At 73.2% G+C, this 225,153-nt stretch carries 221 protein-coding genes, 6 tRNA genes and 3 pseudogenes (2 of these 230 only partly in view); 124 read left to right on the plus strand and 106 right to left on the minus strand.

Annotation, left to right across the window (positions count from 1 at the left end; genetic code table 11):
* Both EV376_RS05445 and EV376_RS05450 read left to right on the plus strand, forming a co-directional pair.
* A protein-coding gene (locus EV376_RS05445; protein ID WP_130321049.1) for an acyl-CoA dehydrogenase family protein crosses the window boundary here: on the plus strand, positions 1–853 show its 3' portion. Its footprint begins 296 nt before the window's first position; 853 of the gene's 1,149 nt are visible here — the last part of the coding sequence; the start codon falls outside the window, past its left edge; it ends in the stop codon at positions 851–853.
* A 116-nt stretch (positions 854–969) separates the two neighbouring features.
* Positions 970–3,579, plus strand: coding sequence for a helix-turn-helix domain-containing protein (locus EV376_RS05450; RefSeq protein WP_130328533.1), 2,610 nt, complete (start codon positions 970–972; stop codon positions 3,577–3,579).
* Positions 3,580–3,860: 281 nt separating this feature from the next.
* On the opposite strand, the gene EV376_RS05455 is transcribed toward EV376_RS05450, so the two are convergent.
* A complete protein-coding gene (locus tag EV376_RS05455) occupies positions 3,861–4,373 on the minus strand; it encodes a MarR family transcriptional regulator (RefSeq protein ID WP_130321050.1) in 513 nt (170 codons plus the stop codon).
* Positions 4,374–4,475: 102 nt separating this feature from the next.
* Here EV376_RS05455 and EV376_RS05460 point away from each other — a divergent pair, with 102 nt between their 5' ends.
* Both EV376_RS05460 and EV376_RS05465 read left to right on the plus strand, forming a co-directional pair.
* Positions 4,476–5,057, plus strand: a complete 582-nt coding sequence (locus EV376_RS05460) for a YceI family protein (protein ID WP_130321051.1) — start codon at positions 4,476–4,478, stop codon at positions 5,055–5,057.
* Between the two features lie 271 nt (positions 5,058–5,328).
* Positions 5,329–6,807, plus strand: coding sequence for a glutamate-cysteine ligase family protein (locus tag EV376_RS05465; protein ID WP_130321052.1), 1,479 nt, complete (start codon positions 5,329–5,331; stop codon positions 6,805–6,807).
* 136 nt (positions 6,808–6,943) lie between these two features.
* On the opposite strand, the gene EV376_RS05470 is transcribed toward EV376_RS05465, so the two are convergent.
* Positions 6,944–8,413 (minus strand): hypothetical protein, encoded by a 1,470-nt coding sequence (locus EV376_RS05470; protein ID WP_130321053.1) that lies wholly within the window; start codon positions 8,411–8,413, stop codon positions 6,944–6,946.
* A 110-nt stretch (positions 8,414–8,523) separates the two neighbouring features.
* Here EV376_RS05470 and EV376_RS05475 point away from each other — a divergent pair, with 110 nt between their 5' ends.
* Together EV376_RS05475 and EV376_RS05480 are read left to right on the plus strand one after the other, a co-directional pair.
* Positions 8,524–9,177, plus strand: coding sequence for a PASTA domain-containing protein (locus tag EV376_RS05475; RefSeq protein WP_130321054.1), 654 nt, complete (start codon positions 8,524–8,526; stop codon positions 9,175–9,177).
* Between the two features lie 68 nt (positions 9,178–9,245).
* Entirely contained in the window at positions 9,246–10,028 is a 783-nt protein-coding gene (locus EV376_RS05480; protein WP_130321055.1) for a PASTA domain-containing protein, read from the plus strand.
* 7 nt (positions 10,029–10,035) lie between these two features.
* Here the strand turns inward: EV376_RS05480 and EV376_RS05485 are convergent, their stop codons facing one another.
* Together EV376_RS05485 and EV376_RS05490 are read right to left on the minus strand one after the other, a co-directional pair.
* Positions 10,036–10,446, minus strand: coding sequence for a hypothetical protein (locus tag EV376_RS05485; protein ID WP_207228056.1), 411 nt, complete (start codon positions 10,444–10,446; stop codon positions 10,036–10,038).
* Between the two features lie 100 nt (positions 10,447–10,546).
* Positions 10,547–10,834 (minus strand): hypothetical protein, encoded by a 288-nt coding sequence (locus EV376_RS05490; protein WP_130321057.1) that lies wholly within the window; start codon positions 10,832–10,834, stop codon positions 10,547–10,549.
* 623 nt (positions 10,835–11,457) lie between these two features.
* Here EV376_RS05490 and EV376_RS05495 point away from each other — a divergent pair.
* The 4 genes from EV376_RS05495 to EV376_RS05515 all read left to right on the plus strand — a co-directional run bounded on the left by EV376_RS05495 (position 11,458) and on the right by EV376_RS05515 (position 15,782).
* Positions 11,458–12,339 carry a Scr1 family TA system antitoxin-like transcriptional regulator gene (locus EV376_RS05495; protein ID WP_130321058.1) on the plus strand — a complete coding sequence of 294 codons (882 nt, stop codon included), beginning with the start codon at positions 11,458–11,460 and terminating at the stop codon, positions 12,337–12,339.
* Positions 12,309–12,530 (plus strand): DUF397 domain-containing protein, encoded by a 222-nt coding sequence (locus tag EV376_RS05500; protein WP_130321059.1) that lies wholly within the window; start codon positions 12,309–12,311, stop codon positions 12,528–12,530. The genes EV376_RS05495 and EV376_RS05500 overlap by 31 nt, the downstream gene beginning before the upstream one ends.
* 196 nt (positions 12,531–12,726) lie before the next feature.
* Entirely contained in the window at positions 12,727–13,128 is a 402-nt protein-coding gene (locus EV376_RS05505; protein WP_130321060.1) for a hypothetical protein, read from the plus strand.
* A 779-nt stretch (positions 13,129–13,907) separates the two neighbouring features.
* Complete coding sequence (locus tag EV376_RS05515; protein WP_130321061.1) at positions 13,908–15,782, plus strand: S8 family serine peptidase; 1,875 nt, start codon at positions 13,908–13,910, stop codon at positions 15,780–15,782.
* Between the two features lie 66 nt (positions 15,783–15,848).
* On the opposite strand, the gene EV376_RS05520 is transcribed toward EV376_RS05515, so the two are convergent.
* From EV376_RS05520 to EV376_RS05530, 3 genes are all read right to left on the minus strand, one after another.
* Positions 15,849–16,661, minus strand: coding sequence for a WecB/TagA/CpsF family glycosyltransferase (locus tag EV376_RS05520; RefSeq protein WP_486482524.1), 813 nt, complete (start codon positions 16,659–16,661; stop codon positions 15,849–15,851).
* Positions 16,643–17,716, minus strand: coding sequence for an NAD-dependent epimerase/dehydratase family protein (locus EV376_RS05525; protein WP_130321063.1), 1,074 nt, complete (start codon positions 17,714–17,716; stop codon positions 16,643–16,645). Before EV376_RS05525 ends, EV376_RS05520 begins: the two co-directional genes overlap by 19 nt.
* Before the next feature lie 104 nt (positions 17,717–17,820).
* Positions 17,821–17,906 (minus strand) — tRNA-Leu (locus tag EV376_RS05530).
* A gap of 226 nt (positions 17,907–18,132) precedes the next feature.
* Here EV376_RS05530 and EV376_RS05535 point away from each other — a divergent pair.
* From EV376_RS05535 to EV376_RS05570, 8 genes are all read left to right on the plus strand, one after another.
* Entirely contained in the window at positions 18,133–18,921 is a 789-nt protein-coding gene (locus EV376_RS05535) for an FHA domain-containing protein (protein WP_091625169.1), read from the plus strand.
* Between the two features lie 6 nt (positions 18,922–18,927).
* Positions 18,928–19,413 (plus strand): FHA domain-containing protein FhaB/FipA, encoded by a 486-nt coding sequence (locus EV376_RS05540; protein WP_091100238.1) that lies wholly within the window; start codon positions 18,928–18,930, stop codon positions 19,411–19,413.
* Positions 19,410–20,840, plus strand: a complete 1,431-nt coding sequence (locus EV376_RS05545) for a protein phosphatase 2C domain-containing protein (protein ID WP_130321064.1) — start codon at positions 19,410–19,412, stop codon at positions 20,838–20,840. Before EV376_RS05540 ends, EV376_RS05545 begins: the two co-directional genes overlap by 4 nt.
* Positions 20,841–20,925: 85 nt before the next feature.
* Positions 20,926–22,359, plus strand: coding sequence for an FtsW/RodA/SpoVE family cell cycle protein (locus EV376_RS05550; protein ID WP_486482867.1), 1,434 nt, complete (start codon positions 20,926–20,928; stop codon positions 22,357–22,359).
* A complete protein-coding gene (locus EV376_RS05555; protein ID WP_130321066.1) occupies positions 22,356–23,861 on the plus strand; it encodes a peptidoglycan D,D-transpeptidase FtsI family protein in 1,506 nt (501 codons plus the stop codon). Before EV376_RS05550 ends, EV376_RS05555 begins: the two co-directional genes overlap by 4 nt.
* Before the next feature lies 1 nt (position 23,862).
* Complete coding sequence (locus tag EV376_RS05560) at positions 23,863–25,245, plus strand: serine/threonine protein kinase (RefSeq protein WP_130321067.1); 1,383 nt, start codon at positions 23,863–23,865, stop codon at positions 25,243–25,245.
* A complete protein-coding gene (pknB, locus tag EV376_RS05565) occupies positions 25,242–27,056 on the plus strand; it encodes a Stk1 family PASTA domain-containing Ser/Thr kinase (RefSeq protein WP_130321068.1) in 1,815 nt (604 codons plus the stop codon). The genes EV376_RS05560 and pknB overlap by 4 nt, the downstream gene beginning before the upstream one ends.
* Positions 27,057–27,059: 3 nt before the next feature.
* Positions 27,060–27,746, plus strand: a complete 687-nt coding sequence (locus EV376_RS05570; RefSeq protein ID WP_130321069.1) for an ElyC/SanA/YdcF family protein — start codon at positions 27,060–27,062, stop codon at positions 27,744–27,746.
* A gap of 4 nt (positions 27,747–27,750) precedes the next feature.
* On the opposite strand, the gene EV376_RS05575 is transcribed toward EV376_RS05570, so the two are convergent.
* The 4 genes from EV376_RS05575 to EV376_RS05590 are packed head-to-tail and all read right to left on the minus strand — an operon-like array spanning position 27,751 to position 31,315.
* The gene (locus EV376_RS05575; RefSeq protein WP_130321070.1) at positions 27,751–28,401 is read right to left on the minus strand and encodes an aminodeoxychorismate/anthranilate synthase component II; all 651 of its coding nucleotides are present in this window, start codon (positions 28,399–28,401) and stop codon (positions 27,751–27,753) included.
* Positions 28,402–28,404: 3 nt separating this feature from the next.
* On the minus strand, positions 28,405–28,686 hold the full coding sequence (locus EV376_RS05580; protein ID WP_130321071.1) for a hypothetical protein: 282 nt from the start codon (positions 28,684–28,686) through the stop codon (positions 28,405–28,407).
* Between the two features lie 5 nt (positions 28,687–28,691).
* On the minus strand, positions 28,692–30,512 hold the full coding sequence (locus EV376_RS05585) for a class E sortase (protein ID WP_130321072.1): 1,821 nt from the start codon (positions 30,510–30,512) through the stop codon (positions 28,692–28,694).
* Positions 30,509–31,315, minus strand: a complete 807-nt coding sequence (locus tag EV376_RS05590) for a DUF881 domain-containing protein (RefSeq protein WP_130321073.1) — start codon at positions 31,313–31,315, stop codon at positions 30,509–30,511. The genes EV376_RS05585 and EV376_RS05590 overlap by 4 nt, the downstream gene beginning before the upstream one ends.
* A gap of 193 nt (positions 31,316–31,508) precedes the next feature.
* Here EV376_RS05590 and EV376_RS05595 point away from each other — a divergent pair, with 193 nt between their 5' ends.
* The 3 genes from EV376_RS05595 to EV376_RS05605 all read left to right on the plus strand — a co-directional run bounded on the left by EV376_RS05595 (position 31,509) and on the right by EV376_RS05605 (position 35,584).
* The gene (locus EV376_RS05595; protein ID WP_130321074.1) at positions 31,509–31,772 is read left to right on the plus strand and encodes a cell division protein CrgA; all 264 of its coding nucleotides are present in this window, start codon (positions 31,509–31,511) and stop codon (positions 31,770–31,772) included.
* Positions 31,773–32,069: 297 nt separating this feature from the next.
* On the plus strand, positions 32,070–34,265 hold the full coding sequence (locus EV376_RS05600; RefSeq protein ID WP_130321075.1) for a (Fe-S)-binding protein: 2,196 nt from the start codon (positions 32,070–32,072) through the stop codon (positions 34,263–34,265).
* A 305-nt stretch (positions 34,266–34,570) separates the two neighbouring features.
* Positions 34,571–35,584: an NlpC/P60 family protein gene (locus tag EV376_RS05605; protein ID WP_130321076.1), complete on the plus strand. Its 1,014-nt coding sequence runs from the start codon at positions 34,571–34,573 to the stop codon at positions 35,582–35,584.
* A gap of 109 nt (positions 35,585–35,693) precedes the next feature.
* Here the strand turns inward: EV376_RS05605 and dcd are convergent, their stop codons facing one another.
* The gene (gene dcd / locus EV376_RS05610) at positions 35,694–36,272 is read right to left on the minus strand and encodes a dCTP deaminase (protein ID WP_130321077.1); all 579 of its coding nucleotides are present in this window, start codon (positions 36,270–36,272) and stop codon (positions 35,694–35,696) included.
* A 95-nt stretch (positions 36,273–36,367) separates the two neighbouring features.
* Between dcd and EV376_RS05615 the strand changes: the two genes are divergently transcribed.
* Entirely contained in the window at positions 36,368–36,880 is a 513-nt protein-coding gene (locus tag EV376_RS05615; RefSeq protein WP_130321078.1) for a pyridoxamine 5'-phosphate oxidase family protein, read from the plus strand.
* A 72-nt stretch (positions 36,881–36,952) separates the two neighbouring features.
* Here EV376_RS05615 and EV376_RS05620 read toward each other — a convergent pair whose 3' ends face one another.
* Entirely contained in the window at positions 36,953–37,960 is a 1,008-nt protein-coding gene (locus EV376_RS05620) for a zinc metalloprotease (protein ID WP_130321079.1), read from the minus strand.
* A 268-nt stretch (positions 37,961–38,228) separates the two neighbouring features.
* Between EV376_RS05620 and EV376_RS05625 the strand changes: the two genes are divergently transcribed.
* The 3 genes from EV376_RS05625 to EV376_RS05640 all read left to right on the plus strand — a co-directional run bounded on the left by EV376_RS05625 (position 38,229) and on the right by EV376_RS05640 (position 40,317).
* Positions 38,229–38,302 (plus strand) — tRNA-Gly (locus tag EV376_RS05625).
* Between the two features lie 540 nt (positions 38,303–38,842).
* Positions 38,843–39,391 carry a YciI family protein gene (locus EV376_RS05635; RefSeq protein WP_130321080.1) on the plus strand — a complete coding sequence of 183 codons (549 nt, stop codon included), beginning with the start codon at positions 38,843–38,845 and terminating at the stop codon, positions 39,389–39,391.
* 257 nt (positions 39,392–39,648) lie between these two features.
* Positions 39,649–40,317 (plus strand): DUF998 domain-containing protein, encoded by a 669-nt coding sequence (locus EV376_RS05640; RefSeq protein ID WP_130321081.1) that lies wholly within the window; start codon positions 39,649–39,651, stop codon positions 40,315–40,317.
* A gap of 114 nt (positions 40,318–40,431) precedes the next feature.
* Here EV376_RS05640 and EV376_RS05645 read toward each other — a convergent pair whose 3' ends face one another.
* Complete coding sequence (locus EV376_RS05645) at positions 40,432–42,423, minus strand: cell wall-binding repeat-containing protein (RefSeq protein WP_130321082.1); 1,992 nt, start codon at positions 42,421–42,423, stop codon at positions 40,432–40,434.
* A gap of 348 nt (positions 42,424–42,771) precedes the next feature.
* On the opposite strand from EV376_RS05645, the gene EV376_RS05650 reads away from it, so the two are divergent.
* On the plus strand, positions 42,772–44,799 hold the full coding sequence (locus EV376_RS05650) for a cell wall-binding repeat-containing protein (RefSeq protein ID WP_130321083.1): 2,028 nt from the start codon (positions 42,772–42,774) through the stop codon (positions 44,797–44,799).
* Between the two features lie 109 nt (positions 44,800–44,908).
* Positions 44,909–45,832, plus strand: coding sequence for an LLM class flavin-dependent oxidoreductase (locus EV376_RS05655; RefSeq protein ID WP_130321084.1), 924 nt, complete (start codon positions 44,909–44,911; stop codon positions 45,830–45,832).
* Here the strand turns inward: EV376_RS05655 and EV376_RS05660 are convergent.
* Positions 45,807–46,238, minus strand: a complete 432-nt coding sequence (locus tag EV376_RS05660; RefSeq protein ID WP_130321085.1) for an ASCH domain-containing protein — start codon at positions 46,236–46,238, stop codon at positions 45,807–45,809. The two genes, EV376_RS05655 and EV376_RS05660, sit on opposite strands and share 26 nt — an antisense overlap.
* Before the next feature lie 235 nt (positions 46,239–46,473).
* On the opposite strand from EV376_RS05660, the gene EV376_RS05665 reads away from it, so the two are divergent.
* Positions 46,474–46,845, plus strand: coding sequence for an alpha/beta fold hydrolase (locus EV376_RS05665; RefSeq protein WP_486482525.1), 372 nt, complete (start codon positions 46,474–46,476; stop codon positions 46,843–46,845).
* Here the strand turns inward: EV376_RS05665 and EV376_RS05670 are convergent.
* Complete coding sequence (locus EV376_RS05670; protein WP_130321086.1) at positions 46,835–47,386, minus strand: phosphoribosyltransferase family protein; 552 nt, start codon at positions 47,384–47,386, stop codon at positions 46,835–46,837. The two genes, EV376_RS05665 and EV376_RS05670, sit on opposite strands and share 11 nt — an antisense overlap.
* Before the next feature lie 185 nt (positions 47,387–47,571).
* Here EV376_RS05670 and EV376_RS05675 point away from each other — a divergent pair, with 185 nt between their 5' ends.
* The 4 genes from EV376_RS05675 to EV376_RS05690 all read left to right on the plus strand — a co-directional run bounded on the left by EV376_RS05675 (position 47,572) and on the right by EV376_RS05690 (position 51,992).
* Entirely contained in the window at positions 47,572–48,204 is a 633-nt protein-coding gene (locus EV376_RS05675; RefSeq protein ID WP_486482526.1) for a septal ring lytic transglycosylase RlpA family protein, read from the plus strand.
* 99 nt (positions 48,205–48,303) lie between these two features.
* Entirely contained in the window at positions 48,304–49,431 is a 1,128-nt protein-coding gene (locus EV376_RS05680) for a PP2C family protein-serine/threonine phosphatase (protein WP_130321088.1), read from the plus strand.
* A 148-nt stretch (positions 49,432–49,579) separates the two neighbouring features.
* Positions 49,580–51,436 (plus strand): acyl-CoA dehydrogenase, encoded by a 1,857-nt coding sequence (locus EV376_RS05685; protein ID WP_130321089.1) that lies wholly within the window; start codon positions 49,580–49,582, stop codon positions 51,434–51,436.
* A gap of 286 nt (positions 51,437–51,722) precedes the next feature.
* The gene (locus tag EV376_RS05690; RefSeq protein ID WP_130321090.1) at positions 51,723–51,992 is read left to right on the plus strand and encodes a DUF6458 family protein; all 270 of its coding nucleotides are present in this window, start codon (positions 51,723–51,725) and stop codon (positions 51,990–51,992) included.
* Positions 51,993–52,031: 39 nt separating this feature from the next.
* On the opposite strand, the gene EV376_RS05695 is transcribed toward EV376_RS05690, so the two are convergent.
* A complete protein-coding gene (locus tag EV376_RS05695) occupies positions 52,032–52,568 on the minus strand; it encodes a histidine phosphatase family protein (RefSeq protein ID WP_130321091.1) in 537 nt (178 codons plus the stop codon).
* 114 nt (positions 52,569–52,682) lie between these two features.
* Here EV376_RS05695 and EV376_RS05700 point away from each other — a divergent pair, with 114 nt between their 5' ends.
* Positions 52,683–52,967, plus strand: coding sequence for a DUF6458 family protein (locus EV376_RS05700; protein ID WP_130321092.1), 285 nt, complete (start codon positions 52,683–52,685; stop codon positions 52,965–52,967).
* Positions 52,968–53,028: 61 nt separating this feature from the next.
* Here the strand turns inward: EV376_RS05700 and trhA are convergent, their stop codons facing one another.
* Complete coding sequence (gene trhA, locus EV376_RS05705) at positions 53,029–53,706, minus strand: PAQR family membrane homeostasis protein TrhA (RefSeq protein ID WP_130321093.1); 678 nt, start codon at positions 53,704–53,706, stop codon at positions 53,029–53,031.
* Positions 53,707–53,816: 110 nt separating this feature from the next.
* On the opposite strand from trhA, the gene EV376_RS05710 reads away from it, so the two are divergent.
* The 3 genes from EV376_RS05710 to EV376_RS05720 are packed head-to-tail and all read left to right on the plus strand — an operon-like array spanning position 53,817 to position 56,114.
* On the plus strand, positions 53,817–54,461 hold the full coding sequence (locus tag EV376_RS05710) for a 5-oxoprolinase subunit B family protein (protein WP_130321094.1): 645 nt from the start codon (positions 53,817–53,819) through the stop codon (positions 54,459–54,461).
* A complete protein-coding gene (locus EV376_RS05715) occupies positions 54,458–55,378 on the plus strand; it encodes a 5-oxoprolinase subunit C family protein (RefSeq protein WP_130321095.1) in 921 nt (306 codons plus the stop codon). Before EV376_RS05710 ends, EV376_RS05715 begins: the two co-directional genes overlap by 4 nt.
* A complete protein-coding gene (locus EV376_RS05720) occupies positions 55,362–56,114 on the plus strand; it encodes a 5-oxoprolinase subunit PxpA (protein WP_130321096.1) in 753 nt (250 codons plus the stop codon). The genes EV376_RS05715 and EV376_RS05720 overlap by 17 nt, the downstream gene beginning before the upstream one ends.
* 50 nt (positions 56,115–56,164) lie before the next feature.
* On the opposite strand, the gene EV376_RS05725 is transcribed toward EV376_RS05720, so the two are convergent.
* From EV376_RS05725 to EV376_RS05755, 8 genes are all read right to left on the minus strand, one after another.
* Entirely contained in the window at positions 56,165–57,997 is a 1,833-nt protein-coding gene (locus tag EV376_RS05725; RefSeq protein WP_130321097.1) for an NHL domain-containing thioredoxin family protein, read from the minus strand.
* A gap of 143 nt (positions 57,998–58,140) precedes the next feature.
* Entirely contained in the window at positions 58,141–60,723 is a 2,583-nt protein-coding gene (locus EV376_RS05730; RefSeq protein WP_130321098.1) for an LppU/SCO3897 family protein, read from the minus strand.
* A gap of 364 nt (positions 60,724–61,087) precedes the next feature.
* Positions 61,088–61,225: a hypothetical protein gene (locus EV376_RS30080; RefSeq protein WP_165437957.1), complete on the minus strand. Its 138-nt coding sequence runs from the start codon at positions 61,223–61,225 to the stop codon at positions 61,088–61,090.
* A 219-nt stretch (positions 61,226–61,444) separates the two neighbouring features.
* Entirely contained in the window at positions 61,445–62,914 is a 1,470-nt protein-coding gene (locus EV376_RS05735; protein WP_130328534.1) for a dihydrolipoamide acetyltransferase family protein, read from the minus strand.
* A gap of 5 nt (positions 62,915–62,919) precedes the next feature.
* Positions 62,920–63,909: an alpha-ketoacid dehydrogenase subunit beta gene (locus EV376_RS05740; RefSeq protein WP_130321099.1), complete on the minus strand. Its 990-nt coding sequence runs from the start codon at positions 63,907–63,909 to the stop codon at positions 62,920–62,922.
* Positions 63,909–65,084: a pyruvate dehydrogenase (acetyl-transferring) E1 component subunit alpha gene (gene pdhA, locus EV376_RS05745; protein ID WP_130321100.1), complete on the minus strand. Its 1,176-nt coding sequence runs from the start codon at positions 65,082–65,084 to the stop codon at positions 63,909–63,911. Before pdhA ends, EV376_RS05740 begins: the two co-directional genes overlap by 1 nt.
* 644 nt (positions 65,085–65,728) lie before the next feature.
* Positions 65,729–66,181 carry a hypothetical protein gene (locus tag EV376_RS05750; protein WP_130321101.1) on the minus strand — a complete coding sequence of 151 codons (453 nt, stop codon included), beginning with the start codon at positions 66,179–66,181 and terminating at the stop codon, positions 65,729–65,731.
* Positions 66,182–66,498: 317 nt separating this feature from the next.
* Positions 66,499–67,188, minus strand: coding sequence for an NUDIX hydrolase (locus EV376_RS05755; protein WP_130321102.1), 690 nt, complete (start codon positions 67,186–67,188; stop codon positions 66,499–66,501).
* Positions 67,189–67,259: 71 nt separating this feature from the next.
* On the opposite strand from EV376_RS05755, the gene EV376_RS05760 reads away from it, so the two are divergent.
* Together EV376_RS05760 and EV376_RS05765 are read left to right on the plus strand one after the other, a co-directional pair.
* A complete protein-coding gene (locus tag EV376_RS05760; RefSeq protein WP_130321103.1) occupies positions 67,260–68,321 on the plus strand; it encodes an SPFH domain-containing protein in 1,062 nt (353 codons plus the stop codon).
* A gap of 113 nt (positions 68,322–68,434) precedes the next feature.
* The gene (locus EV376_RS05765) at positions 68,435–69,316 is read left to right on the plus strand and encodes a hypothetical protein (protein ID WP_130321104.1); all 882 of its coding nucleotides are present in this window, start codon (positions 68,435–68,437) and stop codon (positions 69,314–69,316) included.
* Between the two features lie 2 nt (positions 69,317–69,318).
* Here EV376_RS05765 and EV376_RS05770 read toward each other — a convergent pair whose 3' ends face one another.
* The 3 genes from EV376_RS05770 to EV376_RS05780 form a co-directional block, all read right to left on the minus strand.
* Positions 69,319–70,539, minus strand: a complete 1,221-nt coding sequence (locus EV376_RS05770) for a hypothetical protein (RefSeq protein WP_130321105.1) — start codon at positions 70,537–70,539, stop codon at positions 69,319–69,321.
* Between the two features lie 70 nt (positions 70,540–70,609).
* Positions 70,610–72,271: a GTPase gene (locus tag EV376_RS05775; protein WP_130328535.1), complete on the minus strand. Its 1,662-nt coding sequence runs from the start codon at positions 72,269–72,271 to the stop codon at positions 70,610–70,612.
* A 17-nt stretch (positions 72,272–72,288) separates the two neighbouring features.
* Complete coding sequence (locus EV376_RS05780) at positions 72,289–74,115, minus strand: ABC transporter (protein WP_130321106.1); 1,827 nt, start codon at positions 74,113–74,115, stop codon at positions 72,289–72,291.
* 196 nt (positions 74,116–74,311) lie between these two features.
* Here EV376_RS05780 and dnaK point away from each other — a divergent pair, with 196 nt between their 5' ends.
* The 5 genes from dnaK to EV376_RS30085 all read left to right on the plus strand — a co-directional run bounded on the left by dnaK (position 74,312) and on the right by EV376_RS30085 (position 79,035).
* On the plus strand, positions 74,312–76,198 hold the full coding sequence (gene dnaK / locus EV376_RS05785; RefSeq protein ID WP_130321107.1) for a molecular chaperone DnaK: 1,887 nt from the start codon (positions 74,312–74,314) through the stop codon (positions 76,196–76,198).
* A gap of 44 nt (positions 76,199–76,242) precedes the next feature.
* Positions 76,243–76,995 carry a nucleotide exchange factor GrpE gene (gene grpE, locus EV376_RS05790; RefSeq protein ID WP_130321108.1) on the plus strand — a complete coding sequence of 251 codons (753 nt, stop codon included), beginning with the start codon at positions 76,243–76,245 and terminating at the stop codon, positions 76,993–76,995.
* Positions 76,996–77,078: 83 nt separating this feature from the next.
* Positions 77,079–78,251, plus strand: coding sequence for a molecular chaperone DnaJ (dnaJ, locus tag EV376_RS05795; RefSeq protein ID WP_130321109.1), 1,173 nt, complete (start codon positions 77,079–77,081; stop codon positions 78,249–78,251).
* Between the two features lie 47 nt (positions 78,252–78,298).
* Positions 78,299–78,739: a heat shock protein transcriptional repressor HspR gene (locus EV376_RS05800; RefSeq protein ID WP_130321110.1), complete on the plus strand. Its 441-nt coding sequence runs from the start codon at positions 78,299–78,301 to the stop codon at positions 78,737–78,739.
* 125 nt (positions 78,740–78,864) lie between these two features.
* Complete coding sequence (locus EV376_RS30085; protein ID WP_165437958.1) at positions 78,865–79,035, plus strand: hypothetical protein; 171 nt, start codon at positions 78,865–78,867, stop codon at positions 79,033–79,035.
* 94 nt (positions 79,036–79,129) lie between these two features.
* Here the strand turns inward: EV376_RS30085 and EV376_RS05805 are convergent, their stop codons facing one another.
* The 4 genes from EV376_RS05805 to EV376_RS05820 form a co-directional block, all read right to left on the minus strand.
* Positions 79,130–79,561 carry a hypothetical protein gene (locus EV376_RS05805; RefSeq protein ID WP_130321111.1) on the minus strand — a complete coding sequence of 144 codons (432 nt, stop codon included), beginning with the start codon at positions 79,559–79,561 and terminating at the stop codon, positions 79,130–79,132.
* 182 nt (positions 79,562–79,743) lie between these two features.
* Positions 79,744–80,949, minus strand: a complete 1,206-nt coding sequence (locus EV376_RS05810) for a cation:proton antiporter (RefSeq protein ID WP_130321112.1) — start codon at positions 80,947–80,949, stop codon at positions 79,744–79,746.
* A gap of 5 nt (positions 80,950–80,954) precedes the next feature.
* A complete protein-coding gene (locus EV376_RS05815; protein WP_130321113.1) occupies positions 80,955–81,455 on the minus strand; it encodes a cation:proton antiporter regulatory subunit in 501 nt (166 codons plus the stop codon).
* Between the two features lie 114 nt (positions 81,456–81,569).
* The gene (locus EV376_RS05820; RefSeq protein WP_130321114.1) at positions 81,570–82,100 is read right to left on the minus strand and encodes a hypothetical protein; all 531 of its coding nucleotides are present in this window, start codon (positions 82,098–82,100) and stop codon (positions 81,570–81,572) included.
* Positions 82,101–82,188: 88 nt separating this feature from the next.
* Here EV376_RS05820 and EV376_RS30735 point away from each other — a divergent pair, with 88 nt between their 5' ends.
* The 15 genes from EV376_RS30735 (at position 82,189) to EV376_RS05895 (ending at position 95,122) form a co-directional block, all read left to right on the plus strand.
* Complete coding sequence (locus tag EV376_RS30735; RefSeq protein WP_130321115.1) at positions 82,189–82,821, plus strand: ABATE domain-containing protein; 633 nt, start codon at positions 82,189–82,191, stop codon at positions 82,819–82,821.
* An 86-nt stretch (positions 82,822–82,907) separates the two neighbouring features.
* Positions 82,908–85,499 (plus strand): ATP-dependent chaperone ClpB, encoded by a 2,592-nt coding sequence (gene clpB / locus EV376_RS05830; protein WP_130321116.1) that lies wholly within the window; start codon positions 82,908–82,910, stop codon positions 85,497–85,499.
* A gap of 103 nt (positions 85,500–85,602) precedes the next feature.
* A complete protein-coding gene (locus EV376_RS05835; protein WP_130321117.1) occupies positions 85,603–85,977 on the plus strand; it encodes a hypothetical protein in 375 nt (124 codons plus the stop codon).
* A gap of 76 nt (positions 85,978–86,053) precedes the next feature.
* Complete coding sequence (locus tag EV376_RS05840; protein WP_130321118.1) at positions 86,054–87,130, plus strand: hypothetical protein; 1,077 nt, start codon at positions 86,054–86,056, stop codon at positions 87,128–87,130.
* Positions 87,131–87,241: 111 nt separating this feature from the next.
* On the plus strand, positions 87,242–87,865 hold the full coding sequence (locus tag EV376_RS05845) for a DUF4178 domain-containing protein (protein ID WP_130321119.1): 624 nt from the start codon (positions 87,242–87,244) through the stop codon (positions 87,863–87,865).
* A complete protein-coding gene (locus EV376_RS05850; protein ID WP_130321120.1) occupies positions 87,866–88,372 on the plus strand; it encodes a DUF2617 family protein in 507 nt (168 codons plus the stop codon).
* Positions 88,369–88,794, plus strand: coding sequence for a DUF4247 domain-containing protein (locus EV376_RS05855; protein WP_130321121.1), 426 nt, complete (start codon positions 88,369–88,371; stop codon positions 88,792–88,794). The genes EV376_RS05850 and EV376_RS05855 overlap by 4 nt, the downstream gene beginning before the upstream one ends.
* Before the next feature lie 41 nt (positions 88,795–88,835).
* Positions 88,836–89,258 carry a DUF350 domain-containing protein gene (locus EV376_RS05860; RefSeq protein WP_130321122.1) on the plus strand — a complete coding sequence of 141 codons (423 nt, stop codon included), beginning with the start codon at positions 88,836–88,838 and terminating at the stop codon, positions 89,256–89,258.
* 59 nt (positions 89,259–89,317) lie between these two features.
* Complete coding sequence (locus EV376_RS05865; protein WP_486482868.1) at positions 89,318–90,097, plus strand: hypothetical protein; 780 nt, start codon at positions 89,318–89,320, stop codon at positions 90,095–90,097.
* Entirely contained in the window at positions 90,094–91,656 is a 1,563-nt protein-coding gene (locus EV376_RS05870; RefSeq protein ID WP_130321124.1) for a polyamine aminopropyltransferase, read from the plus strand. The genes EV376_RS05865 and EV376_RS05870 overlap by 4 nt, the downstream gene beginning before the upstream one ends.
* A 124-nt stretch (positions 91,657–91,780) precedes the next feature.
* Positions 91,781–92,479, plus strand: a complete 699-nt coding sequence (locus tag EV376_RS05875; protein ID WP_486482527.1) for a DUF3824 domain-containing protein — start codon at positions 91,781–91,783, stop codon at positions 92,477–92,479.
* 72 nt (positions 92,480–92,551) lie between these two features.
* Positions 92,552–93,184 carry a hypothetical protein gene (locus tag EV376_RS05880; protein ID WP_130321125.1) on the plus strand — a complete coding sequence of 211 codons (633 nt, stop codon included), beginning with the start codon at positions 92,552–92,554 and terminating at the stop codon, positions 93,182–93,184.
* Positions 93,185–93,194: 10 nt separating this feature from the next.
* Complete coding sequence (locus tag EV376_RS05885; RefSeq protein WP_130321126.1) at positions 93,195–94,004, plus strand: SDR family NAD(P)-dependent oxidoreductase; 810 nt, start codon at positions 93,195–93,197, stop codon at positions 94,002–94,004.
* Positions 94,005–94,147: 143 nt separating this feature from the next.
* Positions 94,148–94,687, plus strand: a complete 540-nt coding sequence (gene pyrE, locus EV376_RS05890) for an orotate phosphoribosyltransferase (protein WP_130321127.1) — start codon at positions 94,148–94,150, stop codon at positions 94,685–94,687.
* 57 nt (positions 94,688–94,744) lie between these two features.
* Positions 94,745–95,122 carry an ArsR/SmtB family transcription factor gene (locus tag EV376_RS05895; RefSeq protein ID WP_091081602.1) on the plus strand — a complete coding sequence of 126 codons (378 nt, stop codon included), beginning with the start codon at positions 94,745–94,747 and terminating at the stop codon, positions 95,120–95,122.
* A gap of 79 nt (positions 95,123–95,201) precedes the next feature.
* On the opposite strand, the gene EV376_RS05900 is transcribed toward EV376_RS05895, so the two are convergent.
* The 4 genes and pseudogenes from EV376_RS05900 to EV376_RS05915 form a co-directional block, all read right to left on the minus strand.
* A complete protein-coding gene (locus EV376_RS05900; protein ID WP_130321128.1) occupies positions 95,202–95,915 on the minus strand; it encodes a VTT domain-containing protein in 714 nt (237 codons plus the stop codon).
* A gap of 118 nt (positions 95,916–96,033) precedes the next feature.
* Complete coding sequence (locus EV376_RS05905; RefSeq protein WP_130321129.1) at positions 96,034–96,819, minus strand: thioesterase family protein; 786 nt, start codon at positions 96,817–96,819, stop codon at positions 96,034–96,036.
* 11 nt (positions 96,820–96,830) lie between these two features.
* Positions 96,831–97,288 (minus strand): annotated as a pseudogene (locus EV376_RS05910) (polynucleotide kinase-phosphatase); the annotation flags it as partial.
* 64 nt (positions 97,289–97,352) lie between these two features.
* On the minus strand, positions 97,353–98,924 hold the full coding sequence (locus EV376_RS05915; protein ID WP_130321130.1) for an LPXTG cell wall anchor domain-containing protein: 1,572 nt from the start codon (positions 98,922–98,924) through the stop codon (positions 97,353–97,355).
* Between the two features lie 262 nt (positions 98,925–99,186).
* On the opposite strand from EV376_RS05915, the gene EV376_RS30740 reads away from it, so the two are divergent.
* Both EV376_RS30740 and EV376_RS05925 read left to right on the plus strand, forming a co-directional pair.
* A complete protein-coding gene (locus EV376_RS30740; RefSeq protein WP_486482869.1) occupies positions 99,187–99,612 on the plus strand; it encodes a sigma factor in 426 nt (141 codons plus the stop codon).
* On the plus strand, positions 99,498–99,881 hold the full coding sequence (locus EV376_RS05925; RefSeq protein WP_165437923.1) for a hypothetical protein: 384 nt from the start codon (positions 99,498–99,500) through the stop codon (positions 99,879–99,881). The genes EV376_RS30740 and EV376_RS05925 overlap by 115 nt, the downstream gene beginning before the upstream one ends.
* 61 nt (positions 99,882–99,942) lie before the next feature.
* On the opposite strand, the gene EV376_RS05930 is transcribed toward EV376_RS05925, so the two are convergent.
* Positions 99,943–100,155 (minus strand): hypothetical protein, encoded by a 213-nt coding sequence (locus EV376_RS05930; protein ID WP_130321132.1) that lies wholly within the window; start codon positions 100,153–100,155, stop codon positions 99,943–99,945.
* A gap of 302 nt (positions 100,156–100,457) precedes the next feature.
* Between EV376_RS05930 and fbaA the strand changes: the two genes are divergently transcribed.
* Positions 100,458–101,480: a class II fructose-bisphosphate aldolase gene (gene fbaA / locus EV376_RS05935; RefSeq protein WP_130321133.1), complete on the plus strand. Its 1,023-nt coding sequence runs from the start codon at positions 100,458–100,460 to the stop codon at positions 101,478–101,480.
* Positions 101,481–101,533: 53 nt separating this feature from the next.
* Here the strand turns inward: fbaA and EV376_RS05940 are convergent.
* Positions 101,534–102,777: pseudogene (locus EV376_RS05940) on the minus strand (LOG family protein).
* Between the two features lie 227 nt (positions 102,778–103,004).
* Between EV376_RS05940 and EV376_RS05945 the strand changes: the two are divergent.
* Positions 103,005–103,433 carry a DUF3151 domain-containing protein gene (locus EV376_RS05945; RefSeq protein ID WP_130321134.1) on the plus strand — a complete coding sequence of 143 codons (429 nt, stop codon included), beginning with the start codon at positions 103,005–103,007 and terminating at the stop codon, positions 103,431–103,433.
* Positions 103,434–103,454: 21 nt separating this feature from the next.
* Here the strand turns inward: EV376_RS05945 and EV376_RS05950 are convergent, their stop codons facing one another.
* Both EV376_RS05950 and EV376_RS05955 read right to left on the minus strand, forming a co-directional pair.
* A complete protein-coding gene (locus EV376_RS05950) occupies positions 103,455–105,551 on the minus strand; it encodes a chromosome partitioning protein (RefSeq protein ID WP_130321135.1) in 2,097 nt (698 codons plus the stop codon).
* Between the two features lie 69 nt (positions 105,552–105,620).
* On the minus strand, positions 105,621–106,616 hold the full coding sequence (locus EV376_RS05955; RefSeq protein WP_130321136.1) for a hypothetical protein: 996 nt from the start codon (positions 106,614–106,616) through the stop codon (positions 105,621–105,623).
* Positions 106,617–106,742: 126 nt separating this feature from the next.
* Here EV376_RS05955 and EV376_RS05960 point away from each other — a divergent pair, with 126 nt between their 5' ends.
* On the plus strand, positions 106,743–108,056 hold the full coding sequence (locus tag EV376_RS05960; protein ID WP_130321137.1) for an adenylosuccinate synthase: 1,314 nt from the start codon (positions 106,743–106,745) through the stop codon (positions 108,054–108,056).
* A gap of 5 nt (positions 108,057–108,061) precedes the next feature.
* On the opposite strand, the gene EV376_RS05965 is transcribed toward EV376_RS05960, so the two are convergent.
* Both EV376_RS05965 and EV376_RS05970 read right to left on the minus strand, forming a co-directional pair.
* Entirely contained in the window at positions 108,062–108,787 is a 726-nt protein-coding gene (locus EV376_RS05965) for a transposase (RefSeq protein ID WP_207228057.1), read from the minus strand.
* Positions 108,788–108,832: 45 nt separating this feature from the next.
* A complete protein-coding gene (locus EV376_RS05970; RefSeq protein ID WP_130321138.1) occupies positions 108,833–109,723 on the minus strand; it encodes an IS3 family transposase in 891 nt (296 codons plus the stop codon).
* 268 nt (positions 109,724–109,991) lie between these two features.
* On the opposite strand from EV376_RS05970, the gene EV376_RS05975 reads away from it, so the two are divergent.
* Complete coding sequence (locus EV376_RS05975; protein WP_130321139.1) at positions 109,992–111,080, plus strand: IS110 family RNA-guided transposase; 1,089 nt, start codon at positions 109,992–109,994, stop codon at positions 111,078–111,080.
* Here the strand turns inward: EV376_RS05975 and EV376_RS05980 are convergent.
* Entirely contained in the window at positions 111,034–111,345 is a 312-nt protein-coding gene (locus EV376_RS05980; protein ID WP_165437959.1) for a transposase, read from the minus strand. The two genes, EV376_RS05975 and EV376_RS05980, sit on opposite strands and share 47 nt — an antisense overlap.
* Before the next feature lie 589 nt (positions 111,346–111,934).
* Here EV376_RS05980 and EV376_RS05985 point away from each other — a divergent pair.
* The 4 genes from EV376_RS05985 (at position 111,935) to EV376_RS06000 (ending at position 115,805) form a co-directional block, all read left to right on the plus strand.
* Positions 111,935–112,858, plus strand: a complete 924-nt coding sequence (locus EV376_RS05985; protein WP_130321141.1) for a type IV toxin-antitoxin system AbiEi family antitoxin domain-containing protein — start codon at positions 111,935–111,937, stop codon at positions 112,856–112,858.
* Between the two features lie 98 nt (positions 112,859–112,956).
* Positions 112,957–114,207, plus strand: coding sequence for a phosphoribosylamine--glycine ligase (gene purD, locus EV376_RS05990; protein ID WP_130321142.1), 1,251 nt, complete (start codon positions 112,957–112,959; stop codon positions 114,205–114,207).
* A 244-nt stretch (positions 114,208–114,451) separates the two neighbouring features.
* On the plus strand, positions 114,452–114,973 hold the full coding sequence (locus tag EV376_RS05995; RefSeq protein ID WP_486482528.1) for a SigE family RNA polymerase sigma factor: 522 nt from the start codon (positions 114,452–114,454) through the stop codon (positions 114,971–114,973).
* Positions 114,966–115,805, plus strand: a complete 840-nt coding sequence (locus EV376_RS06000) for a hypothetical protein (RefSeq protein WP_130321144.1) — start codon at positions 114,966–114,968, stop codon at positions 115,803–115,805. Before EV376_RS05995 ends, EV376_RS06000 begins: the two co-directional genes overlap by 8 nt.
* 3 nt (positions 115,806–115,808) lie before the next feature.
* Here EV376_RS06000 and EV376_RS06005 read toward each other — a convergent pair whose 3' ends face one another.
* From EV376_RS06005 to EV376_RS06015, 3 genes are all read right to left on the minus strand, one after another.
* Positions 115,809–117,371 carry an AMP-binding protein gene (locus EV376_RS06005; protein WP_130321145.1) on the minus strand — a complete coding sequence of 521 codons (1,563 nt, stop codon included), beginning with the start codon at positions 117,369–117,371 and terminating at the stop codon, positions 115,809–115,811.
* A 240-nt stretch (positions 117,372–117,611) separates the two neighbouring features.
* Entirely contained in the window at positions 117,612–118,826 is a 1,215-nt protein-coding gene (locus EV376_RS06010) for an acyl-CoA dehydrogenase family protein (protein WP_130321146.1), read from the minus strand.
* 1 nt (position 118,827) lies between these two features.
* Entirely contained in the window at positions 118,828–119,280 is a 453-nt protein-coding gene (locus EV376_RS06015; RefSeq protein WP_130321147.1) for an SCP2 sterol-binding domain-containing protein, read from the minus strand.
* Between the two features lie 68 nt (positions 119,281–119,348).
* Here EV376_RS06015 and EV376_RS06020 point away from each other — a divergent pair, with 68 nt between their 5' ends.
* Positions 119,349–119,987 carry a TetR/AcrR family transcriptional regulator gene (locus tag EV376_RS06020; RefSeq protein WP_207228059.1) on the plus strand — a complete coding sequence of 213 codons (639 nt, stop codon included), beginning with the start codon at positions 119,349–119,351 and terminating at the stop codon, positions 119,985–119,987.
* Between the two features lie 36 nt (positions 119,988–120,023).
* On the opposite strand, the gene EV376_RS06025 is transcribed toward EV376_RS06020, so the two are convergent.
* Entirely contained in the window at positions 120,024–120,644 is a 621-nt protein-coding gene (locus EV376_RS06025) for a VTT domain-containing protein (protein WP_130328536.1), read from the minus strand.
* Between the two features lie 288 nt (positions 120,645–120,932).
* Here EV376_RS06025 and EV376_RS06030 point away from each other — a divergent pair, with 288 nt between their 5' ends.
* Entirely contained in the window at positions 120,933–121,235 is a 303-nt protein-coding gene (locus EV376_RS06030; RefSeq protein WP_486482529.1) for a helix-turn-helix domain-containing protein, read from the plus strand.
* 27 nt (positions 121,236–121,262) lie between these two features.
* On the opposite strand, the gene EV376_RS06035 is transcribed toward EV376_RS06030, so the two are convergent.
* From EV376_RS06035 to EV376_RS06045, 3 genes are read right to left on the minus strand one after another with little or no spacing between them, the layout of a single operon-like run.
* Positions 121,263–121,868: a DedA family protein gene (locus EV376_RS06035; RefSeq protein ID WP_130321149.1), complete on the minus strand. Its 606-nt coding sequence runs from the start codon at positions 121,866–121,868 to the stop codon at positions 121,263–121,265.
* Between the two features lie 55 nt (positions 121,869–121,923).
* A complete protein-coding gene (locus EV376_RS06040; protein WP_130321150.1) occupies positions 121,924–122,829 on the minus strand; it encodes a MaoC/PaaZ C-terminal domain-containing protein in 906 nt (301 codons plus the stop codon).
* Positions 122,829–124,187 carry a 3-oxoacyl-ACP reductase gene (locus EV376_RS06045; RefSeq protein ID WP_130321151.1) on the minus strand — a complete coding sequence of 453 codons (1,359 nt, stop codon included), beginning with the start codon at positions 124,185–124,187 and terminating at the stop codon, positions 122,829–122,831. Before EV376_RS06045 ends, EV376_RS06040 begins: the two co-directional genes overlap by 1 nt.
* Positions 124,188–124,242: 55 nt before the next feature.
* Here EV376_RS06045 and EV376_RS06050 point away from each other — a divergent pair, with 55 nt between their 5' ends.
* Positions 124,243–125,535, plus strand: coding sequence for an acetyl-CoA C-acetyltransferase (locus EV376_RS06050; RefSeq protein WP_130321152.1), 1,293 nt, complete (start codon positions 124,243–124,245; stop codon positions 125,533–125,535).
* Positions 125,536–125,639: 104 nt separating this feature from the next.
* Here the strand turns inward: EV376_RS06050 and EV376_RS06055 are convergent, their stop codons facing one another.
* Positions 125,640–127,958 (minus strand): right-handed parallel beta-helix repeat-containing protein, encoded by a 2,319-nt coding sequence (locus EV376_RS06055; protein ID WP_130321153.1) that lies wholly within the window; start codon positions 127,956–127,958, stop codon positions 125,640–125,642.
* Between the two features lie 116 nt (positions 127,959–128,074).
* Complete coding sequence (locus EV376_RS06060; RefSeq protein ID WP_130321154.1) at positions 128,075–128,818, minus strand: SDR family oxidoreductase; 744 nt, start codon at positions 128,816–128,818, stop codon at positions 128,075–128,077.
* A 134-nt stretch (positions 128,819–128,952) separates the two neighbouring features.
* On the opposite strand from EV376_RS06060, the gene EV376_RS06065 reads away from it, so the two are divergent.
* Both EV376_RS06065 and purB read left to right on the plus strand, forming a co-directional pair.
* Entirely contained in the window at positions 128,953–129,543 is a 591-nt protein-coding gene (locus tag EV376_RS06065) for a hypothetical protein (RefSeq protein ID WP_130321155.1), read from the plus strand.
* A 174-nt stretch (positions 129,544–129,717) separates the two neighbouring features.
* Positions 129,718–131,142, plus strand: a complete 1,425-nt coding sequence (gene purB / locus EV376_RS06070; RefSeq protein WP_130321156.1) for an adenylosuccinate lyase — start codon at positions 129,718–129,720, stop codon at positions 131,140–131,142.
* A 105-nt stretch (positions 131,143–131,247) separates the two neighbouring features.
* On the opposite strand, the gene EV376_RS06075 is transcribed toward purB, so the two are convergent.
* Both EV376_RS06075 and EV376_RS06080 read right to left on the minus strand, forming a co-directional pair.
* The gene (locus EV376_RS06075) at positions 131,248–131,814 is read right to left on the minus strand and encodes a YbjQ family protein (RefSeq protein WP_130321157.1); all 567 of its coding nucleotides are present in this window, start codon (positions 131,812–131,814) and stop codon (positions 131,248–131,250) included.
* Between the two features lie 24 nt (positions 131,815–131,838).
* Complete coding sequence (locus EV376_RS06080; RefSeq protein ID WP_130321158.1) at positions 131,839–132,525, minus strand: DUF1986 domain-containing protein; 687 nt, start codon at positions 132,523–132,525, stop codon at positions 131,839–131,841.
* A gap of 394 nt (positions 132,526–132,919) precedes the next feature.
* Between EV376_RS06080 and purS the strand changes: the two genes are divergently transcribed.
* The 4 genes and pseudogenes from purS (at position 132,920) to EV376_RS06100 (ending at position 137,652) form a co-directional block, all read left to right on the plus strand.
* Positions 132,920–133,180 (plus strand): phosphoribosylformylglycinamidine synthase subunit PurS, encoded by a 261-nt coding sequence (gene purS, locus EV376_RS06085; RefSeq protein ID WP_130321159.1) that lies wholly within the window; start codon positions 132,920–132,922, stop codon positions 133,178–133,180.
* Positions 133,177–133,857 (plus strand): phosphoribosylformylglycinamidine synthase subunit PurQ, encoded by a 681-nt coding sequence (gene purQ, locus EV376_RS06090; RefSeq protein WP_130321160.1) that lies wholly within the window; start codon positions 133,177–133,179, stop codon positions 133,855–133,857. Before purS ends, purQ begins: the two co-directional genes overlap by 4 nt.
* 67 nt (positions 133,858–133,924) lie before the next feature.
* Positions 133,925–136,337: pseudogene (purL, locus tag EV376_RS06095) on the plus strand (phosphoribosylformylglycinamidine synthase subunit PurL); the annotation flags it as partial.
* Positions 136,338–136,896: 559 nt separating this feature from the next.
* Positions 136,897–137,652 carry a 2-phosphosulfolactate phosphatase gene (locus tag EV376_RS06100; protein ID WP_130321161.1) on the plus strand — a complete coding sequence of 252 codons (756 nt, stop codon included), beginning with the start codon at positions 136,897–136,899 and terminating at the stop codon, positions 137,650–137,652.
* A gap of 258 nt (positions 137,653–137,910) precedes the next feature.
* Here the strand turns inward: EV376_RS06100 and EV376_RS06105 are convergent, their stop codons facing one another.
* Positions 137,911–139,845: a carboxypeptidase-like regulatory domain-containing protein gene (locus EV376_RS06105; protein ID WP_130321162.1), complete on the minus strand. Its 1,935-nt coding sequence runs from the start codon at positions 139,843–139,845 to the stop codon at positions 137,911–137,913.
* 102 nt (positions 139,846–139,947) lie between these two features.
* On the opposite strand from EV376_RS06105, the gene EV376_RS06110 reads away from it, so the two are divergent.
* The 5 genes from EV376_RS06110 to amcA all read left to right on the plus strand — a co-directional run bounded on the left by EV376_RS06110 (position 139,948) and on the right by amcA (position 144,740).
* Positions 139,948–140,328, plus strand: coding sequence for a sterol carrier family protein (locus EV376_RS06110; protein ID WP_130321163.1), 381 nt, complete (start codon positions 139,948–139,950; stop codon positions 140,326–140,328).
* A 133-nt stretch (positions 140,329–140,461) separates the two neighbouring features.
* Positions 140,462–142,048, plus strand: coding sequence for an amidophosphoribosyltransferase (gene purF, locus EV376_RS06115; protein WP_130321164.1), 1,587 nt, complete (start codon positions 140,462–140,464; stop codon positions 142,046–142,048).
* A 60-nt stretch (positions 142,049–142,108) separates the two neighbouring features.
* On the plus strand, positions 142,109–143,263 hold the full coding sequence (gene purM / locus EV376_RS06120; RefSeq protein WP_130321165.1) for a phosphoribosylformylglycinamidine cyclo-ligase: 1,155 nt from the start codon (positions 142,109–142,111) through the stop codon (positions 143,261–143,263).
* A gap of 168 nt (positions 143,264–143,431) precedes the next feature.
* Positions 143,432–144,535, plus strand: coding sequence for a cyclophane-forming radical SAM peptide maturase AmcB (amcB, locus tag EV376_RS06125; protein WP_486482870.1), 1,104 nt, complete (start codon positions 143,432–143,434; stop codon positions 144,533–144,535).
* Positions 144,504–144,740, plus strand: coding sequence for a multiple cyclophane-containing RiPP AmcA (amcA, locus tag EV376_RS06130; RefSeq protein ID WP_130321167.1), 237 nt, complete (start codon positions 144,504–144,506; stop codon positions 144,738–144,740). Before amcB ends, amcA begins: the two co-directional genes overlap by 32 nt.
* A 157-nt stretch (positions 144,741–144,897) precedes the next feature.
* Here amcA and EV376_RS06135 read toward each other — a convergent pair whose 3' ends face one another.
* Positions 144,898–145,113 carry a DUF3073 domain-containing protein gene (locus tag EV376_RS06135; protein WP_130321168.1) on the minus strand — a complete coding sequence of 72 codons (216 nt, stop codon included), beginning with the start codon at positions 145,111–145,113 and terminating at the stop codon, positions 144,898–144,900.
* A gap of 294 nt (positions 145,114–145,407) precedes the next feature.
* Entirely contained in the window at positions 145,408–146,490 is a 1,083-nt protein-coding gene (locus EV376_RS06140; protein WP_130321169.1) for a Glu/Leu/Phe/Val dehydrogenase dimerization domain-containing protein, read from the minus strand.
* Between the two features lie 227 nt (positions 146,491–146,717).
* Between EV376_RS06140 and EV376_RS06145 the strand changes: the two genes are divergently transcribed.
* Together EV376_RS06145 and EV376_RS06150 are read left to right on the plus strand one after the other, a co-directional pair.
* The gene (locus EV376_RS06145; protein WP_130321170.1) at positions 146,718–147,557 is read left to right on the plus strand and encodes a DUF8083 family protein; all 840 of its coding nucleotides are present in this window, start codon (positions 146,718–146,720) and stop codon (positions 147,555–147,557) included.
* A gap of 252 nt (positions 147,558–147,809) precedes the next feature.
* A complete protein-coding gene (locus EV376_RS06150; protein ID WP_007073996.1) occupies positions 147,810–148,019 on the plus strand; it encodes a BldC family transcriptional regulator in 210 nt (69 codons plus the stop codon).
* 97 nt (positions 148,020–148,116) lie between these two features.
* Here EV376_RS06150 and EV376_RS06155 read toward each other — a convergent pair whose 3' ends face one another.
* Positions 148,117–148,497 carry a PPOX class F420-dependent oxidoreductase gene (locus EV376_RS06155; protein ID WP_130321171.1) on the minus strand — a complete coding sequence of 127 codons (381 nt, stop codon included), beginning with the start codon at positions 148,495–148,497 and terminating at the stop codon, positions 148,117–148,119.
* Positions 148,498–148,608: 111 nt separating this feature from the next.
* Here EV376_RS06155 and EV376_RS06160 point away from each other — a divergent pair, with 111 nt between their 5' ends.
* The 3 genes from EV376_RS06160 (at position 148,609) to EV376_RS06170 (ending at position 151,088) form a co-directional block, all read left to right on the plus strand.
* Positions 148,609–149,409, plus strand: a complete 801-nt coding sequence (locus tag EV376_RS06160) for a class I SAM-dependent methyltransferase (RefSeq protein WP_130321172.1) — start codon at positions 148,609–148,611, stop codon at positions 149,407–149,409.
* 81 nt (positions 149,410–149,490) lie between these two features.
* Positions 149,491–150,348 (plus strand): 3-hydroxyacyl-CoA dehydrogenase family protein, encoded by an 858-nt coding sequence (locus tag EV376_RS06165; RefSeq protein WP_130328537.1) that lies wholly within the window; start codon positions 149,491–149,493, stop codon positions 150,346–150,348.
* Positions 150,345–151,088 (plus strand): enoyl-CoA hydratase/isomerase family protein, encoded by a 744-nt coding sequence (locus EV376_RS06170; RefSeq protein ID WP_130321173.1) that lies wholly within the window; start codon positions 150,345–150,347, stop codon positions 151,086–151,088. The genes EV376_RS06165 and EV376_RS06170 overlap by 4 nt, the downstream gene beginning before the upstream one ends.
* 51 nt (positions 151,089–151,139) lie before the next feature.
* Here EV376_RS06170 and EV376_RS06175 read toward each other — a convergent pair whose 3' ends face one another.
* Positions 151,140–152,489 (minus strand): ABC transporter substrate-binding protein, encoded by a 1,350-nt coding sequence (locus EV376_RS06175; RefSeq protein ID WP_130321174.1) that lies wholly within the window; start codon positions 152,487–152,489, stop codon positions 151,140–151,142.
* 156 nt (positions 152,490–152,645) lie between these two features.
* Here EV376_RS06175 and EV376_RS06180 point away from each other — a divergent pair, with 156 nt between their 5' ends.
* Positions 152,646–153,035, plus strand: a complete 390-nt coding sequence (locus tag EV376_RS06180; protein WP_130321175.1) for a hypothetical protein — start codon at positions 152,646–152,648, stop codon at positions 153,033–153,035.
* Between the two features lie 59 nt (positions 153,036–153,094).
* Entirely contained in the window at positions 153,095–153,799 is a 705-nt protein-coding gene (locus EV376_RS06185; protein ID WP_130321176.1) for a DUF2786 domain-containing protein, read from the plus strand.
* Between the two features lie 19 nt (positions 153,800–153,818).
* On the opposite strand, the gene EV376_RS06190 is transcribed toward EV376_RS06185, so the two are convergent.
* The gene (locus EV376_RS06190) at positions 153,819–154,337 is read right to left on the minus strand and encodes an SRPBCC family protein (protein ID WP_130321177.1); all 519 of its coding nucleotides are present in this window, start codon (positions 154,335–154,337) and stop codon (positions 153,819–153,821) included.
* 261 nt (positions 154,338–154,598) lie between these two features.
* Here EV376_RS06190 and EV376_RS06195 point away from each other — a divergent pair, with 261 nt between their 5' ends.
* Entirely contained in the window at positions 154,599–155,543 is a 945-nt protein-coding gene (locus EV376_RS06195; RefSeq protein ID WP_130321178.1) for a hypothetical protein, read from the plus strand.
* Positions 155,544–155,566: 23 nt separating this feature from the next.
* Here EV376_RS06195 and EV376_RS06200 read toward each other — a convergent pair whose 3' ends face one another.
* The 11 genes from EV376_RS06200 to EV376_RS06250 all read right to left on the minus strand — a co-directional run bounded on the left by EV376_RS06200 (position 155,567) and on the right by EV376_RS06250 (position 163,583).
* The gene (locus EV376_RS06200) at positions 155,567–155,902 is read right to left on the minus strand and encodes a YnfA family protein (RefSeq protein WP_130321179.1); all 336 of its coding nucleotides are present in this window, start codon (positions 155,900–155,902) and stop codon (positions 155,567–155,569) included.
* 70 nt (positions 155,903–155,972) lie between these two features.
* Positions 155,973–156,500: a YetF domain-containing protein gene (locus tag EV376_RS06205; protein ID WP_130321180.1), complete on the minus strand. Its 528-nt coding sequence runs from the start codon at positions 156,498–156,500 to the stop codon at positions 155,973–155,975.
* 55 nt (positions 156,501–156,555) lie between these two features.
* Complete coding sequence (locus EV376_RS06210; RefSeq protein ID WP_130321181.1) at positions 156,556–157,827, minus strand: low temperature requirement protein A; 1,272 nt, start codon at positions 157,825–157,827, stop codon at positions 156,556–156,558.
* Positions 157,828–157,976: 149 nt separating this feature from the next.
* A tRNA-Phe gene (locus EV376_RS06215) sits at positions 157,977–158,050 on the minus strand.
* A gap of 97 nt (positions 158,051–158,147) precedes the next feature.
* Positions 158,148–158,224, minus strand: a tRNA-Asp gene (locus EV376_RS06220).
* Between the two features lie 25 nt (positions 158,225–158,249).
* Positions 158,250–158,322: transfer RNA gene (locus EV376_RS06225), tRNA-Glu, on the minus strand.
* Positions 158,323–158,464: 142 nt separating this feature from the next.
* Positions 158,465–159,262, minus strand: a complete 798-nt coding sequence (locus tag EV376_RS06230) for a polysaccharide deacetylase family protein (RefSeq protein ID WP_130321182.1) — start codon at positions 159,260–159,262, stop codon at positions 158,465–158,467.
* 129 nt (positions 159,263–159,391) lie between these two features.
* Positions 159,392–160,336: a MerR family transcriptional regulator gene (locus tag EV376_RS06235; RefSeq protein ID WP_130321183.1), complete on the minus strand. Its 945-nt coding sequence runs from the start codon at positions 160,334–160,336 to the stop codon at positions 159,392–159,394.
* Positions 160,326–160,925, minus strand: coding sequence for an isopentenyl-diphosphate Delta-isomerase (gene idi / locus EV376_RS06240; RefSeq protein ID WP_130321184.1), 600 nt, complete (start codon positions 160,923–160,925; stop codon positions 160,326–160,328). The genes EV376_RS06235 and idi overlap by 11 nt, the downstream gene beginning before the upstream one ends.
* Positions 160,922–162,403, minus strand: a complete 1,482-nt coding sequence (gene crtI / locus EV376_RS06245; RefSeq protein WP_130321185.1) for a phytoene desaturase family protein — start codon at positions 162,401–162,403, stop codon at positions 160,922–160,924. Before crtI ends, idi begins: the two co-directional genes overlap by 4 nt.
* Before the next feature lie 31 nt (positions 162,404–162,434).
* Positions 162,435–163,583 carry a polyprenyl synthetase family protein gene (locus tag EV376_RS06250; protein ID WP_130321186.1) on the minus strand — a complete coding sequence of 383 codons (1,149 nt, stop codon included), beginning with the start codon at positions 163,581–163,583 and terminating at the stop codon, positions 162,435–162,437.
* A gap of 63 nt (positions 163,584–163,646) precedes the next feature.
* Between EV376_RS06250 and EV376_RS06255 the strand changes: the two genes are divergently transcribed.
* Positions 163,647–164,612, plus strand: a complete 966-nt coding sequence (locus EV376_RS06255; protein ID WP_130321187.1) for a phytoene/squalene synthase family protein — start codon at positions 163,647–163,649, stop codon at positions 164,610–164,612.
* A gap of 3 nt (positions 164,613–164,615) precedes the next feature.
* Here the strand turns inward: EV376_RS06255 and EV376_RS06260 are convergent, their stop codons facing one another.
* The gene (locus tag EV376_RS06260) at positions 164,616–165,413 is read right to left on the minus strand and encodes a hypothetical protein (RefSeq protein ID WP_130321188.1); all 798 of its coding nucleotides are present in this window, start codon (positions 165,411–165,413) and stop codon (positions 164,616–164,618) included.
* 141 nt (positions 165,414–165,554) lie between these two features.
* On the opposite strand from EV376_RS06260, the gene EV376_RS06265 reads away from it, so the two are divergent.
* Entirely contained in the window at positions 165,555–167,000 is a 1,446-nt protein-coding gene (locus EV376_RS06265) for a dihydrolipoyl dehydrogenase family protein (protein ID WP_130321189.1), read from the plus strand.
* Here EV376_RS06265 and EV376_RS06270 read toward each other — a convergent pair.
* Positions 166,997–167,758 (minus strand): crotonase/enoyl-CoA hydratase family protein, encoded by a 762-nt coding sequence (locus tag EV376_RS06270; protein WP_130321190.1) that lies wholly within the window; start codon positions 167,756–167,758, stop codon positions 166,997–166,999. The two genes, EV376_RS06265 and EV376_RS06270, sit on opposite strands and share 4 nt — an antisense overlap.
* A gap of 99 nt (positions 167,759–167,857) precedes the next feature.
* Here EV376_RS06270 and EV376_RS06275 point away from each other — a divergent pair, with 99 nt between their 5' ends.
* Positions 167,858–168,709: a Rieske (2Fe-2S) protein gene (locus EV376_RS06275; RefSeq protein ID WP_130321191.1), complete on the plus strand. Its 852-nt coding sequence runs from the start codon at positions 167,858–167,860 to the stop codon at positions 168,707–168,709.
* Between the two features lie 55 nt (positions 168,710–168,764).
* On the opposite strand, the gene EV376_RS06280 is transcribed toward EV376_RS06275, so the two are convergent.
* Positions 168,765–169,874: a LysM peptidoglycan-binding domain-containing protein gene (locus EV376_RS06280; protein ID WP_130321192.1), complete on the minus strand. Its 1,110-nt coding sequence runs from the start codon at positions 169,872–169,874 to the stop codon at positions 168,765–168,767.
* A 14-nt stretch (positions 169,875–169,888) separates the two neighbouring features.
* The gene (locus EV376_RS06285; protein WP_130321193.1) at positions 169,889–170,320 is read right to left on the minus strand and encodes a pilus assembly protein TadG-related protein; all 432 of its coding nucleotides are present in this window, start codon (positions 170,318–170,320) and stop codon (positions 169,889–169,891) included.
* 309 nt (positions 170,321–170,629) lie between these two features.
* Here EV376_RS06285 and EV376_RS06290 point away from each other — a divergent pair, with 309 nt between their 5' ends.
* Positions 170,630–172,117 (plus strand): hypothetical protein, encoded by a 1,488-nt coding sequence (locus tag EV376_RS06290; RefSeq protein WP_486482530.1) that lies wholly within the window; start codon positions 170,630–170,632, stop codon positions 172,115–172,117.
* Positions 172,118–172,195: 78 nt separating this feature from the next.
* Positions 172,196–172,564, plus strand: coding sequence for a RidA family protein (locus EV376_RS06295; protein WP_486482531.1), 369 nt, complete (start codon positions 172,196–172,198; stop codon positions 172,562–172,564).
* A 53-nt stretch (positions 172,565–172,617) separates the two neighbouring features.
* On the opposite strand, the gene EV376_RS06300 is transcribed toward EV376_RS06295, so the two are convergent.
* The 10 genes from EV376_RS06300 to EV376_RS06345 are packed head-to-tail and all read right to left on the minus strand — an operon-like array spanning position 172,618 to position 180,107.
* Positions 172,618–173,148: a TadE/TadG family type IV pilus assembly protein gene (locus EV376_RS06300; RefSeq protein WP_130321195.1), complete on the minus strand. Its 531-nt coding sequence runs from the start codon at positions 173,146–173,148 to the stop codon at positions 172,618–172,620.
* The gene (locus tag EV376_RS06305; protein ID WP_130321196.1) at positions 173,133–173,588 is read right to left on the minus strand and encodes a TadE family protein; all 456 of its coding nucleotides are present in this window, start codon (positions 173,586–173,588) and stop codon (positions 173,133–173,135) included. Before EV376_RS06305 ends, EV376_RS06300 begins: the two co-directional genes overlap by 16 nt.
* Before the next feature lie 4 nt (positions 173,589–173,592).
* Positions 173,593–173,784: a hypothetical protein gene (locus EV376_RS06310; RefSeq protein ID WP_130321197.1), complete on the minus strand. Its 192-nt coding sequence runs from the start codon at positions 173,782–173,784 to the stop codon at positions 173,593–173,595.
* A 27-nt stretch (positions 173,785–173,811) separates the two neighbouring features.
* On the minus strand, positions 173,812–174,678 hold the full coding sequence (locus EV376_RS06315) for a type II secretion system F family protein (protein WP_130328538.1): 867 nt from the start codon (positions 174,676–174,678) through the stop codon (positions 173,812–173,814).
* Positions 174,679–174,730: 52 nt separating this feature from the next.
* Positions 174,731–175,675, minus strand: a complete 945-nt coding sequence (locus EV376_RS06320; RefSeq protein ID WP_486482871.1) for a type II secretion system F family protein — start codon at positions 175,673–175,675, stop codon at positions 174,731–174,733.
* Positions 175,636–177,159, minus strand: a complete 1,524-nt coding sequence (locus EV376_RS06325; protein ID WP_130321199.1) for an ATPase, T2SS/T4P/T4SS family — start codon at positions 177,157–177,159, stop codon at positions 175,636–175,638. The genes EV376_RS06320 and EV376_RS06325 overlap by 40 nt, the downstream gene beginning before the upstream one ends.
* Positions 177,149–177,949, minus strand: a complete 801-nt coding sequence (locus EV376_RS06330) for a P-loop NTPase family protein (protein WP_130321200.1) — start codon at positions 177,947–177,949, stop codon at positions 177,149–177,151. The genes EV376_RS06325 and EV376_RS06330 overlap by 11 nt, the downstream gene beginning before the upstream one ends.
* A gap of 3 nt (positions 177,950–177,952) precedes the next feature.
* Positions 177,953–178,612, minus strand: coding sequence for an SAF domain-containing protein (locus EV376_RS06335; protein WP_130321201.1), 660 nt, complete (start codon positions 178,610–178,612; stop codon positions 177,953–177,955).
* Positions 178,609–179,547: a hypothetical protein gene (locus tag EV376_RS06340; protein WP_130321202.1), complete on the minus strand. Its 939-nt coding sequence runs from the start codon at positions 179,545–179,547 to the stop codon at positions 178,609–178,611. Before EV376_RS06340 ends, EV376_RS06335 begins: the two co-directional genes overlap by 4 nt.
* Positions 179,541–180,107, minus strand: a complete 567-nt coding sequence (locus EV376_RS06345) for a hypothetical protein (RefSeq protein WP_130321203.1) — start codon at positions 180,105–180,107, stop codon at positions 179,541–179,543. Before EV376_RS06345 ends, EV376_RS06340 begins: the two co-directional genes overlap by 7 nt.
* Before the next feature lie 582 nt (positions 180,108–180,689).
* Between EV376_RS06345 and EV376_RS06350 the strand changes: the two genes are divergently transcribed.
* Together EV376_RS06350 and EV376_RS06355 are read left to right on the plus strand one after the other, a co-directional pair.
* Complete coding sequence (locus EV376_RS06350; protein ID WP_130321204.1) at positions 180,690–181,439, plus strand: A24 family peptidase; 750 nt, start codon at positions 180,690–180,692, stop codon at positions 181,437–181,439.
* A gap of 228 nt (positions 181,440–181,667) precedes the next feature.
* Positions 181,668–184,052: a glycoside hydrolase family 65 protein gene (locus EV376_RS06355; protein WP_486482532.1), complete on the plus strand. Its 2,385-nt coding sequence runs from the start codon at positions 181,668–181,670 to the stop codon at positions 184,050–184,052.
* Between the two features lie 66 nt (positions 184,053–184,118).
* Here EV376_RS06355 and EV376_RS06360 read toward each other — a convergent pair whose 3' ends face one another.
* Both EV376_RS06360 and EV376_RS06365 read right to left on the minus strand, forming a co-directional pair.
* Positions 184,119–184,580 carry a hypothetical protein gene (locus EV376_RS06360; RefSeq protein WP_130321205.1) on the minus strand — a complete coding sequence of 154 codons (462 nt, stop codon included), beginning with the start codon at positions 184,578–184,580 and terminating at the stop codon, positions 184,119–184,121.
* 146 nt (positions 184,581–184,726) lie between these two features.
* Positions 184,727–185,053: a zinc finger domain-containing protein gene (locus tag EV376_RS06365; protein WP_130321206.1), complete on the minus strand. Its 327-nt coding sequence runs from the start codon at positions 185,051–185,053 to the stop codon at positions 184,727–184,729.
* Positions 185,054–185,137: 84 nt separating this feature from the next.
* Here EV376_RS06365 and EV376_RS06370 point away from each other — a divergent pair, with 84 nt between their 5' ends.
* From EV376_RS06370 to EV376_RS06385, 4 genes are all read left to right on the plus strand, one after another.
* Complete coding sequence (locus EV376_RS06370) at positions 185,138–185,989, plus strand: helix-turn-helix domain-containing protein (protein ID WP_486482533.1); 852 nt, start codon at positions 185,138–185,140, stop codon at positions 185,987–185,989.
* 138 nt (positions 185,990–186,127) lie between these two features.
* Positions 186,128–187,051: an alpha/beta hydrolase gene (locus EV376_RS06375; RefSeq protein ID WP_130328541.1), complete on the plus strand. Its 924-nt coding sequence runs from the start codon at positions 186,128–186,130 to the stop codon at positions 187,049–187,051.
* A 116-nt stretch (positions 187,052–187,167) separates the two neighbouring features.
* Positions 187,168–188,880 (plus strand): ABC transporter ATP-binding protein, encoded by a 1,713-nt coding sequence (locus EV376_RS06380; protein WP_207228060.1) that lies wholly within the window; start codon positions 187,168–187,170, stop codon positions 188,878–188,880.
* A complete protein-coding gene (locus EV376_RS06385) occupies positions 188,877–190,634 on the plus strand; it encodes an ABC transporter ATP-binding protein (RefSeq protein ID WP_130321208.1) in 1,758 nt (585 codons plus the stop codon). The genes EV376_RS06380 and EV376_RS06385 overlap by 4 nt, the downstream gene beginning before the upstream one ends.
* Here EV376_RS06385 and EV376_RS06390 read toward each other — a convergent pair.
* Complete coding sequence (locus tag EV376_RS06390; protein ID WP_165437960.1) at positions 190,631–192,517, minus strand: cell wall-binding repeat-containing protein; 1,887 nt, start codon at positions 192,515–192,517, stop codon at positions 190,631–190,633. The two genes, EV376_RS06385 and EV376_RS06390, sit on opposite strands and share 4 nt — an antisense overlap.
* A 246-nt stretch (positions 192,518–192,763) precedes the next feature.
* Between EV376_RS06390 and EV376_RS06395 the strand changes: the two genes are divergently transcribed.
* The 4 genes from EV376_RS06395 to EV376_RS06410 all read left to right on the plus strand — a co-directional run bounded on the left by EV376_RS06395 (position 192,764) and on the right by EV376_RS06410 (position 198,203).
* Positions 192,764–193,270, plus strand: coding sequence for a SigE family RNA polymerase sigma factor (locus EV376_RS06395; RefSeq protein ID WP_130321210.1), 507 nt, complete (start codon positions 192,764–192,766; stop codon positions 193,268–193,270).
* Between the two features lie 13 nt (positions 193,271–193,283).
* Positions 193,284–194,585 (plus strand): hypothetical protein, encoded by a 1,302-nt coding sequence (locus EV376_RS06400; protein ID WP_130321211.1) that lies wholly within the window; start codon positions 193,284–193,286, stop codon positions 194,583–194,585.
* A gap of 1,261 nt (positions 194,586–195,846) precedes the next feature.
* A complete protein-coding gene (locus EV376_RS06405; protein WP_165437961.1) occupies positions 195,847–196,413 on the plus strand; it encodes a recombinase family protein in 567 nt (188 codons plus the stop codon).
* 227 nt (positions 196,414–196,640) lie between these two features.
* On the plus strand, positions 196,641–198,203 hold the full coding sequence (locus tag EV376_RS06410) for a recombinase family protein (RefSeq protein ID WP_165437962.1): 1,563 nt from the start codon (positions 196,641–196,643) through the stop codon (positions 198,201–198,203).
* Here the strand turns inward: EV376_RS06410 and EV376_RS06415 are convergent.
* From EV376_RS06415 to EV376_RS06425, 3 genes are all read right to left on the minus strand, one after another.
* Positions 198,175–198,249, minus strand: a tRNA-Lys gene (locus EV376_RS06415). The genes EV376_RS06410 and EV376_RS06415 overlap by 29 nt on opposite strands.
* Positions 198,250–198,319: 70 nt before the next feature.
* Positions 198,320–198,511: a DUF397 domain-containing protein gene (locus tag EV376_RS06420; RefSeq protein ID WP_130328542.1), complete on the minus strand. Its 192-nt coding sequence runs from the start codon at positions 198,509–198,511 to the stop codon at positions 198,320–198,322.
* Positions 198,498–199,304, minus strand: coding sequence for a Scr1 family TA system antitoxin-like transcriptional regulator (locus EV376_RS06425; RefSeq protein WP_130321214.1), 807 nt, complete (start codon positions 199,302–199,304; stop codon positions 198,498–198,500). The genes EV376_RS06420 and EV376_RS06425 overlap by 14 nt, the downstream gene beginning before the upstream one ends.
* 151 nt (positions 199,305–199,455) lie before the next feature.
* Between EV376_RS06425 and EV376_RS06430 the strand changes: the two genes are divergently transcribed.
* The 5 genes from EV376_RS06430 to EV376_RS06455 all read left to right on the plus strand — a co-directional run bounded on the left by EV376_RS06430 (position 199,456) and on the right by EV376_RS06455 (position 202,158).
* Complete coding sequence (locus EV376_RS06430) at positions 199,456–199,683, plus strand: hypothetical protein (RefSeq protein ID WP_130321215.1); 228 nt, start codon at positions 199,456–199,458, stop codon at positions 199,681–199,683.
* Positions 199,680–199,913, plus strand: coding sequence for a flavin reductase (locus EV376_RS06435; RefSeq protein WP_486482534.1), 234 nt, complete (start codon positions 199,680–199,682; stop codon positions 199,911–199,913). The genes EV376_RS06430 and EV376_RS06435 overlap by 4 nt, the downstream gene beginning before the upstream one ends.
* Before the next feature lie 299 nt (positions 199,914–200,212).
* The gene (locus EV376_RS06445; RefSeq protein ID WP_130321217.1) at positions 200,213–200,689 is read left to right on the plus strand and encodes an anthrone oxygenase family protein; all 477 of its coding nucleotides are present in this window, start codon (positions 200,213–200,215) and stop codon (positions 200,687–200,689) included.
* 58 nt (positions 200,690–200,747) lie between these two features.
* A complete protein-coding gene (locus tag EV376_RS06450; RefSeq protein ID WP_130321218.1) occupies positions 200,748–201,053 on the plus strand; it encodes a hypothetical protein in 306 nt (101 codons plus the stop codon).
* Positions 201,054–201,096: 43 nt separating this feature from the next.
* Complete coding sequence (locus EV376_RS06455; RefSeq protein ID WP_130321219.1) at positions 201,097–202,158, plus strand: NAD-dependent epimerase/dehydratase family protein; 1,062 nt, start codon at positions 201,097–201,099, stop codon at positions 202,156–202,158.
* An 11-nt stretch (positions 202,159–202,169) separates the two neighbouring features.
* Here the strand turns inward: EV376_RS06455 and EV376_RS06460 are convergent, their stop codons facing one another.
* The 11 genes from EV376_RS06460 to EV376_RS06510 all read right to left on the minus strand — a co-directional run bounded on the left by EV376_RS06460 (position 202,170) and on the right by EV376_RS06510 (position 209,914).
* Positions 202,170–203,354 (minus strand): hypothetical protein, encoded by a 1,185-nt coding sequence (locus EV376_RS06460; RefSeq protein WP_486482535.1) that lies wholly within the window; start codon positions 203,352–203,354, stop codon positions 202,170–202,172.
* Positions 203,355–203,541: 187 nt separating this feature from the next.
* Complete coding sequence (locus tag EV376_RS06465) at positions 203,542–203,991, minus strand: ZIP family metal transporter (RefSeq protein WP_486482536.1); 450 nt, start codon at positions 203,989–203,991, stop codon at positions 203,542–203,544.
* Positions 203,992–204,080: 89 nt separating this feature from the next.
* A complete protein-coding gene (locus tag EV376_RS06470; protein WP_130321220.1) occupies positions 204,081–205,271 on the minus strand; it encodes a GNAT family N-acetyltransferase in 1,191 nt (396 codons plus the stop codon).
* A gap of 46 nt (positions 205,272–205,317) precedes the next feature.
* Positions 205,318–206,010 (minus strand): hypothetical protein, encoded by a 693-nt coding sequence (locus EV376_RS06475; protein WP_130321221.1) that lies wholly within the window; start codon positions 206,008–206,010, stop codon positions 205,318–205,320.
* Entirely contained in the window at positions 206,007–206,819 is an 813-nt protein-coding gene (locus EV376_RS06480) for an ABC transporter ATP-binding protein (RefSeq protein WP_130321222.1), read from the minus strand. Before EV376_RS06480 ends, EV376_RS06475 begins: the two co-directional genes overlap by 4 nt.
* A complete protein-coding gene (locus EV376_RS06485; RefSeq protein WP_130321223.1) occupies positions 206,816–207,154 on the minus strand; it encodes a PadR family transcriptional regulator in 339 nt (112 codons plus the stop codon). Before EV376_RS06485 ends, EV376_RS06480 begins: the two co-directional genes overlap by 4 nt.
* Positions 207,155–207,204: 50 nt before the next feature.
* Positions 207,205–207,924 carry a protein phosphatase 2C domain-containing protein gene (locus EV376_RS06490; RefSeq protein ID WP_130321224.1) on the minus strand — a complete coding sequence of 240 codons (720 nt, stop codon included), beginning with the start codon at positions 207,922–207,924 and terminating at the stop codon, positions 207,205–207,207.
* Positions 207,925–208,003: 79 nt separating this feature from the next.
* Positions 208,004–208,360: a hypothetical protein gene (locus tag EV376_RS06495; RefSeq protein ID WP_130321225.1), complete on the minus strand. Its 357-nt coding sequence runs from the start codon at positions 208,358–208,360 to the stop codon at positions 208,004–208,006.
* Positions 208,361–208,389: 29 nt separating this feature from the next.
* On the minus strand, positions 208,390–208,635 hold the full coding sequence (locus tag EV376_RS06500; RefSeq protein WP_130321226.1) for a hypothetical protein: 246 nt from the start codon (positions 208,633–208,635) through the stop codon (positions 208,390–208,392).
* Between the two features lie 82 nt (positions 208,636–208,717).
* A complete protein-coding gene (gene mscL / locus EV376_RS06505) occupies positions 208,718–209,191 on the minus strand; it encodes a large conductance mechanosensitive channel protein MscL (protein WP_130321227.1) in 474 nt (157 codons plus the stop codon).
* 39 nt (positions 209,192–209,230) lie between these two features.
* Positions 209,231–209,914: an FCD domain-containing protein gene (locus EV376_RS06510; protein ID WP_130321228.1), complete on the minus strand. Its 684-nt coding sequence runs from the start codon at positions 209,912–209,914 to the stop codon at positions 209,231–209,233.
* Positions 209,915–210,318: 404 nt separating this feature from the next.
* On the opposite strand from EV376_RS06510, the gene EV376_RS06520 reads away from it, so the two are divergent.
* The gene (locus EV376_RS06520) at positions 210,319–211,518 is read left to right on the plus strand and encodes an MFS transporter (protein WP_486482872.1); all 1,200 of its coding nucleotides are present in this window, start codon (positions 210,319–210,321) and stop codon (positions 211,516–211,518) included.
* A 6-nt stretch (positions 211,519–211,524) separates the two neighbouring features.
* Here EV376_RS06520 and EV376_RS06525 read toward each other — a convergent pair whose 3' ends face one another.
* Complete coding sequence (locus EV376_RS06525; RefSeq protein WP_130321229.1) at positions 211,525–211,881, minus strand: anti-sigma factor antagonist; 357 nt, start codon at positions 211,879–211,881, stop codon at positions 211,525–211,527.
* A 161-nt stretch (positions 211,882–212,042) separates the two neighbouring features.
* Between EV376_RS06525 and EV376_RS06530 the strand changes: the two genes are divergently transcribed.
* Genes EV376_RS06530 through EV376_RS06555 form a run of 6 tightly spaced genes read left to right on the plus strand, consistent with a single transcriptional unit; the run spans position 212,043 to position 217,629 of the window.
* Positions 212,043–212,900, plus strand: a complete 858-nt coding sequence (locus EV376_RS06530; protein WP_130321230.1) for an STAS domain-containing protein — start codon at positions 212,043–212,045, stop codon at positions 212,898–212,900.
* Positions 212,900–213,310 (plus strand): STAS domain-containing protein, encoded by a 411-nt coding sequence (locus EV376_RS06535; protein WP_130321231.1) that lies wholly within the window; start codon positions 212,900–212,902, stop codon positions 213,308–213,310. The genes EV376_RS06530 and EV376_RS06535 overlap by 1 nt, the downstream gene beginning before the upstream one ends.
* Positions 213,307–213,726 carry an ATP-binding protein gene (locus EV376_RS06540; RefSeq protein WP_130321232.1) on the plus strand — a complete coding sequence of 140 codons (420 nt, stop codon included), beginning with the start codon at positions 213,307–213,309 and terminating at the stop codon, positions 213,724–213,726. Before EV376_RS06535 ends, EV376_RS06540 begins: the two co-directional genes overlap by 4 nt.
* Positions 213,723–214,739: a SpoIIE family protein phosphatase gene (locus tag EV376_RS06545; protein WP_130321233.1), complete on the plus strand. Its 1,017-nt coding sequence runs from the start codon at positions 213,723–213,725 to the stop codon at positions 214,737–214,739. The genes EV376_RS06540 and EV376_RS06545 overlap by 4 nt, the downstream gene beginning before the upstream one ends.
* Before the next feature lie 20 nt (positions 214,740–214,759).
* Positions 214,760–216,088, plus strand: a complete 1,329-nt coding sequence (locus EV376_RS06550) for a sensor histidine kinase (protein ID WP_130328546.1) — start codon at positions 214,760–214,762, stop codon at positions 216,086–216,088.
* A gap of 2 nt (positions 216,089–216,090) precedes the next feature.
* The gene (locus EV376_RS06555) at positions 216,091–217,629 is read left to right on the plus strand and encodes a fused response regulator/phosphatase (RefSeq protein ID WP_130321234.1); all 1,539 of its coding nucleotides are present in this window, start codon (positions 216,091–216,093) and stop codon (positions 217,627–217,629) included.
* A 111-nt stretch (positions 217,630–217,740) separates the two neighbouring features.
* Here the strand turns inward: EV376_RS06555 and EV376_RS06560 are convergent, their stop codons facing one another.
* Positions 217,741–218,586 (minus strand): helix-turn-helix domain-containing protein, encoded by an 846-nt coding sequence (locus tag EV376_RS06560; protein ID WP_130321235.1) that lies wholly within the window; start codon positions 218,584–218,586, stop codon positions 217,741–217,743.
* A 31-nt stretch (positions 218,587–218,617) separates the two neighbouring features.
* Here EV376_RS06560 and EV376_RS06565 point away from each other — a divergent pair, with 31 nt between their 5' ends.
* The 6 genes from EV376_RS06565 (at position 218,618) to EV376_RS06585 (ending at position 224,665) form a co-directional block, all read left to right on the plus strand.
* A complete protein-coding gene (locus EV376_RS06565) occupies positions 218,618–219,193 on the plus strand; it encodes a TIGR03086 family metal-binding protein (protein ID WP_130321236.1) in 576 nt (191 codons plus the stop codon).
* A 77-nt stretch (positions 219,194–219,270) separates the two neighbouring features.
* Positions 219,271–219,807 (plus strand): PadR family transcriptional regulator, encoded by a 537-nt coding sequence (locus EV376_RS06570; protein WP_130321237.1) that lies wholly within the window; start codon positions 219,271–219,273, stop codon positions 219,805–219,807.
* Positions 219,804–220,505: an ABC transporter ATP-binding protein gene (locus tag EV376_RS06575; RefSeq protein ID WP_130321238.1), complete on the plus strand. Its 702-nt coding sequence runs from the start codon at positions 219,804–219,806 to the stop codon at positions 220,503–220,505. Before EV376_RS06570 ends, EV376_RS06575 begins: the two co-directional genes overlap by 4 nt.
* On the plus strand, positions 220,502–222,016 hold the full coding sequence (locus EV376_RS06580; RefSeq protein ID WP_130321239.1) for an ABC transporter permease: 1,515 nt from the start codon (positions 220,502–220,504) through the stop codon (positions 222,014–222,016). The genes EV376_RS06575 and EV376_RS06580 overlap by 4 nt, the downstream gene beginning before the upstream one ends.
* A 103-nt stretch (positions 222,017–222,119) precedes the next feature.
* Entirely contained in the window at positions 222,120–222,545 is a 426-nt protein-coding gene (locus tag EV376_RS30745) for a hypothetical protein (protein ID WP_486482537.1), read from the plus strand.
* 2 nt (positions 222,546–222,547) lie between these two features.
* Complete coding sequence (locus tag EV376_RS06585; protein WP_486482538.1) at positions 222,548–224,665, plus strand: bifunctional polysaccharide deacetylase/glycosyltransferase family 2 protein; 2,118 nt, start codon at positions 222,548–222,550, stop codon at positions 224,663–224,665.
* 70 nt (positions 224,666–224,735) lie between these two features.
* On the opposite strand, the gene EV376_RS06590 is transcribed toward EV376_RS06585, so the two are convergent.
* The gene (locus EV376_RS06590) at positions 224,736–224,915 is read right to left on the minus strand and encodes a hypothetical protein (protein WP_130321240.1); all 180 of its coding nucleotides are present in this window, start codon (positions 224,913–224,915) and stop codon (positions 224,736–224,738) included.
* Between the two features lie 196 nt (positions 224,916–225,111).
* On the opposite strand from EV376_RS06590, the gene EV376_RS06595 reads away from it, so the two are divergent.
* On the plus strand, positions 225,112–225,153 hold the 5' portion of the coding sequence (locus EV376_RS06595; protein WP_130321241.1) for a pyridoxal-phosphate dependent enzyme. Its footprint extends 897 nt past the window's final position; only the first 42 of its 939 coding nucleotides appear in the window; it begins with the start codon at positions 225,112–225,114; its stop codon lies beyond the right edge, outside the window.

Genomic DNA, 225,153 nt, shown 5'->3' on the forward strand with positions numbered 1-225,153 from the left:
CCGCTTCGGCACGGACGAGCAGAAGGCGCAGTGGCTGCCGAAGCTGCTCACCGGCGAGGCCCTCGCGGGCTTCGGGCTGACCGAGCCCGGCTTCGGGTCGGACGCCGGCGGCACCCAGACGAGGGCGGTCCTGGACGGCGACGAGTGGGTGATCAACGGATCGAAGGCGTTCATCACCAACTCCGGCACCGACATCACCGCGCTGGTCACGGTCACCGCGGTCACCGGCACCAAGCCGGACGGCTCCAAGGAGCTGTCCACGATCATCGTGCCCACCGGAACGCCGGGCTTCACGGTGGCACCGGGCTACTCGAAGGTGGGCTGGACCGCCTCGGACACCCACGAGCTGACCTTCGACGACTGCCGGGTGCCGGCGGCGAACCTGCTCGGCGAGCGGGGGCGCGGTTTCGCGCAGTTCCTGCGGATCCTGGACGAGGGGCGGATCGCCATCGCGGCGCTCGCCGTCGGTCTCGCGCAGGGCTGCGTGGACGAGTCGATCAAGTACGCGAAGGAGCGGCACGCCTTCGGCCGGCCGATCGGGGCCAACCAGGCGATCCAGTTCAAGATCGCGGACATGGAGCTGAAGGCGCACACCGCCCGGCTCGCGTACTACGACGCCGCCGCGCGGATGCTCGCCGGGGAGCCGTTCAAGCGCCAGGCGGCGATCGCCAAGCTGCACGCCAGCACCATCGCGGTCGACAACGCCCGGGAGGCGACGCAGATCCACGGCGGCTACGGCTTCATGAACGAGTACCCGGTGGCCCGCTTCTGGCGGGACTCGAAGATCCTGGAGATCGGCGAGGGGACGTCCGAGGTGCAGCGCATGATCATCGCTCGGGACCTGGGGCTCTGACGGGGGCTCCGGTATCCGGCGGCTGACCGCTTCCGCTGTCGGATTTCCGCAGCGGGGCGTCGGCAGGGCGACGATGGCCTGTCGATGGTCGGGGGGTGTCCGTACCCTTCCTGCCCATGACCCCGGATCATGATCGGTCGCGGAGACCGGGTGGCGGAGGGCTGCCCGACCTGCTCCGCGGGCACCGGCTCGCCGCCGGCCTGACCCAGGCCGAGCTGGCGTCCCGGGCCGGCATCGGCATCCGGACCGTCCGCGACCTGGAGCGGGGTCGCTCCCTGCGCCCGCAGCGGACGACCGTCGACCTGATCGCGGACGCGCTGGAGTTGGCCGGGCCGGCCCGGTCGGCGTTCGTCGCCGCCGCCCGGCCCCTGCCGGTGCCCCGCGCTCCGGAGCCCGAGTCGCCCGCGTACGACGAAGCCGTCGTGACGCCGGTCGCGCTGCCGCCCGCCGCCGAGCTGATCGGCCGGGAACGGGACGTCGCCGACCTGGTGGGGATGCTCACCGACGAACCCGCCCCCCGGCTGGTCAGCCTCGTCGGGCTGGCCGGCGTCGGCAAGACCGCGCTGGCCCTGGCGGCGGCCCACGCGGTGGCCGCGCACCACCCGGGCGGCGTGGCCGGCGTCCTGATCGGTGAGGGGTCGGACGCGGCGGACGTGCTCGCCGCCTCGGTCGCGGTGTTCGGGGTGGCCCGGCTCCCCGACCTGGCCGCCCTCCTCGCCGGCCGCCCGGCCCTGCTCATCATGGACGCGGTGGAGCGGGCCCCCGATCCGGTCGCGGAGACGGTGAGCCGGCTGTGGGCCGGGGCGCCGTCGCTCCGGGTGCTGGTCACCGGGCGGCACCCGGTCGGGCTGCGCGGCGAGCGGGTCCGCCCGGTGGCGCCGCTCGACGTGCCGCCGCCGGGCAGCGACCACGCCGGCCCCGGAATCCTCGCCGGCTACCCGGCGGTCGCCCTGTTCGCGGCCCGCCTCGCCCAGGTACGCCCCGACCCGCCGACCCCGGCCGAGCTGCCGGCGCTGGCTCGGCTGGTCCGCCGCCTGGGCGGCCTGCCCCTGGCCATCGAACTGATGGCGGCGCGGGGCCGGATCCTCGACCTCAACGAGCTGCTCGACCGGTACGGCGACCGCGTCCTCGACCTCACCACCTCGTCCGGGGCGGCCGAGCGGCCGGGCTGGGACGGCGCCGACGCCGGCCGGGCCGAGGGCGCCGGGGTGGCGGTGGCCGAGACGCTGCGGGACGCGGTCGCGACCAGCTACCTGCTCCTCGCGCCCGAGGAGCAGGCCGCCCTGCGCCGGCTCGCCGTCTTCGGCAACCGCTGGTCGATCGAACTGGCCGAGGAGGTGCTCGCCGACGACACCGACCCGGCCGGAGCGGTGGTGGCCGATCCGGTGCCGCTGCTGGACCGGCTGCTCCAGTTGGGGCTGCTCAGCGTACGCGGGACCGGACCGTTCCGGTTCCGCCTGCTCGACGCCGTCCGCGACTTCGCCACCGAGCAGGCCGCCGGCGCCGGGGAGCTCACCTGCGTACGGCGGCGGCACGCCCGCGCCATGGCCCGGCTGGTCGACCGGACCGCACCCGACCTGGTCGGGGTCCGGCTGACCGCGGCGGTGCACCGGCTGGACGACGTCAGCGGCGACATCAGCACCGCCCTGGCGCACGCCGCGGTCGACGATCCGGTGACCGCGCTGAGTCTGGCCGCCGGGCTCACCCGGTGGTGGCGGTTCCGGGGGCGGGACGTCGCGGGCCGGCAGTGGCTGCGGCGGCTGCTGGCCGATCCGCGTACCGCCGACGCCGATCCGGTGCTGCGGGCCTGGGCGTCCCTGGGCGTGGCCCGCCTGGCCGCGGAGCACGGCGCGGGCGCCGAGGAGGTGCCCGCGGCCCGGACGGCGCTGGCCGCGTTCCACGAGGCGGGCGACGTCACCGGCGAGCTGGAGGCCCGGACGGTGCTGTGCGCGCTGCTCGTCGGGACGGGCGCCCCCGACGAGGCGCGGGAGCAGGCCGAGGCGGTGCTGGCGCTGGCCACCCGGCACGGGCGGACCCGCGACATGGCGGTGGCGCAGAACAACCTCGCCTGGCACGGCATCCGGACCGGCGACCTGGCCGCCGCCCGACGCCGCCTGGCGGCCGTCGACCGGCTCGCCACGCAGTGCGGGGAGCAGCGGCTGAAGGCACTCGCTCAGGCCAATCTCGCCGAGGTGTCCCGTCTCGAGGGCCGGTACGCCGACGCCGTGGAGCGGGGACGGCAGACGCTGGCGGCGTTGGCCGGGCTGGGTGATCCGGGCCACCGCCGCCGCGTGCTGGGCACGGTGGGGTTGGCGCTGGCGCAGGACGGTCGTGCGGCGGAGGCCGCCGAGGTGCTGGCCGGGTTGCGCCCGGCCGAGCCCGGCCCGGGCTGGTCCGGGAACGGCTCCACGCCGGGTGCGGCGGGCTGGCTGGCCGGGCGGGACCGGGCCCCGGCCGACGGGATCTGCGCGTTGATCGAGGGCACCCTGGCGCTGCACCGGGGCGAGCGGGATCTGGCAGCCGAGTGGTTCGTCGCCGCGGCGGAGGCGGGCGCCGACAGCCAGGACCGGCGGGACCTGGTGGAGGCGCTGGTGGGGCTGGCCGCGAGCACCGGGGACCCGGCCGTGCTCGACCGGCTGGACGCGGTCTGCCGGGAGAGCGGCATCCGCCTGCTGCCGCAGGAGGCGGAGCTGCTGTACGCCCTGGCCGCGATCCGCCGGCCGTGACCCTCCGCCGGCTCGGTGCTGCTCGGCGCGGCCGGCACGGACGGGGCCGGGGGTGGCGCGAGCGACGAAGCCCCCTCTTGCTACCCCTTGCTCATCGCTCGCGCCGTTTCCCCCCGGTGCGTCCCCGCTGCACGAAGACTAGTCAGCGCGGGCGATCACGACTGCCCGGTTTGATCGCCTATCTCCCGGCTGCCCGGCAGTTCTGCCGGTCTTTCTGCCGGTGCTTGCGGCCGCGCCCGGACGGGTCCGGCCCGACCCGCGGTCGCTGCGGACGAGACAGGTCAGGGGTGGCCGGCGGGCTCGGCACGACCGGTCGGGAGCGGGTCGGTGCTGCCGGCGGTGGCACCGGGGTGGACGGCGTCACGTACCCGGCGCAGCCCGTCGAGGAGTGCCGTCAGGGACTCCGGGTCCAGCTGGCCGGTGAACCACTCCTCGATGATCCGCAGATGACCCGGTAGCACCTCGTCCAGCCGCTTCAGGCCGCTGGCGGTGACCACGGCGTACGAGCTGCGGCGGTCGGACGCGCAGGCACGCCGGGTCAGCAGCCCGTCGCGTTCCATCCGGTCGACCACGCGGGTGACCCCGCTCGTGGACAGGGAGGTCTGCGCGGCGAGGTCGGTCATCCGTAGTTGGTTGCCCGGGGAGCGGGCGAGCCGGGTGAGCACCTCGAACTCCACCGACGAGAGCCCGTGCTCCTCGAACTGGGCGGCGAACCGGGCCGACAGCCCGGCGTACGCCTCGACGAGCAGGCCGACGGCGGTGATCCGGGGGTCGTCGAACACGTTCTGGTTCACGCGGCCATCCTAGCAGTACTTGACACACGGAATATTGTTGACGCTATAGTTGCTGAGGCAGTCGTTGGGCTACTCAACAATCTTCCCCGGAGGGCATTACCCATGACCAGCAGCACCGAGTCGGTTACCCGCGACTGGGACGGCCTCACGATCCCCGCCGCCGGCACCTACGTGCTCGACGCCGCCCACAAGCGCGTGGGCTTCGTCGCGCGACACATGATGGTGAGTAAGGTACGCGGTGAGTTCACCGACGCCACCGCCACCATCACCGTCGGCGAGGACCCGATGCAGTCCTCGGTCACGGCCACGATCCAGGCCGCCAGCATCGACACCGCCCAGGCCGACCGGGACGCGCACCTGCGCAGCCCGGAGTTCCTGGACGTCGAGAAGTTCGCGACGCTGGAGTTCCGCAGCACCGGCGTGAAGTCCCGCGACGGCAACGAGTTCGTCCTCACCGGCGAGCTGACCATCAAGGACGTCACCCGCACCGTCGACCTGGAGGTCGAGTTCGAGGGCGTCGGCCGCAGCCCGTTCGGTCAGGACATCTTCGGCTTCTCGGCGAGCACCGAGATCGACCGCGAGGAGTTCGGCCTGACCTGGAACGTCGCCCTGGAGACCGGCGGTGTGCTGGTCGGCAAGAAGGTCAAGATCGAGATCGAGGGCGAGGCCATCCGGCAGGCCTGACGCTCAACGCCGTACCCGTCGGGCCCGCGCCGCACCACGGCGCGGGCCCGTTCGCGTCGGGTGCGATTTGTCACCACAGGTTCGTGGGGTCGCGGCGATGCCCGCGAGCCCGGCGGGGTAGAGATGCCTGCCAGGAGGACGTCGGTGCCCGCGTGACCCACGACGGTCGGGTGCGACCACTGGCCGGTGCCGCTCGGTGCTCCTACCGTAAATGGTTCACAATGCGCTGCGGAACGGCATCGTTCCGTCGCGTCGGGCGCCGGGAGGGCACATGGGCAGGGAAGTCGCGCAGGGTGCCTTCTCCCGGGAGGACCGGGTCCGCTACCGGCAAAAGGTACGCCGCTGCCTCGACGTCTTCGCGCTGATGCTGGACGACTTCGGCTTCGACGCCGACCGGCCGATGACCGGCCTGGAGATCGAGCTGAACCTGGTCGACTCCGCCGCCGAGCCGGCGATGCGCAACGAGGAGATCCTCGCCGACATCGCCGATCCCCTCTTCCAGACCGAGCTGGGCCAGTTCAACCTCGAACTGAACGCGCTGCCCCGGCTGATCGAGGGCACCGGCTTCGCCGACTACGAGCACGACCTCCGCAGCAGTCTCGCCCGGGCCGACGAACGGGCCGCGAAGTCCGACGCGAAGATCGTCCTGGTCGGGATCCTGCCCACGCTCACCGAGCGGCACCTGGTCGCCGACAACCTCTCCACCAACGAGCGGTACCGGGTGCTCAACGACCAGATCGTCGGCGCCCGCGGCGAGGACATCGAGCTCGACATCCGCGGCATCGAGCGGCTGCAGACCCACACCGACTCGATCGCGCCCGAGGCGGCCTGCACGAGCCTCCAGTTCCACCTCCAGGTCGCGCCGGACAGCTTCGCGGACTACTGGAACGCCTCGCAGGCCATCGCCGCCGCTCAGGTCGCGGTCGGCGCCAACTCGCCCTACCTCTACGGCCGCCAGCTCTGGGCGGAGACCCGGATCGCCCTGTTCCAGCAGGCGACCGACACCCGGCCGGACGAGCTGAAGGCCCAGGGCGTCCGGCCCCGGGTCTGGTTCGGCGAGCGGTGGATCACCTCGATCTTCGACCTCTTCGAGGAGAACGTCCGCTACTTCCCTCCGCTGCTGCCGATCTGCGAGGAGGAGGACCCGGTGGAGGTGCTGCACGCCGGCGGTGTGCCCCAACTCGGCGAGCTGCGCCTGCACAACGGGACGGTCTACCGCTGGAACCGCCCGGTGTACGACATCATGAACGGCCGCCCGCACCTCCGGGTCGAGAACCGGGTCCTGCCCGCCGGTCCCACCGTGGTCGACATGCTGGCCAACGCCGCCTTCTACTTCGGGCTGGCCCGGGGCCTCGCGGAGGCCGACCGTCCCATCTGGAGCCAACTGACGTTCAGCTCGGCCGAGGAGAACTTCCACGCCGCCGCCCGCCGGGGCATGAACGCCGTGCTGCACTGGCCGCGGCTCGGCGAGGTACCGGTGGCCAGACTCGTCCTCGACGTCCTGCTGCCGACGGCCGCGACCGGGCTGGACCGGTTCGGGGTGGCCCCGGCCGAGCGGGACCGGCTGCTCGGCGTCATCGAGCAGCGCTGCCGGACCGGGCGCAACGGCGCGGCCTGGCAGACCGAGACGGTGTGGTCGGCCGAGCGGCACCGGAACATGGACCGGGCGGCGGCCCTGCATCACATGCTCCAGCGGTACGCCGAGCTGCAGCGCAGCAACGAACCCGTGCACACCTGGCCGGTGGGCTGACCGGCGTTCGCGCCGTTCCGCCGCAAGATCCCGCTCGATCGCGGAAGTAGTGGCCTCGCCGCACCGCCGCACCGGCGAGGCCACTACAACGACGGTTCAGCGCGATCTTTTCGGGGCGCGGACCGGCCGGCGGCCGTCAACGGTTCTGGCGCGGCGACCGGGCGCGGCGACCGCCCGCGTCGGACTCCTCCGTCGGCTCGGTCTCGGGCGTGCGCTGGGTCGGCACCCGGCCGGTGGCGTCCCCACCCGCCGAGCTCGTCCGTGCGGCCGTCCGGCGGCCGGGGCGGGAAGCGCCGCCGGAAGCCGTCGACGTGCCGCTCGCGTCGTCGGACCCGCCGGCAGCGGTCCCGCCGGCCGGGCCACCGGAGTCGGTGGTGGTGCGGTCGGGGCCGTCCGCTCCGGTGCCGGCCCCATCCTTCCGGCGGCCGAACCGACGCGTCCCGGCGGCGGGCGTCGGCGCGGCGTCCCCGCCCTCGGCGTCCGCCGGCTGGCCGGTCCGCTGCGCCGGCACCGGCACGGCGGACCGGCGGTCGGCCCGCTGGCCGAGTGCCGCCACCAGCGCCGAGCCGCCCAGACCGACGACGACGGCGTACGGGGCGATGAGGTGCGCGGAGACCTGCTCGGGGTCGATGGCGGCCAGCCCCGGCACGGCGAGCAGGTAGGCGACCGCGACCAGGAGCGGGCCGGCCGCGCCGGAGGCGGTGGCGCCTACCCGGCGGTCGGCGTACCGGGCCGCGTGACGGGCCGCCAGCACGCCGATGACCAGGGCGGACCCCAGCGACAGCAGGGCACCGGGCCAGTAGAACCAGTCGCGGATCCACAGCCCCGGACCGCCCCCGCTGAGCTGCCAGATGCCGAGCTGGGCGCTGGTCAGCCCCCGCCCGGCGAGGACTCCGTCGACCACGGCCACCACGGCGAGCAGCCAGAGCCAGCCGACGGTGGCGATCACGTTGGTGGCGGCGGCGCGGGAGTGCAGCGCCCACACGGCGACGGCGACCCCGACCAGCACCCCCAGTGCGGCGTACCCGGCGGCGACGTTGCGGGGCGCGGAGACGTCGGGCACGACGGCCATCCGGGCCGGTACGGCGGCCAGCAGCACCGTGACGAGCGCGCCGATCCCGGCAGCTGCGGCGAGCGCGATCCAGCCCAGCGTCGCGCCGGCGGAGTCCGCGGCCACCGGGGTCACCGCTGGCGCGGGACGGGCCTGGGCGGTCGACGTCCCCGTCGACCCCGCGGAACCGGCGGCCGCGGCGACACCCGCGGCCGTTCCGGCGGAGCCGCCCGTGTCGGGGGAGCCTTCGGCACCTACCCCGGTGGGTGGGTCCGTGCCGGCCGTGTCCGCGTCGCTGATCCCGCCGGCCGCGTCGGCCGGGCCGGGCCGTCGCAGGCGCTGCGCCCAGACCGCGCCGAGCACGGTCGACGTGGCGGCTATCCAGGTGGCCCAGATCAGGCCGGCCGTCCAGGCCGCCGCGGCGGCGTCCCCGTCCGGTGGCGGCGCCCAGTTGATGATGCCCAGCCCGTAGCCGAAGCCCAGCTGGGCGGCGCCCGCGCCGGCCGCGACGCCGAGCGCGGTCGTGATCGATCCTCCCCAGCCCCGTCTCGCCATGCCGGGGAGCGTAACGTCCCGTGGTCGGCGCGGCGAGTGCTGAGCGCGGACCGTCACGCACCGCGGTTGGGGTGGGCGGGTACGGTCGCCCGGGACGGAGGCGGTGGACGATGACGGACGGGAACACGGGGCACGGCACGGGGTCGGACCGGTTGACCCTGGTGCTCGGCGGCGGGCTGGCGACGGTGCTGCTCGCGGCCGTGGGCGCGACGGCCGGCTGGGTCCTGGCCGGCGCGAACGACGACCGGGTGGACCCGGTGGCCACCGGCAGCCCCACACCGACCGCTCCAACCGTGACCTCCGGCCCGGTGCGCCAGACCACGGCGCCGGCCACCCCCTCGCGTACGTCGCCCTCGGGGGTCACCGTGCCGGTCCTGGTCGGCCGGGACTACGACGACGCGCAGGACGAGCTGGAGCGGCGTGGGTTGCGCTGGCGCCTGGTCTTCGGCCGGGGCGCCGGGCGCGAGGTGGAGCGCACCTACCCGGCGGCGGGCGCGGCGGTGAACCCGGGCCGGACGGTCACGCTGTACGTGAGCGGCCCGCCCCCGGCCGTCCAGGTGCCGGGCGTGGCGGGTGACGACTGCGCCGAGGCGGCCGAGGAGCTCGCCGAGGAGGGCTTCCGCGTGGTGTACACGTTGCGCCGCAGCGGCACCGTGCTCAAGCAGGAGCCGACCGGCGGCAGCCGGGCGACCTGGGGTGACCCGGTCGCCCTGTGGTGCGGCGACCCCGCCGACGGCGGTGGTTCGCCGTCGCCGAACCCGTGACGCGCTGATCCCGGCCGATTCCCCTCGGTGCCGCTAGGTTGACGGCAGGCCGCGAGGGAGGACGGGTGATGAGCGACGACCGCCAGGAGCCACCCGCCGGAGGACACGACGACCACACCCGTCCCCTGCCCCCGAGTGGCGACGCGGCGGAGCCCGCGGACCGTACCCAGCGGCTGCCGCACCCGGAGGACCGTCCGGCGGGGCCGACCGGTGAGGAGACCAGACCGATGCCGGCCGATCGGGCGGCTCCCACGGGCAGCACGGCACCGCTGCCACCCGCCGGAGGGCCGGCGCCGTGGTCGGGTCGTGCCGGGGTACCCCCGCCCCGACCGTCGGAGTACCGGGAGACGACCGACTGGTACGCCGAGGACCAGGGCGGGCGGCGCTGGTGGTCGCCGATCCTGTGGGGCGTGGTCATCCTGCTCCTGCTCGGGGCGCTCGGTGTCGGCCTCTGGCTGGCGCTGGACGCGCGGGACGACGAGCCGACCGGGCCCGAGCCCTCGCCGTCGGCCTCGGTGAGCCGGGCGTCCCCCACGACGCGCGCGCCGACGTCCGCCGCGCCGACGAGCGCCTCCCCCTCCGCGTCGCCCACCGAGGCGCCGCCCGGGGTGCCGATGCCGCCGGTGGTCAACCTGCCGGTGGCGACCGCTCGGGCCATCCTCGATCGGGCCGGCCTGAGCTACCGCATCGAGTACCGGACCTCCGACCGGCCGGCGGGGACGGTGATCGACACCGAGCCGGCGACGGGTGAGCTGGTGCCGGAGGGAGAAGAGGTCACGCTCGTGGTGTCCCGTCCCGAGACGTCGTCGCCGACGGTCACGCCGAGCCCGGAACCGACTCCCACCCCCTGACCGGCGCTCACCACATCCGGCGTCTCGTGCCGACCAGGCCGAGCCCGGCCAGCGAGATCGCCAGTCCGAAGATCCCGGACCAGAACAGTGAGCGCTGGACGGCCTCAGCCGGGTTCCGGGTGGCGTGGGCGGCCTGGGCGGCACCCGCGCCGTCGGCGGGCGGGGCCTCGGCGGGTACGTCGAGGTCGTCGTCGCCGGCGAACGGGTCCGGTCCGGTCTCGTCCCAGTACGCGGGCTCCTCCTCGACCACGGTGATCTCCGGCGCGGGGACCGGCGCGGACAGGTGCGTCGAGGAGAGAGCGGGGTCGCGCACCACGACCACCAGCGTGGTGGCGGCGCCGAGGAGCGCCAGGAGTCCGAAGGCGTAGGCGATGCGGGAGCTGTGCCGCCGCGCGGCGGGCTGATAGACCATGGCCATCCCAGGTTCGGGGTCCTGGACGCGCGGGGTGGAACTGCCGGGGTGGGCGTACCACCGATTCTAGGTCGGTGGCCCCCTCCCGGCGGCGGATCGCGGCAGGTCAGCCCACTCGGACCGGGGTCCGGGCAACCGGCCGGCGCGGCGCCCGCACGGTGTGCGGATGGCGCGTCGGCGCGGCCTGGACCTGGTGCAGCCCGTCCCGCTGGACGAAGATCGACCGCCGGCTGACCGCGTCCCCCGAAGCGTTCAACTCGTAGCCGTCGAGCCAGAGCCAACCGTCGTAGGTCGGCCAGTCGAGGACCCGGATCACCCGGAAGGTGATGGGTCGGAGGAACTGGACACTCGCCGCGCGAGTCACGTGTAGTACGTCACCGGAGCGGGGAAGCACATGGGCTCCTGGGAGGGAAGGCCGGCGGCGGAGCCGGCGGGAGCTTGTGGGGGACGTCTGGTGGCCCGGGCCTCGGGGTCGTGCCTCGTGAACCGGCGTTCCTGGTGGTGCTGGTGGTGGTCGGGCCGTACCCGCTGGTGGCTGGACCGCCACCCGACCAACACCCGGCTGCTCCGGGTACCGCTCCCGCCGCCGCAGCCATCCGGCATGCAGCGGTGGGGTCATCACCCCGGGGCAGGTCTGGTACTCACCACACGGGTGCACCCGCCGCCTCGCGTCCTGGTGTCGTGGGATCACCACGGCGGGGGAGCGGACGGAGACGGTGAGTGACCCGCGTCATACGGACAGAGTGCATCAGCGGCGTGCGACATGCAAGTTGCACGTCGACTTTTGCCGATACGCGAGCGATTCGCGCGAAGCAATGCTTGAAGCTGTTCGCGTTCGGACGGCACACTGAGGACCGGTTTCGCCCGTCGCGGCCGGTCGACGACCGGCACCACCCACCGCCGCGAACGCCCGTCCACCGGCGCGTCTTCGGACCCGTCGGTCCGGGTGGGGCGGCGAGTCGAGGTGGAGGGGGACGGGGTGCAGCGTGACCGCGAGGAGTGACCCGGGGTGGCACCGTGAGTGAGCGGCGGAGCCCGACGATCCGTCGCCGTCGGCTGGGCGCGGAGCTGCGGCGGCAGCGCGAGGCGGCGGGCATCACCATCGAGGCGGTCGCGGAGCAGCTGGAGTGCTCGGCCTCCAAGATTTCGCGCATCGAGACCGGCCACACCTCGGCGACACCCCGGGACGTCCGGGACATGCTCCGGATCTACGGGGTGGTCGGCGCCGAGAGCGACGAGCTGGTGCAGATCGCCCGCGAAGCCCGGCAGAAGGGCTGGTGGCATCCGTACAGCACGGTGCTGGTGGGCGCGTACGTCGGCCTGGAGGCGGCTGCCAGCTCCATCCGGGCGTACGAGCAGCAGGTCGTGCCGGGTCTGCTGGAGACCGAGGAGTACGCCAGCGCGATGATTCGCGCCGCCCGACCTGATTTCACGCCTGAGCAGGTCGCACAGCGTGTCCGTGTCCGGCTGGGCCGTCAGTCGTTGCTGACTCAGGATGATCCGGTCGATCTGTGGGTGGTGCTCGATGAGGCGGTGGTGAGCCGGCCGGTTGGCGGGGACACAGTCATGCGTGACCAGCTCAAACGGCTGGTGGAAGTGGCCGAACTGCCGAACGTGACGTTGCAGATCCTGCCCTTCGAGGTGGGTGCGCACGCCGGCATGGACGGGACCTTCACCATCCTGAGCTTCCCCGAGCCCGGTGATCCGGATGTCGTGTACGCAGAGAACGCCACGGGTGGGCTCTTCCTCGAGAAGAGCGACGAACTACAGAAGTACAGCTTCATCTTCGATCACATCCGCGCAGCCGCCATTCGTCCCGACGAGTCCGTCGCACACATCGCGAAACTGGCAGAGGAGCCGTTGTGGAAATGGCGACCAAGGAGTTCCCCGTGGACCTGACGCAGGCCACCTGGTTCAAGAGCTCGAAGAGCGGGCCGAACTGCGACAACTGCGTGGAGGTGGCGTACGTGACGGGGGCGGTCGGCGTGCGGGACTCGAAGGACAGGTCGGGTCCGGCGCTGGTCTTCAGCCCGGGTGGGTGGCGTGCCTTCGTCACCGGCACCCGCGGCGGCGCCTTCGGCCGGGACTGACCGACGACCGCCGTCCCCCCGTTCGGCCCGGCCGGACGGGGGGCCGGCGTGCCCGGGCGTGGCCCGGGTCCGCACCGCCCGACACGAGTGGCGAGCGGTCCCGTCGCCACATCGGTCCCGTCTCGTTGAACCGGTCGGTACGGCGCTGGTCGACATCGCCGCACGGATCGGCAACCGAGCGAGGCAGGCGAGACGGATGACGACGATCGGGTCAGACAACCTCACCAACGGTCCGGGCAAGCCGGAGCGGTTCGGTGGCAAGTACCGCGGGGCGCGCCGGGACACCGTGCTGACCGAGGTCGTGTCGTCGGACGCCGAGGTCGCCGAGCGGGAGGGGGCGTCCGCTCCGGACCAGGCCGGCCCGCTCACCCTGCCCTCCCTCGATCCCAACCCGCTGACCGAGCCCGCGTACCCGGCCGGCGGCTGGTCGGCCGAACAGGCCGAGTCGCTGGTCGACCATCCGCTACTGCGCGGCCTGCTGATGGAACTGCCGCCGAAGGGCAGCGTCCCCCCGCCGGGCTGGCTGGATCGCTGGTTCGAGGCGACCCGGGCCATCCTCGAGCTGCTGTACGTGCAGGGCACCGGCCGTTCCCGCTGACGCCGGCGCGGGTGGCCGGGCCCGCTCCACCAGCCGGTTGTGCCGCAACGCATGGCGTACGCCGAGCACCGCGACGCCGAGCGCGCCGGTGGTGATCGCCGGGCCGGTCGCGCCGGCCGGCAGGTTGGGGCCGAGCGCACCGACCACCGCCGGCAGCACGGCCAGGCCGGTGAGCTGCGGCGGTAGCCCGACCAGCGGGTGGGCCGCGGCGCCGCGCAGACCGTGCGGGGCGGGCGTGAGCGGTGCCGCCGCGAACGCGCCCGCACCCGCCCGGAGACGCCGTACGCGCCGGACGGTGCAGGCCGCGACCACGAGCGCAGGGCCCACCGCGACAGCCAACCCGGCGGCGGCGCGGTCGGTCGTCGTCGATCCCGTGGTGGCGAGCCCGACGGCCAGCACGGCGGCGGTGAGGACGAGACCGGTCAGCGTCAGGACGAGCACCGGGCCGGTGCGTCGACGCAGCTCGCGGGCCTGATCGGCCCCGGGCAGCCGGTCCGCGAGCCAGCCGGCGGCCAGCCACACCGCGGCGAGCGGGAGCAGGACGGCGAGGTGACTCTCCATGGTGTAGAGCCTCGCCCGGTCCGGCGCGACGCGAATCCGGGCCGGCCCCCCGTTCCCCCCGTAACCGGTCCCCGTAGGGGTCATCGCGCAGTGTTATGGGCAACTCGGCATGTTCATTTCCCGGTTCACCGCGATCTACCCTCAGCTTGATCGGCGGTCATCGATTCACCCGGCACGAACGGGTGGACGGTCGGCCGCCGTTCGGAGGGAGGTAGGAGATGGGTATCCCACGCAGGTCGGTCCTGGTCGGGGTGGCGGCCCTGGCCATGGTGGCCGCGGCCACGCCGGCCCTGGCCGCCGAGCCGGTCGGCACGATCCGCATGGCGGGTGGCGAAACCGCCGTCGCGAACAGCTACATCGTGGTCTTCAAGGACAGCGTGGTCAGCCGGGCCAGCGTCGGGTCGTCGCTGAACCGGCTGCTCAACAAGCACGGCGGCGCCGTGGCCCGGACGTACAGCGCGGCCGTGCGCGGCGCCGAACTGAAGGTCAGCGCAACGGCCGCGGCCCGGATCGCGGCCGACCCGGCGGTGGCGTACGTCGAGCAGAACCACACCGTCTCGATCGCCGGCACCCAGCCGAACCCCCCGTCCTGGGGCCTGGACCGCATCGACCAGCGGAACCTGCCGCTGAACAGCTCGTACACGTACCCGAACACGGCCAGCAACGTGACGTCGTACATCATCGACACCGGCATCCGGACGACGCACTCGGACTTCGGCGGCCGGGCGACCTGGGGCACCAACACGGTCGACTCCAACAACACCGACTGCAACGGCCACGGCACGCACGTCGCCGGCACCGTCGGCGGCTCGGCGTACGGCGTGGCCAAGGCCACCCGGCTGGTGGCGGTCAAGGTGCTGAACTGCTCCGGCAGCGGCACCAACGCCGGGGTCATCGCCGGCATCGACTGGGTCACCGCGAACGCGGTCCGGCCCGCCGTCGCCAACATGAGCCTCGGCGGCGGGGCGAACACCTCGGTCGACAACGCGGTGCTCAACTCGATCAACGCCGGCATCACGTACGCGGTCGCCGCCGGCAACGGCAACGCCCTCGGCCAGCGGCAGAACGCCTGCAACTACTCCCCGGCCCGGGCCGCGCCGGCGATCACCGTCGGCGCCACCCAGAACAACGACGCCGCGGCGAGCTTCTCCAACTACGGCACCTGCGTGGACATCCTCGCGCCGGGCGTGAGCATCACGTCGGCCTGGCACAGCAACGACAGCGCGACGAACACCATCAGCGGCACCTCGATGGCGTCGCCGCACGTCGCCGGAGCCGCGGCGCTGGTGCTCTCGGCCAACCCGTCGTGGAGCCCGCAGCAGGTCCGGGACTACCTGGTCAACAACGCCACCCCGAACGTGGTCACGAACCCGGGCACCGGCACCCCGAACCAGCTGCTCTACGTGGTCAACGGCGACACCCCGCCGCCGGTCAACGACTTCTCCGTCGCGGTGTCGCCGACCTCCGGCTCGACCGCGCCGGGCGGCTCGGTGACCGCCACCGTGTCCACCGCGACCACCAACGGCTCCGCCCAGTCGGTCAGCCTCTCCGCCAGCGGCCTGCCGTCGGGGGCGACCGCCTCCTTCAGCCCGGCCACGGTCACCTCGGGTGGGTCGTCGACGCTGACGATCAGCACCTCGGCGAGCACCCCGGCCGGCACCTACCCGGTGACGGTGACCGGCACCGCGGCGTCCGGCTCGAAGACCGCGACGTTCTCGCTGACCGTGACCGGCACCGGGGGCGGTGGCTGCTCCGGGACGAACGGCACCGACGTGGCGATCCCGGACACCGGCGCGACGGTGGCCAGCCTGATCACGATCTCGGGCTGCAACCGGAACGCCTCGTCGTCGTCGACCGTCGCGGTGAACATCGTCCACACCTACCGCGGTGACCTGGTCATCGACCTGGTCGCCCCGGACGGCTCGTCCTACCGGCTGAAGAACAGCAGCATCTTCGACGGCACGGACAACGTCAACACGACGTACACGGTGAACCTGTCCGGCGAGGCGGCCAACGGCACCTGGCGGCTGCAGGTGCGCGACGTCTACTGGGGTGACACCGGCTACATCAACACCTGGACCCTGACCCTCTGAGACCTTGTTCCCACGGGCCGAGGCCCCTTCCGGACCGACCCGGGAGGGGCCTCGTGCCGTCGATCGTCAGACCGCGAAGCCGGTGAGCCGCCCGGTGGCGGGGGCCGGCGGCTCCGCCTTCCAGAGGCCGGTCCGCTGGGCGGCGAGCCGGGCGAGGTAGGCCGGGTTGAGGATCACGTAGCGCCGCCAGAGGCGCTTTGGCTCCAGGCCGAGCCGCCAGAACCATTCCAGGCCGGCCCGCTGCATCCACGGCGGCGGCTGCTTCAGCAGGCCGGCGTGGTAGTCGAAGGCCGCGCCGACCGCCATCATCGGCATGTCCAGCAGCGGCCGCATGGCGTACGTGAAGACCTCCTGGCGGGGGCAGCCCAGCCCGACCAGGACGAGCCGCGCACCGCTGGCTCGGATCCGGTCGGCGATCTCGGCGTCCTCCCCGGGCCGCACGGCCCGGAACTTCGACGGCTCCACGCCGGCGATCTTGAGGGCGGGGAACATCCGCTCCAGCGCCGGCACCAGCTTCGCGAGCGTCTCCTCGGTGGACCCGTACAGGTAGACCGGCAGCCCTTCGTCGGCGAACCGGGCGAGCACGTGGAGGGTGAGCGTCGGGCCGTAGACCCGGTCGGTCAGGCCGGCGCCGTGCAGCAGGTTGAGCGCCCAGCGCACCGGCTGCCCGTCCGGCGTGACCACGTCGAACGAGTTGAGGCGGGCGTTGTGCGCGCGGTCGAGCACCCCGGTCATCACACCGTGCACGGCGAGGGCGGTGAGCGCCAGCGGCCGCCGCTCCTGCGCCGCCGCCACGACCGCCTCGGTCGCCGTCGCGTAGTCGGTCGCGTCGACCAGGACGCCGAGCACGTTCCGCTTGGTCATGGCTGCGGTACCCACTTGTCCACGTTGGCCTCGTAGATCTCCCGCATGATCATGGGTACGTCGTAGACCTGCTTCCAGTCCGGATAGTCGGCCTGGAAGGCCTCGTTCGAGCCGATCCACCACTTGTGGTCGCCGATCCGGTTGGCCTCGACGTACTCGGAGATCATCTCGTGGCCGGTGATCTGCTCGGCCAGGGCGAACGCCTCGCGCATGGAGGTGTTGGAGTGCCGGCCGCCACCGAGGTTGTAGACCGCGGCCGAGCGGGGGTTACGGAAGAAGACCTCGAATGCCGAGACCACGTCGGAGCTGTGGATGGCGTCCCGGACCTGCTTGCCCTGGTACCCGAAGATCTTGTACTTCCGCCGTTCCATGTTGGCCCGCATCAGGTAACCGAGGAAGCCGTGCAGCTCGGTGGCGGAGTGGGCCGGACCGGTGAGCGTCCCGCCCCGGAAGCAGGCCGTCTTCATGTCGAAGTAGCGGCCGTACTCCTGCACCATCACATCCGCGGCCACCTTCGAGGCACCGAAGATCGAGTGCAGGCAGGCGTCGATCGACATGTCCTCGCGGATGCCCTGCTCGTACGGGTGCCCCGGCTCGATCTCCCAGCGGGTCTCCAGCTCGACCAGGGGCAGGCTGTTCGGCCGGTCCCCGTAGACCTTGTTGGTGGAGCAGTGGATGACCGGCGCCTCGATGCAGTGCTCGCGGACGTTCTGGAGGACGTTGAGGGTGCCCGCGGCGTTGACGTCGAAATCGGTGAAGGGATCGCGGACCGCCCAGTCGTGCGAGGGCTGCGCCGCGGTGTGGATGACCACCGCGATGTCCCGGCCGTACCGGCGGAAGAGGTTCGCGAGCGCGTCCCGGTCCCGAATGTCGATGCTGTGGTGCGAGTAGGCGGCCCCCAGCTCGTCGGTGAGCCGCCGCACGTTCCAGGCGGTCGAGGCCTCCTCGCCGAAGAACTCCTGCCGCATGTCGTTGTCGATGCCGACGACGTCGAGACCAAGGCCGGCGAAGTGCCGGACCGCCTCGGAGCCGATCAGACCGCCCGAGCCGGTCACGAATGCGACACTCACACGTCACTCCTGGTCGGTCGGAGTCAAGGACCATCGGAGCATAGCGTGACGTACGACATGCCCCGATACGTCGCGAGGGCCCCGCTAGTGCGGAGCCCTCGTCATGGTGGGGAAGGGGGGAGTTGAACCCCCACGCCCTTTCGGGCACACGGACCTGAACCGTGCGCGTCTGCCATTCCGCCACTTCCCCGTGGCTTCGACCCGGAACACTGTAGTGTGTGCCGGCCCGGCTGTCTCCAGCGGGCCCGGACATCCTACGCGGGGCCCGGTGTTTGCCGCGACCGGTTACCTTCTTCAGGCGGTTACCGTTCGTGGCGGACGAAAGAGTAGCACGACAGTATGGGCCCGACCGAACGGGCCGTGACCAGTACGGCCGAGCGGCGTGTGAGCTGCGCGCGCCCCGGCCGGATACCATCATGTCCTCGGGACCCGAGGAGGAGCCGGTGAGCGTGCTGCAACGCTTCGAGAAGCGTCTGGAAGGCCTGGTCGAAGGGGCCTTTGCCAAGGTCTTCAAAGGGGTGGTCCACCCCGTGGAGATCCTCAACGCCATGCAGCGGGAGGCCGAGGCGCACAAGGCGATCCTGGCCGGTGGGCGCACGTTGGTGCCCAACCGCTACGTGATCGATCTCTCGCCGTACGACCATAGCCGTCTGGCACCGTATGCCGCCGCGCTGGCCCAGGAACTGGCCCAGTCGCAGGCGGAGTTCATCGGTGAGCAGGCGTGGACGGTCTACGGCGACGTGATCGTCGAAATCGAACGGGGTGAGGGCCTCGACACCGGCATGTTCCGGGTCACGGCCGAGGTCTACACCGGCGGCGAGGTGGCCCCGGTGTCCGCGCCGGGCTACGACGCCGGCCAGCCCGCCTACCCCGCGTACGACCAGGGGGGCGGCTACGGCCCGCCGCCCGGCCACGGCGGCGGCCGCAACGTGCGGCTGGTCTCCGGCGACGGGCGCACCTACCCGCTCCAGATGGGTTCGACGGTGATCGGCCGCGGCGACCAGGCCAACCTTCGCCTGCCCGACGTCGGCATCTCCCGGCGGCACGCCCGGCTGGACTTCGACGGCGGCCAGGTCGTGCTGACCGACCTCGGGTCGACCAACGGCACGATGGTCAACGGTCAGCGGGTCTCCGCTGTCGCGCTCAACCCCGGCGACATGATCCAGCTCGGCACCACGACGCTGACCTTCCGCGTGGACGGCTGATCCGCCTTGCCGGAACTCGTCATCACCGTCGCCCGGTTCGGGTTCCTGATCCTGCTGTGGATCTTCGTGTTCACGGTGGTCGGAGTGATCCGCCGCGACCTCTTCGCGGGTGCCCGGTCCGGCCGGCTGGTGGCGGCTCCCCGTGCCGTCGGCGCCTCCCTCGGGCAGGCGGGGAAGCCGGCCAAGGCGAAGCGGGGCAGGGCGGCGCATCAACTGGTGGTGACCGCCGGTCAACTGGCCGGCACCCGCATCACGCTCGGTGAAGCGCAGATCACGATCGGTCGGGCCGAGGACTCCACCCTGGTCATCACCGACGACTACGCCTCGGCGCGACACGCCCGGCTGGTGCCGCGTGACGGGCAGTGGTTCGTCGAGGACCTCGGTTCGACTAACGGCACGTACCTCGATCGCGCTAAGGTCACCGGACCGACCCCCGTCCCCCTCGGCGTGCCGATCCGGATCGGCCGCACCTCACTCGAATTACGGCCATGACTCTGACCCTGCGCTATGCGGCCCACAGCGACCGCGGTCTGATCCGAGACGGTAACCAGGATTCCGTCTACGCCGGGCCGCGGCTGCTCGCCGTCGCCGACGGCATGGGCGGCATGGCCGCCGGTGACGTCGCCAGCAACATCGTCATCGGCGCCATGGCGCCGCTGGACGAGGACGTGCCCGGCGACGCGCTCGTGGACGCGCTCCGCTCGGCCGTCAACAACGCCACCCAGCAGCTGCGCGCGACCGTCGACGCCAACCCGCAGCTGGAGGGGATGGGGACGACGCTGACCGCGATCCTCTTCTCCGGCAGCAAGCTGGGCATGGTGCACATCGGCGACTCCCGCGCCTACCTGCTGCGCGGCGGTGACTTCGCGCAGATAACCAAGGACGACACGTACGTCCAGATGCTCGTCGACGAGGGCCGGATCAGCGCCGAGGAGGCGAGCAGCCACCCGCAGCGGTCGCTGCTGACCCGGGCGCTGGACGGCCGCGACATCGACGCGGAGTACTCGGTACGCCAGGTGCTCCCCGGCGACCGCTACCTGATCTGCAGCGACGGCCTCTCCGGCGTGGTCAGCGCGGACACCATCGCGGAGACCTTGCGCGAGTACGCCGACCCGCAGCAGTGCGTCGAGCGGCTGGTGCAGCTCGCGCTGCGCGGCGGCGGTCCGGACAACATCACGGTGATCATCGCCGACGCGACCGACCAGGACATCGTCGAGGCCACCCCGATCGTGGGTGGCGCCGCCTCCCGGGACCGTGGCATGGCCACCACCGCCGACGTCTCCACTCCGGCGGCCCGTGCCTCCGCGCTCTCCACGCCGCGGCCCGCCGCGCCGGAGGAGCCGACGGCCGGCGCCGACGACGAGCCGGAGCGCCGGCACCGCCCGGTCCGCGCCGCCGCGACGACTCTCGCGCTGCTCGTCCTCCTGGGCGGCGCGGTCTTCGGCGGGTGGAGCTACACCCAGCGGCAGTACTACGTGGGCGCGACCGAGGACGGCCAGGTCGCCGTGTTCCGCGGCATACAGGGCCAGATCGCCGGCATGGACCTGTCCACGGTGCACTCGACCAGCCCGGCTGAATTGGACGACCTGACGCTCGCCGCGCAGGAGCAGGTCAAGCAGGGCATCCCGGCCAAGAGCGAGCCGGACGCGGAGCGCCGGCTGGCCGAACTGACGGCCGACACGCCGAGCAACCCCAACCTCAAGCCGACCTGCCCGCCGAGCCCGAGCCCGAGCACGGCCGCACTCAACGGCACGCCGACGCCGACCGTGGCCTCCGGGTCGCCCGTCGCCACCACCGGCGCCGCGGCCACCCCGACGACCGGTGGCCTGCCGGTCGCCCCGACCACCTCGCCCGACGCCCTGCCCACCGACCCGGTCACGCCTGCTGTCGACCCCGCCGCGTGCCGGTCGCCCGAGTGAGCGCCGGCTCGACCCGTCAGGACGATCCGTGACCGCAGCGGCCAACCCCGCAGCCCCGCCCGCCACCGCGGGCGGGCAGCCGGGTGTGCGCCTGGCCCGGTCGCGACGCAACGCCGAGCTGTCGCTGCTGCTGCTCGCGATGGTGCTGGTCGCGGCGTACGGGGCGATGGTCGAGGCGAACGTGCTCGAGACGGTCACCCCGGACTTCTGGGTTCCGGCCGCGACGCTCACCGCGGTCTTCGTCGGCCTGCACGTGGCGATCCGGTTCCTGGCGCCGTTCGCCGACCCGGCGCTGCTGCCGGCGGTGGCCCTGCTCAACGGGCTCGGCGTCGGCTTCCTGCGCCGGCTCGACCTGGCCCGCGCCACCCCGGCCGAACGTGCCGACCTGGCGATCTTCGCCGGCACCGGCGGCCGGCAGCTCGCCTGGACGCTGATCTCGGTGGTTCTCGCCGCCGTGCTGCTCGCCATCGTCCGCGACCACCGCTCGATCTCCCGGTACGCGTACACGCTCGGGCTCGCCGGCATCGTGCTGGTGATGATCCCGGCGGTGCTTCCGTCGAGCATCTCCGAGATCAACGGCGCGAAGCTCTGGGTGCGGGTCGGCGGCTTCTCCATCCAGCCCGGCGAGTTCGCCAAGCTCGCCCTGCTCGCCTTCTTCGCGTACTACCTGGTCCGTAAGCGGGAGGTCCTCTCGCTGGCCAGCCGCCGGATCCTCGGCATCGACTTCCCGCGCGGGCGGGATCTCGGGCCGGTCGTGGTGGTCTGGTTGATCAGCCTCCTGGTCCTCGTCTTCGAGAAGGACCTGGGCACCTCGCTGCTGTACTTCGGCATGTTCGTGGTGACGCTGTACATCGCCACCGAGCGGGTCAGCTGGCTGCTGATCGGTCTGGTGCTCTTCTTCGGCGGCGCCTACCTCGCGTACGTGCTGGGCAGCACGATCGGCGGGCCGTTCGCCAACTTCTACCTTCGGGCCGAGATCTGGTTGGACCCCTTCGCCGACCCGTACGAGGACGGCTACCAGCTGGTGCAGGGCCTGCTCGCCCTGGGCACCGGCGGCCTGTTCGGTGCCGGGCCCGGCGGTGGTCAGCCGCTCAAGCTGCCCGAGGTGCAGAACGACTTCATCTTCGCCGGCATCGGTGAGGAGATCGGCCTCTTCGGTCTCTCCGCCCTGCTGGTGATCTACCTGCTGGTCGTGGAGCGCGGGCTGCGGGCCGCGCTCGCGGTCCGCGACTCGTTCGGCAAGCTGCTCGCCGGCGGTCTGGCGTTCACCCTCGGCCTCCAGGTCTTCGTGATCGTCGGCGGGATCAGCAAGCTGATCCCGCTCACCGGTCAGACCACGCCGTTCCTCTCCTCCGGTGGCTCGTCGCTGATGGCGAACTGGCTGCTCATCGCCGTCCTGCTGCGGGTCTCCGACGGAGCGCGGCGGCCGGCGACCGGCGGTGGCGGCGTGGTGAGCCGCCCGTCGGGCGGTCCGCCGGAGCAGTTGCACGGTGCTCCCACGGAGGTGATCAAGCCGTGAACGCACCACTGCGCCGGGTCGGTGTCGTCGTGATGGTCCTGTTCGGGCTGCTCTTCGCGAACCTGAACTGGGTCCAGTTCCAGAAGGCGGACGAGTACCGCAACAGCGACTACAACGGACGGGTCCAGGTCGCCGAGTACAAGCGCAAGCGCGGCAACATCGAGGCCGGCGGCACGGCGCTCGCGGTCAGCAAGGAGACCAGCGGCGAGCTGACCTTCCTGCGCACCTACCCCGGCGGGGCGAAATACGCCCACGTCCTCGGGTACAAGCCGGTCAACCTCGCCGACACCGGCATCGAGAAGGCGGAGAACGACTTCCTCGCCGGCACCAGCGACCAGCTCATCGTCAACCGGGTCAAGGACATGTTCACCGGCGACCAGACCGCCGGCGGCAACGTGCTGCTCACGCTGTCCAAGCGGGCGCAGGACGGCGCGTACGAGCTGCTGCGGGAGAACCGCAACGGCGCGAAGAAGGGCGCCGCCATCGCCATCGACCCGCGCACCGGTGCCGTCCAGGCGCTGGTCTCCATGCCGAGCTACGATCCGAACCCGCTGGCCAGCCACGACACCGACGAGGCCACGGCGGCGTACAACCAGTTGGAGAGGGCCCCGAACGGGCCGCTGAAGAACCGGGCACTCGGCGAGGTGCTGCCGCCGGGCTCGACGTTCAAGATCGTGGTGGCGGCCGCCGCCCTGGAGAACGGGATCACCCAGGAGACGCGGATCCCCGCCGGCGCCAGCTACACCCCGCCCACCTCCGGCACCCCGATCCGCAACGCCGCGCCCTCGATCTGCCCGGAGGCACAGGTCACCCTGATGAACGCGGTGACCGAGTCGTGCAACACCGGCTTCGCCCGGCTCGGCGTCCGGCTCGGCGCCGACACCGTCAAGGAGAAGGCCCGGCAGTTCGGCTTCGAGCAGGACGACCTGTCCGTCGGCCGGCTCGGTGAGGGCGGGCACCGGGTGGCGGCCAGCCGCACCGGCGACATGCAGAACCCGGACGGGAGCACCGACCCGGCCGCCCTGGCCCAGTCCTCCATCGGGCAGAACAACGTGCGGATGACCCCGCTGCAGGGGGCGCTGATCGCGGCCACGGTCGCCAACGGCGGCAGCCAGATGCGCCCCTACCTGATCCGCCAGCTCCTCGGCCCGGACCGCACCACCAACTACTACACCGCCGACCCCCGCGAGCTGCGCCGGCCGGTCAGCGGTCAGGTCGCCGCCGACCTGCGCGAGATGATGGTGAGCGTGGTGCAGAACGGCACCGGCCGCAGCGCCCGGATCAGCGGCTACACGGTCGGCGGCAAGACCGGCACGGCGCAGTCCGGTCCGGGCACACCCGACCACGGCTGGTTCATCGGATTCGCCCTGGACAAGGACGGCAACCCGGTCTCGGCGGTCTGCGTCCTGCTGGAGGAGGCCGGCAGCGGCGGCAGTGCCGAGGCGGCCCGGATCGGCGGCCAGATCATGCGGGCGGCGATCGCCGACCCGGGGGGCCGCTGACATGCTCAGCCCGGGGGTGAAGCTCGGCAACCGCTACCGCCTGGACGAGCGGATCGCCAGCGGTGGCATGGGCGACGTCTGGCGCGGCACCGACCAGGTGCTCGGCCGGACGGTCGCCGTGAAGAGCCTGCTCCCGGCGCTGCTCGACGACCCGGACTTCGCCGAGCGGTTCCGCGGCGAGGCCCGCACCATGGCGACCATCAACCACCCCGGCGTGGTCGACGTCTACGACTTCGGCAGCGACCAGCAGATCGCCTTCCTGGTGATGGAGTACGTGGAGGGCGACGCGCTCTCGGCGACCCTCAGCCGGGTCGGGCGGCTCACCCCGGCCCGCACGATGGCCCTGGTCGCCCAGGCCGCCGACGCGCTGCACGCCGCGCACGTCAAGGGGATCGTGCACCGGGACGTGAAGCCGGGGAACCTGCTCGTCCGGCCGAACGGCACCCTCGTGCTCACCGACTTCGGCATCGCCCGCTCCGACCTGGTGGCCCAGCTCACCGCCGCCGGTTCGGTGCTCGGCACCGCCTCGTACATCTCGCCCGAGCAGGCCACCGGCGGGGTCGCCACCCCCGCCTCGGACGTCTACGCCCTCGGCGTGGTCGCGTACCAGTGCCTCGCCGGCCGGCGTCCCTTCGAGGGCGACAACCCCCTCGAGATCGCCATGCGGCACGTCCGGGAGACACCACGGCCGCTGCCCGCCGACATCCCGCCGCAGGTCCGTGCCGTGGTCGAGCGGGCCATGGCGAAGGACCCGGCGGCCCGCTGGCCGAGCGCCGCGGCGCTGGCCGGGGTCGCCCGCCAGTTGAAGGTGCAGCTCTCCCAGGCCGCCCGCGCGTCCGGCCGGGCCAACCCGGTCTCCGCGGCGCCCGCGTCGCCGGCCCCGGGCCGGGCCCAGGTGCCGCCGCCCTCGGCGGCCCGCCCGCCGGTGGCCCACCGGCCGCCGGTCGCCGCGCCGCAGTCCCCCCGGCCGCCCGTCTCGCCGGCCCGCCCGCCGATGGTGGCCGCCACCTCGCCGCGGCCGCCGGCGGCGCAGCCCGGGTGGCCGCACGGTGCGGCCCCCGTGCCGTCGGCGCCGGGCCGTCCGGGGTACGCCCCGACCTCAGTTCCCCCGCCGTCGCCACCGGCCCGGTCCCGGCCCGGGAGGGTGTTCCTCCTCATCCTCCTGGCCGTACTGGTCCTGGTCTGCTCCGGCGTGATTTCCTACTCCCTGCGAGAGTCGACACAGGCCGGGATCTCCGGCACGCCGGCGCCGCGGACGGTGACGTCCAGCGCGCTCCGGCTGGACGGAGGCGACGATCCGGCTGGAACGTCGTACCGTCGACAGCAACTGCCCCGGCCGGGCGGCGACGAGACGACGACGAGCGAAGGACGACAGACGCGATGACAGCGCAGGCCCGCCTGCTCGGAGGCAGGTACCAGGTCGGCGAGCTCCTCGGCTACGGCGGCATGGCCGAGGTGCACCGCGGTCGCGACCTGCGGCTCGGCCGGGACGTCGCGATCAAGATGCTCCGGACCGACCTGGCCCGGGACGCCACCTTCCAGATGCGGTTCCGCCGGGAGGCGCAGAACGCCGCGTCCCTCAACCACCCGGCCATCGTCGCCGTGTACGACACCGGTGAGGAGCACGCGCCGACCGGCGAGACCCTGCCGTTCATCGTCATGGAGTTCGTCAACGGGCGCACGCTCAAGGAGGTGCTGGGCGGCGAGGGGCGGCTCCAGCCGCGACGGGCGCTGGAGATCTGCGCCGACATGTGCGCGGCGCTGGAGTTCAGCCACCGGCACGGGATCATCCACCGGGACATCAAGCCCGGCAACGTCATGCTCACCCAGACCGGCCAGGTCAAGGTCATGGACTTCGGCATCGCCCGGGCCCTGGCCAGCGGCGCGACCACCATGACGCAGACCAGCGCCGTGATCGGCACCGCGCAGTACCTGTCGCCGGAGCAGGCCCGCGGCGAGGCGGTCGACGCCCGCTCCGACGTCTACGCCGCCGGCTGCGTGCTCTTCGAGCTGCTCTGCGGGCACCCGCCGTTCGTCGGGGACAGCCCGGTCAGCGTCGCGTACCAGCACGTGCGGGAGGCGCCGCCCACGCCCAGCGACCTCAACCCGGAGGTCACCCCGGCGGTCGACGCGATCGTGCTGAAGGCGCTGTCGAAGAACCCGCTCAACCGCTACCAGAGCGCCGGTGAGATGCGCGCCGACCTGCTGCGCGCCGCCGCCGGGCGCCCGGTCATGGCGACGCCGGTGCTGCGCGAGGAGGAGACCACCCAGCTCGCCCCGGCCGCCGGCGGCTACCCGGCCGCCGGGCCGGGCGGCCCCCGCACCCAGCAGATCCCGGCCCGGGTCGGCGACCCGCGCCGGCGCAAGGCGTCGTCCTGGCTGATCGCCACGTTCGCCGCGCTCGGCGTGCTCGCGGTGATCGCCCTGGCCACCGCGCTGATCATGAACCAGCGGCCGGACCAGATCACGGTGCCGCAGGTGACCGGGATGACCCGGGACGAGGCGTTCGCGGAGATCCAACGCGCCAACCTGACGCCGCGCCTGGGGGAAGAGGTCTTCAACGACACCTGCCAGAAGGGCCGGGTGACGAACCAGATCCCCGGCCAGGGTGCCCGCATCGAGCAGAGCCAGCCGGTGACCGTCCAGATCTGCGGCGGCAAGAAGGAGGCCACCATCCCGCCTGGCCTCGTCGGCAGCACCTACGAGAGCGCCGAGGCGCGGCTCAAGGAACTGAACCTCGTGCCGGTGCGCAAGGACGTTGACAGCGCCCTGACCGAGGGTCAGGTCGTCAAGGTCACGCCGACCGAGGGCAGCGCAGTCGCCGAGGGCACCGAGGTCACCGTCGAGGTTTCGAAGGGCAACGTCCGGAAGGTTCCGGACGTCATCGGTGAGACCCGCGAGGACGCCGAGGACGAGCTGAAGGACGCCGGCTTCAAGGTCCGGGTCCAACGGGGGAACGCGGTGCCGCCGGACGAGGCCGGGCGGGTCGTCGACCAGAACCCCAAGGGTGGCAGCAACCTCGCCCAGGACAAGACGGTGACCATCGTCGTCACCGTGCCGCAGGAGGAGCCGACCCAAGAGCCGACGACGGATCCGACCACCCCGCCGACCACCCCACCGACCACGCCGCCGGGAGGCAGCGGCGGTGGCCTGCCCCTCCCCACCACCCCCCCGGTTCGCCTCCCGACGGACTGACCCGTGGCCGACTCGCCGGGTCGAGCGCGCCGGTGGCGACGACGCCTGACCCGTACGGCAGTCGTCGGCCTGGCGGTCGTGCTGCTCACCAGCCTCCCCTGGCTGTGGACGACGGTCAGCGCCCGCGGCCACGTGTACGGCGAGGCCGACGCGCCCGCCGCCGATGTCGTGATCGTCCTCGGCACGGAGGTGGCGGCCGACCGGCGGCAGCCGGGCACCCGGCTCGCCGGCCGGCTGGACACCGCCGCCGAGCTGGTGCGCAGCGGGCGGGCCCGGGTGGTGCTGGTGTCCGGCGACGGGGGCGGGACGTCCGGTGACGAGCCGGCGGTCATGTCCACCTACCTGACCGAGCGCCTGGGCGTGGATCCGCGGCGCGTCGTGGCCGACCCGTTCGGTCTGGACACCTATGACACCTGTGCCCGGGCCCGCGAGGTGTACGGGGTCGAGCGGGCGCTGATCGTCACCCAGTCCTGGCACGTGTCGCGCGCCGTCACGCTGTGCCGCCACCTCGGCCTCGACGCTCACGGGGTCGTCGCGCGCTGCCCGGGATGCGGGTCCGCGCTGTTCGTCGAGAAGTCGATCCGGGACTACCTGGCCAGCGGAAAGGCGGCGTGGGACGCGGTCCGGCGCCGGCCGCCCGGGGTCTCCTCGCCGGCGGACCCGGCGGTGCGGGAAGCTCTGCGGGGCTGACCGGTCAGGAAGCGGCGAAGGCCGCCCGGCGACGGGCGTCCACCTCGGCGGCCAGCTCCGGGGCGCGCTCCAGCGCCTCCGGGTAGCCGCAGGACGCCAGCCAGTTCGCCAGCATCAGGTGGCCGCCCTCGGTCAGCACCGACTCGGGGTGGAACTGCACGCCCTCGACCGGCAGCGTCCGGTGCCGCATCGCCATCACCACGCCGGAGCCGGTCCAGCCGGTGACCTCCAGCTCGGCGGGCAGCGTCTCCGGCAGCACGGCGAGCGAGTGGTAACGGGTCGCCGTGAACGGGTCCGGCAGGCCGGCCAGCACACCGGTGCCGTGGTGCCGCACGTCGGACGTCTTGCCGTGCAGCAGCTCCGGCGCCCGGTCGACGGTGGCGCCGAACGCCTCACCGATCGCCTGATGGCCGAGGCAGACGCCGAACAGGGGCAGCGTGCCGGCGTACTCCTTGATGACGTCCAGGCAGATCCCGGCGCGGTCCGGGCTCCCCGGGCCCGGGGAGAGCAGTACGCCGTCCGCGCCGAGCCTCCCGACCTCCGCGACGCTGATCTCGTCGTTGCGGCGGACCTCGCAGTCCACCCCGAGCTGACCCAGGTACTGCACCAGGTTGAAGACGAACGAGTCGTAGTTGTCGATGACCAGGACGCGCACGGGTCACTCTTCCGAGTCAGGGGACGGGGGCGGCGAGTTGTTCTCTTCCGTGTCGTACGGCAGGTCGTGGTCGTCACCGCCGGGAACCTCCCCGTCACCGGGCAGGGGATCCCCGGGTACGCCCGAGTCCTGCGTGACCTGCACGTCGTCGAAGGGGAGCAGCGGCTCGGCCCAGGGGAAGACCACGTACCAGAGGAGCGCGACCATGGCCGCCATCAGCAGCACGCTGCCAGCGAGCTTACCGGGCAGCCCGAACGGCAGCTTCCGCCAGATCCAGGCGTACATCGTCCTCAGTTCCCCAGTTCCGCCGGGCGGCCCGCCGCCTTGGCCTGCGTACGGGTCAGCTCCGCGTGGATGATCAGGCGCTCGTAGTTGTCGAACTTCGGGTTGCAGGTGGTGAGGGTGAGCATCGCGGTGGTCGGTCGGGCACGGGGCTTCCCGGGCACCGGGGCGACCACCTCCACCTGCGACGGCTTGACGATGTGGTTGCGGGTGACGCGGTAGACGTACCAGTTGTTCCGGTCCTCGGCGACGATCACGTCACCCTCGTCCAACTCGTCCAGCCGCCAGAAGGTGGCCCGGTTACGGTGCCCGGCGACGGAGAAGTTGCCCACCTGGCCGGGCATCGCGCTCGACGGGTAGTGGCCCGGCGCGTAGCGGATGTCCTTCTGGGTGACGCCCTCGACGACGACCCAGTGCTTGTCGAGCTTCGGGATGTAGAGGCCGGCGATCGGCTTGCCCGGCACCGGAGCCGGTGGCTTGGCGGACGCGGACGGCCCGGCGGAGGGCGCGACGGTCGGGTCGCCGGTGGGGCCCCACGCCTGGGCGAGCTGCTGGCTGAGGTCGTTCTGGTGGGCGTCGACGATCGCCGACTTGCCCCAGACCTCGTACCCGGCGAAGAGGAGCACCACCAGGCCGAACGTGATGAGCAACTCGCCGGTGAACCGGATCCCGGTGCGGAGGCGGGACCAGAGGGTGGGCCGGGTCAGCTCGGAGTAGACGCTCTTGTAGCCGTCGCCGGTCTGCTCCGGGCGCAGCCGGACCACCCGCTCGCCCCGGCGCGGCTGCGGGGGTTCCGCGGCGGCCGGCTCGGCCGGGGGCTCCTCGCCGCGGGGAGGCCGCGGCACGGCACCCATCAGGGCGGTGGAGTCGAGCGCCGGCGCGGGCGGCGTACGGCCGCTGGACACCGCGGGGATCAAGGCGGTGGCCGCCGGGTCGACCGGCCGGTGCGGGCGGGCGGGCGAGACCGGCGCGGGGTGGCCGTCGGGCGACTGCACCGGCGGAGCACCGGCGCGGACAGCGGGACCGGCCGGCGCGGGCGGCGTGCCGTGGGCGCTGGCGCGGGTCGGCGGGCCGGTGTGGGCGGTGGGGCCGGCCGGCGGACCGGTGTGGGCGGTGGTACCGGCCGGCGCGGGCGGCGTGCCGTGGGTGGTGGGGCCGGTCGGCGGGCCGGTGTGGGCGGTGGTACCGGCCGGCGGACCGGTGTGGGCGGTGGTACCGGCCGGCGCGGGCGGCGTGCCGTGGGTGGTGGGGCCGGTCGGCGGGCCGGTGTGGGCGGTGGTACCGGCCGCCGGGGCGTCGCCGCGGTTGACCGGCCGGAGGAACGCGGTCGGGCCCTCGACACTCTGCGGCACCCGGTGCGGTGGTGGCGTGGCCGGCTGGGCCTGCGGGCCGCCGTCGTCCTGGAGACCGGCCCAGCGGTGGTGCGGCGGGAGGTCCCGGCGGGGGTCGTGCGGAGCGGGCGCCTCCGGGATGCCGGACGGGCCACCGGCCGGGCGAGGGTCGAGCGGGAACGCCTCGGGTGTGCCGGGCGACGTCGGGGCCGGCGGCCGGCGGTGGTCGTCCACCGCCGGCTGGCCGGGCGCCGGGGACCGGGGCGGCAGCGCCGGCTCCGGCCAGCGCCCAGCCGGCTGGTTCGCCGGGTACGGCGGCGCGCCGGAGGACGGGGGTGGCTGGTTGGGTGGGCCCGGACGGGCCGGCGGCTGCTCCGGAACCTGCGACGGTTCCGGGCGCGGACGGTCGACCTTCGGCAGGAACGCCGTGGGGTCGTCGCTCCGGTCACGGTGCCGGCCGTCCCGGCTGCCCCGCGAGTCGTCCGGTGCCCTGGTCACCTGGGCACCGTCGCCGAACGGAGGGTGGTCGAGCCCTCGAACGCCGCCACCTCGACGGTGGTGACGTCCTCCTTGTAGCCCAGCTTGTAGGTGTCGACCAGATCCCTGAACAACCGGACTCCCTCAGACTCGGCGAGCGCCCGCTGGAGGGCGACGGGATCGCCGATCGCTTCGATCCTGAACGGAGGGGAGTACACCCGGCCGTGCAGCAGCAGGGTGTTACCTACGCAGCGTACCGCGCTGGTAGCCAGCACGCGGACATCCATGATTTCCATGGCCTCCGCGCCGCCGGCCCAGAGCGCGTTCACGACGGCCTGGACGTCGGCCTGGTGGACCACCAGGTCGTCGTTGGTGACCCCGTCGGGGAGCGGGTTGTCGTCGCGGCGCGGTGGGGCGTCGTTGAGCTCGACGACCACACCCGGGCCGCGGAGCTTGGTGAAGCCGGCCGCCTCCCGGCTGGCCGCCGCCCGCTCCTGCTGCTCCCGGATCGGCCCGTCGGACTCGGCGAGGGCGGCGGTCCGGCCCTCGACCTCCTCGCGGAGGGCCGCCGCCCGCTGCTCGCGTGCGGCCACCTCGTCCCGGCGGTCCTCGATCAGCTGGTTGAGCTGGGGTCGCCGGTCCTCGCGCAGGGTCGTGCCGCCGGCGGTGGTCGCGGTCGTGGTGAACAGCAGGCCGGCCGCGGCGGCGATCAGCGGTACGCCGACCGACCACCCGGGGCGCCGCTGCCGTGGGCGCCGTACGAGGGCGGCGACGGCCCGCCGGAGCGCCTTCTGCCAGGAGGCCGCGCCGGATGTGTACTCCACGGGGCGTTCCTCCCCCTCGTCGTGGCACTGTCCCGGTGGCCGTGACCCCTTCCGGAGTACCGGAGAAGACCCTTTCGTGGCCTCGACGGGTCTTCGGGACTACGCTAGCTGTCGAACATTATTGGCCAAGGACCGTCGCCCTCGCGCCCGGTTGTCAGGCCGGACGAGGTCGTCACCCCCTCTGGAGAGCGTCGTGCCCAAGTCTCAGGTCCGCAAGAAGAAGGTGTACACCCCGCCGACGGACGTTCGTCCGACGGCGACGGCGGCGACGCGCAAGCCTAGCCCGGTCTGGCTGCCCATCACGGCGGTCTCGCTCATCGTCGTCGGCATCGGCTGGCTGGTGGTCTACTACCTCTCCGAGCAGGAGTACCCGGTCGCCACGTGGGGCTACTGGAACCTCGCGGTGGGGTTCGGGGCCATGGTCGCCTCGCTGGTTCTGCTCTCGCGCTGGCGCTGACGCCCGTTCCCGCCGTCCGGGCCGGTGCCCGGAGGAATCACGTCACTCCGCACGGCCCCTGCCCGGTGATCCCGGGCGGGGCACCCTATGGTGTGCGCAGGGCGGCGTGGCCGAGTGCGACATGATTCACGTTACCGCTGGGTAACATTGCGCGTAGGCTGCACTGCATGACCGAGCGGAGCGAGGTCATCGACCGGTCCGGTCGAGGGAGCGGCGGCGGCTGGCCGACCGCGCCCTGACCCGGTGCCGGTCGCCGAGCCGCTCGAGGGCAGCAGCAGACCGGGGAGGGCCGACTCGATGGGCAGCGTCCAGATCGTCACCACGATCGTGGCGGCCGCCATCACCGCCGTGGCGGTGTGGCTCGCCGTACGGGCGGTCATGAAGATGGTGGCGGTGATCCGGCTGGGTCAGCCGGACCCGTCGCGCTCCGGTGACTGGGTCACCCGGACGAAGACCATGCTGGCCGAGACCGCCGGGCACACCCGGATGCTCCGCTGGAGCCTCGTGGGCGCCGCGCACTGGTTCGTGATGGTCGGCTTCATCGTGCTGTCCCTGCTGGTGCTCGAGGCGTACTTCGAGGTCGTCTCCCCGACCGGCGGGCTGCCGCTGATCGGCGGGTGGGCCCTCTACGGCGTGGTCACCGAGTGGCTCGGCATCCTCGGCATCGTCAGCATCCTGGTGCTGATCACGATCCGGCTGCGGAACCGCCCGACCCGGCCCGGCGGCAGGTCCCGGTTCACCGGCTCCACGATGTGGCAGGGCTACTTCGTCGAGGCCGTCATCCTCGGCGTCCTGATCATGGGCTTCATGATCCGGGGCTTCAAGGTCGCCACCGACCACTTCGAGTACCCGGTCTGGGCGGCCCCGCTCAGCCACGCGGTCGGCGGGCTGCTGCCGAACTGGCCGGCGGGCGTCAGCGTCGCCGCCGTCATCAAGATCGTGATCTCGATGACCTGGCTCATCGTGATCTCGCTGAACGTCACCATGGGCGTCGCCTGGCACCGCTTCCTGGCCTTCCCCAACATCTTCTTCAAGCGCGACCCGGGCCGGAAGGGCTCCGGTCTCGGCGCGCTGAGGCCGATGACCAGCAACGGGCAGCCGCTCGACTTCGAGGAGGCGGACCCGGAGAAGGACCAGTTCGGCGTCGCCCAGGTCGAGCAGTTCACCTGGAAGGGCCTGCTCGACTTCAGCACCTGCACCGAGTGCGGCCGCTGCCAGTCGCAGTGCCCCGCCTGGAACACGGGCAAGCCGCTGTCGCCGAAGCTGCTGGTGCTGAGCCTGCGTGACCACGCGTACGCGAAGGCCCCCTACCTGCTGGCCGGCGGCGGCAAGGACCTGACCGGCGAGGAGAAGGCCACCGCCGCGCAGCTCGCCCACGTCGACGTCCTGGCGCTCGCCGAGGCCGAGAAGCCGCTGATCGGCACCGCCGAGGAGAACGGCGTCATCGACCCGGACGTGCTCTGGTCCTGCACCACCTGCGGCGCCTGCGTCGAGCAGTGCCCGGTGGACATCGAGCACGTCGACCACATCGTCGACATGCGCCGCTACCAGGTGCTCATCGAGTCCAGCTTCCCCTCCGAGGCCGGCGTGATGCTGCGCAACCTGGAGAACAAGGGCAACCCGTGGGGCGCTCCGCAGAACACCCGCGAGGACTGGACCAAGGGCCTCGACTTCGAGGTGCCGCGGGTCGGCGAGGTCGACGACTTCGAGTACCTGTTCTGGGTGGGCTGCGCCGGCGCGTTCGAGGACCGGGCCAAGAAGACCACCCGGGCGGTCGCCACGCTGCTGCACGAGGCCGGCGTCTCCTTCGCCATCCTCGGTGAGGGCGAAACCTGCTCCGGCGACCCGGCCCGCCGCATCGGCAACGAGTTCGTCTTCCAGATGCTCGCCCAGCAGAACGTCGAGACCCTGAACGAGGCGTTCGAGGGCCGGGAGAAGAGCAAGCGGAAGATCGTCGCCACCTGCCCGCACTGCTTCAACACCCTGGGCAACGAGTACGGCCAGCTCGGCGGCGAGTTCGAGGTCGTGCACCACACCCAGCTCCTGGCCCACCTGGTCGCCACCGGCAAGCTCACCCCGGTGCAGCCCGTCGACGGCGGCGTCACCTACCACGACCCCTGCTACCTGGGCCGGCACAACCGGGTGTTCGCCCCGCCGCGCGAGGTGCTGGGCAGCGCGATCCAGGGCGAGCTGACCGAGATGCCGCGCAACAGCGAGCGCTCCTTCTGCTGCGGCGCCGGCGGCGCCCGGATGTGGATGGAGGAGAAGATCGGCAAGCGCATCAACGTGGACCGGGTCGAGGAGGCCATGTCCACCGGCGCGCGGACGGTCGCGGTCGGCTGCCCGTTCTGCTCCACGATGCTCAACGACGGTGTCAACGGCAAGGGAGCCGGCGAGCAGGTCGAGGTCGTCGACGTGGCGAGCGTGCTGCTCCGCTCGGTGAAGCCGGAGCAGGCGAGCGGTGACAAGGAGAGCGAGCCGGTCGCCGGCTGACGCGTACCCCGGGCTCGACGGCGGCGGCACCCGACGGTGCCGCCGCCGTCGGTCGTCAGGAGGTCGGCTGCTCGGGCAGGTCGGGCGGTAATCGCGAAACGCAACCTGCCATATCGACGAGTGTCATTTGGGAAATCCACCTGTACGCATAGTGCGGACACGGTTGCGCAGCAGTGAAGTGGACGTCGGTCGCCTTGATTCCGTAACCGACCTTCCTTAATGTTGGGCGTCGGCCGCTGTGGCTCGTCAGTCTCGCCCCCTTCCCCATCGCGAGGCGCCCAGCGGCCGGGTTTCAAAAGGAGTCGGTGCCGGTGGCAACCTTGCCCCCTCATCGCCACGCCCCGGGATGGTCCCGCCGTCCGGGCGGCCTGCGCCGGGTCGTCCACCGTCTGGTCACCCTGGTCGCCGCCGTCGCGGTCGGCGCCGGTGCGCTGGCGGCGCCCGCGTACGCCGAGCCGTCCGTGGACGAGATCGAGGCCGCGATCGACAAGCAGTGGCGCCAGCTTGAGCCCACGATCGAGCAGTACAACAAGCTCCGGGCGCAGCTCAACGCGAACCGCAAGAAGTCGGCCGAGCTCCAGAAGAAGATCACCCCGCTCGCCCTCGAGAGCGAGATGGCGATGAACCGGGTCGGTGATCTGGCTTCCCGGTACTACATCTCCGGGCCGTCGCAGGAGATCGGCGCGCTGCTGGTCAACGCGAACCCGGACGTGCTCGGCGAGCAGTTGACCCTGCTGGACCGGCTGGCCGCCGCGGAACGCAAGCAGGTCGAGGGTGTGCTGGCGGTCCGCAAGAAGTACGACGACCAGAAGGCCACCCTCGACGCGCTCATCGCCTCGCAGGAGAAGCAGAACCGGGAGCTGGCGGCGAAGCGGAAGCACATCGAAGCCGAGATCAAGCGGCTCGAGAAGTCCCTGCCGAAGACCACGGTCAAGACCGAGAAGTGCCCGACCATCAACGGCGTGGTCAGCGAGGCGGCCCGGGTCGCCATCAGGACCGCCTGCGCGCAGGTGGGCAAGCCGTACGTGTTCGGTGCCTCCGGGCCCAACTCGTTCGACTGCTCTGGCCTGACGCAGTACGCGTACAAGGCGGCCGGCATCTACCTGACCCACCACACCGGCAACCAGTGGAACGAGGGCAAGGCGATCTCGCGGTCCGACGCGCGCCCCGGTGACCTCGTCTTCTTCTACAGCGACCTGCACCACGTCGGCCTCTATCTCGGCAACGACAAGATGGTGCACGCGCCACGGACCGGCAAGCCGGTCATGGTGGCGAGCATCAACAACATGCCGGTCGCGGGCTTCCGCCGACCGGGCTGATCCGGCCACAGCGGACGGCGGGCCCCGGGACGAAATCGTCCCGGGGCCCTCGTCGCGTACGCCGTCGGTCGGCCTCGCGTGGCGCGTGCCGGCGGTCGCCGGCGGTGCGTCAGCGGGTCGGCCAGGTGCGCCAGTTCTGCCAGGAGCGGCTGGGCGTCGGGCCACGCTGCCCCTGGTACCGCGACCCGTAGACGGCCGATCCGTACGGGTGCTCGGCCGGCGAGGACAGCCGGAAGATGCACAGCTGGCCGATCTTCATGCCCGGCCACAGCGTGATCGGCAGGTTCGCCACGTTGGACAGCTCGAGGGTGACGTGCCCGGAGAAGCCGGGGTCGATGAAGCCGGCGGTCGAGTGGGTGAGGAGCCCCAGCCGGCCGAGCGAGCTCTTGCCCTCCAGGCGGCCGGCGAGCTGGTCGCCGAGCGAGATGACCTCGAGCGTCGACGCGAGCACGAACTCACCCGGATGCAGCACGAACGGCTCGCCGTTGGGCACCTCGACCACCGAGGTGAGGTCGTCCTGCTGCCGGGCCGGGTCGATGTGCGTGTAGAGGTGGTTGTTGAAGACCCGGAAGAGCTTGTCCAGCCGTACGTCGATGCTGGACGGCTGGACCAGCGCCGGGTCGAACGGCTCCAGTGCCAGCGTGCCGGCTTTGATCTCGGTGACCAGGTCGCGGTCGGAGAGCAGCATCGCACCACCATAGCGAGCCGGGCGGTCCGGTCCGGTGTCGGCGTGCCTGGTCGTGTCGCGTGCATGTTCGAACGTTTGTTCGATAGAATACCCGCATGGCTTCCTGGTCCGAATTCGCCGCCGACGAGCCCCGTCTCGCCGGCGGGATCAGCCGTCTCCTCCAGCAGTACGGGCCGGGCCTGGGCTATCTGGCCACGGTCCGCGCCGACGGCGGCCCCCGCGTGCACCCGGTCTCTCCCGTGGTCACCGACGAGGGCCTCTTCTGCTTCGTGATCGACTCGCCGAAACGGCGCGACCTGGAGCGCGACGGGCGTTACGCCCTGCACTCCTTCCCCGCCGAGGAGAGCGACGACGAGGCGTACGTGGCGGGCCACGCCCGGCCGGTGACGGATCCCGCCCGGGTGGCGCGGATGGCCCGCCTGCACCGCGCCGCCGTCGACGTGGACTGGCGGCTCTTCGAGTTCACCATCGACGTCGCGATGCTCGCCCGTCACGGCGCCGACGCCGACCGGGCCCGCCCCGCGGTGCAGGTCTGGCTCGATCCGGCCGCGCCGGGTGCGGCGGAGGCGGGGGCCGTCGGGCTCGCCCGTCATCCGGCGGCGGCCTGACCGCCGCTGCGTGAAAACGCCGGTGCCGGCTCCGAGGTTCGGAGCCGGCACCGGAATGAGGTACGTCGGGAGCTATGCCGCCCGGTACGCGTTCCAGGCGGTCAGCATGCGGCTGGCCTGGCCCGGGGTGAACTGGTACATGCAGGAGTCGTACGTGTAGTCCATGAAGTTGGTGATCGGGTCCTTGCCCGGCGCGGGGCAGGTGTCCCGGCCGGTCGGGCACTCGAAGGCCGGGGAGGCCTCGGCCGGGGTGTCGCTGACGCCGTCGCCGGAGCCGCTGCACCCGCCCTGGAAGGTGTGGTAGAGGTTCAGCCAGTGGCCGACCTCGTGGGTCCCGGTGTCACCCAGGTTGTACGGGCTGGCGTTGCCGCCCGGGAGCGACTCGCTCAGCACGACGACGCCGTCCATCTTGTCCAGCGACCGCCTCGGGAACGTCGCCCAGCCGAGCAGGTCGGGGTCGAGTTCACCGAGGTAGAGGTTGAGGGTGCTCTTGCCGCCGGTGCGCAGCGAGGTCTTCATCGACCGCTCCGCCGACGAACCCTGGATGATCGGGTACCAGGCCGGGTTGGTGACCCGGTTGATCTTCTGGAGCTGGAACCGGAAGGCCGTCGCCGCACCGCCGGTCGCGCCGCTGAACGAGTTGTTCAGCACCGTGATCTGCGAGTTGATCATGGAGTCCGGGATGTTGCCGCCGGCCCGGGTGCTGTCCCGCTGGATCACGTGCGCCACGACCGGAATCGTGATCGATGCGGCGGCCGCCGACACCGTCGAACGCACGCCCACGCGCTTGGCGCGTTCCTGCACCAGGTCGGTCAGCTCGTTCTCCCGAGCCATCACCTGGGCGATCGTCAGGTGGTTCGGGTCGTGCTTGACGATCCCCCCACCCGGTCGGGCCTTCGACTTGGCGTGTGCGTCGACCGGCTCGCACGCCTCGCTCTCCGCGTGGGCGGCGGCGTGGGCGTCGGCGGGGGCCGCGGCGGCCGGGGCGTAGCCGACCGTGGCGGCGCCGAGCAGCAGGGCGAGCGACGTCGACGCGATGCCGGCGTACCGACGGGTCAGCAGGTTGGGACGAAGTCCCATGGGCCCACCTCTTTCTGGCGGCGCGGCAGGGGGTGTGTCGCGCCGTGGCTGGAAACGTGTGGCAGACGTTACATCGAATAGACGCATCTGAGAACGCCCATATGTTGCCCGGGGGAAACCTTCTCTGCCACGGGTCGACTCATGATCGATGCTGCGGGGGCCGGTGTCCAGCCCCTCCCGCCCTGCGGGTCAGTCGTGTCGGACCGGACCGTGTCGCCGGGTACCTGGGTGCACGCATGGGTGCCCCTCAGGTACAGTGGTGCCGCCTGCGGGTGTAGTTCAATGGCAGAACATCAGCTTCCCAAGCTGACAGTGCGGGTTCGATTCCCGTCACCCGCTCCAGCACGAGGCCCCAGCCCAGGACAGGTTTCCTGGCTGGGGCCTCGATCGTTGCCACCGCTTCTTGCGCCGGCCGTGCCCGCTACGTGCCCGATCTGCTCTGCTTCATCTGCGAGCTGAGGCCGTCAACGATGTGCTCGTCCACGCTCGCGGGCGGTGTGCTGGTAGATCATCGCGGCCCGGGTCGAGGCATGGCCCGTCCGGGCCCATCAGGTCGGCCAGGCTCGCGCCGGTCCGGGACGCAAGGGTGTTGCCGGTGTGCCGCAGGTCGTCCAAGTCGAAGCCGGGTAGGCCGGCCGCAGCCACGGAGGCTTCCGTCTGAGCGCTCGACCAGGGCCGGCCACCTTCCCGTCCGTGACTTCACCGTCAGCGTTGACGGCTCGCACGTCGACCTGTTCGCCCCAGGTGATGCGCGACAGATCAGCAAGCTAGGTGGGACAGGATGGCCGCCGGCACAACGTCCTCTCATGGCCGATGAGCGACCGAGCCGACGCTGCGAGCAATCCCATTGCGGGCGTCAGGAGCCTCAGCAACGCTCAACCCATGGAGTTTTTCTGCTACCACCGTGATCGCCCCGGTTCGACGCCACTGCGGAGCCAGATGGTGGAGCAGCATTGGTCGTACATGGATCAGTTCGCCGCGACGATGATCGCCCGCGGCCCTACCTTCACCAGCGATGGAACTCTGACCGGCAGCGTGCACATCCTCGATCTGCCAGATCCCACCGCTGCCCGAACCTTCGCCTTCGAGGAGCCCGGTTACCAGGTTGGTGCCTACCGCGACGTGCTGCTCCGACGGTGGCACAACTCCCTGGGTCGCACGATGTGGGACTTCAGCGGTGGTCGGCCTGACCACAAGCGCTACCTCGTCCTCGGGTTCACCTTGGAGCCAGCAGTGGACGCCACCGAACTACCGCTCCGCGACGAGCTGATTGCCAGTGGTCCGCTCTTGTCCGATGACGGTTCCTTGGTGCTCAGGGCCGCAGTTCTGCTGGAAGCGCCCGACGGAGATGGCGCCCGGGAAGTCCTCTCCGCTGATCGATACGCCGGAATCGAGGTGCATCAGTGGCGGTTCGGTGGGCGACCGAACTGAGACGGGAGACCAAGATGGGCGCCCGATCATGCTGCGATCAGCGCGGTGAGGTGTCGCAGATCAGTTGGCGGACGCGTGTCGCACATCAGCCTACGGAGGACAGGCCCGTCAGGAGCACGAGCTTGTCGGGGCGGAAGTGCAAGATCATGGCGTGCTGGAGTTGGCCCACGTCCCACGGGGGGTGGGCCTGGTGGTAGGGCGGATCGGCCCGCTACGGGTAGTGCCTGGGCGTCAGCCAAGGTGATGTCCTCGTCGGCATGCGTCTCTCCCGAACCGCCCGGACCGGTGCGCTCTGCTGGATGCTGGCCGCGCCGCTGTTCCTCGCCGCCAACGTGGTCGTCGGGCTCCGCTGGAGTCAACCACGGTTCAGCTGGGCCGAGCACAACATCAGCGATCTCGGCAACGTGACCTGCGGGATCTGGGACACCACCCGTCCCCGGTACGTCTGCTCGCCCTGGCACGACGCGATGAACGCGACGCTGCTGGTCGTCGCCCTACTGCTGGCCGCCGGCACGGTGCTGACCTGGCGCGTCGCCGGTTCCGGCCGTCGGGTCCGCACGGCCCAGTCGCTGCTGCTGGCCGCCGCCCTCGGGTACGCCCTCGCGGGCGCCTTCCCGGCGGATGTGAACGAGAACCTGCACGTCCTCGGCGCATTGCTGATCATGGGTTTCGGCAACCTCGGACTGCTGCTCGCGGCGACCGGCCCCGCGCACTCCACGGTCGGCCGGCTGCGGGTGCTGACCCTGCCGCTGGCCCTGCTCGCGCTCGTCGGCACCGTGCTGTTCTTCGCGCGACTGGGGTTCGGCGTCGGCGTCGGCGGCATGGAACGCGTCGCCGTCTTTCCGTTGCCCGTCTGGGCCTGCCTCGTCGGTTCAGCCCTGTCCAGCGGCTGGAGCATCCGCGGGTCGCGTACCGCTGCCGGATAGGGCCGAACCCGGGTCACCAGGGGCCGGGGACCGGCGTCGTCCCAGGGATGTTCGTGCGCGTCAACGCGACGGGGCCCGGCCGAGCGGCCGGGCCCCGTCGATGTTGATCGCTTCCTATCGCCGAGCGAAGCCCTCGCGGATCGCCTCGGCCGGGGCCATGATGGTGGCGGCGTCGCGCCGGGCGCGGTCCGGAGTGGCAGCAGCCGCCCGCTTGGCGTTCACCTCGGCCGAGGCGTCCGCCACCCGGTACACGTCACCGGCGTTGTTGACCGGCGTGTAGCCGGTCGGACCGCTGAGGAAGGTGCCCAGGAGGTTGAGCTGCGTGGCGTTGACCACCGGCGCCGAGCCGAACACCAGGCCGGTGTGCACCGAGCCGGACATCTCGTCGGCCAGGATCGCCACCTCGAACTGCAGATCCTGCGAGGTGCCCGCGGTCAGGATCAGCGGAGCGTCCAACGACCCCATGAGGGCACCGCCGGCCAGCGCGTCCGGCCAGTTTGCTCCGGTGGCGACACCGATATGGTTCGGCGCGCCGAAGAACTCGTAGGCGATCAGCAGGGCCGTCTCGTAACGCGAGGTGCCGGAGACCGGGATGCCATCGTACGGCCGGGTGGCGATGTCGCCCCAGAGCCCGATGCCGTAGATCTCGGCGCTGCCGGACTTGGCGTCCAGGTAGCTCTTGGTGGCGGGCGGCAGCTTGTCGTCGTTGGTCAGCACGACGACGGCCGAGCTGTCCTTGCCGGGCAGGTTCTGTGCGCCGGCCGCGGCGCCGGCCGCGAGCGCGTCCGGGAAGTTCATGCCGGTCGCGGCGAGCACCTTGGCCGGCGTCGGGTCGATCTCGTTCGCGATCGCGATGGAGGTCGCGAAACGGTCGGTGCCGGCGACCCGCTTCGGGGTGAAGCCGAGCGCGCGGACCTGGTTCTCGACGGTGGTGGAGAGCGCGCCGGCCGCGCTGCCCAGCAGGTAGACGGTGCTGCCCGGGTTGAGGATCCGGGTGAGCTCGGTGCCGACCGACGGCTGCAGGGTGGTCGTCGGGGTCATCAGGAGCGGGCCGTTCTTGGCGGTGGCCAGGGCGGACCCGCCGAGCGCGTCGGCGAAGGTGTCCGAACGGGACAGGACCGCGACGGAAGCCTTGGGCCGCGGGTCGGAGGCGTTGCTGCGGCTGGCCCAGTGCGACTGGGAGATCGCGTTCGCCGTGCCGAACCGGTCGGTCCCGGCGAGCCGGACCACCCGGTCCTGCTTGGTGGGCTGGAAGTCCGGGACGCCGAGCACGTTGGGCACGACCGACACGGTCGCGCTGGCGGCGGCCGGGGCGGACCCGACGGACGAACCCTGGTTGAAGGCGACCGAGTTGCCATCGGCCTTGAGCACCGGATCCGACTTGGCCGAACCACCCGTGGTGACCTGGATCGGCGTGGCACCGGCCGAGGTGGCGGTCACCCAGACCTGACCGTCGCGGATGAAGGCGACCTTCGACCCGTCGGCCGAGACCGACGGGCTGCTCGCATCCGTGACGATGCGGGTGTAGGTGCTGCCGTCGAGGAAGCCGATCTCCGGCGTGCCGGTCGGGTTGCCGGAGGCGTCGGCGGCCTGCTTCTGCACGACCAGGCGGCTGCTGCCGTTGGTGTCCGGCTCGGAGTAGTGGTGGCCGTCGTCCGGCGAGCGGCGGACCGCGTCGAAGCCGTAGGCGGCGACGCTCTCCTCGATCCGCCACGGGGTGCCGCTGGACTTCGCGGCCCAGACGACGGTCGAGCCGTCGCCGACCCACTCCGGGGTGGCCCGGGTGACGCCGTCGGTGGCCTCGACGATCGGGTAGACGAACTCGGTGTTGGCGCCGATGGTGGCGATGTCGCCCAGGTCGGTCACGAACATCGCGCGGCTGCCGTCCGGCGACCAGGCCGCGTCGCTGATGTCGTAGCCGTCGTACGAGGTCACCACGCTGCCGTCGGCGGCGCGGATCACCGTGCCGCCGTTGCTGCCGGTGACCAGCCCGCTGGGGCCGTGGGTCGCGTGCGCTGGACCGGCGCCGCCGAAGAGGGTGGTGGCGCCGATGGCGAGCAGGACGACGCTCGCTCCCGAGCGACGCCGCAAGAAGGATCGGGGCAAGGAAGCTCCTCGAAGACGATTCGCGCCGCGGCGGGATCGGCGGCCGGATCGGCCGGGGGCGGCGCCGCTTCACTGTAGAGGACCACCGCGATCCGCGCTGCCCCCGGCCGTACGCGTCGCATCACGGAATGTAACGACATCGGGTCCGTGCGGGAGCGACCCGCAGCTCGGGAGCGGACCGCCGACCGCCGGGGTCATCCTTTCGGTCAGACATCCCACGGTGGACCCGGACCGGGGCAGCGGCGACTTAAGAGATCTTTTAAGGTCTCACCATCTGCGCCGCCCCGTGCCGGATCAGCCGGCGGACGGGTGCATTCCCACGGCGCCCTCTGCAAGCAGGGAGTTCCCTTGCCTCCATCTTCCGTTCGCCGCTCCGCGGTGCTCGTGTCGGCCCTCGCGCTGGGCTCGACCGCACTCGTGGCCGGCGCCCCCACGGCCAGCGCCAGCCTGCCGGGCTCCGGCAACGTGCTGACCACCAGCAACAACGGCACCTCGCTCCAGGTCTTCAACGACCCCACCCGGAGCACCATCGCCAACCCCTACGGCGAGACGATGCGCGACGTCGCCTGGTCGCCGGACGGCGGCGTCGGTGCCCACATCGACCCGGACGGTGGCATCAGCACCATCCGCTGGGACGGTGCGGACGCCTTCTACCAGCTCTTCCGCGAAGACCCGTCGGCGACCTGGGAGAGCCCCACCTGGCGGGGCAACGGCGCGAGCCTGATCTGGGCCGAGAAGCCGGGCAGCGGTTCCTGGCGGATCCGGATCGCCCCGAGCTCGTCGTTCGCCGACTTCGGTGGCCAGCTCTCCCCGGTCGGCGACACCCGGCACTACCGCAACCCGGACGGCGGTCCGGACCAGAAGGTGGTGTTCCAGCGCCAGGAGGACAACGGCTCGGGCAACCCGACCGGCCAGGCCAGCGTCGTGCTCTACGACCCGGCCAAGCCGGCCGATCAGCGGATCACGGTGATCGACGACAACGGGTCCAACCCGGCCCTGTCGCCCGACGGCACGAAGGTGGCCTTCGTCCGCGCCGGTCAGATCGTCGTCTCCGACCTCAACGGCGCGAACGAGGTCGTCGTCACCAGCAACGCCGGCACGAAGGACAACCCGGTCTGGTCGCCGGACGGCAAGACGATCGCCTTCAACCAGGGCGGCACCCCGGTGGCGACCGCCGCCGCGGACGGCTCGCAGGCGGCGGCCCCGGTCAACGTGCCGGGCGCCAGCGGCAAGCCGGCCTACCAGCCGCGGAAGCGGGAGCGGGTGGCCCGGCTGGCCGGCCAGACCCGGTACACCACCGCCACCGCGGTCGCCCAGTCGCACTGGAAGACGGTCGGCAACGGGTCGGACACCCGTGAGCAGGCCCAGTCCGTCGTTCTGTCCCGTTCGGACACCTTCGCCGACGCGCTCGCCGGCTCCGCACTGGCCACCGCCAAGCGCGGCCCGCTGCTGATGACCCCGCCCACCTCGTTGGAGGAGGCCACGAAGGCGGAGATCCAGCGGGTGCTGGCCCCGGGTGGCGTGGTCTACCTGCTGGGCAGCCCGGGCGCTCTCTCCACCGACGTGGAGAACGCGGTCAAGGCGCTCGGCTTCACGGTGAAGCGGGTCCAGGGCAGCGACCGCTTCGGCACCTCGGTGGCGATCGCCAAGGAGATCAACCCGGATCCCGACCTGGTGCTGCTGGCCACCGGCATGAACTTCCCGGACGCGCTGGCGGCCGGGGCTGCGGCCGGCTCGTACAACACGCCGGGCAGTCCCGCCTCCGCGGTCGTCGTGCTCACCAACGAGGCGAAGCTGCCCCCGGTGACCAAGGAATACCTCGACTCGCTGCCCGAGGACGGGTTCACCATCTTCGGTGTCGGCCGGTTCGCCGCGGACGCCGCGCGGAGCTACGAACCGGCAGCGATCGACGTCTGGGGCCCGGACCGGTACCAGACGGCTCTCATCACGGCCTTGACGTTCTTCGGTGGCCAGAGCCACGTCGGTCTCGCGACCGGCACCAACTGGCCGGACGCGCTCGCCGGCGGTGCGCTGATGGGCCTGCTCAACGGCCCGCTGATGCTCACCCCCGGCACCGCCGCCGACCTCGGCATCGACGCCGAGCTGCTGTTGGGCCACTCCGGCGGGTCCACCCGCGAGGTGCTGGTCTTCGGCTCCGCCGCCGTCGTGACCGACTACCAGCGCAACCGGGCCGGCTACTGGATCAGCGGCCCGCTCGGCGCGGCCGTGGTGAACAACCCGACCGATGTCAACCCGTCGGTTCGCACCGGCGCCGGCCTGCGCGCCGCCAGCACGGCGACCGTTGAGCTCCGCACCGCCGAGGAGGCGGCCGCGGCCGCCGAGACGGCGCGCGAGCACCTCGACGCCCGACGCTGACCGCTCCGCCTCGACGGAAGGGCCCGGCCGGAAACGGTCGGGCCCTTCCGCGTACCCGGGGCCGAGGTGGTCCACCGGGCGATCGCCCGCCGCGGCGGCGGTTAGGGTGGTGATCATGCGGATCGGCATCGTGATCCTTCCGGACCGGCGCTGGGCGGAGTCCGCCCGTCGCTGGCGGCTGGCCGAGGAGTGGGGCTTCGACCACGCCTGGACGTACGACCACCTCGGCTGGCGGGATCTGGTGGACGGGCCGTGGTTCGACTCGATGGGCACCTTGACCGCCGCGGCTTCGGTGACCAACCGGATCCGGCTCGGCACGCTGGTCGCCTCGCCGAACTTCCGGCACCCGGCCGCCTTCGCCCGGCAGGTGACCACCCTCGACGACGTGTCCGGCGGGCGGGTCCTGCTCGGCCTTGGCGCGGGTGGCATCGGGTTCGACTCCGCCGTGCTGGGCGGCGAGACCCTGCCGCCACGGCAGCGGGTGGACCGGTTCGCCGAGTTCGTCGAGCTGCTCGACCTGGTGCTGCGCGAGGACGGTACGACGTGGCGCGGTGACTGGTTCGCTGCGGTGGACGCCCGGAACAACCCCGGCTGCGTACAGACACCTCGGGTGCCGTTCGTGGTGGCCGCCAACGGGCCGCGCTCGATGCGGCTGGCGGCCCGCTTCGGCCGGGGCTGGGTCACCACCGGTACCGGCGGCGACGACCTGGCCGACTGGTGGCGCGGTGTGGCCGACCTGGTCGCCCGGATGGACAAGACGTTGGCCTCGGCCGGCCGGGATCCGGCCTCGCTCGACCGCTACCTGTCGCTGGACTCCGCGCCCGTCTTCTCGCTGCGCAGCGCCGACCTCTTCGCCGAGCAGGTGGAGCGGGCCGCGGCGCTCGGCTTCACGGACGTGATCACCCACTGGCCGCGACACAGCAGCTGGTACGCGGGAGACGAGGCCGTGCTGGTGGACGTGGCCACCCGTCTGCTGCCCGAGCTGCGCCGCGACCTGACCGGAGGGACTAGGTACCCAGGTCGCCGGTGGTGATGCCGCCGTCGCCGGCCGAGGCGAGCCGGAAGCGGACGCACACGATCGGGCTGTCGTCGTCGACGGGGGTGCCCGTCCGGGCCCAGTACGCCCGGTGTCCGGCCCGCCACTCCTCGATCGACCGGTCGCCCTCTCCCTCCGAGCGGGCGAAGTCCCACGAGACGTCCGCGAAGCGGACGACCTCGACACCGGTGACCTCGACGACGGCGACCAACCCGTCGTTGTCGTCGACCAGCGCGAGCCGCTCACCGACGTGCTCCAGCTCCTCGCCCTCCCGCTCGTACTCGCTGAGCAGGCCGGCCGTCGCCCGCTTCACCCCGGCGAGCACGAGGGTGTTCAGGTTCGCTCGCAGCTTCCCGGGCGTGCCGAGGTCGAGGGTGCGCAGTCCACCGATCCGAGGCCACATCCTGCCGAGGCTACCGGCCGCCGCCCCCACGGCGGGCCGGTGCGCCGGTACGGTGACGGGACCGAGAGTGGGGAGGCGATGATGGCGGGCCGGCGGGCGGTGCTCATCCCCGGTCGGGGCTACGACACGCGTTACGCATTGTTCTTCTACGGCGCGGAGGCGCTGCACCGGGCCGGGTTCATCACGCACGAGATCTCGTGGCAGGTGCCGGACGATTTCGACGTGACCACGGCCGGTGCCTGGGTGGTCGAGCGGGTGGCGCCGGCGCTGGCCGAGCCAGCCGACCTGCTGGTCGCTCGGCACGCTCGCGGTGTCGCTGGCCGCCGAGCGCGGGGTGTCGGGCATCTGGTTTACCCCGCTGCTGCACCGGCCGGAGGTGGTCGACGCCCTGGAGCGGGCCACGGCCCCTTTCCTGCTGGTCGGCGGCACCGCAGACTCCTCCTGGAACGGTCCGCTGGCCCGTCGGCTCACCCCGCACGTGGTGGAGATCCCCGACGCCGACCATTCGCTGATGGTGCCGGGCCCGCTGGCCGAGTCCGCCGAGGCGCTCGGGCGCGTCTGCACTGCGGTCGAGGAGTTCGTGGCCGGTCCGCTGGTCACGGGGTGAGATCCGCGCCGCCGAGCAGCGCCCGGATCCGTAGTTCGTCCGCGACCTGCGGCGGGCAGTCGGCCACCACGGCGGCGGTGCCGACCGGAGCGGCCCCGCGTGCCGCGCAGATCTCGTAGAGGGCGCGTACCTGGGCGCCGGTGGCGACCCAGTCGTCGACCACCAGTACCCGGTCTCCGGGACCGAGGTGGCGGTCGCGTACGGCGAGGTCGACCTGGCGGCCCCGGAAGTCCGGCGGGCTCTGCGCCCAGGTCAGCGTGCCGGGGGGCAGCCGTCCGTCGCCCGGCTTGTGCGCGGCGACGAACCCGATGCCGAGCGCGGTCGCGGCGAGCGGCCCGAGCAGGTAGCCGGTGACGGCCGGGGAGAGGACCACCGTGGGCCGGGCCGCCCGGAACGGCTTCACCAGCGCCGGGCCGAGATCGGCCAGCACCGAGGGGTCACGCCACCAGCCGGAGACGTCGCTGACCAGGTGGGAGGCGCCGGGACCGGGGTCGATCCAGTGGACCAGTTCGGCGAGGCGTCTGCTCAGCTCAGCGGGCATGTCGTCCATCCTGGGGCATCGGGCACCCGTGCGGGTGGTGGGTCGGCCGGGCCACCGCAGGTCGGCTGATCGGCTACACGTTTCACCGCAATTCCGGCTATACCACCATGATCAGGTTGACTTCGGAAGTACTTCTCTCGTTACGGTCCGAGCCGGTTTGTTCAGATGACGAAAGGACCGGGCCGGTGGCTGGCAGGCACTCCCGTACCCGTAGGTTCTCCTCCCGGAACGGCATCGCGGCCACCGCGGCCCTCGGTGTCGCGCTCGCGGTCGGCGGCACCGTCGGCGCGGTTCAGCTGACCTCCGGCGCCGATCCCGAGCGGCCCGTCGCCGTCGACCTGACCCCGACCGACGTCCCGGCCGGCGCCACGGCTTCGCCCGTGTCGTCCCCGAGTGCCACCGCCTCGCCGAGCCCGAGCACCAGCACCAGCCCGACGGCGACCCGTACGACGCAGGCGCCGTCCCGCGGCAAGCCGCGGACCACGGCGCCGAAGCCGACCGCGACGAAGAAGAGCACCCCGGCCCCGTCGGTGGTGCAGACCGGGTCGTGCGGCGCCTCCTTCTACTCCGAGGGGCAGCTCACCGCCAACGGCGAGTACTTCGACCCGTCGGCCATGACCGCCGCCCACAAGACGCTGCCGTTCAACACGAAGGTCCGGGTCACCAACCCGGCCACCGGCAAGTCGGTGACGGTGCGGATCAACGACCGGGGCCCGTTCATCGAGGGGCGTTGCCTGGACCTGTCGCGTGCGGCCTTCGCCGCCATCGCCCCGCTGAGTGCGGGGCACGTGGAGGTCCGGTACGAGGTTCTGGGCTGAGCCGTGCGGGGCCGCGATCGGGCCCCGGGAGTGGACCGCCCGGCTACATCCACCTCGGACGTCGGGCCAGGTTCATGCACCGGTTCACGTCCATCAGGCATGCTGTCCCTCGTACGCACGCACGCCTTCCAGTCGGGCCGCGGCCCGCTGAGCCCCGGATCCCGCGCCGGCCTCGGCGCGGCCCTCGCCCTGCTCGCACTCGTGTCCGCCGTGGAGTTGGCGGACGGCCGGGGCGCGAACTACATCGCCCTGATGGTGGCCGCGCCCTTCCTGGCGGCGGCACTCGGCTCCTGGCGGGTGGTGCTGGGCGTGGGCGCCGCGGCAACCGTCATCGGCGCGAGCTTCGCGTTGGGTGAGCGGACGGTCTCCCTCCCCACCGCGGTCGCCGTCGCCAGCATCGCACTGGGCACCGCGCTGGCCGCCCCGACGGCCGCGGTACGGCAGCGGCAGGCCGAGCAGATCGCGGAGCTGTCGAAGCTGGCCTCCGTCGCCCAGCAGGCGGTGCTCCGGCCGTTCGGCCCGCAGGTGGGTTCGCTGGCCGTCGCCGCCCGCTACATCTCGTCCACCGCCACCGCCGAGATCGGCGGAGATCTGTACGAGGCGCTGGACACCCCGTACGGCGTACGCATGATCATCGGTGACGTCCGCGGCAAGGGGCTCGACGCGGTCCGGCTGGCCAGCATCGTCCTGGGCTCCTACCGGCACGTGGCGTACGAGCGGGCCGACCTGCGGGCGGTCGTGGCCGACCTGGACCGGGCGGTCGCCCGCAGCGTGGGCGACGAGGACTTCGTGACCGCCGCCCTGGTGGAGGAGCGTGGCGGCACGCTGACGATCGTCAACTGCGGCCACCCGCCGCCGCTGCTCCTGCGGCACGGGGCGGTCATCCCGCTCGAGCCGCCGGCCCCGGCGCCGCCGCTGGGCTTCATGCCGGTCGTCCGGCCCCGCGTCGAGCGGCTGGAGCCGGGCGACCGGCTGCTGCTGTTCACCGACGGGTTGGGCGAGGCGCGGCGCGACGGCGAGTTCTTCCCGACCGCGGACCGGGCGTGGCGGCTGCTCGGCCACGGCACGGTCGCCGACGGGCTGGCCTCCCTGGAGGCGGCCCTGGTCGAGTGGGTCCACGGCCGGCTCGACGACGACATCGCGCTGGTCCTGATGGAGTACACGGGCGCGCGTACCGAGGTGACCGCAGCCGTGCCGAGCTGGGAGGTCGGCGCGGCGGAGGCCTGAACGGGGCGGTAGCCGAGCGCGACCGCAACCTGAACGGGAAGTGTGTAATCGCTGTCACTTCGGAGATCGGCTTGTCGTTGCCTACCCGCGAGTAATATAGTCAGGGTTACTGATCGGTAACACCTGTCCGGAAGCGGGGCCAGCGAGCATGACCCACTACAAGAGCAATCTTCGGGATCTCGAGTTCAACCTGTTCGAGGTCTTCGGGGCGGACCGGACGTTCGGCCAGGCGCCGTACACGGAGCTGGACGTCGACACCGCCCGCAGCTTCCTCTCCGAGGTCGACCGCCTGGCCCGCGAGGACCTCGCGGCCAGCTACACGGACAGCGACCGCACCCCGCCGGTGTTCGACCCGGCGACGCACACCGCGCCGCTGCCGGAGTCGTTCAAGAAGTCGTACCAGGCGTTCATGGACTCCGAGTTCTGGCGCCTGGACCTGCCCGAAATGCTGGACGGCTCCAACGCCCCGCGCGCCCTCTGGTGGTCCCTCGCCGAGCTGGTGCTGGGTGCCAACGCCCCGATCTGGATGTACGCCTCCGGCCCCTCCTTCGCCCACGTGCTGCACGTCGAGGGCACCGAGCGGCAGAAGAAGTGGGCCAAGCTGTTCATCGAGAAGCAGTGGGGCTCCACGATGGTGCTGACCGAGCCGGACGCCGGCTCGGACGTCGGCGCCGGGCGCACCCGCGCCATCCCGCAGCCGGACGGCTCCTGGCACATCGAGGGCGTGAAGCGCTTCATCACCTCCGGTGAGCACGACCTGTCCGACAACATCGTCCACTACGTGCTGGCCCGCCCGGTCGGCGTCGAGGGCGTGGGCGGTCCGGGCACCAAGGGCCTGTCCCTGTTCGTCGTGCCGAAGTACCACTTCGACGAGGAGACCGGCGAGCTGGGCGAGCGCAACGGCGTCTTCGCCACCAACGTCGAGCACAAGATGGGCCTCAAGGTCTCGAACACCTGCGAGATGACCTTCGGCGAGCACGGCGTCCCGGCGAAGGGCTGGCTGCTGGGCGAGAAGCACGACGGCATCCGGCAGATGTTCATGATCATCGAGTATGCCCGGATGATGGTCGGCACGAAGGCGATCGCCACGCTCTCCACCGGCTACCTGAACGCGCTGGAGTACGCCAAGAGCCGGGTGCAGGGCGCCGACCTGACCCAGACCACCGACAAGACCGCCCCGCGCGTGACGATCACCCACCACCCGGACGTGCGCCGCTCGCTGCTGCTGCAGAAGTCGTACGCCGAGGGCCTGCGCGCCCTGGTCTGCTACACCGCCACCTGGCAGGACAAGGTCGCCATCGCCGAGGCGGCCGGCGACGAGAAGGCCACCAAGCTCGCCAAGCGGGTCAACGACCTGCTGCTCCCGCTGGTCAAGGGCGTCGGCTCGGAGCGGGCGTACGAACTGCTCGGTCACGAGTCGCTGCAGACCTTCGGTGGCTCCGGCTTCCTCCAGGACTACCCCCTGGAGCAGTACGTCCGGGACGCCAAGATCGACACCCTGTACGAGGGCACCACGGCGATCCAGAGCCTCGACCTGATCTTCCGGAAGATCGTCCGGGACAACGGCAAGGCCCTGCTGGCCGTCGCCGGCGAGATCCAGGAGTTCATCGCCACCGAGGGCGGCAACGGCCAGCTCAAGGAGGAGCGGCAGGCGCTCGGCAAGGCCCTCGCCGAGATCCAGAACATCCTCGGCGTGCTGACCGGCTGGCTGGGTGAGGCGCAGGGCGGCGACCCGCGGGCCCTGTACAAGGTCGGCCTGAGCAGCCGCCGGTTCCTGCTGGCCGTGGGCGACCTGGTCGTTGGTTGGCTGCTGCAGAAGCAGGCCGACGTCGCGCTGAAGGCGCTGGGCGGCGAGGTGTCCGCGGCCGACCAGGCGTTCTACACCGGCAAGGTGGCCGCCGCCCGGTTCTTCGCCCGCGAGGTGCTGCCCCGCATCGGTGCCGACCGGCGCATCATCGAGAACACCGACCTGGACGTCATGGACCTCCCGGAGGAGGCTTTCTGAGCCGTACGGCGATGAAGGGCTGATCCCGGACGGACCCGGCACCGACGGCCGGCGAGCGGTGGCTCGCCGGCCGTCGTGCTGTGCGGATGGCGACCCCGGGCCCAGCGGCGAACCCCGGGTCCAGCGCGGCCCCGGGCCCAGCGCGACCCCCGGCCCAGCGCGAACCTCGACCCCGGGCGACTTCGGCCGCTCCCGAAACGGGGGTAGCCCCGGCTGGCGGCGGGTAATCGGCACCCGGACAGGTCAGAGAACGCCCAGAGCCACCGCACGGGGGAGTGCAGCGCACATGGGCATTGGTAGCGGCATCTTCCTGATCGCCCTCGGCGCGATCCTCACCTTCGCCATCCGGGCCAACGTCTGGTGGGTCGACCTGCGTGCGGTCGGCTGGGTTCTCATCCTGGCCGGGCTCGCCGTCCTGCTCACCACGGTGTGGTTCTGGCAGGACCGGCGCAAGCGGGCACGGACCCTGATCGTGGAGGAGAACCGGTTGTCGCACCCGACCGCGATGATGCCGCCGCCTCCCGACCCGCCGCCGCCCACGGCACCACCGTCCTGACCGGTCGGGAACGGGCCACGCACCGGTGCGGTGCGTGGCTCAGCTGCGTGCGGTGTGGGTGGCGGTGATGACGGTGTCCCCCCGGCCGAGCCCCGCCCAACCGGCCGTCGTCCGGTGCACCGCGATGCCACTGGTGCGCAGCCCGTCCTGGTCGGCCCGTTCCGGGTCGAGCAACGCCGACAGCAGCGAGATCCCGGGATTGTGGGCGATCAGCAGCACCGTCCGGGCGCCGGGGTCGACACGACGGATCAGCGTCAGCAGGTCCTCCGGGTGCGCCTCGTACGCGTCCGCCTCGTAGTGGACGGCGGGTGCGGGCCCGGCCGGCCCACCCTCGGGCGGGGCCCCGGTCATGCCCAGGGCAACGCTGTGCCAGGTCTCCCGGGTCCGCCGGGCCGCCGAGCAGATCACCACGTCCGGGAGCAGGGCGTGCCGGGCGAGCCAGGCGCCGGCCGCCCCCGCGTCGGCCCGGCCCCGGGCGGCCAGCGGCCGCTGCACATCCGGTCCGTCGTTCGGCGGCTCCGCCTTCGAATGCCGGAGCAACACCAGCGTGCGGTCGTGGGCGTTCGCGTCCGTCATGCCCTCAGCTTGCCCGATTGGCGATCTCACCGCCTGGGTAAGTCGATGTCTGCCGCTACCTCACCGATGGCCGCGGCGACCGGAACGCCAGGTGACAGCCGAGGAGGCGACGACATGGGCATTGGTGGCAGTATATTCCTGATCGCGCTTGGCGCGATCTTCGCGTTCGCCGTGGAGGCGAACCTGGGGTGGCTCGACCTCGCCGTGGTCGGGTGGGTCCTGATGCTCGCCGGTGTGGCGGGCCTGATCGTGACCCTCTACTTCTGGAACTCCCGCCGCCGCACGGTGGTCACCCGGCCGGTCCGCGAGCAGCGGGTCGTGGCCGACCCCGTGGTGCCGGCGCAGGACCGGGTCGTGCAGGAGTACCGCGAGGTGCGCCGGCCGGACCCGACCGTCTGAGACCTGTCAAGAGGGGCCCCTTCTGCGACGCGAGGCGTCAAGAAGGGGCCTTTCCTGCTGCTCAGGCGAACAGGGCGAAGTAGATCGCGATGTGGTGGCAGATCGCGGCGAGCAGCGTGCAGGCGTGGAAGAACTCGTGGTGGCCGAAGACGGTCGGCCAGGGGTTGGGCCGGCGCAGTGCGTAGAAGACGGCACCCACGCTGTAGGCGGCGCCGCCGACGCTCAGCAGGACCAGGGCGGTCACGCCGCCCTCCCGGAGGATGTCCGGCAGCACCACCACCGCGACCCAGCCGAGCGCCAGGTACAGCGGCGCGGAGACCCAGCGCGGGGCGTGCGGCCACACCAGCTTGAGCGCCACCCCACCCAGCGCGCCACCCCAGACCAGCGACAGCATGATCGTCGCAGGGCGAGGCTCCAGCAGCAGGATGCAGAACGGCGTGTACGTGCCGGCGATGAACACGAAGATCATCGAGTGGTCCATCCGGCGCATGATCTGGTAGCCGCGCTCGGTCCACACCCGACGGTGGTACAGGGCGCTGGTGCCGAAGAGACCGCAGACGGTCAGGCTGTAGATCAGGCAGCTGACCAGCGGTGCCCAACCGGGCCGGGTGGCGGCGATCGAGCAGAGCACGATTCCGCAGACGAGGGCGACGAAGAACGCGTACGTGTGCAGCCAGCCGCGCATCCGCGGCTTGCCGATGTCGACCGGCTTGAGGCGAAGCGGGGCGGAGGTGGTCACGCCATCAGGTTACGACACCGTAGGTTACTTAGTGGTAGTGTGCCCGGTCACGCCGGACCGAACACCGGCCGGGATCCCTTGGCGGGGCCGCCGTCCGGGAGGATGGCGGGATGCGGATCCGACCGGTCGGGGCACACGCCCTGCTGCTCGACCACGCCGACCCGACACCCGGCAACCCGCCGCAGCCCGAGGTCGCCGACCGGGTGGAGGCGTGGCGGGCGGAGCTGTGGCGCCGCCGGGAACGGGGCGAACTGGACGTCACCGAGATCGTGCCGGCCGCGACCACCGTGCTGCTCGACGGCGTACGCGACCCCGCCCGCACCGCCGCGCTGATCGCCGGCTGGACCCCGGCACCGGCCACCGGCACCGCCGACGCGGCCACCGTCGAGGTCCCCGTCAGCTACGACGGGGAGGACCTGCCGGCCGTCGCCGGGCACTGGGGCGTCGACGTCCCGGACGTCGTACGCCGGCTGACCGACACCGAGTTCCGGGTGGCGTTCTGCGGTTTCGCCCCCGGGTTCGCGTACCTGACCGGGCTGCCCACCGGACTGGCCGTGCCCCGGCTGCCAACCCCCCGTCCCCGGGTGCCGGCCGGGTCCGTCGCCCTGGCCGGCCCGTACGCCGGGATCTACCCGACCGCCTCGCCCGGTGGGTGGCTGCTCGTGGGCAGGACCGACCTGCCCCTGTTCGACGTGCACGCCGATCCGCCGGCCCGGCTCGGCCCCGGCGCCCGCGTGCGGCTGGTGCCGGCGTGACCGCCCGGCCGGGCACCCCGCCAGCCGGTCCGTCGCCCGGCCCACCCGAGCCGGGCCCGCGGGCGCCCGCCGTCGACGTGCTGCGCGCCGGCGCCCTCACCACCGTGCAGGACCTCGGGCGTCCCGGCTGGGCGCACCTCGGCGTGCCGCGCTCCGGCGCGCTCGACCCGGCCGCCCTCCGGCTGGCCAACCGCCTGGTCGGCAACCCGGAGACCGCCGCCGGCCTGGAGCTCACCCTGACCGGCTGCGCACTGCGGTTCAGCCGCGCCACCACCGTCGCGGTGACCGGGGCGGACGCCGACGTGCGGATCAGCGACCGCCCCGGCGACGTCGGTCGCCCCCTCGCCGTACCGGCGGGCGCGGTCCTCCAGATCGGCCCGCCCCGCACCGGCCTGCGGTGCTGGCTCGCGGTCGCCGGTGGCATCGACGTCGAGCCGGTGCTCGGCAGCCGCGCCACCGACACCCTCTCCGGCCTCGGCCCGCCGCCGCTGCGGGACGGCGACCGGCTGCCGCTCGGCCCGCCCGCCGGCCCGCCGGCTCCGGTGGACGTGACGGTCACCGTGCCGCCACCGGTCGAGGTACGGCTGGCGCTGCGCCTCGGCCCGCGCGAGGACTGGTTCGCGCCGCTCGCGCTCGACCGGCTGTTCGGCACCGCGTACACCCTCTCGCCGGTCAGCAACCGGGTCGGCGCGCGACTGACCGGCGCACCGCTGCCGCGCGCGGTCGCCGGGGAACTGCCCAGCGAAGGGCTGGTGCTCGGCGCGGTGCAGGTACCGGCCGACGGCCAGCCGCTGGTGTTCCTCGCCGACCACCCGACCACCGGCGGGTACCCGGTCATCGGTGTGGTGGACGACGTGGCCCCGCTCGCCCAGGCCCGGCCAGGGACTACCGTGACCTTCCATGGACCTCAACGCTGACCTCGGCGAGGGCCTCGGCATCTGGCGGCTCGGCGACGACGCCGCGCTGCTGGACCTGGTGACCTCCGCGAACGTCGCCTGCGGATTCCATGCCGGGGACGCCTCCACCATGCGTCAGGTCTGCGCCGGCGCCGCCAAGCGGGGGGTCGCGGTGGGTGCGCAGGTCGGGTACCGGGACCTGGTCGGCTTCGGGCGGCGGCACATCGCGTACGAGTTCGCCGAACTGCGCGACGAGGTCCTCTACCAGCTCGGCGCCCTCGACGCGTTCTGCCGGGTGGCCGGCACCCGGGTCCGGTACGTCAAGCCGCACGGCGCGCTCTACCACGCCGCCGCCCGCCACGAGACCGAGGCGGCGGCGCTGGTCGCCGCGGTCGGCGAGTACGACGACCAGCTGCCGCTGCTCTGCCCGCCCGGCTCGGTGCTCGCCCAGCTCGCGACCGGCGCCGCACTGCGGGTCGTCGGCGAGGGCTTCGCCGACCGGGGCTACCTGCCCAACGGCCACCTCGTTCCGCGCGGTGCCCCGGACGCGCTGATCACCGACCCGGAGCAGACGGCCGCCCGGGCGGTCCGGATGGCCACCGAGCGGACCGTCGTGGCGGTCGACGGCAGTGTCGTCCCCTGCCCGGTCGAGTCGATCTGCCTGCACGGCGACACTCCCGGCGCGGTGCGCTGCGCCGAGCTGGTCCGCGCCGCGCTCGTCGACGCGGGGGTCACGCTCACTCCGTTCGCGTGGTAGGAAGGTCCCCTTCTTACGCCTCGCGTCGTGGAAGGGCCCCGCTCAACAGCTCAGGCGTCCATCCCCCGCAGCACCAGCGGGAGCCGGTCGGCCGCGCCGGCGACCACCCGGACCGGCACCCCCCAGTCCTGCCGGGTCAGGTGGCACGCCGCGTGCTCCACGTCGGCGTCGCAGGTCGCGGCCTGCGCGGTCACCTGGAGGACGCCATCCGTCACGGCGTCGTTGACGACCAGGCGGCGGGACAGCTCGGTGCCGGTGCCGGCGCCCTCCAGCAGCAGCTCGGGCGGGGACGCCGAGACGACCAGCCGGGTCGACGGGCCGTACGTCTCGTCGAGCTTCTGCCCCGGCGCCGGGGTGAAGATGACGTCCAGGGTGACCTCGCCGGCCGCCAGGTCGGTCGGCTTCCGCTCGGTGCGGTGCCGCGGACCGTCGACCGTGCTCGCTCCCGCCGCGGTGAGCGCGCCCGGCGCGAGCCGGGTCAGCCGGTGGGCGGCGGACTCCACCACGAGCACGTCGCCGTCGGCGGTGAGCAGCAGGTCGCTCGGCTCGGCGAGCCCGTCGGCGACCGTGCCGACCGTGTCACTCCGCGGGTCGTAGCGGCGCACCGCGCCGTTGTACGTGTCGGCGATCAGCACCGAGCCGTCCGGCAGCGCGCAGACCCCCAGCGGATGCTGGAGCAGCGCCTCACCCGCCGGCCCGTCCACGTGCCCGAAGTCGAACAGCCCCTGGCCGACGGCCGTGCGGAGGACGCCGCCCTCGACGTACCGGACGGCGCTGGTCTCGCTGTCGGCCACCCAGAGCCGGCTGCCGTCGGCGGAGACCGACAGGCCGGACGGCTGGGCCAGCCACGCCTCGTCCAGCGGGCCGTCCTTGAGCGCCTCGACCGTGGTGCCCGCGTACATGCCGGCGGTGCGCTTCACCGGGTCGAACCACCAGAGCTGGTGGATGCCGGCCATCGCGATGACGACCTTGTCGTCGTACCAGGCCAGGTCCCAGGGTGAGGAGAGGTCGACGGAGAGCGCGTCGTGCGCGTGGTCGTCGACCGACGAGCGCCACTGCCGGCCGGTGCCGGCCACGGTGACCACCTCGCCGGTGGCCAGGCGGACGCCGCGCAGCAGGTGGTTGACCGTGTCGGCGACCACCAGGTCGTAACCGGCCACCTCGGCGGCGTGCGCCGGGAGCAGGCAGAGCCCCTGCGGCTCGGAGAACGTGGCCGCCGCGGCCGGGCCGTCCGCCCGGCCGCGCTCGCCGGTGCCGATCCGCCGCACCAGTGTCTCGCCGTCGGGGGCCAGCTCCGCGAGCGAGTGCCGGGCCGAGTCGGCGACCAGCAGGTTCCCGTTGTCGAGTACGACCGCCTTGCCGGGGAAGCGCAGGGTGCTCGCCGGCTCGGCGGGCGGTACGTACGGGCCCTCGCCCCGGTGCAGGGTGCCCTTGGCCTGGTGGGTGGCGATCAGCTCGTCGATCAGCCGGGCCAGGCCCTCGGCGTGCCCCTCGCCCGCCATCGTGGCCACCACGTACCCCTCCGGGTCGATGACGGCGAGGGTCGGCCAGGCGCGGGCGGCGTACTGCTGCCACATGTCCAGCTCGGGGTCGTCGAGCACCGGGTGGTGTACGCCGTACCGCTCAACGGCGGCGGCCAGGGCGTCCGGGTCCTTCTCGTGCTCGAACTTCGGGGAGTGCACGCCGATGACCACGAGCACGTCGGCGTACTTCTGCTCGAGCGGGCGCAACTCGTCGAGCACGTGCAGGCAGTTGATGCAGCAGAAGGTCCAAAAGTCGGCGATGACTATCTTGCCGCGCAAATCGGACAGCGTCAGCTCCCGCCCACCGGTGTTCAGCCAGCCGCGTCCGCGCAGCTCGGGGGCTCGTACTCGTGCGCTCATGACCCCCATCGTGCCCGACGGCGGGCCGCCGTTTCGCCGAAGGGGCCGACCCCGCCCGTGGCGTGCCCGACCTCCGACGGCGGCCGGCACGGAAACGGCGGGGCGACCCAGGAGAGGTGCCCCGCCGTCGTGGCGCAGGTTGGTCAGCTCGCCGGCTTGAGGCAGAGCACGCGGTCGTCGCCCGCGCCGGGAAGCTCCACGTAGGGCTGGGCCGGGTCGGCGCACTTCTCCTTGGCGTCCACCTTCGACACCACGGTGAAGGCGCCCTCCTCGCTGCAGTCGACCTTCGCGGCGGTGGTACCGGCCTGCTTGACGCAGCTGCCGAGCTCGTAGACCGGTCCCGCCTCGTCGTCACCGCCGACCTTGCCGAGCAGCACGAGGAGGCCGAGCGGGACGGCCAGGATCAGCACCGCGGCGACCAGCACCGCGGCCAGCACCCGGCCGTTGCGGACCTTCGGGATGGGCGTGTCGGCGGCCGGCTCGGCGATCGGCTTGAACGCGTCGAAGCGGCCCTGCTCCGGCTCCGGGGCGGACTGGGCACCGTGGCCCCCCGGTCCACCGTGGCTGCCCGGCCCTCCGTGGCTGCCCGGTCCATCGTGGCCGCCCTGGTCCCAGGACGGCGCGGCGGGCTGGCCCGGCGGGTAGGCCGGCGGGAAGGCCGGCTCGGGCGGAGGCGGGAAACCGGAGCCACTCACGGTGGCGGCACCGCTGGCCGGCGCGCCGAAGTGGTCCGCGGGACGCTCCTGTCCGGCGTGCGGCCGGGTCCCGTTGACCGGCCGGTCACTGGCCGGCGGATCGGCGAAGGACGGCACGCCCGGTGGGAACGGCGCCGGGGCGACCGGCGCCGCGCCCGCGAAGGCGGTCGGACCGGCCGGCCGGTCGCCGCCGCCCTGACCGAAGCCGCCGTCGGGACCGTGTTCGGGCTGCGGCTCCGGGCCGAACCGCTGCTGGTCGGCCGGGTAGCCGTTCGGGTTGTCCGCCTCCTCGGCCGACTCCGGGTGGGCCGGCCGGCCGTAGACGCGAGGCTGTGGTGCCGAGGTGGTCGGCGGCAGGGCCTCGTCGGGCGGCGGGCTCACCCGGCTGGCCAGCGGAACGGACGCGCTGGCCGAGACGCTGCCGGACGCGCCGCCGGTCGCTGCCGGGACGGACGCCCGGCCGGTGGACTCCGGGGAGGTACGCGGCGCGGGCACCACCGGCGCGGCCGGGGCCTCGTCCTGCCGGGTGGCCGGTGCCCAACCCTGCTGCTCGGCCGCCCCGTACGCCGCGGCGGCGTCGTCCCGGGCGGGCTGCTCGGGGGCGAACTGTGCCGGCGCGTAGCCGGCCGGCGGGTCGACGGACAGGCTGGCGCCGGGCACGCGCTGCTCCTGCGGGGGCAGCGGGACGGCGTTGGCCGGCGAGATCCCGGGGCCCGGCGCGGGCTGGTAGACCGGCGACTCCTCGGCGCGCTCCGGCTCCCGTCCGGCGGGTGTGGACGGCTCGTTGCGGCCCCACGCCTCGCCCGGCGCCCACGGCTCGACGTCGGGCACGGCGGAGCGGTCGGTGCCTCCGCGTGGTGCCGGCACCCAGGGCTGTGGGGGGCCGTCAGCGCCGGGGACGGAGGCGCTGGCGGCCGGCGCGGCGTGGCCGCCCGGGCCGTCGTCGTCGCTCCGGGCAGTGGCGGAGGGGCCAGCCCACTCGCCAGCGGGCCGCGCGTCGTTGCCCGACCAGGCGTCCGGGCTGTGCGACTGGCCCGCGGCGTCCCGGTCCACCGAGGACGGCCACTCGGGCTGCGACTGCTCGTCCGGCCCTCCGGCCGGCCAACCGCCCCGGTCGTCCGGTCGGGTCGCGGTGGCGGCCCGGCCGGCGGAGGCAGCGGGGTCCGGCTGGGCGGCGGGCCAACCACCGGCGTGGTCGGGGGTGGACTGCTCGGCGGGCCGGCCGGGCTCGTCCTGGCCGGGCCAGGCCTGCGGCGCGGCTCCGGGCACCTGCGCCGCGCCGCGGACGGGTGCCCACGCCGGTGCGGGTGTCTCCGGCGCGTGCCCGGGCTGCTCGGCGGCGCCCGGCTGCGACGTCGCCCACGCGGGCTGGTCGGTGGGCGTGCCGGTGTCGTTGTGCGCCGCCGCCCAGTCGGGCTGCTGCGGCCGCTCGTCCTGGCGGGTCGCGGTGCCGGTCGCCCAGCCGCCCGAGGACTGGTCGGGCTGGCCGGCGGGGGACCAGCCGCCGGATCGGGCCGGATCCGGCTGGGCGGAGCCGTTGTTCCATCCGGGCGACGGCTCCGGCTGGGCGGCCGGGTTGGCCGGGGTCTCCTGCCCGGGCCAGGGGGACGCGGCCTGCGGCACCTGGGCGGAGCCACGAACGGCGGGGCCCTGCTGTGCCCAGGCCGGCGCGGACGGCTCAGCCTGCGCCCACGCCGGCGCCTCGGGGGTCTCGGCCCGGCCGGGCTGCTCGTTCTGCGCGGGCCACTGCGGGGCGCCGCCGTCGGGTGCCCACGCCGTCGGGGCGGGTGCCTCGGCCTGCTGCGGCAGCTGTGCGCCGCCCCAGGCGGGCGCTGGCGGCGCGTCGGTCGACCAGGCGGGCGCGGCCGGGTTCGGCTGCGCGGGCGGCGGGGGCGCCCAACCCAGGTCGGGGTTACCGACGGCGTACCCGTTGTCCTGTTGCGCCGGTCGGTCGCCGTACGGCGTCGGTCCAGCGCCCGGCGACGCCTCGTCCGGCTGCTGGCCGGGGTGCTGCGTGCCCTCGGACGTCATGCGTGCGCCTCCTCCATCACCTGTCGGCCGCCGGCGCCGGGTGCGCGGCACGGCGACCGGCGTCGCCGGTCGCTTCCGGCCGTGCGGCTCCCCGCACCGTATCCGGTCCCCCTTTAAGGGGCGTCGGGGAGCACAGGATCGTCACTCCGCGTCGCCGGACGGTGTCGATCGGCTTCTATCGGAGCCGATCTGCCGGGCCGGTGGGCGACGACCGGAACCCACCGTACCGGGCGGTGGGCCGATGGGGGAATCCCGGTCAGCCGCTGTGGGACGGGCCGCTGGCGTCGCACTGCGTGAACGCCGATGGCCCGCCCGGAGTACCGGGCGGGCCATCGGCTGAGGAGGCGAGGAACGTATCGGAGCGTCAGTGCATGTGACGCTGGGCGATGGCGAGGATCTCGTCGCGGACCGCGGGCGAGCTGGCGGAGCGCAGCGCGCGCTCGATGGCGCGGGCGCGGCGGCTGGCGTCGCGGCGGTTGCGGATTCGCTCGATCATGCTCATGGGTCTCTCCTGCAGCTATTCGGTTGTCGGCCCCTGATGCATCCATTGAACCGCAGCGGGGCGCGGATTGCCATCGATTCTTAGGTGAGTTGGGACACCCGCCGAAGGATCTAAGGTCTGACGGGGTGAATCGCCGAAGGATTCTCCTCAAAAGTAACGGCCGGTGTGCCGGGTGGTCACCCCTGGCACACCGGCCGTCACTCAGCCGGAGCGGACCGGTCAGGTCCAGGCGAGCAGCGCCGCCTCCGGATCGGCGAGGAAGTCGCCGATGTCCCGAAGGAACTTCGACCCGAGCTCACCGTCGATGATCCGGTGGTCGAACGAGAGACCGAGCGTGGTGACCTGACGCGGGCGGACCTTGCCCTTGTGCACCCATGGCATCTCGCGGACCGCGCCGAAGGCCAGGATCGCCGACTCACCCGGCGGCAGGATGGGCGTCCCGGTGTCCACTCCGAACACTCCGACGTTGGTGATGGTCAGGGTGCCGCCGGACATGTCCGCCGGCGAGGTCTTCCCCGCCTTGGCCGTCTGCACCAGATCGGTCAGGGCGTCGGCCAGCTCCCGCAGCGTGAGCCGCCCGGCGTCCTTGATGTTCGGCACGATGAGACCGCGCTCGGTGGCCGCCGCGATGCCGAGGTTCACGTACTCCTTGACCACGATCTCGTCGCCGGCCCAGGTCGAGTTGACCATCGGGTGCCGCTTGACCGCGAGCAGCACGGCCTTGGCGACCAGCAGCAGCGGCGAGACGCGGACGTCGCGCCACTCCCGCCGCTGGCGGAGGCGGTCCAGGGCCTTCATCGCCCGGGTCACGTCGACGGTCAGGAACTCCGTCACGTGCGGGGCGGTGAACGCCGAGCGGGACATGTTCTCCGCGGTGAGCTTCCGGACCCCCTTGACCGGGATCCGCTGCTCCCGGTCGGCGCCGAAGCTCGCCGCCGCCGTGGCCGGCGCGGTCACCGCCAGCGGCTCGGCCACCGCCGTGGCCGCGTCCGCCGCTCGCTGCACGTCCTCCCTGGTGATCGAGCCGAGCGGGCCCGATCCGGTCAGCGTCGACAGGTTGACGCCGAGGTCCTTGGCGAGCTTGCGTACCGGCGGCTTGGCCAGCACGAGACCACCGCGCGCCGCGCCGCCGTGGCCGTTGCGGTCGGTCGCTGGCGGAGCGGCCACCGGCGCGGTCGCCGGCTGGACCGGTGCCGCGGCCGTCGCGGCCGGCTGGGCCTGCGCCGGGACCGCGTCACCCTTGCGCGGACGGCGCTTCGCGGCGGTGGTGCGCGGACCGTAGCCCACCAGCACCGCCGTGCGGCCGCCGGGCGCCGGACCGCCGATCAGGCCCGGCTCGACCGCGCCCTCGGCGGGTGCCACCTCGACCGCCGCGAGCGACGCGGCCGACGGGGTCGGCACGTCACCGCCGGACGCCGACGGCGTCTCCACCGGACCCGCGCCCGGGTCGGTGTCGATCGCGATGATCGGGGTGCCGACCTCGACGGTCGTACCCTCCTCGTGGAAGATCGCCTGCACCCGGCCGGCCCACTTCGCCGGGATCTCGACCGCCGCCTTGGCGGTCTCCACCTCGACGATCGGCTGGTTCAGCTCGATCGTGTCGCCGACCTTGACCAACCAGGTGAGGATCTCGCCCTCGGTGAGGCCCTCGCCCAGGTCGGGAAGGTTGAACTCCTTGATCCGCGACATCCCGCTCACCAGCCGAAGGTGCGGTCGACGGCGTCGAGCACCCGGTCGAGGTCGGGCAGGTACTCCTCCTCCACCCGGGCCGCCGGGTAGGGGGTGTCGAAACCGGTCACGCGCAGCACCGGGGACTCCAGCGAGTAGAAGCACTCCTCGGTGATCCGCGCCGCGATCTCGGCGCCGAGGCCCACGTTGGACGGTGCCTCGTGCACCACCACCGCGCGGCCGGTGCGGCGTACCGACTCGTACACCACCCCCAGGTCCAGCGGGGAGAGCGTGCGCAGGTCGATGACCTCCAGGTCACGACCGTCCTCGGCCGCGGCGGTCGCCGCGTCCAGGCAGGTGCGGACCATCGGCCCGTACGCGAGCAGCGTCGCGTCGGTGCCGGGCCGCGCCACGCGGGCCGCGTGCAGCGGGTACGCGTCGGAGAGCGGCGCGTCGACGTCGACCGGGCCCTTCTCCCAGTACCGGCGCTTGGGCTCCAGGAACACGATCGGGTCGTCCGAGGCGATCGCCTGCTGGATCATGACGTACGCGTCCTGCGGGCTGGCACAGGAGACGACCTTGAGCCCGGCGGTGTGCGCGAAGTACGCCTCGGGCGACTCCGAGTGGTGCTCCACCGCGCCGATGCCGCCGCCGAACGGGATGCGGATGACCATCGGGATCTTCAGCTTGCCGCGCGAGCGGTAGTGCATCTTCGCCACCTGCGACACGATCTGGTCGTACGCGGGGTAGACGAAGCCGTCGAACTGGATCTCGCAGACCGGCCGGTAGCCGCGGATGGCGAGGCCCACCGCGGTGCCGATGATGCCCGACTCGGCGAGCGGGGTGTCGATCACCCGCTGGTCGCCGAAGTCCTTCTGGAGCCCGTCGGTGATCCGGAAGACGCCGCCGAGCTTGCCGACGTCCTCGCCCATGATGACGACCTTCGGGTCGTTGTCGAGGGCCCGGCGCAGGCCGACGTTGAGTGCCTTACCGAGGGTGAGCGTCTCCGTGGCCATCAGTGCGCGCTCCCCTCGAACGACTCCAGGTACCGGCTGAACTGCTCCCGCTGCTGGTCCAGCAGCGGCGATCCGTTGGGGTAGACGTGGTCGAACATGGTGCTCGGCTCCGGGTTCGGCATGGCCAGCACCCGCTCGCGCAGGTGCACCGCCTCGCGCTTGGCCTGCTCGTCGACCTCGGCGAAGAAGCCGGCGTCGGCGATCTGCTGCTTCTCCAGGAAGGCCTTCATCCGGGCGATCGGGTCCTTGGCCTGCCAGGCCTCGACCTCGCTGGCGATCCGGTAGCGGGTCGGGTCGTCCGAGGTGGTGTGCGCCCCCATCCGGTAGGTGTACGCCTCGATCAGGCTCGGGCCCTGCCCGTGCCGCGCGTTGTCCAGCGCGTGCCGGGTCACCGCGTACGTGGCCAGCACGTCGTTGCCGTCCACCCGGATGCCGGGGAAGCCGAAGCCGGCGGCCCGCCGGTAGAGCGGGATGCGGGTCTGCCGCTCCAGCGGCTCGGAGATGGCGTACTGGTTGTTCTGGCAGAAGAAGACCAGCGGCGCGTTGAAGACGCCGGCCCAGACGAACGACTCGTTGACGTCGCCCTGGCTGCTGGCGCCGTCGCCGAAGTAGGCGATCACCGCCTCGCTCTCGTCGGTGCCGGTCTTGCCGTCCATCGCGACGCCCATGGCGTAACCGGTCGCGTGCAGGGTCTGCGCCCCGATCACGATCGTGTACATGTTGAACTTGAACTCGTTCGGGTCCCAGCCGCCCTGGTCGACGCCGCGGAACAGGCCCACCGGCATGATCGGGTCGATGCCCCGGCAGTAGAGGACGCCGTGCTCCCGGTAGGTCGGGAAGGCCATGTCCTGCGTACGCAGCGCACGGCCCGAGCCGACCTGCGCCGCCTCCTGGCCGAGCAGGCTCGCCCAGATGCCCAGTTCGCCCTGCCGCTGCAGGGCGGTCGCCTCGGCGTCCAGCTTCCGCACCAGCACGAGGTCGCGGTAGAGGCCGCGGTACTCCTCGTCGGTGAAGTCGACGCGGTACTCGATGCCGTCCGGCCCGGTCACGCTGTCGACGCGCTCGCCTTCGGGGGTGAGCAGCTGCACCAGCTCCGGGTCGCCGGTCGCGCCCTTCTTGGACCGGGGTGTGGCCCGCCGGCCGCGGGTGTTGACCCCGGGGTCGCCCTTTGCCATCCGTCTCTCCCTGTCGTGTCTGCGTCGGCGCCGGGGGGTCACCCGGCAACGCGCAACTCCTGCGCCTGCCCGACTGGTGTCGGACAAGATCCTGGCGACCGCACCTAGCCCCGGTGGGGGTTGCCGTGCGGCGTGAGCCGGATCCAGGGGAGTGGATCCGGTTCGGGAGCGCCGGCGCCCAGCCGTACCGCCCGCGGGGGTGCGCGGAGGTCGCGGCTGCGTTGCCGTCGTGGTCCATATTCGCATCACACGTGAGGGCGCCCACAGTCCGGCTGGGCCGCACCTTGCCGCCCACCCGGTTCGTTACACGGATTGCCGAGTGTCTGCTCCATCGACGCACCGCCGATCCGGTGATGGTTCGTCACCATTCGGGCACATATGCGCGCCGACACGCTGTAAGGGGTTGGCTGACGCAGCGTGACTGCGCCAGGGTGACGTCGCGGGACGCCCGCCCCTGGTGAGCCCGCCGCTCCCGGCCGGTCGCGGCCGCCCGTCCGCCGAGGGGACGACGACGAGGAGGCTGCCGTGTCCGAGCCAGGTGACGCCCCGGGTGCTCCGCTGATCGGCCGGCACCGTTCGGCCACCGGATACCGCCGGGTCGTCGGCGCCCACCGCGCTCCCGCCGGCGCCGGTCCCTCCCGCGGCTACCTGTTCACCGTGGCGCTGCTCGCCGGCACGGCCACGATGCCGATCCTGGCCGCGATCAGCACCGGCACGGCCACCATCGGCAGCACGGCCCTGCCCGACAGCGGCACCCCGTTCATCCCGACGCCCTCGGTGGGGCCGGTGGTGATTCCACTTCCCTCCAGCAGCCAGCCCGGCGTTCCGCCGCGGCCCACCCCGACGCCGGCCGTGGCCGTCCCGGACGAACGCACCTGGCGGCCGGTCGTACCGCCGGCCGGGCGTCCGGCGCGTCCCGTCCCACGGCCGTCGCCGCCGCGGGACCACCTCGCCGGGCCTGCGCCCGCCTCCGCGTCGCCGTCACCGTCGGCCACGTCACCGTCGCCCCCGTCGGCCACGACACCCCCGCCGCCGCCGGCCACGACACCCCCGCCGCCGGCGCCGACCCCCGCGCCGACCCCGACGCCGGTGCCCACGCCGCCCGCCAACCCCACGCCTGAGCCGACGGGGAGTACGGACCAGACCGACGACCCGTCGGCGGAGCCAACCCCCACCCTGTCCAGCCCGCCGACCCCGGCCACCTCCCCACCCGCTCCCCCCACCGCTGAACCGACCAGACCGGCGGCCCCCCCGACGCCGACGACCACCCCACCCCGCTAACCGCCCCCGACCCCCACCCCCGACCCCCACCCCTCGCGATCTTGCACTTTCGGCCCTTGTTTTGGGCGGAATGCACCTTAAGCCGGGGCACGAAGTGCAAGATCGCGGAGGCTGGGCAGGGGCGGGGGTCGGGTCAGGTGCGGGTGGGGCGGAGCATCGGGGGGTGCAGCAGGGCTGCCGGCCCGCGGCGGAAGAGTTGCGCGGGACGGCCCCGCTCGCCTTCCGTGGACCGGCCGACCGGCTCGACGAAGCCCGGCGTGCCGGTCACCTTGCGATGGAAGTTCCGGGGATCCAGGCGGGTGCCCCAGACCGTCTCGTAGACCCCCCGCAGCTGCGCGACGGTGAACTCCGCCGGGCAGAAGGCGGTCGCCAGCGGCGTGTACTCCAGCTTCGCCCGGGCCCGCTCGACCCCGTCGGCGAGGATCCGGTCATGGTCGAACGCGAGCCGGCCCGGAGTGATCCGGGCGACCGGCAGCCAGTCGGCCGAGGCGGCGTCGGTGCCGGCGACCGGGGTGGCGAGGTCCGGTAGGAGGGCCAGCCACGCCACGGTGACAACGCGCCCGCGAGGGTCGCGGTGCGGCGTCCCGTACGTGCCGAGCTGCTCCAGGTGGCCAGCCGGCTCGGCGAGCCCGGTCTCCTCGGTCAGCTCCCGGACGGCCGCGTCCGGCAGATCCTCGTCGATGCCCACGAAGCCGCCGGGTAGCGCCCAGCATCCTTCGTGCGGCGGGACGCCGCGCCGGACCACCAGCACGCACAACTCTCCGGCGCGGACCGTGAGGACCACCAGGTCCACGGTCACCGCGAAGGGCGGGTAGTCGGCCATCTTTATCACCACCTTGACGACAATCTAGCAGAGCGCTTATCGTCACTGTGACGACAAAGGGGAGGCAGGACATGGCCGACGTGACGCGACGACTCTTCCTGCGCCACCTGCGCGGGACGCCGACCAGCTGGGTCCGGCTGCACGTGGGGGGCCGGGTACGCCGGGAGGGGACGGGCCAGTCGTTCTGGTACCGGCCGCTGCGCGCCGTCCTCAGCGAGGTTCCGGTCGACGACCGGGAGCTGCCGCTGCTCTTCCACGCCCGGACCGGCGACTTCGCGGACATCACCGTGCAGGCGACGGTCACCTACCGGGTGGCCGATCCGGCGCTCGCCGCCGAGCGGCTGGACTTCTCGGTCGATCCCCGCAGCGGCAAGCCACGCTCGCGGCCGCTGGACCAGGTCGCCACGCTCCTCGCCGAGCTCGCCCAGCAGCCCGCTCTCGATCTGCTCGCCCGGGTGCCCCTCGCGGAGGCGCTGACCACGGTCGCCCCCGTCCGGGAGGCGGTCTCCACCGCCCTCGCGGCCGACCCTCGGCTCGCCGACGTCGGCGTGGCGGTGGTCAGCGCGCGGGTCGTCGCGATCCGCCCCGAACCGGAGCTGGAGCGGGCGCTCCAGACCCCGACCCGGGAGGCGGTCCAGGTCGAGGCGGACCGGGCCACCTACGCCCGCCGCGCGCAGGCGGTGGAGCAGGAGCGGTCGATCGCCGAGAACGAGCTGCAGAACAAGATCGAACTCGCCCGGCGGGAGCAGCAACTGGTCGAGCAGCACGGCGCCAACTCCCGCCGTCGGGTCGAGCTGGACGCCGCGGCCGAGCTCGCGGCCGCCCAGGGCAAGGCGGAGCGCGAGAAGGTGGCCAACGCCGCCGCGGCCGCGCGCGCCCGGGTGCTGGCCACCGCCGAGGCCGAGAAGGAGCGCCTGCTCGCCGCCGCGAGGGCCGACCAGGTGCGCACGGTGGGCCACGCCGAGGCCGAGGCGGAGGCGGCGAAGCTCGCCGCGTACGCCGAGCTGCCACCGGAGGTGCTGCGGGCCCTGACGGTCCGCGACCTGGCCGGCCAGCTCCCCCAGATCGGCCAGCTCACCGTGACCCCCGACCTGCTGAGCGACCTGCTCGCCCGGCTGACCCCGGCCCGATGAGCGGCGCACGCGGTGGCCCGGGCCGAGCTGGCGATGGCACGCCCCGGGCCGGCGCCGGCCGGACCGGCCCGGGGCGCGGCGCCGGCCGGGGTGCGAGCACCCTCCCGCCCCGCGTGGTCGTGCTGAGCCGGCGCAGCGAGCTGGAGGAACTGCTGGCCCGGCACGGCACCCGGGCGGCTGCGGAGTGGTACCTGCGCGAGCGTGGCCGGGACCTGGCGGAGGTCGTCGACCGGCACGAGGCGCGCCAGGCGGCCCTCACGGCGGTCGCCGCGGCGGTGCCCGCCGACTGGCGGCGCGGCGCGGTCGACCGGACCGACCTGCCCCGGTTCCTGTTCGGGCCGGAGGACGTCGTGGTGGCGGTCGGCCCGGACGGCCTGGTGGCCAACGTGGCGAAGTACCTGACCGGGCAGCCGGTCGTCGGCGTGGACCCGGAGCCGGGCCGCAACGCCGGGGTGCTGGTCCGCCACCACACGGCGGGGTTGGGCGAGCTGCTGCCGGCCGTCGTCGCGGGGGCGGCGGTCCGGGCCCGCACCATGGTCCGGGCCGCGCTCGACGACGGCCAGGAACTGGTCGGGCTCAACGAGGTGTACGTGGGACACGTCTCCCATCAGTCCGCCCGATACCTGCTCACCGCGCCCGTGGAGGGGCGGGCGCGGCGGGAGCGGCACTCCTCCTCCGGGGTCGTGGTCGGCAGCGGTACGGGGGCGACCGGGTGGTGCGCGTCGATCGCGCGGGACCGTCCGGGTGCGCCGTGCCCACCCGCCCCCGAGGAGGCGGCGCTCTGCTGGTACGTGCGGGAGGCGTGGCCGTCCCCGGTCACCGGGGTGGCCCTGACCGCGGGCCGCCTCGACGGGGCCGACCGGCTGGAGCTGTCCGCCGAGTCCGACGGGCTGGTGGCGTTCGCCGACGGGCTGGAGGCCGACCGGCTCACCCTGGACTGGGGGCAGCGCCTCACGGTCTCCGTGGCGCCGCGGCAGCTCACGCTGGTCGAGTGAACCTACGCGCCGTCGTCGGTGAGGTGGTGGCGGTTCGCCTCGATCCAGGCGTCCAGCGCGGCCGGGTCGTCCGGGTCGACGCCGTCGGCGAGGAGTTGGGCGACCGCCGCGGTCGCCGGGCTGCGCCGCTCGCCGGTCGTGTAGAGGCGGGCGAACTCCGGCACCATCTCCTCGATCGCGGCGTCGGTGCCGGCCGTTGCCGTCTCCGGCAGCCCCCGCTTGCGTCCGCCGTACGCCGCCCAGGCGCGCAGCACCCGGGGCAGCAGCGCCGCGTCGTCCATGTCCAGCACGGCCCGCCGGTGCACCCAGTCGAGCAGGAAGAGCCCGGCCACCGTGGGACTCCAGCGCAGCGGGTCGGGGTCGGTGAAGGTGGCCGCGTGGTCCAGCAGCAGACCCAGGCAGAAGTGCAGCGACGCGAGCTGTGCCCCGTCGATGGGGTCCAGGCCGAACCGGGCGGCCTCCGGGGCGGCGAGGAACCGCCGGACGAGGTCGGTGCGCTCGGCGGCGGTGAGCGGCTCCACCACCCGTACGGCCGCCGGACGGCCCGCCGGCAGCAGGGCCAGCCGGGCCCCGACCAGGGCGCGGTCCGTGGCGAGCGACCCCTCCCCGGGCAGTTCGCTGAGGCCGTCGGTGACGGCCAGGTGCCGGGTCACCTCGGCGTGCATGTGTGCCGGCGCCTCGTCCCGGAACCAGGTCAGCTCGTCGCCGGCGCACATCTGGCGGATCTGGTCGAGCACCCGGGCGGGCGGGCCGCCCACGAAGACGTCCTTGGTGATGCCGATGTTGTGGTCGACGAGCGCCACCAGCGCGTGCTCGGGCCCGCCCGCCGGATCGTCGTACGCGAAGGTCGCCAGGTAGGAGGTCTGGTCGCCGTACACGTCGCCGTACGACCAGCAGCCGGTCAGGTGGACCCGGCCGAGCTGGCCCGACCAGGCGGGGGCGGCGGTGCCGGGCCGCACCCGGTCGGCGCCCTCCGCGTCCGGGACCAGCGCGGCGAAGACCGAGCGGATGGTGATCGCGGCGGGCGCGCGGCGGCGGGAGGTGGCGGCGAGGAAGTCGCCGACGAACTCGCGCACGGCGTCGTCACGCCGGGCCTCGGCGACCGCGTAGACGCTGCCGAGCAGCGCCGCGCCGAGCATCTCGGCGTCCAGAGCGTTGTCGAGCTTGGCCACGTCGCGGGCGGCGTGCAGGACCGCTTCGTAGGGGGTCTGCGGAGTTCCCATCCACCGACCCTACGCCGCCACCCACGTCCGGGTGTCCCCGAAGCGCCCGGGGCACCCGGCGCGGTGGGGGTCAGTGCCCGGCGGCGTCCCGCAGGGCGCGTCGGGCCTCCGCGTACGACGACAGCACGTCCCGCACCGGCGCGAGCACGTACGCCGCCCCGACGTCGGCCACGGCGGCGGTGAGCCGCTGCTCGGCCCGGCGCCGGGCGCGCCGCGCGGTCAACCGGAGCACCGGCCGGGTCAGCGCCGCCACCAGCAGCCCGGCGAGCAGGCCACCGAGCAGCAGGAGGGTGGGCAGGGGCACCGCGCCGACGGTCGGGTGGTCCAGCTCGGGCAGGCCGAGCGCGCGCAGCGCGTACCCGAGGACCAGCCAGCCGAGCCCGGCGACCGCCGCCACCGTGACCAGCCACTGGAGGCCCCCGACGAGCCGCCACCACAGCGGCCGCTGGGTCATGCCGAGATCGGTGCGGGCGATCGCGGTGTCCAGCGCGTCCGGCAGGTCGGCGAGCCGGGAGCGGGCGGCGGCGGTCACCGCGGCGGGCCAGGACGCGGGCAGGCCCGCGCCGGCCCGGTCGGCCACCGACCGGATCGCCAGGCCGAGCGCCGAGCGCTGCGCGGCGGTCGGGTCGGGCACCGAGGTCGCGGCGACCAGGCTCTCCGCCGGATCGGCGGCGTCGCCCGGAGCGCCGGGCAGGTGCAGCCGGCGCAGCGGGTCCGGCCGCAGCCGCCGCCAGCCGCGGACCAGCGGCCAGCCGGTCGCGGCGGCGCCCCGGTGCCGGTACGCGGCCTCGACGGCGTCGGCGACGGCGGGCACCCCGGCGGTGCCGGACAGCGCCCGGTGCAGCGCGGCGACGGTGGCGTCGTTCAGCCCGGCCGGCTCGCCGGCGTCGACCAGCCCCGCCAGGTCGGTCACCACGGCGTCCAGGTCAGCGCGCAGCCGCCGCAGCATGGCCTGCCGCTCGGCGACCGCCCGCTCCAGCGCCTCCCGGAGCGCCGCGGTCCCGTCCGGGTCGACGGCGGTGGTGGCCAGCAGCGGTACGCCCGCCAGCCCGTCCGCGTCGAGCAACCGGCGCAGGTCGGCGAGCACCCGGGGCAGCTCCGCCGGGGGCAGCCGGTCGGCCTGGTTGAGCACGACGAGGGTGACGTCCCGGTGCCGGTGGAACTCGCGCAGGTAGGTCGCGTGGATCACCCGGTCGGCGTACTTCTGCGGGTCGACCACCCAGACCACCAGGTCGACCAGGCCGAGCAGCCGGTCCACCTCGAGCTGGTGGGACCGCTGCACCGAGTCGAAGTCGGGGAGGTCGAGCAGGATCAGCCCGTGCAGGACGCTCTCGTCGTCGCCGTCGAGCACGCTTTCCCGGACGAACCGGTGGCGGGGCAGGACGCCGATCCAGTCGAGCAGCCGGGTGCCGCCGTCCGGCGGGCCCCAGACGCAGGCGTGCGTGACGCCGGTGGTCGGCCGGCGTACCCCGACCGGCGACAGCTCCATCCGGGCGAGGGCGTTGAACAGGCTCGACTTGCCGCCGCCGGTGGCGCCGGCCAGGGCCACGACGGTGTGGTCCCGAGAGAGCGCGAGGCGGGTGCCGGCCCGCTCGAGCAGGGTGTGCGCGGCGACGAGTTGCTTGTCCGGCAGGTGGCCGTCGGCCAGGCTGAGGAACCGGCCGACCGCCTCCAGGCGGGCGACCAGGAAGTCGGCGTTCACCCGCTGGTCGCCGCGGAACGCCCCGCGCATCCGCCCGACGATGTTGCTCACCGTCCGTCCTCCTCGGCCGGCGCGTCCAGGCCGAGGCCGCTGCGGCGCCGGGCGACCTCCACCCGGTCGGCGGCCCGGCGGAGCGCCTCGGCGGTCTCGGCGGCCGGTCGGGCGGCGGCGGTGCGGGCGAGGAAGCGGGCGGCCTCCTCGTCCAGCAGCGCCCGCACCCGCGCCAGCAGGTCCATGCGGGCCCTGTCCGCCAGCGTACGCACCGCCTGGTCGCCGAAGATGGCCTGGAGCACGGCCTGCGCGGCGACCGTCGTGCCGGCCCCGGTGGCGACCTCCAGCCCGGTCGGGATGAACGCGGTCGAGGCGAACACGGCGATCATGACGGCCAGGCCGGTGGCGTTCACCGCGTACGCGGCCGTCCGGGCGACGAACCGCTTGTCGCCGCCCTCGGCCCGGACCAGGTCCAGCACCCCCCGCTGCCAGTCGCGGACCAGCCGTGCGGCGCGCTCCGGCAGGTCGGGTGAGGGGTGCGCGAGTTCCGGGTCGAGCAGGTCCGCCCCGGCGGGATGCGCCCGCCAGGCGGTGTGCGCGCTCTCCGCCGCCTCCGCGGTGACCCCGCGCAGCAGGGTGACCAGCTGGGACTCGATCGCGACGCGCAGCTCGCTGGCGGGGGCCGGGCGCCCGGTGACGGCGGCGACGACGCGGTCGCGCAGGCGCCCGATGCGGGCCTCCAACGTGCGGAAGAACTCGCCGGCGCCGACCAGCTCCTGCCAGCGGGCGAGCACCTCACCCCGCAGCAGCCGGCCGTCGGAGAGCCCCTGCTCGACCGTCCGCTGGGCACTCCGGTACGCCGCGGCGACCCGCTCGTCCAGGGTGTCGGCGGTGGCCAGCTGCTCGTCGACGGCGTCGGCGAGCCCGCTGACGGTCGGGTGGAGCGTGGCGAGCGCCCCGTCGAGGGTCTGCCGGACGACGGCCGCCCGGGCGTCCGCGTCGGCGGCGAGCCGGGCGAACCAGTCGGCGAGCGGCCCGGTGACCCGTTCGGCAAGCAGGCCCTGCCCGTCCACCCAGGTCTCCGGGAGGACGAACAGCGGCGCCGAGCCGAGGCCCCGGTCGGCGAGCATCTCCGAGAGGTGGGCCGCGACCTCGTCCGCGGCCTCCGGCGGCACCCGGTCCAGCACCATGGCGATCACCGTGCCCCGGGCCTGGGCGGTGCGCAGCAGCTCCCAGGGGACGGCGTCGGCGTACCGGGCGGCGGTGGTGACGAACAGCCAGAGGTCGGCGGCGGCGAGGAGCTGCCCGGCCAGGGCCCGGTTGGCGTCGACCACGGAGTCGATGTCGGGGGCGTCGAGGAAGGCCAGCCCCGGCGGGAGCGCCGGCGCGGTCACCAGGTGCAGGGAGCGCGGGTCGTCGCTGGGACCGCCGGTCCGGGTGAGGCCGGGCAGCAGCTCACCCTGCCGGAACCAGGCGGCGTCGGCCGGGCTGCAGACCAGCACCGGGGATCGGGTGGTGGGCCGGAGCACCCCGGCGGCGCTCACCCGGGCCTTCACGAGGCTGTTGACCAGGGTCGACTTGCCCGCGCCGGTGGAACCGCCGACCACCACGAGCAGGGGCGCGTCGAGGCGGTGGAGCCGGGGCAGCAGGTAGTCGTCGAGCTGGTCGGTCAGGGCTCGGCCGACCCGGGTGGCGGCCTCGGCCGAGGGCAGCGTGAGCGGGAAGCGCACCGCGTCGATCGCGGCGCGCAGGCCGGTCAGCGCGGCGGGCAGGGTGTCGTCCGCGGCGATGGACGGCGCGGCCTCCCCGGCGTCCGGGTGGCCGGTGCGGGCGGCGACGGCGGGCGCGGCGGAGTGGGTGGCGGGATCGCCGTGCGTCGTCACCGCTAAAGCGTGCCCGACCGATGCAAGGGAAGACAACCAGACGGTAATAACGGGTAGGTTGCGTCGGGTTGGCTCAACCTCGACTTGACGATCGTCGGGGGCGTGGCACTATTGAGTCAAGTTCACTCAACTTGTGGTGGGTGTGCCGCGGGCGGTGCCCGTCACCTGCTCAAACGAACGAAGCGAGGAAGCGAAGATGGCACGTGCGGTCGGTATCGACCTCGGCACGACGAACTCCTGCGTCAGCGTCCTGGAGGGCGGTGAGCCCACCGTCATCGCCAACGCGGAGGGCTCGCGGACGACCCCGTCGATCGTCGCGTTCGCCCGCAACGGCGAGGTGCTCGTCGGCGAGGTCGCCAAGCGTCAGGCCGTGACCAACCCGGACCGGACGATCCGCTCGGTGAAGCGGGAGGTCGGCACCAACTGGTCCGTCGACATCGACGGCAAGAAGTACACGCCGCAGGAGATCTCGGCCCGCACGCTGATGAAGCTCAAGCGGGACGCCGAGGCGTACCTGGGTGAGCAGATCACCGACGCGGTGATCACCGTCCCGGCCTACTTCAACGACGGCCAGCGCCAGGCCACCAAGGAGGCCGGTGAGATCGCCGGCTTCAACGTGCTGCGGATCGTCAACGAGCCGACCGCCGCCGCCCTGGCGTACGGGCTGGACAAGGGCTCCAAGGAGCAGACCGTCCTGGTGTTCGACCTCGGTGGCGGCACCTTCGACGTCTCGCTGCTGGAGCTGGCCGAGGGCGTCGTCGAGGTGAAGTCCACCAGCGGTGACAACGCGCTCGGCGGTGACGACTGGGACCAGCGCATCATCGACCACCTGGTGAAGACCTTCCGCGGTGAGCACGGCATCGACCTGTCGCAGGACAAGATGGCGATGCAGCGGCTCAAGGAGGCGGCCGAGAAGGCGAAGATCGAGCTGTCCGCCGCGACCACCACCAACATCAACCTGCCGTACATCACCGCCGGCGCCGCCGGCCCGCTGCACCTCGACGTGTCGCTCAGCCGCGCCGAGTTCCAGCGGATGACGCAGGACCTGCTGGACCGCTGCAAGGGCCCGTTCGAGCAGGCGGTGAAGGACGCCGGCATCAAGATCGCCGACGTCGACCACGTCATCCTGGTCGGTGGCTCGACCCGCATGCCGGCCGTGACCGACCTGGTCAAGCAGCTCACCGGCAAGGAGCCGAACAAGGGTGTCAACCCGGACGAGGTCGTCGCCGTCGGCGCCGCCCTCCAGGCCGGCGTGCTCAAGGGCGAGGTCAAGGACGTCCTGCTGCTCGACGTGACCCCGTTGAGCCTGGGCATCGAGACCAAGGGCGGCATCTTCACCAAGCTGATCGAGCGCAACACCACCATCCCGACCAAGCGCTCCGAGGTCTTCACCACGGCCGACGACAACCAGCCGTCGGTGCTGATCCAGGTCTTCCAGGGCGAGCGCGAGATCGCCGCCTACAACAAGAAGCTCGGCACCTTCGAGCTGACCGGTCTGCCGCCGGCCCCGCGCGGCGTGCCGCAGATCGAGGTCACCTTCGACATCGACGCCAACGGCATCGTGAACGTCCACGCGAAGGACCTCGGCACCGGCAAGGAACAGAAGATGACCATCACCGGCGGCTCCTCGCTGCCGAAGGACGACATCGAGCGCATGCGCCGGGACGCCGAGGAGCACGCCGAGGAGGACAAGCGGCGCCGCGACGAGGCGGAGACCCGCAACCTGGCCGAGGCGCTCCAGTGGCAGACCGAGAAGTTCCTCGCCGAGAGCGGTGACAAGCTGCCGGCCGAGCCCCGGGACCAGATCAACGAGGCGCTCGGCGAGCTGCGCAGCGCGCTCGGCGGCCAGGACATCGAGAAGATCAAGGAGGCGCACGAGCGGCTGGCCCAGGTCTCCCAGCAGGCCGGCTCCCTGCTCTACAACCAGCAGCAGGGCGAGCAGGCCGGCCCGGCGGGTGCCGGCGCGACCGGCGGTGCCGAGGCCGGCGGGGCCCAGCCCGGCGGAGCGCAGGCCGGCGGAGCGCAGGCCGGTGGCGCCGACGACGTGGTCGACGCGGAGATCGTGGACGAGGACAAGAAGTGACGGTCCCCGGAAACGAACTCCATGCACAGGGATGAGGTAGCCGCATGACGGACAAGCCACGAGCCGCCGACCCGGGCCGCACCGGGTCGGGGCGGGGTCGCTCCGCGTCCGCCGGCAAGGGCGGTGCGGAGCAGCGGGTCGTCATCCGTAACAACCGCAAGATCAGGGAGACTCCGGCGTCCGACGCGACCGCCGCCGACGCCGGGTCGAACACCCCGGCCGAAGGGCTGGTCGAGGAGGCCGAGGTCGTGGTCGACGAGATCCAGGTGGAGACCGCCGAGCCGGACGAGGGCACGCCGGCCGGGCCGCCGGTGGTGGACGCACCGGCCGATCCGGTCGACGCCGCCGCGGCCACGTCGCTCGGCGCCGAGCTGGAGGCGCTGCGCGCCGAACTCGACGAGCGCACCCGGGATCTCCAGCGGGTGACCGCGGAGTACGCCAACTACCGCAAGCGGGTCGACCGGGACCGGGGCCTCGTCACCGAGCAGGCCACCGCAGCGGTGCTCGCCGCCCTGCTGCCGATCCTCGACGACCTGGACCGGGCCCGTGAGCACGGCGACCTGGTCGGGCCGTTCGGGTCGGTAGCCGAGCAGCTCGTCACCGCGCTCGGCAAGTTCGGCCTGACCCCGTTCGGCGAGGAGGGCGACCCGTTCGACCCGACGCGGCACGAGGCGGTGGCCCACCAGACCTCCGCCGACGTCACCGAGCCGACCTGCGTGCAGATCATGCGACGGGGTTACCTGATCGGCGAGCGGCTGCTGCGGGCGGCGCTGGTCGGGGTCGCCGACCCTGAGTAAGTGGTACGACACGACGACCGGATCGTCCCGCCCGCCCGCACCGGGCGGGCGGGACGACCGCTCGAAGGGAAGGGGGTGGACCGGTGAGTTCCAAGGACTGGATCGAGAAGGACTACTACGCCGTCCTGGGCGTGCCGAAGGCCGCCTCCGCTGACGAGATCAAGAAGGCGTACCGGAAGCTGGCGCGCGAGTCGCACCCGGACCACAACCCCGGCGACCCGAAGGCGGAGGAGCGGTTCAAGGCGGTCTCCGAGGCGTACGCGGTGCTGGGCGACGAGGCCCGGCGCCGGGAGTACGACGAGATGCGCTCGCTGTTCGGCTCGGGCGCGTTCCGGCGCAACGCCCGCGCGTCGGGTCGGCCCGGTGGCATGCCGTTCGACGTCTCCGACCTGTTCGGCGGCGCGACGGGCGGGGACCGGCGGTTCGGCGGTGCCGGCTTCCAGGACCTGTTCAGTTCGATCTTCTCGGGTGGCGGCGGTGCCGCGCCCCGTGGCCCGGCCCGGGGGCGGGACGTCGAGACCGAGGTCGCCCTGGCCTTCGACGACGCGGTCCGTGGGGTGACCCTCCCGCTGACGCTGCGCGCCCCCGGCGTGTGCGACACCTGTCACGGCAACGGAGCGAAGCCCGGCACCCAGCCGCGTGCCTGCCCGGTCTGTCACGGCGCCGGCGTGACCACCCGCAACCAGGGGTCGTTCAGCTTCTCCGAGCCGTGCCGCAACTGCCAGGGGGTCGGCACGGTGGTCGACGAGAAGTGCCCGGAGTGCCAGGGCACCGGCGGGGTCACCAAGACCCGCACCCTCAACGTCCGGTTCCCCGCCGGGGTGGCCGACGGCCAGCGGATCCGGCTGGCCGGGCGGGGTGAGCCCGGTGAGCGGGGCGGCCCGGCCGGCGACCTCTTCGTCCAGGTCAAGGTACGCCCGGACAACCTGTTCGGGAGGTCGGGCGACGACCTGACCCTGACCGTACCGATCACCTTCGCGGAGGCCGTCCTCGGCACCGACCTGCGGGTGCCCACGCTGGACGGCGCGGTGACCCTGCGGGTGCCACCGGGCACGCCGAGCGGTCGGGTGCTGCGCGCGCGGGGCAAGGGGGTCGTCCGCAACGACGGGCGGGTCGGCGATTTGCTGGTCACTCTCGACGTGGTGGTCCCGGCGAAGCTGTCGGACGAGGCGCGGGCGGCGCTGGAGACGTTCGCCGCGCAGACGCCGCCGGCCGCCCGGGAACATCTCGAGGCGCGGGTACGTCGAGTCAGTTGACCGGTGTTTCAGTGGGCTTGGTGGAGTGCACGCGGAGGTGAGCGGGGATGTCGAACGAGTACGTCGGTGCGGATGACCCTGCCTACGAGGCCAAGGTGCTGATGATCTCGGTGGCGGCGCGGATGGCGGGGATGCACCCGCAGACGCTCCGCCAGTACGACCGGCTCGGGCTGGTCCAGGCCGGCCGGGCGGCCGGTGGCGGGCGCCGGTACAGCGTCCGGGATGTCGTGCTGCTGCGCGAGGTGCAGCGGCTCAGCCAGGACGACGGCATCAACCTCGCGGGCGTGAAGCGGATCATCGGCCTGGAGCGGCTGCTCGAGGAGGCGCAACAGCGGGTGGCGCGGCTGGAGGCGGAGCTGGACGCCGCGTACCGCCGGATCGCCGAGTTGGAGGCGCTGGCCCGCTTCCCGGGTAGCGATCTCGTGCCCACCAACCGCACCTCCACCGCGCTGGTGGTCTGGCGCCCCCGCCGGAACCCCGACCGCTGACGCCACGATCGCGGCTCCGGCCCGGTCCGTTCGCCGGTTTCCCCGGCGCGGGCCGGGCCGCCGTCGTTAAGGTGCAATTGAGGTCCTATCCGCTGAATTCAGACCGGCATGGCGAGGGGGAGCGCGTGACGGAATCAGCGAAGAAGGTGGCTCAGCAGACCGAGGAACGCCTTGAGCGGGTGGCGGCGGACGTCCGGAAGCGGTTCGACCGGGTCACCGAGGGGACGTTCCGCGACACGGTGAACGAGGGGCGGTTCGACCCGGTCGACCACGACCGCAACCCGAAGGCGCGCTGACCCGATCGGCGAACGGGCCGGGACCCACGGGGGGTCCCGGCCCGTTCGCCGCCCCGGCGCCCCCGCGCCCCCACCAGGGGAAGGGGACCGGGGGTTAGGCGAGGCGGCGGTTTTCGCGGACCAGGCCGCCTTCGCACCAGTCGCGGTACACGAACAGGTTCGGACGGGCCAGCAGGACCCGGCTGTTGTGGGCCCACGTCCGCATCAGCTCGTCGCCGTCGCGCTCCGCCTGCTCGACCAGCTTGCGGAAGCGCCGCTTCGGGTGGGCGCGGAAGTTCGTCCGGATCCCGTCGGCGGCGTAGATGTAGAGGCAGTGCAGCGCGAAGCGGCGGGCCGGGCAGGCCGGATCCATCGCCAGGTCGAACAGGGTCAGCACCAAGCGGTCGCCGGAGACCAGGAGGTCCCAGTCCGCGGGCATCGACGTCAGCGGGACCGAGTCGGGGTGGTACGCCCACGCCCGCAGCTCGGCCGGGGACGGGTCGACAGGGTTGGCAAAGCCGTGAAACGTCGATTCCTGCACGCTCACCGGCCAACCTTCCCGCTTCCGACGCGGGGCGCACCGCACCGCCGCGAACCCATGGCTGCTTGGGCCGAAACGGTAACGCGAGCGCGCCACCAGCGGTAGTCCCCGGCGGGAGCAATTCGACAACCGTTGGCCGGGCCGGGTCTCGTCATCCGGTCGGACCCGGCCCGGAGGGGACGAACGGGTCAGTCCGGGACAGGTGCCGGCCGGGCGCGCTGGGCCTTGGCCCGGCGTCGCAGCCAGCGCTTGAACCAGTCGAGGTCGGGCACCCGCGCCAGCATCGGCCCGGTCACGACCGTGATCAACACGTACGCCGTGGCGAGCGCGGCCAGCTGCGGTTCGACACTCCCGGCCGCCACCGCCAGCCCGGCGATGACGATCGAGAACTCTCCGCGGGGCACCAGGGCGACACCGGCGCGCCAGCGGCCGGGTTCGGCGATGCCGACCCGCCGCGCGGCCAGGTAACCGGTGAGCGTCTTCGTCCCCATCGTGATCACCGCCAGGGCGAGTGCCGGCAGCAGCACCGGCGGGATGTCGCGCGGGTCGGTGACCAGGCCGAAGAAGAGGAAGAACACCGCGGCGAACAGGTCCCGCAGCGGGGTCAGGAGCTCGGTGGCGTGGTGCGCCACCGGCCCGGACAGCGCGATGCCGACCAGGAACGCGCCGACCGCGGCCGACACCTGGAGCTTCGCGGCCACGCCGGCCACCAGCAGGGTCAGGCCCAGCACGCCCAGCAGCACGGCCTCCGGGTCGCCGGCCGACATGATGTTCGAGATGACCCGGCCGTAGCGGATCGCCACCACCAGCACGATCAGCACCGTGGTGACCGCGACGGCGAGCGCGATGCCCCCGCCGATCAGGCCGGTACCGGCCAGGACGGCGGTGACCAGTGGCAGGTACAGCGCCATCGCCAGGTCCTCGATGACCAGCACCGACAGGATGACCGGGGTCTCCCGGTTACCGAGCCGGCCCAGGTCGCCCAGCACCTTCGCGATGACGCCGGACGAGGACACCCAGGTGATGCCGGCGAGGACGACGGCGGCCACCCACCCCCACCCGAGCAGTAGCGCGAACGCGGCGCCCGGCAGCGCGTTGAGCACACCGTCGATCAGCCCGGCCGGCGCCGCGGCCCGGAGGTTGCCGACCAGTTCGCCGGCGGAGTATTCCAGGCCGAGCATGACCAGCAGCAGGATCACGCCGATCTCGGCGCCGATCGCGAAGAACTCCTCGCTCTCCTGGAACTTGAACACGCCGCCGTGCCCGAAGGCCAGACCGGCGAGCAGGTAGAGCGGGATGGGCGAGAGCCCGATCCGACGGCTGAGCCGGCCGAGCAGGCCGAGCAGGAACAGCAGTACGCCGACCTCGATGAGCAGTGTCGTGGTTTCGTGCATCCGCCTCAGCCGTCCGGGTCACCGTCGGCGAAGATGGCGGTCACGCCGTCGAGACCCTGCCGGGTCCCGACCACGACCACCACGTCACCGGCTGCGAAGCGGAACGAGGGATCCGGAGAGACGATCACCTCGCCGTGGCGGAGCACCGCCACGATCGAGGCCCCGGTGCGGGTGCGCGCCTTGGTGTCCCCGAGCTTCCGGTTCACGTACGACGATCCGGCCGGAATGGCGATCTGCTCGGTGAGCAGACCCGCGGCCTGTTCCCGGAGCCCGGAGAGCTGGCCGAGCATCAGCGACGCGCCGAGGATGTCGGCCAGCGCCTCCGCCTCGTCGTCCGTGAGCGGGATGTCGTGCTGGCAGGAGTCGGGATCGTCCGGGTCGTAGAGGACCAGGTCCCGGCGGCCGTTGCGGTGGGAGACGACCCCCAGGCGCCGCCCCGACTCGGTCATCAGGTCATGACGTACGCCGATCCCCGGGAGGGAAGTCTGTTCGACACGTACTCGCACGCGCGCAGCGTACTCTCACGCCGCACGCTGGTGATCGGGCCGGTCCCGAGGTGTGCCGTTCGAGATCTCGGGGGGTTCGGCCCTCCGGCGGCCGAACCCCCGAGATCCACGCCCTCAGTCCAGGTCGGTGCAGACGTCGTGTTCGGTGCCGCCGTCGACGCGGATCTCGCGTACGCCGCCGTCGGCCGCGAAGGTCACCTCGTGGTAGCCGTCGAGGCGCCAGATCCCCTTCGGGTGCGCGTCGGTGGCCCGGAAGCCGACGGCGACCGGCCCGAGGTAGCGGTGGGTCATCGAGCCGTCGGTCCCGTAGTCGATGAAGGCCGTCCCGCTCAGGTCGTGCTCGACGGTCGCGCCGCTGTCCAGGTTGGTGTAGCGGACCCGCAGGTCGCCGGTGATGACCTGCTGGCGCGGGCTGCCGTCGGGGTACGTGGTCAGCGTCGCGATGCGCTCCTCGTCGACGACCGGCTCGGCGTGCACGCCGAAGGCGCAGCGCTCGCCGGCTCCGACCGTGTACTGCGCGGACCGGTACGGCTGCCAGTCCAGCCCGGCCGCCGTCGGCGCGGCCTGAGCCGGGCCGGCGGCGACCGTGGTGGCGGCGACCGTGGTGGCGAGCACTCCGAGGGTGGCGGCGAACAGGCGCCCCATGTGTTTCTCCTAACCATTAGGCAGCGATTTACCGGTTAGCCACAGGCAACCCTTCCTGGCCCGGCTTCTCAAGCGGCACAATCGGTCGGTGCACTGGGTCGAGGTCGACGGCGTTTTCCTGCCGAAGCTCTACGGCGGGCATCCCGCGCTGGACTTCTGCAACACGTGGTCCGGGTGGGACACCGTCGTCCGTACGCCGTCCGGGCCGCCGGATCCGAAGCGGGAGTGGATCCCGACGTACGACCGCTTCGTGGTCTGGACCGGGCACGCCGGCCTGCTGCCGGCGGCGACCGGGGAGCGGCTGCGGGCCGATGCGGCGGGCGACGCGCGTACCGCCGGCACCGTTCTCCGTCGGGCCTACCAGCTCCGGAACGCGCTCTACCGGCTGCTCCGCGAACCGGCCGACGAGCAGGCGTTCGGCGAGGTGGCGCGGGTGGCGCAGGCAGCGCTCCGCGCCACCGAGCTGGCCCCGGCCGACGGGGGCGGTGCGCGGCGCGTCCTGCCGGACTCGGCCGGCCTGGCCCGCCCGCTGTACGCCGTCGCGCGGGCCGCCGAGGATCTGCTGACCGGCGACTCCGTCCGGGCGGTGGGCGCCTGTCCGGGGACGGGCTGCGGGTGGCTCTTCCTCGACCCGCGTGGCCGCCGTCGCTGGTGCGACATGGCGACCTGCGGCAACCGGGCGAAGGTGCGCGCCCACGCCGCGCGACGCGCGGGTGAGTGACTCAGGTCACACGGGCAAGGTTGAGCGGAATAGGCTCAACTCTGGGAGTGTCCGTACCAGTGGACACGCCGATTCCGGGGGAGCCCATGAACACCGAACGCCTCACCACCAAGAGCCGCGAGACCATCACCGGTGCCGTCGCGCTCGCCAACCAGCGCGGACACGCCACCGTGGAGCCCTGGCACCTGCTGCTGTCCCTGCTGGACACCGAAGGCTCGACCGCGGCCGGCCTGCTGCGCGCCGCCGGGGCCGACCCCGGCGAGCTGCGCCGGGTCGCCCAGCGTGCGGTCGACGCGCTCCCCGCCGCGCGCGGCTCCAGCATCGCCGAACCCACCCTGGCCCGGGAGTTCGTCAACGCGATCGGCGCCGCCGAGCAGATCGCGCGGCCGCTCGGCGACGAGTACACCTCCACCGAGCACCTGCTCGCCGGTCTCGCCCGGGTCGGTGGCGCGGTGTCCACCGCACTGAAGGCGGCCGGTGCCACGGAGGAGAACCTGGTCGCCGCGTTCCCGACCGTCCGGGGCGGGGACCGGCGGGTCACCACCCCCGACCCGGAGCAGACGTACCAGGCGCTGGCCAAGTACGGCGTCGACCTGACCGCCAGCGCCCGTGAGGGCAAGATCGACCCGGTGATCGGCCGGGACGCCGAGATCCGCCGGGTGATCCAGGTGCTCTCCCGGCGGACGAAGAACAACCCGGTCCTGATCGGCGAGCCGGGGGTCGGCAAGACCGCCATCGTCGAGGGCCTGGCCCAGCGGATCGTCGCCGGTGACGTGCCCGAGTCGCTGCGGGACAAGAAACTGGTCTCGCTCGACCTCGGCGCGATGGTGGCCGGCGCGTCGTACCGGGGGCAGTTCGAGGAGCGGCTGAAGTCCGTCCTCGAGGAGATCAAGAACTCGAACGGCCAGGTCATCACGTTCCTCGACGAGCTGCACACGGTGGTCGGCGCCGGCAAGGGCGAGGGCTCGATGGACGCCGGCAACATGCTCAAGCCGATGCTGGCCCGCGGCGAGCTGCGGATGGTCGGCGCGACCACGCTGGACGAGTACCGCGAGCACATCGAGAAGGACCCGGCCCTGGAGCGCCGCTTCCAGCCGGTGCTGGTCGGCGAGCCGACGATCGAGGACACCATCGGCATCCTGCGTGGCCTCAAGGAGCGCTACGAGGTGCACCACGGCGTACGGATCACCGACGCCGCGCTGGTCGCCGCCGCCGCCCTGTCCGACCGCTACATCACCGACCGGTTCCTGCCGGACAAGGCCATCGACCTGGTCGACGAGTCCGCGTCCCGGCTGCGGATGGAGATCGACTCCCGCCCGGTCGAGGTGGACGAGATCGAGCGGGCGGTGCGCCGGCTCGAGATCGAGGAGATGGCGCTGGCCAAGGAGCCGGACGCGGCGTCCGCCGAGCGGCTGGAGCGGCTGCGCAAGGAGCTGGCCGACAAGCGCGAGCAGTTGACCGCGCTCTCCGAGCGCTGGCAGCTGGAGAAGAGCCACATCACCAAGCTCTCCACCGCCAAGGAGGAGCTGGAGCGGCTCAGTGGCGAGGCCGAGCGGGCCGAGCGCGACGGCGAGCTGGAGCGCGCCGCCGAGCTGCGGTACGGCCGCATCCCGGCGCTCAAGGCCGACCTGACCAGGGCGGAGGAGGAGCTGGCCCGGCTCCAGGCCGACGGCGCGATGCTCAAGGAGGAGGTCGGCGCGGACGACATCGCCGCGGTGGTCGCCTCCTGGACCGGCATCCCGGCCGGCCGGCTGCTGGAGGGCGAGACCGCCAAGCTGCTGCGGATGGAGGAGTCGCTGGGTGAGCGGGTGGTCGGCCAGGCGGAGGCGGTGGCCGCCGTCTCCGACGCGGTCCGCCGCGCCCGGGCCGGCGTCGCCGACCCGGATCGCCCGACCGGCAGCTTCCTCTTCCTCGGCCCGACCGGCGTCGGCAAGACCGAGCTGGCGAAGGCGCTGGCCGGGTTCCTCTTCGACGACGAGCGGGCGATGGTCCGCATCGACATGAGCGAGTACGGCGAGAAGCACTCCGTCGCCCGTCTGGTGGGTGCCCCGCCCGGCTACGTCGGCTACGAGGAGGGCGGCCAGCTCACCGAGGCGGTGCGCCGCCGGCCGTACTCCGTGATCCTGCTCGACGAGGTCGAGAAGGCCCACCCGGACGTCTTCGACATCCTGCTCCAGGTGCTCGACGACGGCCGGCTCACCGACGGTCAGGGCCGCACGGTGGACTTCCGCAACGCCATCCTGATCCTCACCTCGAATCTCGGTTCGTCGGTGATCAGCGACCTGACGCTGGCGGAGGAGCAGCGGCGGGAGGGCGTCCTGGCGGTGGTCCGCTCGCACTTCAAGCCGGAGTTCCTCAACCGGCTCGACGACATCGTGGTCTTCGCCGCCCTCCAGGGCCAGGACCTGCGGGCCATCGTGGACATCCAGCTCGACCGGATGCGCCGCCGGCTCGCCGACCGCCGGCTGAGCCTGGCGATCACGGATGCCGCCCGGACGTGGCTCGCCGAGCACGGCTACGACCCGATCTACGGTGCCCGCCCGCTGCGCCGCCTGGTGCAGACCGCCATCGGCGACCAGCTCGCCAAGGCCCTCCTGGCGGGCCAGATCCGGGACGGCGACACGGTGCGGGTCGACCTGACCGACGCGAAGGACTCCCTGGCGGTGACCGCCGCTTGACCTCGAGTCGATCAAGAAGTTTGCGTCCCTGAACCCGGTATCCACGGACGCAAACTTCTTGATCGACAGGGTGGGAGTAGGAGTGGCCGGGTAGGAGGACGGGATGGTGGGCATCGGGAGGAAGCGGGGGCGGGAGCTGGCCGCCGCGATCGAGGAGCTGCACCGCGCCGAGACCGTCGCGTTCGGACCGGTGGGCATCGCCGGGTCGCTGTTGCCGGTCACCGAGGCGTACCAGCGGGTGGCGGCCGCGCTGGTCGACCACCCCGGTGAGGTACGCGGGCCGCTCGACCGGCTGCTGGCCAGCGGCTCGCCGGCCGGGAAGGTCTACGCCGCCGCGTTGCTCGAGCGGCTCGACCCGACCGCCGGCCGGGCGGCCTGGGAGCGGCTGCGCGACGACCCGGCCGAGGTCGGCACGTTCACCGGCTGCGTGATGGGCAGCACCACCCTCCGGGAGTACGCCGAGGGCCGCCTCGGCTGAACGTGATCAACCGGGCATCTGGAACCGGTCGAACGGCTCTGCCGCGCGAGCACGACAGAGCCGTACGTTGCCGCCCGTGATCACCTCCACCGACGCGCCGGCACGCCCGCCCCGGCCGCGAACCGTCACCGTCGCCTTCTGGCTCCAACTCGCCGCGGCGGTCGTGCTGCTCGGTCTGCTGGCGTTGGTGGTCGTGCAGGCCGTGCTCTGGGACGGGCGCATCGACGAGGCGGTCCGCGCGGTACCCGGCGCCGACCCGAACGAGGTACGCGCCGAGCGCTGGACCAACGTCGGTGGCTCGATCTTCATCGGTCTGCCCGTCCTGCTGCTGGCGGTCTGGTACGCGGCGACCGCCCTGCCGGTACGCCGGGGCGGGAAGGTCGCCCGGATCCTGGTCTTCGTGGCCGCCGGCGGCCAACTGCTCGTCTGCGTCTGCCAGGGGTGTTTCGGCGCCCTCTTCCTCCCGATGCTCTTCGTCGCCGGCGTTGCCGAAGGGCCGCCGGGCTACCCGGACGATGCGGGGGACTACCCGGACGAGGAGGATCTGCCGGCGGACTTCTGGGAGGACAGCCCGTTCCTCGACGCCCTGTACGGCACGCCCGACCCGTTCGACGCCGTGTTCTTTCCGCTCGGGGCGTTCGGGACGCTGGCCGTCTTCCTGCTGACCGCCGCGGTGGTGCTGCTGCTCGCCCTGCCGCCGGCGCACCGCTGGTTCGTCCCCGCCGCGTCCCCGGAAGCGGCCGTACCGCCGGCACTTCCCCCGGTCGCCCCCGTGCCGCCGCCGTACCTCGCGGCCGCCCCCGTGCCGCCGCCGTACCTCGCGCCGTTCCCGCCGGGATACGTCGCCGTCCCGCCCGGCTATCCGCTCTGTCCGGACCCGTCGGCGCACGCGCCACGGCCCGGCCCCACCCCGGGGTCCGGGCCGACCTCGGGGTCCGGCCCCATCCCACGGCCCGGCCCCACCCCACGGCCCGGCCCTACCTCGGGGCCCGGCCCGACCCCGGGGCCCGGCCCGACCCCGGGGCCCGGCCCGACCCCGGGGCCTGGGCCGACCTCGGGGCCCGGGCCGACCCCGGGTGCCAGCCCCACCCCGGAGACCGGCACCGATCCGACCGGTCCCGGTGGTCGGGAATCCTCGGTGGACGGTGGCTGACCGGCCGGAGCCCGCACCACGGGTGACCGGCCGCTCACCGAGCGGGGAGAGATTCTTCCAGGTGCACGGGGTTGTTACCGTCTCGGACCGACGTACCTGGGGAGGTTGTCGGTGAACGGGTCGGTGGCGTACCTGCTGGCGGCGGCGGGCTGTCTGGTCGGCGTGGCCGGGGTGGTGATCGCCGTGCTGGCCCAGCGCCGTTCCCGCCACCGCCCGCCCGGCGCGAAGCGCCCCGGCGACCCGCTGCGCGACCGCGACGCGGACGCGCTCCGCGGCGACCCGCGCGGCCTGAAGCCCGGCGACATCGTGGAGGTGCGCGGCGTCACGTACGCGGTGCGCGGCTCGATCCGCCTGGTCGAGGGCGCCTGGAGCTGGGCCGAGCACCTGCTCGACGACGCCGGCGGAGTCCGCCGCTGGCTCTCCGTGGAGGAGGACCCGGAGCTGGAGCTGGTGCTCTGGGAGGCCGAACCGGGCGCGACCGTCACGCCGGGCGCACCGACCATCGACTTCGCCGGCCGCCGCTACAGCTGGGACGAGTCCGGTCAGGCCCGCTACACCGCGGTCGGCACCACCGGCCTCGACCCGAGCGGCACCATGCGGTACCACGACTACCAGGCCCCGGGCGGGGCCCGGCTCTCCTTCGAGGCGTACGGCGAGGCGGGCTGGGAGGTGGCCCGCGGCGAGAAGCTGCACCGGGCCGAGGTGATGATCTACCCGCGGGCCGAGGGGGCCTGAGTGCTCGTCACCATCGACGCCCCCTACGTCGACACCAGCGCCGCCGACCTCAGCCTCGCGTTCGACGACGTCGAACGTCCCGCGCTGCACGTGCTCGATCTCGACCTGCCCGGCGGAGTCCACGTGCGACTACGCCTGCTCGGCGCCTCGCACCAGGTGGTGCTGCGCGCCCCCGGCACCGCGGTCACCGAGACGGTGGCCTGCCTGCCCGGTCGCCGTCCCGACCTGCCCGGCACCGTGCACGACGAGCGCACCGGCTACCGGTTCACCGCGACCGTCCTGCGCCCCGGCGGCGGGGGCCTGCGGGACCGGGTCGCCGCGCTCCGCGCCGACCTGGCCGACGACCCGTACGCGCTGGTCGGCGTCTTTCCCGGGGACGTCGACGCGGTCACCGCCCTGTCGGTGCGTCCCGACCCGCCGGACGGCGCACTCGGCTGGCGCACCTGGCACGCGTACCCCCAGACCGACGAGCTGGTCCTGACCGAAACGGTGGTGGCTCTCCGATGACGTACCGACGCTGGTTCCTGGTGGGGGTGGTGTTCGCCGTCATCGGTGCGCTGGTCGCCGCCTTCGCCATCTGCTACGGCAACTTCTCGCCGCGGGGCTTCGTCGAGGACCGGTACGCCCGTGCCGCCGCCCGGGACATCGGCGGCGAGGCGCTGGCGTACACGTCGTCCAGCCGGCCCAGCGAGGTGGCCAAGGAGATCACCGACGCCTGGCAGCCGGCCGACCAGTACGTCGACGGCAGCGGTGTGTACCTGCGCTACGACGACGACTCGGTGGTGATCCTGCCGGTCGCCGCCGGCTCCCTGATCCTCCTGGAACGGCTCGGCACCGCGTACCCGCGCTACCACGCCAGGGTCGGCAACCACTGGGGCTGGGGCCGGGGGAACACCGTCCGGGGCGGCGGCCCGGGCAGCGGCAAGTAGACCTCACCCCCCGAAGACCGAATCACCCCCTGGAGCACCCCTTGCAGACCCTCGTCACCGACCTGCTGGTCACCCTCGCCTACGGAGTGGTCGGCGTGGTCCTCATGGGCATCGGGTACGTCCTCGTCGACGTGGCCACCCCGGGCCGGCTCAACGAACTGATCTGGACCGAGCGCAACCGCAACGCGGCGCTCCTGCTCGCGTCGAACCTGCTCGGCGTCGGCACCATCGTGGTCGCCGCGATCGTGGCCAGCGAGGACGACTTCGTCCTCGGCCTGGTCGGCGCGGCGTCCTACGGCATCCTCGGCCTCGTCATCATGGCCGCCGCGTTCCTGCTGCTGGACCTCGCCACCCCCGGCCGGCTCGGCGAGATCCTCGTCGACCCGGAGCCGCACCCCGCGGTCTGGGTCTCCGCCGTCATCCACGTCGCCACCGGCGCGATCATCGCCGCCGCGATCAGCTGATGGCCACGAGCAAGGCGCCCGGCCGGGCCGCGCCCAGGAAGGGCGGGCAGGCCGCCCTGGTGTGGGGGATCGTCGGTGCGGTGCTGCTGGGCGGATGTGTCATCGGCGTGGCCACCAACGGTGACGACGCCGGCACGTCGGTGCCGCCGCCCACCTCGACCGAGCGCGACGACACCGTGCCGATCCTCCGCAAGGCCTTCGAGAGCCAGGGCATCTGCTACGGCTGGCGGCTGGAGGACGGGTACGGCTTCGACGACGTGGTGAGCGTCGGCTCCAACCTCGGCGACGGCGTGCCGGTCGAGGGCAACCCGCAGTGCCCGCGCTGGGTGCAGGTGGTCGGTGCGGTCACCTACACCTCCGAGAGCAGCGAGTCCAACGACCACGCGTACGTGCGGGTCGAGGGCTCGTCCGACTTCGACAGCCTCGACCTGCTCCGGGTGCAGAACGGGCTGGCCCGGTTCGACCTCGGCGAGGACGCGTTCGTCGACGACCCGGGCTGGGCCGTCACCCGGGCCGCGGTCACCCTGCCGCTGCTCGTCGCCGAGCGCGAGCTGGCCAGCCCCGAGCCGGTGGAGACCGCCGCGCCCGCCGACCCGCCCGCGCCGCTCGCCGACGCCGGCAGCGACATGTGGCGGGACCGGTGGGGCTGGCTGCTCGGCGCCGCGGGGCTGCTGCTGCTCACCGTCCTGTTCGTCGTCATCGGGCTGGCCCAGCTGCGCCGGCAGGAGACCGACCGGCAGGAGGGGCGCACGGCTCGCGGCCGGGAGCGCGAGGTCGCCCACCAGGCGGCCCGGCGGTCCGCCGCCGAGGATTCCGGGCGTACCCCGGAGCGGGCGTGACGGTCGACGCGCCGGCCCGGTGGCGGCTGTCCCGCGCCGCCGTACTGGCCGCGGTGTTCGTCTGCGCGGCCTGCGGCCTGGTCTACGAGCTGGCCCTGGTCGCCCTCGGCAGTTACCTGATCGGCGACACGGTGGGTCAGGCGTCGATCGTGCTGGGCGTGATGGTCTTCGCGATGGGTGTGGGTGCGCTCGCCGCGAAGCCGTTCCAGTCCCGCGCCGCGGCCGCGTTCGCCGCGATCGAGCTTGCGCTGGCCCTGCTCGGCGGCCTGTCGGTGCTCGGGCTCTACGCGGCCTTCGCCTGGCTGGACCTCTACGGGCCGGCGCTGGTCGGCACCGCCTTCGTGCTCGGGCTGCTGATCGGCGCGGAGATCCCGCTGCTGATGGTGCTGCTGCAACGGATCCGGGAACAGGCCGCCGGCAGTGCGGTGGCCGACCTGTTCGCCGCCGACTACGTCGGTGCGCTGCTGGGTGGCCTGGCCTTCCCGTTCCTGCTGCTGCCGCTCTTCGGCCAGCTCAAGGGGGCGCTGGTGGTGGGCGCGGTGAACGCCGCCGCCGGTCTGGCGCTGGTCTTCACCGTGTTCCGGCGGGAGCTGAGCCGGCGGGCGCGCATCGCGCTCACCGCCGCCGCCGTCGTGGTCGCGCTCTGCCTCGGGTACGCGTGGCTGACCGCCCGCGACTTCGAGGTGACCGCCCGTCAGCAGCTGTACCGGGACCCGGTGGTGCACGCCGAGCGCAGCCGCTACCAGGAGATCGTGCTGACCCGCTCGGTCGCCGAGCCGGGCCGAGGCGGGACCGACCTGCGCCTGTTCCTGAACGGGGACCTCCAGTTCAGCTCGGTCGACGAGTACCGCTATCACGAGGCGTTGGTGCATCCGGCGCTCGTCGGGCCGCGCGGCGAGGTGCTGGTGCTGGGCGCCGGGGACGGGCTCGCCGTCCGGGAGGTGCTCCGCTACCCGGACGTCCGGCGGGTCACTGTCGTCGACCTCGACCCGGCGGTGGTGGCGCTGGCCCGCAGCGAGCCGCAGCTGCGCCGCCTCAACGGCGGGTCGCTGGACGACCCCCGGGTCCGCGTCGTGCACGCCGACGCGTTCGCGTGGCTGCGGACCGCGACCGAACGGTTCGACGCGGTGGTGGCCGATCTGCCCGACCCGGACGAGACCGCCACCGCGAAGCTCTACACCGTCGAGTTCTACGCGCTGGTCCGCAACGTGCTCACCGGCGGCGGCCGGCTGGTGGTGCAGGCCGGTTCACCGTACTTCGCGCCCCGGTCGTACTGGTCGATCGAGGCGTCGCTGCGGGAGGCCGGGTTCGCCGTCACGCCGTACCACGTGGACGTCCCCTCCTTCGGCGACTGGGGCTTCCTGCTCGCCGCCCCCGGCGGGCCGCCGCCCGCGCTGACCCTGCCGGCCGGCGCGCCGCCGCTGCGCTTTCTCGACGCGGCCGTGCTCGCCGCCGCCGCGGCCTTCCCGCCCGACCGCCGCCGACTCGACGTCCCGGCGTCCACCCTGCTGCAACCCCGGGTGTTGGAGTACGCGCGCGCCGAGTGGCGCGGGTACTGACGTTCCCGTACCGTCGCGGCGCCCTGCCCCGATGGTCCGTACTCGGTACGGTGTGGGCGCGATCTAGGGAAGGAGAACCGTGGCCGATCCTCATCAGCCCCCCGCCCGGGTACGCCCGAGCGTCGTGACCATTTCCAGCTACCTGCTCATCTTCTACGCGATCCTGTCGGTGATCAGCCTGATCGTCGGGCTGACCACGCTGGGCACCATCCAGGACGTCTACCGGGACGCCTTCGCGGGGACCGACGCGGAGGGCGCCGAGGGCGTCGCCGTGTTCATGGTCGCCGCGGGCAGCGTGGTCAGCCTGCTCTTCGCGATCGGGCTGGTCGTCCTGGCCATGCTCAACAACCGCGGGAAGAACGTCGCCCGGATCATCACCTGGGTGGTCGGCGGCATCGCGCTGTGCTGCTCCGGTATCGCGCTCGCCGGGACCGCCGTCGGCAGCTCGATGGGGGGCCAGACCTCGGGCAACGTGCCGAGCCAGGACGAGATCAACCGTCGGCTCGACGAGGCCCTGCCGTCCTGGTACGAGCCGGTGTCCCTGCTGCTCACCGTGCTCGGCATCATCGCCCTGCTGCTGGCCCTGATCCTGTTGGCGCTGCCGAAGGCGAACGAGTTCTTCCGCAAGCCGCAGCAGCAGTGGGAGCCGCCGGTGCCGGGCGCCGCCTACCCGGCGTACCCGCAGAGCGCGGAGGAGCCGGGCTACCCGCAGACCCCGGGCTACCCGGGCGCGCCGGGCGCCACGCCCGGCCAGCCGGAGCAGGGCGGGGAGGCCGCGCCGGGCTCCGACCGGCCCGGCCCGACGCCGCCGCCGGTGAGTTGAGCGCCCGATAGCGGCGACGACGACGGTCCCTCCGGATAGCGTGCAACCCGACGCCTACCGGAGGGACCAGTCGTGTCGTACCCCGATCGGGCCCGTCGTCCCGTGGCCGTGACGGCGGCCGTCGTGCTGCTCGTGCTGATGGCGGCCGTCGCCTTCGGGTACGCGCTCGTCAGCCTCCTCGTCCTGCCGGGCGCGGTCGACGCGTTCCGGTCGGCCGTGGCGGACACGTCGGCCTCGTCGGACGAGATCGACGCGGTGGTCGTCCTGGCGGGCGTCTGGACGGTGTCCGGTGCGGTGGTGAGCCTGCTCGCCGGGGTCGTGCTGGTCGCGCTCGCCCTGGGCCTGCGGGCCGGCCGTCCCGGTGCGCGGGTGGCGACGTGGGTGGTCGCCGGGCTCGGGGTGCTCGCCGGCTGGTGCGGGCTCGCGGTGCTGGGCGGGATGCGCGCCGTCCCGTTGCGGCTCGGCGACGAGGACCGGGTCACCGCCGAGCTGCTGACCCGGCTCGACGAGGCGTGGCCGGGCTGGTGGCTCCCGCTCGGCGCGGGGCTTTCCGTCGGGCAGGTGCTCGGCTACCTTGTGGTGGCCGTGCTGCTGGCGCTGCCACCGGCGGCCGGGTGGTTCCGCCGGCCGGCGCCCGCCCCGCACGGCCCGAGGTACCCGGCGCCGCCCGCCCCGACGTACCCGCCCCCGTACCCGCCGAGGTGAGGACCCTCCCGTGACGCTCGATCAGCCGACCACCGGGCAACGCGCCTTGGTGACCGGAGCGACGGCCGGCATCGGCGCCGCGTTCGCGCGCCGGCTCGCCGCCGACGGTTGGCACCTGGTGCTGGTCGCCCGGGACGCCGCCCGGCTGACGGAATTCGCCGCGGAGCTGACCGGCCGGCACGGCCGCGAGGTCGAGACGATCTCCGCGGATCTGTCCACCGACGACGGTTGCGCGGAGGTGGAGCGGCGGCTCACCGAGGGTTCCGCGATCGAGCTGCTGGTGAACAACGCGGGGGTCAGCCTCAACACGCCGTTCCTGCGGTCGTCGGCGGAGGCGGAGGAGCGCCTGCTCCGGCTCAACGTGCACGCGGTGCTGCGGCTGACCCTGGCGGCCGTCCGACCGATGACCGAGCGGGGCCACGGAGCAGTGATTAATGTCTCTTCCGTGGCGGGTTTCGGGGCGGTCATGCCGGGCTCGACATACTCGGCCAGCAAGGCGTGGGTCACCAACTTCAGCGAGTCGGTCGGGCTCTCCGCCCGCCGGTTCGGCGTCCGCGTGATGGCGCTCTGCCCCGGCTACACGCGTACCGAGTTCCACGACCGCGCCGGCATCGACATGTCGAAGACACCGGCGTGGATGTGGCTGCGGGCCGACGAAGTGGTCGATGAAGGGCTACGTGACCTGCGGAAAGGCAAGCTGGTCAGCGTGCCGACGTGGAAGTACAAGCTGGCCGTGGCGGGGCTGCGGCACGCGCCGCGGCGGCTGCTGGAGGTCGTCTCGCGGGACACCCGGGGTCGGATCGGCCGCGAGGAACGCTGACCGACGGGCACCGCGGCCGGCCCGGCCGCCCGGTCGACAGTTGCGCAGCGTGTCCGTACATCGCCGGCCGTCTCATCGCCCGCGGGGTTGACCCGGGTGGACCCGGCACGCGGCGCACAGCATCGAGCAGTACCCTCTCCCCCATGGGGGACCACGACGACCTGCGTAAATTCATCACCGACCTGGCTGTGGTCCATGGACGGGTGGTGCTGTCCTCGGGGCGCGAAGCGGACTGGTACGTGGATCTGCGACGCGTCACGCTGCATCACGAGGCGGCGCCGTTGGTGGGCCGGGTGCTGCGAACCCTGACGGCCGACTGGGCGTACGACGCCGTGGGCGGGCTGACCCTCGGCGCGGACCCGATCGCGCTGTCGATGCTGCACGCCGCCGCCGGCACGGACCGCCCGCTGGACGCGTTCGTCGTCCGCAAGGCGGGCAAGGCGCACGGTCTGCAGCGCCGGATCGAGGGGCCCGACGTGAGTGGGCGCCGGGTCCTCGCCGTGGAGGACACATCGACCACGGGACAGAGCGTCTTGACCGCCGTCGAGGCCCTTCGTGAGGCCGGGGCCGAGGTGGTGGGAGTGGCGGTTATTGTTGATCGAGGTGCCGGCGACGCGGTGCGAGCCGCCGGACTGCCGTATCGGGCGGCCTATACGTTGGCTGACCTCGGCCTTGTGGCGTAAAAGTCTGCCGATTCGGATCTGCTGATATGCAGGCGGATCGATGCTGCTGGTGGAAGGATGGAAAACGTGGGAACTGCGTTGGCTGAAATGACCATGCCTCAGATCTCGCCGCTCGCCGGCGAGCCGATCGAACGTGCCGACGCCGAGCGGCTGGCCGGGGTCCTCAAGGCCCTGGCCGACCCTGCCCGGCTGCGGCTGCTCAGCCTGATCCAGTCGGCTCCGGAGGGAGAGGCGTGCGTGTGTGACCTCACCGCACCCCTCGGCCTCTCGCAGCCGACGGTCAGCCACCACCTGCGCATCCTCACCGAGGCCGGCTTGCTGGAGCGGGAGAAGCGCGGGGTCTGGGCATACTACCGGCTGGTGCCGAGCGCGATCGCGACCATCGCCGATCTGCTGACGCCGCCGCGCAAGCGGGCCACCAAGAAGGCGCGCTGACCCGTACCGCTCGTCCGGTGCCCTCCCTGACCGGGACGGCGCCGGACGGACGGCCGGGCGTGCCCGGCGGCCGATCCGGTCAGTGCTTGCCGTAGTGCTCCCGGGTCTCCCGGATCGCCTGCTCGGCGGCGGCCCGCTCCTCGGCGGTGATGCCGCGCCGCGCAGCCAGGCGTGCGCGCAGCAGCTCGACCGCGATCGGGATCACCGAGATCCCCACGATCGCGATCAGGATCAGCTCGATGTTCGCCTTGACGAACGGGATCTGCCCGAGGAAGTAGCCGAGCACCGTCACGCCGGTGCCCCAGAGGACGCCACCGATCACGTTGTAGACGACGAACGTGCGGTAGTTCATCCGGCTGACCCCGGCCACGATCGGCGTGAACGTGCGCACGATGGGCACGAAGCGGGCCAGCACGATCGAGCGGGCACCGTACTTCTCGAAGAAGTCGTGTGCCTTCAGCACGTTCTCCTGGTTGAACAGCCGCGAGTTCGGCCGCCGGAACAGCGCCGGCCCGACCTTGCGGCCGAACGCGTACCCGACCTGGTCACCGGCGATCGCGGACACCGTGATGAGCAGGCAGACCAGCCACAGTGGCCAGGTGATGTACCGCCCGTCGGCGGTGAGCAGGCCGGCGGTGAACAGCAGCGAGTCGCCGGGCAGGAAGAACCCGATCAGCAGCCCCGACTCGGCGAAGACGATCACCAGAATGCCGAGCAGGCCGAACGTCGAGATCAGCACCTCGGGATCGAGCCAGTCCGGCCCCAGGGCCAGCGTGGTGGTGGGCGTCGACACGAGGTGACCTCCGAGGTCTGCCGGCGGCGGGTGTCGCCAGCGGCGACGGGAACGTCCGTAGTCTAGGTGCCCGTCCGATCCGTCCGGTGCGCGACGTCACACCCGCGCCGGCCGCGGTTCAGCGCGGTGCCACGACCAAGGTCTGCAACGCCTCGCCCACCGTGCCGTCGACGTCCGCGAGCCGGCTGGTCGCGAGGCCCGAGCCGGACGGGCCGATCGTGGTCGCCGAGTCCAGCAGCAGCCACTCGCCCCGCGGCGGCCGGTGCAACACCACCGTGAGATCGACGTTCACGAAGAGCCAGCGGGCCAGGTCCAGCCGGGCACTGACCCCGCTTCCCGAGTCGGCCACCAGCAGCGCCAGCTCGGCCGGGCGGACCGGCTCGCCGGGCACCAGCGGGATGCGGGACCGGGCCCACACCTGGGCCGGCCCCGGTTCGGCGAAGCCCCCGGCGACGACCCGCCACTGCATGCTGGACAGGTAGCCGTCGGTGTGGGCGGTGGCCCACAGCTCGGGCTCCGCGCCGGAGTCCGGGCCCGGCACGGGTGCCGCGTCGTCCGGAGTGGCCGGTGTCGGCTCGGCCGGGGCGAGGATCCGCCAGCCCCGGGCGTGCAGCACCTCCTGCCCACCGGCCTCCGCGATCGCCTCCACCAGGGTGATCCGCCGGCCGGGGCGGAGCGTACGCACGCGCACCGTCAGCTCCCCCACCGGCACCGGGCGCAGGATGTCCACCGTCACCCGGCCGAGCACCTGACCCTCGACCGGCTCGTGCGCCGCCAGCGCGCGGGCGAGCAGCGCCGACGGCGGGCCGGCGTGCTGTGCGGCCGGATCCCAGGGGCCGGCCGTCGCCGGGGTGGCGGCGAACCGGCCCGCACCGGTCGGCTCGTAGAACGCCTCGTAGGTCATGGCCGGCGACCCTACAGGCGCGGGTCGACCGGCTCGGACTCGCGGCGAGGATCGCGAACACCAGCTCGTGGCGGCGCCACAGCGGGGCCCCGGCGACCAGTGCGTCCAGCGCGGCGAGCCCGAGGCCGTGCTCGCGCAGCGCGAGGCCCCGCTTGCGGCCCAGCGAGCGGCGGCGCAGCAGGGCCAACTGCTCCGGCTCGGTGTACTCCGGACCGGAGATGATCCGCAGGTACTCCCGGCCCCGGCACTTGATGCCCGGCTGGAGCAGCGAGCCGCGCGCTGAGCGGGCCGCCGGCCCGGCGTACGGCTTGACGACCATGCCCTCACCACCGGCCGCGGTGAGCGCCAACCACCAGTCGGTGGCCGCCGCCTCGGCCGCCGGGTCGGACAGGTCGACGACCCGCCGCCGGGTCGGGGTGAAGAACTCCGGGTCGGCGGCGCAGAGCCGGTCGGCCAGATCGCGGTGCCAGTTAACGGCGGGTGCCCCGCCGACCGGCGGGTCGGCGGGGCACCGGGTGCTGTCGCGGGCTGGGTCAGGCCACGAAGCGGGTCCTCCGGCGGCGGGCCACCACGAAGCCGGCCGCGCCGGCGGCGAGCAGCAGGCCGCCGATCCCGGCCACCAGGGTGGTCGAGCCACCGGTGATCGGCAGGCTCGGGTCGTCGCCCTCGCCGCCGCCCTCGCCGCCACCGTCGCCGGTCGCGTTGACCAGGAGCTTGGCGGTGTCGTTGGCGGGCTTCAGGTCCTTGTAGAAACCGCCGTCGCACTGGCACGGCACGTTGACCTTCACGGTGCCGGCGGCGTTCGGGACGACCTCGTCGATCCGGAGCGTGAACTCGACGGTCTCCTCGTCGCCGGCCTTGATGAAGGTGGGGGTGTAGCAGAAGTAGCTCCGGGCCCCCGGCTCACCCGGCTCACCGAAGTCCTCACCCTGCCGGGGCATGCAGCTGTCCGGCACGCCGACCGCCGTGGCCCCCTGCGGGATCTCGACCGCGACGTACGTCACCGAGGAGCCGCTACGACCGCGGTCGAGGGTGGCCGGGCCGTTGTTGCGGAAGCCGACGGTCGCGACCACCTCGGCGCCCTTGTCCCCGGAGAGCCGGGCACCGATGGCCGCCAGGTCGGTGCTGTTGTTGCCGGTGACCGTCACCGCGAGGTGCGACCAGTTGTTCTCCGGGTCGGTGTCGGCCTGCACCCCGCGAGCCTGGGCCTTGCCGCTCTGGGCGGTCAGCGTGAGCTTCCCGCCGGTGCCCGGCTTGCCGGCCGTGACGCCCCGGCTGGCCAGGTACGCCTCGAAGTCCTCCAGCTCGGCCCCGGTCAACCAGAGAATCTCGCCGTAGGCGAAGCCGGGCGCGAAGGTGTCCGCCCCGAGTGCGTGGGCGAGGGTGCTGCCGTAGGTGGTGCCGGGCGCCAGCTCCTCGTCGAACCGGCACGAGCGCAGCCGGTCGCCGTCGTAGCTGCAGTTGCTGTACTGCTTGTCGGCCCGGATGGCGTAGTCGTTGTAGAAGAAGACGGCGGCGCCGTCAGCGGTCGTGTCACCGGTGTTGCTGACCGTCAGCGGGCTGGTGAACTTCTTGCCCGGCGCGGCGGAGATCTCGGTGGGTTCGCCGGCCGCCAGGTCCACGCCCTCGCCGACCCGGACCTTCGCGTCGTGGGTGACGGGTGCGAAGCCCTTCGCGCTGAAGCTCACCTTCAGCACGCCCTCGTCACCGTCCTTCGCGGCGTCGGTGGGAGCGAGGACCACCTGGAAGGCGCCGCCCAGGCCCCACTCGTCGATGCCGACCTCGAACGGCGTGACGCAGAGCAGGACGTTCGGCTCGGGCGTGGTGCACTCGCTGGACTGGCTCTCCGAGGTGACCGCCACCTTGCCGGCCAGGTCGCGGTAGTCGTACCGGATGGTCACGTCGTGCAGGACCACCGGCTTCGAGCTGTAGATGATCGAGCCGTCGATCTTGCCGGCGGAGTTGGCGGCAATGGTGGTGTCAGCGAAGTAGACACCGAGCTTGACGTCGGTCTCCTCGGCGACGGCGGGGGTGGCGGAGGCGGCGACGAACGCGCCTGCGACGCCGAGCCCGGCGAGCCAGCGCCGGGCGGAGTGCTTGAACATGGGGATTCCTTCGGGTGGGGGTTCACCAAGGATGGCCAGCGGATCTTAAGCAGCCGTTAAGGAACCCGCTGCCCCGGTGACCGTTCGCCAGGGGGGTGCGGGCCGAACGGATGATCAGGTGCACCGGAACGGGTCGGTCGACCGTCACGGTCCGTGTCCGTTCCGGCGCTTGTCGTCCGGGTCACCGGCAACCGCAACGATTCGCTCGGCCACGCCCGTCAACACAGCGACAGGAAAGCGGAGATGGGTGAGCGTGAGGAATGTGCCCGGCGAGCCCGGCGTCGGGAACGAGAGGCGGATCTTGACCTACGAGGAGTTCGCCGACGCGCGGCTGGCCGCCCTGCTGCGGTACGCGGTCATGCTGACCGGGGATCCGCACCAGGCACAGGACCTGGTCCAGGAGACGATGGTCCGGGTCCAGCTCAACTGGCGGCGGGTGGCTCGGGCCGACGCGCCCGAGCGGTACGTCCGCCGGATGCTCACCAACCAGTACGTCGACTGGCGCCGCGGGTCGCCGTCCACACCGACCGGGTCTTCCCGGCCGGCTGCCAGCGGCTCGGCGGAGCCGCCGCCGTGGACTTGCTGCGCCAGCGGCGGACGCTGCCCGACGGCGCCCACGACCGGGACCGGGTGGCCCAGCGCTACGCCGCTGGCCTGCTCCGCCGGGCCGCCGAGCGGGACGTGCTGACCGATCCGCTGCGGCTGCTGGACCTGGTCCGGGCCGCCGACCTCGTGGTCGCCGGTGCCGGCGACCTGGCCGATCTCGTCGGTGTGCTGCCGGAGCTGGGGTCGACCGAGCCGGTGGGGCTCAGCCTTCCGGTCCGGGAGACGACCCGGCCGGTGTGGCGGATGGCGCTGGACCCGCGGCACGGGCCGGCATTCCTGACGGCACTGCGGGAGGACCGGCTGGCGGAGTGGGCGTCGCGGCACCCCGACGCGGTCAATCCCGCCCGCTGAACCGGTCCGGCCGGTGCCGCCCGTCCTCCGGGTGGCACCGGCCGGTCGTCCGGTGGGCGGCCTAGCGGTAGTCGTCCTCGTCGCCGGCGACCACGCGGGCCTGCTCCATCGCGTCCCAGTCGTCGACCTCCAGGCCGCGATGGGGCTCGACGTCGAGCTCCCCCGGGTCGACGACGGTGGCCTGCTCCACCGCGTCGGCCGGCTCCGCCTCCAGGTCCCGCTCCTCCGGAGCGAGGTGGTCGCTCGGGGCGAAGTCCTCGTCGGGCTGACCCATCGTCCCTCCCTGGATCTCGTGCGGACAGCTACTCACCCAACCGTACGGGCTCCGCCCCGGCCCCGCTCGGAGCCGGGGCGAACCGGGCAGCCCGCCGGTAAGCGGGAACAGGCCCCCGGCCCGCCACCCCGTGCCACGATGGGGACCTGGGCTCCCGGAGCTGAGCTGACCGCGCGCACCGGGCCGGTTGTGCCGACCGCCACGAACTACGGGATACTGCCGGCGGTGGACAGCGCAGTCCGGCGCGCCCAGGACAAGAGCGGCCGGCGACGGCCGAGAGCGGTAAGTAAGGAGCGTTCGACATGCCCATCGCTTCCCCCGAGGCCTATGCGGAGATGCTGGACCGCGCCAAGGCAGGCCGGTTCGCGTACCCCGCGATCAACGTGACCTCCTCGCAGACCCTCAACGCCGCGCTGAAGGGCTTCGCCGACGCGGAGAGCGACGGCATCATCCAGGTCTCCACCGGCGGCGCCGAGTACCTGTCCGGCCCCTCGGTGAAGGACATGGTCAGCGGCGCGACCGCCTTCGCCCTGTACGCCCGCGAGGTGGCGAAGAACTACCCGGTGAACATCGCTCTGCACACCGACCACTGCCCGAAGGAGAAGCTGGACAAGTTCGTCCGGCCGCTCATGGGCGTCTCGCAGGAGCGGGTGAAGGCGGGCGAGGAGCCGCTGTTCCAGTCGCACATGTGGGACGGTTCGGCGGTCCCGGTGGCGGAGAACCTGGAGATCGCCGAGCAGCTCCTCGACGAGGCCGCCAAGGGCAAGATCGTCCTCGAGATCGAGGTCGGCGTGGTCGGCGGCGAGGAGGACGGCGTCGAGAACGCGATCAACGAGAAGCTCTACACCACCGTCGAGGACGGCCTGGCGATGGTCGACGCGCTCGGCCTCGGCGAGAAGGGCCGCTACATGGCGGCGCTGACCTTCGGCAACGTCCACGGTGTCTACAAGCCGGGCAACGTCAAGCTCCGTCCCCAGGTGCTGCACGACATCCAGGTGGCCGTCGGCGCCAAGTACGGCAAGGACAAGCCGCTCAGCCTGGTCTTCCACGGCGGCTCCGGCTCGCTGCTCTCCGAGATCCGCGAGGCGCTGGACTACGGGGTGGTGAAGATGAACATCGACACCGACACCCAGTACTGCTTCACCCGCCCGGTCGCGGACCACATGTTCCGCAACTACGACGGCGTGCTCAAGGTCGACGGCGAGGTCGGCAACAAGAAGATGTACGACCCGCGGGTCTGGGGCAAGGCCGCCGAGGCCGGCATGGCCGCCCGGGTCGTCGAGGCCTGCGAGGCCCTGCGCTCCACCGGCACGAAGATGAAGTGACGCGCTGACGCGTACGGCGGCCGGCTTCCCGACGGGAGCCGGCCGCCGGCCGTTCAGGCTCCGGTGAGCAGGCGCACCGCCTCGTGCACATCGTCGGTCAGGGCACGGTCGACGAGAGGTCACCGAACGGCGAGGCGGCCAGCAGCGGCTTCAGCAGTGACTCCACCGCCAGCTCCCGGGTCCAGTACGCGCGGTCGAGGAACACGTACGCCCCGCTCGCGCCGTCGGTGCCGTAGTAGGTCTTCGTCGCCGCCTGGAACACCTCCTGGACGGTGCCCGCCCGGCCCGGCGCGAACACGATCCCGCCACGGGCCAGCCGCAGGATGGTGTCCTCGCGGATGGCGTTGGAGAAGTACTTCGCGATCCGGCCCGCGAAGAGATTCGCCGGCTCGTGCCCGTACAGCCAGGTCGGGATGGCGAGCCCGCCGCTGCGCGCCCAGTCCAGCTCCCCGGTGGCGAGGATGGCCGAGTCGGCCCGCGACCGGTCGGCCGGCTCCCCGGAGCCGGGCGGCGGCAGCGACGGCCCGAACCGCTCCCGGACGCGCAGCGCGGCCGCGGTGTAGCGGTCGTGGTCGGTGAAGTCGGGTGCCTCCGCCAGCAGGCCGATCGCCGCGTCCAGGTCACCGTCCGGCCGCAGGGCGAGGTACGCGCCGAGGTTCGCCGCCTCCATCACCCCGGGTCCACCGCCGGTGACCACCAGGCGGTCGGCGCGGGCCAGCTCGCGGCCCAGCACGGCCGCCATCCGGTACGGCGTGCTTCCGCGCGGCACCGCGTGCCCGCCCATGATGCCGACCACGGACTGGGGGCCGTGCGTGGCGAGCCACGCCCGGGTGGCATCGGCGAGGGCGTTGTCCACCCCGTGGTCGTGCAGCCGCTGGCCGAGCGCCTCCCGGACGTCCGGCAGCGCCCCGCCGTGCGCGCGGAAGTGCGCGTAGACCCGGGTGTCGTACATGCCGGCGAAGCCGTCCTCGGCGAACCCGGCGGCGAGGTCCTCCGGGGTGTAGAGGTGCGACGGTTGCGTCGGGTACGGCAGCCCGGAGAAGGGCGGCACCACGTTCGCACCGCGCCGGACGAGGTCGGCCCCGACGTCGCGGGAGGCGAACCGGCAGCCGACGAAGAGCGTGCCGGCGACGGTCACGGCGGTGAGGTCCGGGGGATCGAGGTCGAGCCGGAGCCCCTGCACGGTCAGCCCGGCCAGGCTGCCGGTGGCCAGCCGCCGGTCGAACTCCGTCCGGGTCTCGACCTCGTCGGTGCAGGTGTGCGGCTCGATGACGTCCGCGGGAGGTGGGGTCGGCACCGGATCATCCTGCCCCGGCGGGGCAAGCTCGTAACGGGCAGGAGCCCGGTGGCTCGCCACCGGGCTCCTGCGGGACCGGCTCCTGGGGAGGCTCCGGACCAATAGTTGTAGTGGAAAAGATCCCGGACCGGCATGGGCCGCGAGCGTGACCAACTCCTCACCCGTTCAGCCAACCGGGTCGGCCAACCCCCTCGCATGTGGTGCTCGGAAGCGGGTTGAATGGGGCGATGCAGAACCTGTTGCCGGAGCCACCCGCCACCCTCCTGCCCGCGAACGACGAGGCGGAAGCTGCCCTTGGCGCCGCCGAGAAGACCGGCGGCGACGAGGCCTTCGCCGAGGTGGCGGCAGGCTTCCCGACGTTCAGCGCGGCCTGGGCCGCGCTGGCGGCCCGCGCGTTGGCGGAGGGTCAGGTCGTCGCGGCGTACGCGTACGCCCGCACCGGCTACCACCGGGGCCTCGACCAGCTGCGCCGCAGCGGCTGGAAGGGGCACGGTCCGGTGCCGTGGTCGCACGAGCCGAACCGGGGCTTCCTGCGCTGCCTCTACCTGCTGTCCCGGGCGGCCGACGCCATCGGCGAGGCCGACGAGGCGGCCCGCTGCGCCCAGTTCCTGCGCGACTGCGACCCGGCCGCGGCGGACGCGCTGGCGAGCAACTGACCCGCCCGGCGCCGGCGCGGGTCAGAGGCCCTCGGCGACCGCTGCGGCGATCTTGAGCCAGGCGTCCCGGGTGGCCGCGGAGAGGGCCCCGTAGCGGATCGGCTCGCCGGTGTCGATGAGCCGCTCGTACGGGGCCAGCAGCACCGCCCGCGTCCGCGCCGAGAAGTGCTCCTGGATCGCCGGCAGGTCGATCTCCTTGCGTGACGGTGGCATCGAGACCACGCTCACCGCCTGCCGGACGAGCCGCTGCCGGCCGCTCTGCTCCAGGTGGTCGAGCATCCGTGCGGCCGTCTCGGCCGAGTCGTTCCGGGCCGACATGGTGACCACCAACTGGTCGGTGGCGTCCATCGCGGCCTGCCAGTTCTGGGCCCGGACGTTGTTCCCGGTATCCACGAAGATCAGCTTGTAGAAGCGGCTGACCACCTCGCGGATCTCCGCGAACGCCGCGGCGGTGAGCATCTCGCCGCCGGTGGCCGACTCGTCCGACGCGAGCACGTCGAACATCCCCTCGCCCTGCGACCGGACGTACTGGGACAGGTCGCCGACCCGCCCGTGGGAGCCGTGGAACTGGCCCAGGTCGCGCAGCAGGTCCCGCACCGTGCGGGCGTGGAAGTCCTGCTGGGCGCGCATGCCCAGGGTGCCCTGCGTCTCGTTGTTGTCCCAGGCCAGCACGTAGCCGCCGCGCTTCTGGCCGAAGGTCATCGCGAGCAGCAGGATGGCGACGGTCTTGCCGGCGCCGCCCTTCGGGTTGACCACGGTCACCTGCCGCAGCCCGCCGAAGTTGCGGCGGACCATCTCGATGTCCCGCCGCAGCTCCTGCTCGTGCCGGCCGGGCGGCAGGCGCAGACCCATCCTGTTGGCCACCGCCCGTACGCCCATGGTGGCCACCGGGTCGGCCGGGCGCACCTGCCGGCGCCGGGCGAAGTCCTCCGCGGTCGGTGGGGCACCGGCCTCGGGGCTCCAGCCCGCCTGCGGGTACGCGGCCGGCGCCGGCGGGTGCTGGGCCGGCGGCGCGTCCTCCGGTGCCGGGTAGTGGCCGGGCTGTGCCACCGCGCCCTGCTGCCAGGCCGGCGGGTACCAGCCGGGCTGGGGTGGGAACGGACCGGGGGGCGGAGGTACGGCCGGCGTCTCGGCGGCGCCCGGCGCCGCGGGAACGGCCTCTGTCGGCGCGGCCCAGGCCGGAGCGGCCGGCGGGAGCGGCGGCCCGGTCTCGGCCGTGCCGGTCTCGGCGGTGTCGGTGTCGGTGTCGGCGGGCGCGGGCCGCTGCGGGGGCTGCGCCCAGGGCGACTCGGCCGCCGGCCGGCCCGCCGCGCCGCCGTCCGACCCGGTCGACCCGGTCGACCCGCCGTCCGACCCGGCCGAGCCGTCGACGTCCGGTGAGCCGTCGGCCGCGTCGGCAGTCACCGTGCCCGGCCCGCCGGCGCCGGGCTGCTCGCCCCGGCCCGGGGCACCCGACGCCGGACCGGTCGGATCGAGGCTGAACGGCTGATCGAGGTCGACGCCGGTGGTCTGCCCGGGCCGGGGCGCCGGCACGGCACCGCCGGCCGGGCCGGCGCCGCCGTCCTCGACGGAGGCGGCTGGTGCGGGCAGGCCGGGGCCGGCCGCCGGGAGGGTCCGGCCGGTGTCGTTCGGACCCGCGGCCCCGGCCTGGCCCGGAACGGGAGGCGGTGGAGGCACCGACGTGGGCGGAGCCCACTGGACCTGGCCGGCGCCGGGGGCCCAGCCGGACGTGTGCCCGCTCGGGCCCCAGCCGGGCACCGCACTCGCGCCGCCCGGCACCGGGCCCGGCGCGCCGTACGCCGGATCGGGTTCCCCGTACCCCGGGACGGGCGTGCCGGTCGCGGCCTGCGCCGGGCCGGCCGGGTCGGCGTTCGGGTCGGGTGCCCAGGCACGGGCGGCTCCGGGCGGGCCGATCATCGCCCAGCCGCCCGGGACGGGCACGCCGCCGCTCAGCGCCGGGTGGTCGGCCGGTGCCGGCTGACCGGGAATGCCCTGCGGCGGCGCGGGCGACCAGGACGGCGGCTCGACCTGGGCCGCCGGCCACAGTGGTTCGATGTCCCGCTCCGGCACCGGCTGCTCGCCGGACGCGTACGACCGGTCGGTGTTCTCGTCCACCACGGTTCCTCCCCATTCCTCCTGCCGAGGATAGGCCCCCGCTGCGGCCGGGTCGGGTCGCCGGGGCGGCCGTCAGGACGTCCAGACCGCCCAGGCGCCCGGCTCGATCCACCAGGACCGCTTGCGCTTCAGCTCGCCCTCCGCGCCGTCGTCGAGGAACGGGACCGTCCCCTCGCGTGGCACCACGGCCACCGCCCGGCCACGGGCACGGCGGACCTCGAGGCGTACCCGCCTGCGGCCCCAGCGGGACCGGGTCACCACCGGGACGGCCACCGCGACCTCGACCCGGCCGTCGGCCGGATCCGGGGCGGCGAGCAGCGCCACGTCGTCGAGGTGGGCGTACCCGCCGGCGTTGCCGATCGCGCACGCCAGCAGCGGCTCGCCGCCGTCGGAGAGGATCGTGTCGTCCACCTCGACGCGGCCCCGCCAGTGCAGCGGTCGGCCCTGCTCGTCGGCCGCGCCGAGCAGCGCGCCGTCCAGCGTCACCGAGCCGCCGTCGTTGCGCAGCAGGTCCAGCCGGCGCGGGGCGCCGTCCAGCACCGCGGCCGCCACCGCCGCCGGCTCGCGGGGCAGCCCGAGCTGCGCCGCCAGGTCCCGGTGCGGGCCGCCCCGGGCCGGGTCGAGCGGCAGTACGCCGACCGGCGGCAGGTCCGGCACGGTCCGGTTGGCCGCCAGGTCCGCCGGGCGGCGGCTCGGCGGTGGGGCGTACCGCCGGACCAGCCGGCGTAGGACGGCGCGCAACTGTGCGTCACTGGCCGTGGCGACGACGAGCCGGGTCTTGGAGTCGGGGTCGGGCCAGCTGAGGCCGTCCGGCCGGGGCGGGCCGTCGAGGCGGGCCAGCACCTCGTCGATCTCCGCGTCCGAGTGGGCGGTGACCGTCTCGACCCGTGCGCCGCGGGCGGTGAGCGCATCGGCGCAGGCCAGCACCGGTACGCGGGGGGTGTCGCAGCGGTCGGCCGCCGGGCCGTCGGCGGTCTCGCCCGCGCCACCACAGCAGGAGTCGCCGCTGCCGCAGGCCGCCGGAGCGTCCCGCTCCGAGCCCAGCGTGAGCAGCACCACGTCGTACACGGGTCGCAGCCTCCTGCCTCTCGGCGCGAACCCCTGCCGGCCGCGCCGTCACTACTTGTTAGCCTGACACCCCGGGCTCGCTGACCGGTCGCCACCTGGCACCCGAGCCTTCTGGAGGCTGAGAAGATGCCAGCGATCGTGCTCCTCGGTGCCCAGTGGGGCGACGAGGGCAAGGGCAAGGTTACCGACCTGCTGGGTGGGCGGGTCGACTACGTCGTGCGCTACTCCGGCGGCAACAACGCCGGCCACACGGTCATCACGCCGGACGGGCAGAAGTACGCGCTGCACCTCATGCCGTCGGGGGCCCTCTCGCCCAGCGCGAAGATCGTCATCGGCAACGGTGTGGTGGTCGATCCGAAGGTGCTGCTCACCGAAATCGACGGCCTCGCCGAGCGTGGCGTGGACGTCTCCCGGCTGCGGATCTCCGGCGACGCGCACCTGATCATGCCGCACCACCGGGCGCTGGACCGGGTGGTCGAGCGCTACCTCGGCTCGTCCCGGATCGGCACCACCGGCCGCGGCATCGGCCCGGCGTACGGCGACAAGGTCGCCCGCATGGGCATCCGGGTGCAGGACCTGCTCGACCCGGGGATCCTCCGCAAGAAGCTGGAACTCGCGCTGCGCGAGAAGAACCAGATCCTGTTCAAGGTCTACAACCGCAAGGCGATCGACGTCGAGGCCACCGTCGAGGAGTACCTGGGGTACGCCGAGCGGCTCAAGCCGTACATCGCGGAGACCCGGGCGATGCTCTGGGACGCGCTGGACCGCGGCGAGACCGTGCTGCTCGAGGGCGCCCAGGCGACCATGCTCGACATGGACCACGGCACCTACCCGTTCGTGACCTCGTCGAACCCGACGGCCGGCGGTGCGTGCGTCGGGGCGGGTGTCCCGCCGACCGCGATCACCAAGGTGATCGCGGTGAGCAAGGCGTACACCACCCGGGTCGGCTCCGGGCCGTTCCCGACCGAGCTTTTCGACGACGCCGGCCAGCACCTGCGCAAGATCGGCCACGAGTACGGCACGACCACCGGCCGGGAGCGCCGGTGCGGCTGGTTCGACGCGGTGGTCGCCCGGTACGCCTGCCGCCTCAACGGCGTCACCGACCTGGTGATCACGAAGCTTGACGTGCTGACCGGCCTGCCGAAGGTGCCGATCTGCGTCGGGTACGAGATCAACGGTCGCCGGGTCGACGACATGCCGATGACGCAGACCGACTTCCACCACGCCACCCCGGTCTACGAGGAGCTGGACGGCTGGTGGGAGGACATCACCAAGGCCAGGACGGAGTCCGAGCTCCCGGACGCCGCGCGCCGCTACGTCGCGAGGATCGAAGAACTCTGCGGCACCCAGGTCTCCGTGGTGGGCGTAGGCCCCGGCCGAGAAGAAAACGTAATCCGCCACCCCCTCCTCCCTGATACGAGAATCGGGCGGTTGTGGTGATCGGGTCAGGCTGGTTGTGCTGGGTGAACCGTGACGTGACAGCCGAGTTGGTGGAGCTGTTCGATTAGTCGTCGGGTTTGCCGGGCCTTGGCATGTGGGTTGAGTCGTTCGGTGAAGTGTTCGGCGCCGAGATCGTGGTAGGTGATGTCGCGGCTGAGCATGATCCAGGCGGCGGTCAGGACGGAGTGTCCGACGGCGACGAGGGCGCGTTTCTTTCCGCGTCTGCTGGCGATGCGCCGGTAGCGGGCGGACAGGTAGGTGCCTTTGGTGCGGGCAGCGGACACGGCGACCTGCCCGAGGACGGCCTTGAGCCAGGGGTCGCCGTGGCGGGTGCGGCCGGGTTTGTTGGTGGCTCCGGACTGGTTGTTGCCGGGGCACATTCCGGCCCATGAGGCCAGGTCGGCCGCGGTGGGGAATCGGGTCGGGTCGGCGCCGATCTCGGCGAGGATCACCTCGGCGGCTCGGCCGCTGGCGCCGGGGATGGTGGCGATCAGGTTGAGTTGGCGGCGAAAGGGCCGCACCTGCTGGTCGATCTGCGTGCTGAGCCGTTGCTCCATCGCCACGCAGGCGTCGATGCGGTCGAGCATGGCGCGGGTCAGGAACGCGTGGTGGGTGGTGAACCGGCCGGTCAACGCCTCGCTCAGCAGGGGGCGTTTGCCGCGCATGCTGCCCAATGCCAACTCGGCCAACACGTGCGGGTCGCGTTCTCCGGCGATCAGTGCTTCCAGCATCGCCCGGGCGGACTTGTCAATCCCCCGGAATCGTGGAGGACTCCGTTATGCGGCTTCGGCTCCTCGAGCCTGGGCCATGAGTCGCTCGTAGTCGATCGGTGACATGCCGTCGCAGGCGCTGTGACGTCTACGGGCGTTGTAGAAGTCGACGATCCAGGTGGCGATCTTGATACGGGCTTCGGCGCGGGTGCGGAACCGGTGCCGGTGGATGTATTCGACCTTGATGGTGGAGTTGAACGCCTCGGCCGCGGCGTTGTCCAGGGCGCAGCCGACCCGGCCCATGGACTGCAGGATGCCCAGCCGGCGGCAGGCGGTGGCGTAGTCGGCGGCGGTGTACTCACTGCCGCGGTCGCTGTGGAAGATCACCCCGTCGATGGTGCCGCCGCGGGTCGCGGCGGCCATGGACAGCGACGCGGTGGTCAGGTCCGCGTCGTGGTGGGCGCTCATGGCGTAGCCGAGCAGCCGGCGGGAGTACAGGTCGATCACGGTGGACAGGTAGAGCTTGCCCTCATCGGTGGTGATCTCGGTCAGGTCGCCGCACCACAGCAGGTTCGGTGCGACGGCGGTGAACTGCCGCCGGACCCGGTCCGGCGCGGCCGGCCGTTTGCCCTGCTTGGTGAGGCTGCGCCGCCGGCGCGGGGTGCGGCCGGCCAGGCCGAGGGCGGCCATCCGCGCGGCGACGGTGTTCTCCCCGACCCGCCAGCCGGCCGCCCGCAGGTCCAGGGTGACCCGCGGGGAGCCGTAGGTGCCGCCGGAGGCGTCGAAGCTGGCCCGGATCGCCCCGTCCAGGTCGGCCTGCCGCTGCCGGCGGGCGGTCAATGGACGATCGCGCCACTTGTAGAACCACGACTGCGACAGCCCCAGGGCGCGGCAGGTCACCGCGTGCGGCACGCCGTGCTCGGTCCTCTGGGAGGCGACGAACGCCGCAACGCTCACTTCGTCGCCTCCTTGACCCACAGGACCACAGATCGCTTGAGCACTGTGAGGATGGACGGGTGCCGCCCGGCGGCGGGGTTTGACTCAGCTTGAGACTGGCCCTGCGGGTGCCTTCGTGATGACCCGTCGACCTCGCTGCGGGTGGCACCGACCCGGCCGGGCGTGGCTGTGTCCCGATAGGGGCCTCGCCGATGGGCACCGTCACAGTCCTGACCACCGCGTCCGGTCGACGTCACCGCCTTGACCCCGCACCGAAGGAATCCCCGGTTTGTCCACCGTCACCTCGACCGATGCCACCGCCGTGGATGAGGAGATCATCCTGGGCGTGGACACCCACAACGACACGCACGTCGCCGCGGTGATCACCGTGCTGGGCGCCCTGCTGAGCACCCGCGCGTTCCCCACCACCACCGCCGGATACACCGACCTGCTGGCCTGGGCCAGCGAGCACGGCCGACTGCTGCGCGCCGGCGTGGAGGGCACCAGCTCGCACGGCACCGCCCTGACCCGGCACCTGCACCGCAACGGCGTGCAGGTCATCGAGGTCAACCGGCCCGACCGCGCCACACGACGCCGGCGCGGCAAGACCGACGCGATCGACGCGGAGAACGCCGCCCGAGCAGTGCTGTCCGGTCAGGCCACCGGCCTGGCTAAAAGCGGCGACGGCGCCGTCGAGATGATCCGCATGTTCAAGATCGCCAAGGACTCGGCGGTCAAGGCCCGCACCCAGGCCATCAACCAACTCAAGGCCGTGCTGGTGCGCGCCGACCCGACGCTACGCGAGTCACTCGACGGCCTCGGCCGCGTCGCGCTGATCCGCGCATGCGCGACCCTGCCCGGCACCACCGAACACAGCACCCACGCGGCGACCACCACCGTCCTGCGCAGCCTGGCCCGCCGCGTCCTCGCCCTCACCGACGAGACCCGCGCCCTGCAACAGCAGATGAGCAGCGCCGTCGCCGCCTGCGCGCCGCAGCTGCTCGACCAGTACGGCGTCGGCCCGGACACCGCCGCGGCGCTGCTCATCACCGCCGGCGACAACCCCGACCGGCTGACCAACCAGGCCGCGTTCGCCGCCCTCTGCGGCGTCAACCCCATCGAGGCGTCGTCGGGCAAGACCCGCCGCCACCGCCTCAACCGCGGCGGCGACCGGCGCGCCAACAGCGCCCTCTACACCATCGTCCTGACCCGACTCGGCCGCGACCCACGCACCCGCGACTACGCCACCAAACGGGCACACGAGGGCAAATCAACGAAGGAGATCATCCGCTGCCTGAAACGCTACGTCGCCCGCGAGGTCTTCCCCCTCATCACCGCAGCCCTGCCACCAGCGACAACACCGAACCCGGCGACTTGACAACCATAGGGGCGTCGTCGCGCTCCATCGCCAACTCGGCGTTCTCCCGCCGCAACCGGACAAGCTCCGCGCGCTCGTCTTCATCCAACCCACCGGCGGCGCCCTCACCACGGGCCCGCCGGTCCTGCGCCACCCAATTGGCAAGGGTGCCGTCGTTGATCCCCAGGTCCCGGGCCACCTGTGCGATCGGCTTGCCCGTCTCCCGGACGATCCGCACGGCGCCCTCGCGGAACTCCCGGTCGAACCGTCTCCTCTTCTCAGCCATGACCATCTATCCCCTTAGGTCTGGCCTCCACGCTATCGGGGGAACCTCACGCAGCGTTCGTGGACCACATCCATCGCCGCCGCCCTCCTTCCCACACCGGGCAACGAACCGCCGGCGGGGACCTCACAGGGCGAAGAGTCTGATACGCGTGCTCGAAGCAACAGTTCCGGGTGCCTGTCGATCAGATCCCCAGCGTCCTACTAACCCACGGGCTCGAACAGCGCCAAGAGGATACGACGTCAGCCGGACGGCCCTAGCCCGATTTTCACCCGCTCAGGGTCGCGCCACCAAGGCGCACGCACTACTAACCCCGCCCACCCCCACCCCCACCCCCACCCCCACCCCCACCCCCACCCCCACCCCCACCCCCACCCCCACCCCCACCCCCACCCCCACCCCCACCCCCACCCCCACCCCCACCCCACCCCGCCCCGTCCGCGTTGATCAAGAAGTTTTGGCCATGGTTCTGGCCCGGAAGTGACGGAAACTTCTTGATCGACGCCGGGGGCGGGTTTGGGGTGGAAGGGGTTGTCCACAGGGTTGTCCACAGGGGTGGCGCGGTGCGGTCAAGCTTCGCGACGGTCGGGGGGTGGGTGATCTCGATCGAGTGCTCCGGGTGGCCGCCAGGCAGGACGGTGTCGTAACCGCCGGGCAGGCACTGGCGGCGGGCTTCAGCCGGGAGCAGATTCGTAGCCTGTGCCGCTCCCGCCGCTGGGTCCGCGTCGGGCGGGGCTGTTTCCTGCCGACGCCGGAGGTGGGCTCGATCGCGCTGCGGCGGGCACGGATTCGGGCGGCGGTCACGAGTCTGGGCCCGGGGGCGTGCGCGGTGCTCGACACGGCGGCGGAGCTGCACCGCATCGCCGGCCTTCGACCAGCGTCGATGATCCACGTCTCGGTGCCTCCCGACCGGCCGCGGCCGCAGCGGCTCAGCGATCCGGACGTCGCCGTGCACCAGCTGACGATCGAGCCGGGGGATGTGCGGGACATGGCGGGTCTCCCGGTGACGACTCCGGTGCGGACGCTCGCCGACGTGATCCTCCGGGTGGACCGTTACGCCGCTGTGTGTGTGCTCGACTCGGCGCTGAATCGCCAGCTCGTCGCGGAGGCCGATCTGGCCGTCGTCGCGAGTCTGCTGATCGGGCGGCGGGGTGCCGTGGCCGCCCGGAAGCACCTCACCGAGACGGACGGCCGGGCCCAGTCGCCGTTGGAGACTCGTACGAGGCTCCGCTGCGTGGACGGCGGCGTGCCGCCCGACGTGCTGCAACTCGAGGTGCGCGACGACGACGGCTACCTGCTCGGTGTCGGCGACCTCGGATGGCGTGCGGGCCGGGTCATCGCTGAGGCCGACGGGCGGGATCCGCACAGCAACCCGGCGGCGGTGTTCGACGACCGGATGCGCCAGAACCGGCTGATCAACGCGGGCTGGCGGGTGCTCCGCTTCACCTGGTCCGACACGCTACGCCCCGACTACATCCCGGAGACCGTCAAGAACGCCCTCCGCGCTCGCTGGTAACCCCGTTGATCAAGAGGTTTTGGTGTGCCCCGCGGCTGGATCGGGACGAAAACTTCTTGATCAACGGGGCTGCGGGTGGGGGTCGGTAGGATCCCTCCGTGCGGGTTCTTCTTCTTGGTGCAGGCGGGCGGGAGCATGCCCTCGCGCTCGGGCTCAACGCGGATCCGGGTGTCACGGCGTTGGTCGCCGCCCCGGGAAATCCGGGGATCGCGGGGCTGGCCGAGATCCGGAGTGTCGACCCGGTCGACCCGGCGGCCGTCGCGGCGTTGGCGGTGGAGGTCGGGGCGGACCTGGTCGTGATCGGGCCGGAGGCGCCGCTGGTCGCCGGGGTGGCCGACGCTGTACGCGCCAAGGGCATCCCCGTCTTCGGCCCGTCCGCCGAGGCCGCCCGGCTGGAGGGCTCCAAGGCGTTCGCCAAGGAGGTGATGACCGCGGCCGGGGTGCCGACCGCCCGCGCGTACACCTGCACCGACCCGCGGACGGTTCAGGAGGCGCTCGCCGACTTCGGCCCGCCGTACGTGGTCAAAAACGACGGTCTCGCCGCCGGCAAGGGCGTCGTGGTCACCGACGACCGGACGAAGGCCGAGCAGCACGCGCGGGAGTGCGGTCAGGTCGTGATCGAGGAGTACCTCGCCGGCCCCGAGGTCTCCCTCTTCGTGGTCACCGACGGCGAGGCCGCCGTCCCGCTGCTGCCCGCTCAGGACTTCAAGCGCGTCGGCGACGGCGACACCGGCCCGAACACCGGCGGCATGGGCGCGTATGCGCCGCTGCCGTGGGCCCCACCGGGCCTGGTCGACGAGGTGATGCGGGACGTGGTCCACCCGACGCTGGCGGAGATGCGCCGTCGTGGCACCCCGTTCTCCGGGCTGCTCTACGTGGGTCTGGCCCTCACCGCCGCCGGCCCCCGGGTGATCGAGTTCAACGCCCGCTTCGGCGACCCGGAGACGCAGGTCGTCCTGGCGTTGCTCGAGACGCCGCTCGCCGGGCTGCTGCACGCCGCCGCCACCGGCACGCTGGCCGAGCATCCGCCGCTGCGCTGGCGCGACGGCGCGGCCGTCACCGTCGTGGTCGCCGCCGAGGGCTACCCGGCGAAGCCGCGTACCGGCGACGTGATCAACGGGGCGGAGCAGCCGGGCGTCATCCACGCGGGCACCGCCCGCCGGGCCGCCGACGGCGCGTTGCTCTCCGCCGGGGGCCGGGTCCTCTGCGGTACGGCCACCGGCCCCGACCTCGCCGCCGCCCGCAACGCCGCCTACGACCTGGTACGCGACATCGACCTGCCCGGTTCGCACCACCGCACCGACATCGCCGCCGCCGCGGTCGACGGCCGGATCGCCGTTCCCGGCTGACGCGGCCGGGCGCTCACCGACGGCCGGATCGCCGTTCCCGGCTGACGCGGCTGCTGGCGGCCCGACCCGTGGGTCGGGGCCATCCCAGCCGGGGTCGGAGCGCGTCCCGGCGTCGACCGCGGCCGAGGGACGGACGTCGCGGAGAGCGTGCGTCCCGCGCGGGGCGGTGGCCGCCTCGGAAAAGATGCGCCGGGCCAGGCAACCTGCCACCCGCTCGCCTCCGTTTGAGTCGTGAGGCGAGGAGGTGGCGGGGTTGCCCGTCGACATCGAGGGATACCGCGAGTACGTCGGTGCGCGGCTGGAGCCGCTGCGCCGCACCGCGTATCTGCTCTGCGGTGACTGGCACACCGCCGACGATCTTGCGTCTGCGGCGCTGGTCAAGCTGCTGCGGCACTGGCGGCGCGTGTCCGGCATGGACAGCCCGGATGCGTGGCTGCGGCGTACCCTGCTGCGGGTCTGGCTGGACGAGCGGCGCCGCCCGTGGCGGCGCGAGGCATCCTGGGCCGACGTGCCGGACGCGATGGTCGGCTCGGGCAGCGACGGCGTCACGGACCGGCTGACCCTCCTCGCGCTGCTGGGCGAGCTGCCGCCGCGCCGTCGCGCGGTGCTCGTGCTGCGGTACTTCTGCGACCTGTCGGTCGAGGAGACCGCCCGCGAGCTGGGCTGCACCGCCGGCACCGTGAAGAGCCAGACCGCCCGGGCGATCGAGACCCTGCGGGACCGTCTCGGGCCGGTCGCAGCCGAGGAGGCGAACAACCGTGGATGACCTGTCCCGGCGGATGCGCGTGGCGGTCGCCGACCCGCCGCCCACCCGGGTGGACCTGGACGCCCTGATCGAGGCCGACGTGCGGCGCCGGCGGCACCGGTGGTGGACGGCGACCGGCACCGGGGTGGCCGGCGTGGTGGCGGCCGTGCTGGTGGTGCCGGCGCTGGTGGCCGGGTCGACCGGCACGCCCGGCCCGACCACCGCCGGACCGCTTCCGACCACGTCCGCCGCCGCGCCGCTCTGCGACTCGGTGACGCCGAAGCCCAGCGGGCCGCAGCCGCCGTTGCAGTCGCACGACACGGTTCGGCCCCGCCCGACGGAGCCGACGGCGGAGGCCGTCGCCCGGTTGACGGCCGCGCTCCGCGACCTGCTCGCGGTCCGGTTGCCCGCCGACGTCGGCGTCGAGTCGGTGCAGCCGGGGTGCAGCGGCCCGCAGTTCCAGTTCCACCCGAGCTACCGGGAGTACGCGGCGGTCGGTGAGCTGCGCCGCGGCGACGAGTCCGGCTGGTTCACGGTGCGGGTCGCCCCACGACCGGCCGCCGACGAGGCGACCTGCGAGTTCGCGCCCGACTCCCGCAACTGTGACCGGGTGGTCCACCCGGACGGGACGATCTCGGTCTTCAGTCGCATGCCACTCGGCGACGGGTTGATCCAGCAGTCGGTGTCGGTGTTCCGGCCGGACGGCACGCTGGTGTCGGTGATGACCCAGAACGGCCGGATCAAACCGGCCGGCGACGAGGTCGTCACGACGGTCACCGCCAAGGAGCCGCTGCTGACCGGCGATCAGATGACCGCGGTCGGCCGGGCACCGGAGCTGACGCTCTACCCCTGACCGTCAGTCGTAGTACCGGCGCAGTTCCCGGGTGAGCACCTTGCCGGTCGCGTTGCGGGGCAGATACTTCACGAGCACCACGTCGCGCGGCACGGAGAACCGGGCGAGGTAGCGCCGGACGTACTCGCGGACCGCCTCCGGGTCCAGCGTCTCGCCGGGGTGCGGGGCGAGGAAGGCGGCGAGCCGCTGGCCGTACTCCTCGTCCGGCACGCCGATCACGGCCGCCTCCCGTACCTGGGGGAGTTGGCCGAGGAGGTGCTCAACCTCGGACGGGAACACGTTCTCCCCACCGGAGACGATCATGTCGTCGGCGCGACCGTCGACGAACAGCAGGCCGTCGGCGTCGAGTCGGCCCAGGTCGCCGGTGTTGACCAGGCCGTCGCGGCGTTCCCGGTCGGCGCCGGAGGTGTAACCCTCGAAGAGCATCTCGTTGCCGACGAAGATCCGCCCGACCTGCCCGCGCGGCACCGGCGCGCCGGTCTCGTCGAGGACGGCCACCCGGGTGCCGTGCGGCGGCCGCCCCGCGGTGGTCGGTGCGGCGCGCAGCTCCTTCGGGCCGGCGATCGAGGCCCAGGAGACCTCGGTGGAGCCGTACAGGTTGTAGAGGACGTCGCCGTAGGTGTCCATGAAGGCGGTGGCGAGGCCGCCGGGCAGCGCCGACCCGCTGAGCGCGACCGCCTTCAGCCCGGGCCGTGGCTCGGGCGGCGGCACCTCCATCAACCGTTGCACCATCACGGGTACGGCGAACAGCGCGTCGCACCGGTGCGCCACGACGGCGGCGAGCGTGGCGGCCGGGTCGAAGCGCCGGTGCAGCACCACGGTGGCGCGGAGGGCGAAGCAGATCTGGAGTGCGGCGAAGCCCCAGGTGTGGAAGATCGGGGCGGCGATCAGCACCCGGTCCCGGACGTGCAGCGGGATCCGGTCGATGATGGCGACCAGCGGGCCGAAGCCGTGCGGGGTGGGCCGCCGGGCGCCCTTCGGCGCCCCGGTGGTTCCCGAGGTGAGCACGATGATCCGTCCGTCGCGTTCCGGTGGGGCGAGTTCCCCGGGCAGGGCGTTGGCGACGAGGTCCTCGCGGCTGCGCTCGTCGACGCGGGGCAGCTCGTCGGGGAGGCCGAGCAGCCGTTCGGCGAACTCGTCGTCGTGGACGAGCACCCGCAGCCGCTGCTCGTCGGCGACGGTGGCGAGCTGGGTGGCGGACAGGCCGGTGTTGACCAGCACGGCGTCGACGCCCAGCACGGTCGCCGCGACGATCGTCTCGATCAGGCCGTGGTGGTTGCGGCAGAGCACCCCGATCCGGTCCCCGGCCTGCAGCCGGTGCGTGGCCCGCAGCGCCCGGGCCAGCGCCTCGGCGCGGCCGAGCAGCTCGGCGTACGTCAGGTGGTTGCCCTGTTCGTCGATGACGGCGGTGCGGCCGGGGTCCCGGGCGGCGGCTTGGCGCAGCTCCCCGGCGAGACTGAAACCCCACCGCCGCAGCGCGTTGAGCTGGGCCGCGACGCGGACCGGACGGCCGGGGGTGAGCAGCCCGCGCCGGGTGAGGGTGGTGACGACGAACGGCAGGTCCATGGGGGTGGGCCTCCTTCGGCGGTACGCGAAGGGCTCCCGGTTGCCGGGGGCCGTAGGGCCTGTGTCGAAGCCCCTGGCCGGCCTGCGGCGGGCCCAGACGACGACCGGCGGCGTCGGGGATTCGTCCGGATACCGGTGTTGTATGCGGACGAATCCCCGCCTTGCCGGATCGCCGCCTCCGCCTCGGCTCGGCCGAGGACTTCGACGCAGGCCCTCAGCGTGCTTCTTCAGGCGTGCCGGTCAGCGGATCTGCATCCCGGAGATGGCCCGGGAGATGACGAGCCGTTGGATCTCCGAGGTGCCCTCGAAGATGGTGTAGATCTTGGCGTCCCGGTACCAGCGTTCGACCGGGTGGTCGCGCAGGAAGCCGGCACCGCCGAGCAGCTGCACCGCCTTGTCGGTGACCGCGACGGCGACCTCGCCGGCCTTGAGCTTCGACATCGAGCCTTCGCCGGCGGCGAACGGCCGGTTGTTGCGCCCCATCCAGGAGGCCCGCCAGACCAGCAGCCGTGCGGCGTCGATCTCCATCTTCATGTCGGCGAGCGCGAACGCCACCGCCTGGTTCTCGATGATCGGCCGGCCGAACTGGACCCGCTCCTTCGCGTAGTCCAGGGCGTACTCGTAGGCGGCCCGGGCCACGCCGAGCGCCTGCGCGCCCACGGTGGGCCGGGACAGCTCGAAGGTCCGCATCGCAGCCTGCCCGGAGACCCGTTGCCCGGAGCGGGCGCGCGCCAGCCGCTCGTCCAGCGCGTCCTTGCCGCCGAGGAGGCAGCGCCCGGGCACGCGTACCCCGTCGAGGAAGACGTCGGCGGTGTGCGACGCGCGCAGGCCCAGCTTGCGCAGCTTGCGGGTCGCGCTGAGCCCGGCGGTGCCCGGCGGTACGACGAACGCGGCCTGCCCCCGCGACCCCAGCTCGGGGTCGACCGAGGCGGTGACCACGTGCACGCCGGCGATGCCGCCGTTGGTGGCGTACGCCTTCTGCCCGTTGAGCACCCACTCGTCGGCGGCCTCGTCGTAGACCGCGCGGGTGCGCATCGCGCCGACGTCCGAGCCGGCCTCGGGCTCGGTGGTGCAGAACGCCGCGACGGCGGGGGCGTCGATGTCGCCGAAGCACTGCGGCACCCACTCGACGAGCTGGTCGGGGGTGCCGGCGCCGTAGATGGCGGCGACGGCGAGCGAGGTGCCGAAGATGCTCAGGCCGATGCCGGCGTCACCCCAGAAGAGCTCCTCGCTGGCGATCGGCAGGGACAGGCCGGTGGGGTCGGCCCAGCAGGTCGCGAGGAACTCGAACCCGTAGAGCCCGACCTTGGCCGCCTCCTGGATGATCGGCCAGGGCGTCTCCTCCCGCGCGTCCCACTCGGCCGCGGCCGGGCGCACGACCTCGGCTGCGAAGCCGTGCACCCAGTCGCGGAGATCCCGCTGTTCCTCGGTCAGGTCGAGCGAGAACTCGGGCATCTCAGGCCTTGGGGATGTCGAAGAGGTTCGCGATGTTGGCGGCCAGGCCGAGGTCGCCCTTGGCCTTCAGCTTGCCGGTCATGAACATCATGACCGGGTTGGCGCCGCCGGAGACGGTCTTGAGGAACTCGACCGGACCCATGGTGAGGCTCAGCTTCGGGTCGTGCTGCGGGGTCTCGTTGACCGTGCAGGTGCCGTCGGCGATGACCACCTCGTAGGTGTCGGTGCCGCCGTCCGGGCGGCCGGTGATGTTCCAGTGGATGACCGCGTTGGTCGAGCCGGCCCGGTCGGCGCGGAACAGCTGCGGCATCCGGCCGAAGACCTCGCCGAGGATCTTGCCGCGCAGGTCGCCGGCCATCACCTCGGCGATCTTGGCGTCGGGGGTGGACTTGACCAGCTGCGCGAACTCCTTGGGGCCGACGTTGGCGAAGTTGGCCGGGTCGAAGTCAGTCATGCGTTGGCACCTTCCGGGTATTGGCTACTCGTGCGTAACCCTACGCACGAGTAGGTATGCTCGCAAGGGTGTCCAGCTCCCCGCCCTTCAAGCGCCTGCCCCGGGCCGTCCGCGAGCAACAGATGCTCGACGCGGCCGTCAAGGTCTTCTCCCGGCGGGGCTACCACGCGGCGAGCATGGATGAGATCGCCGACGACGCGGGCATCTCCAAGCCCATGGTGTACGCGTACCTGGGCACCAAGGAGGAGCTCTTCGTCGCCTGCCTGCACCGCGAGGGCACCCGGATGATGCAGGCCATCGCCGGTGCCGCCGCGCCCGACCTGCCGGCCGACGAACGGCTCTGGCACGGCCTGCGCGCCTTCTTCGGGTTCGTCGGCGCGCACCGGGACGGCTGGGCGGTGCTCTACCGGCAGGCCCGCGGGGAGCAGCCCTTCGCCGGGGAACTGGCCGCTATGCGCGGCCGGATGGTCGAGGTCGTCGCCGGGATGCTCGGCCACGCGCTGCGCGCCGAGGGGCGTGAGGTGCCCGAGACCGAGCTGGAGGTCGTCGCGTACGCCCTGGTGGGGGCGACCGAGTCGCTCGCCGACTGGCTGGCCGACCACCCCGAGGCCGACCCGGAGAAGACCGCCACGCGGATGATGAACGTCGCCTGGCTGGGCGCCGGCCAGCTCCTGGCGGGCACCACCTGGCGCCCGCCCTCGGGGTAGGGAAGGGCCCTCCTTGACGGCTGCTGAAAGCGGAGCTCACCGGCGGGCCGCGACCGGCGGCCGGACCCGGCGGGCGCGGGTCCAGCGCACCGTCTCGACGACCCCGGTGACCGTCACCGCCAGGCCGAGACCCAGCAGCAGCCCCCGGACCGGGTCCCGTTCGAAGGCGAGCCCGCCGAGGTAACCGACCAGTGCGGAGTAGACGCCCCAGGTGCCGGCGGCGAGCGCGTCGAACGCGAGGAACCGTCGCCGCGAATAGCGGGTGGCCCCCATCGTCATCGTCACGGCAGTCCGACCACCCGGGATGTAGCGCGCCACGGTGAGGATCAGGCCGCCGCGTACGGCGATGCCCCGGGCGGCCCACGCGAACGCCGTGCGCCCCCGCCCCTGCCGGGGCAGCCGGGCGAGCAGCCGTCCACCCCCGTGCCGGCCGACCGTGTACGAGACGTGGTCGCCGACCAGCGCGCCGGCCGCCGCCACCGCGATCACCGCCCACAGTTCGGGTCGCCCGCCGGCTGCGAACACCCCCGCGGTGATGACCGCGGTCTCGCTGGGTACCGCCGGGAAGAAGCCGTCCACCACCGCGATCGCGAAGATCGCCAGGTAGACCCAGGGCGAGGACATGGTCTGGTGCAGCAGGTCGAGCGCGGAATCCATGATCTCGATGCTGGTCGCGGAGCCGCCGCCGGCCATCGGCCGATGGTCACCGCGCGCCCGCTACCTAAGTAGTCTTTCGGCCCTGAGCCGGCCTCCGGGCTCACCCGGAGGCCGCCGGCACGGCCACCCGGAGGTGTCCCCCCTCGCCGGCCGGCGGCAGGCCGACCGGCCGGGCCGGGTCTAGGCTCGCGCCGTGACGTTCCGCGCCGCAGAGGTGCGGGGGCAACTGCGACGGTAGGCGCCGCTCCTGCTCGCCGTACTCGTCTCCGCCGGGATCTGGCCGCCGCGGTGCGGGCGGCGGCGGGCGGCAACGCGATGCTCGCCCCCACCGTGACCCGGCGGCTGATCGACTCCTTCGCGGAGCGGGGACCGGCCCGGCGGGAAGCCGCCCGGCGGCGGCTCGGACCGCTGACGGCCCGGGAGCGGGAGATCGTGCGGGGGGTGGCGCGCGGGCTTGCCAACGCCCAGATCGCCCGGCGGCTGACGATGAGCGAGGCCACGGTGAAGGCGCACGTGAGCCGGGCGATGGCGAAGGTCGGGGTGACGAACCGCGTGCAGTTGGCGATCCTGGTCCACGACGCCGACGGGTGAGGACCGGCCTTTTCCCGGCCGGGCAGCTCACCGGCCCGCCGCCACCCGGTGCCGGACCCGGCGGACCACCTCGATCAGCAGCGTGACCACCACCGACAGGCCCAGCCCGGCCAGTACGGCCCGGAGCGGGTCCTCCTGGAAGGCCAGCCCGCCGAAGTAGCCCAGCAGGACGCAGTAGAGCGCCCAGCTCAGCCCCGCGACCGCGTCGTAGGGCAGGAACCACCGGAGCGGGTAGCGCAGCGCGCCCATGGTCAGCGTGACGGCCGTCCGGCCGCCCGGCAGGTACCGGGCGCTGGTGAGGATCAGACCGCCGTGCCGGCAGACCGCCCGCCGCGCCCACTCCGAGCTGGCCCGCCGTCGGCTCTGCTCGGGCAGGCGGGTCAGCCGGCGCGCGCCGCCACCGCGCCCGATGGCGTAGGAGACGTGATCCCCAGCGACGGCACCGAGCGCGGCCGAGGCGACCACCGCGACCAGGTTCGGCTCACCGCCCATGCCGAGCACCGCCGCGGTGATCACCGCCACCTCGCCGGGCACCACGGGGAAGACCGCGTCGGCCGCGGTGAGCCCGAACAGCAGCAGGTACACCAGGGGCGAGGTGACCAGGTGCCGCAGCAGGTCGAGCACGGACTCCATGCCCTCATGCTCTTGGGGCGAGTGGCAACCGGGGGCCCTTCCTAGCCAAAAGGCGTCAAGAAGGGGCCCTTCCTTCCTCGCGGACGGTGCCGAGCAGGTGCGGGCGGCCCCGCGAGTCGTGCAGCGCGAAGTCGCCGGCCGCGGTGCTGCTGAAGCTGACCGTGCTGGGCAGCGGCAACGGCAGCTTGAACGCCACCTCGACGGTGTACGCGTCCGGCAGCCGGTTCTCCAGCGCGGCCAGGCACCGGGCCTTGCTCCACATGCCGTGCGCGATCGGGCGCCGGAACCCGAACAGCCGCGCGCCGAGCCGCGAGGTGTGGATCGGGTTGTGGTCGCCGGAGACCCGCGCGTAGGCCGGGCCGACCGCGGGCTCGACGCGCCAGCGCGCGGAGCCGGCCGGAGCCGGGGGCCGCTCGCCCCGGTCGCGCCGCTCACCGCCGCCGGGCGTGCGCGCCCGACCGAGGTACGTGGAGACGCCGCGCCAGACCTCCTCCCCGCCGACCGAGCCGATCAGCATCACGTCGAGCTGCCGGCCCCGCTCGTGCGGGCGCAGGTTCTCCGCGTACGTGGTGAAGTCGAGCTTCTCGTCGGCGCCGATCGGCCGGTGGACGGTGATCCGGTTGCCGACGTGCACCACACCGGTGAGCGGGATCGGGAAATCCGGCGCGGTCATCAGGCGCAGCGCCAGCGGGAAGCCCATGATGTGCGGGAACGTCGCCGGCAGCCGGTCGGTGAGCCGGAATCCGCACACCCGGTCGTAGGCGGCGAGGTGCGCCCGGTCGACGGCGACCCCGTCGACGCAGAGCTCGACCGCCGGCGGGTGGGCGGCGCGCCGGCCGCCGAACCCGGGCAGCGCGCCGAGCAGCGCCCGGCGGTACAGCGCGCCGGCCGCCGGCACCTGCGGCAGCTGGACGCGGTTCCGGGTGATGGACGTGGCCGGTTCCCGGCTGCTCTCCGCCATCACGCCCCCAACAGACTCTGGCCGCAGACCCGGACGACGTTGCCGCTCACCGCGCCGGTGGCCGGCCAGGCCAACCAGCCGATCGTCTCGGCGACGTCGGTCGGCAGCCCGCCCTGGGCCAGGCTGTTCATCCGCCGGCCGGCCTCGCGGATCATCAGCGGGATCCGGGCGGTCAGCCGGGTCTCGATGAACCCGGGAGCGACCGCGTTGACGCTGATCTGGCGTCCCCGCAGCGCCGGGGCGAGTGACTCGACCAGGCCGATCACACCCGCCTTGCTGGTGGCGTAGTTCGTCTGCCCGCGGTTGCCGGCGATCCCGGCGATCGAGGAGACCGAGACGATCCGGCCGCCGGCCGGGATCAGCTCCCGTTCCAACAGCACGTCGTTGATCCGCTCCTGGCTGGACAGGTTGACGTCGAGCACGGAGTCCCACCGGTCGGCGTCCATCCGGCCGAGCGTCTTGTCCCGGGTGATGCCGGCGTTGTGCACGACGACGTCGACCCGGCCGTGCCGGGTGGCCAGGTGGTCGGCGAGCCGGGCCGGCGCGTCCGGCGCGGTCAGGTCGAGCTGGACCGCGGTCGCCCCGATCTCGTTCGCGACCCGCGCCAGCTCGTCGCCGGCGGCCGGGATGTCCAGGGCCACCACCTGGGCGCCGTCCCGGGCGAGGACCCGGGCCAGCGCCGCGCCGATCCCCCGCGCCGCGCCGGTGACCAGCACGATCTGCCCGTCGAGCGGGCGGTCCCAGTCCGCCGGCGGCTCCGCACGCCCGGCACCGACCCGGATCACCTGACCGGAGACGTATGCGGACCGCCCGGAGAGCAGGAACCGGAGGGTGGCCTCGAGGCTGGTGGTCGTGCCCTCGTCGCCGGCGCGGGTGACGTGGACGAGTTGGGCGGTGACGCCCCGGCCGAACTCCTTGCCGATGCTGCGGGTCAGCCCTTCGAGGGCGCGCTGTGCGGTGGCCTCCCGGGGGGACGGGCACTCGGCGGGCGGGGTGCCGAGCACGATCACCCGGCCGCTGGGCTGCACCGACCGGGCGTTCGGGTGGAAGAAGTCGTACAGCTGCCGCAGCCCGGTCGAGTCGGTGATGCCGGTGGCGTCGTACACCAGGGCGGCGAAGCGCGTCTCGGCGTCGTTGCCGGCGGCCGGGTCGCGCAGCTCGACCCCGGCGGCGGTGAGGATCTTGCCGACCGGCTCGGCGAGGCGGCCACCGGCGGCGGCGCCGAGCAGGACGGGCCCGGGAACGAGGGGGTCGCCGGGGCGGTGCCGGCGCAGTCGCGGAGGGTCGGGCAGCCCGAGGCGCTTGACCAGCGCGCGGCCGGCCCCCGTCTGGACGAAGCTCGCGTACCTGTCGGTCATAGGCGTAGCCTACTGACGAGTAGGTTCAGGGCAAGCCTTTCGAGGAGGCGGGATCGTGCAGACCATCCGGCGGGTAGCGGTCATCGGCGGCAACCGCATACCCTTCGCCCGCTCCAACTCGCGCTACGCCGAGGCGTCCAACGCCGACATGCTCGGCGCGGCACTCGACGGGCTGGTCGCCCGCTACGGGCTGGCCGGCCAGCGGGTCGGCGAGGTGGTCGCCGGTGCGGTGCTGAAGCACTCGCGGGACTTCAACCTGACCCGCGAGGTGGTGCTCGGCTCGAAGCTCGACCCGCACACCCCCGCGTACGACATCCAGCAGGCGTGCGGCACCGGCCTGGAGGCGACCATCCTGGTCGCCAACAAGATCGCCCTCGGCCAGATCGACGTCGGTGTCGCCGGCGGCGTCGACACCACCTCCGACGCGCCGCTCGCCGTCAACGAGGAGATGCGCCGCACGCTGATCAAGCTGAACAGCGCCCGTACCCTCGGCGAGCGGCTGCGGATCGCGGCGCGGCTGCGCCCGACGCAGCCGTTCCGGCCGGACATCCCGCGCAACGCCGAACCGCGCACCGGGCTGTCCATGGGCGAGCACGCCGCCCGCACCGCCGTCCGGTGGCAGATCGACCGGCGGTCGCAGGACGAACTGGCGCTGCGGTCCCACCAGCGACTGGCCGCCGCCTACGAGCGCGGCTTCTTCGACGACCTGATGACGCCGTACCTCGGGCTGACCCGGGACCAGAACCTCCGGCCGGACACGACCCTGGAGAGGCTCGGCAGCCTGAAGCCGGTCTTCGGTGCGAAGGGACCGGACGCCGACCAGGCCACCATGACGGCCGGCAACTCCTCGCCGCTGACCGACGGCGCCTCCACTGTGCTGCTCGCCAGCGAGGAGTGGGCACGCGAGCACAGCCTGCCGGTGCAGGCCTGGTTCACCTGGTCGGAGGCCGCCGCGGTGGACTTCGTGCACGGCGACGAGGGGCTGCTCATGGCCCCCGCCTACGCGGTGCCCCGGATGTTGGCCCGCGCCGGCCTGACCCTCCAGGACTTCGACTTCTACGAGATCCACGAGGCGTTCGCCTCGCAGGTGCTGGCCACGCTCGCCGCCTGGGAGTCGCCGGAGTTCTGCAAGGACCGGCTCGGGCTGGACGCCCCGCTCGGCGCGATCGACCGGGACCGGCTCAACGTCAACGGCTCCTCGCTGGCCGCCGGCCACCCCTTCGCGGCCACCGGCGGGCGGATCGTGGCGACGCTGGCCAAGCTGCTCGACGAGAAGGGCAGCGGGCGGGGCCTCATCTCGATCTGTGCCGCCGGTGGCCAGGGCGTGACGGCCATCCTGGAGCGCTGACGAGTGGGTCGGCGCCCGCCGTCGTCGACGGCGGGCGCCGGGCTGGTCCAGCCCTCGGCGCAGCTGGCTGGTCTCGTCCTCGGCGCAGCTCGCTGGTCCAGCCCTCAGCGGAGCGTGAAGCGCTCGGTGGGGCCGATCGAGGTGCGGCTGGCGGTCAGCGGGGTGGTGGTGCTGGTGCCCACCGTGACGTACCGGTTGTTGACGGCGGCCTTGAGGCTGACCGTGCCGTCCGCGTTGCGGACCAGCGTGAACATCGCCATCGGGCCGACCGCGCCGGTGCTGTTGACCAGCGGCAGCGCCCCGTTGTTCGGGGCCCAGACGAAGCGGTTGTTGGCGTGCGCGAACAGGGCGACCTTCCCACTGCCGAGGTCGACGACGTCGAACCGCTGGTTCTTGCCGAGGGTCGTGCCGCTGGCGGTCAGCGGCTTCGCCGCGGCGGTGTCGGCGGTCACGTACTGCTTGCGGACCGCCGGTCGCAGGCTCTTGCCGGCATCGGCGAGGTTCACCCGGTGGAACTTCTCGGTCAGCCCGACCTGGCCCGCCTCCGGGACCAACGGCCCGCCGGAGCCGTACGTGCTCACGTACCGGCCGGTGGACGCCTTCAGGCTGAAGCTGCCGTCGGAGTAGCGGGTCATGGCGAACGTCTCGTTGGGACCGACGGCCGCGGCGCTGGCCGTCGCCACGTAACCGTTGTCGTACTCCAGGGTCACGTAGCCGCCAGTGGCGTGCGAGAGCAGGGCCACCTGGTCGGTGCCCACGTCCACCAGGTCGAACGCCTGCGCGGCGGTCAGGGTCGGGTGGTCGGCGTGCAGGGCGGCGCCGGGCTTCGACGGACGGCCGATGCCGACGTACCGGTGGTGGGCCGGTGACAGGAGACCGATGGTGGCGGCGCGCGGCAGGAAGCTGACCTGGTACGCCCTGCCGCCCGTCATGGTGTCCACCAGGGTGGCCCAGATGCTCACGGTGCGCGTCCCGTGCGTGGTGTACCGGTGCCGGGCCACCGGACCGGCCTGGGTCACGACGGTGCCGTCACCGAAGTCGAACCGGTAGGACGCGACCTGGGTGAAGCCGGGCCTGGTGGTCGAGGCGTCCACGGTGACCCACCCGGTGCCGGGCTCGTGGGTGAAGGTGGCGAGGACGGTCGGCGCGATGAGGTGTTCGTAGACGCCACGGTCCGCCCACCGGAGCGGCCCGGCCCCGGTGTCCGGGACGGACGGATCGTCGCCGCGGCCCCGGTCGCGGAGATCCGTGGCAGGGAAGCCGGGCGCGGCCGAGTTGGCGGAGTCGACCCGGGCCGACGTCGCCGTCTCGATGAGGTCGTGGGCGGCCTGCCCCGAGGCGGCCCGGAAGGCGGCCAGGGCCATCGGCTGATTCCAGGCGTAGCCCAGTTGCTGGCTGCGGGTGTTGTTGTAGTCGACCACGGTCTGCCCGACCGCGCCGCCGTACACACCGATCTCGACGGTGCCCGGGGTCGAGGTGGCACACGTGCCGTCGGCGTTCTTGCTGCGTACGACGTTGTTCTGGACGGAGACCCGCACCGAGGCCCCGTCCACCCGGATCCCGTCACCGCACCGCAGCCACACGTCGTTGTTCGTGACCGCTGTGCCGGTGGCGCCACGGCTCTGGACGCCGTCACCGGCGCCGTTGCGGATCTCGTTGTTGACGATCAGCGTGTCCGCCGCGCCCGGCCGTACCGCGATCGCAGCCTCCCCGAAACCGGTCACCTGGTTGCCGCGGATCGTCGTGGCCGAACCGGCCACGTCGATACCGACGCCGGGCCCGACGCGGTCGTCGTTGTAGAACTGCCCCGAGGCGATGGCGACGCCGCTGCTCTCCGCGTCGACCACCACTCCGGCGGCCAGGTGGGTGCCGAGGCCGTGGACGCCGCGCAGCGTCGAATCACGGACCCCGCTCAGGCGGAACGCCGGTTCCGTCGAGGGAGGCTGCCCGGGCGGGAAGGTCGCGTGGATCCGGACGCCGTCCAGGGTGATCCCCGTCGCGTCGCTCAGCTCTACGCCGGGCTCCCGCAGGTCACCCCGAACGTTGAAGTCCTTGATCGTAATGTGGCTCTGCCCGTTGACGACGAAGCCGGCGGTCGGCCCGTCCAGCGTGAAACGGGCGTCCGGTGGAATCGCCACGATGGTGATCGGGCGTTCGGCCGTGCCGGAGCGCGGGACCGTCACCCGCTCGGCGTACCCGGTGCTGCGGACCTGGACGGTCTGGCCGGGCCCGACGCGGGTGACCGCGGCCCCGATCGTGCAGAAGGGCTCGTCGACCGTGCCGGTCCCGGAGTCGGAGCAGTTCTGGAAGAGCCGGTCGACGTAGAGGGTGGTGTCGTCGGCGTGGGCAGGGGTCGCGGGCGTCAGCAGGGTGGCGCTGATCATCGCGACCGCCGCGAGCCCGACGAGGCGGAATCTGCGCATGCGTGTCTCTCAACCGAGGAGGAAGGGGGCGGCCGGACCGGCCGGAGGCTCTGATCATGACGCATCGGCCGCGTTCTGTCCGCCCCGAAACGCAGCGGCGACGGTTTCCGCGGCCGTCAGGCCGTGGAGCCGCCGTCCACCGCGATCGACGCGCCGGTGATGTGCCGGCCACCCTCGCCCACCAGGTGGCTGACGGTCGCCGCCACGTCGGCCGGTGTCGCGTACCGGCCGAGGGCGATGTGCGACCGCTGGGCGGCGGCGCCCGCGCTGTCCGACGGGTTCATGTCGGTGTCGGTCGACCCGGGCAGGATCAGGTTGACGGTGATGCCGCGCGGGCCGAGTTCCCGGGCGAGTGCCCGGGTCAGCCCGTTCACGGCGCTCTTCGTCATGGCGTACGCGCTCACCCCGGGGGCCGGGACCCGGCTGGCGAAGCTGCTGCCGATGTTGACGATCCGCCCGCCGTCCCGCATGTGCCGGACCGCTGCCTGGGTCACCAGGTAGACGCCGCGGACGTTGACCGCGACGGCCCGGTCGAGGAGATCGAGGCCGACCTCCTCGATCCGCCCACCGGCGAACACGCCGGCGTTGTTGACGAGGATGTCCAGCCGCCCGAGCTCGGCGACGGTCCGCTCGACCGCGTCGGCCGCGGCGGTCGCGTCGGCGCTGTCCGCACGGATCGACAGGCCGGTGCGGCCGTACGACTCGATCTCGGCCACCACCGACTTCGCCCTGTCCTCCGCCGCACGGTAGGTGAACGCGACGTGGGCGCCGTCCTCGGCCAGCCGCCGCGCGACGGCGGCGCCGATACCGCGGCTCCCGCCGGTCACCAGGGCAACCTTCCCGGTAAGTCTGGACGTCATCGTCCGATCCTGACAGTCGACTCAGGATGGAGATCATCGGGGGTCGACTTCCGGCCCGGTGTTGCCGGCCGTCCCTACCGTGGGTCCCAGTCCGCCGGACGGCACTGGCGGCGGCACCCGTGAGGGGAGTGGTCATGTCAGGTCAATTCCGGCTCCGCACCACCGTCGTCGCCCTGTCCACCGTGCTGGCGGTCGCCGGCTGCGGCTCCGGTGGCACGACGTCCACGGAGGCCACCGCCGCGACCGAGGTCACCGGGGCGCCCGGCGACGCGACGGGGGCCACCGCCCCGCCCACGACGACGGCCGGCGACCCCGGCGGCGGATCGACCGGCACGGGGACGACCGGCGGTGGATCGACCGGTGGCGGCACCGGCAACAGCGGTGGGAAGTCCGGCACGAGCGCCGGCCCGTCGATCGCCTACTTCCGGGTCGCCCAGAAGCCGTCCTGCCCGGCCGGCACCACCGCCAACCCGATCGCGGGCACGCCGGTCGTCCTGGAGTGGAAGGCCGGCAACGTCGACTCCGTCGCGCTCTCGATCGACGGCCCCGGCAGCTACGCCGACAACTACCCGCCCACCGGCAGCGAGACGCTGAACTTCCCCTGCTCCGGCTCGGCGGGGGACGTCCAGCAGCACACGTACCTGCTGACCGTCCGCAACGCTCACGGCAAGCAGACCAGGACCCTCGTGGTGAGCGCGACCGTGCACGACATTCCGGAGGTCTGACGCCCCCGGCCCGCAGGGCTGTGGCCGGAAGATCCACCACCGGAATGCGAAGTGGTCGAGCACCGCGTTCAACGCGGTCGCGACCGTCTGTGGCCGCGGCCCGGGCAGCGTGCGGGCCGGGCGGCGGGTCAGCCCGCGTACCGGGGGCGCCGCGTGGTGTCCGAGAATGGCGTGGTGACGACGATCCCGAACGTGCTCGCCAACCGGTACGCCTCGCCGGAACTGGTCGCCCTCTGGTCACCGGAGGAGAAGGTCCGGATGGAGCGGCGGCTCTGGCTGGCCGTACTCAAGGCCCAGCGGGACCTCGGCGTGACCGTGCCGGACGGGGTGGTCGAGGCGTACGAGCGGGTGCTCGACCAGGTCGACCTGGCCTCGATCGCGGAGCGGGAGCGGGTCACCCGGCACGACGTGAAGGCGCGGATCGAGGAGTTCAGCGCGCTGGCCGGGCACGAGCACGTGCACAAGGGGATGACCTCCCGGGACCTCACCGAGAACGTCGAGCAGCTCCAGGTGCGGGCGTCGCTGGAGCTGATCCGGGACCGGGTGGTCGCCACCCTGGCCCGGCTGGCCCGGCTCGCCGTCGAGCACTCCGACCTCGTCCTGACCGGGCGTTCGCACAACGTCGCGGCGCAGGCCACCACGCTGGGCAAGCGCTTCGCGTCGGCGGCCGAGGAGCTGCTGATCGCGTACGAGCGGCTGGACGACCTGATCGGTCGATACCCGCTGCGGGGGATCAAGGGCCCGGTGGGCACCGCCGCGGACCAGCTCGACCTCTTCGACGGTGACGCCGACCGGGTGGCCGAGCTGGAGCGGCGGGTCGCGGAGCACCTCGGGTTCCGCCGGGTGCTGGACAGCGTGGGGCAGGTGTACCCGCGTTCCCTCGATTTCGACGCGCTCTCGGCGCTGGCGCAGGTGGCGGCCGGGCCGTCCTCGCTGGCCACCACGATCCGCCTGATGGTGGGCCAGGAGCTGGCGACCGAGGGCTTCAAGCCGGGCCAGGTCGGCTCCAGCGCGATGCCGCACAAGATGAACACGCGCTCGTCGGAGCGGGTGAACGGCTTCGCCGTGATCATCCGGGGCTACCTGTCGATGGTCGGCGAGCTGGCCGGCGACCAGTGGAACGAGGGTGACGTCTCCTGCTCGGTGGTCCGCCGGGTGGCCCTGCCGGACGCCTTCTTCGCCGCCGACGGCCTGTTCCAGACGTTCCTCACCGTGCTGGACGAGTTCGGGGCGTACCCGGCGGTGATCAACCGGGAGCTGGAGCGGTTCCTGCCGTTCCTCGCCACCACCAAGATCCTGGTCGCGGCGGTGCGGCGCGGCGTCGGTCGCGAGGTCGCCCACGAGGTGATCAAGGAGCACGCGGTCGCCGTCGCCCTGGCCATGCGCGAGAAGGGCGCGCCGGAGAACGACCTCTTCGACCGCCTGGCGGCGGACGGCCGCCTCAACCTCTCCCGCGCCGACATCGACACCCTGGTCGCCGACCGGACGGCCTTCGTCGGCGCCGCCCCCGCCCAGGTGGCGGCCGTGGCCGCCCGGGTCGCCGAGGTGGTCGCCGCCCACCCGAATGCCGCCCCCTACACCCCACCCCCCATCCTCTGACCGACCCCACCCGGGAAGACCGGGTTGATCAAGAAGTTCTGGTCCAGATCAGAGATCAAGCAGACCGAAAAGCTCTTGATCAACACGGGTGGTGGCGGGGGCCGGTCAGGGTTCGCGGGTGGGGGTTTCGGCGGCGGTGCGCAGGTTGGGGGCGCTCGCCGGTTCGGCGATGCCGCTCGGGCCTTCGGCGATCTCGGGCTCGTGGGCGGTCTCGGCCGCGACCAGGGGCTGGTCGGGGGGCATGACGTCCGGAGCCTTGGGTACGACGATCACCGCCGTGCCGTACGCGCAGATCTCCATCCACATCTCGCCGCAGTCGCGGCTGTCGAAGCGCATGCCGATCACCGCGTTCGCGCCCAGGCGGCGGGCCTCCTCGCCGAGCCGGGCGACCGAGTCGGTGCGCCAGCGGGTGAGGTTGTCCGGCGCCATCGGGTCGTACGCGCCGCCGCGCAGGTTCTTCACGCCCTCGCGGTACGGGTTCCGCGTCCTGGCCATCGAGGAGACCACCTCGCCGAGGATCTGGCGGATCTCGTAGCCGGGAAGTTGATCCGTCGTCACGACCAGCACGGTTCCGATGCTGTCAGCCGATCGTGGGGCCCAACGCGAGCCTTGTTCACCTGGTCGGATGCTGAAAAACCGTGCGGCGCGGACGTCCGGCGTTCCGCCGACCATCCGCGCCGCCCGGGGCGCTAACCGTCAGACACCGGCCACCGAGGTGATCCAGGCCCGGTTGTACGCCACACTGCCGTAGTTCTGGATGGTCGTGCCGTTCGCGGTCGAGGCCACCCCGACCTGGCGGCCGTTGTAGAACTCCGGGCCGCCCGAGTCACCGCGCCACGCGTTCCCGTTGATCCGGGTGCTCCGGATGGCCTGCCCGCCGTACGCGTCGGTGGCGCTGTTGCTGGTCACCTGGACGTTCGCGGTCTTGAGCTGGCTGGAGGCGGAGCAGCCGCTGTAGCAGGTCATGCCCCAGCCGTAGATCTGGTTCGTCGAACCGATCGGCGGGTTGCTGCTGGCCAGCGTCACGTAGCTGGTGCTCACCGAGCTGGAGAGGCGCATCAGGGCGAGGTCGTACCGGCTGTAGGTGGCGCTCACGGTGCGGGTGACCCCGCCGGAGGAGCGGTAGACGCTGCCGACCCGGACGGACATCGTTCCGCCGAGGCAGTGCCGGGCGGTGAGCACCCACTGCGGGGCGATGATCGTGCCGGAGCAGGTGAACGAGCCGTTGCTGAACACCGCGGCGGCCCACGGGGCGGACGAGACGGTGTTGCCGCCGATGATGTAGGGCGTGACGGGGGTCGGGCTGGCGAGGGCGCCGGAGCTGGCGCCGAGTACGCCGGCCACCGCTGTGGCGAGGACCGCGACCAGGGATCGGATGCGCATGGGGGCTCCTTCGGGGGATGGGCCCGGGTTCACCGGGTCGGCTTGCCGGCCGGCGGGCGGGGGTGGCCCACCGACCGGTACTCCTATCGATGTCTGACGATGTACCGTAGGGCCCCGCGATGCCGTTCACAAGTGTTTCGATCGAAAAGAATCCATCTCAGGAAGGTCGTACCGCCCCGTGGCGGCAGAATCGGTGGACGGGGTCGGAGGGCAACGGAACGGCATCGGGAACGCAACGAACCCGCATCGGTCCGCGGCCCCCGCGCTACCTGACGACGATCACTGCCTGAACCGCGTGCGGCCGATGCGTTCGCCGGGGCATCTGCCAGGTAGGCTGGCTGCGCTCGCCCGTAGTGGGTCGGCACCCAACTGCGTACACAGTCAGGAGTGCCCAGTGCCTCGCGTCGTCGTCGACGTCATGCTCAAGCCCGAGATCCTCGATCCGCAGGGCCAGGCCGTCGCAAACGCGCTGCCCCGGCTCGGCGTCAGCGACGTCGCCTCGGTCCGGATCGGCCGGCGGATCGAGATCGAGTTCGCCGGTGAACCGGACCTGGACCGCGCTCGGGAGATCGCCGACAAGCTGCTCGCCAACCCGGTCATCGAGGACTTCACCGTCCGGGTCGAGGCCGACGAGACCGTGGACGCCCGGTCGTGACCGCCCGGGTCGGTGTGGTCACGTTCCCCGGTTCGCTCGACGACGGGGACGCCGCGCGGGCCGTCCGGATCGCCGGTGCCGAGCCGGTGCGGCTCTGGCACGGTGACCCGCAGCTGTACGGCGTGGACGCGGTCGTCCTGCCCGGCGGCTTCTCGTACGGCGACTACCTGCGCTGCGGCGCCATCGCCCGGTTCGCCCCGGTGATGGAGACGATCGTGGACGCGGCCGGCGGCGGGCTGCCCGTGCTCGGCATCTGCAACGGCTTCCAGATCCTCTGCGAGGCCCACCTGCTGCCCGGCGCGCTGACCCGCAACCAGCACCTGCACTTCCGCAACCGCGACCAGGTCCTCCGCATCGAGTCGGCCGGCACCGCGTGGACCAACGCGTTCCAGCCCGGCCAGGAGGTGCTGATCCCGGTCAAGAACGGCGAGGGCTGCTACGTCGCCGACGCCGCCACGCTGGACCAGCTCGAGGCCGAGGGCCGGATCGTCGCCCGCTACGTCGGCAACCCGAACGGGTCGCAGCGCGACATCGCCGCCATCACCAACACCGCCGGCAACGTGGTCGGCATCATGCCGCACCCCGAGCACGCGGTGGAGGAGCTGACCGGGCCCTCCCTGGACGGCCTCGGCTTCTTCACCTCCGTGCTCAAGCACCTGGTGGGGTCCCCGGCGTGACCGTACGCGGCAACATCGGTCGGCTCACCCGCCCGACGGGCGGTCCTGTGCTCAGCGAGGAGAGGTCATGACCACCCAGGACCCCGCTCCGGCCGCCCCGGCGGCGCCCGCCCGGGACGCCGTCCTCACGGACTGGGCCGACGGCGTGGACACCGTGCCCCGCGCCGGCGGCACCCCGGGTGAACTCCAGCCGTACGCGGAGCTGGGCCTCCGGGAGGACGAGTACGAGCGGATCCGGCAGATCCTCGGCCGGCGCCCCACCCAGGCCGAGCTCGCCATGTACTCGATCATGTGGAGCGAGCACTGCTCGTACAAGTCGAGCAAGGTGCACCTGCGCCAGTTCGGGGAGAAGGCCCCGCCGAGCGACCGGCTGCTGGCCGGCATCGGCGAGAACGCCGGCGTCGTCCGCGTCTCCGACGAGCTGGCCGTGACCTTCAAGGTCGAGTCGCACAACCACCCGAGCTTCGTCGAGCCGTACCAGGGTGCGGCGACCGGCGTCGGCGGGATCGTCCGGGACATCCTCGCCATGGGCGCCCGCCCGGTCGCGGTGATGGATCCGCTGCGCTTCGGCGCGGCCGACCACCCGGACACCGCCCGGGTGCTGCCGGGCATCGTCGCCGGCGTCGGCGGCTACGGCAACTGCCTCGGCCTGCCGAACATCGGCGGTGAGGTCGTCTTCGACCCCTGCTACCAGGGCAACCCGCTGGTCAACGCGCTCTGCCTCGGCGTGTTGCCGGTCCACCGGCTGCAGAACAAGGCGGCCGCCGGCCCCGGCAACATCGTGGTGCTGATGGGCGCCAAGACCGGGCGGGACGGCATCGGCGGCGTGTCGGTGCTGGCCAGCGCCACCTTCGACGAGGGCAGCGAGCAGCGCCGCCCGTCGGTGCAGGTGGGCGACCCGTTCACCGAGAAGCTCCTGATCGAGGCGTGCCTGGAGCTGTACGACGGCCAGCTGGTCGTCGGCATCCAGGACCTCGGCGGTGCGGGCCTGACCTGCGCGCTCACCGAGACCGCCGCGGCGGCCGGCACCGGCATGCGGGTCTGGCTGGAGCGGGTACCGCTACGCGAGCCCTCGATGGAGCCGCACGAGATCCTGGCCAGCGAGTCCCAGGAGCGGATGCTGCTGATCGTCGAGCCGGAGAAGCTGGAGGCGGTGCTCAAGACCGCCGAGAAGTGGGGCGTGCTGGCCACCGCGATCGGTGAGGTCACCCCGCCGGCGCCGGACGGCCAGCCGGGCCGCCTGGTCGTCACCTGGCGGGACCACCTGGTGGTCGACGTGCCGCCCGGCTCGCTGGTCGACGACGGGCCGGTGTACGCCCGCCCGATGCGCGAGCCGGCCGACCTGATCCTGCTCCAGGCCGACCGCGCGGAGACGCTGCCCCGGCCGAACGACCCGGAGGCGCTGCGGGAGACCGTCCTGCGGATGATCGCCTCGCCGAACCTGGCCGACAAGACCTGGGTCACCGAGCAGTACGACCGGTACGTGCTGGGCAACACCGTGCTCGCCCAGCCGGAGGACTCCGGCGTGATCCGCATCGACGAGCGCACCGGCCTCGGCGTCGCGCTCTCGGTGGACGGCAACGGCCGGTACGCCCGCCTCGACCCGTACAACGGCACGAAGCTCGCGCTGGCCGAGGCCTACCGGAACGTGGCCGTGACCGGTGCGAAGCCGATCGCCGTCACCAACTGCCTCAACTTCGGCTCGCCCGAGGACCCGGGCGTCATGTGGCAGTTCGCCGAGGCTGTCCGCGGTCTCGCCGACGGCTGCGCCGAGCTGGGCATCCCGGTGACCGGCGGCAACGTCAGCTTCTACAACCAGACCGGGGCGGCGGCCATCCACCCGACGCCGGTGGTGGGCGTGCTCGGCGTGCTGGACAACGTGGCCGACCGGGTGTCGATGGGCTTCGTCCCGCGCGGCGGCGACCACGACCAGATTTACCTGCTCGGCGAGACGCACGTGGAGCTGTCCGGCTCCGAGTGGGCGTGGGTGACCCACGAGCACCTCGGCGGCGTACCCCCGCAGGTCGACCTCGCCCGCGAGCGGGCGATCGCCGACCTGATGGCGGAGGCCGCCCGGGCCGGTCATGTCAGCTCCGCGCACGACCTCTCCGACGGCGGCCTCGCCCAGGCCCTGGTCGAATCCTGCCTGCGGCGAGGCGTCGGTGCCCGGGTCGCCGTGCCCGAGCGGTTCGCCGGTGGCTCCATGCCGTTCGTCTTCCTCTTCAGCGAGTCCGCCGGCCGGGTGCTGGTGTCGGTGCCGCGCGGGCACGAGAAGGCGTTCACCGGCCTGGCCGCGGAGCGCGGGGTGCCGTACGAGCTGATCGGTGTCACCGACACCGCCGGCGGTGCGCTGGAGGTGCACGGCCAGTTCCGCATCGGCCTGGACGAGCTGCACACCGCGCACAACGCCACCCTGCCGCGCCTCTTCGGCGGAGCGGACCTGCTGGAGGTGGACGCACCGGCGGCCGGCGTCGCCGGTGCGGTCGAGGCGGTGCCGCTGCCCTCGGACACCGACGCCGAGCCGGTGGACCCGGCGGAGGTGGTGAGCGAGCCGATCGCCTCGCCCGGTCCCGACCCGGTGACCGGCGCGCCCGAGCCGGTGTCCGATGGCGCCGAGCCCGGTGCGGGCGCCGCTGGGCGAGCGGCCACGACCACCGCCGAGGAGCCGTCGAGCGAGGACGGCGCGACCGAGGAGCCGGCGGCCGCTGTCGAGGAGCCGGCGGAGGTTGTTGAGGAGTCGGCGGGGGCTGCTGAGGAGCCGGCGGGGGCTGTCGAGGCGTCGGCGGAGGTTGCTGAGGAGCCGGCGGAGGTTGCTGAGGAGTCGGCGGGGGCTGCTGAGGAGTCGGCGGAGGTTGTTGAGGAGTCGGCGGGGGCTGCTGAGGAGTCGGCGGCCGATGCGGGCGATGTCGCCTCGCCGGGCGGCGTGATCGCGACTCCGCCGGCCGAGACGGCCGAGGAGCAGGCCACCGACGACGAGCCGTCCGACCCGGCTTCTGGTGAGTCCGACCAGCCCTCCGCGCCCCGACCAGCGCTGAGGCGTTGACCGCGGCCGTCCACGCGCAGCCCGGTTCCGGCGCCCGGTTCGAGTGGGGGCTGGCTGGGGCGGCCGAGCTCGGCCGGGTGTGCGCGGCGCTGGTGGTGGTGGACGTCCTCTCGTTCACCACCGCCGTCGAGGTCGCGGTGGCTCGCGGTACGCGGGTGCACCCGTTCCCCTGGGGTGCGCAGGCCGCCGACTACGCCCGCCGCGTGGGCGCCGTCGCCGCGGTGGGCCGCCGGCGCACCACACCGGACCATCCGTGGTCGCTGTCCCCGGCGGCGTTGAGCACCGCGCCAGCCGTCCCCGAGCTGGTCCTGCCGTCACCCAACGGCTCGGCGATCAGCGCCGCGGCCAGCGCCACCGGGCTGCCGGTGGTCGCGGCCTGCCTGCGCAACGCCGGCGCCGCCGGGCGCTGGCTCCAGCAGCAGGGGTACGGCTCGACCGACGCGCCGATCGGCGTCGTCGCGGCCGGGGAGCGCTGGCCGGACGGTTCGTTGCGCCCTTCGGTGGAGGACCAGCTCGGTGCGGCCTGCGTGCTCGACGCGCTGTCCGGCGTGCCGGGCGGGCTCTCCGTCGAGGCTGCCGTGGCGCTCGCCGCGCTGGCCAGCACACCCGACGTTCCGGCCGCGGTCCGGGGCTGCGTCTCCGGGCGGGAACTCACCGAGGGTGGCTTCGCCGCCGACGTGGAGATCGCCGTGCAGGTCGGCGCCTCGGACGTGGTCCCGGTGCTCCGCAACGGCGTCTTCTCCGCAGCCTGACGGCGGCCGCCCCACCCAACCCCGCAGCCTGACGGCGGCCCCCACCCCTCTAGGCGGCCTGGCGGCGGCCTCCACCCAAGATCACGCTCGAAGCACGAAGTAGTGGTGTCATGGTCGCAGGGAAGCCACTACATCTGCGTCGCAGCGTGATCATGCAGTGCGGCGGGCGGCGCGTACCGACGCACCGACCCGGGGGCCGGAACCGCTGAGGGGCCGTCCGGATCCGGACGGCCCCTCAGCGGTGTGTCTGCGTGGTTCTCAGTCGTCGAGCCAGTCCAGCCGGCGACCGCCCCGGTCCTGCGGCGGGCCGTCGGGCCGGCCCCGGCTAGCCTGGGCCGGGTCACCGTAGCCGCCGTAGCCGCCCTGGTCGTAACCGCCCTGGTCGTAGCCACCGCGCTGGGCCGGTGGCTCCTGGCCGTACCCGCCCGGCTGGTCGTACCCGCCGCCGTAGCCGCCCTGGTCGTAACCGCCCTGGTCGTAGCCACCGCGCTGGGCCGGTGGCTCCTGGCCGTACCCGCCCGGCTGGCCGTACCCGCCGCCGTAGCCGCCCTGGTCGTAACCACCGCGCTGGTCGTACCCGCCGGTCGGCTCGCCGCCCCGGCCGTAGGACGGGGGCTCCGGCTGGCCGTAGCCCTGGTTCTGCTGGTAGGTGCCGGTCGCATACGGGTCGGCCGGTGCCGGGTACTGCGTGGCGTCACCCTGGTAGCGGCCGGTCGGCTCGTCGTACCGCTCGCCGTAGCTGGGGGCCGGTGGGTAGCCCGCACCGGCCGGGGCTCCGGCGGGAGCACCGTAGTCGTTGCCGCCGTACCCGCCTCCGGACGAGGGCGGTGTGCCGTAGCCGCCGCCGGAGGACGGCGCGTTGCCGTAGGCCCCGGCGCCGTACCCGCCCGGCCCGGCCGGGTCGTCGCCGTAACCGCCGCCGGCCCAGCCACCCTGGCCGGCGGGCGTGCCGTACGGCTGCGGCGGCACGCCGTACGGGTCCGGCGGGACGTCGTCCACCACCGGCCGGTGCATCATCGTCGGGGCGTCGCCGATGGCCGAGCCGACCATCGTGGGAGGCGCCCCGGCCGGGTTGACCACCCGGGTGTGGTCGTCCGCTCCCCGGTAGGCGCCCCGGGCCGCCGGGACCGCGCCCGCGGCGGCGGTGACCGGGCCGGCGCCCTCGTCGGCCTCGTCGTTCTCCTTGCGGCGCATCCACAGCAGCACGATCGTGCCGACACCGGCGGCGACGAGAAGGCCGCCGAGCAGGATGATCAGGAGCGAGCCGATGCCGCCGGAATCCTCGTTGCCGGCGTTCGTGGGAGCGGCAGCGGCGGCGTCCGCCGACTCCTCGGTGCCCTCCTCGAGCGCCTCCTCGCTGGGCAGCGCCTCGACGCTCTCCGACGGGGTGGCGCTCGGGCTCGCCTCGGTCTTGACGGCGAGGGCGATCCGCTGGCCGGTGACGCTCTGCCCGGCGGAGGCGTTGAAGCTCTTGAAGGCGCGTACGTCGCCCACGCTGGCGCCGATGTCCAGCCGGCCGGGGGCGATCGGGTTCGAGGCGGAGCCGTTGAAGCGGAAGTTGCCGCCGTCGTCGGTGATGTCGTCGAACCGCTTGCCGCTGGAGTCCTGGAGGATCACCACCGCGTTCGGCACGGCCTTCCCGTCGGACTGGTTGACGACCTTGCCGGAGACCGTCTTGACCGTCTGCGCCTGGGTTGGCTGCGGGTTCGGTCCGCGCACCGACATGTCCCGATCATCGCTGCCCTGATCGCCGCCGGCCCGCGCGGAGACCCGGACCTTGCCGGACCTGGTGTCCCCGGCTGGAACGTTGCCGGCAACCAGGGTGGCTCGGAACGTCTCCTCCTGGTTCGGTGGGATCAGGCGGGCGGGGATGTTGCAGTCGCCCTGACAGTTGAGGCCGTCAAAGGTGTCCACGTTGACGCTGAAGGCCGTCGGCGCGGCATTGTTGTTCTTGACGGTGAACGTCAGGGAGGCTTGCTGACCCGGTCCTAGGGAACCGGCGGACAGCCCGGTGATCTGAACGTCCGGGTTGGCCGCGAAGGCTGGCGTGGCGGGGACGGTGAGCAGGGCGCCGACCACCAACGCCACGAGCACACCGGCCCGCTGCTTCCAGGCACGTCGGTGTGTTGACACGTCCACCGCCTTCCGGACTGGCTTTCCTCCACGGCCGGCGGTCACCGGGCCGGGGAACATCACGGTATGAATACGCCGTCGGCAACTATGCCTTGTCTGACCGGATCAGCGCGACCCAGGGCCAACGTGAGACGGGCCGCGCGCGAGTCGTAATCTCCCGTCGTGTCCTCTCCGCACGTTAAGTCCGCCGCGATCGCGGCGGCGTTGTCGGCGCTCGACGAGGGGCGTACGCCCGATCGACCGGTGCTCCGAGAGGCGGTCCGTGCCCTGTTGACCGCCCTTGCGGAGCGCGCCCCCGGCCGATCGGTGGAGGTGCGTGTCCCACCTTACGGTGCAGTTCAGTGCGTTCCGGGTCCCCGACACACCCGGGGCACCCCGCCGAACGTGGTCGAAATGGATCCGGAGACCTGGTTGAGGGTCGCCACGGGGAGCCTCGGCTGGGCGGACGCGGTCACGGAGGGTCGCGTACGGGTGAGCGGGATCCGGGCGGACCTCTCCGCGTACCTGCCGCTTCAGCTGCGTCTGGACCATCCCGACCGGTAACGGACAGCAGCGATTTCGTGACTTTCTGTGTCGACTCGGGTTCGCGTACACTGTCAGGCGACGACAGTGGTCCCGGCCGAGGAGTGCGGATTTCGTGATTCCGCCAGGCCAGTCCAGCATGAGGGAGCGGCAGGTGCCCCGAGGCGATGGCCGGCTGAGCCACGACCTTGATCCCCAACGTCCCGGCCCCCAGGACGCGTGCGGCGTCTTCGGCGTGTGGGCCCCTGGCGAGGAGGTCGCCAACCTGACCTACTTCGGGCTGTACGCGCTGCAGCACCGGGGGCAGGAGGCGGCCGGCATCGCGGTCAGCGACGGCTCGGGCGTGGTGGTCTACAAGGACCTCGGTCTGGTCGCCCAGGTCTTCGACGAGCCGACCCTGGCCAGCCTGCGCGGGCACGTGGCGATCGGCCACGCGCGCTACTCGACCACCGGCGCCTCCACCTGGGAGAACGCCCAGCCGACCATCCGGGCGACGACGTCCGGCACGACCATCGCGCTGGCGCACAACGGCAACCTGGTCAACCCGGCGGATCTGCAGCGCGAGGTCGCTGAGCGCGGGTTGGCCGCCGACGGCGCCACCAACGACACCTCCCTGGTGACGATGCTGCTGGCCAGCCGGCCCGACCTGTCGGTCGAGGCCGCCGCGCTGGAGGTGCTGCCCCGGCTGCGGGGCGCGTTCAGCTTCGTCTTCATGGACGAGTCGACGCTGTACGCCGCCCGGGACCCGCACGGCGTCCGCCCGCTGGTGCTCGGCCGGCTGGCGCGCGGCTGGGTCGTGGCCAGCGAGACCGCCGCCCTCGACATCGTGGGCGCCAGCGTCGTCCGCGAGGTGGAGCCGGGCGAGCTGATCGCCATCGACGAGGACGGGCTGCGCTCCACCCGGTTCGCGCCGCCGGAGCCGAAGGGCTGTCTCTTCGAGTACGTCTACATCGCCCGTCCGGACGCCACCATCGCCGGGCGGAACGTGCACGCGGCACGCGTGCAGATCGGCCGCCGGCTGGCCAGGGAGCACCCGGTCGAGGCGGATCTGGTTATCCCCGTCCCGGAGTCCGGCACGCCGGCCGCGATCGGTTACGCGGCGGAGTCCGGCATCACCTACGGCGCCGGCCTGGTCAAGAACCCGTACGTCGGGCGGACGTTCATCCAGCCGTCCCAGACGCTGCGCCAGCTCGGCATCCGGCTCAAGCTCAACCCGCTCCGCGAGAACGTGCGGGGCAAGCGCCTGGTCGTGGTCGACGACTCCATCGTCCGCGGCAACACCCAGCGGGCCATCGTGCGGATGCTCCGCGAGGCCGGGGCGCTGGAGGTGCACGTCCGCATCTCCTCCCCGCCGGTCACCTGGCCGTGCTTCTACGGCATCGACTTCGCCACCCGCGCTGAGCTGCTCGCCAACGGCCTGGAGAACGAGGGCGTCCGGCGGTCGATCGGCGCCGACACCCTGGGGTACGTGTCGCTCAGCGGCCTCATCGCGGCCACCGAGCAGCCGAAGAGCCGGCTCTGCCGAGCCTGCTTCGACGGCGAGTACCCGATCGAGCTGCCTGCCGCCAACCTGATCGGCAAGCACGTGCTGGAGGGGGTCGGCCGGCGGGTCACCGCCGGGGCCGCCGAGCAGCACACCTCTCCGCTCGTCGCCAACCCGGGCGGCGACGACAGTTTCGGCGCGGCGCGCCGGACGTCGCGTTCCGACCTGGAACCGTCGGTCACCACCCACCGCCCGTAGCACCGCCGGGCGCGCCCGGCCACCGCCGGTCCCGCGCCAGAACCACCAAAGGGGAGAACCGTGACGCACGTGTCCGAGCGCAGCGGCGCAGGAAGCAGCCCGACCGGCGCCGGCGGCGACCGCAAGGCCTGGACGGCCGGCACCGGCCGCCCGGCGCGCAAACGCTCGGTCTCCTACGCGGACGCCGGGGTGTCGATCGAGGCGGGCGACCGCGCGGTCGAGCTGCTGAAGTCGAAGGTGCGGCAGACCCGGCGGCCGGAGGTGTTGGGCGACCTCGGCGGCTTCGCCGGCCTGTTCCGGCTGGACACGAAGAAGTACAAGAACCCGATCCTCGCGTCCTCCACCGACGGGGTCGGCACCAAGCTGGTGATCGCGCAGCAGATGGACATCCACGACACGGTCGGCATCGACCTGGTCGCCATGGTGGTGGACGATCTGGTCGCCTGCGGTGCCGAGCCGCTGTTCCTGCTCGACTACATCGCCACCGGCGAGGTCGTGCCGGACAAGGTCGCCGAGATCGGGGCCGGCATCGCCGACGGCTGCCGGTACGCGGGCTGCGCGCTGCTGGGCGGCGAGACCGCTGAGCACCCGGGTGTTCTCCGCCCCGACGAGTACGACATCTCCGCCACCGGCGTCGGCGTGGTGGAGGAGAGCGAGATCCTCAGCTCGGAGCGGGTCGAGGTCGGCGACGTGGTGATCGCGATGCGCTCGTCCGGCCTGCATTCCAACGGCTACTCGCTGGTCCGGCACGTGCTGCTCGGCGCCGGCCGGATGCGGCTCGACGTGGTGATCGACGACTTCGGCCGGCAGCGCACGCTCGGCGAGGAGCTGCTCACCCCCACCAAGATCTACGCGCAGGACTGCCTCAAGCTGATCGCCGAGGCGGACGTGCGGGCGCTCGCGCACGTCACCGGCGGCGGTATCCCGGGCAATCTGGTCCGGGTCCTGCCCGAGCACGTCGACGCGGTGGTCAACCGCGCCACCTGGAAGCCGCAGCCGATCTTCGACCTGGTGCAGTCCAAGGGCCGCATCGAGGACGTGGAGATGGAGGCGACGTTCAACATGGGCGTCGGCATGTTCGCGATCGTCTCGGCCGAGGACGCCGACCGCGCGCTGGCCACGCTCACCGGCCGTGGCGTGGACGCGTGGCAGGCGGGCGAGATCATCGAGGGCTCCGGCAACGTCCAGATGATCGGGCAGCACACCCGCGGTTGATCACGCTCCGGTGATCGTACGGACACCTGATCAGGGGTTCACCCGGGTGGCCGTCGCCGCCTAGCCTGAAGGGCACCCTCAACGCTGTCGGGCACGCCTGGTGCCTGGTCAGCTCCTCAGGCGCGGCAGAGGAGGGCGATGGCTGCTCGGGGACGGTCGACCAACGGGATGCGTGGCCTGGCCACCGTCCCGACCTACGTGGTGATGCAGCCCACCACCCTCTGCAATCTCGACTGCGCGTACTGCTACCTGCCGTTGCGTGGGGCGGACCGGCGGATGCCGGTGCCGGTAGCGGAGGCGGTGGCCGCGTCGGTCAACCCGTGGGCGCGGGCCGGGCGGTTCTCGGTGGTGTGGCACGGCGGCGAGCCGCTGGCCGCCGGGCGGGACCATCTCGCCGCCTTGATCGCCCCGTTCGGGCCGGAGGTCGAGCACCACGTCCAGACCAACGCGACGTTGATCGACGACGCGTGGTGCCGGTTCTTCGTCGAGCACCGGATCCGGGTGAGCGTCAGCGTGGACGGGCCGCGGGAGCGCAACGAGGAGCGGGTGACCCGGGCCGGGAGTCCGGCGTACGACCGGATCGTGCGCGGCGTCGAGGCGCTGCGCCGGCACGGGCTGCCCTTCTCGGCGCTGGCCGTGGTCGGCCGCCCCGAGCCGGGGCTCGCCGGCGAGCTGTACGACTACTTCCTCGACCTCGGCCCCGACGTGCTGGGCATCAACATCGAGGAGACCGAGGGGGTCAACACCCGGACCAACCGCCATGACGCGGCTGCGGTGACCGCCTTCTGGGCGGAGCTGGTGGCGGCCTGGCGCCGGGATCCGCGCATTCACCTGCGCGAGGTCGAGTGGTCGCTGCGCTACGCCGCGGCGGTGCTCGACGGCAGTGGGGACGATCTGCTGCCCCGGCGGCTGGACCCGATCCCCACGGTCGGCCACGACGGGTCGGTGACCGTGCTGTCACCCGAGCTGGCCGGCTTCACCGACCCCCGGTACGGGGACTTCAGCAGCGGCAACGTGTTGGTCACGCCGCTGGCGGAGATCCTGGCCGGTGCGGAGCGGACGCCGTGGGTGGGCGAGTTCCTCGCCGGGGTGGAGTCCTGCCGGGCCTCCTGTCCGTACTTCGGCTTCTGTGGCGGTGGTCACGCGGCCAACCGCTACTTCGAGCTGGGACGTTTTGACGGTACGGAGACCGAGCACTGCCGCAACAGCAAGATCCGCCTACTGGAGGGAGTGTTGGAGCATGCCCGAGACCACCGGTCACCGGCAGCCTGAGCGCGCGACGGGTGCCGCCCTGGACGAGGTCGCCGACCGCGTCCGCGCGGCGGGCAGCGGCCTGACTGCGCTGCTCGAAGAGGCCGAGGCCGCGCGTCGACTCCGCGCGGAGGTGGCGGGTGGCGACGGGGCCAGCGCGGTGTGCGCCTGGAACCACTTCGAGAACATCCCGACGTTCTACAACTGGAACAACCGGCCGCGCTGAGCGGGCCGGTCGGGTGTCGTCCGAGCACCTGAGGCCGTGTCCGGAGTCCCGGCCCGGGACTCCGGACACGGCCTGGTCGGACAGTCGGGACGCCGCTGCCGAGCCGGCACATACGTGAGCACGCGGGCCTTACCGCGTGCTCAGATGTGACCGGGGGTCAGCGGGTGGGACGGACCCAGGACTCCGGGTCGTCGTCCGCGTGGTCCTCGTCATCGTCGTCGACGTACTGCTTGTAGTCGTCGTCGAAGTCGTGGTCCGACTTGCGGCTGCCGCCGAGTTCTCGCTGCAAGGCGGCGAGGTCGGTGTTCGGGGAGTGGTACTTCAACTCCCGCGCCACCTTTGTCTGCTTGGCCTTAGCACGGCCGCGCCCCATGGCTCGACCCCCTCGCACAGAATGCGGGGCAGCCCGAAGGCGGGCCCCGATGACGTCAGGCATCTCTCGTAGCTCTTACGGTACATGGGGATGCCGTCGTTCGGCACCTCGGGTTACCGTCGACCGGCTCCGCGCGTCGCGGTTGCTCGGTCGTCACCCAGTGTACCCGGTAAGGACCGATACCGGGAGCACCCGTGACGCCGGACGAATCACCGCGAAACCCAGCTTAACGGTCTGCGCCCTGGCGAGGAGGCCCGGAGGCGGAACCAGGCGGCCCGCCCCCGGGGGCCGCGATCACGGCAGGTGGATCGTCCGCAGCCGGCCCACGTCGGCCATCCGCCGCTCGGCCAGGCGGTCCGCGGCGACCGCCGGCGGCACCCCCTCGGCGTCGGCGAGCCGCAGGATCTCCCGCGTGGTGTCGTAGATCTTCGTCGCCCGCAGCTTCGCCCGCTCGAAGTTGAAGCCCTCGATCTCGTCGGCAACCTGGATCACGCCGCCGGCGTTCACCACGTAGTCGGGGGCGTACAGGATGCCGCGGTCGGCGAGCACCTTCTCGATCCCCGCGTGGGCGAGCTGGTTGTTGGCGGCACCGGTGACCACCTTCGCGCGCAGGGCCGGGACCGTCTCGTCGTTCAGGGCGCCACCGAGCGCGCAGGGCGCGTACACGTCGATGTCGGCGGCGACGAGCGCGCTGGCGTCCTCGATGAGCGTCACCTGCGGGTGGGTCGCGCGCGCCCACTCCAGGGCCTTCGGGTTGACGTCGGTCGCCACGACCTCGGCGCCGTCCTCGAGGAGGTGACCGACGAGGTACTTGCCGACCTTGCCCAGGCCGGCCACGCCGACGCGCCGCCCGCGCAGCGTCGGCGCGCCCCAGACGTGCTCGGTGGCGGCACGCATGCCCTGGAACACACCCCAGGCGGTGAGGATCGAGGAGTCGCCGGCGCCGCCGTGCTCGACGCTGCGGCCGGTCACGTACCGGGTCTCCCGGGCGATCACGTCCATGTCCGCCACGTAGGTGCCGACGTCGCAGGCGGTGTAGTACCGCCCGCCCAGCGTCTCCACGAAGCGGCCGTACGCGCGCAGCAGCGCCTCGCTCTTGATCCGCTCGGGGTCGCCCCAGATGACCGCCTTGCCACCGCCCAGGTCGAGACCGGCGAGGGCGTTCTTGTACGCCATGCCGCGGGACAGGTCGAGCACGTCGGCGAGGGCGGCCTCCTCGCTCTCGTACGGGTAGAACCGGGTGCCGCCGAGCGCGGGGCCCAGCGCGGTGGAGTAGATGCCGATGATCGCCTTGAGGCCGGTCTGCTTGTCCTGGCAGAACACGACCTGTTCGTGACCGGCCGACCCCGGGTCGTCGGTGGTGGCGAATACGCCCATGACTCGCTCCTGGTGTGGTGTGCGGCCTTGTGGGCCACGGACCTGTGGACGCCGGCGGGATGCTGCCGGTGCCGCTGAGCCTAGTATCGGCCGACGTCGCCCCGCCGCCCCCGGCGTGCGCGTCCGTACCGCGGGACCCTGCGCCTGCGGACCGCCCGCCCGCCGCCCGGCGGACCGGAAAGCGGTGCCGCCGGGGCTTCGCGTCCGACTCGTGGGAGGATCGCGCCGTGCCGTCGCTCTTCGCTTCATACCTGCGCGTGTATGAACCGCTGACCGCCTTCGACCGTGACCGTCAGACGTACTGGCGCCGTTACGTCGAACAGGGGCGCGCCGTCGCCCCGGTCGAGGGGCCGGGCCGGCAGCGGACGTCCGTGATCGAGGCGCTCGGCGCGGGTTGGACGCGGCTGCCGGAGCTGCCGGAGGAGGCGTACGTCCTGGAGGCCGACGACACGCTGCTGGTGTGTCCGTGGAACCTGCGGATCCGGGTGGCGGAGGCCGCGCTGAGCGCACGGGACGGCGTACCCCCGGTGCTGGCCGACGCCTTCGTCCCGCCGGTCCTGGCGGGGCAGGCGAAGGCGGTGGTCGACGACTGGCGCAGCGGGGCGCGCGTGCTGGAGCACGGCGTGCCCCGGGTGCACGAGCAGATCGCCACCTGGGGCGTGCCGCTGCGGTGGTTCGTGCTCTTCGCGCCCGAGGAGCGGCACCACGTCACCCAGCCGGGCCGGCGGGCGCTGCGGTACCGGACGGAGATCTCCAAGGCCCGCCGCCGGTCGTCGCGGGCCCTCGCCGTGCTGCGCAAGTCGGTGGGCGCCGCGCCGATCACCGAGGCCGTGGAGGAGGCCGCGCGCTGGCTGGAGGAGTTCCATCCGCGGTCGGTCGTGGAGCTCGACTACGGGGGTCTGGTGGAGCTGCTCTCCGACGAGGCCCTCGCCGCGGACGACTCGCCGGAGCTGGTCGCGGCGGGCCTGGCCGGGCTGTCCCGCGGTGAGGCGGAGGAGGCGTCGACGGCGTACGACAAGCTGGTCGCGCGGTGGCGAGCCGTGCAGCTGCTGGAGCGGTGCAACTGATGGCAAATCCGCCCAGTTTAGCGGCCGAAGCTGAGGCACGTTCGTAGTTGACGCATCACGAACCGTGATCATGAGTCCGAATAAGGTACTTTCTGCCGTGTAAAAGTCGCATAATTCGGGCATGGTTCATCCGTCCGTCTAGGGACGTTCGGCCGTTCGGCCCATGTCGGACATCGGGGACTAGCCGGACCATGGGAGACGCGTCGGCCGGCGGGACCCCGGCCGATGTCTATACATGTGGAGGAGTGACCCATGGCATCGCGAACGCACGAACCGGAGCCGCTGCTCACGCCGGCCGAGGTGGCGTCGATGTTCCGTGTCGACCCGAAGACGGTGACCCGGTGGGCCAAGGCCGGCAAGCTCAGCGCCATCCGGACCCTCGGCGGGCACCGTCGTTACCGGGAGTCGGAGGTCAGGGCCCTGCTGCAGGGGCAGATCCCGCAGCAGCGCCAGGGGGACTGACCGGGGCGACAGCCCAACAGACGAAGTGCGTGAGGGCGGCGGCCGATCGGCCCGCCGCCCTCACGCATGTCCCGCGTCGTCAGGCCGCCAGCCGCCGTCAGGCCTTGAGCGTCACCCGGATGCCGACCGTGCCCTGCTCACCCCGGCGCAGCCGGCTGCCGAGCAGGGTGAGCCGGCCGAGCAGCCGGTACTTCTCCTTGATCAGCGCACGGACCCGGCGGGTTCCCGGACCGTCGGACAGCGTGGCGTGGCCGGGCACCGGCGGGCCCTGCGGCCGGCCCCGGACGTCGCACGGCGCGACCGTCACGTCCCCGCTGCGGCGGATCCGCTTCACCTTGCCGGAATCGGCCACCGTCCACACCGCGAGCGCGTCGCCGTCACGGACCGCCCAGACCGGCGTCGGCACCGCACGGCCGTCCTTGCGGAAGGTCGTGAGCAGGATGTACTTCTCCGCGGCGAGCCGGTCCAGCATGGTCACGCCGCCAGGATACGACCGCCACGGCGGCTGAGCGGGCAGTTAGGGCGTGTCGTCCGCCCTCGCCGCTGACCAGGGATGACGGGATTTCGCCGCAGGACCTACGGTGAGGGCATGATCGGCGAGCCACGCACCGGCGACGCGTACGGAGAGATGCTGCGCGACGCGCTCGCCGTGGCCACCGGTGTCGGACCCCGGCCACTCGTGGGTGGCCGGCTGCCCCGCCCGGTCATCGAGATCATCGAACGCGACGACGGCCTGATCAACGGTGCTCCGGCGGCGCACTACCTGGACGGGCCCGAGCACTGGCAGCCGTACGACCACCGGGCCGTCGACCGGGCGCGGGGCGACACGCTGGACATCGGCGTGGGGGCGGGTCGCATCGCGCTGCTGCTCCAGGAGCGCGGCGTACCGGTCACCGGGCTGGACACGTCCCCGGGCGCGCTCGACGTGTGCCGCCGCCGGGGCGTCCGCGACCTGGTGCACGCCACCGTCGACGCGCACGCCGCCGACGGGCGGCGTTACGACACCTTCCTGCTGCTCGGCAACAACCTCGGGCTGATCGAGGGGCACGACCGGGCCCCCGGGTTCCTCGCCGCGCTGGCCGCGCTCGCCCGTCCCGGTGCCCAGGTGATCGCCCACGGGACCGATCCGTACGGCACCCGCGACCCGGCGCACACCACGTACCACGAGCGCAACCGCAGCCGGGGACGCCTCGGCGGGCAGTTGCGGCTGCGGCTGCGCTACCGGGACCTCGGCACGCCCTGGTTCGACTACCTGGTCTGCTCCCCGGAGGAGCTGGCCGCGCTGGTCCACGGGAGCCCCTGGCGGCTGGTCGACGTGGACGACCGGGACGCCCCGTACTACCTCGCGACCCTGCGGCTGCGCGGGAGCGGACGCGGCCAGGGGCGTTGACAAGGGCCTCTTCCCTCGCCGCGGGCGTCCGGCAGGGGGCGTTCCCCCACCCGCTAGGGTCCCCGCATGAGCGACTGGAGGATGAGCGACCGCTTTGTGGTCGTCGGCGCCGGCACGATGGGTCTCGGGATCGCGTACGTGGCCGCCGGTGCCGGATACGACGTGGACCTGGTCGAGGTCGACCGGGCCCGGGGTGAGGCCGCGACGGCACGCCTCGGCGAGCTGTGGGACCGGGCCGTGAGCCGCGGCCGGCTGACCGCCGAGCAGGCCGGCGGCAACCGGGCCCGGGTGCGCCTGCGGGGGGCGCTCGCCGAGGTCGCCGAGGGCCCGGACGTGCTGGTGGAGGCCGTGCCGGAACGGGCCGACCTCAAGCGGTCGGTGCTGCGGGAGGCCGAGGCGCTCGGCCCCGCGCTGCTCGGCAGCAACACGTCGAGCATCGCCATCGCCGAGCTGGCCGACGGGCTGGCCCGGCCGGAGCGCTTCCTCGGGCTGCATTTCTTCAACCCGGTCTGGGCGATGGCACTGCTCGAGGTCGTGGTCGGCCCGGGCACCGCACCGGAGACCACCGACGCGGCGGTCGCGCTCGCCGGCCGGCTGGGCAAGGACCCTGTCGTCGTACGCGACATGCCCGGCTTCGCCACCTCCCGGCTGGGTGTGACGCTCGGCCTGGAGGCGATCCGGATGGTCGCCGACGGCGTCGCGAGCCCGGCCGACATCGACAAGGCGATGGTGCTCGGGTACCGGCATCCGATCGGTCCGCTGGAGCTCACCGACCTGGTCGGGCTGGACGTCCGGCTCGACATCGCGGGTACCCTCCAGGCCGCCTACGGTGACCGTTTCGCGCCGCCGCCGCTGCTGGCCGAGATGGTCGCCGCCGGCCGGCTGGGCAAGAAGTCCGGGGAGGGCTTCTACCGCTGGGTGAACGGGGTCAAGGCGTGACCGGGCTGCGGATCGAGGAGCACGCCGACCGGGTGGTGGCGACGCTGGACCGCCCGGAGAAGCGCAACGCCATCGACGCCGACCTGGTCCGCGAGCTGCATGAGCTGTGCGCCCAACTGGAGGCCCGGCCGCGGCTGCTGCTGCTCACCGGCGGCGCCGACGGCATCTTCGCCGGGGGCGCCGACATCGGGCAGCTCCGCGAACGCGGGCGGCTGGACGCGCTCGCCGCGATCAACTCGGCCGCGTTCGCCCGGATCCGCGCGCTGCCGATGCCGACCGTGGCGGCCGTCGACGGGCCGGCGCTGGGCGGGGGCGCCGAGCTGGCGTACGCGTGCGACCTCCGGGTCTGCACCGCCCGTGCCGTCTTCGGCCAGCCCGAGGTGCGCCTCGGCATCCTGGCCGGCGCCGGAGCGACCCACCGGCTGCCGGCCCTGGTCGGTGAGGCCCGGGCCAAGGAGCTGCTCTTCACCGGCCGGCGGGTGGACGCCGAGGAGGCGCTGCGGATCGGTCTGGTCAACCGGGTGGTCCCCGAGCCGGCCGAGCTGCTGCCGGCGGCCCACGACCTGATCGACGAGATGGCGAAGGGCTCCGCCCTGGCGCTGCGGCTCACCAAGCTGGCCGTGGACGCACCGGCCGCCGCCCACCCGCACCTGGACCTGGTCAGCCAGGCGGTGCTCTTCGAGGACGAGGAGAAGCACCGGCGGATGACGGAGTTCCTGGAGCGCCGCCGCCGGCCCTGAACCGGAAACGGCCGTACCGGGCTCCCGGTGCGGCCGTTCCCGTTCGGCGGCTCAGTTCCGCAGTTCCACCCCGGAGTCGGCGAGGGCGCGGATCACCGCGGCCGACTCACCGAACCCGATGATCAGGACGGCTTCCGCCTTGAACGCCTTGATCTCCTGGGCGCCGGAGGTGAAGTCGACCGGATTCGCCTCGGCGTCCTCCGGCGGGTCGTACGTGAGCAGCTTCAGCCGGTCGGCGCTGATGCCGGCCTTCTCCAGCTCGGCCCGGACGATGTTCTGCAGGCCCTCGCCGTAGGAGTCCTTGCGGGCCACGATCGCGATCTTCTGCGGGCCGTCCCGCAGGATGACGTCGGCCAGCGCCCGGCCCTGCAGGCTGTCCGGCGGGGCGGTGCGGAAGTACAGGCCCTTGTCGTCCAGCTGGGTGAGGCTCGCGTCGGTGTTCGACGGGGAGAACAGGATCAGCCCGGCATTCACCACGTCGGGCAGCACCGCCCGGGAGATGCCCGAGCCGCCGGCGCCGATGATGACGTTCACCCCGGCCCCGACGTGGCTCGCCACGGTGGCCTTGGCGACCGCCGGGTTGGTGCCGTCGTCGCCGTCGATCCAGGTGACCGGGTCGCCGAGGACGCCGCCAGCGGCGTTGATCTCGTTGAGCGCGAGCGCGACGCCGGCCGCCATCGGCGGGTAGGCCAGCGCGAGGTCACCGGTCTTCGGCAGCAGGCCGCCCAGCACCAGCGGCGAGCCGTCGGCGCGGTCGGCCGCGCCCTTGCCCTGCTTCTTCGGCTTCGGAGGGGTCGCGGTGCTGGCGGCCGACTCGGTGCCCGCGCCCACGAACTCGGTCTTGCCGTCGTTGATCTGCTGCCCGTCGAAGTGCAGCGCGCCGTAGCTGACCGTGGAGGGCTCGCCCTCGTCGGTGAACCCGGCCCGGGTGATCGAGACGCTGCGGTACTCGATGTCCTGCCCGTTGCGGGCCAGTTGGAGGCAGGCCGCCGCGGTCTCGCAGCGCTGCCCGCCGTTGGTCACGCCGACGATCTGCTTCGCGATGGCCGCCGGGTCCGTGCTGCCGGCGAGCTGCGCGGCGAGCGCGCTGATCATCACCGCGTCATAGGACTCCGCCGCGTAGAGGAAGTCGGTCAGGCGCGGGTCGACGGCCAGCAGCCGATTCTTGAAGTCCTCCGGCAACGGGGTCAACGGGGTCGTTCCCTTCATCCCGTCGACCAGACCGGCGCGATCCCCCAACTCGGCTGGGAACGAGTTGAGCATGTTGCCGTCCGTGCCGTAGAGGCGCACCTGGGTGGTGGTGGACTCCTCGGGCTGGTCGGTCCCGCAGGCGGTGGTGGCGAGCAGGAACGTCGCGCAGGCGGCCAGGGTGGCTGCTCGCGTGGCGCGTGAGATGGGCATGGTCGTCCTTCCCTCCGGCGAAGGTCCGCTGGGCAGAGTAACGTGCCGGGCAATTCGGCGGGACCGTGGCTTCACCTCAATCCGCAGGTAGACCGCTTTGATTACGGAGAGTAATGCTGAGCGGGTCGCTTGACGGGCGGTCCTACCGTGCCCTGCGTGACCGAATCACCACAGCAGACGCACGACGACGCCGCGGCGGTGCTGCGCTCGGCGCTGGCCGGTGACGGCGATGGGGTCTGCGGCACCTTCGACGCCGTCGTCGACCGGTCCGGCCTCGCCGGGGCGTACGGGGTCGCGTGGTGTCTCGCGGCCACGATGGTGGGCGAGCCAGGGGCCTCCGGCACGTGCACGCTCGACTTCCCCGGCATCGACGAGGCCGGCTACGACACGCGCTGGGTGGCCCGGTTCGTCAGCGCGTACGCCAACTCCGACACCGCCACCGGCGCGGCGTTGTTCGGTGCCGCGGCGGCCGACGGGTTGCTGCCCGACTGTCTGCTGACGCTGGCCGGTTCGACGGTCGCGACCCTGCGCAGCCGTGCCGGATAGACCACGCGGCTCCCGGTCGGTCGCCCGGTGGCGCGCGCTCGCGTGATAGGCCTGTGCGCATGTCCGAGGCGATGCTCAGCAAGGTCCGCAAGCTTCTGGCGCAGGCCGAGGACCCGGCCTGCACGCCGGCCGAGTCGGCGGCGTTCACCGCCAAGGCGACCGAGCTGATCGCCCGCTACGGCGTCGACCGGGCACTGCTGGCCGCCCGTGACCCGGCCACCGACCCGGTCGGCGACCGGGTGGTCGAGGTCGTCGCCCCGTACGCCCGGGACAAGGCCGGGCTGCTCGCGGCCGTCGCGGATCCGCTGCGCTGCCGGTGCGTCCGCCGGCGCCTGGGCAGCGGCTTCGCGATGCACCTGTTCGGCTTCGCGAGCGACCTCGAACGCGTCGACCTGCTCTTCACCTCGCTGCTCGTGCAGGCCGCCCACGGTATCGCCGGCACGCCCGTCCCGGCGGACGAGCACCCGGCCGCGTTCCGTCGCTCGTGGCTGGCCGGCTTCGCGCAGGTCGTCGGTACGCGGCTGCGCACGGCGGAGGCGGACGCGGCGGCCGACTCGGGTGGGCCGTCCGTCGCCCTGGTCCTCGCCGACCGGTCCGACCGGGTGCAGCGCCGGCTCGCCGAGGTCTATCCGCGGCTGCGGACGGCCCCGCCACGCCGGCTGGCGGGCACCGGGTTCGGCTCCGGCGCCGCGGCCGGCAATCGGGCGGACCTCGGCGGTCAGGGAGTCACCACCCGCTCCGGGCGATTGGGTCTGGGGCGCTGAACTCCGGCGCCGCCCGGGTTCAGCCGGTGGCGCGCTTCGCCACCACGCTGGCGTAGCGGGAGAGCAGTTCGTGCCACCCGGCGGTGAGCGCCTGGCGGTAGCCCTCCGCCGCCTCACCGTGGCGGTCGAAGTGCCGGTGCTCCACCTCGACCCGGGTCCGGCCCGGCCCGTCGGGTTGGAACAGCACCTCGACCTCGCTCGCCCGGGCCGGATCGGGCACCGGCGCGCGGTCGGCGCCGATCTGCCAGGTGAACACGAGCCGTCGGGGCGGGTCCCAGGTGAGCACCCGACCCCAGTCGTTGCGGAAACCGTACGGGCCGATCTCGTAGAGCAAGCCGCCCGCCCTGGGTTCCATGCCCAGTTCGGTGAGGAGCCCCGGGCCCGACCAGGTGTACTCCGTGACCCACCAGTCGGTCATCGCACCGGTGAAAACCTGGAACGCCTGTTCGGTCGAGGCGGGAACGAGGAGGGTGCTGCGGAGCGAGAACCGTTCGAGATCCTGCCGGATGTCGGCCGGATGAGCCATCCCCTGTCCCATAGGCCCGGACCATACCGGCTGATGCCCGGGTGTGCAGCTTCCCGAGCCTGCCCGGTTCCGGACAACCCGGGCCCCCGTTCCGCGCTGGGAACGATCGACGCTGGTGAGCGGCTCGGCCCGGTGTCGCGCCGGCACCGGACGCGGCTGGCGGCGGAGGCCGGCAGCCGGGATGAACCCGACCCGGTCCGGATGGACGGGCGGAAAGCGGGTAACCGCGCCCGACGGTCGGCGCAGCGGCAGGGGTGGAGCGGGAGCGGAAGCATGAGCGAGAACGGGCAGCAACGGGATCCGGACCGGTCCGGTGCCGGCGCGACGGGCCAGCACGTGAGCGCGGAACCGGCCCGGCGGGACGAGGGCACGGCCCGGCCGGGCGGCGACTCCGAGCCGGACGTCCTGCTCGACGTGCGGGAGGTGTCGGTCGACTCGATCCGGCTCGCGGTGGACGGCCTGGACGCCGACCTCTCCCTGCGCGCGCGGCTGGCCAACCTGCTCCAGATCGACGCCGGTGTCCGGGTCCACCTCCAGGGGGTCGAGCTGGACATCACCGGGGTGCACGCCGAGGCGTTGCTGAAGGTGCGCCTGGCGAAGCTGGTGCAGATCCTCGACCGGGCCCTCGGCACGATCGACCACAATCCGCAGATCATCGAGGCGCTGGGGCGTACCACGGGTGACGCGATCGACGACGTGAACCGGTCGGCGCAGCAGGTCCGCCGGCAGGGCGACGAGCTGTCGGCGGCGGCGCAGCGGATCACCGACGCCACGGCCGAGGGTGCCCGCGCCGGACAGGAACGCGGGGGCGGGTCGCCGGCGCGCAGCCGCGGGTCGGACGCCGGTGGCGCAACCGACGAACTGGGCCAGCAGGTGGGTGCGATCGGGACGGCGGCCGACCGGCCCGCCGGGCGGGCCGGCGGAACCGGTGGCGGCGGGGAGGCCGGAGCCGCCGAGCGGACGCGTGGGCGGGCCGAGGAGATGGCCGGTCCGGACGGCCCGGCGAAGGCCGGCCAGGAGGCCGGCAAGCCTGACGAGGAGCGGGGCGGGCGGACCGACGCCGGCGCGGAGGAAGAAGGGCCCGAGGCGCGCGGCGAACGGCCCGCGAGCCCCATCCAGCTGGCCGAGCAGGCGGGCGAGACGCTGCGGCAGGCCGGCCGCAGCGTGTGGGAGGCGATCCAGGGCGGTATCGCCGCCCACCGCGACCCGGAACGGTGATCCTGCCGGGGGCGGTGCCGGTGTCAGGTGCCGCGCGGGGCGTACATGATGACGGCGACGCCGACGAGGCAGATGACCGCTCCGACGATGTCGTAGCGGTCCGGGCGGAAGCGGTCGACGACCATTCCCCAGGCCAGCGAGCCGGCGACGAAGACACCCCCGTACGCGGCCAGGATGCGGCCGAAGTTGGGGTCGGGCTGGAAGGTGGCGACGAAGCCGTAGAGCCCGAGCGCGATCACTCCCGCCGCGACCCAGAGCAGCCCCCGGTTCTCCCGCCAGCCCTGCCACACCAGCCACGCGCCACCGATCTCGGCGAGCGCGGCGAGCAGGAACAGCAGGATCGAGCGGGCGACCGTCATGCGTCGGACCGTACCGTGGCGCTCATCGCCGGCCCGCCGACGGACGGGGCGGCGCGCTCTCGTCCGGGACTCACCCCAGGCGCGCCGGATGGCCGGCCGGCTCGTCGACGTCCGCGTCGTCACCGCGCAGGACGCTGACCATCCCGTTCGGTTCCAGGTACGCCCGGCGTACGTGGGCCACGTCCTCGATCCCGTGCAGGCGGAGTTGGCTGAGCACCTCGTCGTAGGTCATGAACTCCCGGCGCATCACCGCCCGGTTCAGCCGGCCGTCCTCGATCAGTACGCGGGGTCGCGCCTTCAGCAGCACCGCCAACCGTGGCCAGCGGTAGACCACCGCGTCCAGGGCGACGCTCCAGAACAGAATCGTGACGACCAGCGCCAGGCCGTCCACGATCGCGATCGAGTCGGCGGTCATCCCGCCGGCGGCAGCCTGGGCGACCAGCACGATCAGCAGTACGTCGGTGAGACCCAGTCCGCCGGCCTCGCGCTGGCCCACCACACGGAGCAGGGCGAGCAGGACCAGGAACGTCACCGTGCCCCGGATGAAGATCTCCAGCGGTGGCTGGCTCAGCGCGAACAGCTCGCCCCAGTCAGGCATGGCCGGGACCTACCCGTGCCGGAATCGCCCAAACTGGGTAGGTGGGGAGCAGTCGTCAATCCGGTCGGCCGTGCGGGCGCCACAGCCAGGTCGCGTTGCCGTCCGCCGGCTTCGGCTGCTCCCCCGGGCGACGAGCGGCTTGCCGGGTGTCGGCAACCGCGATGCCGAACAGGACGACCGCGGCGGTCGCCGCCGGGACCAGCGGCGGTGCGGACAGCAGCGGCGGGCCGGCGGCGAGCATGACGGCGATTCCCACCCAGCGCCGGGGCGAGATCCGGGCGAAGACGGCCCGCTCCAGGGCGGCCCGGCCCAGCAGGAAGCCGGCGGGGCCGCCGAGCATCATGGCCAGCCACGCCGGGTAGCTGTGCCCGACCGGGCGGCTCTGGACGATGCCGTGCCCGATCGAGGTGGCGACGATTCCGGCGATCATCACCACGTGGGCGGAGCCGGCGAAGCGGCCCACCTGTGCCGGATCGCGGTCGGTGGCGACCGCGTCGGCCAGCAGCAGTCCCGCTCGGTGGAAGTAGGTCCGCCAGAGCAGCACCGCGGTCAGGAAGGCAACGAGCAGGCCGAGGATCTCGGTGGCGGTGACCCGATTTCGCCCGATGGCGAAGGTGGCGCCGACCGACAGGAGCGTCTCCCCGAGCGCGAGGAGCAGCAGCTGCTGATATCGCTCGGCCATGTGGTGGGGCCGGACCGCCCAGGCCGTGGCCCGCTGCCGCCCGCGACCGGGAATCGGCCAGCCCAGCCGGGCCGAGCCGAACTCGACGACCACCGCTACGGCCCACAGCGACAGCTGCGCGTCGCCGCCGGCCAGCGCGCCGGCCACCCAGAACACCGCCGCCAGGCCGAACCACGCCAGGCTCCGGTGGTACACGCTCGCCAGCGGGTGCGTCTTGAGGACCCAGCCGAGGAACAGGACCCGGGCGGTCTGGGCGAACACGTACGACATGGCGAAGACGAGCGCCCCGCCATCGAAGGCGTTCGTCAAGCTCGTGCCCATCACCAGCAGGGCGAACGCGGTCAGCAGGACCGACGACTGGGTGCCCGGGGCAGTCGGATCGAGCCGCGCGGTGATGTACGCCGTGATCGTCCACGCCCAGACCAGCGCCGCGAGCAGCAGCAGAATCCGCGCGACCGAGATCCACCGGATGGTGGAGTCCGGGGTGCCGGCGCCCTGCACCGCGAAGGCGACCAGCCGGTTGAGCGCGAACACCATGATCAGGTCGAAGAACAGCTCCACGTAGCTGGTCTGCTGCGCGGTCTCCCTGCTGCGCAGCAGCCCGACCGCCGGGCCGCGGCCAAACCACCTGGGATCTGTCGGCACTCCCTCATGGCAGCCGACGCCGGCCTGCGGCGCAGCGGAACCGGCAATCCGCACGGCTGCCCGCCGCGGCGGGGATTCCGGGGCGCAAAGCGAAGCGCCGACCGGCGTTTCCGCTGGTCGGCGCTGCTGTAGCCCGGCGAAAGGCTATGTGGCCAGGGGCGGGGTCGAACCGCCGACCTTCCGATTTTCAGTCGGACGCTCGTACCAACTGAGCTACCTGGCCGTGCTCGGCCCATGCTACCCGGCCCCCGGGATCACCGCAGACCAGGGTCACATGCACCGATACGCAGAACGCCGCGCGGGTGGCGCGGCGTCAGCGCTGGCGGTCCTGACGGGACTTGAACCCGCGACCTCCGCCTTGACAGGGCGGCGAGCACTCCGACTGCTCCACAGGACCCAGCTCTCCGGCCGAAACCGGACCGTGCCCCCAACGGGATTCGAACCCGTGCTACCGCCTTGAAAGGGCGGCGTCCTGGGCCGCTAGACGATGAGGGCGGCCCCGCCATCATTGCACATTCGCAACTTCAAGCGGACTTGCTCCCATCCGGCCCCGCCGGAGGCTTGGAAAGCATACGTGATGCCGTACCGGTCGACCAAACCGGTATGGCTGGAGCCACACGGCACCGGAAAACCGCAGCTAGGCGAGGCGGACGACCCCGTACCGGCGCTTCAGATCGGTGATCAACGCGGGGCAGGCGGCCAGGGTCGCCGCGCGGTCGCCACCCCCGTCGTGCAGCAGGACGACCGCGCCCGGCCGGGCCGCGCTGCTTACCCGCTTGCTGATCGTCTCGGCCGGCGGCTTGCCCCAGTCCCGGGGGTCGACCGTCCAGTGCAGCGACCGCATTCCGAGCTGCTTGGCGACCTTCACCACCTCGGGCGTCCACCGCCCACCGGGCTGCCGGTAGAACGAGATCTTCGCTCCGGGGACGGCCGCCCGGATCGCGGCGTTGGTGCGCTGGAGATCCGCCCGGATCTCGCTGACCGGCCGCCGCCCCAGGTCGACGTCGTGGCGCCAGCTGTGGTTGCAGAGCTGGTGCCCCTCCCGGACGATCCGGCGGACCAGCTCCGGGTGGCGGCGTGCCTGCGTACCGACGACGCAGAACGTGGCCGGAACGCGGGCCGCGCGCAGCCGGTCGAGCACCTGCGGGGTCCAGGTCGGGTCGGGACCGTCGTCGAAGGTGAGCGCGACGCCGCCGACGCCGGTCGTGCGGCGCAGGCCGGCGGGCAGCGTGGTCGGGACCGGCCGGAGTGGCGGGGCCTTGGGGGTGCCGCGGGTCGGTTGCGGCGTCGCGGCCGGGCTCGGCTCGGCCGGAAGGGTGCCGGACGGCACAGGGGTGGGGCCGTCGGTGGCCCGCAGTCGCCGGGCCTCCCCGCCGCAGCCGCCGAGGAGGACGACCAGGGCGAGACCGGACGCGAGGAGGGCGCGCAGGCGCATCGTTCGCTCCCGAGAGGGGGTCGGGGTCGACGGACCTCCCGGAGGCTACGTGACGGCTCCGGCGGTCGACACCCTCGCGGGATCTGCCTCACATCTGCGCACTGTCGTCGTCACCCTCGGTGAGGCGGCTCATTCGCGGGCCGGCCGGTCCAGGGAGTCGCGGACGGCCACGGCCAGCGAGACCGCCTCGGTGAGGTCGACCGGCCGCACCACCCCGGCGGGGAGGGTGTCGGCACCCCAACCGGGACCGGCGGCGAGCACCAGCAGCGGCCGGCGCGGAGCCGCGAGCAGGGCGGCGAGCTGCGCGGGATCGGCGGTGAGGCTGCTGTGCGACCACACCACGACGGCCGCCGGCGCGGTGCGGTTGACCGCCTCCAGCAGTGCCCGCACGGGTACCCGGGCGCCGAGCATCCGGTAGGCGATCCCGATCTCGGCCAGCGCCGCGCCGAGCGCCTCCAGTGGCAGGCTGTGCTGCTCCTCGTCGGCGCAGGAGAGCAGGATGCGCGGCGCGCGGGCGGGCGCGTGGGCCCGGGCCACCGCGGCGAACGCCTCCGAAACGCACCGGGACACCAGGTGCTCGACCTCGATCAGACCCGCCGTCGCGGCGTGCCGTTCGCCGATCCCGGCGAGCACCGGCCGGAGCAGCCCGTCCCAGGCGGCGACGACCCCCTCGGCCTGGATGGTGCGGCCGATCGTCTCGTTGATCACGACCGAGTCCAGCCGCATGGCGGCGCGGGCCAGTCCACGGGCGCCCGGCCCGGCCCGGCCCACCGGGATCGTCGCGCCCCCGCCACCACGAGCGCCTCCGACCTGCGGCCGGGCTTCCGTCTCGCGGGGCGTGGCCGCCGGTGCCTGGCGGGCCCAGCGGGCCGCCTCGGCCGGTGTGACCCCCTGGGCGGTGAGCCGCCGCATTATCTCCAGGCGGGCGAGGTCGGCCGGCGTGTACCGGCGATGGTGCCCGGCGACGTGCTCGCTCGGCCCGAGACCGTAGCGCTGGTGCCAGGTGCGCAGGGTCGTCACCGCGACGCCCAGCCGCCGGGCGACCGCGCCCGCGCTCAGCGCCTCATCGGTCACCCGGCCGCTCCGCGGCGTCGTCGGTCGCCGCTGCGGACCGGAGCGCGCCGGGACCGGCCGGACGCAGCAGGCGGTTCACCACCCCGCCGAGCCACGGGGCGTACGCGGACGGGTCGGCGTCGAGCTCCGCCACGAGTTCGGTCGGGTCCACCCAGCGCAGCTCGGCGACCTCGGCCGGGTCCGGGTGCAGCGGAGTGTCGGGCGGGAGGTCGCCGAGCAGGACGTGGTCGTACTCGAACTCGACCCGCCCGGTGGCCGGATCCTCGGCGTAGTAGACGTACACCCCGATCTCGGTCAGCTCGACCGGTCCGACGCCCAACTCCTCCGCGAGCCGGGCGTTGGCGGCGACCGCCGGCGACTCGCCGGGCGGCGGGTGGCCGCAGCACGAGTTGGCCCAACGCAGCGGGAAGCGGGTCTTCACCGCCGCCCGGCGCTGCAGCAGCAGCCGGCCGGCCGGATCGACGAGCAGCACCGAGAACGCCCGGTGCAGGCGCCCGGGTGGCTGGTGCGCGGCCGACACGGTGGTCTGGCCGGTCGCCCGACCGGCGTCGTCGACCAGCTCCACCAGGTGGGCTTCACGGGCGGTCACGGGCGGCCTCCGGTCACGCGTGCGGCGGCGAGCTTGCCGGAGATCAGCACCATCGGCACCCCGACGCCGGGTTGGGTGCCCGAGCCGACGAAGACCACGTTGGCCAGGCCGCGGTGCAGGGTGGGCGGGCGGAACGGGCCGGTCTGGAAGAGGCTGTGCGCGGAGGCGAACGGCGTGCCGGCGGCCATGCCCTGCGCCGCCCAGTCGGCGGGGGTGACCGTCCGCAGCACCTCGATGCCGTCCCGGAAACCCAGGTAACCGCGCTCCTCCAGCGTCCCGACCAGTTGCTCGGCGTAGCGGTCGGCGAGCCCGCCCCGCCAGTCGAACGGCGCCCGGTCGAGGTTGGGCGCCGGGGCCAGCACGTAGTAGGTGTGCCGGCCGGCGGGCGCGACCGACGGGTCCGTCCGGCTCGGGTTGGTGACCAGCAGCGAGGGATCGCTCATCAGCTCGCCGCGCCGGATGACCTCGTCGAAGGTGCCGCGCCACGACCGTCCGAAGTGGATGTTGTGATGGGCGATCTTGCGGTAGCCCTGCGTCGACCCGACGTGCAGGACGACGCAGGACGGGGAGTAGGTGAGCCGGCGGCGGCGCGTCGGCGGGAGCAGGTCGCGGTACGCCACCGGTAGGTCCGGGTTGAGCACCACCACGTCGGCCGGGACGAACTCCCCGTCGGCGGTCCGCACGCCGGTGGCGCGGTCGGCGGCGGTCTCCACCCGGGTCACGGTGGTCCCGTACCGGATCTGCACGCCGTGCTTCTCGGCTGCGCCGGCCATCGCCCGCGAGACGGCGTGGATGCCCCCGCGCGGGAAGTACACCCCGGCCACCGAGTCGAGGTACGCGATGACCGTGTAGATGGCGAGCGCGTCGTGCGGTGCGAGCCCGGCGTACATTGCCTGGAAGGAGAAGACGCGCTGGGTGCGCGGGTCCCGGAAGAACTGGTCGATCTTCGTCTGGAACCGCCGGAACGCACCGTTCGCGAGCAGTTTCAGCAGGTTGCCGGTGAGCAGGTCGGTCGGCGCGTCCAGGTTGCGCTCGATGAAGTCGGTGCGCTCGAGTCGCCACAGCTCGCGGGCGTACTCGACGAAGCGGAGGTAGCCGTCGGCCTCGCGGGGCCCGCAGACCTTCGCGATCTCGGCGGCCATCCGGGTCGTGTCGGTGATGACGTCCAGGGTGGAGCCGTCCGGGTAGTAGGCCCGGTAGGCGGGGTCGAGCGGGGTCAGGTCGAGCCAGTCGGCCAGCTCCTCGCCGACTGCGCCGAGCGCCTCGGCGATCAGGTCGGGCATGGTCAGCACCGTGGGCCCGGTGTCGAACTCGTACCCGTCGACGCCGAGCCGGCCGGCCCGCCCGCCCGGCACCGGTTCGCGCTCCAGCACCGTCACCTGCCGGCCGCTGCCGGCCAGGTGCAGCGCGCAGGCCAGCCCGCCGAGCCCCGCGCCGACGACGACCACGCGGTCCGTACGCCCGTTCACGGTGCGCACGCGACCACCTCCTTGTGTGCGAGGTTGCCCATCATGCCCGCCGGCTCGTCGCGGCGGTGGCGAGACCCCTGAGGGCGGTGCGCGCCGTCCCGTCGATCGGGGTGTCGTCGAGCGCGGCCAGCGCCTCGGCGACCCGGCCCGAGATCATGCGCTCGACCCGGTCGACCGCCCCGGTGTCGGCGACCAGCTCGGTCAGTTGTGCGATCTCCCGGTCACCCGCGGCCACGCCGGCCCGGTCCAAGGCCCGGCGCTGCGCCGGGGTGGCCAGTTCGCGGGCCAGCAGGAGCAGCGCCGTCGGCTTGCCGGTGCGTAGGTCGTCGCCGGCCGGTTTGCCGGTGGTGGCCGGGTCGCCGTAGACACCGAGCAGGTCGTCGCGGAGCTGGAACGCCTCCCCGACGGCCAGCCCGTAGCGGGTGTACGCGGCGATCACCGGCGCGTCGGCGTCGACACCGGCCAGCCGGGCGCCGAAGAGCAGCGGCCGCTGCACCGTGTAGCTGGCGGTCTTGTAGCGGGCGACCCGGAGCGCCCGGTCCACCGACCAGTTCGCCGGGTCGCTCTCACCGAGGACGTCCAGGTACTGCCCGGCGACCGTCTCCACGCGCATCTGGTCGTAGCAGCGCCGGACCTCGAACAGCCGGGCGGGTGGCAGTGCGGCGCGGGAGAGCAGCCGGTCGGCCCAGATCATGCAGAGGTCGCCGACCAGGATCGCGACCGTCTCGCCGAACCTGCCGGAGTCGCCGCGCCGCCCGGCGGCGGCGTGCCGGGCGGCCGCCGCCACGTGGGTGGTGGGCCGGCCGCGCCGGGTGGCGGACGAGTCCATCACGTCGTCGTGGACGAGGGCGAACGTGTGCAGCAGTTCCAGCGCGGCGAGCGCCGGCAGCACCGGGGCCAGGGCGGCGTCGCCGCCGACGATGCCGCGCCAGCCCCAGTGCGCGAAGGTCGGCCGGACCCGCTTGCCGCCGGCCAGGACGCTGTCGCGGGCCGTCGCGGCGAACCCGCCCATGGCCGCGTCGATCTCGGTCAGCGAGTCGACCTCGGCGGCCAGGAAGCCGGCGAGGGTGTCGTCCACCGCCCGGGCGAGATCCTTCGGGTAGGCGGCCAGGACCGAGCGGACCGGATCGTCCGCCGAGCGGGCCGGGGCGACCCGGAGGGGACTGCCGGCAGCTGCGTCGTTGGCCATGCGGGCGAGCGTACCCTAGGCTACGAGTTGCGTCGATTGGTGCGTCGATAAAGAGGAGGGCCGGTGGACACGGATCTCACCGCTGCCTATGACCGTTGCCGTGAGCTGCACCGACGTCACGGCCGTACCTACTATCTCGCCACCAGGCTGCTCCCCGCTTGGAAACGGCGGCATGTGCACGCCTTGTACGGATTCACCCGCTACGCCGACGAGATCGTCGACCGCACCGAGGAGCTTCCCCCGGCCCAGCGGGCCGCCCGGCTCGACGACTGGGCCGGCCGGTTCGTCGCCGGCCTGCACGGCGAACCCGTCGACGACCCGCTGCTCCCCGCGGTCCTGCACACGATCGCCGTCTTCGACCTGGACCGCGACGACTTCGTGTCGTTCCTCAAGAGCATGGCGATGGACCTCACCGTCAGCTCGTACCGCACCTACGAGCACCTGCTGGACTACATGGAGGGCTCGGCCGCCGTCATCGGCACGATGATGCTGCCGATCCTCGGCAGCACCGACCCGGCCGCCGCCCGCGAGCCCGCCCGCCAGCTCGGGTTCGCCTTCCAGCTGACCAACTTCATCCGGGACGTCGCCGAGGACCTCGACCGTGGCCGCACCTACCTGCCCGACGAGGACCTGGCCCGGTTCGGCGTCACCCGCGACGACCTGGTCGCCGCCCGCGCGGCCGGGCGCGGCACCGAACCGATCCGCGACCTCGTCCGGTACGAGGTGACCCGGGCCCGGGCGCACTACGCCGCGGCGGCACCCGGGATCACGATGCTCGCCCCCGCCTCGCAGGCCTGCATGCGCACCGCGTACGCGCTCTACGGCGCGATCCTCGACGAGGTGGCCGCGCAGGACTTCGACGTCTTCGCCCGCCGGGCCGTCGTGCCGCGACGCCGCCGGCTGGCGGTGGCCGCCCAGGCCCTGCTCACCCCGGCCGGCACCCCGGTCACCCTCCCCGGACCGCCGCTGTCGGCCCCGGTGCCGACCCGGCCGGGCCGCGCCGAGCGGGTCAGCGCTCCCAGACGGTGACCTTCAGCAGCATCCCCCCGTCGTCCTCGGTGTTGACCACCCGCACCCAGGCCGGACGGCCCGCCGAGGTGGTGAAGCCGAGGTGGTGAAGCAGAACTGCTGGTTGCCGCCGCCGACGTACCTGCTCGTGAAGGTGTCCCGCTTCGCCTCGCGGTAGGTCCGGCAGCGGGCCTCGGCGCCCGCTTCCGGCCCTTCGTCGCTGTCGTCGTACATCGCGCCGTGCCGGGCGCTGGAGTAGAGCATCTGGCCCCACTCCAGGTACAGGTCGACCGTGGCGTCGTGTTCGTACCGGCGGACCGCCCGCCGGTCGTCCAGGTCGACCCCCGTGTCCTTCGCCAACCGCACGACGTCGCTGAAGAAGGTCGGCGCGGCGCCCGTGCCCGGGCCGGTCGCGGCGGCGGCGGGGCTGGACGGCGCGGTGGACGGCGACGTGCCGGACCCCGGACCGTCGGGGGCCGGCGCGGCGCTCGTCGCGCCGTGGGCGGCGGGCGTGCCGCTCCCCGGCCGGTCGCCTGCCCGCGCGAGCGCCAGCAGCGCGCCGCCGCCGACCAGGAGCAGCAGGACGACGAAGCTCACGGCGGCCGGTCGCCAGCGTCGCTGGCGCAGCCGGTACGCCACCAGCCCGCCGAGGGCGACGACACCGACGAGGATCCACACCGGCCACCACGGGTCGGCCCGCAGCGCCTGGACCAGACCGATCACCGCTGTCACGGCGCTGAGGACGTTCGCCACCAGCAGGGATCGATCGCGCGTGCCGTGGGCGTCGGTGGGGCTCTCCGGGCGCGGCGTGTCGGTTTCCACGAGCACGAGAGCGTACTGACCGTGAGTGGGTGGTGACACCCCCGGCTCGGTCCGCTATCCGTCACTCCCACATGACGTGTCAGCAAGGGTCGCTTCCGCTACCGGATGCGTTGAGCAGGGGCCCTTCCTTACGCTGGCGGCATGGCGGAGCCGGAGATCGTGGACGTGGTCGTCGTCGGGCTCGGGGTGGGCGGGGAGGAGGTCGCCGGCCGGCTCGCCGAGGCCGGGCTCGACGTCGTCGGCGTCGAGCGGAGCCTGGTCGGCGGCGAGTGCCCGTACTGGGGGTGCATCCCCAGCAAGATGATGATCCGGGCGGCGAACGCGCTCGCCGAGGCCCGCCGGGTCGACGGCCTCGCCGGGACGGCGCAGGTGCGGCCCGACTGGGGGCCGGTGGCGAGGCGGATCCGCGAGGAGGCCACCGACACCTGGGACGACCGGGCGGCGGTGGAGCGGTTCGTCGGCAAGGGCGGTCGCTTCGTCCGGGGCAGCGGGCGGCTCGACGGTCCGGCCCGGGTCCGGGTCGGCGACCAGGTCTTCCAGGCCCGGCACGGGATCGTGCTGGGCACCGGCACCCGGCCGTCCGTGCCGCCGGTCGACGGGCTGGCCGGCACCCCGTACTGGACGAACCACGAGGCCGTCGAGGCCGCGGAGCTGCCCGGCTCGCTGCTGGTGCTCGGGGGCGGTGCCATCGGCCTGGAACTCGCCCAGGTCCTTGCCCGGTTCGGGGTCCGGGTGACCGTGGTCGAGGCGCTGGACCGGGTACTCGCGGTGGAGGAGCCGGAGGCGTCCGAGGTGGCCGCCGCCGCGCTGCGCGCGGACGGCGTGGAGATCCACACCGGGGTGACCGCCGAGCGGGTCGAGCACGACGGCCGGGAGTTCACCCTGCACGCGGGCGGGACCGCGTACGCGGCCGAGCGGTTGCTGGTGGTGACCGGCCGCCGGGCGTACCTCGACGAGCTGGGGCTGGAGACCGTCGGCGTCCGTGCCGACGGGCGCTACCTGTCGGTCGACGACCGGCTGCACGTCACCGACGGGATCTGGGCGGTCGGCGACGTCACCGGCGAGGGCGCCTTCACCCATGTCGCGATGTACCAGGCCGGCATCGTCGTGGCCGACGTGCTCGACCACGTCCGGCGGTCCGCCGGGAAGCCCGACCCGAGCGGCACGGCCAGCATGATGGGCGGTGCGATGGGCGCCGCCGGCACGCACCCGGGCGGCGCCGTCCCCCGGGCGGACTACCGGGCGCTGCCCCGCGTCACGTTCACCGACCCGGAGGTCGGGGCGGTCGGGCTCACCGAGCGGCAGGCCCGCGAGCGGGGAATGAACGTGCAGGTGGGCTTCGCGTCGCTGGACTCCTCCACGCGCGGCTGGATCCACCGCGGCGACGGCTTCGTCAAGCTGGTGGCCGATGCGGACCAGGGCGTGCTGGTCGGCGGGACCTCGGTGGGGCCGGCCGGCGGCGAGGTCCTCTCGGCGCTGGCGGTCGCCGTGCACGCGGCCGTGCCGCTGGCCCGGCTGCGCCAGATGATCTACGCGTACCCGACCTTCCACCGCGCCATCTCGGCGGCACTGCAGGACCTCGGCTAGGTCGGAGCCCCGTGCCGGCCCGCGCCGGCGGCGAACCGCGCGGCCCCGGCCGGCGCGTCGGTGGCCAGCGACTCCATCCCGTAGGCCAGTTCGGTCGCCAGCGCCTCCGGCTCGGGAATCGCCGCCGCGGCCAGCACCGCCTTCCGGTCGTTGCGCAGGCAGGTCTGCGGATGCCGGGCGATCTCGGCCGCGAGCCGCTCGGCCGCCGCCCGCGCCTCACCCGGCGCGACCAGCCGGTTCACCAACCCCATCGCGTACGCCTCGGTGGCCGGCACCGGCCGGCCGGTGAGGATCAGGTCCATCGCCCGGCTCTCGCCGATCAGCCGGGGCAGCCGGACGGTCCCGCCGTCGATCAGGGGTACGCCCCAGCGCCGGCACAAGACCCCGAGCACCGCGTCGTCCTCGGCGACCCGCAGGTCGCACCAGAGCGCCAGCTCCAGGCCGCCCGCGACCGCGTACCCGGAGATCGCCGCGATCACCGGCTTGGCCAGCGCCATCCGGGTCGGGCCCATCGGCCCGTCCCCGTCCGGCTCGACGCGGTTGCCGCGCGGCGTGCCGATCGCCTTCAGGTCCGCCCCCGCGCAGAACGTGCCACCGGCGCCCCAGAGCACCGCCACCGCCGCCGCCGGGTCGGCCTCGAACGCGCGGAACGCGTCGGCCAGCGCCCGCGCGGTGGGACCGTCCACGGCGTTGCGGGACTCCGGCCGGTCCAGGATCACCGTGGTCACCGCTCCGGCGTGCTCGACGCGTACCCCCATCGGCACAGCATGCCCCCGGCGGCGCCGGCACGCCAGGACCCGGCGGATCCGCACCGGGAGACCGGTTTGCGACCGCGATTGCCGGGAAGTCGGTACACCGTGCGAGCGCTACTGACGAAGATCGAGCAGGCGTCCCGGCTGGACCGGATCGGGGATCCACTCCAGCGGGCGGTCCAGGGCACCCTCCGGCCGCAGCGAATCCGCGACTTCCTCCATGGCGTGTGGCTGGGCCATCCGCTGCACCCGGCGATGGTGCAGGTCCCCGTCGGCGCCTGGATCAGCACGGCGGTGCTGGACCTGATGCCGGGCCAGCAGCGCGCCGCCACGACGCTCTGCACCCTCGGCACGGCCAGCGCCGTCCCGGCGGCCGTGGCCGGGCTCAACGACTGGGCCGCGCTCTCCCGCGACCAGCGCCGCATCGGCCTCGTGCACGCCGCCGCGAACTCGATCGCCCTGACCTGCTATGCGGGGTCGGTGGCCGCCCGTCTCGCCGGCAACCACCGCCTCGGCCGCACGCTGGGGATGGTCGGCCTCGGCGCGGCCAGCTTCGGCGCGTACGTGGGCGGGCACCTCGCGTACAAGCAGGGTGCGCAGGTCAGCCAGAGCATCTCCGAGCTGCACCTGATGAGCGACGGCTGGCACTCGATCGCCGACATGTCGGCGCTCCCGCAGCGCCAACTGGTCACCCGGGAGATCGACGACGTGTCGGTGATCCTGTACCGGCACGGCGACGAGGTCACCGTGATGCTGGAGCGCTGCCCGCACCAGAGCGGCCCGCTCGGCCAGGGCGAGGTGCAGGAGATCGACGGTCACGAGTGCGTGGTGTGCCCGTGGCACGGCAGCACGTTCCGCCTCAACGGCGGCGAGGTCGTGCACGGTCCGTCCCCCAACGACCAGGTGGTCCTGCCGACCCGCATCGTCGACGGCGTACTGGAGGCCCGCCTCCCCTGACCGGCGCCGCCGGCGGGGCCTCCGCCTCGCGGACGCTGGCCAGGAGACCGCGGCGTCAGTCCCGGCGGTGCCGGCCGACCGGGATCTCCCGGGGAGCCCAACTCTGTTTGCCGGACCGCCCCGCCCTGGTGGCGGCCGGGCGGCGGCGCAGGCCGAGCACCGCGCCGATCTGGGCGCCGATGATGCTCGACACCGCGAGGACGGCGGACACCGCGAGCGGCCGGTTCACCCGGTCGGGGTCGGCGGGCCGGGCCGCGCCGACCGTCATGACCGGTCCGTCCTTCGCCGGTGCCGGGTCCGATCCGTCCGCCGTCGACGGGGTCCCCGGAGCCGGCGCCTTCTCGACGGGCGGGGCTGCCGGCGGGACCGGCCGCTTCGCGGTCGGACGTGCGATCAACCGACCGGTGGCGTGCCGGCGGGCACCCCGGTCCTCGGCCTCGGCGGGCAGCCGCAGCAACTGGCCGGGGTGGATCCGGTCCGGGTCGGCCAGCCGGTTCAGTCGGGCCAGTGCCCGGTACTCGTCGAAGCTGTCCAGGTACCGCTCGGCGATCGACCCGAGGTGGTCGCCCTTCGCCACCCGGTAGACCGGCGTGTGTCGCACCGGTTTGGCGGGACCGGTCCGCGCCGGGGGCGTGGTTGCCGCGCCGAGCGCCCGCAGCGTCAACGAGACCGGCGGCGCGGCCAGGGAACGGCCTGCCGCCACGGTTCGCGCCGCCTCCGGGTCCACCGCCGTCGCGGTGGGACCTGCCGGGACCGGCGTCGGGCCCGCCGCCACGGCCGCCGCGCTCGCCGCGGCCGGGCTGGCCGCCAGGATCAGCGCGACCGACCCGACCAGCGCGGCGGCGGCCCGCTGCTGCCGGCTCATCCCGGGCAGCCGGGGCGCGGGGCGGCGCAGTGCGAGCGCGCCCAGCTCGACCAGGACCGACAGGGCGAAGGTGGCCCAGCCTGCCCAGCCGGCCAGCGCAAGCGCCCGCAGGAAGAGCCGACCGTCGTCGCGGCTGGTCAGGGCCGTGCCGATCTCGGCGAGGGTGGGCACCTGGTCGGGCAGCGGGTTGCCGGCGAGCGCGAGCAGCGCCACCGGAGCAGCGACCAGGAGGGCGCAGAGCAGGACGAGCGCGCCGAACCCGGTGAGGATCCGTCCGACGGCACGAACCGGTGTGGCCATGGCTGCCTTCCTTCCTAGGGTGCGCCGGTGAGCGCCCGGGCGGTCGCCTCGCCCGAGACGGTGACGGTGTCGGCGAAGCCGACGAGGCCGAGCAGGGATCGCTGGTACGTGACGGTGACCCGGACCCGGACGACGGTCTCGCCGTCGACCACCGGGAAGCTGACGGTGTGATTGGTCGCACCGGCGGCGGCCAGGTAGTCGGCCACGGCACGACGGGCCTGCGGTTCGTCTATGCGCTTCGGGCCGCCCTCGATGGCGGTCGCCCGGTCGATCGCCTGGCCGCCGGCCCGGGCCGCCTCGGCGGCGAGGTTGTCCGCCCGGTGCAACGAGCGGAGTTGCCCGGCGCCGTCGAAGGCGAGCGCGACGATCGTGAGGACGCCCACGGCGGCGATCGCCAGGAACACACTGACCCGGCCCGCGTCGTCCCGGCGCCGTGGGGCGGTCATCCCCGTGTCAGAAGTGTCATGAGTTTCTTCCCTGCCGGGTTGTCTTGAGCTGCCGAAAGCCCTGGTCATCGGGGCCTCCCGAGCGTCAATGAGAGTTTCGACAAAACGTCGGGATTCCTGACTCGTTGTCGCTTGTAGGGACGTTGGCGAGGGATTCCTGAAGTGGGGCGGCCATGACGCTGGCGGTGGTGCGGTCGATGCCTGCGCTGCGGCTCCCGCTCTGGTTACTTTGCGGCCGGGTTGTGCACCCGCTGCCATCCCTACGCGATCCCGCCGGTCGAGTCGTGCCGGGACTGCTACGCGTGGGGCGTGACCCGACTGCACAACTGGCTCTGCCACGGCTGCAGCACCTGGCGCGCCAAGTACAAGATCGTTGGCGACTGCCACACCTGCGGTCGGGCCGTCATCCTCGGCGCAGAGGGGGTCTGCCGGCTCTGCCGCAAGCAGGCGACTCTGGTCCGCGCCGGCCGGGACATGCTTGACGTCACCGCCGCCAACCGGCACGGCCAGCAACTGTTCCTCGCCAACATGTTCTCCGACGGCAGCCGGTTCCAGTCCAAGGCGCCGCCGGCCGAACCCCGCCAGCCACTGCGGCCTCCCGTCCGGCACCAGCAACTGCTGCTGATTCCCATGCAGCGCAACCTGGCCGCATGCGGACGCGTTGCGATGCCCGCTCCGCCCGACCCAGCCCTCGCCGACCAACTCGACCGACACACCCGTGCCTACGCGGCCGCCCGACGGTGGGGCAGAAAGCACACCGACGAGGCCCGCTGGGGCGTGCGCATCCTGCTCGGCCTGCAAGACACCCCCGGCGCGCCCATCAAGGCCACCGAGGTCCTCCAACTGCTGGCCGCCAGCCTGCGCACCTGGACAGTCCTGGAAGTCCTCGCTGATGCCAACCTGCTTGTCGACGACCGGCCACCCACGATCGACACCTGGTTCCACAGTCAGATCGAAGGCCTGCCCCAGCAGATGACCACAGAACTGCTGATTTGGTACGACGTCATGCGCCATGGCCGCTCCACCAGCCCGCGCCGGCGGCCACGCTCCGAGAACACCCTCCGCCTGCACACCAAGTGGGCCTTGCCCGTTCTGCGCGCCTGGGCAGCCACCGGGCGCACGACGCTGCGTGAAATCACGAAAGAGGACGTGCTCGACGCCCTGCCTGCCACAGGGAATCCTCGATCCACCGCCGGCCAGGGACTTAAGTCGATCTTCCGGGTTCCCAAGGAGCACAAGGTCCTGTTCACCGACCCCACCCGCCGGGTCAAGACCGGCGAACACCAAGCCCGCCAACCCGTCCCCGTCAACCTGCACGCCGTCCGGCAGGCACTCAACTCCAGCGACGTCGCTCAAGCCGCCGTCGTCGCACTGATCGCCTTCCACGGGCTGCGCCCCGGACACATCCGCCGGATGAGGATCACTGATCTGCGCGACGGGCGCCTGCACGTCGATGGCCGGATCATCGTCCTCGCCGAACCGGTACTGCACCGCCTCAACCGCTGGCTCGGCTATCGCGACACTCGCTGGCCGAACACTCTCAACGACCACTTCTTTCTGCACTACCGCACCGCCTGCCGACCCGACGCGGAAGTCGGCCACCGCTGGGTGCGGCCTACCATCGGCGAAGGACTGACCGGTACCGCGATCCGCGAAGACCGCATCCTCGACGAAGCCCACGCCACCGACGGCGACGTCCGCCGCCTCGTCGACCTGTTTGGTCTCTCGGTGCAGGCCAGCACCCGCTACACCAAAACGGTCGACCACCCCGACCTCATCGCCACCGAGAAAGAGTGATCCTGCTCTCCAAGCAGCGTCCGCCACGACAGACAACTCGCTGGACGCAACGACAGGGCCGTCCATATCGTGTCCGCCGTGCAGATCACCAGCCTTGATCAGCAGCCCCGGTCCTACGCCCAAGGCGCCTTGGTTACCGGCGCCGGCCGAACCCTGTTCATCAGCGGTCAGGTCCCCGAAGCACCTGACGGCACCGTGCCGAGCGACTTCGACACCCAATGCCGGCAGGCGTGGCGCAACGTGCTGACCGTGTTGAAGGACGCGGACATGACCGAGCGCAACCTTGTCAAGGTCACCATCTTCCTGTCCGACCGGCAATACCGAGAAGCCAACGCCCGGATCCGCCACGAGGTCCTCGGCGACCACAGCCCCGCGCTCACGATCATCATCACCGGCATCTACGACGAGGCGTGGCTGCTGGAGATCGAGGCCATCGCCGCCGCCTGAAGCTGGCCACTGCCAACATCCAGTTCGCGAACCCGCCATGCCTTCAGCGCTCATCACGCACCACGCATACTCGGGTTCGCGACGGAAGGCGCTTCAGTAATCCCGAACCCGAGAGCTCTGCTCCGGTAGCGGTCCAGCGGCGAGGTGAAGCTCGCCGACACCCGCTTGCTGGTCGGCATCCCGGGCACCGCGTCCAGCCGCAGGTCGGCCAGGTCGACGGTGCAGGAGATGCGGACGGTCACCGAGGCGTCCTGGCCGACCGGGCTGCGGAACGCCGCGTCGAAGCTGGTCGCGCGGCCATTCACGGTGCCGCTGAAGGCGACCGTGGGCGCGCCGGTGCAGTCGAGTCGGCGCCAGTCGAGCTGCTGGACGGCCGCCTCCCGGGCCTCCCGCCGGGCGGTGCCCGCGTTCCGGGAGATCGAGGCGGCACGGGCCGCGTCGTGGGCGGCGGCCTCGACCGCCTCGGCCGCCACGGCGGTACGCCCGGCGACCCCGGCCAGGACGAGCAGCGCGATGAAGGCCGGTGCGAGGACGGCAACCTCGACGGAGACGCTTCCGCGGTCGCGGCTCACGGCGTGGTCCACCGTTCCGCCGTCCCGTGCGCGCTCTGGCGTACCGGGAAGTCGACGCCGGGCACGACGGAGAGCGAGCGCCCGCGGACCGTGCAGGTCACGTCGGTTCCGACGGTCTGGCAGCTCGGGCCGGGGGAGTCCCAGCCGACCAGCCAGCCGCCGGCCGCGTTCAGGAACCGCCGGGCGCGGGCCTCGCCCGCACCCGGCGGGGCCTGGTACGCCCGCTGCGCGTTGACCCCGCTCTGGGCCGCGTGCAGCGCCGTCGACCGGGCGACGAACCAGGCGGCGACCTGGATCGACCCGAAGAGCAGCACGAGGATCACCGGCATGACCACCGCCAGCTCCACCGGACTGGCCCCCCGGTCGGCGCGGTCACCGAGGAGCCGGCGCGCGCCGGACCGCCGGGCGGGGAGTCCCGCCCGGCGGTGACCGGCTGAGGTGTCTCGGCGCATCGGATCAGGGCGTCGGAATGGCGTTCATCCACTGCCCGGCCTTGGTCGCGACGATCGCGGTGACCGCGAGCGCCGCCGTGACCAGGCCGAAGATGATGACCGCGGTGGGGACCGGGCTGTCGCCGCGCTCGCCCTCCCGGCGCAGTTCGGCGAGCCGCGCGGCCAGCGCGACGTGCAGGTACGTGATCAGTGGCATCGGGTTGCTCCTTCTCGGGGTGGCCCGTCAGAGGCGGGCGATGAACGGGTAGGTCGCGAAACCGAGCAGTACGAAGACGAGCAGTGCGCCGGGGATGTCGAGCCGACTCGTCACCCCCTCCGCCCGGGCCAGGTTGTCGGTGCGGATCTGGTCGCGCAGCGAGTCGGCCCGGCTGCGCAGGGTCTCGTGCACCTGCGCCCCCTCGCTGCCGGAGGAGCGCATGATCGCGCCCACGTCGCCGAGTTCCGGGATGCCGATGCGGTCGGCCAGGTCGCGCAGCTCGTCCCAGGGCGAGTGCATCTGGAGCTGGGCGATCCGCAGCGCCTCCCGGATCCGGTCGAAGACCCAGCCGGCACAGACCTCCGCCGCCCGCTCCAGCGACTGGACCGGCCCGTGCGCGGCCGAGAGCTGCAACGCGACCAGGTCCAGGTAGGTGCAGACGGCGGCGCGGAACTCCTCGCGGGCCGCGTCGGCCTTCGCCAGCACCGCGCGGTGCGCGAGCAGCGCGCACAGCAGCGCCAGGCCCAGGCTGCCCAGCACCGGTACGGCCAGCGGCAGCCGTACGCCCACGGCGGCGAGCGCGATGCCCGCCAGGGTCGGCGAGGCGAGCCCGATCAGGGCGGAGAGCAGCAGCGACAGGGCGTACTGCTCCGGCGTCCGGTCGATCAGGGCGAGCTGCCGGTGCGGCGGCCGGAGCCAGCGGGCCAGCCCGGTCAGCCATTCGAGCCGGCGGGCGTCGGGTGTCGCCGCCGGGGCGCCGGGCGGCTGGTGCAGCCGGCGCAGGGCCGGCCCGAGCGCCGGCGTCGCCGGGACGAGTTCCCGGACCACCAGGAAGACGCCGAGCCCGACCGCCGCCCCGCCGACCACCGCGACGGCCAGCTGCCAGTTGACAATCACCTGCGCCACCTTCCGTTCCCGACCGCGGCGCAACGCTCGATCCCCGTGCTCACGCGACCACCTCCGACGGGTCGGGAGCCGGCAGGAAGCGGGCCGGCCGCTGTGGCTGGCTCATCGAGCGCACCCACGCGAGCAGGCCGACGAAGGCCGCCCCGAGCACCGCCATGACCAGCTGCCCGACCGGCGTCCCGTACGGGCGGATGTACTCGGGGTTGAGCAGCCCGTACGCGATCACGACCAGCGTCATGCCGGTGAGGAAGCGCACCGCGAACCGGGGCTGGGTGCGTTTCGCCTCGACCTCGCGGCGGGTGGCGACCTCGGCGGCGGCGGCCGAGGCGATCGAACCGAGCACGTCACCGAGGCGCTCACCCCGGTCGGTGAGGTGCAGGATCAGCGCCGCCACCGCCTGGTCGCACACCGGATCGGCGATTTCGTCGGCGAAGGCCAGCAGGGCGGGGCGGGCCAGCCAGCCGGCCTGGAGCCGGGCGGCGAGCAGCCGTACCTCCTCCTGGATCTCCTCCGGCGCGGTCGCGACCGTGCCGGTGATCGCGGCCTGGAGGCCCTGGCCGGTCGCCGAGACGTCCTTGAGGCGGCGGGTCCACTCGCCGACCGCCTCGATCCGGGCGATGGCCCGCTGCTCGGCCCGGCCGACCGAGAAGAGCCAGGGCGTCCCCGGCACCGCCACGGCGACCAGCAGGCCGACCACCGGTAGGCCGGTCAGCAGGAACGCCAGCGCGCCGGCGACCAGGGCACCGACCAGCAGTGCCTGGTGGGCCCGCTGCTCCCCGGGGGTGGGGCCGGAGCCGCGCCAGACCCGGGCGATCCCGCGCCCGGCGCCGGGGGCCGGCCCGGGCGGCCGGCGGGTGCCGACGAGCGCGACGACGGCGAGCAGCACCCCGGCCACGGCGGCGGCCCCGGAGACCACCGCGACGAGTTCGACGTCCACCACCGGCCTCACCGCCGTCCCAGCCGGGTCTGTCGGGGCCGGCGCCAGGCCCCGGCGCCGGCCTCGATCCACCGGCTCAGCAGCCGGGCGTCGTAGCCGACCCGCAGGAGCTGGGCGCGGATGCGCTCGGGCAGGTGCCGGGGGACCGCCCGGCCGTCCGGACCAGGCCCGAAGACCGAGGTGGTGATGATCCGGTTGGCGTCACCGACGCCGATCACCTCCTCGACGTGCGAGACGAAGCGGTGCTTGCGGCCCCCGATGGCGGTCTCGTCCTCGACCGTGACGTAGACGATGAGGTCCAGCGCGTTCCCGGCCATCCGCCGGGCCTGGTCGACGGTCATTTCCCGGCCGTGCGCGAGCGCCAGCTCGATGATCCGCTCGCCGACGCCGGCCGGGGTACGGGCGTGGATCGTGCACATCGAGCCCCGGCTGGTCGTCATGGCCTGGAGCATCGGGACGATCTCCCGGGACCGGACCTCCCCGACGACGATCCGCAGGACGCCCATCCGCAGCGACACCGGGATCAGGTCGGCGATGCTCACCTCGCCGGCCGGGCGGCCGTCCGGCCCCCGCTCGCCGTGGCCCTCGCGGGCCTCGAAGCTCATCACCGCCCGGTGCCGCCGGCCGCGGCGGGCCGGCAGCAGCTCCCGGCTCTCCTCCAGCAGCACGTACGGCTCGTCGGGCGGAATCTCCGCCATCAGCGCCCGGACGACCGTCGTCTTCCCCGCCCCGGCCAGGCCGGCGACCATGATGTTGAGGCCGGCGCGCATGGCCGCGCGGAGGAAGTCGCGCAGCAGCGGGTCGATCATCTCGTCCAGGTCGCCCCGACCGCCGGCGAGGTCGTCCAGGCTGATGTCGAGCGTGTTGTGCTTGCGGATCACCGCGTACGGGCGGTGGCTGACCAGGAACACCGCGGCGAGCCGGCTGCCGTCGGGCAGTTGCAGGTCGAGGGTCGGCTTCGAGGTGGACAGCGACCGCTCGGTGGCGCCCGCCCGACGGGCCGCCGCCTGGAGGATCTCCACCAGCTCGTCGTCGCTGTCGGCGATCGGCTCGGCCCAGTCGACGCCGCCGCCGTGCCGGGTGATGCGTACCTGGTCGCAGCCGAGGATGTGCACCTCCTCGATGGTGTCGTCGACCAGCAGGGTCTGGAGCCGGCCGAGCCCGGCCAGCTCGGCGGTCACCTGGTCGAGCAGGAGCCGTTCCTCGTCGGCCGTGAGCGGGGTGCCGGCCCGGCGCACCGCGTCGGCGTACTCGGCGACGACCGCGACCGCGAGCCGGGCGCGCTCGGTGTCCTCGGCGTCGGCGTCGAACTCCCGCCCGCGCTGCCAGGCGGTGAGCCGCTCGCTCAGCTCCCGGCGCAGCTCGCGGACGACCTGGAAGTCCATCCGGGGGCGCGCGGGCGGCTCCGGCGGTGGCTGGACGACCGGCACCGCATGGTGGTGCCGGCCGTTCGCCGCGGCCAGGGGCGGCGCGATCGAGGTGGCGGCCGGCGCGGGCCGGCGCGGGTCGGTGGAGACCGGTTCAAACCGCATCCGGCACCCCCTGCGGCACCGGCCAGCTAAGGCGGGCGCGCCGCCGGTCCAGCAGCGCCCCGACCGGCACCTCCAGCGCACCCGCCGCGCGCATCAGCGGCCGCCCGGCCCGCACGGTCCCGCCCAGGGTCAGCACGTCGGCGGTACGCGGGTCGTGCGGCAGCCGCGCGATGACCGGCTGCCGCAGCGCCTTGCTGACCTCGCTGCGCCCGTGCCCGCCGCCGACCAGCAGCAGCCGCAGCGTGCCCGGGGACACCCGGTGCTCGGTGAAGTCCCGCTCGATCGTGCGGACCAGCGACCGGGTGGCGGAGATGTCGGGCAGCCGGGCGCCGGTGACGACCAGCACCACCGAGGCGGCGCGCAGGACCGGCCAGGGCGGGCCGGGTGCGTGCAGGCGGCCACAGTCGACGAGCACGTCGTACGCGGGGTCGCCGCGTTCCAGCCCGGCGAAGAAGTCGGCGAACCGTTGCCACAGCGGGGTCACGCTGCCCGCCTGGGCCGGGTCGACGACGCCCGGCAGCAGCAGCCGTTCCCGCTTCGGGGCGTCCAGGTCGACCAGCTGCGACCAGAACGCCGTCTCCAGGTTTCCGTCGCGCAGTTCGCCGACGGCCAGCTCGCCGAGGCCCCGGGGGCCGTCGAGCGCGCCACCGAGGAACCCGGCGAGCACCGACCCACCGGCCGGGTCGCACTCGGCGAGCACCACCCGCCGGTGCCAGGTCAGGGCGCAGGCCAGCGCTGTCGTGGTGACGCCCGGCGAGCCCTTCGCGGCGACCAGCGCGATGATCGCCATGGCTCAGGCCGCCTCGGTGAGGGCGACGGCGATGCGGTCCTGGGCGACCAACGCCGCCACCGCCGGCACGTCCCGGACGGGGAGCGCCACGTAGACCACGACCTCGTCGTCGTCCTCGCTGGTGGCGGTGTCGATGACGGTCGCCTCGAAGCGGGTGGCCGTGACGACCGGCCGTTCCTCGCTGCCGGCCGGGGTGCTGACCAGCAGCACCTTGTCGCCGGGGTGGAGCCGGCGGGCCGGCACCTGCGCCGGTTCGAGGCCCAGCGCGAGCTGCTGCTGGCCGGCACCGAGCAGGGGCGCGTCGGTGAGCTGGTCCATGGTGAGCAGCGTCCCGGGGACGAGCGACACCGTCGCCCGCTTGCCGATCACGTCGCCCCGCCGGCCGGCGGGCACCGGGGACAGTCCCGCCCCGCCGGAGACCTGCACGGTCACCAGGTCGTCGGCGCCGATCGTCCGGCCGACCTCGACCGGGCGGGCCACCGCCAGGTACGTCCCGGTGGCGCGGACCGAGGTGACGGCGAACGCCGCGCCGAGCCCGCCGAGGGCGATCAGCAGGACGGCCAGGCCGAGCAGCCCAGGGCGCATCCGGCGCTGCCGCACCACCTTGGGTGGGGTGACCGGGGTGTCCACCGGTGGGGTCCCGTTGCGCGTCGCGAGGCTCACTGCGTCACCACCTGAAGCTCGTTGATCTGGATCGTCACGGTGAGGCTGGTGCGGGTCTGGTAGATCGGGTCGCCGACGACGCCGTTGCTGGCTCGCCAGTTCACCGTCCAGAACGTGGTCGCCTGGACCCGGTAGGTGCCGGCCTTCGGGTAGCCGTCGTCGTAGCCGCAGTCGGGGGAGGGCTTGCCGGCCAGCGGGCTGGTGGACCGGTACTCCGTGCCGGGGCCGGAGCAGGTGACCTTGTCGCCGTTGCCCATGTCCCAGACCACCCGGTCGACCTTCGCCTCGATGTAGACGCTCAGGCCGCGGTCGGAGGCGGAGGCGTGCTGCGGGCCGAAGTAGTGCCGCGGTCGGCCGGGCAGGTCCCGGCTGGCCCACATCCAGACCGGCAGCCCGACCAGGCCGGGGCCGACGCGCTTGCGGGGCGCGACCGCCACATTCGGCGGGAGCAGGTCGATCGAGGCGAGGGCCCGCCGGGCCAGCTCCTCCGGGTCGGGCGGGGCGCCGTAGCCGGGCGGGGGCGCGTCGAGCAGCGCCATCCGCTGCGAGCCGAGGTCACCGCCGTTGCAGGTCAGCACGTACCACTGGGAGCCTGCGGGGGTGTCCGCCGGCTGCGGCTCGGCCAGCTTGTAGTAGCAGCCGTCGCCGTTGTTGAACCAGCCGAGCACGGGGTCGTAGCAGGGGATGACGCGGCCGTTCCACTGGCACTTGCCGCCCCCGCCGCCGTCGCCGCCGCCGTCGCCACCGCCCGGCCCGCCGCCGCCACCCGGTGTGCCGGGGTCGTCGTCCCAGACGTCGCAGTTGGTCTGCCCGGGCGGGCAGTCGCCGCCGGGCGGGTCGGCCCAGCTCACGGCCGGTGCGGCGGACGTCGCCAGCAGGGCGGCGAGGAGCACCGCCAGCACCGTGCGACGCGGTCCCGCGCCCCGGGTCAGCACGGCTGGTCCTCGTGCGAGGCGCCGGCGCTGATCAGCCAGCGGCCGTCCGGGTAGCGGGTGGCGGTCGCGGTGGCCAGGTGGCGGGTGCCCCGGCTGCCCGGCACCACGCGCTTGTCCCGGGCGTAGACCAGGCGCCAGCCGGTCGCGTCGAGGCAGTCCTGGATCTCCACGGTGGGCGGGACGGCGTCGAGGTCGACGGAGGTGACGGTGGGGTCGGAGACCAGCGTGCCGACGCGTACGGCCCCGTGCTCCTTCGCCGTGCGGATCGCCAGGCGGACCCGGGTCAGCAACGGATCAGCGAGGAACGTGGACAGTTCCGGATCCTGCGGATCACTGCGTCCACTTGCCTTCCGGGAAGCGGCGAGATATCCGGAATACGCGGCGAGCGCGGCTTTCCGGGCGGTCTGTTCGTCGGCTTCCTGTCGTACGGGAGGTGGTCCGAGATCGCCACCCGCCGCCGCTGTGGTCGCTCCCTGTTCGGTGCCGCAGCCGGCCACGGCGCCGAGCGCCGCGACCGTCGCCAGGTACGTCGTAACGCCCCTGAGCTGCCGTCCTCGCACTGTCGGGCCCTCCTCGTCGGCCTCCCGGCGGCCGGTGTTCCGGCGGATCCGGGCATGCGGAAGCGCGGCCGAATGAGCGCATCCGGACCTGTGGAAAACGCACCCGCATTTACCGTGACTGATCTTTACAAATGTAAATCCCTGTGCCGTCCCGGTTCTTTCGTCGAAGGTTGCATCGCACCCAAGGGGGGAGCATAGGCTGACGTTCGCCGATGCAACAGAGGCAATTCATTTGAATACTCTGAGTGATGACAGGTGGTGGTGGCCGGTGGTGGGGACCTGGTCGCCGGCGGGTTGCCGGCGGGCGGTGCCCGGACCCGCGCCCCGGCACGGCCGGGTGGGCCGGTGCGGGCGTCCTCCCGGGTGCGCGACCGGCAGGAGTGTGGGCGATCGGCGGCTCCCGTCCGCTTTGTCCCCCGCCGTGCGTCGGTCCGCCGGCCGCCCCCACCCGCCGGAGCTGCGGCCGTCCGGGCCGCGGCCCGCCCCGCCGGGCGGCCGCGGTGGTAAGCCCCGAACCCGGGCGGCCCGTTACCGGTGTGCGAGCTGTCGACTACGTTTCGTGTTCATCGGGACGGGGGCCGCATGACACTCACCGTCCCGCGCCGTACCGCGCCCGCCCGACTGCTCGCCGCTCTCGCCGTCACCCCGGTGCTCCGGCTCGCCGTCGTCCGGCACGCCGTACCCCCGGGGTCGGTCGCCCGGCGGGGCTGCGACGCCTGCGGCGCGGCGATCGGCCTGGCCCGCCCGTGGCCGGCGCTCGGGCCGTCCGCCCGGTGCCGGTCGTGCGGGACGCGGGTGGGCCCACCTCCCGGCTCGGTGGAGGTCGCCGCGGCCGCCGCCGCCCTGGTGCTGCTGCTGCTCGGGCCGCCGGTCGCCGAGCTGGCCGCCGTGGGCTGGTGGCTCGGCTGGGCGGTGCCGCTCGCCTTCGTCGACGCGGCGGTGCACCGGCTGCCCGACCGGCTCACCGGCCCGGCCGCTCTCGGCACGTGGCTCCTGCTCGGCCTGGCCGCCACCGTCGACGCGGCCTGCGGCCCGTGGCTGCGGGCCACCGCCGCCGGGCTCGGGCTGGGCCTCCTGTTCGCCACCACCACCCTCGTGCTCGGCCGACGCGGGTTCGGTCTCGGCGACGCCAAGCTGGCCGTCGGCGCGGGCCTGCTGCTCGGCTGGCACGGCTGGACGCCTCCGGTGCTCGGCCTGCTGCTCGCGTTCACCAGCTCGGCGCTGGTCGCCGTGGCGCTGCTCGCCGCCGGCCGCGCCCGCTGGTCCAGCCACCTCCCCTTCGGCCCCGCCCTGATCCTGGCCACCGCCACAACCCTCCTCCTAACCCGCTGACCCCATCCGGCGATCTTGCACTTTCTGCCCCGTCACAAGGAGCGAAAGGCGCATATCGAGGGCACAAAGTGCAAGATCGCGGACAGAGCGGGAGAGGGTTTGGGGAGGTGGTGGGGATGGGAAACAGGTGACGGGCGCGCAGACGGCGGACGGGCGCCGACCGCCGCCTCGGCGACCCTGGGGCCGATCCGCCGGAGCGGCACCGGCCGACGCAGCCCGGGAGGTCATGTGCAGTCCACCGCCGATCTGCCGCCGACCACGCCCGCGGGCGACGACGAACGTTGGCGGATCCGGCGCACCGCCGACGACGCCGAGCGGCTCGCCGAGACCGAGTCCGTCTTCGCGCTCGCCAACGGCTGGATCGGCTGGCGCGGCAGCCTCGACGAGGGCGAGCCGTACGGCATGCCCGGCACCTACCTCAACGGCTTCCACGAACGGCGGGAACTGGGCTACCCCGAGGACGGGTACGCGTTCCCGCAGCTCAGCGACACCGTGATCAGCGCGCCCAACGCCACCCTGATGAAGCTGTGGGTGGCGGGCGAGCCGTTGGACCTGCGCATTGGCACCATCCGCGTGCACGACCGGTTCCTCGACCTGCGCGCCGGCGTGGTCGAGCGGCACACCGAGTGGGAGTCGCCGGGCGGGCACGCCGTCCGGGTCCGCAGCGTACGGCTGGTGTCGCTGCCCCACCGGGCGGTGGCCGCCGTCCGGTGGACCGTCGAGGCGCTGGACGCGCCGGTCGTCGTACGGGTCTGCTCGGACCTGCTCGCCAACGAGCGGGTGCCGGAGCGGTCCGACGATCCCCGGGCCGCCTCGGTGATCCACGACCCGCTGACCGCCGAGTACCGCCGCGTCGACGGCCACGACGGGGTCCTGGTGCACCGCACCGAGCGCAGCGCGCAGCGGGTCGCGGTGGCGGTCGCCCACGACGTGGAGGTTCCGGAGGGCTTCACGGCAGCCGAGGACGAGAGCCCTGACCGGCTGCGCTTCGCCCTCGACGGGACGCTGCACCCGGGTCAGCGGGTGCGGGTCACGAAGTTCGCCGCGTACGAGTGCGAGCCGGTCGACGGCGGCGACCCGGCGCCGCTCGCGGACCTGGTCGTCGCGGAGGCCGGCGCGGCCCGCGCGGAGAGCTTCGACGCGCTGCTCGCCGCCCAGCGCGCGGCCCTCGACGCGCTGTGGCAGACCGCCGACGTCGAGCTGGACGGCGACGACGAGCTGCAACAGGCGACCCGCTTCGCGCTGTTCCACCTGCTCCAGGCCGGCCGCCCGGACGGGGACCGGACCGTCCCCGCCAAGGGGCTGACCGGCAACGGCTACGACGGCCACGTGCTCTGGGACACCGAGGGCTACGTCCTGCCGGTGCTCACCTACGTGGCGCCCGAGGTGGCCCGGTCCGCGCTGCGCTGGCGGCACGCCCACCTGCCGGAGGCACGGGAGCGCGCGGCGGAGCTGCGGCTGACCGGCGCCTCCTTCCCGTGGCGGACCCTCGGCGGGCGGGAGTGCTCCGGCTACTGGCCGGCCGGCACCGCGGGCCTGCACCTCAACGCCGGCATCGCCGACGCGGTCCTGCGGTACGTCGCCGCCACCGGAGACCCGGCGTTCCTCGTCGAGACCGGGCTGGAGCTGCTGGTGGAGACCGCCCGGCTCTGGCACGGCTTCGGGCACTTCACCGACGACGGCGCGTTCCACCTGCACGGGGTCACCGGCCCGGACGAGTACAGCGCGCTGGTCGACGACAACGTCTTCACGAACCTGATGGCGCGGCGGAACCTGCGGGGCGCCGCGGACGCCGCCGAACGGCACCCGGAGGCCGCCGCCCGGCTCGGCGTCGACCCGGCCGAGATCGCCGGCTGGCGGGCCGCCGCCGACGCGGTCCACCTCCCGTACGACCGCAAGCGGGGGGTGCACCAGCAGTCCGCCGGGTTCACCGAGTTGCCCGAGTGGGACTTCGCGAACACCTCGGACGACGACTACCCGCTGCTGCTGCACTTTCCGTACCTGGAGCTGTACCGCAAGCAGGTGGTGAAGCAGGCCGACCTGGTGCTGGCCATGCAGCGTTGCCCCGGCGAGTTCACGGCCGACGAGAAGGCGCGCAACTTCGCGTACTACGAGGCCCGCACCGTCCGGGACTCGTCGCTGTCGGCCCCCGCGCAGGCCGTGCTCGCCGCCGAGGTCGGGCACCTCGACCTGGCGTACGACCTGTTCGCCGAGTCGGTCGTGCACGACCTCGCCGATCTCGGTGACAAGACCGCCGACGGCCTGCACCTGGCGTCCCTGGCCGGGGCGTGGCTGGCGCTGGTGCAGGGCTTCGGCGGGCTGCGCGACGACCAAGGGAAGCTCTGCTTCGACCCCCGGCTGCCCGGGGCGATCCGGCGGCTCGCGTTCCGGCTGCGCTGGCACGGCCACCGGCTGAAGGTGACGCTCACCGCCGCCGAGGCCCGCTACGAGCTGCCCGACGCCGCCCGCGACGCGACGGTGGAGCTGTGGCACCACCGCGAACGCCTGGTGTTGACGGGCGGCACACCGGTCACCCGCCCGATGCCCCCCGTACCCGACCCCGGCCCCGAACCCCCGTCCCCACCCGGCCGCCGCCCGACGCACCGCACCTGACCACCCGCCCGGCCCCGGTCTCGTCGAACATGAGGTTGTCGACGTGTCGCCGCTGCAGCTTCATGATCAGCGGGAGCCGGTCTCGGCCATCCGCTGGCGCACCTCCTCCAGCGCCTCGAAGGCGTACGCCCAGTTGTGGCACTTGAAGCTGCGCAGCCCCTCGATCGGCGTGCGGCAGTCGGCGCAGCGCACCCCCGCGATGGCGTCCGGAACCTCGGTGTTGACGAACTTGCGCTCACCGAGGATGACCGTCGCGATCATCATCCGGTCGTGCACCCCGGCCAGCGCGGAGTTGACGATGTCGTACCAGTTGACCCGCCGCCCGCACTTCGGGCAGTCCGGCTCGTCGCCACTGACCCACAGCGGCGCACCGATGCTGCGGGGCGGCATGCCGAGCAACTTCTCGATCCGGCGTACGTCGGACTCCCCGGTCGTCCAGCGATGCCGGCCCGGCAGCGAGGCCGGCGAGTCGTAGACCGCGCGGAACAGGTCGTGGTCGACCTCCACGGTTTCGCGCTGACTGGTCATCGGCGTCCCTCCTCGGCTGTCGGTGCCCCACCGTCGTCCCAGGTCGCGGGCGCGGTCAACCGGATCAACGACAGGGCCGGCGACCCGGGATCGTGACTGGAGTACGCGGGCCACGCCGCGCATGTTCGGGGTCCTGCGCAGGGTCGTCAGCGGAGTGGAACGGGAAGCGGCACCTCCCCGCTCATCGCCTGTTTCGCCAACTCGACGCGCTCCGGGTGGAGCGTCTCGTCGCGTAGCGGATGGCCGGGCGCGCTGATACAGCGCTGACCCGCCAGGGACCTGCAGACCGGACATTGGAGGAACAGGCCACTGGACGGCACCAGCTCGACGCCCTGGGCCAGGGCCGATCGGCCGATCTTGACGATTGCGGCGTAGAGGTCGTAATCCTGGTGCCGGGTAGCGGCTGCGGCAACCTCGCGCATGCCCTCCCAGAACTGCTCGGCCGCCCTCGGTTCGTCAATGTCGATCTGCACGGGCGGCGTTCCCGTCCGCGGCGCGACCAAAACCTCGTTGCCGCACGAAACCACGACCGCTCCGGTGTTTCGTAACATGACGGCATGCCACGGGTAGGCCTGGTTCGTGTCGTCGGGGCCGCGCTGGAGATCGCGGTCCCGTCGGCGGCGGACCGGGTGGCGGGCGTCGGCATGGCCGGGTTCCGCGGCCGAGCGGAAAATCCGGCCTCGCTGCCGGTGGTCCCGTACCCGGCGTGCACGATATTCATCGACTTCGGTGACTCGGAGCTCGTCGACGACGCCAGCGGTGAGCGGAAGCGGGGCAGCGTCGTCGTCGGCATGGCCCAGGGCAGCGTTCGAGGGCTCGGGCGCGATGTCGACCTCCTACAGGTACGGCTCTCGCCGGTGGTCGCGCACGCGGTGCTGGGGGCCGCCGCTGCGCCGGGCGCGACCGTGGTCGCCCTGGAGGATCTCTGGGGGCGGGACGCCGAGCGGACCCGGGAACAGTTGCGGGCCGCCGGGTCGTGGGACGACCGGTTCGCGGTCATGAAGGCGGCGCTCGCTCGACGGCGGGAGGCGGGCCGCGCGGTGGACCCGGAGGTCGCCTTCGTCTGGGAGAAGGTGCTCAGGAGCCGGGGGCGGGTCCGGGTGGAGCGGCTGGCGGCCGAGGTGGGATGGAGCCGCCGCCGGCTGTGGTCCAGGTTCCGATCCCAGGTCGGGCTGACGCCCAAGCGCGCCGCGATGCTGGTCCGCTTCGACCATGTGGCGCACCGCCTCGCCGCGGGCCACGGCATCGCCCGGGTGGCGGCCGAGAACGGCTTCACCGACCAGTCCCACCTGTGTCGGGACGTGATGGCCTTCACCGGGACGACACCCATGGCCGTGGCGGCCGCGCCGTGGCTCACGGTCGACGACGTCGCGTGGCCCGCGCAGGCGCAGGCACTCCGGGTGACCTGAGTCGGTGCTCCCCGGCCCGGCCAAGGGCGGAACATTTCTCCAAGACAACCCGGCGGTGCGCTGGCGATGCTGGCAGCCATGACAGCCAGAGCACCGCTGGGCACCCGGATCCTCAGGGACGGCCAGGACTGGGAAGCCATGACCGACGATCAGGTGATCGCCGTTCGCGACAAGGCCAACCGCGCGGCAACGTCCCGTCTCGGACGGGTCGTCACCGGCCTGCCGGACCGCCGCGCCCACATCGAGGAAACAACGATCGACCTTCCCGGCCGTCGGCTCATGCTGCGAACGCACCGCCCCAGGCAGGCGGAACGGAAACTGCCGCTGATCGTCTCGTTCCACGGTGGAGGTTTCATCGGCGGCACCGCCGCGCAGAACGACTGGCTCAACAGTCACCTCGCGGCCCGCTGCCCGGCCGTGGTCGTCGCGGTGGAGTACCGCCTCGCCCCGGAGCACCCGCTGCCCCGACCGATCGAGGACGGCTACGACACGCTTGCCCGGATTGTCGGCGACGCCGACGGGTGGGGCATCGATCCCTCCGCCGTCGCGGTCATGGGCGAAAGCGCCGGCGGCATGATCGCCGCGCTCGTCGCACTGCGCGCCCGTGCGGACGGCCCGCCACTCCGCGCCCAGGTGTTGAACTACCCGACCACGGACTGGACCGAGACGATTTTCGACTACGCGTCGATCGAGGAGAACGCCGACAACCCCACCCTCTCGCTGTCGCGACTGCGCGCGGCGCGCAAACTCAGCCTGCCCTCGGCGCTGGACCCGCGCGCCGTCTCTCCGGTGAAGTTCGAGAACCTCGCCGACCTGCCGCCGGCACTGGTCGTCACCGCCGCGCTGGATCCGGTGGCGGACCACGGACGACGCTACGTCGAACGGCTCCGCGAGGACGGCACCGAGGCCCGCCTGAACTGCTACCCGAGGGCAACCCACGGCTTTCTCAGCATCGCCAACCTGGTGCCGGCCGCCCGGCCCGCGCGTCGTGAGATCCTCGCTTTCCTGCGCGGCCGGCTGCGCCCGGGCCGCCAGGTCAGCCACGCAGAGGCAGCGGGATGACCATCGGCGGTCAGGACGTCGCGAGCGCGTACCCCGCTCCACCCCGGAGTGTCGACCCGAGTGGGGGATCCCACCCCGCACGGTTGCTGGGCCCACATGTCCGGGGTTTCGCAGCCGTGGTGCTGCTGCAGGTCATCGGCGCCATCGCGGGGCTGGCGCCGCTGTTCGCGGTGATCGAGCTGGGTCGCGCGCTGCTGTCGCCCGGTCCGGTCGACCGAGGCCACGTCTGGGCCGCCGTGATCCTGGGCGCGGCCGGCCTGTTCGTACGGCTGGTGTTCACCGGCGCGTCGTCGGGGCTCGGCCACGTCCTAGACGGCAGGGTGCAGCTTTCGCTGCGTCGGGAACTGGCCCGCAGCCTCGGGCGGGCACCCCTCGGCTGGCTCTCCCGCCGCCGCAGCGGCGAGCTGGCGAAGGTGGTCGGCGAGGACGTCAGCGCGATACACCCGTTCATCGCCCATGCTCCCGGCGAGCTGGTCTCCGCCTTCGTCGTACCGGTGGTGTCGCTGGTCTACCTGTTGACCGTCGATTGGCGGCTCACACTGATCACCCTGGTCCCCGTGGTGCTGGCCGTCGCGCACGTCCCGCTGCTGATGACCTCGGCCCGTACCCGGGAGCAGAAGGACTTCGACGCGGCGATGGGCCGGATCGCCAGCTCCGTCGTCGAGTTCGTGCAGGGCATCGCCGTGGTCAAGGCGTTCGGCGGTGCCGAGCGCGCCCACCGCAGGTTCCGCGCCGCCGCCGACGATTTCGTCGACATCTTCACCCGGTGGGTGCGCGGCGTCTCCGCGGTCGCCGCCGGCATGCAACTGGCGCTGTCGCCGCCCTTCGTACTGCTGGTGGTGTTGCTGGGCGGCACGGTGCGGATCACCTCCGGTGGCATGGCCCCGGCCGACCTGCTGCCCTTCCTGCTGCTCGGGTTGGGTCTGACCGCCCCGATCGCGGCCCTCGGCCACGGCTTCGACGACATGCAGGCCGCCGGCCGGGCGGTCGGTCGGATCCGCGAAGTCCTCGGGGTGGGGCCGCTGCCGGAGCCCGCGCAGCCGATCACGCCGCAGGACAACCGGGTGGAATTGCGTGCCGTCCGGTTCGGCTACGACGGCGGCCCGGAGGTGCTGCGCGGGATCGACCTGGTGCTCGAACCGGGCACGTTCACCGCGCTCGTCGGGCCGTCCGGCAGCGGCAAGTCCACCCTGGTGCAACTGCTGCCGCGGTTCTTCGACCCCACCGGTGGGTCGGTGCGGCTCGGCGGTGTCGACCTGCGCGACATCGACGGTAGGGAGCTCTACCGCAGGGTCTCCTTCGTCCTCCAGGACGTTCGCCTGCTGCGGGCGTCCGTCGCGGACAACATCGCGCTGGCGGTTCCGCAGGCGACCCCGGACACGGTGATCCGCGCTGCCCAACTGGCGCACATCCACGACCGCGTCCTCGCCCTGCCCCGCGGCTACGAGACCGTGATCGGCGAGGACGTCAAGCTCTCTGGCGGGGAAGCGCAGCGCATCGCGATCGCGCGTGCCCTGGCGGCCGACACGCCCGTCCTGGTGCTCGACGAGGCGACCGCCTTCGCCGACCCGCAGACCGACCGCGCGGTGCGGCAGACCCTCGCGGCGCTCCGCGACCGAACCGTCCTGGTCATCGCTCACCGCCTGGAGACCATCGTCGACGCCGACCTCGTCGTGATGATCGAGGACGGGAGGGTCGTCGAGCAGGGCACGCCGGCTGCCCTGCTGGCCCGCGACGGAAAGCTCGCCGCCTTCTGGCGAACCCAGCGGTCGGCGCTGGCCGACAGCGAACCCAACGGTGACGTGCCGCAAGGAGACCCTTCCCGATGATCAGGACGCTGCTGCGCGTGCTCGGCGACGAGTACGCCAAACCGATGAGTCGCACGGTCGCCCTGATGACGGCGACCGCGGTGCTGGAGGGGCTGCTCTACGGGCTGCTGGTGCCGGTGCTGCGGGAACTGTTCGGGAACACACCATCGGACGCCTGGCCGTGGCTGATCGCGTTCGCGGCGTCCGTAGCGGTATACGCGGTGCTCCGTTACACCAGTGACCTGTCCGGTATGCGCGTCGGGACCACCATGCTGCGGGGGATGTACCACCGCCTCGGCGAGCACCTGGCGCGGTTGCCCATCGGCTGGTACAACGCTGCCCGGGTCGGTGAGGTGTCCGTCATGGCCAGCCGCGGTCTGCTCGCGGCGATGGGTGTGTCGGCACACCTGCTCGGGCCGTTCATCTCCGCCTGCGTGACGCCACTGACGATCGTGGCCGTGCTGACGGTCTTCAACTGGCAGTTGGGGCTGGCCGCACTGGTCGCGGCGCCGCTCGTGGCGGTCACCCAGGTCTGGACCGCCCGGTCGATGGCCGCCAACGACGCCGAGAACGCGGCTCGCAGCAACGAGGCCAGCGCCCGGGTCATCGAGTACCTGCAGGCCCAGCCGGTGCTGCGGGCGGGCGGCCGCACCGGTGAGCGGTTCGCCCTGCTCGACGACGCGCTGCAGGGTGTCGAGCGGGCCGCCCGCCGCCAGACGATGTCGGTGCTGCCGAGCGTGGTGGGTTTGACGCTCACCGTGCAGGCCGCCTTCACCGCGGTACTGGTCCTGGGGGCCTACCTCGCTCTCGGGGGCGACATCGGGGCCGCGGAGGTCCTGGCCGCCCTGGTGCTCGCCGCCCGCGGCGCCGACCCGCTGCTGTCGCTGTCCGACATCGGCGGCAAGCTGCGCGGCGCCCGCGCCGAACTGGACCGGCTCGACGCGGTGCTGCGCACCGAGCCACTGCCCGAGCCGGTCGAGCCCGTCCGGCCGCAGCGGTTCGACCTGGAGTTCGACGCGGTGACCTTCCGCCACGGCGACCGCATGGTGTTCGACGACGTGTCGCTGTCGATACCGCAGGGGCAGCGGGTGGCCGTCGTCGGCCCGTCCGGTGCGGGCAAGAGCACCCTGCTGCAGTTGCTCGCCCGCTTCTATGACGTGGCGGGGGGTGCTGTGCGGGTGGGTGGCGTCGACGTGCGGCACATCGATCCCGGGTCGCTGATGGCACAGATCGCCATCGTCTTCCAGGACGTCTACCTCTTCGACGGCACGATCGAGGAGAACGTCCGGCTCGGTCGCCCCGAGGCGAGCGAGGCCGAGGTGCGGGCGGCGGCGACCGCCGCGCGGCTGGACGAGGTCGTCGAGCGGTTGCCCGGCGGGTGGTCCGCGAACGTCGGAGAGGCCGGTGCGTCGCTCTCCGGCGGTGAGCGCCAGCGGGTCTCGATCGCGCGGGCACTGCTGAAGGACGCGCCGATCGTGCTGCTCGACGAGGTGACCTCGGCGCTGGATCCGGTGAACGAGGCCGCCGTCCACGAGGGCATCGAGCGCCTGATGGCGGGCCGGACGGTGGTGCTGGTCGCGCATCGGATGCGGACCGTCCGGCGCGCGGACCGCGTCGTCTTCATCGACGAGGGCAGGATCATCGAGGACGGCAGCCACGAGGAACTGCTGCGCCACGGTGGCCGCTACGCCGACTTCTGGGCCGCGTCGGACGCCGGGCTGGGCAGGCTCAGCCCATCCACCCGGTCGTCATTCGAGGCGTCAAGCGTTGGCTAACGGCCGAGGCCCGTGGGGTTGCTCAGCGAGGTGGCCCCGAGTGGACCGCCGAGCCACGTCCCGACCTGCGCCTGCTGCGGTGAGCTCACCACCGCGGGCGAACCGAAGACCAGGCCGGTGTGCACCGACCCGCTCGACTCCTTCAGCTGCGAGGCGGCGTCGGCTCCGAGGTTGGCGCCGGCGCCCGGGGTGAGCAACAACGGGCCACCGAGCACGCCCATCAGCGCCCCGCCGGTGAGCGCGTCCGGCCAGTTGGTCCCGGTGGCGAAGCCCGTGTACGGCTGGCCCTCGAAGAGTTCCTGGGCGACCGCGTACGCCGTCCCGTACCGGTCCTGGCCGGAATACCCACGGACGTACGGGCCGATCGGGTCGTACGAGTAGGCCGCCTCCACCCCCTGCTTGCCGATGCCGTACAGCATTCGCTGCTCGCGCGGCTGCCCGTCGAGGTACGCCTTCGTCACCGGCGGAATCACCTCGTCCCTGGTGAGCAGCACCACGGCGGACCGGTAGTTGGTGTGGCCGGCGTTGGTGGCCCCGGCCGCGGCGCCCGCGGCCAGGGCGTCCGGGAAGTTCATCCCGGTCACCAGCATCACCTGTTCCGGAGCCGGGTCGACCGCCTTCGCGATCTCCACCGACGTCGCGAAGCGATCCGCGCCGGCGAGCCGCCGCACGTGGTAGCCCATCGCCCGGACCTGATCCTCGACCGCCTTCGACAGCGCCCCGGTGCTGCCCAACAGGTAGACCGTGCTGTGCCCGGGAAGCAGGACCCGCTGCAGCTCCGCCTTCGTCGTCGCGTCCAACCGATCCGGAGGCGTCAACAGCAGCGGGCCGCCCTTCGCCGCCGCCAGGGCCGAACCGCCCAGCGCGTCGGCGTAGGTGTCCGAGCGGGTCAGGACCGCCGCGAGGGCCGAGCTGTCAGCCCACCGCGCCCGGGAGACCGCGACCGCCGTCTGGAACCGGTCCGCACCGGACAGCCGGGCGACCCGCTCCTTCCGCTGCGGCTGGTACGCGGGCACGCCGTCCAGACCCGGAACCGCCACCGGCTCCGCCGAACCGTCCGCCGGCGCGGTGTGGACCGGGCGGGCGGCCGTCGACGTGACCCGGCTGAACGCCAACCAGGTGCCGGCCGGCGACCAGGCCGGGTCGTCGTACTGGACGCCGGCGGGGGTGATGGTCACCTCGTTCTGACCGGCCAGGTCGGACACCACGATCCGGCCGGCCCGGACGAACGCCGCCCGGGAACCGTCCGGCGAGATGGCCGGATTCGATCCGTTGTCGTCGACCAGGCGCCAGCGCTCGAAGTGCTCCTTCGAACCGTCGTACAGCATGACGGCCGGCTGGCCGGCCGGCTGACCGGCACCGTCGTCCGCCTGGCGCTGGCAGACGAGCAACTGGTCGGGCCCGCCATCCGGAGCCAGGTAGTGCTTCCCGTCGTTGGGCGAGAGCCGCCCGTGGCCGAAGAGCCCACCGACCCGATCGGATACGACCCCCCACGGGGCACCGGCCGAAGCCTTCTCCGACCAGGCGACGGCGCTGCCGTCGGCCCACCAGGTCAGGCCGCTGCGGCGGATGCCGGCGTCCGGCGGCGAGTTCAGCGGGTAGCGGACGGCGCCGTCGTCGAACCGGATCCGTTTGATGCCCGACTCGCGGTCGAAGTAGGCAGCCTGGCTGCCGTCCGGAGACCACGCGGCAGCGGTGATGGTGTCCGGCGAGCTGAGGGACGTCCGCGCCGGGTCACCGTGGAACCTGATCGCGTTTCCGCCGTTGCTGCTGGTCAGCACGCTGCCCGAGCCGGGGAAGCTGGCCGTGGCGGGCGAGGCGGCGGCCACCAGGGCGGTCGCGGCGAGGGCGAGGGCCGACGCGACAGCGACCGGCCTCCGCATGGGGGATCGAGGCAACGTACGCACTCCTTGGGGGAAGCGCGCCACACCGTGCGTCGACCGATCCGACGCGGGCAGCGCGCACCGGGCACTATATCGCCGTCGACCGACGTCGTGGTGTCCGCTGATCATCGAGCCAACCTTGGGTTGCTTACGACCGTTACCACACCGTTCGGCAGCAGATGTCGGACTGCAACCCGCTCCTGGTCCATCGCCGTCACCGGTACAGGGAGTCGAGGAGGAGCCGGCATGCGCAGCGAGGACGAGACCGAGTACGTCGAGTACGTGACCGCCCGGCTGCCCGCCCTGCACCGCACCGCGTACTTCCTCTGCGGCGACGGCCACCGTGCCGACGACATCGTCCAGAGCACGCTCACCGCGCTCTACCGGCACTGGCGTCGGGCCCGGCGGGCCGACAGCATCGACGCGTACGTGCGCCAGATGCTGGTCCGCACCTACCTGGACGAGCAGCGGGGACGCTGGTCGAAGGTGCTGCTGATGTCCCGGACACCCGAACGCCCCGCGCACCCGGACGACGGCGTCGAGGAGCGCGACATGGTCAGCGGCCTGCTCGCCCAGCTGCCGTACGCGCAGCGAGCCGTGCTGGTGCTGCGCTTCGGCTGCGACCTTCCCGTCGAGGAGGTCGCCCAGGTCCTCCATTGCTCCACCGGGAACGTGAAGAGCCACACCAGCCGGGGGCTGGCGGCGCTCCGGCGTCACCTTCAGGACCTGCCGACCACCGCCACCAACCGTTGAGCGAGGAGATGAAATGTCCTGGGACGACGAGGAGCGGACGGCGCGGATTCTCTCGACGGTGCTGCGCGACCAACCGGTGCCCGCACCGCGGTCGGACGTCGCGCGGGCCGTGCGGGCGGGCCGGCGGTCGGAGCGGCGCCGGCAGCGGATCTCCGCCGGGTTGGCCGCTGTCGCGGTCGCGGTCGCGGCTGGCACGTCGGCGGTGGTGTTCGCGGGCGACGACCGGGTCCGGCCCGAGCCAGCCGCGGTCGAGCCCGTCATCAGGGAGATCCCGCCGGTGCGGGTCGTGCCCGTGACGGTCGCCAAGGAGGCGGCCAACTGCCGCATCACGCCCCTGCCCACCCCGGCCGGCACGGGTTTCGCACGCGTCGAGACGTCGAGCCCGAACGGCCGCTACGTCCTTGGCAACGCCGAGCGGATGCCGGCGAAACCGGCCGACCGGACGGTGCTCGTGCTGTGGGACGGAGAGGTGCCGACGGTCTTTGAGACACCGGGTACGGGTGTGCATCGAGCACGGCGTGTCGAGGTGAATTCGGCCGGCGTGGTGGTGGGGACGGACCATCCGGTGAACGATCCGTCGAAGCCCGTGACGGCCTGGGTCTACCGGGACGGCCAGGCCCACGAGCTACCCGCGCCGACCGGATACGCGCAGGTGACCGCGGAAGGTGTGAACGATCGCGGCGACGTGGTGGGGGTCGCCTACCGGGATGCTGCCCGCAACGTCGGCGACCGTGTTGTGGTGGTCTGGCCGGACAACGGGAAGGGCGAGCCGCGCGTGCTGCCTGGCTCCGACAACGTCAATGTGATCGGCGTGGCCGACAACGTCAATGTGATCGGCGTGGCCGGCGACGGCACCGTGGTCGGCCAGCGGGATGACGGGTTGCAGCTGTGGCACCCGGACGGCGGACGGGAGATCCTGCCCATGCCGGCAGGCTGGAATGCCCTACGAGCGATGCAGGTACGCGGCGAGTGGGTCGCCGGCTTCATCGAGAATCCCGGAAAGCAGGAGGGCACGCCGCCGGCCCGGTGGAACATCCGCACCGGTCAGTTGACCGTCTACACCGGCCTGGACGTCCAGAGCCACTTCACTGTCTGGACCAACTCCGAGGGACGCCTGCTGGTCGGCACGCCGCGGTACTCGTCGGTCCTGCTCGGCGAGGACGGCACCGCGGCACCGTTGCCGCTGCCCGATGACGTGCACGAGAAGCGCCGGCACGAGGTCTACACCGCGTCGATCAGCGCAGGCGGGATGGTGGCCGGTGGGGTGCCCCCGACGGACCGCCAGAACCGGGCGGCGACCTGGCACTGCCGATGAACCCGTCGCGCCGGCCGCCACGGCGTGCTCGCCAGCGCGGAGTCGGCTAAGGTCCACGCCCGCAAGCTCGTCACCGTCACCCTGGACGAGCACGCCGTCACCGTCTACGACGCCGATGCCCCGATCAAGACCCGCCCTTGACCCCGGAGCCTTTGCGACCCCTCGGGCCGGATATTGCCGGCAGAGCCAGAGGCCTGCCCGGAGTGCGCGCGCCGCATCCCCACCACAACCTCGTCGCACTGCTGCCGGGGTGGCGTCAAGAGAAGCTTGACGATCAAGTGCACCCTTTCGCCTGACGCATGCTTTGGCCGAGTGTGATGAGCTGCGCGGATGATACGCGCGCAAGTGTTTCGGTGGGTGACGCCAGGGAGAGCCGAATGGTTGCTGCTTCTGGTGGCCGGGCTTATTGGATGGCTGGCTTGGAAAGCAGGAGCGCCGAAATGGGCCGGCCTGGTCGTGGCACTTGCTCTTGCTCTCCTGGTGAGATCGGCGCGGCAACGCGGATTCATCAGCCGGGCGCTCATGCGGTGGGTCGACCACCAGGCCGAAGCCGACGACACGTGAGACGACCGGCACCAACACCGACGGACGTCCATGGACATCGGGGACCGGTAACCTCGGCAAGATCATCGGGCACAAGGCGGGCACAAGTGACGCCGACAAGAGCTGTCAACCGCTGTAAGGCAGTGGCAGAACTCGCCGAGGTCAGGCGGCCGATCCGCCCGATTGGAGTTGATCAGCACAGCGCCGAAGGGGTTTGTTCAGGGTTTGAGTCCCTGGCGGCCTCCCGTTCCCGGTAGGCCTTCCCATACACCCACGTCGTCGTCGTATCACGACGAGCGGATGGCCCGCAGAGCGCGCGCTCTGCGGGCCATCCGCTTTCGCCTATCTAAGGAGGTCAACGATGTACACCACTTTCACCCGCATGCCGAGCCCCGTTTCGCGACCGGCCGCCTATGGCTGACGGACCGTCGACACCACGCAGGAAAGCAGCGGACGGCCGCAGACGGCCGATAGTCGTCCGTCCACCTCGCACAGCGCCGCTCAGCGACGATGACCGCCAGCAGGCAGTGACAGCGCTCGCCGCGATGATCGCCGACTGGTGGACGCAGCACCATGGCACCGAAAAGACAGGCTGAACCGCAGCAGAGGGCGGTGACCGCGCAGGCGGTCACCGCCCTCTTGCGTACGTGCCACCTCGCGGCTTGACAGTCCACACGGATGGACCGATGGTCGCCATCCGCAACCCCACCTTGTGATCTTGAAAGGCGTCATCGTGACCCCGACATCCCACCGGCATCGCACATCATCGGCGACATCACCCGCACTGCGGAGGGTCGCGCTGTACGTCCGCAACGAGCACTACCCGTCGTCGGTCGACAAGCAGCAGCAGATTCTCCGCGCCCACCTTCAGCAGCACTATCCCGACTGGTCGGTGGTGGCTGTCTACCAGGACACCCCCACCTCCGGACGCAAGCCCCCGCTACGGCGACCGGGGCTGCGCGACGCCCCCACAGCCGCATCATCCGGCACGTACGACGTGTTCCCCACGGATGAGACGAGGCGGACCGGTCGTCGCCTCGAACACGTCGCGGAGGTCGCCGAGCAGCTCGATGCGTCCTGCGCCGTCCTGATGACCGCTGACGGCATGCTCGGCACCTCCGGACCGCTCACGGGACTGATCATGAAGATCGTCGGCGCGATCTCCTCCTACGAGCGCGAGCAGGCCGCCGTCGAACGGACAGCCAACCGACTCGGACACGACGGCCGCCGGCAGCGCGGACGATCGAAGCGGACACCAGGCAGAGGCACATCCCGCAGGCGCTGACAAGCCTGCGGAAGCCAAGAAGGCCGGTCCGACGCGAACGCGTCGGACCGGCCTTCTTGCGTTTGCCCAGCTCAGCGCAGCTAGCGCGGCTTGACGCGCCGCACGGATGGACCGACGGTCGACGGTCCACCAACCCCTCAAATGATCATGAAAGGCATTGGTCTATGGCTAAGAAAACCCGTACCCCTCGCCGCATACGGCAAATCGAAGAAGCAACGACCCGCCGGGTGGCCATCTACATCCGCCGCTCCACAGACGAGGACAACCAGCCGTACAGCCTCGAAGCCCAGGAATCCAAACTGCGAGCCTTCGTGGAATCCCAACCGGGAGACTGGCAAATCGTCAAGGTCTACTCCGACGACGCGTCCGGCGCCACCACCGAACGCGAGGATCTCCAGAAGATGTTGCGAGCAGCCCGCGCGGGACTGTTCGACACCCTGCTCGTCTACCGAGTGGACCGGTTCTCGCGCCGACTGCGCGACCTCGTGTCGCTGCTCGACGAACTCGCCGACGCCGGCGTGAGCTTCCGTTCAGCCACCGAGCCGTTCGACACCTCCACCCCGGTGGGCCGCATGCTCGTCCAGATGCTCGGCGTGTTCGCCGAGTTCGAGCGCGAGGTCATCATCGACCGCGTCATCGCGGGCATGGAACGCAAGGCCGCCAAGGGCCTGTGGAACGGTGGCACCACACCCATCGGCTACACCGTGGACGCCAAGACCCACAACTACGTCATCGTCGAGACCGAGGCCGCGATCGTCCGGCGGATCTTCGACCTCTACACCAAGGACCGCCTCGGAACCCGCGCCATCGCCAGCGTGCTCAACGACCGCGGCCTACGCACCAAACGCGGCAAGCCCTGGTCCCAGCGGTCCGTCGAGACGGTCATCACCAACCGCCAGTACATCGGCGAGAAGAGCTTCCGCGACATCACCGTCACCGACGCCCACCCGCCGATCATCAAAGCGGGCCAGTTCAAGTACGCCCAACACATCCTCACCAAGCGCAGCGAGGAAATCGGGCAGCGGGCAGCGAACGCCTCCGAATACACCCTCACCGGGAAAATCCCCTGCCCCCAGTGCGGCAGCAAGTACATCGGCACCGTCGCCCACGGGCGCAACAACCGATACCGCTACTACATGTGCTGGAGCCGCAACCGCTACGGCGCGAAGCAAGGATGCGACATCCACCGCTTCAACGCGGACGAGTTGGAAAAGGCCATCGGCCAAGCCCTACTCGACTTCTACACCACCCGCCACGACCTCATCGACCGGGCAATCACCGAGTTCCTGACGGCCCACGCCCAAGCCACCAGCACACACCACGAGGAACTTGCCTCCATCAACCGCCAACTACGGGAAAACGCCACCGCCGTCGACCGCTACCTCACCGCCTTCGAACGGGGCAACCTCGACGACGAAGACCCCGAGATCCAAGCCCGGCTGACGAACCTGCGGAAGCAATCCAAGCAACTGCGGGCCGACAAAGCCCGCCTCGAATTCGACCTTGATCAGCCACCCATCGGGCCATCCGCCGAGGACCTAGCGACGATCAGGAGCCAGATCGCGGAGATCATCACCACCGGCGGACACAAAGCGAAGAAGGCCCTCTTCGAGGCCCTGATCGAGGAAATCGAGATCCTGGCCGACGACAGTGTCGTCCCCCGCTTCCGGATCCCGACCGCCACAAACAATCAAGGGCCAGCCCTCGAGCTAGCCCTTGATCAACAATCCACCGACGGTACGGTTCGCGTACCGCCACATCTGGTGGGCCGCCAGGGACTCGAACCCTGAACCTATGGATTAAAAGTCCACAGCTCTGCCATTGAGCTAGCGGCCCGCCGGATCAGGTTACCGGACAGTCGGCCGCAACCGCCTACGGCAGCCGGGACGGCGGCTGTTTCCGCAGATCAAGGCCGGTTTGTCAGGGCGGTGACAAAGGTACGCCAAGCGGCGGGCGGAAAGGTCAGCGCCGGCCCGTCCGGGTCCTTCGAATCGCGTACGGCGACCATCCCGGGCAGGTTGTCCGCTACCTCGACACAGTTCCCACCGCTGGAACCGCTGCGGCTGGACTTACGCCACGTTGCGCTACTGAGGTCCATGATCACTTTGCACTTCCTTCATCAGATCGATGGACTGCTGGCGCGGTAGCGCCTCGTTGCGCACACCTTCCCACTTCGCCAGCAGACTCGCCACATCATCCTTGCTGTCCACCACGAGTCCGCCCAGCTGATTTTCCAGGTGCCCGACCCACCCGCCGTCTGCCGACCTGGCCAGCGCGAAGGGACCGGACAGGCCGATATGGACTCCGGTCGCAGCGGGAATCACGTGGACGTGAACGTGTGGCAGCTCCGCCAACGTGATGAGGTGCGCGACCTGCTCGGCCATGATGCCGCTGAAGCCGTCGCCGGTCCGCCGTAGTGCGGCCTCGTCGAGGACGGCGACAAGCTGTGGCGGCGTCGCGCAGGTGAGGATCTTCTGCCGCTCCATGCGGGCATGCACCTGCCGGTCAACTTCGGTGGCCGACATCAGGTCGTTCAATCGCATGATCACGCGGGCGTAGTTTTCGGTCTGGAGCAGTCCCGGGATCAGCAGGGGTTCGAACAGTCGGAGCTGGGTGGCGGCGCGTTCCGCGTCGAGCCAGGGGAGGAACCAGGACGGGGCACCGAGCTGGGCGGCGAGCCGCTCGAACAGACCGCCCGTCTTGAGGGCCCGGTCGGCGCCCTTGATGAAGTCCATGGTGAGGGCACGGCTGCCGCCCTCCACGGCGCTGACGTGGGAGGCGCTGAACCCGGCCCCTCGACCGAAGGACTCCTGCGTCATGCCGGCCGCGCCCCGGGCTCGCCGGATCTCCGCCACGATGAAGTCCGCGAGCGGACCCGGTACGTCAGCCACTCGACGCCTCCCAGATCAAAGATCGACTACCCAGGTCACCACAGGTCGGGCACCCGTCGAGCCAGCGCGGCCCGACCGCCCGGAGTGCCTTCCGAGCGTAGTCGCCACCACAGCAGAGTGTCACCAGCCTGCTTTGTGGAGGGAGACGCTGATGGAGGTCGGGGACGTGATCCGGGTGCCGGAGGACGGTTACCGGTTCGGCGCCGGGGTCCTGACGATGCACGTCGTCGAGGTGGCCAACCGCCGGCCGGTCGACGGGGTGGTCTGGGCCGATCTGCGCGGCCACGAGCTGCATCCGGACGGGACGGTACGGGCCCGCCCGCGGCACGTCTGCGTACGCCTCGACCGGGTCACCGTCATCCGGAGCGCCTCGCGGTGACCCACGTGCGCGCCCACCTGCCGTCCCGGCCGACCTGGCGGTGCGCCGCCTGCGGCATCGCGTGGCCGTGTTCGCCGGCCAAGCTGCGGCTGCTCGCCGAGTACCGCGCCGATCGGACGGCTCTCCTGGTCTACCTCGGCACCCTGCAGGCCGAGGCGGCCGAGCACCTCGACAGGTGCGACTCGCCCGATCTGACCGACCGCTTCACCGCCTGGGCCCGCTCGCGTTGACCGCTCGATGGAGATCTTGGCCGGCCTCGGCCCTCGGAAGCCACCCTCCTTCCCAAGATCCCGATGGCGGAGATCTCGATGGCAGAGGATGGACGGGAGGGCGCTGCGGGGTGCTGCGGCGTGCCGCCGGGTGATGCGGGGTGATGCGGGAGGGCGCTGCGGGGTGATGACGTGAACGGGGCAGCTCCAAAGGGGGCCGTGGCATACTCAGCCGCCAGCCGCCAGCCGCCAGCCGCCAGCCGCCAGCCGCCAGCCGCCAGCCGCCAGCCGCCAGCCGCCAGCCGCCAGGGAGGTCACCCATGTCCATCCGTCTCGCCGCGCTCGCGGCCGCGACGTTCACCAGCGGGCTGATGGCCGGGCTGTTCTTCGCGTACGCCTGCTCGGTCATGCCCGGTCTGGCCGCGACCGACGCGCGGACCCTGGTCGGGACGATGCAGTCGATCAACCGGAAGATCCTCAACGGCTGGTTCCTGGTCGCGTTCCTCGGGGCTCCCGCGCTCACCGCCCTGGCCGTCGCGCTGCACCTCGGCGACGGCCCGGTGCTGGCCTGGAGCATCGTGGCGCTGGTGGCGCACCTGGTGATGTTCGGGGTCACCGTGCGGGGCAACGTCCCGCTGAACAACCAGCTCGACGCGGCCGGCCCGGTGGACGGGATCGGCGACCTGGCGGCGGTGCGGGACCGCTTCGAGCGGCCCTGGGTGCGTTGGAACCTGGTCCGCACGGTCGCCTCGGTCGTCGCCTTCGCCGCGCTGATCGGCGCCCTGCTCGCCGCCTGAGCCGGCCGCGATCACCGCCGTCAGGCATGGGTGGCGGCACGCGGGGAACCGTGCCGGTATGCGGAGGACCAGCACCGCGGCGGTGGCGGCGTCGGGGGAGGAGACCGGCCCGGACGGGGTACGGGAGCCGGCCGGCGAGGTGCACGCCTGGGAACCGGGACAGAACCAGACCGTGTGCGGGGTGCCGCTCAGCCGGGCCGGGCTGCGCCGGTTCCCGCATGTCCGGTTCGACTACACCGGCACCGACGTGCTCACCGAGGCGGACGCGGTCGGCTGGATCTGCCCCCGCTGCCTGGCCGCCACCACCGGGCGGCGGCAGCGGGACCAGAAGCACGCCTGGGTCCGCCACGCGCCGCGCCCCTGAAGCGGGAACGGTTGGGCGACCGAAGACCGGGTACGGGGCGGACATGCGGATCGTGGTGGTGGGAGCGAGCGGCAACGCCGGCACGGCACTGTTGCGCCGGCTGCGCCGGGAACGCGGACTGGACCTCGCCGGGGTGGCCCGCCGGCCACCCGGCCCGGCCGCCGGTGAACCGTACGACCAGGTGGAGTGGCACTCCTGCGACATCGGGGCGCCGGGGGCGGGCGACCAGCTCGTCGAGGTGTTCGCGGGTGCCGCGGCGGTGGTGCACCTGGCCTGGCAGATCCAGCCCAGTCACGACCCGCGGGTGCTGCGCCGCACCAACGTCGGCGGCAGCCAGACGGTGATCGACGCGGTGGTCCGGGCGGGCGTGCCGGCCCTGGTGTACGCGTCGTCGGTCGGCACCTACGCGCCCGGCCCCAAGGACCACCCGGTCAGCGAGCGCTGGCCGGCGACCGGGGTGCCCGGCTCCTCGTACAGCCGGGACAAGGCAGAGGTCGAGACGCTGCTCGACCGGGTGGAGCGGGAGCATCCCGAGTTGCGGGTGGTACGCCTGCGACCAGGGCTGATCTTCCAGCGGGCGGCGGCCACCGAGATCGCCCGGTACTTCGTCGGCCCGTTCGTGCCGCTGCGCCTGCTCAAGTACGGCCGGCTGCCGCTGGTGCCGACGAACCGGCGGCTGCGGATGCAGGCGGTGCACGCCGAGGACGTGGCCGACGCGTACGCCCGGGCGGTGCTGGGCGACGCGCGCGGCCCGTTCAACGTCGCGGCCGACCCGGTGCTCACCCCGGAGCTGGTGGCCCGGCACTTCCACGGCTGGACCGTTCCGGTGGCCGGCCCGGTGCTGCGCGCCGCCGCCGCGGTGACCTGGTACGCCCGGCTGCAACCCATCGACGCCGGCTGGGTGCGGCTGGCCCTGAACGCGCCGCTGATGTCCAGTGAGCGCGCCGAGACCGAGCTGGGCTGGACACCCCGGCACGACGCCGTGAGCACCCTGAAGGAGCTCTTCGCCGGCATGGCCGAGCGCGCCCACACGCGGACCCCACCGATGGCCCGGGCCCGGAACGCCCCCCGCAACCCCGTCCCCGGCCACGGCAACCCCTACTGACCGGGGCCGGGTCAGCTCAGGCGGGAGCCGGTGACCGTCGGGGGGCGGGCGCCCAGGAAGAAGATGCCGGGGAAACCGCGGGTCTCGAAGCCCCGGCTCGGGTTGCGGCGCAGCGTCGAGTTCTCGATCCGCAGGGTGCCGGTGCGGTTGTTGCTGACGAAGAAGATCGCACCACCGCCCTCGTTCGCGTCGTTGCCCTCGATGACCGTGCCGGCGATCCGGACGGTGAACTCGTTGCCGTCGCAGTAGATCGCCCCGCCGCTGCCCCCGCCCGGCGTGCCGGACCGGGCCGGGTTGGCGCCCCGGCCGATCGCCTCGTTGTCGCGCAGCACGCTGTTGAGCACCACCCACGAGACGCCGATGCTGCTCAACGCGCCGCCGTTGGCGCAGGAGCCGCCGGTGAAGGTGCTGCTCACCACGTACACCGGCTTGTTCTCGTACTGGCTGAGCACCCGCACCGCCGCGCCACCCAGGTCCGGCCCGGTCCGGTCGCACCGGTTGCGCACGAACCGCGAGTTGACGATCTTGAACCGGCCGCCGCGGACGAAGATGGCGCCGCCACCGCCGCCCTCGGCCTCGTCCCCGGTGGAGTTGCCGTCGGCGAAGGTCAGGTTCTGCACGGTGAGCTGCGGGTGATCCTGGTTCTGGCAGTGCGAGGTGGTCCAGCCCTGCGCCGGGTCGCAGGTGTTCATGTAGAGGATCCGCCGCTTCCCCTGGCCGCTCAGCGTGACCTTGCCGCCGCCGTCCAGGACCACCTTCGGCCCGTTGGCGTTGCGGACCTTGGCCGTGGCGGTCATGGCGATGGTCACCGGGTCCGGCCCGCAGTCGAAGGTGATGATCCCGCCGGCCGCGACCGCCTTCACGACCGCCGCCGACGTGCAGCTCGCCGCTGTGCCGGTGCCGATCGTGCGGGTCGGCTTCGACGTGTCCACCGCCCGTGCCTCGGCCGGCACGGCGGCGCGACCGGCCGGGTTACCGGCCGCCGCCGGCCGCGCCGAGGGGCGCGGGCCGGGGTAGCGGACGCCCAGGCCGCTCCGGGCCGCCGGCTGGCCCACGGCGGACGGGGACGCGGCGGACGGTGGCGTGGCGGTTTCGGCGGCCGGAGCCGGCGTCGCCGGCTCGGCGGAACCGCAGGCGGGCAGCATCGCGGCGGCGACCGCCAACGCGGTCAGGAAAGCGGCGGACTTCAGGCGCACCCCGTGATGTTAGGAGCCGGCGGGCCGGGCGCCGAAAACGTTAAGGAGGGCCTAAGGATCGGGCGCGCGAACGGGCGACCGGATCAGGCGTGCGAGAGGGCGAACGCGGTCAGGAAACCGGCGACCGTGACCAGCCCGACCAGCAGATGAGCGTTCTCGACCGCCTCGGGGACCATCGTGTCGGTGATCATCGCCAGGATCGCGCCCCCGGCCAGCGCGGTGATCGCCGACAGGACCGCCGGCGGCGACTCGCCCCGATCACCACCGACTCCGGTACGCCGTCCAGCAGCGCGCCGACCGCGATCGCGTTGCCCGAGCCGGGCTGCTGGGCCTCGGACGGCTGGACCCCGGAGCGCTTCCGGTACCGGGCGCCCCGGCGGGCCAGGTACACGTTCGCGACCGTGTAGGCCAGCGCGCCGGCGCCGGCGCCGAGGGCGGTCGGCAGCAGGCCGGCCCGCCCGTGCGCCTTGGCGACCAGCTCGAACGCGACCGCGGACAGCAGCGCGCCCGCGCCGAACGCCATGATCGACGCGATCACCCGCTGCGGCAGCCGGGCGAACCAGCCGGCCGCCGCGCCCAGCAGCAGGGCCGACCCGGCCAGCAGCCCCCAGCTCCCCGCCTGAACCCACACCGGCATCGGCAGCACCGTACCCCGGTCGGGCGCGGCACGAGGCGACCCGGCGGTACCCGCCGATCGGTTCACCCGGGCCGCCGGCCGGCCGGGGGTCAGAAGTCCGCGAAGAGGTACGGCAGCCGGCGCGGGAACAGGCGGCGCAGCTCCGCCGCGGCGTCGGCGGGCACGTCGCCCAGCCCGCGCAGGTGCACCTCGACCGGGTCCAGCACCCCGTACGCCAGCCCGGACAGGCCCGCCGCGGTCAGGGTGGCGGACGGGACGATGCCGGCCTCGCCGGGAACCAGCTCCAGCGCGCCGGTCGCGCCGTCGAGCAGGTACGACCCGGCCAGCCAACGGTCCCCGGTCAGCTCCACCCGGACCCGGCCCGCACCGGCCGGCAGCCCGGCGAGCGCGTCCATCGTGAGCAGCCGGGCCATCGGCGCGCAGGAGGCCGGGCGGGTCACCCGTGCCTCGACGTGCACCTCCAGGTCGGTGAGCCACAGCTCGGGCACCTCGTCGGCGGGTACGTCGAACCGGACGGTCGCTACCTGGTCGATGTGCCGGGCGAAGAACTGCAGCAGCAGCGCCCTCGCGTACGGGTCGGTGGCGAGCAGGTCGTCGGCGGCGAGCGTGCCGCCGTGGTCCTCGATCCGGTAGGTCACCGCGCCGGTCACCGCCCCACCGACCGACGCCGTCACCAGCCACCGCTCGTCCCGGTCCCGCAGCCCGACGTCCCGGAAGCCGGGGAAGATCGCGAAGCCGTGGCGCTCCCGCAGGCACCGCTCGGTGAACTCGCGCCAGGTCGGATAGCCGGTGCCGATCCGCTCCCACCGCACCTCGCCGGGCAGCTCGGCCCGGACCAGTGGCGCCAGGTCGGCCACCGGCAGCGTGACGGTACGCGGCATCGGCAGCCCCACGTAGCCGAAGCGCTCGTAGAACGACGGGCGGAACGGCCAGAGCGCGGTGAGCTGCTGCCCCTCGTCGCGCAGCTCGTCGAGGAGCCGGTGCAGCAGGGCGCGGATGTGCCCCTGCCGGCGGGCCAGCGGGTGGGTGACCACCCCGGCGACGCCGGCCATCGGCAGCACCCGGCCGCGCAGGTTCTGCCGCATCGGTACGGCCGAGACCGCCGCCCGCGTCTCGCCCGCCTCCTCGACGACCAGCGTCCGGTTGCCCTCGTTGTAGGGCAGGTACTCGCGGAACTCCTCGGCCCGCGCGGCGCTGCGGGGGGAGGCCTCGAAGGCGTACGCCTGGAGGGGGAAGCTACTGGTCAGGCGTTCGTCGGAGCGCACCCGCCGGATGGTCATCCGTCCATCCCATCCCGGGCCGGCGTCGCCCGCAACCGGGTTGCCGTCAACCGGTCGGCAGGTGCCGCAGGTGCCGCCGACGGCGCAGCCGGACGCTGGACACCGCGGCCACGGTCAGGACCAGCAGGGCGGTGACGACCACCCCGTGCAGGAGGCCCCGGCTCAGGTAGCCGCCGTCGGTGTGGTCCACGGCCCAGGTGGCGATCTCCCGGCTCGACCAGAACGGGGTGAGCTTCGCGCCACTGCCCGCCGGGTCGATCAGCATCTGCACCGCCACCACGGTGAGCAGCAGCAGGGTGCCCTCCAGCTCGCGGGGGAGCAGGGCGCCGATCAGCATCCCGAACGGCGCGGCCACCGCGACGCAGCACAGCATCGCCGCCGCCACACCGCCGTGCCGCAGCTCGGGCGCGTCGACCACGGTGAGCACGAAGAACGGTACGGAGATGGCCAGTCCCGCCGCCCACAGGCCGAGCATCCGGCCGAGGTAGAGGTGGTGCGGTTCGTAGCCGGCGAGCCGCAGCCGGGGCTCCAGCTCCCGGGCGGCGCTGGTGGCGAAGAGGGCGGCGGTGCTGACCGCCCAGCCGATGCCGAGCAGCAGCGACCGGACCGACTGGCCGACGTACGAGTCCCGCCGGATCAGCCAGAACGCCAGCGGCATCAGCAGCAGCAGGAGCAGGACGCCGCGGCGGCGCAGCAGCTCCCGGGCGGTCATCTCGGCCACGGTGACGAGCCGGTTCACGGGCGCCCTCCCGGTTGGGTCAGGTCGAGCACGAGGTCGACCCGGTCGAGGTGGTTGAGCAGGTGGGTCACCACGACGATCGCCTTGCCCTCGTCGCGCAGCCGGGCGAGCTGATCCCAGAAGTTCACGTACGTGCCCCGGTCGAAGCCCTGGTACGGCTCGTCGAGCAGCAGCACGTCGGGCTCGCTGAGCGTGGACATCGTGAGGTTCAGCTTCTGCCGGGTGCCGCCGGACAGGTGCCGGGTGAGCACGTCGCCGTCGGCCTCCCAACCCAGCTGGCGGGCGGCTGCCCGGCCGGCCCGGCGGGCCGGACCCCGGGACATGCCGCGGCCGGCGCCCACCAGCACGAAGTGCTCGTCCGGCAGGAGGAAGTCGGCGGTGCCGCCCTGCTGTGGGCAGTAGCCGAGCCGGCCGGACACGGTCACCTGGCCGGCGTCCGGGGAGACCAGCCCGGCGCAGACGCGCAGGAAGGTGCTCTTGCCGCACCCGTTCGCCCCGACCACGGCCGCGATCTGTCCGGCCCGGACGGTCAGCGTCGCGTCGTGTAGGACCGTGCGCCGCCCGTACCGCTTGGCGATGCCCTCGGCGTGCAGCCGCACCGGCCCGGGACGCGGGCGCGGCGCGGGCCCGAGGCTCTCCAGGATGGCCGCCGCGTACTCGCGGGGTGGCCCGAAGACCAGCCACGGGTCGCCGCCGCCCTCGCGCAGGTGCGTGGCGGCCTCGACGACCACGTGCCGGGCGGCGTCGGCCGCGACCCGGCGCTGGTGCAGCTCGGCCGCGAAGGACCGCAGCCACTCGTCGGCGTTCACCCGTCGACCCCCTTCGAGACGATCGCGTTCACCGGGGCGACGAACGCGAGCCAGGCGTTGCCGCCCTGGCGCAGTGCCGACCGGCCGTTCTCGGTGAGCCGGTAGTACTTGCGGGCCGGCCCGGAGGCGCCTTCCCGCCACTGCGCGGTGACCAGGCCGGTGCGTTGCAGCCGCAGGAGCACCGGGTAGAGGGTCCCGCCCTGGATCGGCCCGACGCCGGCGGTGTCGAGCGTCTGGGCGAGCTGGTAGCCGTACGACTCGCCCTCCCGCAGCGCGGCGAGCACGCAGAGGTCGAGTACGCCGCGCAGCCACTGCCCGCGTCGGTCGGAATCCACCCGGCGAACCCTAGCGGTGCCACCTAGATGGCACAACTACCTAGTGGAGGTCAGGCCGCCGTGACGTCGGAGACCACCACCGTGACGTTGTCCGGCGCGCCGGCCTGGTGGGCGAGCTTGACCAGCTGCTCCCCGCAGAGCTGGCGGTCGGCGTACCCGGCCAGCGCGGTGATGATCGCCGCGTGCTCCACATAGTCGGACAGGCCGTCGCTGCACAGCAGCAGCCGGTCGCCGGGCAGCACGGCGAGCGTCCCGATCGCGGGCGGGGTGTCCGTGCCCTGCACCGCGCGGGTCACCAGGGACCGCTGGGGGTGGTGGCGGGCCTGCTCGGGGGAGATGGCGCCCTGGTCGACCAGCGCCTGCACGAACGTGTCGTCCCGGGTGAGCTGGGTCAGCTCCCCGTCCCGGAGCAGGTAACAGCGGGAGTCACCGACCTGGGCCAGCACCAGCGTGTCGCCGGCGAGCAACGCGGCGGTCAGCGTCGTACCCATGCCCTCGCGGGCGGGATCGACGGTGATGGCGGCGTGGATGCGCTGGTTCGCGGTGCTCACGACGGCGCGCAGCGCGTCGGCGGCCCCGTCGGGGGTGGTCGGGGGGGTCAGCTCGTCCAGGATGCGGATGACGATCTCGCTCGCCACCTCCCCCGCGGGCAGGCCACCCATCCCGTCGGCGACGGCTACGAGGCGCTCGCCGGCCAGCGCGGAGTCCTCGTTGTTGGTCCGGACCAGGCCGATGTCGTTGAGGATGGCCGAGCGGAGGATCAGCGTCATGGGATCAAGCTTGCCAAGAACACCCTCCGTTCGTCTCTACGCACTCGTGGGTGGATCGCGAATGTCGCCGCCCGATCCCTCACTCCTCGGCCGGTAGCTGCGCCAACGGGACGTCCAGGCGGACCGCGTCGGTGACGGTCGCGATCTGGTCGGCGAGCACGTACACCGCGCCGGTGCGGACCTGGTCCGTGGAGACCTTCAGATAACCCGCGTGCCGCAGCCGGGCCGCCAGATCGGCCGGCACGTCCGGCTCCTCGACCGCGGTCGCCTCGATCAGCTCGTCCAGGCTGCTGCCCGGGTCGGCGGTCGGCGCCTGCACGGTCACCGCGTTCGGGTCGCCACGCTGGACCAGGTCCACGGTGCCGATCTCGGTGCCGGCGGCGTCGACCACCGGCATCCCGGTGGTGATCCGGGAGAGGACCTGCTGTTCGTTCATGCAGGCGCGGTTCCCGAACGGTCCTCGCGCTAAACGCGGCCCCAGCCGCCCGGCGGGCGGGGCGACAGCTCGCGCCACGTGTCGGTGCCCTGGAGCAGCGCCCGGACCGTCTCCTCGGCCTCCTCGGCGCTGTCGTACTCGTAGAACCTGGAGACGCCCTCCGACCCGCCGGCACGCTGCTCGACGTACCACCGGTCGGCGTCGACCCGGAGGAAGACATCCCGCCGGGCCAGGCGGCCCCATTTCCCGTTCCACCAGTGCTTTCGCTGCTCCATGGCGGGGACTCTATCGAACAGACGTACGAAAATGTGCGGCCCCCGCGGGATTCCCGCGAGGGCCGTCGTGCGTCTGCGGCGTTCAGTACCGGGTGGGCGGTTCCTCCCGCCGGCCGAGCGCGTCGTCGAGGGCGCCGCGTTGCTGGACGGGGGTGGTGCGGCCGGCCGCGACGAGGGCGTCCCGGATCTCGGTGAGCAGCTTGATCTCCTCGCTCGGCGCGGCCGGCGGCGGCTCCTCGCCACGCTGCCGCCGCTCGGCGAGCCGGTTCATCGGGTAGACCACCAGGAAGTACAGCGCCGCCGCGGTGAGCAGGAAGGTGATCGCCGCGTTGACGAAGGCGATCCAGTCGAAGGCGACGCCCCGGAATTCGGGCGCGGTGCCGGCCAGGCCCTCGTCGCTGCCGGTGATCAGCAGCACGAAGACCCGGATCAGTGGTTCCAGGAACGACTTGGTGAGCTGGGTGACCACGCCGGTGAACGCGGCACCGATCACGATGCCGACCGCCAGGTCGACGACGTTGCCGCGCATGATGAAGTCTTTGAAGCCCTTGAGCATCCGTACTCCCGAGGTGTCCGGTCTTCCGTCCGGCACAACCTATGCCCGGGAGGGCGGTTCCAGAAAAGCGCCCGCCTCGACCGCCGCCCGCTCCGGGTCGCCGGCCCGGATCGCGGCCACCAGCCGGGCGTGGTCGACGTAGCGCCCCGGCTCCAGCGCATCGCCCATCGACTGGGTCAGCGTGCTGCGCATCGCGGCGCCGATCGACGCGTGCAACTCGGCGAGCATGCCGTTGTGCGCGGCCGCGACGACCGCGCTGTGCAGCGCGGCGTCGGCCTCCACGAACTCGTCGACCCGGCCCCCGTGCCAGGCCGCCTCGCGGGCGGCGAGCGCACCGTCGAGCGCCGCCAGGTCGTCGGGGGTACGCCGGAGCGCGGCCAGCCGGGCGGCCTCCACCTCAAGGGCGCGCCGCACCTCGACCACCTCGGCCATCCGTTCGTCGGTGAGCCGACGGGCCACCACCGGGGCCAGCTCGTCGGTCGACACCACGTACGTCCCCGAGCCCTGCCGGCACTCCAGCACCCCGGCGTGCACCAGGGCGCGGACCGCCTCGCGGACCGTGTTGCGCCCCACGCCGAGGGCCGCCACGAGCTGCGGCTCGGTCGGGATCCGGCCGCCGACCGGCCACTCGCCGCCGAGGATCCGCTTCCGGAGCTGGGTGATCGTCTCGTGCACCCGCCGGCCGCGCGGTGGCACGGCGACGGAATCAACGACGCGTGTCACCGGTTACAACCCCTGCCGGAAATTCATCCCATGATTGTAGGTTCGACCGCATGACCCCGCCACCACGGCCCACCGCCACCGCCGGGCCCCCCACCCCCACCCCCACTCCTGCCCCCACCCCCACCTCCACTCCCGTTCCCGCCTCCACCTCCGCCCCCACTCCCGCCCCCGCCTCCACTCCCGCCTCCGGCGGGAGGCAGCAACTTCGGGGAAAGTGCGCTCACCCGAGCGCCGGAGGCAGCACTTTCCCCGAAGGTGCGACCACGGGCGGGGGCGCGGTCGCGGGCGGTGCGGTCGTGGGTGGCGGGGGCGCGGTCGCGGGCGGTGCGGTCACGGGCGGTGCGGGCGCGGGTGGCGGGGGCGCGGGCGGCGGTGCGGGCGCGGGTGGCGGGGGTGCGGCGGGCCTGGGGGTGGGGAGCGCGGTGCGCGGGGGTGCGCTCGTGCTGGTCGCGATGCTGCTGGTCGCGGTGAACCTGCGGGCCGCCGTCACCAGCCTCGGCGCGCTGCTCGACGAGGTGCGGACCGGGCTCGGGCTCTCCGGCGCCATGGCCGGCCTGGTCACCACGCTGCCGACCATCGCGTTCGCGGGGCTCGGCGCGCTCACCCCGTGGCTGGTCCGCCGGGTCGCCGCGGCCCGGGTGCTGGTGTTCGCCATGATCGCTCTCGCCGCCGGGCAGGTGCTCCGGGCGGTCACCGGCTCGGCGCTGGTCTTCGTGCTCACCAGCGCGCTGGCGCTGGCCGGCATCGCGGTGGCGAACATCCTCCTGCCGATGCTGGTGAAACAGCACTTCCCGCACCGCACCGGGCTGGTCACCGGGGCGTACACGATGGCCCTGACCCTGGGCACGACGGTGGCCGCCGCCTCGGCGGTCCCGATCGCGCACGCCTTCGGCTCCTGGCGCGCCGGGCTCGGCGTCTGGGCCGGCCTGGCCGCGATCGCCGTACTCCCGTGGGTGCCGCTGGCCCTGCGGGCCCGCGCGGCCGCCCGCCGGTCGACCACGACGGTCGCCGCGGCCCGCGTCCGGGTACGCCCGGCGCGCACCCGGCTCGGCTGGGCGATGGCGGTGTACTTCGGCGCGCAGTCGCTGAGCGGGTACGCGATCATGGGCTGGCTGGCGCAGCTGTTCCGGGACGCCGGTTACCGCCCGGAGACGGCGGGGCTGCTGCTCGCCGGGGTGACCGCGCTGGGCGTGCCGATCGCGCTGCTGATGCCGACGCTGGCCGGGCGGCTGCGGACGCTGCGGCCGCTCGTACTGTCGTTGACCGCCGCGTCGACGCTGTCCTACCTGGGGTTGGCGGTGTCACCGCACGGCGGCGCGCTGCTCTGGGTCACCCTGCTGGCCGTCGGGCAGGGCGCGTTCCCGCTGATCCTCACGACCATCGGGCTGCGGGCGCGCACCGCCGAGGGGACGGTGGCGCTGTCGGCGTTCGCGCAGAGCACCGGCTACGTCATCGCGGCGCTCGGGCCGCTGCTGGTCGGCGTGCTCTACGAGGCCACCGGAGGCTGGACCGCGCCGATCGGGTTCCTGTTGGCGGCGCTCGCCGTGCAGACCGGCGCGGGTCTGGTCATCGCCCGGCCCCGGTACGTCGAGGACGAGGCGTGAGCCCGGTCAGGAGGAGGCCGGAGTGGGATCGCCCGCGACGGCCTGCTCGACGGTCGGGTACGTGTGCAGCACCTCGACGAGGCCGCTGACCTCGAGGATGCGCAGCACACCCCGCTGCGGGGCGGCCAGCCGCACGACACCGCCGGCCTCGTCGCAGCTGTTCTTCGCGCGGACGAAGACGGACAGCCCGGTGGAGTCGCAGAACGACACGTCCGCCAGGTCGAAGACCAGCCGGCAGCGGCCCTTGTCCAGCAGGTCGGTGATCTGGTCCTGCAACTGCGGTGCGGTCGCCATGTCCAGCTCGCCCGCGACCGACACGACGACGACATCGCCGCGCTGTTCCGTGTGCACCGTCAAGGACATTCGCCAGACCTCCTGTTATCGGAGAAACGGTATCCCACGAACGGGGCGGAACGCAGATCGGGCGGTGATGTCCGTGTCCGTCGTCATCCTTTGCATCGTGGCAAGTAGTTGACGGATGTGCGGTGATAGAGTCCGCCCGGTCCGGGTCGAGGGGGGTTGTCATGGCGCTGAGCGCCGAGCAGAGCGGTCGACTGGTGGGTCTGCTGACCGACCACGCCGACCAGGTCACACAGCGGTGGACTCAGGTCGCCGCCGGGTCGTTGCGCGGCCGGCTCAGCCAGGCCGAGCTGCTCCGCCAGGTGCAGGAGCTGCACCGCAGCATGATCACGGTCGGTGAGCAGGGCGTCCTCGACCTCGACGCCGAGCACGCCGCCGAGCTGCGGGCCGTCCTCGCCGAGCTGTCCCGCAACCGCGCCCGGCAGGGCTTCTCCGCCACCGAGACGGCGGTCAGCGTGTTCGCCCTCAAGGATGCCCTGCTGGACCTCCTCGACGCGGAGCAGGCCGGCTCGGCGCTGCGCGACTACGTGGGCTTCTCCGCCCTGGTCGACCAGATGGGGCTGTTCACCTTCGAGAGCTACGTCCGCACCCGCGAGAGCCTCATCGCCGACCAGGCCGAGCAGCTGCTGGAGCTGTCCACCCCGGTGGTGAAGCTGTGGGAGGGCGTGGTCGCCGTCCCGCTGGTCGGCACGCTCGACTCCGCCCGGGCCCAGGTGGTGATGGAGCGGCTGCTGCAGACCCTCGTCGACACCGGCTCGCCGTACGCGATCATCGACATCACCGGCGTACCGGCGGTCGACACCCAGGTCGCGCAGCACATCCTCAAGACCGTGGTGGCGGCCCGGCTGATGGGCGCCGACTGCATCATCTCCGGCATCCGGCCGCAGATCGCCCAGACGATCGTCGCGTTGGGCATCGAGTTCGGCGACATCGCCACCAAGGCCAGTCTCGCCGACGCGCTGCGGCACGTGCTCCGACTGACCGGCGTCGAGACCGGCCGCCGGTCCCGACGGGAGGTCTGATGGACCGGGTGCCGATTCTCAAGATCGGCGACATCCTGCTGGTCTCCATCCAGGTCGACATGTCCGACCAGACGGCCGTCCAACTGCAGGAGGACCTGGCCGAGCGGATCGTGGCGACCGGCACCCACGGCGTGGTCATCGACATCACGGCCCTGGACATCGTGGACTCCTTCGTCGGGCGGATGCTCTCCACGATCGCCTCCATCTCGAAGGTGCTCGACGCCGAGACGGTCGTCGTCGGGATGCGCCCCGCGGTCGCCATCACCCTGGTCGAGCTGGGGCTGTCGCTCAACGGCATCCGTACCGCGCTGAACGTCGAACGGGGCATGGAGCTGATCGCGGCGGCCCGCGCCGACGAGCACGACGTGGAGCTTGACGACGAACCGGACGCCCAGACGGCGTCGCCATGACAACCAGCGTGGACCTGGGCCAGCCGCAGGCGCAGTCGATCCACAGCGACGAGGACGTGGTACGCGTCCGGCAGCTGGTGCGGACGGTCGCGGTGGCGGTCAAGCTCTCCCTGGTCGACCAGACCAAGGTGGTGACCGCCGCGAGCGAGCTGGCCCGCAACACCCTGGTCCACGGCGGGGGCGGCTCGGTCGAGGTGAGCACCGTCGACAACGGGCTGCGCCGTGGCGTACGGATCGTCTTCGCCGACTCCGGGCCCGGCATCGTCGACCTCGACCTGGCGCTCACCGACGGCTACACCACCGGCGGCGGGCTCGGCCTGGGGCTGAGCGGTGCCCGCCGGCTGGTGGACGAGTTCGACATCGTGACCGCGCCGGGACAGGGCACCACCGTCACCGTCACCAAGTGGTCCCGATGACCGGTGACGCGGTCGCCGACCGTGGCAGCTGGTTCCGGGTCGAGGCCGGGAGCACCGCCGGCGCGGTGCGGCGCGCCGCCGAACGGCTCGGCACCGACCTGGGGCTGAGCCCGGCCCGGACCGCCGACCTCGCCATCGTGGCCGCCGAGCTGACCAGCAACCTGGTCAAGCACGCCGAGGACGGTGCGCTGCTGCTGCGTCCGGTCCGGGACGACCGGAACGCCGGGGTGGAGCTGATCGCGATCGACTCCGGCCCCGGGATGGCGGACCTGACCGTCTCCTCCCGGGACGGCCACTCGACCACCGGCACCCTGGGCATCGGTCTCGGGGCGATCGCCCGGCAGGCCAGCTGGTTCGACGCGTACTCCCGGCCGGGCCGGGGCACCGTGCTCGCCGTGCAGGTGTGGCCGCGGGGCGTCGACCTCCGGCCGTCCTGGGCGGCCGCGCTGACCCGGCCGATCACCGGGGAACAGGTCAGTGGCGACGGGTACGCCTGGCGGGTCGTCGACGGCCGGCGGCAGCTGCTCGCCTGCGACGGCCTGGGCCACGGGCCGCTCGCCGCCGCCGCCACCGGGGCCGCCATCGAGGCGTTCCGGCGGGCGCCGGCCGCGTCGCCGGCGGCGGTGGTCGGGCACCTCCACCGCGCCATGACGCACACCCGGGGCGCCGCGCTGGCGGTCGCCGAGCCGGACCCGGCGGCCGGGCTGCTCCGGTACGCCGGCGTCGGCAACGTCGCCGGCTCCGTGATCGACGGCACCGGGCAGCGCCGCGGCCTCGTGTCGCTGCCCGGCATCGCCGGGCACCAGCGGCCGGGGATCCGCGAGTACGAGTACGCCTTCCCGCCCGACGCCCTGCTCGTGATGCACAGTGACGGTGTGGTCGACCGCTGGCAGCTCGACGACTACCCGGGTCTCGCCGGGCGGTCGCCCCTCGTGGTCGCCGCGACCGTGCTCCGGGACGCCGGAACCCGCCGCGACGACGCGTGCGTCCTGGTCGCCCGGGGGACGCCGTGACCGCCGGGCCGCTGCTGCAGATGGCGCTGCGCGTGGAGCACGACATCTTCGTCGTACGGCACCGCGGTCGAGAGGTCGGGGCGGCCGTCGGGCTGGAGCACCAGGACCAGGTACGCCTCGCCACCGCCCTCAGTGAGGTGGCCCGCGACCTGCTCCGCGCCGTCGGCGGTGCGGACGTGACGTTCTCCGCGGTCGACGACGCCGTTCACGGTAGCCGTCACCTCCGGGTCGACCTCGCCCCGCTCGGGCCGCTGCCCGGCGGTCGGTACGAGCCGCAGTCGGGCGCCGTGGCGCGTCTGGTCGACACCCTGGGTGTGGTGAGCGGAGAGGGGGATACGGTCGTGAGGATGACCCGACGTGTCCCGGTCACCGCACCGGTGCTGACCGCCGAGCGCCTCGCCGAACTGCGCGTCGCGCTCGCCGTCAGCGCGCCGGGCAGCGCCCTGGACGAGCTGGCCGCCCAGAACGAGCAGCTCATCTCCGCTCTCGACGAGGTACGCAGCCAGCGCGACGAGCTGGCGGTGCTGAACGCGGAACTGGCCGAGACCAACCGCGGGGTGATGGCTCTCTACAACCAGCTCACGGAGGAGCTGGAGGAGACCAACCGGGGGGTCGTGGCGCTCTACGGCGAGCTGGACGAGAAGTCGGCCCAACTGCGTGCCGCGAGCGAGTCGAAGAGCCGGTTCCTCGCCAACGTCAGCCACGAACTCCGCGCGCCGGTCACCGCGATCATCGGGCTCGCGCGGCTGCTCGGCGACTCGGCCTCCGACCCGCTCACCGCCGAGCAGGCCCGCCAGGTCGGGCTGATCCGCTCGTCCGCGGCCGACCTGCTCGCCCTGGTCAACGAGCTGCTCGACCTGGCGAAGGCGGAGTCCGGGCGGATCGAGCCGGCCCGGGGCGAGGTGGACCTGCGGCTCATCTTCGGTCAGCTGCGCGGAACGCTGCGGGCGCTGGCCACCCGACCGGACGTCGAACTGGTGGTGGAGGAGCCGCCCGCGCCGGCAACGCTCCGCTCCGACGAGGTCCTCCTCGCCCAGGTGCTGCGCAACCTGCTGCACAACGGGCTCAAGTTCACCGAGCGCGGCGAGGTACGCCTGCGGGCCTGGCGCGCCGGCGACCGCTGGCTGTTCAGCGTGTCGGACACCGGCCCGGGCATCGCCCCGGAGCTGCAGGACCGGATCTTCGAGGAGTTCTACCAGGTGCCCGGGGCCACCCGGGTCGGTGGCACCGGCCTCGGCCTGCCGTACGCGCGGCGTCTGGTGGCCCTGCTCGGCGGCACGCTGGAGCTGAGCAGCGTGCCCGGGGTGGGCAGCACCTTCACCGTCTCCCTGCCGGTCGACGGAGTCTGACCGTGGACGGCGGCCCGGCGACCGTCCTGGTGGTCGACGACAGTCGCACCAAGCGGTACCTGCTGGTGAGCTGGCTCTCCCGGGCCGGCTTCACGGTGCTCGAGGCGGAGAACGGCGGCGAGGCGCTGGCCCGGGTCGCGGCGGGCCCGATCGACCTGGTGGTGCTCGACGTCCGGCTGCCGGACCTGAGCGGGTTCGAGGTCTGCGAGCGGATCAAGGCCGAGCACCCGGCCATCGCGGTGATCCACGTGTCGGCGCACGCGGTGGACGTCGCGGACCGGGCGCAGGGGCTCACCCGGGGCGCGGACGCGTACCTGGCCGAGCCGATCGAGCCGGAGGAACTGGTGGCGACCGCGCACGCGGTGCTGCGCTACTACCGCGCCCGGCTGCGGGCCGAGCTGCTCGCCGAGCGGCTGCTCGGGCTCGCCGACACCACCGTCGCCGTGCACGCCGCGCCGAACTTCGCCCGGCTGCTCCAGGAGGCGGCGTCCGGGGCCGCGCAGATCTTCCGCAGCCCGGCGGCGGTGGTCGCCGAAACCTTCGACGGCGACTGCCTGGCCGGCGTCGCCACCGGTCCCGAGGGTGCGGCCGCCGTCATCCCGTGGGCCGTCGACGACACCGGTGTCCCGACCGGCGCCACGGTGCGGGTGGACGACCCGGCCGGATGGACCCTGGTGGACTGGCCGGCCGGGGACACGGTCACCGTTGCCGCCGCCCGGCTGCGCGAGGACCGGGCACCGCTCTACGTGGTCGTGCCGACCGCCACCCAGACCGCCCGTACGCCGGTGCTGGTGCAGCTCGCCCAGGCGGTCGCGTCGGCGGTGGAGGCGCAGCGCTCCTTCGACGAGGAGCACCGGATCGCGGTCACCCTCCAGCGCAGCCTGCTGCCCCGCCGGATACCGCGGATCGCCGGGCTCGACCTGGCGGTGCGCTACGAGCCGGCGAGCGCGCGGACCGAGGTGGGCGGTGACTTCTACGAGCTGGTGATGCTCGGCGGGCACCTGCTGCTCGCGATCGGGGACGTGGCGGGTCACTCGCTGCACGCCGCCACCGTGATGGCGGAGCTGCGGCACGCGGTGCGGGCCTACGCGATCGAGGGGCATCCGCCGGGCGAGATCCTACACCGGGTGAACGAGCTGATGCGGGCACTGCTCCCCGCCGAGCTGGCGACGATCTGCGTCCTGCTGCTCGACCCGGCGACCGGCCACGTGCGCCTGGCCAGCGCCGGTCACCTGCCGCCGCTGCTCTGCGTCGACGGCAAGGTCGAGTTCGTGCAGCAGGCGGCGCCGCTGCTCGGCGTGCGCGCGCAGCGCCCGCCGGACCTGGAGTTCGTCCTGCCGGCCGGTGCCACGTTGGTGTTCTACACCGACGGCCTGATCGAGCGGCGGGACACCACCATCGACGACGGGCTGGCCGCCCTGGCGGCGGCCGCCGCCCGGGTCGACGACGACCTGGACAGCTTCTGCGAACGGCTCCTCGTCGAACTCGCTCCGCCCGAGATCCAGGACGACGTGGCCGTGGTGGCCCTTCGCCGCCGCTGAAACGTCACGTCCACGAGTACGCCGCACGCCCGCGCCCGCCCGTGCCCGCGTCAAGATCGCGCTGCCGGACCCCGGCCCGGCCGGCGACGCGGGTGCGGGGCGGGGAGCGGGTCAGGCCAGCGAGCGGGCGTAGGCGGCCGGGGTGCGGCCGGTCGCCGCGGCGAACTCGCGGACCAGGTGGGCCTGGTCGCTGAAGCCGAGGTCGGCCGCCAGCCGGGCCCAGTCCGGGGCTCCGCCGGCCGCCTGTTCGATGGCCTCCTGGAGGCGGTAGCGGCGGATCACCCACTTCGGGCCGACGCCGACGTGGGTCAGGAACAGCCGTTGCAGGCGCCGCACCGGGATGCCGTGGCGGTCGGCGACGTCGTCGACGCGCAGCACGCGACGGTCCCGGCGGATCGCCTCGACCAGGGTGATCACCTCGTCGTTCACCGGGTCGGGCCGGGGGGCCCAGCCGGTCAGCAGGGCGTCGAGGGAGCGGCGGCGCTCGGTGTCCGTACCCGCGCAGGGGCCGGTGGGGGACGGGCCGGCGCCGGCCGCGGCGGCATCGGCCGCGGCAGCGGCCGGCGGCCAGCGCCCGGCCAGCGCGGCGAACGGGCACCGGCGGCCGGTCAGCTCCGCGACCGACCGGCGCCAGAACGGCCGGAAGCCGCCCGGACGGAACTGCACGCCGCTGACCCGGCCGGAGCCGCCGAGGGTGATCGAGAAGAGTTCGAGCCCGACACCGGCCACCTCACCGGCCTCCGGGCCCGCGCCGTCGCGGCGGAACACCACGTTCACCGCCGGGTGCGGCACGATCTGCTGGGTCAGCGGCTCGGCCAGGTCCCAGTCGATGAACCAGTAGTGCTCCACCCATCGACGCAGCGCGGGAGCCGGCAGATGCCGGCGGAAGCACACCGCCCGGTGCAACCGGGAGGGATCCAGGATGCCTCGGTTGTCGACGCGCGGCTGCTGTCGCATTTCTTCAAGACCGCCCTCATACGCTGGGCCTATGGCCACAAAGACTAGCGACCTCCTGGCGGCCGCCGCACCGCGAACCGTCGCGGTGGTCCGCGGCATCGCCGACGACCAGCTCGACCTGCCCACGCCGTGCCGCGAGTACGGGGTCCGCGACCTGATGAACCACCTCTTCGAGGTGGTGATCAACTTCCAGCAGCTGGCGGCCAAGCGCCCCGTCGAGTGGGCCGACAAGCCCGACTTCCTGGGCGATGGCTGGCGGGACCGGTTCGAGACCGAGACCCGGCGGCTGATCGACGCCTGGTCCGACCCGGCCAGCCTGGCGGGCGTTTCGCCGGGCATGGGCCTGCCGCAGGCGATGGTCGGCGGCATGGTGCTGCTGGACCTGACGGTGCACGGGTGGGACCTCGCCGTCGCCACGGGCCAGCCGTACCAGCCGGCGCCCGAGGCGGTCAGCGAGCTGCACGAGCTGGTCGAGCAGCTCGGCCCGAACGCCCGGAAGATGGGGGTCTTCGCCGAGGCGGTGCCCGCTCCGGCCGACCTTCCGGACCTGGACCGGCTCCTCGCCGGCACCGGCCGCGACCCGGTCTGGCCGGCCGGCACCCGCTGACCTTCCCGGTCCCGGTGGCGCGCGGCGCGCCGCCGGGACCGTTGACACATCTATTCGCTCAGTGAATAGTGGCGGACGTGTCCACGCCACACGTCCTTCTCGGGCTGCTCGCGACCGGCACCAAGCACGGGTACGAGCTGAAGCGCGCACACGACGAACGGCTGCCCCGGGCCCGGCCGCTCGCCTTCGGCCAGGTCTACGCCACGCTGGGCCGGTTGCAGCGCGACGGGCTCGTCGCCGCCGCCGGGCAGGAGCGGGAGGCGGGTCCGGACCGTACGACCTACGCGCTGACCGAGGCCGGCCGGGCCACGCTGGACCGCTGGCTCACCGCGATCGAGCCGCCCATGCCGTACGTCGCCAGCACGCTGTTCGCCAAGGTCACGGTGGCGCTGCTGGTCGCCGACGTGGACCGGGCCCGCGCCTGGCTGATCGCCCAGCGGCGGGCACACACCCAACGGCTGCGTGAGCTGACCGCGGCCAAGTCCGCCCCGTCGGCCACGCTCGACGACGTCGTCGCCCTCGACTTCGCGATCGCCCACCTCGACGCCGACCTGCGGTGGTTGCACACCACCCTGGACCGGGTCGCCGACTGGCACCGGGAGGTGCACACGTGACGCAACTACAGGCTCGCGGAGTGGTCAAGGCGTACGGGCCGACACCCGCTCTGCGTGGCATCACCCTCGACGTCGACCCCGGCGAGATCGTGGCGGTGACCGGGCCGAGCGGCTGCGGGAAGTCGACGCTGCTGCACTGCCTCGCCGGCATCCTGCGACCCGACGCCGGCGAGGTGACCTGGCGCGGCCACCGGATCGACACCTGGTCCGAGGCGGCCCGCTCGCGACTGCGCCGGACGGAGTTCGGCGTGCTGTTCCAGTTCGGCCAGCTCGTCGCCGAGCTGACCGCGGCGGAGAACGTCGCGCTGCCGCTGCTTCTCGCCGGCACGGGGCGGCGGGAGGCGCGGACCGCGGCGCTCACCTGGCTGGAGCGCTTCGGCGTGGCCGAACTGGCCGACATCCGGCCGGGTGAGATGTCCGGCGGGCAGCAGCAGCGCTGCGCCACCGCCCGGGCCCTGGTCACCGAGCCGCGGGTGTTGTTCGCGGACGAGCCGACCGGCGCCCTGGACACGCTCACCGGCGAGCAGGTCCTCACCCAGCTGGTGCGACTCGCCCGCGACCAGCGCACCTCGGTCGTCCTGGTGACCCACGAGCCGCGCATCGCCGCGTACGCCGACCGGGAGGTCGTGCTGCGCGACGGCCTGGTGGACCACAGCGGCCTGGGCCTCGACTCGCCGCTGCTCGGGGAGCGGCGGTGAGGCCGGGTGCCGCCCTCCGCCTGGCCGTCGCCGGCACCCGCACCGACGCGGCCCGGGTGGCGCTGACCGCGCTGACCGCCGCGCTGGCCACCCTCGTGGGGCTGGCCGCCCTGACCGTGCTGGCCATCCCCACGCCGCCCGGCGAGGCGGGCGATCCCCGCTGGTCCGAGCAGTACAGCAACGCCCTGCTCCGGGAGCCCGGCCTACGCGGTGGGACCGCGTTCGCGCTGGCGCTGCTCACCATCCCGGTGCTCGCGCTGGCCGGTCAGTCCGCCCGGCTCGGTGCGCCGGCACGGGACCGCCGGCTGGCCGCGCTCCGGCTGGCCGGTGCCACGCCGGGCCAGGTGAGCGGGATCGCCGTCCTGGAGACCGGTCTGGCGAGCCTCCTCGGCACGGTCATCGGGCTCCTGGCGTACCTGGGCGGCCGGGCCCTCCTGCACCGGCCCGACGAGCGCGGTCAACTCGCCCTCCCCACCGACGTGCTGCCCGCCACCGGCGCGCTGGCCGCGCTCGTGGTCGGGCTGCCCCTGGTGGCCGCCCTGGTCAGCGTGCTCATGCTGCGCCGCGTCGCCACCACGCCGTTCGGGGTGGTGCGCCAGGCACGCACCCGGGGACCGCGCCCGTGGTCGGGTCTGCTCATCGTGCTCGGCCTGGCCGCGTTCGGTGCGTACCAGCCGGTCGGGCTCTGGTACGCGCGGCGGGGCGACGAACCACCACAGTGGCTGCTGCCGACCCTGCTGGTCGGCGGCGGCCTGGCGGCCACCGCCGGCGTGGTGACCGGGACGGGATGGATCTCGTACACGGCCGGGCGGGTGCTGCACCGGTACGCCCGCCGCCCGGCCACGCTGCTGGCCGCCCGGCGGCTGACCGCCGACCCGTGGGCCGGCAGCCGCACCTTCGCCGCGCTGCTGGCGGCCGTGCTCATCGGTGCCGGGGCGGCCGGGCTGCGGGCCTACTTCGAAGCGGAGCTCGCGCTGACCCGGCGGACCGGCTCCGGGATGCGGGACGACCCGTTCTACCTGAGGACGATGGACCTGGTCGACCTCACGGTCGCGGTGGCGGTGCTGATCGCCGCCGGCGGGTTGCTGGTCGCGGTCGTGGAGGGCGTCACCGCCCGGCGACGCGCGTACGCGGCACTGGTCGCCACCGGGGTGCCCCGGGCGACGCTCGGCCGAGCCATCGCCTGGCAGTCGCTCGCACCCGCCGTACCGGCCGTCGCCGTGGCGCTCACCGTCGGGCTGCTGCTCGCCCGTGGCCTGTTCCGCGCGCCGTCCCAGGGCGGCTACGAGCAGACGGTCTGCGACGCGGGTGACGTCTGCGCCGACCCCGCGAACTGGGAGCGGTACGCCCGGACCGTGTGGGTGGAGCGGGTCACCGAGCCACCGACCGTACCGCTGGAGCAGTTGGCGCTGCTCGGCGGCGGTGCGCTCGCCGCGGTGCTGGTGACGGTCGCCGCCGGCCTGCTCCTCCTGCGGGCCGGTACCAGCGTGGAGGAGCTGCGGACGACCTGACCGGTGTAACGCGGAGGCCGGGTGGCGACGCTGATCGCACCGGAGGCCCGGACGACGGGCCGGCGCCGGGGATCCGGCGCGCATGCCACAGGAGTGTCCGCAGATGCATCACCAGCCGGGCGGGCCGCCGCCGGTCTTCGTCGACGGGACGGGGCGCCGGCGGCGGCTCACCGTGATCGCCGGCGCCGCGCTGGGTCTCGGCCTGCTCACCAGCCTCGCCCTGATCCTGGCCGGTCTCTTCCTCGACACGTCGGTCTCGGTGCCCGGCTGGTCCGACGACCGGGCCCCGATCGGGAGCGAGCTGGACGGCCGGGACGACCTTGGCGAGGCCTCGCCGGCCGCGCCGGACCCGGCACCCGCCACGAGCACGGCCGCCCCCCGGCCGAGAGCGACCGGCGGCCCGGCACCGACCACGTCGGCGACCGACGCCGCCCCCACCGGCCGGCCGACCCCGTCCGACCGGCCGGGGCGGGGCAACGGCCCGCACGCCAGCGGGAAGCCGACCAGGTCTCCGGGCAAGCCGGGCTGACGGTGGCCCGCCACATCGCCCGCCGCGACCCTCGGGCCCACTGGATCCTGCTCCTGTCCGGTCTGGTGGTCCTGCTCGTGGCACTCACCGTCCACGGCCTCGCCACGGGGCTCGCCGGTGGCTCCGCTGTCCGCGGCACCGACCCGGGCACCGCCGCCGCGCCAGGGGTGCCCGAGGAGGTCGGTTCGGGCGGGCCGATACTCCGGCTGGACCGGCCGGAGCCGGTCAGCCGGGCGATGCCCGACCGGACCATCGCGCTGACCTTCGACGACGGGCCCGACCCGACCTGGACGCCGCGGGTGCTCGACGTGCTGCGCCGGCACGACGCGAAGGCGACCTTCTTCCTGCTCGGCGCCCGGGTCAACGAGCATCCCGACCTGGTCCGGCGGATCCTCGCCGAGGGCCACGAGATCGGCTCGCACACCTTCACCCACGTCGACCTCGGCAGCGCGCCGGCCTGGCGGCGCGACCTGGAGCTGTCGCTGACCAGGAAGGCCATCTCCGGGGCCACCGGCCGGGAGGTCACCCTGTTCCGGCCGCCGTTCTCCGCCAGCCCGTCGGCCCTGACCGGCCCGGAGTACGAGGCGCTGCGCGCGGCCGCCGGCACCGGCCACGTCACCGTCCTCACCGACCTCGACACCAGGGACTGGCAGCAGCCCGGCGTGCCCGCCATCGTCAAGGCCGCCACCCCCGAGCGGGGACGGGGCGCGATCGTCCTGATGCACGACGCCGGCGGTGACCGGGCCGACACGGTCGCCGCACTCGAACGGCTGCTGCCGGCGCTGACCGAGCAGGGCTACCGGTTCACCACCGTCTCGGCGGGTATCGGCGAGCCGGAGTCGACCCTGCCGGCAAGCGCGGGCAGCCGGCTGAGCGGCGTCGCGCTGCGCTGGACCCAGACCGGCGCCGCCGGCGTGTCCGCCGGGATGACCCTGCTGCTGGCGGTCGCACTGGTCCTCGGGGTGGCGCGGCTCCTCGTGCAGGTGACCTGCGCCCGACGCCACGTCCGCCGGGTCCGCCGGCCGGTGCGCGGCCCGCAGGTCACCGCACGCGTCTCGGTGATCGTGCCCGCTTACAACGAGGCGGCCAACATCGCCGCCACGGTCCGGTCCCTGGTCGCCAGCGCGTACCCGGCGCTGGAGGTGATCGTGGTCGATGACGGGTCCACCGACGGCACCGCCGACATCGTGGAGCGGATGCGGCTGCGCGGCGTGCGGGTGATCCGCCAGGCCAACGCCGGCAAGCCGGCCGCCCTCAACACCGGTATCCGGGCGGCCCGGGCCGACCTGCTGGTGCTCGTCGACGGGGACACCGTCTTCCAGCCGGACACCGTGTACCGGCTGGTGCAGGGCTTCGCCGACCCGACCGTCGGCGCGATCTCCGGCAACACCAAGGTCGCCAACCGGCGGCGGCTGCTCGGGCGCTGGCAGCACCTGGAGTACGTGATCGGCTTCAACCTCGACCGCCGCATGTACGACGTGCTGGACTGCATGCCGACCATCCCTGGGGCGATCGGCGCGTTCCGCCGCCAGGTGCTGCTCGCCGTGGGCGGCGTACCGGCGGACACCCTCGCCGAGGATACCGACCTGACGATGAAGGTGCTCCGGGCCGGCTGGCGGGTCAGCTACGAGGAGGCGGCGATCGCCTGGACCGAGGCGCCGTCGACGCTGCGGCAGCTCTGGCGGCAGCGCTACCGCTGGTGCTACGGCACGATGCAGGCGATGTGGAAGCACCGGCCCGCGCTGCGGGAACCCGGCGCCGGAGGCAAGCTGGGCCGGCGTGGCCTCCCGTACCTGACCGTGTTCCAGATCGTGCTGCCGCTGGCCGCCCCGGCGGTGGACGTCTACGCGCTCTACGCGCTGTTCTTCCTGCCCTGGTCGGCGCTCGTGCTGGCCTGGGGCGGGCTGCTCCTGCTCCAGGCGGTGACGGCCGGGTACGCCCTGCGGCTGGACGGGGAACGCCTCGGGCCGCTGTGGAGCCTGCCGTTCCAGCAGGTCGTCTACCGGCAGCTGATGTACCTGGTCGTCGTGCAGTCGATGGTCACCGCGCTGACCGGCAGCCGGCTGCGTTGGCAGCGGATGTCCCGCACCGGCGACGCCGCCGCCCTGCTCCGGGTGTGAGGAAGGGCCCCTTGTCAACGCCTCCGGTAGCGGACGGGCTCCCGGTTGACACGTCCGCCGCCGGCAGCGATCAGCCGCCGCCGAACAGCCCGGCGGCGAGGGCGAGCAGGGTGCCGGCGGCGGCCGAGCAGCAGCACACCAGCAGGGCGGCGACCACCGCGAGGATCGCCCAGACCCGGCGGTCGCGCGCCGTCGCCCGCAGGCTCGACCGGGGTACGCGGTCCGCCGGCTCGTCGTCCGCCGCGCTCACCGCACCGCCCTGGTCACGCCGGCAGTCTAGGCGACGCCGCCCGGCCGGCACCCCGTCATGATCGTGCTCGGCGGCAGCGGTGGTGGCCGCAGCCGTTCGGGAGGCCACCCACCGCCACGAGCGGGCACGCTCATGGCCGTCGACGGGGCAACCGACCGGGGCGCCGGGCGGGGTGGGGAGCGGGCAGGATGGGGCGATGGAGCTGGTGTCGGTCGAGGACGTCCGGGCCGCCGCCGCG

It is taken from the genome of Micromonospora sp. CNZ295 (assembly GCF_004217535.1).

Excerpts from the sequence above, each read along its gene's own strand:
- EV376_RS05450 (WP_130328533.1), top strand. The coding sequence starts at position 970 with ATGACCCCGGATCATGATCGGTCGCGGAGACCGGGTGGCGGAGGGCTG.
- EV376_RS05460 (WP_130321051.1), top strand. The coding sequence starts at position 4,476 with ATGACCAGCAGCACCGAGTCGGTTACCCGCGACTGGGACGGCCTCACG.
- EV376_RS05465 (WP_130321052.1), top strand. The coding sequence starts at position 5,329 with ATGGGCAGGGAAGTCGCGCAGGGTGCCTTCTCCCGGGAGGACCGGGTC.
- EV376_RS05470 (WP_130321053.1), bottom strand. The coding sequence starts at position 8,413 with ATGGCGAGACGGGGCTGGGGAGGATCGATCACGACCGCGCTCGGCGTC.
- EV376_RS05475 (WP_130321054.1), top strand. The coding sequence starts at position 8,524 with ATGACGGACGGGAACACGGGGCACGGCACGGGGTCGGACCGGTTGACC.
- EV376_RS05480 (WP_130321055.1), top strand. The coding sequence starts at position 9,246 with ATGAGCGACGACCGCCAGGAGCCACCCGCCGGAGGACACGACGACCAC.
- EV376_RS05485 (WP_207228056.1), bottom strand. The coding sequence starts at position 10,446 with ATGGCCATGGTCTATCAGCCCGCCGCGCGGCGGCACAGCTCCCGCATC.
- EV376_RS05500 (WP_130321059.1), top strand. The coding sequence starts at position 12,309 with ATGGCGACCAAGGAGTTCCCCGTGGACCTGACGCAGGCCACCTGGTTC.
- EV376_RS05505 (WP_130321060.1), top strand. The coding sequence starts at position 12,727 with ATGACGACGATCGGGTCAGACAACCTCACCAACGGTCCGGGCAAGCCG.
- EV376_RS05515 (WP_130321061.1), top strand. The coding sequence starts at position 13,908 with ATGGGTATCCCACGCAGGTCGGTCCTGGTCGGGGTGGCGGCCCTGGCC.
- EV376_RS05535 (WP_091625169.1), top strand. The coding sequence starts at position 18,133 with ATGTCCTCGGGACCCGAGGAGGAGCCGGTGAGCGTGCTGCAACGCTTC.
- EV376_RS05545 (WP_130321064.1), top strand. The coding sequence starts at position 19,410 with ATGACTCTGACCCTGCGCTATGCGGCCCACAGCGACCGCGGTCTGATC.
- EV376_RS05560 (WP_130321067.1), top strand. The coding sequence starts at position 23,863 with ATGCTCAGCCCGGGGGTGAAGCTCGGCAACCGCTACCGCCTGGACGAG.
- pknB (WP_130321068.1), top strand. The coding sequence starts at position 25,242 with ATGACAGCGCAGGCCCGCCTGCTCGGAGGCAGGTACCAGGTCGGCGAG.
- EV376_RS05580 (WP_130321071.1), bottom strand. The coding sequence starts at position 28,686 with ATGTACGCCTGGATCTGGCGGAAGCTGCCGTTCGGGCTGCCCGGTAAG.
- EV376_RS05600 (WP_130321075.1), top strand. The coding sequence starts at position 32,070 with ATGGGCAGCGTCCAGATCGTCACCACGATCGTGGCGGCCGCCATCACC.
- dcd (WP_130321077.1), bottom strand. The coding sequence starts at position 36,272 with ATGCTGCTCTCCGACCGCGACCTGGTCACCGAGATCAAAGCCGGCACG.
- EV376_RS05615 (WP_130321078.1), top strand. The coding sequence starts at position 36,368 with ATGGCTTCCTGGTCCGAATTCGCCGCCGACGAGCCCCGTCTCGCCGGC.
- EV376_RS05620 (WP_130321079.1), bottom strand. The coding sequence starts at position 37,960 with ATGGGACTTCGTCCCAACCTGCTGACCCGTCGGTACGCCGGCATCGCG.
- EV376_RS05635 (WP_130321080.1), top strand. The coding sequence starts at position 38,843 with ATGGAGTTTTTCTGCTACCACCGTGATCGCCCCGGTTCGACGCCACTG.
- EV376_RS05640 (WP_130321081.1), top strand. The coding sequence starts at position 39,649 with ATGCGTCTCTCCCGAACCGCCCGGACCGGTGCGCTCTGCTGGATGCTG.
- EV376_RS05660 (WP_130321085.1), bottom strand. The coding sequence starts at position 46,238 with ATGTGGCCTCGGATCGGTGGACTGCGCACCCTCGACCTCGGCACGCCC.
- EV376_RS05670 (WP_130321086.1), bottom strand. The coding sequence starts at position 47,386 with ATGCCCGCTGAGCTGAGCAGACGCCTCGCCGAACTGGTCCACTGGATC.
- EV376_RS05680 (WP_130321088.1), top strand. The coding sequence starts at position 48,304 with ATGCTGTCCCTCGTACGCACGCACGCCTTCCAGTCGGGCCGCGGCCCG.
- EV376_RS05685 (WP_130321089.1), top strand. The coding sequence starts at position 49,580 with ATGACCCACTACAAGAGCAATCTTCGGGATCTCGAGTTCAACCTGTTC.
- EV376_RS05690 (WP_130321090.1), top strand. The coding sequence starts at position 51,723 with ATGGGCATTGGTAGCGGCATCTTCCTGATCGCCCTCGGCGCGATCCTC.
- EV376_RS05695 (WP_130321091.1), bottom strand. The coding sequence starts at position 52,568 with ATGACGGACGCGAACGCCCACGACCGCACGCTGGTGTTGCTCCGGCAT.
- EV376_RS05700 (WP_130321092.1), top strand. The coding sequence starts at position 52,683 with ATGGGCATTGGTGGCAGTATATTCCTGATCGCGCTTGGCGCGATCTTC.
- EV376_RS05710 (WP_130321094.1), top strand. The coding sequence starts at position 53,817 with ATGCGGATCCGACCGGTCGGGGCACACGCCCTGCTGCTCGACCACGCC.
- EV376_RS05720 (WP_130321096.1), top strand. The coding sequence starts at position 55,362 with ATGGACCTCAACGCTGACCTCGGCGAGGGCCTCGGCATCTGGCGGCTC.
- EV376_RS05725 (WP_130321097.1), bottom strand. The coding sequence starts at position 57,997 with ATGAGCGCACGAGTACGAGCCCCCGAGCTGCGCGGACGCGGCTGGCTG.
- EV376_RS05730 (WP_130321098.1), bottom strand. The coding sequence starts at position 60,723 with ATGACGTCCGAGGGCACGCAGCACCCCGGCCAGCAGCCGGACGAGGCG.
- EV376_RS30080 (WP_165437957.1), bottom strand. The coding sequence starts at position 61,225 with ATGAGCATGATCGAGCGAATCCGCAACCGCCGCGACGCCAGCCGCCGC.
- EV376_RS05735 (WP_130328534.1), bottom strand. The coding sequence starts at position 62,914 with ATGTCGCGGATCAAGGAGTTCAACCTTCCCGACCTGGGCGAGGGCCTC.
- EV376_RS05740 (WP_130321099.1), bottom strand. The coding sequence starts at position 63,909 with ATGGCCACGGAGACGCTCACCCTCGGTAAGGCACTCAACGTCGGCCTG.
- pdhA (WP_130321100.1), bottom strand. The coding sequence starts at position 65,084 with ATGGCAAAGGGCGACCCCGGGGTCAACACCCGCGGCCGGCGGGCCACA.
- EV376_RS05755 (WP_130321102.1), bottom strand. The coding sequence starts at position 67,188 with ATGGCCGACTACCCGCCCTTCGCGGTGACCGTGGACCTGGTGGTCCTC.
- EV376_RS05760 (WP_130321103.1), top strand. The coding sequence starts at position 67,260 with ATGGCCGACGTGACGCGACGACTCTTCCTGCGCCACCTGCGCGGGACG.
- EV376_RS05770 (WP_130321105.1), bottom strand. The coding sequence starts at position 70,539 with ATGGGAACTCCGCAGACCCCCTACGAAGCGGTCCTGCACGCCGCCCGC.
- EV376_RS05775 (WP_130328535.1), bottom strand. The coding sequence starts at position 72,271 with ATGCGCGGGGCGTTCCGCGGCGACCAGCGGGTGAACGCCGACTTCCTG.
- dnaK (WP_130321107.1), top strand. The coding sequence starts at position 74,312 with ATGGCACGTGCGGTCGGTATCGACCTCGGCACGACGAACTCCTGCGTC.
- grpE (WP_130321108.1), top strand. The coding sequence starts at position 76,243 with ATGACGGACAAGCCACGAGCCGCCGACCCGGGCCGCACCGGGTCGGGG.
- EV376_RS05800 (WP_130321110.1), top strand. The coding sequence starts at position 78,299 with ATGTCGAACGAGTACGTCGGTGCGGATGACCCTGCCTACGAGGCCAAG.
- EV376_RS05810 (WP_130321112.1), bottom strand. The coding sequence starts at position 80,949 with ATGCACGAAACCACGACACTGCTCATCGAGGTCGGCGTACTGCTGTTC.
- EV376_RS05820 (WP_130321114.1), bottom strand. The coding sequence starts at position 82,100 with ATGGGGCGCCTGTTCGCCGCCACCCTCGGAGTGCTCGCCACCACGGTC.
- clpB (WP_130321116.1), top strand. The coding sequence starts at position 82,908 with ATGAACACCGAACGCCTCACCACCAAGAGCCGCGAGACCATCACCGGT.
- EV376_RS05835 (WP_130321117.1), top strand. The coding sequence starts at position 85,603 with ATGGTGGGCATCGGGAGGAAGCGGGGGCGGGAGCTGGCCGCCGCGATC.
- EV376_RS05855 (WP_130321121.1), top strand. The coding sequence starts at position 88,369 with ATGACGTACCGACGCTGGTTCCTGGTGGGGGTGGTGTTCGCCGTCATC.
- pyrE (WP_130321127.1), top strand. The coding sequence starts at position 94,148 with ATGGGGGACCACGACGACCTGCGTAAATTCATCACCGACCTGGCTGTG.
- EV376_RS05895 (WP_091081602.1), top strand. The coding sequence starts at position 94,745 with ATGGAAAACGTGGGAACTGCGTTGGCTGAAATGACCATGCCTCAGATC.
- EV376_RS05905 (WP_130321129.1), bottom strand. The coding sequence starts at position 96,819 with ATGACCTACGAGGCGTTCTACGAGCCGACCGGTGCGGGCCGGTTCGCC.
- EV376_RS05915 (WP_130321130.1), bottom strand. The coding sequence starts at position 98,924 with ATGTTCAAGCACTCCGCCCGGCGCTGGCTCGCCGGGCTCGGCGTCGCA.
- EV376_RS05930 (WP_130321132.1), bottom strand. The coding sequence starts at position 100,155 with ATGGGTCAGCCCGACGAGGACTTCGCCCCGAGCGACCACCTCGCTCCG.
- fbaA (WP_130321133.1), top strand. The coding sequence starts at position 100,458 with ATGCCCATCGCTTCCCCCGAGGCCTATGCGGAGATGCTGGACCGCGCC.
- EV376_RS05945 (WP_130321134.1), top strand. The coding sequence starts at position 103,005 with ATGCAGAACCTGTTGCCGGAGCCACCCGCCACCCTCCTGCCCGCGAAC.
- EV376_RS05960 (WP_130321137.1), top strand. The coding sequence starts at position 106,743 with ATGCCAGCGATCGTGCTCCTCGGTGCCCAGTGGGGCGACGAGGGCAAG.
- EV376_RS05965 (WP_207228057.1), bottom strand. The coding sequence starts at position 108,787 with ATGCTGGAAGCACTGATCGCCGGAGAACGCGACCCGCACGTGTTGGCC.
- EV376_RS05980 (WP_165437959.1), bottom strand. The coding sequence starts at position 111,345 with ATGGCTGAGAAGAGGAGACGGTTCGACCGGGAGTTCCGCGAGGGCGCC.
- EV376_RS06005 (WP_130321145.1), bottom strand. The coding sequence starts at position 117,371 with ATGGACCTGCCGTTCGTCGTCACCACCCTCACCCGGCGCGGGCTGCTC.
- EV376_RS06010 (WP_130321146.1), bottom strand. The coding sequence starts at position 118,826 with ATGCCCGAGTTCTCGCTCGACCTGACCGAGGAACAGCGGGATCTCCGC.
- EV376_RS06015 (WP_130321147.1), bottom strand. The coding sequence starts at position 119,280 with ATGACTGACTTCGACCCGGCCAACTTCGCCAACGTCGGCCCCAAGGAG.
- EV376_RS06025 (WP_130328536.1), bottom strand. The coding sequence starts at position 120,644 with ATGGATTCCGCGCTCGACCTGCTGCACCAGACCATGTCCTCGCCCTGG.
- EV376_RS06035 (WP_130321149.1), bottom strand. The coding sequence starts at position 121,868 with ATGGAGTCCGTGCTCGACCTGCTGCGGCACCTGGTCACCTCGCCCCTG.
- EV376_RS06040 (WP_130321150.1), bottom strand. The coding sequence starts at position 122,829 with ATGGCGGAGAGCAGCCGGGAACCGGCCACGTCCATCACCCGGAACCGC.
- EV376_RS06045 (WP_130321151.1), bottom strand. The coding sequence starts at position 124,187 with ATGACCGACAGGTACGCGAGCTTCGTCCAGACGGGGGCCGGCCGCGCG.
- EV376_RS06055 (WP_130321153.1), bottom strand. The coding sequence starts at position 127,958 with ATGCGCAGATTCCGCCTCGTCGGGCTCGCGGCGGTCGCGATGATCAGC.
- EV376_RS06060 (WP_130321154.1), bottom strand. The coding sequence starts at position 128,818 with ATGACGTCCAGACTTACCGGGAAGGTTGCCCTGGTGACCGGCGGGAGC.
- EV376_RS06065 (WP_130321155.1), top strand. The coding sequence starts at position 128,953 with ATGTCAGGTCAATTCCGGCTCCGCACCACCGTCGTCGCCCTGTCCACC.
- EV376_RS06075 (WP_130321157.1), bottom strand. The coding sequence starts at position 131,814 with ATGGTCGGCGGAACGCCGGACGTCCGCGCCGCACGGTTTTTCAGCATC.
- EV376_RS06080 (WP_130321158.1), bottom strand. The coding sequence starts at position 132,525 with ATGCGCATCCGATCCCTGGTCGCGGTCCTCGCCACAGCGGTGGCCGGC.
- EV376_RS06105 (WP_130321162.1), bottom strand. The coding sequence starts at position 139,845 with ATGTTCCCCGGCCCGGTGACCGCCGGCCGTGGAGGAAAGCCAGTCCGG.
- amcB (WP_486482870.1), top strand. The coding sequence starts at position 143,432 with ATGCGTGGCCTGGCCACCGTCCCGACCTACGTGGTGATGCAGCCCACC.
- amcA (WP_130321167.1), top strand. The coding sequence starts at position 144,504 with ATGCCCGAGACCACCGGTCACCGGCAGCCTGAGCGCGCGACGGGTGCC.
- EV376_RS06135 (WP_130321168.1), bottom strand. The coding sequence starts at position 145,113 with ATGGGGCGCGGCCGTGCTAAGGCCAAGCAGACAAAGGTGGCGCGGGAG.
- EV376_RS06140 (WP_130321169.1), bottom strand. The coding sequence starts at position 146,490 with ATGGGCGTATTCGCCACCACCGACGACCCGGGGTCGGCCGGTCACGAA.
- EV376_RS06150 (WP_007073996.1), top strand. The coding sequence starts at position 147,810 with ATGGCATCGCGAACGCACGAACCGGAGCCGCTGCTCACGCCGGCCGAG.
- EV376_RS06160 (WP_130321172.1), top strand. The coding sequence starts at position 148,609 with ATGATCGGCGAGCCACGCACCGGCGACGCGTACGGAGAGATGCTGCGC.
- EV376_RS06165 (WP_130328537.1), top strand. The coding sequence starts at position 149,491 with ATGAGCGACCGCTTTGTGGTCGTCGGCGCCGGCACGATGGGTCTCGGG.
- EV376_RS06175 (WP_130321174.1), bottom strand. The coding sequence starts at position 152,489 with ATGCCCATCTCACGCGCCACGCGAGCAGCCACCCTGGCCGCCTGCGCG.
- EV376_RS06185 (WP_130321176.1), top strand. The coding sequence starts at position 153,095 with ATGTCCGAGGCGATGCTCAGCAAGGTCCGCAAGCTTCTGGCGCAGGCC.
- EV376_RS06190 (WP_130321177.1), bottom strand. The coding sequence starts at position 154,337 with ATGGGACAGGGGATGGCTCATCCGGCCGACATCCGGCAGGATCTCGAA.
- EV376_RS06195 (WP_130321178.1), top strand. The coding sequence starts at position 154,599 with ATGAGCGAGAACGGGCAGCAACGGGATCCGGACCGGTCCGGTGCCGGC.
- EV376_RS06200 (WP_130321179.1), bottom strand. The coding sequence starts at position 155,902 with ATGACGGTCGCCCGCTCGATCCTGCTGTTCCTGCTCGCCGCGCTCGCC.
- EV376_RS06205 (WP_130321180.1), bottom strand. The coding sequence starts at position 156,500 with ATGCCTGACTGGGGCGAGCTGTTCGCGCTGAGCCAGCCACCGCTGGAG.
- EV376_RS06230 (WP_130321182.1), bottom strand. The coding sequence starts at position 159,262 with ATGCGCCTGCGCGCCCTCCTCGCGTCCGGTCTCGCCCTGGTCGTCCTC.
- EV376_RS06250 (WP_130321186.1), bottom strand. The coding sequence starts at position 163,583 with ATGGCCAACGACGCAGCTGCCGGCAGTCCCCTCCGGGTCGCCCCGGCC.
- EV376_RS06265 (WP_130321189.1), top strand. The coding sequence starts at position 165,555 with ATGGCGGAGCCGGAGATCGTGGACGTGGTCGTCGTCGGGCTCGGGGTG.
- EV376_RS06270 (WP_130321190.1), bottom strand. The coding sequence starts at position 167,758 with ATGGGGGTACGCGTCGAGCACGCCGGAGCGGTGACCACGGTGATCCTG.
- EV376_RS06280 (WP_130321192.1), bottom strand. The coding sequence starts at position 169,874 with ATGGCCACACCGGTTCGTGCCGTCGGACGGATCCTCACCGGGTTCGGC.
- EV376_RS06285 (WP_130321193.1), bottom strand. The coding sequence starts at position 170,320 with ATGACCGCCCCACGGCGCCGGGACGACGCGGGCCGGGTCAGTGTGTTC.
- EV376_RS06305 (WP_130321196.1), bottom strand. The coding sequence starts at position 173,588 with ATGCGCCGAGACACCTCAGCCGGTCACCGCCGGGCGGGACTCCCCGCC.
- EV376_RS06310 (WP_130321197.1), bottom strand. The coding sequence starts at position 173,784 with ATGCCACTGATCACGTACCTGCACGTCGCGCTGGCCGCGCGGCTCGCC.
- EV376_RS06325 (WP_130321199.1), bottom strand. The coding sequence starts at position 177,159 with ATGCGGTTTGAACCGGTCTCCACCGACCCGCGCCGGCCCGCGCCGGCC.
- EV376_RS06330 (WP_130321200.1), bottom strand. The coding sequence starts at position 177,949 with ATGGCGATCATCGCGCTGGTCGCCGCGAAGGGCTCGCCGGGCGTCACC.
- EV376_RS06350 (WP_130321204.1), top strand. The coding sequence starts at position 180,690 with ATGACACTCACCGTCCCGCGCCGTACCGCGCCCGCCCGACTGCTCGCC.
- EV376_RS06360 (WP_130321205.1), bottom strand. The coding sequence starts at position 184,580 with ATGACCAGTCAGCGCGAAACCGTGGAGGTCGACCACGACCTGTTCCGC.
- EV376_RS06370 (WP_486482533.1), top strand. The coding sequence starts at position 185,138 with ATGCCACGGGTAGGCCTGGTTCGTGTCGTCGGGGCCGCGCTGGAGATC.
- EV376_RS06375 (WP_130328541.1), top strand. The coding sequence starts at position 186,128 with ATGACCGACGATCAGGTGATCGCCGTTCGCGACAAGGCCAACCGCGCG.
- EV376_RS06385 (WP_130321208.1), top strand. The coding sequence starts at position 188,877 with ATGATCAGGACGCTGCTGCGCGTGCTCGGCGACGAGTACGCCAAACCG.
- EV376_RS06390 (WP_165437960.1), bottom strand. The coding sequence starts at position 192,517 with ATGCGGAGGCCGGTCGCTGTCGCGTCGGCCCTCGCCCTCGCCGCGACC.
- EV376_RS06395 (WP_130321210.1), top strand. The coding sequence starts at position 192,764 with ATGCGCAGCGAGGACGAGACCGAGTACGTCGAGTACGTGACCGCCCGG.
- EV376_RS06400 (WP_130321211.1), top strand. The coding sequence starts at position 193,284 with ATGTCCTGGGACGACGAGGAGCGGACGGCGCGGATTCTCTCGACGGTG.
- EV376_RS06420 (WP_130328542.1), bottom strand. The coding sequence starts at position 198,511 with ATGGACCTCAGTAGCGCAACGTGGCGTAAGTCCAGCCGCAGCGGTTCC.
- EV376_RS06430 (WP_130321215.1), top strand. The coding sequence starts at position 199,456 with ATGGAGGTCGGGGACGTGATCCGGGTGCCGGAGGACGGTTACCGGTTC.
- EV376_RS06445 (WP_130321217.1), top strand. The coding sequence starts at position 200,213 with ATGTCCATCCGTCTCGCCGCGCTCGCGGCCGCGACGTTCACCAGCGGG.
- EV376_RS06450 (WP_130321218.1), top strand. The coding sequence starts at position 200,748 with ATGCGGAGGACCAGCACCGCGGCGGTGGCGGCGTCGGGGGAGGAGACC.
- EV376_RS06455 (WP_130321219.1), top strand. The coding sequence starts at position 201,097 with ATGCGGATCGTGGTGGTGGGAGCGAGCGGCAACGCCGGCACGGCACTG.
- EV376_RS06465 (WP_486482536.1), bottom strand. The coding sequence starts at position 203,991 with ATGCCGGTGTGGGTTCAGGCGGGGAGCTGGGGGCTGCTGGCCGGGTCG.
- EV376_RS06470 (WP_130321220.1), bottom strand. The coding sequence starts at position 205,271 with ATGACCATCCGGCGGGTGCGCTCCGACGAACGCCTGACCAGTAGCTTC.
- EV376_RS06490 (WP_130321224.1), bottom strand. The coding sequence starts at position 207,924 with ATGACGCTGATCCTCCGCTCGGCCATCCTCAACGACATCGGCCTGGTC.
- EV376_RS06495 (WP_130321225.1), bottom strand. The coding sequence starts at position 208,360 with ATGAACGAACAGCAGGTCCTCTCCCGGATCACCACCGGGATGCCGGTG.
- EV376_RS06500 (WP_130321226.1), bottom strand. The coding sequence starts at position 208,635 with ATGGAGCAGCGAAAGCACTGGTGGAACGGGAAATGGGGCCGCCTGGCC.
- mscL (WP_130321227.1), bottom strand. The coding sequence starts at position 209,191 with ATGCTCAAGGGCTTCAAAGACTTCATCATGCGCGGCAACGTCGTCGAC.
- EV376_RS06525 (WP_130321229.1), bottom strand. The coding sequence starts at position 211,881 with ATGTCCTTGACGGTGCACACGGAACAGCGCGGCGATGTCGTCGTCGTG.
- EV376_RS06530 (WP_130321230.1), top strand. The coding sequence starts at position 212,043 with ATGGCGCTGAGCGCCGAGCAGAGCGGTCGACTGGTGGGTCTGCTGACC.
- EV376_RS06535 (WP_130321231.1), top strand. The coding sequence starts at position 212,900 with ATGGACCGGGTGCCGATTCTCAAGATCGGCGACATCCTGCTGGTCTCC.
- EV376_RS06540 (WP_130321232.1), top strand. The coding sequence starts at position 213,307 with ATGACAACCAGCGTGGACCTGGGCCAGCCGCAGGCGCAGTCGATCCAC.
- EV376_RS06545 (WP_130321233.1), top strand. The coding sequence starts at position 213,723 with ATGACCGGTGACGCGGTCGCCGACCGTGGCAGCTGGTTCCGGGTCGAG.
- EV376_RS06550 (WP_130328546.1), top strand. The coding sequence starts at position 214,760 with ATGGCGCTGCGCGTGGAGCACGACATCTTCGTCGTACGGCACCGCGGT.
- EV376_RS06560 (WP_130321235.1), bottom strand. The coding sequence starts at position 218,586 with ATGCGACAGCAGCCGCGCGTCGACAACCGAGGCATCCTGGATCCCTCC.
- EV376_RS06565 (WP_130321236.1), top strand. The coding sequence starts at position 218,618 with ATGGCCACAAAGACTAGCGACCTCCTGGCGGCCGCCGCACCGCGAACC.
- EV376_RS30745 (WP_486482537.1), top strand. The coding sequence starts at position 222,120 with ATGCATCACCAGCCGGGCGGGCCGCCGCCGGTCTTCGTCGACGGGACG.